This window comes from Paenibacillus sp. GM1FR (assembly GCF_002803315.1).
Taxonomy (GTDB): Bacteria; Bacillota; Bacilli; order Paenibacillales; family Paenibacillaceae; genus Paenibacillus; species Paenibacillus amylolyticus.
This window is the reverse complement of sequence record NZ_MKZL01000011.1, coordinates 115344-346029: the sequence shown is the minus strand read 5'-3', so window position 1 is coordinate 346029 and position 230686 is coordinate 115344. Positions and strand designations below refer to the sequence as shown.

At 46.0% G+C, this 230686-nt stretch carries 208 protein-coding genes, 4 tRNA genes, 1 other RNA gene and 1 other annotated feature (2 of these 214 only partly in view); of the genes, 32 read left to right on the top strand and 181 right to left on the bottom strand.

Going from position 1 to position 230686, the window contains the following annotated elements; genetic code table 11:
• From rsmB to PAEAM_RS07450, 12 genes are all read right to left on the bottom strand, one after another.
• Nucleotides 1–1117, bottom strand: partial view of a 16S rRNA (cytosine(967)-C(5))-methyltransferase RsmB gene (gene rsmB, locus PAEAM_RS07505; RefSeq protein WP_100527119.1) — the 5' portion only. Its footprint begins 362 nt before the window's first position; only the first 1117 of its 1479 coding nucleotides appear in the window; the start codon lies at nucleotides 1115–1117; its stop codon lies off the left edge, out of view.
• Nucleotides 1114–2067: a methionyl-tRNA formyltransferase gene (gene fmt / locus PAEAM_RS07500; RefSeq protein ID WP_100527118.1), complete on the bottom strand. Its 954-nt coding sequence runs from the start codon at nucleotides 2065–2067 to the stop codon at nucleotides 1114–1116. Before fmt ends, rsmB begins: the two co-directional genes overlap by 4 nt.
• A 12-nt stretch (nucleotides 2068–2079) precedes the next feature.
• Nucleotides 2080–2568: a peptide deformylase gene (gene def / locus PAEAM_RS07495; protein WP_017687449.1), complete on the bottom strand. Its 489-nt coding sequence runs from the start codon at nucleotides 2566–2568 to the stop codon at nucleotides 2080–2082.
• 116 nt (nucleotides 2569–2684) lie between these two features.
• Complete coding sequence (priA, locus tag PAEAM_RS07490) at nucleotides 2685–5234, bottom strand: primosomal protein N' (protein ID WP_100527117.1); 2550 nt, start codon at nucleotides 5232–5234, stop codon at nucleotides 2685–2687.
• A 3-nt stretch (nucleotides 5235–5237) separates the two neighbouring features.
• Nucleotides 5238–6473 (bottom strand): bifunctional phosphopantothenoylcysteine decarboxylase/phosphopantothenate--cysteine ligase CoaBC, encoded by a 1236-nt coding sequence (gene coaBC / locus PAEAM_RS07485; RefSeq protein ID WP_100527116.1) that lies wholly within the window; start codon nucleotides 6471–6473, stop codon nucleotides 5238–5240.
• Between the two features lie 138 nt (nucleotides 6474–6611).
• Nucleotides 6612–6824, bottom strand: a complete 213-nt coding sequence (gene rpoZ, locus PAEAM_RS07480) for a DNA-directed RNA polymerase subunit omega (RefSeq protein WP_036614619.1) — start codon at nucleotides 6822–6824, stop codon at nucleotides 6612–6614.
• Between the two features lie 157 nt (nucleotides 6825–6981).
• The gene (gene gmk, locus PAEAM_RS07475) at nucleotides 6982–7554 is read right to left on the bottom strand and encodes a guanylate kinase (protein ID WP_017687445.1); all 573 of its coding nucleotides are present in this window, start codon (nucleotides 7552–7554) and stop codon (nucleotides 6982–6984) included.
• A 13-nt stretch (nucleotides 7555–7567) separates the two neighbouring features.
• Nucleotides 7568–7828, bottom strand: coding sequence for an extracellular matrix/biofilm regulator RemA (gene remA / locus PAEAM_RS07470; protein WP_006209218.1), 261 nt, complete (start codon nucleotides 7826–7828; stop codon nucleotides 7568–7570).
• A 51-nt stretch (nucleotides 7829–7879) separates the two neighbouring features.
• Nucleotides 7880–8779 carry a YicC/YloC family endoribonuclease gene (locus PAEAM_RS07465; protein ID WP_076211386.1) on the bottom strand — a complete coding sequence of 300 codons (900 nt, stop codon included), beginning with the start codon at nucleotides 8777–8779 and terminating at the stop codon, nucleotides 7880–7882.
• Between the two features lie 19 nt (nucleotides 8780–8798).
• On the bottom strand, nucleotides 8799–10688 hold the full coding sequence (locus tag PAEAM_RS07460; RefSeq protein WP_036674892.1) for a bifunctional homocysteine S-methyltransferase/methylenetetrahydrofolate reductase: 1890 nt from the start codon (nucleotides 10686–10688) through the stop codon (nucleotides 8799–8801).
• A gap of 215 nt (nucleotides 10689–10903) precedes the next feature.
• A complete protein-coding gene (dapF, locus tag PAEAM_RS07455) occupies nucleotides 10904–11737 on the bottom strand; it encodes a diaminopimelate epimerase (RefSeq protein ID WP_036614947.1) in 834 nt (277 codons plus the stop codon).
• A 182-nt stretch (nucleotides 11738–11919) separates the two neighbouring features.
• Nucleotides 11920–14778 (bottom strand): calcium-translocating P-type ATPase, SERCA-type, encoded by a 2859-nt coding sequence (locus PAEAM_RS07450; protein ID WP_100527115.1) that lies wholly within the window; start codon nucleotides 14776–14778, stop codon nucleotides 11920–11922.
• Nucleotides 14779–15134: 356 nt separating this feature from the next.
• Here PAEAM_RS07450 and PAEAM_RS07445 point away from each other — a divergent pair, with 356 nt between their 5' ends.
• On the top strand, nucleotides 15135–16907 hold the full coding sequence (locus PAEAM_RS07445) for an Rqc2 family fibronectin-binding protein (protein ID WP_100527114.1): 1773 nt from the start codon (nucleotides 15135–15137) through the stop codon (nucleotides 16905–16907).
• Between the two features lie 205 nt (nucleotides 16908–17112).
• The gene (locus PAEAM_RS07440; RefSeq protein WP_047843690.1) at nucleotides 17113–17559 is read left to right on the top strand and encodes a GNAT family N-acetyltransferase; all 447 of its coding nucleotides are present in this window, start codon (nucleotides 17113–17115) and stop codon (nucleotides 17557–17559) included.
• Nucleotides 17560–17702: 143 nt separating this feature from the next.
• Here PAEAM_RS07440 and PAEAM_RS07435 read toward each other — a convergent pair whose 3' ends face one another.
• The 8 genes from PAEAM_RS07435 to PAEAM_RS07400 form a co-directional block, all read right to left on the bottom strand.
• Nucleotides 17703–18572 carry a PHP domain-containing protein gene (locus PAEAM_RS07435; protein ID WP_100527113.1) on the bottom strand — a complete coding sequence of 290 codons (870 nt, stop codon included), beginning with the start codon at nucleotides 18570–18572 and terminating at the stop codon, nucleotides 17703–17705.
• Between the two features lie 67 nt (nucleotides 18573–18639).
• On the bottom strand, nucleotides 18640–19563 hold the full coding sequence (locus PAEAM_RS07430; RefSeq protein WP_100527112.1) for a selenium metabolism-associated LysR family transcriptional regulator: 924 nt from the start codon (nucleotides 19561–19563) through the stop codon (nucleotides 18640–18642).
• Nucleotides 19564–19695: 132 nt separating this feature from the next.
• Complete coding sequence (locus PAEAM_RS07425; RefSeq protein WP_017687436.1) at nucleotides 19696–20133, bottom strand: hypothetical protein; 438 nt, start codon at nucleotides 20131–20133, stop codon at nucleotides 19696–19698.
• Nucleotides 20134–20298: 165 nt separating this feature from the next.
• On the bottom strand, nucleotides 20299–20562 hold the full coding sequence (locus PAEAM_RS07420) for a YlbG family protein (RefSeq protein ID WP_026080981.1): 264 nt from the start codon (nucleotides 20560–20562) through the stop codon (nucleotides 20299–20301).
• A gap of 30 nt (nucleotides 20563–20592) precedes the next feature.
• A complete protein-coding gene (locus PAEAM_RS07415; protein ID WP_036614642.1) occupies nucleotides 20593–21030 on the bottom strand; it encodes a YlbF/YmcA family competence regulator in 438 nt (145 codons plus the stop codon).
• Nucleotides 21031–21182: 152 nt separating this feature from the next.
• Nucleotides 21183–22901 (bottom strand): helicase-associated domain-containing protein, encoded by a 1719-nt coding sequence (locus PAEAM_RS07410; RefSeq protein ID WP_100527111.1) that lies wholly within the window; start codon nucleotides 22899–22901, stop codon nucleotides 21183–21185.
• Nucleotides 22902–22937: 36 nt separating this feature from the next.
• A complete protein-coding gene (locus PAEAM_RS07405) occupies nucleotides 22938–24632 on the bottom strand; it encodes a DNA repair helicase XPB (RefSeq protein WP_100527110.1) in 1695 nt (564 codons plus the stop codon).
• A 215-nt stretch (nucleotides 24633–24847) separates the two neighbouring features.
• The gene (locus PAEAM_RS07400) at nucleotides 24848–26017 is read right to left on the bottom strand and encodes a M20 family metallopeptidase (RefSeq protein WP_100527109.1); all 1170 of its coding nucleotides are present in this window, start codon (nucleotides 26015–26017) and stop codon (nucleotides 24848–24850) included.
• Between the two features lie 210 nt (nucleotides 26018–26227).
• Here PAEAM_RS07400 and PAEAM_RS07395 point away from each other — a divergent pair, with 210 nt between their 5' ends.
• The gene (locus PAEAM_RS07395) at nucleotides 26228–26575 is read left to right on the top strand and encodes a YugN family protein (RefSeq protein ID WP_074095774.1); all 348 of its coding nucleotides are present in this window, start codon (nucleotides 26228–26230) and stop codon (nucleotides 26573–26575) included.
• Nucleotides 26576–26588: 13 nt separating this feature from the next.
• Nucleotides 26589–27878 (top strand): putative lipid II flippase FtsW, encoded by a 1290-nt coding sequence (gene ftsW, locus PAEAM_RS07390; RefSeq protein WP_100527108.1) that lies wholly within the window; start codon nucleotides 26589–26591, stop codon nucleotides 27876–27878.
• Nucleotides 27879–28006: 128 nt separating this feature from the next.
• On the opposite strand, the gene PAEAM_RS07385 is transcribed toward ftsW, so the two are convergent.
• Nucleotides 28007–28369: an Asp23/Gls24 family envelope stress response protein gene (locus PAEAM_RS07385; protein ID WP_017687428.1), complete on the bottom strand. Its 363-nt coding sequence runs from the start codon at nucleotides 28367–28369 to the stop codon at nucleotides 28007–28009.
• A gap of 183 nt (nucleotides 28370–28552) precedes the next feature.
• Between PAEAM_RS07385 and cax the strand changes: the two genes are divergently transcribed.
• Nucleotides 28553–29623: a calcium/proton exchanger gene (gene cax, locus PAEAM_RS07380; RefSeq protein WP_036674882.1), complete on the top strand. Its 1071-nt coding sequence runs from the start codon at nucleotides 28553–28555 to the stop codon at nucleotides 29621–29623.
• Nucleotides 29624–29809: 186 nt separating this feature from the next.
• Here the strand turns inward: cax and PAEAM_RS07375 are convergent, their stop codons facing one another.
• From PAEAM_RS07375 to PAEAM_RS07355, 5 genes are all read right to left on the bottom strand, one after another.
• Entirely contained in the window at nucleotides 29810–30103 is a 294-nt protein-coding gene (locus PAEAM_RS07375) for an Fpa/YlaN family protein (RefSeq protein WP_036614657.1), read from the bottom strand.
• A gap of 225 nt (nucleotides 30104–30328) precedes the next feature.
• Complete coding sequence (locus PAEAM_RS07370) at nucleotides 30329–30574, bottom strand: HPr family phosphocarrier protein (RefSeq protein ID WP_036614658.1); 246 nt, start codon at nucleotides 30572–30574, stop codon at nucleotides 30329–30331.
• A 96-nt stretch (nucleotides 30575–30670) separates the two neighbouring features.
• Nucleotides 30671–31786: an aminopeptidase gene (locus tag PAEAM_RS07365; RefSeq protein ID WP_076328038.1), complete on the bottom strand. Its 1116-nt coding sequence runs from the start codon at nucleotides 31784–31786 to the stop codon at nucleotides 30671–30673.
• A gap of 111 nt (nucleotides 31787–31897) precedes the next feature.
• Entirely contained in the window at nucleotides 31898–32788 is an 891-nt protein-coding gene (locus tag PAEAM_RS07360) for a hypothetical protein (protein ID WP_133120418.1), read from the bottom strand.
• A 100-nt stretch (nucleotides 32789–32888) separates the two neighbouring features.
• Complete coding sequence (locus tag PAEAM_RS07355; RefSeq protein WP_100527106.1) at nucleotides 32889–34880, bottom strand: sensor domain-containing diguanylate cyclase; 1992 nt, start codon at nucleotides 34878–34880, stop codon at nucleotides 32889–32891.
• A 465-nt stretch (nucleotides 34881–35345) separates the two neighbouring features.
• Here PAEAM_RS07355 and rpsD point away from each other — a divergent pair, with 465 nt between their 5' ends.
• The 3 genes from rpsD (at nucleotide 35346) to PAEAM_RS07340 (ending at nucleotide 41564) form a co-directional block, all read left to right on the top strand.
• Entirely contained in the window at nucleotides 35346–35945 is a 600-nt protein-coding gene (rpsD, locus tag PAEAM_RS07350; protein ID WP_017687421.1) for a 30S ribosomal protein S4, read from the top strand.
• A gap of 188 nt (nucleotides 35946–36133) precedes the next feature.
• Nucleotides 36134–38239: a methyl-accepting chemotaxis protein gene (locus tag PAEAM_RS07345; RefSeq protein WP_100527105.1), complete on the top strand. Its 2106-nt coding sequence runs from the start codon at nucleotides 36134–36136 to the stop codon at nucleotides 38237–38239.
• 229 nt (nucleotides 38240–38468) lie between these two features.
• A complete protein-coding gene (locus PAEAM_RS07340; protein ID WP_100527104.1) occupies nucleotides 38469–41564 on the top strand; it encodes a transglycosylase domain-containing protein in 3096 nt (1031 codons plus the stop codon).
• A gap of 250 nt (nucleotides 41565–41814) precedes the next feature.
• Here PAEAM_RS07340 and acsA read toward each other — a convergent pair whose 3' ends face one another.
• The gene (gene acsA, locus PAEAM_RS07335; RefSeq protein ID WP_100527103.1) at nucleotides 41815–43539 is read right to left on the bottom strand and encodes an acetate--CoA ligase; all 1725 of its coding nucleotides are present in this window, start codon (nucleotides 43537–43539) and stop codon (nucleotides 41815–41817) included.
• 296 nt (nucleotides 43540–43835) lie between these two features.
• On the opposite strand from acsA, the gene PAEAM_RS07330 reads away from it, so the two are divergent.
• On the top strand, nucleotides 43836–44468 hold the full coding sequence (locus tag PAEAM_RS07330; RefSeq protein WP_100527102.1) for a GNAT family N-acetyltransferase: 633 nt from the start codon (nucleotides 43836–43838) through the stop codon (nucleotides 44466–44468).
• Nucleotides 44469–44605: 137 nt separating this feature from the next.
• Here PAEAM_RS07330 and PAEAM_RS07325 read toward each other — a convergent pair whose 3' ends face one another.
• From PAEAM_RS07325 to PAEAM_RS07310, 4 genes are all read right to left on the bottom strand, one after another.
• Nucleotides 44606–45301 (bottom strand): 5'-methylthioadenosine/adenosylhomocysteine nucleosidase, encoded by a 696-nt coding sequence (locus tag PAEAM_RS07325; RefSeq protein WP_100527101.1) that lies wholly within the window; start codon nucleotides 45299–45301, stop codon nucleotides 44606–44608.
• A 122-nt stretch (nucleotides 45302–45423) separates the two neighbouring features.
• Nucleotides 45424–46437 (bottom strand): catabolite control protein A, encoded by a 1014-nt coding sequence (gene ccpA / locus PAEAM_RS07320; RefSeq protein ID WP_036674877.1) that lies wholly within the window; start codon nucleotides 46435–46437, stop codon nucleotides 45424–45426.
• A gap of 92 nt (nucleotides 46438–46529) precedes the next feature.
• Nucleotides 46530–46877 (bottom strand): bacillithiol system redox-active protein YtxJ, encoded by a 348-nt coding sequence (gene ytxJ, locus PAEAM_RS07315; RefSeq protein WP_036674876.1) that lies wholly within the window; start codon nucleotides 46875–46877, stop codon nucleotides 46530–46532.
• Nucleotides 46878–46999: 122 nt separating this feature from the next.
• Nucleotides 47000–47407 carry a hypothetical protein gene (locus tag PAEAM_RS07310; protein WP_165789854.1) on the bottom strand — a complete coding sequence of 136 codons (408 nt, stop codon included), beginning with the start codon at nucleotides 47405–47407 and terminating at the stop codon, nucleotides 47000–47002.
• Between the two features lie 282 nt (nucleotides 47408–47689).
• Between PAEAM_RS07310 and PAEAM_RS07305 the strand changes: the two genes are divergently transcribed.
• Nucleotides 47690–48214, top strand: a complete 525-nt coding sequence (locus tag PAEAM_RS07305; protein ID WP_036674874.1) for a type 1 glutamine amidotransferase domain-containing protein — start codon at nucleotides 47690–47692, stop codon at nucleotides 48212–48214.
• 120 nt (nucleotides 48215–48334) lie between these two features.
• Here PAEAM_RS07305 and ptsP read toward each other — a convergent pair whose 3' ends face one another.
• From ptsP to aroA, 5 genes are all read right to left on the bottom strand, one after another.
• Nucleotides 48335–50095, bottom strand: coding sequence for a phosphoenolpyruvate--protein phosphotransferase (gene ptsP, locus PAEAM_RS07300; protein WP_036674873.1), 1761 nt, complete (start codon nucleotides 50093–50095; stop codon nucleotides 48335–48337).
• Entirely contained in the window at nucleotides 50092–51972 is a 1881-nt protein-coding gene (locus PAEAM_RS07295; RefSeq protein ID WP_036674872.1) for a glucose PTS transporter subunit IIA, read from the bottom strand. Before PAEAM_RS07295 ends, ptsP begins: the two co-directional genes overlap by 4 nt.
• Nucleotides 51973–52190: 218 nt before the next feature.
• Entirely contained in the window at nucleotides 52191–53471 is a 1281-nt protein-coding gene (locus PAEAM_RS07290; protein WP_165789853.1) for a hypothetical protein, read from the bottom strand.
• Between the two features lie 157 nt (nucleotides 53472–53628).
• Nucleotides 53629–54063: a CoA-binding protein gene (locus PAEAM_RS07285; protein WP_100527098.1), complete on the bottom strand. Its 435-nt coding sequence runs from the start codon at nucleotides 54061–54063 to the stop codon at nucleotides 53629–53631.
• Nucleotides 54064–54122: 59 nt separating this feature from the next.
• A complete protein-coding gene (aroA, locus tag PAEAM_RS07280) occupies nucleotides 54123–55418 on the bottom strand; it encodes a 3-phosphoshikimate 1-carboxyvinyltransferase (protein ID WP_017687408.1) in 1296 nt (431 codons plus the stop codon).
• 106 nt (nucleotides 55419–55524) lie between these two features.
• On the opposite strand from aroA, the gene PAEAM_RS07275 reads away from it, so the two are divergent.
• Nucleotides 55525–55830 (top strand): rhodanese-like domain-containing protein, encoded by a 306-nt coding sequence (locus PAEAM_RS07275; protein WP_017687407.1) that lies wholly within the window; start codon nucleotides 55525–55527, stop codon nucleotides 55828–55830.
• Between the two features lie 136 nt (nucleotides 55831–55966).
• Here PAEAM_RS07275 and PAEAM_RS07270 read toward each other — a convergent pair whose 3' ends face one another.
• The 4 genes from PAEAM_RS07270 to PAEAM_RS07255 all read right to left on the bottom strand — a co-directional run bounded on the left by PAEAM_RS07270 (nucleotide 55967) and on the right by PAEAM_RS07255 (nucleotide 60798).
• Nucleotides 55967–56476 carry a shikimate kinase gene (locus PAEAM_RS07270; protein WP_036614703.1) on the bottom strand — a complete coding sequence of 170 codons (510 nt, stop codon included), beginning with the start codon at nucleotides 56474–56476 and terminating at the stop codon, nucleotides 55967–55969.
• A 594-nt stretch (nucleotides 56477–57070) separates the two neighbouring features.
• Nucleotides 57071–58480 (bottom strand): NADP-dependent phosphogluconate dehydrogenase, encoded by a 1410-nt coding sequence (gndA, locus tag PAEAM_RS07265; RefSeq protein ID WP_036614715.1) that lies wholly within the window; start codon nucleotides 58478–58480, stop codon nucleotides 57071–57073.
• A 172-nt stretch (nucleotides 58481–58652) separates the two neighbouring features.
• Nucleotides 58653–59252, bottom strand: a complete 600-nt coding sequence (locus tag PAEAM_RS07260) for a hypothetical protein (protein ID WP_036614719.1) — start codon at nucleotides 59250–59252, stop codon at nucleotides 58653–58655.
• Nucleotides 59253–59505: 253 nt separating this feature from the next.
• Nucleotides 59506–60798, bottom strand: coding sequence for an MFS transporter (locus tag PAEAM_RS07255; RefSeq protein WP_100527097.1), 1293 nt, complete (start codon nucleotides 60796–60798; stop codon nucleotides 59506–59508).
• A 176-nt stretch (nucleotides 60799–60974) separates the two neighbouring features.
• Between PAEAM_RS07255 and PAEAM_RS07250 the strand changes: the two genes are divergently transcribed.
• The gene (locus tag PAEAM_RS07250; RefSeq protein ID WP_026080977.1) at nucleotides 60975–62450 is read left to right on the top strand and encodes an aminotransferase class I/II-fold pyridoxal phosphate-dependent enzyme; all 1476 of its coding nucleotides are present in this window, start codon (nucleotides 60975–60977) and stop codon (nucleotides 62448–62450) included.
• Nucleotides 62451–62657: 207 nt separating this feature from the next.
• Here the strand turns inward: PAEAM_RS07250 and PAEAM_RS07245 are convergent, their stop codons facing one another.
• Both PAEAM_RS07245 and PAEAM_RS07240 read right to left on the bottom strand, forming a co-directional pair.
• On the bottom strand, nucleotides 62658–62975 hold the full coding sequence (locus PAEAM_RS07245) for a DUF1292 domain-containing protein (RefSeq protein ID WP_036614722.1): 318 nt from the start codon (nucleotides 62973–62975) through the stop codon (nucleotides 62658–62660).
• A gap of 97 nt (nucleotides 62976–63072) precedes the next feature.
• Nucleotides 63073–63627: a copper amine oxidase gene (locus tag PAEAM_RS07240; protein WP_036614723.1), complete on the bottom strand. Its 555-nt coding sequence runs from the start codon at nucleotides 63625–63627 to the stop codon at nucleotides 63073–63075.
• 339 nt (nucleotides 63628–63966) lie between these two features.
• On the opposite strand from PAEAM_RS07240, the gene PAEAM_RS31725 reads away from it, so the two are divergent.
• On the top strand, nucleotides 63967–64119 hold the full coding sequence (locus tag PAEAM_RS31725) for a hypothetical protein (RefSeq protein ID WP_165789852.1): 153 nt from the start codon (nucleotides 63967–63969) through the stop codon (nucleotides 64117–64119).
• Here PAEAM_RS31725 and PAEAM_RS07230 read toward each other — a convergent pair.
• The 8 genes from PAEAM_RS07230 to PAEAM_RS07195 form a co-directional block, all read right to left on the bottom strand.
• Nucleotides 64103–64282: a hypothetical protein gene (locus PAEAM_RS07230; protein ID WP_100527096.1), complete on the bottom strand. Its 180-nt coding sequence runs from the start codon at nucleotides 64280–64282 to the stop codon at nucleotides 64103–64105. The two genes, PAEAM_RS31725 and PAEAM_RS07230, sit on opposite strands and share 17 nt — an antisense overlap.
• A gap of 142 nt (nucleotides 64283–64424) precedes the next feature.
• A complete protein-coding gene (locus PAEAM_RS07225; protein ID WP_017687397.1) occupies nucleotides 64425–64844 on the bottom strand; it encodes an organic hydroperoxide resistance protein in 420 nt (139 codons plus the stop codon).
• Between the two features lie 165 nt (nucleotides 64845–65009).
• On the bottom strand, nucleotides 65010–65696 hold the full coding sequence (locus PAEAM_RS07220; protein ID WP_047843708.1) for a hypothetical protein: 687 nt from the start codon (nucleotides 65694–65696) through the stop codon (nucleotides 65010–65012).
• A 2-nt stretch (nucleotides 65697–65698) separates the two neighbouring features.
• On the bottom strand, nucleotides 65699–66697 hold the full coding sequence (locus PAEAM_RS07215; protein WP_100527095.1) for a glycoside hydrolase family protein: 999 nt from the start codon (nucleotides 66695–66697) through the stop codon (nucleotides 65699–65701).
• Nucleotides 66684–66956 carry a hypothetical protein gene (locus PAEAM_RS07210; protein WP_100527094.1) on the bottom strand — a complete coding sequence of 91 codons (273 nt, stop codon included), beginning with the start codon at nucleotides 66954–66956 and terminating at the stop codon, nucleotides 66684–66686. The genes PAEAM_RS07215 and PAEAM_RS07210 overlap by 14 nt, the downstream gene beginning before the upstream one ends.
• 182 nt (nucleotides 66957–67138) lie before the next feature.
• Nucleotides 67139–69349, bottom strand: a complete 2211-nt coding sequence (locus tag PAEAM_RS07205; protein ID WP_100527093.1) for a M1 family metallopeptidase — start codon at nucleotides 69347–69349, stop codon at nucleotides 67139–67141.
• A gap of 224 nt (nucleotides 69350–69573) precedes the next feature.
• Nucleotides 69574–71208, bottom strand: a complete 1635-nt coding sequence (locus PAEAM_RS07200; protein ID WP_165789851.1) for a recombinase family protein — start codon at nucleotides 71206–71208, stop codon at nucleotides 69574–69576.
• Nucleotides 71209–71420: 212 nt separating this feature from the next.
• Nucleotides 71421–71492 (bottom strand) — tRNA-Val (locus PAEAM_RS07195).
• A 204-nt stretch (nucleotides 71493–71696) separates the two neighbouring features.
• On the opposite strand from PAEAM_RS07195, the gene PAEAM_RS07190 reads away from it, so the two are divergent.
• From PAEAM_RS07190 to PAEAM_RS07180, 3 genes are all read left to right on the top strand, one after another.
• On the top strand, nucleotides 71697–71954 hold the full coding sequence (locus tag PAEAM_RS07190; protein WP_100527091.1) for a hypothetical protein: 258 nt from the start codon (nucleotides 71697–71699) through the stop codon (nucleotides 71952–71954).
• A 238-nt stretch (nucleotides 71955–72192) separates the two neighbouring features.
• Nucleotides 72193–72636 carry a GNAT family N-acetyltransferase gene (locus PAEAM_RS07185; protein ID WP_036614958.1) on the top strand — a complete coding sequence of 148 codons (444 nt, stop codon included), beginning with the start codon at nucleotides 72193–72195 and terminating at the stop codon, nucleotides 72634–72636.
• 112 nt (nucleotides 72637–72748) lie between these two features.
• The gene (locus tag PAEAM_RS07180) at nucleotides 72749–72985 is read left to right on the top strand and encodes a DUF3892 domain-containing protein (protein ID WP_017687389.1); all 237 of its coding nucleotides are present in this window, start codon (nucleotides 72749–72751) and stop codon (nucleotides 72983–72985) included.
• A 75-nt stretch (nucleotides 72986–73060) separates the two neighbouring features.
• On the opposite strand, the gene PAEAM_RS07175 is transcribed toward PAEAM_RS07180, so the two are convergent.
• The 4 genes from PAEAM_RS07175 to PAEAM_RS07160 form a co-directional block, all read right to left on the bottom strand.
• Nucleotides 73061–73342: a hypothetical protein gene (locus PAEAM_RS07175; protein ID WP_036614741.1), complete on the bottom strand. Its 282-nt coding sequence runs from the start codon at nucleotides 73340–73342 to the stop codon at nucleotides 73061–73063.
• Nucleotides 73326–73547 carry a hypothetical protein gene (locus PAEAM_RS07170; protein ID WP_017687387.1) on the bottom strand — a complete coding sequence of 74 codons (222 nt, stop codon included), beginning with the start codon at nucleotides 73545–73547 and terminating at the stop codon, nucleotides 73326–73328. Before PAEAM_RS07170 ends, PAEAM_RS07175 begins: the two co-directional genes overlap by 17 nt.
• 194 nt (nucleotides 73548–73741) lie before the next feature.
• Nucleotides 73742–74062: a DUF3889 domain-containing protein gene (locus PAEAM_RS07165; protein WP_100527090.1), complete on the bottom strand. Its 321-nt coding sequence runs from the start codon at nucleotides 74060–74062 to the stop codon at nucleotides 73742–73744.
• A gap of 56 nt (nucleotides 74063–74118) precedes the next feature.
• Nucleotides 74119–74427, bottom strand: a complete 309-nt coding sequence (locus PAEAM_RS07160) for a hypothetical protein (RefSeq protein ID WP_047843714.1) — start codon at nucleotides 74425–74427, stop codon at nucleotides 74119–74121.
• Nucleotides 74428–74672: 245 nt separating this feature from the next.
• Here PAEAM_RS07160 and PAEAM_RS07155 point away from each other — a divergent pair, with 245 nt between their 5' ends.
• Nucleotides 74673–75575: a manganese catalase family protein gene (locus PAEAM_RS07155; protein ID WP_100527089.1), complete on the top strand. Its 903-nt coding sequence runs from the start codon at nucleotides 74673–74675 to the stop codon at nucleotides 75573–75575.
• Between the two features lie 223 nt (nucleotides 75576–75798).
• Here the strand turns inward: PAEAM_RS07155 and PAEAM_RS07150 are convergent, their stop codons facing one another.
• The 10 genes from PAEAM_RS07150 to PAEAM_RS07105 form a co-directional block, all read right to left on the bottom strand.
• Nucleotides 75799–76092, bottom strand: a complete 294-nt coding sequence (locus PAEAM_RS07150) for a DUF6809 family protein (RefSeq protein WP_100527088.1) — start codon at nucleotides 76090–76092, stop codon at nucleotides 75799–75801.
• Nucleotides 76093–76233: 141 nt separating this feature from the next.
• A complete protein-coding gene (locus PAEAM_RS07145) occupies nucleotides 76234–76413 on the bottom strand; it encodes a ribbon-helix-helix domain-containing protein (RefSeq protein WP_017687382.1) in 180 nt (59 codons plus the stop codon).
• 298 nt (nucleotides 76414–76711) lie between these two features.
• The gene (locus tag PAEAM_RS07140) at nucleotides 76712–76981 is read right to left on the bottom strand and encodes a hypothetical protein (protein WP_100527087.1); all 270 of its coding nucleotides are present in this window, start codon (nucleotides 76979–76981) and stop codon (nucleotides 76712–76714) included.
• A 17-nt stretch (nucleotides 76982–76998) separates the two neighbouring features.
• Nucleotides 76999–83124 (bottom strand): RHS repeat-associated core domain-containing protein, encoded by a 6126-nt coding sequence (locus PAEAM_RS07135; RefSeq protein WP_165789850.1) that lies wholly within the window; start codon nucleotides 83122–83124, stop codon nucleotides 76999–77001.
• 58 nt (nucleotides 83125–83182) lie between these two features.
• Nucleotides 83183–84721: an RCC1 domain-containing protein gene (locus tag PAEAM_RS07130; protein WP_100527085.1), complete on the bottom strand. Its 1539-nt coding sequence runs from the start codon at nucleotides 84719–84721 to the stop codon at nucleotides 83183–83185.
• A 547-nt stretch (nucleotides 84722–85268) separates the two neighbouring features.
• Complete coding sequence (locus PAEAM_RS07125; protein ID WP_100527084.1) at nucleotides 85269–85607, bottom strand: hypothetical protein; 339 nt, start codon at nucleotides 85605–85607, stop codon at nucleotides 85269–85271.
• 232 nt (nucleotides 85608–85839) lie between these two features.
• Nucleotides 85840–87555 (bottom strand): ABC transporter ATP-binding protein, encoded by a 1716-nt coding sequence (locus PAEAM_RS07120; protein WP_076250814.1) that lies wholly within the window; start codon nucleotides 87553–87555, stop codon nucleotides 85840–85842.
• Between the two features lie 44 nt (nucleotides 87556–87599).
• Complete coding sequence (locus PAEAM_RS07115) at nucleotides 87600–88631, bottom strand: FecCD family ABC transporter permease (RefSeq protein WP_076250813.1); 1032 nt, start codon at nucleotides 88629–88631, stop codon at nucleotides 87600–87602.
• A 2-nt stretch (nucleotides 88632–88633) separates the two neighbouring features.
• A complete protein-coding gene (locus PAEAM_RS07110) occupies nucleotides 88634–89689 on the bottom strand; it encodes a FecCD family ABC transporter permease (RefSeq protein ID WP_036614761.1) in 1056 nt (351 codons plus the stop codon).
• A 272-nt stretch (nucleotides 89690–89961) separates the two neighbouring features.
• Nucleotides 89962–90699, bottom strand: a complete 738-nt coding sequence (locus PAEAM_RS07105) for a glycerophosphodiester phosphodiesterase (RefSeq protein WP_100527083.1) — start codon at nucleotides 90697–90699, stop codon at nucleotides 89962–89964.
• A 231-nt stretch (nucleotides 90700–90930) separates the two neighbouring features.
• Here PAEAM_RS07105 and PAEAM_RS07100 point away from each other — a divergent pair, with 231 nt between their 5' ends.
• A complete protein-coding gene (locus PAEAM_RS07100) occupies nucleotides 90931–91197 on the top strand; it encodes a hypothetical protein (protein ID WP_036614763.1) in 267 nt (88 codons plus the stop codon).
• Between the two features lie 217 nt (nucleotides 91198–91414).
• Here PAEAM_RS07100 and PAEAM_RS32460 read toward each other — a convergent pair whose 3' ends face one another.
• The 5 genes from PAEAM_RS32460 to PAEAM_RS07080 form a co-directional block, all read right to left on the bottom strand.
• Nucleotides 91415–91543 carry a hypothetical protein gene (locus tag PAEAM_RS32460; RefSeq protein WP_255319930.1) on the bottom strand — a complete coding sequence of 43 codons (129 nt, stop codon included), beginning with the start codon at nucleotides 91541–91543 and terminating at the stop codon, nucleotides 91415–91417.
• A 120-nt stretch (nucleotides 91544–91663) separates the two neighbouring features.
• The gene (locus tag PAEAM_RS07095) at nucleotides 91664–92248 is read right to left on the bottom strand and encodes an LOG family protein (protein WP_017687370.1); all 585 of its coding nucleotides are present in this window, start codon (nucleotides 92246–92248) and stop codon (nucleotides 91664–91666) included.
• A gap of 460 nt (nucleotides 92249–92708) precedes the next feature.
• Nucleotides 92709–93128 (bottom strand): hypothetical protein, encoded by a 420-nt coding sequence (locus PAEAM_RS07090; RefSeq protein WP_017687369.1) that lies wholly within the window; start codon nucleotides 93126–93128, stop codon nucleotides 92709–92711.
• 19 nt (nucleotides 93129–93147) lie between these two features.
• Complete coding sequence (gene ung, locus PAEAM_RS07085) at nucleotides 93148–93816, bottom strand: uracil-DNA glycosylase (protein ID WP_047843722.1); 669 nt, start codon at nucleotides 93814–93816, stop codon at nucleotides 93148–93150.
• 241 nt (nucleotides 93817–94057) lie between these two features.
• A complete protein-coding gene (locus tag PAEAM_RS07080) occupies nucleotides 94058–95278 on the bottom strand; it encodes a MalY/PatB family protein (RefSeq protein ID WP_100527082.1) in 1221 nt (406 codons plus the stop codon).
• Between the two features lie 251 nt (nucleotides 95279–95529).
• On the opposite strand from PAEAM_RS07080, the gene PAEAM_RS07075 reads away from it, so the two are divergent.
• The gene (locus PAEAM_RS07075; RefSeq protein ID WP_017687366.1) at nucleotides 95530–96237 is read left to right on the top strand and encodes a helix-turn-helix domain-containing protein; all 708 of its coding nucleotides are present in this window, start codon (nucleotides 95530–95532) and stop codon (nucleotides 96235–96237) included.
• Between the two features lie 147 nt (nucleotides 96238–96384).
• On the opposite strand, the gene PAEAM_RS07070 is transcribed toward PAEAM_RS07075, so the two are convergent.
• From PAEAM_RS07070 to PAEAM_RS07060, 3 genes are all read right to left on the bottom strand, one after another.
• Complete coding sequence (locus PAEAM_RS07070) at nucleotides 96385–99306, bottom strand: insulinase family protein (protein ID WP_100527081.1); 2922 nt, start codon at nucleotides 99304–99306, stop codon at nucleotides 96385–96387.
• Between the two features lie 371 nt (nucleotides 99307–99677).
• Nucleotides 99678–99763: transfer RNA gene (locus PAEAM_RS07065), tRNA-Leu, on the bottom strand.
• Between the two features lie 232 nt (nucleotides 99764–99995).
• Entirely contained in the window at nucleotides 99996–100445 is a 450-nt protein-coding gene (locus PAEAM_RS07060; protein ID WP_100527080.1) for a general stress protein, read from the bottom strand.
• Nucleotides 100446–100652: 207 nt separating this feature from the next.
• Here PAEAM_RS07060 and PAEAM_RS07055 point away from each other — a divergent pair, with 207 nt between their 5' ends.
• A complete protein-coding gene (locus PAEAM_RS07055; protein WP_017687353.1) occupies nucleotides 100653–100877 on the top strand; it encodes a hypothetical protein in 225 nt (74 codons plus the stop codon).
• Between the two features lie 194 nt (nucleotides 100878–101071).
• On the opposite strand, the gene PAEAM_RS07050 is transcribed toward PAEAM_RS07055, so the two are convergent.
• Both PAEAM_RS07050 and PAEAM_RS07045 read right to left on the bottom strand, forming a co-directional pair.
• Complete coding sequence (locus PAEAM_RS07050) at nucleotides 101072–101554, bottom strand: NucA/NucB deoxyribonuclease domain-containing protein (RefSeq protein WP_076250799.1); 483 nt, start codon at nucleotides 101552–101554, stop codon at nucleotides 101072–101074.
• Nucleotides 101555–101663: 109 nt separating this feature from the next.
• On the bottom strand, nucleotides 101664–102812 hold the full coding sequence (locus PAEAM_RS07045) for a sensor histidine kinase (RefSeq protein WP_165789849.1): 1149 nt from the start codon (nucleotides 102810–102812) through the stop codon (nucleotides 101664–101666).
• Between the two features lie 294 nt (nucleotides 102813–103106).
• On the opposite strand from PAEAM_RS07045, the gene PAEAM_RS07040 reads away from it, so the two are divergent.
• Complete coding sequence (locus PAEAM_RS07040; protein ID WP_165789848.1) at nucleotides 103107–103328, top strand: hypothetical protein; 222 nt, start codon at nucleotides 103107–103109, stop codon at nucleotides 103326–103328.
• 126 nt (nucleotides 103329–103454) lie between these two features.
• Nucleotides 103455–104678 carry an MFS transporter gene (locus PAEAM_RS07035; protein ID WP_100527077.1) on the top strand — a complete coding sequence of 408 codons (1224 nt, stop codon included), beginning with the start codon at nucleotides 103455–103457 and terminating at the stop codon, nucleotides 104676–104678.
• Between the two features lie 41 nt (nucleotides 104679–104719).
• Here PAEAM_RS07035 and PAEAM_RS07030 read toward each other — a convergent pair whose 3' ends face one another.
• From PAEAM_RS07030 to pyrR, 20 genes are all read right to left on the bottom strand, one after another.
• The gene (locus PAEAM_RS07030; protein ID WP_036614785.1) at nucleotides 104720–105049 is read right to left on the bottom strand and encodes a DUF1904 family protein; all 330 of its coding nucleotides are present in this window, start codon (nucleotides 105047–105049) and stop codon (nucleotides 104720–104722) included.
• Between the two features lie 160 nt (nucleotides 105050–105209).
• Nucleotides 105210–105323 carry a YjcZ family sporulation protein gene (locus tag PAEAM_RS07025; protein WP_082219140.1) on the bottom strand — a complete coding sequence of 38 codons (114 nt, stop codon included), beginning with the start codon at nucleotides 105321–105323 and terminating at the stop codon, nucleotides 105210–105212.
• A gap of 116 nt (nucleotides 105324–105439) precedes the next feature.
• Nucleotides 105440–106114: a hypothetical protein gene (locus tag PAEAM_RS07020; protein ID WP_100527076.1), complete on the bottom strand. Its 675-nt coding sequence runs from the start codon at nucleotides 106112–106114 to the stop codon at nucleotides 105440–105442.
• Nucleotides 106115–106603: 489 nt separating this feature from the next.
• Nucleotides 106604–108160, bottom strand: coding sequence for a tetratricopeptide repeat protein (locus tag PAEAM_RS07015; protein WP_100527075.1), 1557 nt, complete (start codon nucleotides 108158–108160; stop codon nucleotides 106604–106606).
• A 236-nt stretch (nucleotides 108161–108396) separates the two neighbouring features.
• Nucleotides 108397–108819, bottom strand: coding sequence for a hypothetical protein (locus tag PAEAM_RS07010; protein ID WP_036614795.1), 423 nt, complete (start codon nucleotides 108817–108819; stop codon nucleotides 108397–108399).
• A gap of 182 nt (nucleotides 108820–109001) precedes the next feature.
• Nucleotides 109002–109075 (bottom strand) — tRNA-Ile (locus tag PAEAM_RS07005).
• Nucleotides 109076–109131: 56 nt separating this feature from the next.
• Nucleotides 109132–109205: transfer RNA gene (locus PAEAM_RS07000), tRNA-Met, on the bottom strand.
• Between the two features lie 71 nt (nucleotides 109206–109276).
• A complete protein-coding gene (locus PAEAM_RS31585; RefSeq protein ID WP_047843730.1) occupies nucleotides 109277–109468 on the bottom strand; it encodes a hypothetical protein in 192 nt (63 codons plus the stop codon).
• Between the two features lie 106 nt (nucleotides 109469–109574).
• A complete protein-coding gene (locus tag PAEAM_RS06995; RefSeq protein ID WP_047843731.1) occupies nucleotides 109575–111026 on the bottom strand; it encodes an ABC transporter substrate-binding protein in 1452 nt (483 codons plus the stop codon).
• A 20-nt stretch (nucleotides 111027–111046) separates the two neighbouring features.
• Nucleotides 111047–111910, bottom strand: a complete 864-nt coding sequence (locus tag PAEAM_RS06990) for an ABC transporter ATP-binding protein (RefSeq protein ID WP_036614799.1) — start codon at nucleotides 111908–111910, stop codon at nucleotides 111047–111049.
• A 2-nt stretch (nucleotides 111911–111912) separates the two neighbouring features.
• Nucleotides 111913–114834, bottom strand: coding sequence for an ABC transporter permease (locus PAEAM_RS06985; RefSeq protein ID WP_100527074.1), 2922 nt, complete (start codon nucleotides 114832–114834; stop codon nucleotides 111913–111915).
• Nucleotides 114834–115943: an efflux RND transporter periplasmic adaptor subunit gene (locus PAEAM_RS06980; RefSeq protein ID WP_036614803.1), complete on the bottom strand. Its 1110-nt coding sequence runs from the start codon at nucleotides 115941–115943 to the stop codon at nucleotides 114834–114836. Before PAEAM_RS06980 ends, PAEAM_RS06985 begins: the two co-directional genes overlap by 1 nt.
• Nucleotides 115906–116853, bottom strand: a complete 948-nt coding sequence (locus PAEAM_RS06975) for an ABC transporter ATP-binding protein (RefSeq protein ID WP_100527073.1) — start codon at nucleotides 116851–116853, stop codon at nucleotides 115906–115908. Before PAEAM_RS06975 ends, PAEAM_RS06980 begins: the two co-directional genes overlap by 38 nt.
• Nucleotides 116854–117125: 272 nt before the next feature.
• On the bottom strand, nucleotides 117126–117767 hold the full coding sequence (gene pyrE / locus PAEAM_RS06970) for an orotate phosphoribosyltransferase (RefSeq protein WP_036614805.1): 642 nt from the start codon (nucleotides 117765–117767) through the stop codon (nucleotides 117126–117128).
• The gene (gene pyrF / locus PAEAM_RS06965; RefSeq protein ID WP_100527072.1) at nucleotides 117764–118504 is read right to left on the bottom strand and encodes an orotidine-5'-phosphate decarboxylase; all 741 of its coding nucleotides are present in this window, start codon (nucleotides 118502–118504) and stop codon (nucleotides 117764–117766) included. The genes pyrE and pyrF overlap by 4 nt, the downstream gene beginning before the upstream one ends.
• 103 nt (nucleotides 118505–118607) lie before the next feature.
• Nucleotides 118608–121826, bottom strand: a complete 3219-nt coding sequence (carB, locus tag PAEAM_RS06960) for a carbamoyl-phosphate synthase large subunit (protein WP_100527071.1) — start codon at nucleotides 121824–121826, stop codon at nucleotides 118608–118610.
• A 1-nt stretch (nucleotide 121827) separates the two neighbouring features.
• Nucleotides 121828–122970: a glutamine-hydrolyzing carbamoyl-phosphate synthase small subunit gene (carA, locus tag PAEAM_RS06955; protein WP_047843735.1), complete on the bottom strand. Its 1143-nt coding sequence runs from the start codon at nucleotides 122968–122970 to the stop codon at nucleotides 121828–121830.
• 424 nt (nucleotides 122971–123394) lie between these two features.
• Nucleotides 123395–124699 carry a dihydroorotase gene (locus PAEAM_RS06950; protein WP_036614813.1) on the bottom strand — a complete coding sequence of 435 codons (1305 nt, stop codon included), beginning with the start codon at nucleotides 124697–124699 and terminating at the stop codon, nucleotides 123395–123397.
• Nucleotides 124700–124825: 126 nt separating this feature from the next.
• Nucleotides 124826–125737, bottom strand: coding sequence for an aspartate carbamoyltransferase catalytic subunit (locus PAEAM_RS06945; RefSeq protein ID WP_036674848.1), 912 nt, complete (start codon nucleotides 125735–125737; stop codon nucleotides 124826–124828).
• Nucleotides 125737–126300, bottom strand: a complete 564-nt coding sequence (pyrR, locus tag PAEAM_RS06940) for a bifunctional pyr operon transcriptional regulator/uracil phosphoribosyltransferase PyrR (RefSeq protein WP_017687330.1) — start codon at nucleotides 126298–126300, stop codon at nucleotides 125737–125739. The genes PAEAM_RS06945 and pyrR overlap by 1 nt, the downstream gene beginning before the upstream one ends.
• A 709-nt stretch (nucleotides 126301–127009) precedes the next feature.
• On the opposite strand from pyrR, the gene PAEAM_RS06935 reads away from it, so the two are divergent.
• Nucleotides 127010–129685: a YhgE/Pip domain-containing protein gene (locus PAEAM_RS06935; RefSeq protein ID WP_100527070.1), complete on the top strand. Its 2676-nt coding sequence runs from the start codon at nucleotides 127010–127012 to the stop codon at nucleotides 129683–129685.
• 97 nt (nucleotides 129686–129782) lie between these two features.
• On the opposite strand, the gene PAEAM_RS06930 is transcribed toward PAEAM_RS06935, so the two are convergent.
• From PAEAM_RS06930 to lspA, 8 genes are all read right to left on the bottom strand, one after another.
• Nucleotides 129783–131087: a DUF6080 domain-containing protein gene (locus PAEAM_RS06930; RefSeq protein ID WP_100527069.1), complete on the bottom strand. Its 1305-nt coding sequence runs from the start codon at nucleotides 131085–131087 to the stop codon at nucleotides 129783–129785.
• Between the two features lie 31 nt (nucleotides 131088–131118).
• Nucleotides 131119–131439 carry an EamA family transporter gene (locus PAEAM_RS06925; RefSeq protein ID WP_235431595.1) on the bottom strand — a complete coding sequence of 107 codons (321 nt, stop codon included), beginning with the start codon at nucleotides 131437–131439 and terminating at the stop codon, nucleotides 131119–131121.
• Nucleotides 131426–131716: an EamA family transporter gene (locus PAEAM_RS06920; protein WP_197997836.1), complete on the bottom strand. Its 291-nt coding sequence runs from the start codon at nucleotides 131714–131716 to the stop codon at nucleotides 131426–131428. The genes PAEAM_RS06925 and PAEAM_RS06920 overlap by 14 nt, the downstream gene beginning before the upstream one ends.
• A gap of 26 nt (nucleotides 131717–131742) precedes the next feature.
• A complete protein-coding gene (locus tag PAEAM_RS06915) occupies nucleotides 131743–132375 on the bottom strand; it encodes an HAD-IB family hydrolase (protein ID WP_036614827.1) in 633 nt (210 codons plus the stop codon).
• 18 nt (nucleotides 132376–132393) lie between these two features.
• Nucleotides 132394–133284: a decaprenyl-phosphate phosphoribosyltransferase gene (locus PAEAM_RS06910; RefSeq protein WP_100527638.1), complete on the bottom strand. Its 891-nt coding sequence runs from the start codon at nucleotides 133282–133284 to the stop codon at nucleotides 132394–132396.
• A 203-nt stretch (nucleotides 133285–133487) separates the two neighbouring features.
• Nucleotides 133488–134741 (bottom strand): LL-diaminopimelate aminotransferase, encoded by a 1254-nt coding sequence (locus tag PAEAM_RS06905; RefSeq protein ID WP_036674844.1) that lies wholly within the window; start codon nucleotides 134739–134741, stop codon nucleotides 133488–133490.
• 110 nt (nucleotides 134742–134851) lie between these two features.
• Complete coding sequence (locus tag PAEAM_RS06900; protein ID WP_406881114.1) at nucleotides 134852–135814, bottom strand: RluA family pseudouridine synthase; 963 nt, start codon at nucleotides 135812–135814, stop codon at nucleotides 134852–134854.
• Nucleotides 135807–136301 (bottom strand): signal peptidase II, encoded by a 495-nt coding sequence (lspA, locus tag PAEAM_RS06895; RefSeq protein ID WP_017687321.1) that lies wholly within the window; start codon nucleotides 136299–136301, stop codon nucleotides 135807–135809. Before lspA ends, PAEAM_RS06900 begins: the two co-directional genes overlap by 8 nt.
• Nucleotides 136302–136522: 221 nt before the next feature.
• Between lspA and PAEAM_RS06890 the strand changes: the two genes are divergently transcribed.
• Nucleotides 136523–137260 (top strand): TraR/DksA C4-type zinc finger protein, encoded by a 738-nt coding sequence (locus tag PAEAM_RS06890; protein WP_100527067.1) that lies wholly within the window; start codon nucleotides 136523–136525, stop codon nucleotides 137258–137260.
• A gap of 41 nt (nucleotides 137261–137301) precedes the next feature.
• Here the strand turns inward: PAEAM_RS06890 and PAEAM_RS06885 are convergent, their stop codons facing one another.
• The 37 genes from PAEAM_RS06885 to PAEAM_RS06700 form a co-directional block, all read right to left on the bottom strand.
• Nucleotides 137302–137661: a DUF5665 domain-containing protein gene (locus PAEAM_RS06885; protein WP_036674841.1), complete on the bottom strand. Its 360-nt coding sequence runs from the start codon at nucleotides 137659–137661 to the stop codon at nucleotides 137302–137304.
• A gap of 165 nt (nucleotides 137662–137826) precedes the next feature.
• Entirely contained in the window at nucleotides 137827–140925 is a 3099-nt protein-coding gene (ileS, locus tag PAEAM_RS06880) for an isoleucine--tRNA ligase (RefSeq protein ID WP_100527066.1), read from the bottom strand.
• A 427-nt stretch (nucleotides 140926–141352) separates the two neighbouring features.
• Nucleotides 141353–141645: a binding site (T-box leader), on the bottom strand.
• Nucleotides 141646–141702: 57 nt separating this feature from the next.
• A complete protein-coding gene (locus tag PAEAM_RS06870) occupies nucleotides 141703–142212 on the bottom strand; it encodes a DivIVA domain-containing protein (protein WP_017687316.1) in 510 nt (169 codons plus the stop codon).
• Nucleotides 142213–142452: 240 nt separating this feature from the next.
• Nucleotides 142453–143235, bottom strand: coding sequence for a YlmH family RNA-binding protein (locus tag PAEAM_RS06865; RefSeq protein WP_036614847.1), 783 nt, complete (start codon nucleotides 143233–143235; stop codon nucleotides 142453–142455).
• Between the two features lie 199 nt (nucleotides 143236–143434).
• Nucleotides 143435–143704 carry a YggT family protein gene (locus PAEAM_RS06860; RefSeq protein ID WP_036674839.1) on the bottom strand — a complete coding sequence of 90 codons (270 nt, stop codon included), beginning with the start codon at nucleotides 143702–143704 and terminating at the stop codon, nucleotides 143435–143437.
• A gap of 7 nt (nucleotides 143705–143711) precedes the next feature.
• Nucleotides 143712–144179 carry a cell division protein SepF gene (locus PAEAM_RS06855; RefSeq protein WP_017687313.1) on the bottom strand — a complete coding sequence of 156 codons (468 nt, stop codon included), beginning with the start codon at nucleotides 144177–144179 and terminating at the stop codon, nucleotides 143712–143714.
• Complete coding sequence (locus tag PAEAM_RS06850) at nucleotides 144170–144871, bottom strand: YggS family pyridoxal phosphate-dependent enzyme (protein ID WP_100527064.1); 702 nt, start codon at nucleotides 144869–144871, stop codon at nucleotides 144170–144172. The genes PAEAM_RS06855 and PAEAM_RS06850 overlap by 10 nt, the downstream gene beginning before the upstream one ends.
• A 6-nt stretch (nucleotides 144872–144877) precedes the next feature.
• A complete protein-coding gene (pgeF, locus tag PAEAM_RS06845) occupies nucleotides 144878–145777 on the bottom strand; it encodes a peptidoglycan editing factor PgeF (protein WP_100527063.1) in 900 nt (299 codons plus the stop codon).
• A gap of 51 nt (nucleotides 145778–145828) precedes the next feature.
• Nucleotides 145829–146221, bottom strand: a complete 393-nt coding sequence (locus PAEAM_RS06840) for a YlmC/YmxH family sporulation protein (protein ID WP_017687310.1) — start codon at nucleotides 146219–146221, stop codon at nucleotides 145829–145831.
• A gap of 174 nt (nucleotides 146222–146395) precedes the next feature.
• The gene (gene sigG / locus PAEAM_RS06835; RefSeq protein WP_017687309.1) at nucleotides 146396–147178 is read right to left on the bottom strand and encodes an RNA polymerase sporulation sigma factor SigG; all 783 of its coding nucleotides are present in this window, start codon (nucleotides 147176–147178) and stop codon (nucleotides 146396–146398) included.
• Between the two features lie 111 nt (nucleotides 147179–147289).
• A complete protein-coding gene (gene sigE, locus PAEAM_RS06830) occupies nucleotides 147290–148012 on the bottom strand; it encodes an RNA polymerase sporulation sigma factor SigE (RefSeq protein ID WP_017687308.1) in 723 nt (240 codons plus the stop codon).
• 11 nt (nucleotides 148013–148023) lie between these two features.
• Nucleotides 148024–149004: a sigma-E processing peptidase SpoIIGA gene (spoIIGA, locus tag PAEAM_RS06825; protein ID WP_091014080.1), complete on the bottom strand. Its 981-nt coding sequence runs from the start codon at nucleotides 149002–149004 to the stop codon at nucleotides 148024–148026.
• 260 nt (nucleotides 149005–149264) lie between these two features.
• The gene (gene ftsZ, locus PAEAM_RS06820; RefSeq protein ID WP_017687306.1) at nucleotides 149265–150380 is read right to left on the bottom strand and encodes a cell division protein FtsZ; all 1116 of its coding nucleotides are present in this window, start codon (nucleotides 150378–150380) and stop codon (nucleotides 149265–149267) included.
• A 150-nt stretch (nucleotides 150381–150530) separates the two neighbouring features.
• Entirely contained in the window at nucleotides 150531–151814 is a 1284-nt protein-coding gene (gene ftsA, locus PAEAM_RS06815) for a cell division protein FtsA (RefSeq protein WP_036614863.1), read from the bottom strand.
• A 293-nt stretch (nucleotides 151815–152107) separates the two neighbouring features.
• The gene (locus tag PAEAM_RS06810) at nucleotides 152108–152875 is read right to left on the bottom strand and encodes a cell division protein FtsQ/DivIB (RefSeq protein WP_036614865.1); all 768 of its coding nucleotides are present in this window, start codon (nucleotides 152873–152875) and stop codon (nucleotides 152108–152110) included.
• 58 nt (nucleotides 152876–152933) lie between these two features.
• Complete coding sequence (gene murA, locus PAEAM_RS06805; RefSeq protein WP_100527062.1) at nucleotides 152934–154217, bottom strand: UDP-N-acetylglucosamine 1-carboxyvinyltransferase; 1284 nt, start codon at nucleotides 154215–154217, stop codon at nucleotides 152934–152936.
• A 17-nt stretch (nucleotides 154218–154234) separates the two neighbouring features.
• Entirely contained in the window at nucleotides 154235–155140 is a 906-nt protein-coding gene (gene murB / locus PAEAM_RS06800) for a UDP-N-acetylmuramate dehydrogenase (RefSeq protein WP_076250757.1), read from the bottom strand.
• A gap of 149 nt (nucleotides 155141–155289) precedes the next feature.
• On the bottom strand, nucleotides 155290–156399 hold the full coding sequence (gene murG, locus PAEAM_RS06795) for an undecaprenyldiphospho-muramoylpentapeptide beta-N-acetylglucosaminyltransferase (protein ID WP_074095850.1): 1110 nt from the start codon (nucleotides 156397–156399) through the stop codon (nucleotides 155290–155292).
• Nucleotides 156400–156406: 7 nt separating this feature from the next.
• Nucleotides 156407–157504, bottom strand: coding sequence for a stage V sporulation protein E (gene spoVE / locus PAEAM_RS06790; protein ID WP_100527061.1), 1098 nt, complete (start codon nucleotides 157502–157504; stop codon nucleotides 156407–156409).
• 48 nt (nucleotides 157505–157552) lie between these two features.
• On the bottom strand, nucleotides 157553–158974 hold the full coding sequence (gene murD, locus PAEAM_RS06785) for a UDP-N-acetylmuramoyl-L-alanine--D-glutamate ligase (protein ID WP_100527060.1): 1422 nt from the start codon (nucleotides 158972–158974) through the stop codon (nucleotides 157553–157555).
• A gap of 3 nt (nucleotides 158975–158977) precedes the next feature.
• Entirely contained in the window at nucleotides 158978–159946 is a 969-nt protein-coding gene (mraY, locus tag PAEAM_RS06780; protein ID WP_047843751.1) for a phospho-N-acetylmuramoyl-pentapeptide-transferase, read from the bottom strand.
• A gap of 12 nt (nucleotides 159947–159958) precedes the next feature.
• Nucleotides 159959–161371, bottom strand: coding sequence for a UDP-N-acetylmuramoyl-tripeptide--D-alanyl-D-alanine ligase (locus PAEAM_RS06775; protein WP_100527637.1), 1413 nt, complete (start codon nucleotides 161369–161371; stop codon nucleotides 159959–159961).
• Nucleotides 161371–162858, bottom strand: coding sequence for a UDP-N-acetylmuramoyl-L-alanyl-D-glutamate--2,6-diaminopimelate ligase (locus PAEAM_RS06770; RefSeq protein ID WP_076250748.1), 1488 nt, complete (start codon nucleotides 162856–162858; stop codon nucleotides 161371–161373). Before PAEAM_RS06770 ends, PAEAM_RS06775 begins: the two co-directional genes overlap by 1 nt.
• 140 nt (nucleotides 162859–162998) lie before the next feature.
• Nucleotides 162999–164951: a stage V sporulation protein D gene (locus PAEAM_RS06765; protein ID WP_100527059.1), complete on the bottom strand. Its 1953-nt coding sequence runs from the start codon at nucleotides 164949–164951 to the stop codon at nucleotides 162999–163001.
• A gap of 94 nt (nucleotides 164952–165045) precedes the next feature.
• Nucleotides 165046–167379, bottom strand: a complete 2334-nt coding sequence (locus PAEAM_RS06760) for a penicillin-binding transpeptidase domain-containing protein (protein ID WP_100527058.1) — start codon at nucleotides 167377–167379, stop codon at nucleotides 165046–165048.
• A 12-nt stretch (nucleotides 167380–167391) separates the two neighbouring features.
• Nucleotides 167392–167820, bottom strand: coding sequence for a hypothetical protein (locus PAEAM_RS06755; RefSeq protein WP_100527057.1), 429 nt, complete (start codon nucleotides 167818–167820; stop codon nucleotides 167392–167394).
• A 27-nt stretch (nucleotides 167821–167847) separates the two neighbouring features.
• Nucleotides 167848–168798 (bottom strand): 16S rRNA (cytosine(1402)-N(4))-methyltransferase RsmH, encoded by a 951-nt coding sequence (gene rsmH, locus PAEAM_RS06750; RefSeq protein ID WP_100527056.1) that lies wholly within the window; start codon nucleotides 168796–168798, stop codon nucleotides 167848–167850.
• Between the two features lie 18 nt (nucleotides 168799–168816).
• Entirely contained in the window at nucleotides 168817–169254 is a 438-nt protein-coding gene (gene mraZ / locus PAEAM_RS06745; protein WP_017687291.1) for a division/cell wall cluster transcriptional repressor MraZ, read from the bottom strand.
• 273 nt (nucleotides 169255–169527) lie between these two features.
• Entirely contained in the window at nucleotides 169528–170793 is a 1266-nt protein-coding gene (locus tag PAEAM_RS06740) for an adenosylhomocysteinase (RefSeq protein ID WP_100527055.1), read from the bottom strand.
• 44 nt (nucleotides 170794–170837) lie between these two features.
• Complete coding sequence (bshC, locus tag PAEAM_RS06735; protein WP_036674828.1) at nucleotides 170838–172469, bottom strand: bacillithiol biosynthesis cysteine-adding enzyme BshC; 1632 nt, start codon at nucleotides 172467–172469, stop codon at nucleotides 170838–170840.
• Between the two features lie 157 nt (nucleotides 172470–172626).
• The gene (locus PAEAM_RS06730; protein WP_100527054.1) at nucleotides 172627–174396 is read right to left on the bottom strand and encodes an ABC transporter ATP-binding protein; all 1770 of its coding nucleotides are present in this window, start codon (nucleotides 174394–174396) and stop codon (nucleotides 172627–172629) included.
• Nucleotides 174397–174413: 17 nt separating this feature from the next.
• A complete protein-coding gene (locus PAEAM_RS06725) occupies nucleotides 174414–175295 on the bottom strand; it encodes an ABC transporter permease (RefSeq protein WP_405173030.1) in 882 nt (293 codons plus the stop codon).
• 47 nt (nucleotides 175296–175342) lie between these two features.
• Nucleotides 175343–176275, bottom strand: a complete 933-nt coding sequence (locus PAEAM_RS06720) for an ABC transporter permease (protein ID WP_100527052.1) — start codon at nucleotides 176273–176275, stop codon at nucleotides 175343–175345.
• Between the two features lie 190 nt (nucleotides 176276–176465).
• Nucleotides 176466–178163 (bottom strand): peptide ABC transporter substrate-binding protein, encoded by a 1698-nt coding sequence (locus PAEAM_RS06715; RefSeq protein WP_100527051.1) that lies wholly within the window; start codon nucleotides 178161–178163, stop codon nucleotides 176466–176468.
• Between the two features lie 153 nt (nucleotides 178164–178316).
• Nucleotides 178317–178691: a DUF3397 domain-containing protein gene (locus PAEAM_RS06710; RefSeq protein ID WP_036614898.1), complete on the bottom strand. Its 375-nt coding sequence runs from the start codon at nucleotides 178689–178691 to the stop codon at nucleotides 178317–178319.
• Entirely contained in the window at nucleotides 178691–179650 is a 960-nt protein-coding gene (locus tag PAEAM_RS06705; RefSeq protein WP_100527050.1) for a ketopantoate reductase family protein, read from the bottom strand. The genes PAEAM_RS06710 and PAEAM_RS06705 overlap by 1 nt, the downstream gene beginning before the upstream one ends.
• Before the next feature lie 150 nt (nucleotides 179651–179800).
• Nucleotides 179801–180451, bottom strand: coding sequence for an RsfA family transcriptional regulator (locus PAEAM_RS06700; RefSeq protein ID WP_036674824.1), 651 nt, complete (start codon nucleotides 180449–180451; stop codon nucleotides 179801–179803).
• 314 nt (nucleotides 180452–180765) lie between these two features.
• Between PAEAM_RS06700 and PAEAM_RS06695 the strand changes: the two genes are divergently transcribed.
• On the top strand, nucleotides 180766–181002 hold the full coding sequence (locus PAEAM_RS06695; RefSeq protein ID WP_017687281.1) for a DUF2626 domain-containing protein: 237 nt from the start codon (nucleotides 180766–180768) through the stop codon (nucleotides 181000–181002).
• Nucleotides 181003–181186: 184 nt separating this feature from the next.
• Nucleotides 181187–182266, top strand: a complete 1080-nt coding sequence (locus PAEAM_RS06690; protein WP_100527049.1) for a coiled-coil domain-containing protein — start codon at nucleotides 181187–181189, stop codon at nucleotides 182264–182266.
• Between the two features lie 99 nt (nucleotides 182267–182365).
• Here PAEAM_RS06690 and PAEAM_RS06685 read toward each other — a convergent pair whose 3' ends face one another.
• Both PAEAM_RS06685 and PAEAM_RS06680 read right to left on the bottom strand, forming a co-directional pair.
• Complete coding sequence (locus PAEAM_RS06685; protein WP_100527048.1) at nucleotides 182366–183637, bottom strand: ABC transporter substrate-binding protein; 1272 nt, start codon at nucleotides 183635–183637, stop codon at nucleotides 182366–182368.
• Nucleotides 183638–183858: 221 nt separating this feature from the next.
• Nucleotides 183859–185193, bottom strand: a complete 1335-nt coding sequence (locus tag PAEAM_RS06680; RefSeq protein WP_100527047.1) for a PhoH family protein — start codon at nucleotides 185191–185193, stop codon at nucleotides 183859–183861.
• Nucleotides 185194–185345: 152 nt separating this feature from the next.
• On the opposite strand from PAEAM_RS06680, the gene PAEAM_RS06675 reads away from it, so the two are divergent.
• Nucleotides 185346–186041: a YhcN/YlaJ family sporulation lipoprotein gene (locus PAEAM_RS06675; RefSeq protein ID WP_076250729.1), complete on the top strand. Its 696-nt coding sequence runs from the start codon at nucleotides 185346–185348 to the stop codon at nucleotides 186039–186041.
• Nucleotides 186042–186048: 7 nt separating this feature from the next.
• On the opposite strand, the gene PAEAM_RS06670 is transcribed toward PAEAM_RS06675, so the two are convergent.
• The 6 genes from PAEAM_RS06670 to PAEAM_RS06645 all read right to left on the bottom strand — a co-directional run bounded on the left by PAEAM_RS06670 (nucleotide 186049) and on the right by PAEAM_RS06645 (nucleotide 191819).
• The gene (locus PAEAM_RS06670; RefSeq protein WP_100527046.1) at nucleotides 186049–186501 is read right to left on the bottom strand and encodes a pyridoxamine 5'-phosphate oxidase family protein; all 453 of its coding nucleotides are present in this window, start codon (nucleotides 186499–186501) and stop codon (nucleotides 186049–186051) included.
• Between the two features lie 98 nt (nucleotides 186502–186599).
• Nucleotides 186600–187661 (bottom strand): LCP family protein, encoded by a 1062-nt coding sequence (locus tag PAEAM_RS06665; RefSeq protein ID WP_100527045.1) that lies wholly within the window; start codon nucleotides 187659–187661, stop codon nucleotides 186600–186602.
• A 90-nt stretch (nucleotides 187662–187751) separates the two neighbouring features.
• Nucleotides 187752–188048: a YlaH-like family protein gene (locus tag PAEAM_RS06660; protein WP_036614990.1), complete on the bottom strand. Its 297-nt coding sequence runs from the start codon at nucleotides 188046–188048 to the stop codon at nucleotides 187752–187754.
• A 303-nt stretch (nucleotides 188049–188351) separates the two neighbouring features.
• Nucleotides 188352–190196, bottom strand: coding sequence for a translational GTPase TypA (typA, locus tag PAEAM_RS06655; protein ID WP_036674819.1), 1845 nt, complete (start codon nucleotides 190194–190196; stop codon nucleotides 188352–188354).
• 177 nt (nucleotides 190197–190373) lie between these two features.
• Complete coding sequence (locus tag PAEAM_RS06650) at nucleotides 190374–190868, bottom strand: hypothetical protein (RefSeq protein WP_100527044.1); 495 nt, start codon at nucleotides 190866–190868, stop codon at nucleotides 190374–190376.
• 291 nt (nucleotides 190869–191159) lie between these two features.
• The gene (locus tag PAEAM_RS06645; protein WP_047843767.1) at nucleotides 191160–191819 is read right to left on the bottom strand and encodes a TerC family protein; all 660 of its coding nucleotides are present in this window, start codon (nucleotides 191817–191819) and stop codon (nucleotides 191160–191162) included.
• 87 nt (nucleotides 191820–191906) lie between these two features.
• Between PAEAM_RS06645 and PAEAM_RS06640 the strand changes: the two genes are divergently transcribed.
• Nucleotides 191907–192617 (top strand): TerC family protein, encoded by a 711-nt coding sequence (locus PAEAM_RS06640; protein ID WP_036674816.1) that lies wholly within the window; start codon nucleotides 191907–191909, stop codon nucleotides 192615–192617.
• Between the two features lie 121 nt (nucleotides 192618–192738).
• Here the strand turns inward: PAEAM_RS06640 and thiI are convergent, their stop codons facing one another.
• The 6 genes from thiI to PAEAM_RS06610 form a co-directional block, all read right to left on the bottom strand.
• A complete protein-coding gene (thiI, locus tag PAEAM_RS06635; protein WP_100527636.1) occupies nucleotides 192739–193980 on the bottom strand; it encodes a tRNA uracil 4-sulfurtransferase ThiI in 1242 nt (413 codons plus the stop codon).
• A gap of 10 nt (nucleotides 193981–193990) precedes the next feature.
• On the bottom strand, nucleotides 193991–195139 hold the full coding sequence (locus PAEAM_RS06630; RefSeq protein ID WP_100527043.1) for a cysteine desulfurase family protein: 1149 nt from the start codon (nucleotides 195137–195139) through the stop codon (nucleotides 193991–193993).
• 173 nt (nucleotides 195140–195312) lie between these two features.
• Nucleotides 195313–196065, bottom strand: a complete 753-nt coding sequence (locus PAEAM_RS06625) for a lytic transglycosylase domain-containing protein (RefSeq protein ID WP_100527042.1) — start codon at nucleotides 196063–196065, stop codon at nucleotides 195313–195315.
• 190 nt (nucleotides 196066–196255) lie between these two features.
• The gene (locus PAEAM_RS06620) at nucleotides 196256–196669 is read right to left on the bottom strand and encodes a hypothetical protein (RefSeq protein WP_036615008.1); all 414 of its coding nucleotides are present in this window, start codon (nucleotides 196667–196669) and stop codon (nucleotides 196256–196258) included.
• A 35-nt stretch (nucleotides 196670–196704) separates the two neighbouring features.
• The gene (locus PAEAM_RS06615; RefSeq protein ID WP_074095869.1) at nucleotides 196705–196923 is read right to left on the bottom strand and encodes a DUF1540 domain-containing protein; all 219 of its coding nucleotides are present in this window, start codon (nucleotides 196921–196923) and stop codon (nucleotides 196705–196707) included.
• 165 nt (nucleotides 196924–197088) lie between these two features.
• The gene (locus tag PAEAM_RS06610; RefSeq protein ID WP_017687263.1) at nucleotides 197089–197595 is read right to left on the bottom strand and encodes a YpuI family protein; all 507 of its coding nucleotides are present in this window, start codon (nucleotides 197593–197595) and stop codon (nucleotides 197089–197091) included.
• A gap of 283 nt (nucleotides 197596–197878) precedes the next feature.
• On the opposite strand from PAEAM_RS06610, the gene PAEAM_RS06605 reads away from it, so the two are divergent.
• On the top strand, nucleotides 197879–199753 hold the full coding sequence (locus PAEAM_RS06605; protein WP_100527041.1) for a S8 family peptidase: 1875 nt from the start codon (nucleotides 197879–197881) through the stop codon (nucleotides 199751–199753).
• Between the two features lie 102 nt (nucleotides 199754–199855).
• On the opposite strand, the gene PAEAM_RS06600 is transcribed toward PAEAM_RS06605, so the two are convergent.
• Both PAEAM_RS06600 and pdxR read right to left on the bottom strand, forming a co-directional pair.
• Nucleotides 199856–200113: a hypothetical protein gene (locus tag PAEAM_RS06600; protein ID WP_036615016.1), complete on the bottom strand. Its 258-nt coding sequence runs from the start codon at nucleotides 200111–200113 to the stop codon at nucleotides 199856–199858.
• 86 nt (nucleotides 200114–200199) lie between these two features.
• On the bottom strand, nucleotides 200200–201720 hold the full coding sequence (gene pdxR, locus PAEAM_RS06595; protein WP_100527040.1) for a MocR-like pyridoxine biosynthesis transcription factor PdxR: 1521 nt from the start codon (nucleotides 201718–201720) through the stop codon (nucleotides 200200–200202).
• Nucleotides 201721–201828: 108 nt separating this feature from the next.
• Between pdxR and PAEAM_RS06590 the strand changes: the two genes are divergently transcribed.
• Nucleotides 201829–203058 carry an aminotransferase-like domain-containing protein gene (locus tag PAEAM_RS06590; protein WP_100527039.1) on the top strand — a complete coding sequence of 410 codons (1230 nt, stop codon included), beginning with the start codon at nucleotides 201829–201831 and terminating at the stop codon, nucleotides 203056–203058.
• 255 nt (nucleotides 203059–203313) lie between these two features.
• Here PAEAM_RS06590 and rnpB read toward each other — a convergent pair.
• From rnpB to PAEAM_RS06470, 24 genes are all read right to left on the bottom strand, one after another.
• Nucleotides 203314–203723, bottom strand: an RNA gene (rnpB, locus tag PAEAM_RS06585) — RNase P RNA component class A.
• An 82-nt stretch (nucleotides 203724–203805) separates the two neighbouring features.
• Entirely contained in the window at nucleotides 203806–204921 is a 1116-nt protein-coding gene (locus PAEAM_RS06580; RefSeq protein ID WP_100527038.1) for a Nif3-like dinuclear metal center hexameric protein, read from the bottom strand.
• Entirely contained in the window at nucleotides 204897–205655 is a 759-nt protein-coding gene (locus PAEAM_RS06575) for a tRNA (adenine(22)-N(1))-methyltransferase (protein ID WP_100527037.1), read from the bottom strand. The genes PAEAM_RS06580 and PAEAM_RS06575 overlap by 25 nt, the downstream gene beginning before the upstream one ends.
• Nucleotides 205656–205839: 184 nt before the next feature.
• Entirely contained in the window at nucleotides 205840–206979 is a 1140-nt protein-coding gene (gene rpoD / locus PAEAM_RS06570; RefSeq protein WP_017687256.1) for an RNA polymerase sigma factor RpoD, read from the bottom strand.
• Between the two features lie 43 nt (nucleotides 206980–207022).
• Entirely contained in the window at nucleotides 207023–208843 is a 1821-nt protein-coding gene (gene dnaG / locus PAEAM_RS06565) for a DNA primase (RefSeq protein WP_036615029.1), read from the bottom strand.
• A gap of 47 nt (nucleotides 208844–208890) precedes the next feature.
• A complete protein-coding gene (locus PAEAM_RS06560; RefSeq protein WP_047843776.1) occupies nucleotides 208891–209379 on the bottom strand; it encodes a YaiI/YqxD family protein in 489 nt (162 codons plus the stop codon).
• Nucleotides 209380–209587: 208 nt separating this feature from the next.
• Nucleotides 209588–211663 carry a glycine--tRNA ligase subunit beta gene (glyS, locus tag PAEAM_RS06555; RefSeq protein WP_100527036.1) on the bottom strand — a complete coding sequence of 692 codons (2076 nt, stop codon included), beginning with the start codon at nucleotides 211661–211663 and terminating at the stop codon, nucleotides 209588–209590.
• Nucleotides 211656–212543 carry a glycine--tRNA ligase subunit alpha gene (glyQ, locus tag PAEAM_RS06550; RefSeq protein ID WP_017687252.1) on the bottom strand — a complete coding sequence of 296 codons (888 nt, stop codon included), beginning with the start codon at nucleotides 212541–212543 and terminating at the stop codon, nucleotides 211656–211658. Before glyQ ends, glyS begins: the two co-directional genes overlap by 8 nt.
• Before the next feature lie 410 nt (nucleotides 212544–212953).
• On the bottom strand, nucleotides 212954–213706 hold the full coding sequence (gene recO, locus PAEAM_RS06545; RefSeq protein WP_047843778.1) for a DNA repair protein RecO: 753 nt from the start codon (nucleotides 213704–213706) through the stop codon (nucleotides 212954–212956).
• A 33-nt stretch (nucleotides 213707–213739) separates the two neighbouring features.
• Nucleotides 213740–213880, bottom strand: a complete 141-nt coding sequence (locus tag PAEAM_RS06540; RefSeq protein ID WP_074095877.1) for a YqzL family protein — start codon at nucleotides 213878–213880, stop codon at nucleotides 213740–213742.
• A gap of 104 nt (nucleotides 213881–213984) precedes the next feature.
• Nucleotides 213985–214884, bottom strand: a complete 900-nt coding sequence (era, locus tag PAEAM_RS06535; RefSeq protein WP_017687248.1) for a GTPase Era — start codon at nucleotides 214882–214884, stop codon at nucleotides 213985–213987.
• A 39-nt stretch (nucleotides 214885–214923) separates the two neighbouring features.
• Nucleotides 214924–215337: a cytidine deaminase gene (locus PAEAM_RS06530; RefSeq protein WP_036615035.1), complete on the bottom strand. Its 414-nt coding sequence runs from the start codon at nucleotides 215335–215337 to the stop codon at nucleotides 214924–214926.
• A 262-nt stretch (nucleotides 215338–215599) separates the two neighbouring features.
• Nucleotides 215600–215971, bottom strand: coding sequence for a diacylglycerol kinase family protein (locus PAEAM_RS06525; RefSeq protein WP_100527035.1), 372 nt, complete (start codon nucleotides 215969–215971; stop codon nucleotides 215600–215602).
• Nucleotides 215971–216468 carry an rRNA maturation RNase YbeY gene (gene ybeY, locus PAEAM_RS06520; RefSeq protein WP_036674804.1) on the bottom strand — a complete coding sequence of 166 codons (498 nt, stop codon included), beginning with the start codon at nucleotides 216466–216468 and terminating at the stop codon, nucleotides 215971–215973. The genes PAEAM_RS06525 and ybeY overlap by 1 nt, the downstream gene beginning before the upstream one ends.
• A gap of 113 nt (nucleotides 216469–216581) precedes the next feature.
• The gene (locus PAEAM_RS06515; protein ID WP_036674803.1) at nucleotides 216582–218831 is read right to left on the bottom strand and encodes an HD family phosphohydrolase; all 2250 of its coding nucleotides are present in this window, start codon (nucleotides 218829–218831) and stop codon (nucleotides 216582–216584) included.
• Nucleotides 218832–218847: 16 nt separating this feature from the next.
• Nucleotides 218848–219819: a PhoH family protein gene (locus PAEAM_RS06510; RefSeq protein WP_036615039.1), complete on the bottom strand. Its 972-nt coding sequence runs from the start codon at nucleotides 219817–219819 to the stop codon at nucleotides 218848–218850.
• 6 nt (nucleotides 219820–219825) lie between these two features.
• Nucleotides 219826–221019, bottom strand: coding sequence for a sporulation protein YqfD (yqfD, locus tag PAEAM_RS06505; RefSeq protein WP_100527034.1), 1194 nt, complete (start codon nucleotides 221017–221019; stop codon nucleotides 219826–219828).
• Nucleotides 221016–221309, bottom strand: a complete 294-nt coding sequence (gene yqfC, locus PAEAM_RS06500; RefSeq protein ID WP_017687241.1) for a sporulation protein YqfC — start codon at nucleotides 221307–221309, stop codon at nucleotides 221016–221018. Before yqfC ends, yqfD begins: the two co-directional genes overlap by 4 nt.
• A gap of 179 nt (nucleotides 221310–221488) precedes the next feature.
• Complete coding sequence (locus PAEAM_RS06495; RefSeq protein WP_100527033.1) at nucleotides 221489–222088, bottom strand: hypothetical protein; 600 nt, start codon at nucleotides 222086–222088, stop codon at nucleotides 221489–221491.
• A 13-nt stretch (nucleotides 222089–222101) separates the two neighbouring features.
• Nucleotides 222102–223112 (bottom strand): flotillin-like protein FloA, encoded by a 1011-nt coding sequence (floA, locus tag PAEAM_RS06490; RefSeq protein ID WP_100527032.1) that lies wholly within the window; start codon nucleotides 223110–223112, stop codon nucleotides 222102–222104.
• 161 nt (nucleotides 223113–223273) lie between these two features.
• Nucleotides 223274–224596: an NfeD family protein gene (locus PAEAM_RS06485; RefSeq protein ID WP_100527635.1), complete on the bottom strand. Its 1323-nt coding sequence runs from the start codon at nucleotides 224594–224596 to the stop codon at nucleotides 223274–223276.
• Between the two features lie 282 nt (nucleotides 224597–224878).
• The gene (locus PAEAM_RS06480; protein WP_017687237.1) at nucleotides 224879–225322 is read right to left on the bottom strand and encodes a GatB/YqeY domain-containing protein; all 444 of its coding nucleotides are present in this window, start codon (nucleotides 225320–225322) and stop codon (nucleotides 224879–224881) included.
• A 15-nt stretch (nucleotides 225323–225337) separates the two neighbouring features.
• Nucleotides 225338–225511: a 30S ribosomal protein S21 gene (rpsU, locus tag PAEAM_RS06475; protein ID WP_005547957.1), complete on the bottom strand. Its 174-nt coding sequence runs from the start codon at nucleotides 225509–225511 to the stop codon at nucleotides 225338–225340.
• Between the two features lie 232 nt (nucleotides 225512–225743).
• Complete coding sequence (locus PAEAM_RS06470; protein ID WP_076288086.1) at nucleotides 225744–226103, bottom strand: histidine triad nucleotide-binding protein; 360 nt, start codon at nucleotides 226101–226103, stop codon at nucleotides 225744–225746.
• Between the two features lie 247 nt (nucleotides 226104–226350).
• Between PAEAM_RS06470 and PAEAM_RS06465 the strand changes: the two genes are divergently transcribed.
• Nucleotides 226351–227274 (top strand): PLP-dependent cysteine synthase family protein, encoded by a 924-nt coding sequence (locus PAEAM_RS06465; protein ID WP_100527031.1) that lies wholly within the window; start codon nucleotides 226351–226353, stop codon nucleotides 227272–227274.
• Nucleotide 227275: 1 nt separating this feature from the next.
• Nucleotides 227276–228409 carry a bifunctional cystathionine gamma-lyase/homocysteine desulfhydrase gene (locus tag PAEAM_RS06460; protein ID WP_100527030.1) on the top strand — a complete coding sequence of 378 codons (1134 nt, stop codon included), beginning with the start codon at nucleotides 227276–227278 and terminating at the stop codon, nucleotides 228407–228409.
• A 773-nt stretch (nucleotides 228410–229182) separates the two neighbouring features.
• On the opposite strand, the gene PAEAM_RS06455 is transcribed toward PAEAM_RS06460, so the two are convergent.
• Both PAEAM_RS06455 and PAEAM_RS06450 read right to left on the bottom strand, forming a co-directional pair.
• Nucleotides 229183–229527 (bottom strand): hypothetical protein, encoded by a 345-nt coding sequence (locus PAEAM_RS06455; protein WP_036674796.1) that lies wholly within the window; start codon nucleotides 229525–229527, stop codon nucleotides 229183–229185.
• Between the two features lie 427 nt (nucleotides 229528–229954).
• Nucleotides 229955–230686, bottom strand: the end of a protein-coding gene (locus PAEAM_RS06450; RefSeq protein WP_100527029.1) for an AAA family ATPase. Its footprint extends 2688 nt past the window's final position; 732 of the gene's 3420 nt are visible here — the last part of the coding sequence; its start codon lies off the right edge, out of view — the gene reads right to left on this strand; the stop codon is at nucleotides 229955–229957.

Here is a 230686-nt window from a genome sequence, read left to right as displayed (position 1 = left end):
CCAGCAAAATGCGGTCAAACGACGCTTCCGGATACCGTTCATTCAGGTCTAGCGCATCTCCAGTTACAGCATCGATACAAGTCAGACCGAGACGCTCCGCCTGATCCAGGATCAGCTGGCGCTTGTGAGCATGTACATCATTCGCGACAATACGACCGCGATCCTGCATTTTCTCAGCCATGTGAGCTGTTTTTCCACCTGGAGCTGCGCAACAATCTAATACAAGTTGGTCTACTTCTGGCGCAACTGCTTCAGCGACAAGCATGGAACTTTCGTCCTGTACAGAGAACAACCCGTCCCGATACCAGGACGTTAGAGCCATGTTTCCGCCACTACGTACAAGAATTCCATCGGAACTCAGCTGAGAAGCTTCAACGACTGCACCTGTACTGGTCATCTCATGCATCAGTTTCTCCCGTGTGGTCATTGTTGTGTTGACACGGACACTCACCGCTGGCGGCTCATTATTCGCACGACAGATCGCTTCCGCTGTCTCTTCGCCGTACTGGGCAATCCAGCGTTCAACCATCCATAACGGGTGGGAATGCTCCAGTGAAATACGTTCGGCAACGGGCAGATGTTCTGGAATACGAAGTTCATCCCGATTGCGGATCATATTGCGGAGCACTCCATTCACCATACCCGAGATTCCCTGATGGCCCAGTTTCTTCGCCAGATTAACCGCTTCGCTCACCACGGCATGTTCAGGAATACGATCCAGGTATATCATCTGATATACGCTAATTCGCAGCAGGCTGCGAACCCATGGTTGCAGTTTGGATACTCCTTTGGCGACGTAACGTTCCAGAAAATAATCAAGTGTATTCAATCTGGCGATTGTTCCATACACCAATTCGGTAGCTAGTCCAGCATCTGCGGGGCTTAGATCCGCCTCTTTCAGACGGCGGTTCAACTCCAGATTACTGTATGCTCCATCTTGCTCAACAGCACTCAGAACCTTGACTGCCAATGTACGAGCAGATGTTTTGGGTTGCTGGGAGCGCGATGCAGCACCCGATTTACCCGAATTCGGACGACGGTTTCCTTCACGTCCGGATGAATTCCCATTAGCTTGCTGGCCTTTTCCTGACGAACGACCTGGTATATTACCGCTCATCGCAGCACCGTTCCAGGTTTCAGTGTACCACCGCGAGCAAAGTCAGCGGCCTGCATCACCTTTTTACCTGCTGGCTGCACTTCAGTCAACCAGAGAGATCCATTGCCTGTGCGGACTTCAATCCCTGCTTTATTCAATTGCAGCACCGTTCCCGGCTCTGCTTGTCCAGCATCTGAAGAAGTTTCTAGGTCCACCTGATCGGGATTAGCCGCAGCCCAAACTTTGAAGACCTGATCATCCCACATCGTAAATGCACCGGAGAACGGCACAAGACCACGAATCTGATTGAACAGTTCACGTGAAGTACGACTCCAGTCCATTTTCTCGTCATCCCGAGTCAGATTGCGAGCATACGAAGCCTCAGCATCATCCTGAGGGACCGCCGTTGTCTCGCCTGCAATCAATCGTGGCATTTCTGCCTGAAGCAGTTTGGAACCAGCCTCACTTAATTTATCAAACATCGATCCTGATGTATCTTCATCCGTAATTGGCAGTTCCACACGCGAGATCATATCTCCGGTGTCCAAGCCTTCAGCCATATACATCAATGTGACTCCTGTCACGGATTCCCCGTTAATAATGGAACGTTGAATCGGTGCTCCTCCCCGATATTTCGGTAAAAGAGAGCCATGCACGTTCACACAACCACGAACAGGCATATCCAGCACAGCTTTGGGCAGAATCTGTCCAAAGGCCGCGGTTACGATCAGATCCGGCTTCCATTCAGCCAAGCGGGCTACCGCTTCCGGATCACGCAATTTAACAGGTTGAAACACCGACAGACCGTGGCGTTCTGCCGCGGCCTTAACCGGTGTTGGCGTAAGTACTTTTTTGCGTCCCTGTGGTTTATCAGGTTGAGTCACCACACCCACCACATTGTACCCCTCTGCCATCAGCATATCGAGAGAAGGAACTGCAAATTCAGGTGTTCCCATAAAAACAATATTCAAATCGATCACTCCTTAATTACGACGCGGTCCCGTTTGATCGGCTGCAATTTCGTACACTTTCTCGGCGACATCCGTAAAGAGTACGCCATCCAGATGATCAATCTCATGCTGGAATGCACGGGACAGCAAGCCACTACCCGTAATAATCAGCTCTTTACCTTCACGATCCAGACCTTTAACTGTAACGGTCTCGAAACGGCGAACATCACCATTAATTCCAGGGATACTCAGACAACCTTCAGGTCCAAATTGTTCTCCCTCACTTGCAATGATCTCCGGGTTAATCATCTTGATCAGCCCTTGCTCATCACCTGCGTCGATAACAATCAGACGTTTCAAAATACCGACCTGTGGCGCAGCAAGACCAACACCTTCCGCATCGTACATGGTATCAGCCATATCATCCAGCAATTTTTGTACATTTGGTGTAATTTTGGTTACTTCTTTGGCTCTCTTGTGGAGCACCTCATCTGGTTCTTGCACGATAATGCGAATCGACATGTTGTAAGCACCTTCCTAATCCTCATCATAATTTCAGGACGATATCTGTATTTTTGGGGTATTCATTTTAATCTATGTTTATACCGCTTGTTTACATCCGCATTGCTGCAAAATGCTTACATTAACATTTGCGGGTCTACATCCAGACTAATAAGCAATTTTTGCGCCTGAACATCTTCGTCCATGCGCCGGGCCGTAGCCAGAGCGAGTCCTATGGCGTCTACATCCCCCCGCCATTTTATCATACATTGGAATCTGTATCTATTCTTGATCCGAGGAATCGGAGACGCTACCGGCCCCAGTACATCAAAGGCATCATTGCTGAATCGATCCAGACTGCCGAGCCATCCAGCCGCATTAGCCTTCTCTTTCAGTATTCGCGTATAGTTCTCGGCAAGACGAATCAATACCGGAAGTTGCTCATGCGAAAAGGTCACCAGAATCAGGCGACAGTATGGCGGATATTGCAAATTGCGACGGTGCAGCAATTCCTCACGTACAAACGACACATAGTCATGCTGACTCGCATGGCCAATGGAGTAGTGTTCCGGCGTATAGGACTGAACAAACACCTCACCAGGCAATTGGTGCCGACCCGCTCGGCCAGCTACCTGTGTTAGCAACTGAAACGTTTTTTCCGCAGCACGGAAATCAGGTAAATTCAACGCTGAGTCCGCTGTTATCACGCCAACCAGGGTTACATCCGGGAAATCAAGACCCTTCGCAACCATCTGGGTGCCCAGCAATACATCCGCCTTTTTCTCACGAAACTGTTTCAGTAGCTTCTCGTGAGCCCCTTTTTCCGTTGTTGTATCCACATCCATCCGAATGACCCGAATACCCGGGAAGAGCTTGGCAAGCTCTTCCTCGACTCGCTGTGTACCTGTACCAAAGTATCGAATATGCTCACTTCCACAGTCCGGACACACTTCCGGAGCCGCTTCCGCGTACCCGCAGTAATGACAACGGAGATTATTCGAGCGCTGATGATACGTCAATGAAATATCACATTCAGGACAACCTGCCACATATCCACAACTTCGGCACATAACAAAGGTCGAATATCCACGGCGATTCAGCAGAAGCACCGTCTGTTCACCACGTTCCAAGCGTTCCTCCAGCCCTTTATGCAAAGCCCTGCTGAACATGGAGCGGTTGCCATCCTTCAACTCTTCACGCATATCAACGATCCGCACTTCAGGCAGCTTGTTACCTAGTGCTCGCGTTGGCATCTCCAGTAAGAGTGGTGCAAAATCATCATTACTCTGCGAGCGTGCAGCGTAATAACTTTCCAGCGAAGGTGTCGCTGAACCCAGAACAACCACCGCCTGATGCTGCTGTGCTCTTTTTACCGCTACATCACGAGCATGATATTTCGGAGTTTCCTCCTGTTTGTAGGAAGTCTCGTGTTCTTCATCCATAATAATCAACCCAAGCCGACTGAATGGAGCAAATACAGCTGAACGCGCCCCAATTGCAACCTTCACCTGACCCTCACGAATCTTGCGCCATTCATCATAACGTTCACCGCCAGACAGACGACTGTGCATAACAGCAACTTGGTCTCCAAATCGCCCTTTAAAACGTTCTACCATCTGTGGTGTGAGCGCAATCTCGGGCACCAGTACGATAGCCTGCCGATCCTGTTCGATGCATTGTTGAATGGTTTGAAGATAGACTTCCGTCTTGCCACTTCCCGTAACACCATGTAACAAAAACACCCCATGGCGTTGTTCCTGCAATCGGCCATTGATATTGTCGTAGACAAGTTTTTGCTCATCGGTCAGAACCAGCGGTTCAGTCGCTTTGAACGTCCTGCCCTGATAAGGGTCACGGAAGACCTCAACGTCCTCGGTGACAATCAATCCCTTTTCCTCAAGCCCTTTAATCGTTGCGGCCGATACCTGTAGTGTAGATAACACTTCTTTCATCGGCATGGGCAGCAGTTCTTTCATTTCCAGCAAAAAAGCCAGAATCTCCTTCTGCCGCTGTGCTTTCGCCGGGAATGAAGCAAGTGCTTCCTGAGCAGCAGCAATATCTACAGCCAGATCAACGGACTTCATCGTTTTTTTATTTAACTTGTCCTTGATGGCCTGACTTTCCAGCAGCACGCCACCAAGCAATAATTTCTTAATTAGTGCAGCATGATTGGGATATTTTCGACTCAGTTGTTGTAGCGGTACCTGACCCCGACTTTTGACAAAACGGATGATATCCTGCTGTACTTTCTCAGTCGTAGACTCTTCTCCCCAAACAAATAACACCTCATCATCCGGTTGTGCACCCGCCATCTGTCCATCAAGTGCATCTCCCAGCGAGATGTATCGCTCAGCTTTCCCTTTCAATGCCGTCGGCACCATGACCTGCAATGACAAAATCCGGTTACTGGCATAACGTCCACTCATCCATTCGGCCAACTCAACCAAATCCTTTGACAACGGGGGAACAATGTCCAGCAACTCCTGAATCTGCTTCAGCTTGAATGTTTCCTCTCCGGTACGCGGCACAAGATCAATCACGAATCCCTGTACCGTCCGATGACCAAAAGGTACACCCACCCGGCTGCCAATCTCGATCCATTCTCTCATCGATTCAGGTACCAGGTAATCAAACGGCCGATCTGTTTCCTTCACGGGAACATCGACTATGACCTTGGCAATCTCCATATCCTAATTCCTCCCGGCAATGCGCTCCGCCGCAATCTGGAGCAACCGATGAGCCACATCGTCCTTGGCCATCACTGGAAGCTCCTCCACCAAACCTTCCCGGTCATAGATATGTACCGCGTTGGTGTCTGTTCCAAATCCTGCACCCGTGCGGGTTACATCATTGGCTACGATCAGATCACAGTTTTTCCGTTCCAATTTCTCACGTGCATACATCTCAACTGACTGAGTCTCCGCAGCAAAACCAATCAAAAACTGATGGGTTTTCTGTTTGCCCAGTGTTTCAAGAATATCTATATTTTTAATAAGTTCGAGCGACAGCGTGTCGCCTTTCTTCTTGATCTTCTCGGTATAAACTTCCTTTGGACGATAATCGGCAACTGCCGCCGCCTTAACCACGATATCAGCATCGTCCCACTCGCGTGTTACCGCTTCATACATATCCTGTGCAGACTGTACAGGGATCAACTCCACGTTCTCCGGTGGCTTGGATTGGGTACTGCCCATAACCAATTTCACATCTGCCCCCAGATCACGCGCAGCTGCGGCTATGGCAAATCCCATTTTGCCAGATGAATCGTTCGTAATATATCGTACTGGGTCAATGCGCTCAATCGTACCTCCAGCCGTAACAACAACCTTCTTGCCTTGTAACAGTGAAGCTTGTCCTTGCTGGGCACGGTCTGCAGACTCGCGCTGTTCGAAGAAACGTTCCACCACATCCACAATGCTCTCCGGTTCTTCCAGACGTCCCTTGCCCACATATCCACACGCAAGCAGACCTTCACCCGGTTCAATCATCATGGCGCCCCGTTCAACAAGCAGATTCATATTATGCTTTACAGCTGGATGATCATACATATGTACATTCATCGCTGGAGCAATCATGACAGGGGCTGTCGTGGCAAGAAGAGTTGTTGAGAGCATATCATCTGCCATGCCATGCGCCATCTTGGCAATTACATTGGCTGTTGCCGGAGCAACCAGAACAAGATCAGCCAGATCAGCCAGATGAATATGAGATACGACTGCTGGTTCACGCTCATCAAATGTATCGGTATATACGGTGTTTCGGGTCAACGTCTGCAGCGTCAATTCGGTAATAAACTGTGTAGCGGAAGCTGTCATGATCACATGAACATCCGCTCCCTTTTGCACCAGTCTGCTGCATAATGTTGCCGCTTTGTAAGCGGCTATGCCGCCAGTCACACCAAGCACGATTTTTTTACCGTTCAACATGTTTATTTCCCCCGATATTTATACGACGTCTAAGTAAGATTCCGTTAAAATATGCTTATTCGTAAAAAAATAACAACCTCGCGGTTGTCAATTAATCCGGCTTGCGCCGTATGCAGTTGAAGAGCAGCCGCAGGCGGCTTACTCTTCTTCTTCGTCCTGTCCTTTGATGACAACGAGCAGGTCTCCATAGATTTCTTCCAGTGCAACGCCAACTTGTTTATGGGATCTCGCACCTCTTAAATCCGTTTTTTCACCTTCACGTAGCTGTCTAGCCCGGCGGGAAGCAGCAACAACAAGGGAATACTTGCTGTCGACTTTGTTCATCATTTCATCAATAGAAGGATACAGCATATTAACAAACACCTCTTCGCATTAGTATAATCACAAGTTGCCGCCTGACAGAACTGATGTGGCATGTCTTCACACCCGGGCATTCCGAGATGGAGTGCTTCAGTATATGATATGACAACTGCCCCACTTATATCGCATTCTGCAGCGGCAAAAGAGATTATTTATTGATCTTACAATGTTCGGCGATTATGATGCTTTCTATTCTCTTGCACGCCAAATCAATTTCATCATTAACAACAGCGTAATCATACTGCTCCAGCAGACTGATCTCATCAACCGCCACGGACATCCGGTGATCAATGGTCGCTTGGCTTTCGGTACCACGGCCCTGAATGCGATCTTTCAGCTCGTCCAATGAAGGAGGAAGCAGGAAAACAAAGATGCCTTCCGGGAATTTCTCTTTCACTTTTAACGCGCCTTGAACCTCAATCTCCAGAATGATGTCGCGGCCTTCGTTAATCGTTTTCTCCACAAAATCACGCGGTGTTCCGTAATAATTACCAACATACTCCGCATGTTCCAACAATTGATCTTCAGCAATCATGTTCTGGAACTCTTCATGACTTCTGAAGAAATAGTTCACACCATGTTCTTCACCAAGACGAGGCTGACGGGTTGTTGCCGATACGGAATAGATCAATTCCGGCACCCGTTTGCGCAAAGCGCTACATACAGTACCCTTCCCGACCCCAGATGGGCCGGACAACACTACCAGTAATCCCTTAGACATATTACACTCCATTTTATTCGTCGTTATCATCATCTTTCGAAGAAAGACGATGGGCGACCGTCTCAGGCTGAACTGCAGACAAAATGACATGATCGCTATCCGTAATAATTACGGCACGAGTACGTCTTCCGTACGTTGCATCAATCAGCATGTGACGATCTCTTGCCTCTTGTATAATTCTCTTGATCGGCGCCGATTCCGGACTCACGATGGATATAATCCGGTTCGCCGATACGATGTTACCGAATCCAATGTTAATGAGTTTGATTGCCATAATCAGGTTCTTCCCCCTATACATGCGACTCTTTTGCCGAAATGTGGCCGTTCATTCGATATTCGCCGCTTGCTCACGAATCTTCTCCAGCTCCGCCTTCATCTCGACAACACGATTCACCAGAGCCAAATGGTTGGCTTTTGATCCAATCGTATTGACTTCCCGATTCATCTCTTGAATTAGAAAGTCCAACTTACGACCTACGGGCTCATCACTCTTCAGCAGTTCCCTGCTCTGTCCAAAGTGACTCTGTAGACGCGTAAGCTCCTCTTCTATGTTAGAACGATCGGCAAACATTGCAATTTCCATACCCAATTTATGCTCATCAAAAGGGAAAGAGCCTTCTTCCTGCATTTCCGTAAGCCTTTGTCTTAGCTTGTTGCGATAATCACTTACCACAGTCGGTGCAAGATCAAGCATTTCGGTATGCAGTGACTCCAGACGGGTAATCCGCCGTTCCAGATCACTGGCCAGATGAAGACCCTCGCGAGCGCGCATCTGTTCAAGGCTGGACAGAGCCTCTTTCAATCCTTCCTGCAGAACTCGCTCCCATTCGTCCTTCTGCTCTTCGGGAATGGAACTTGTCCCATCCGAATGAACCATGACGTCCGGCAGACCAAGCATATCCACAATACTTGGTTTGCCCTGCATTCCATATTGGGTCTCCAGTTGCTCTGCAGCCTGCAGATAGGCCCTGACCGTCTGTTCATTCAGAACAGCGGGAAGAGCCTGGTCTTCCTCTTTTTCTTTCATTACATAAACATCAATCCGCCCACGTTTCAAACGACTCTGTACGATCTTCCTCAAACCGTCTTCATAATACGTCCACTCTCTTGGCAGACGCATCATCACTTCGCAATAACGATGATTAACAGATTTGATCTCTAATTGTACCTTATAGCCGCCAAAATGAAAGGCGGATTGACCGTATCCGGTCATACTGAATGACATCGGCATCACATCCGTTTTACTATTGTAATTGATTATTAGGGTTGAAACAAGTAGGACATTGATGCTCCGACTTCTCCCATACGTATTGAGTCAGTTCGGCCGTCATGCCGTAGAACATAAACGGTGTCATGAGATAGATGCCTTTGAAATGCGCTGTTGCTACGTCCAGCAGTTCTTTGGCAATTTTTACTCCCATCGCACGGCCTTCTTCGCCTTCCAGACCGGCCATACGGGAACGCACTTCATCCGAAAGCTGAATTCCGGGAACCTCGTTGTGCAGATACTCTGCATTCCGTCCACTCGCTAGCGGCATTACACCTACAAAAATGGGCACATCCAGATGTTTGGTCGCTTCGTGCATTGCTACAATCAACTCAGGATCATAGATCGGTTGTGTCATGATGTAATCAGCGCCAGAGGCAATTTTCTTCTCCAGACGTTGTACAGCTTTTTCCAAATATTTCACATTGGGATTAAATGCCGCTCCGATGACAAAACCAGCTTTTTGCTTCAGCGGTTTACCTGAGAAAGCCACTCCATCGTTCAACTGTTTGATCATGCGTATGATTTCAAAAGAAGTCAGATCGTATACCGAGCTTGAACCAGGCAGATCACCAAACCTTGCAGGATCTCCTGTTACAGCCAGTACATGATTAATACTCAAAGCATCAAACCCCATCATGTGGGACTGCGTTCCAATCAGATTCCGGTCACGGCAGGCAATATGCACCAGTGGACGAAGGCCCGTGCGATCCTGAACGAGGTGACCCAGCGCCATGTTGCTCATCCGTGTAACCGCTAGTGAATTATCGGCCAGTGTCAGGGCATCGGCTCCGGCTGCTTTTAATGTCTCGGCACCTTTCATGAACTTGGCAATGTCCAAGTCCCGCGGCGGGTCAAGTTCAACAATAACGGTGTGACGATGCTTGACCAGGTCAACGATCGTAGGCTGTCCGCCACGTCCGGAACGCTCATCCACATTTTCATGCAACACAATACGCGGTTTGGATTCTGACGGATCAGGCTCCAGAATAGGCGAAGGCACATAGTCAGCAAGCGCTTCTTTCATAGCGGTGATATGATCAGGTGTCGTACCACAGCAACCACCGATAATACGAGCGCCCAGTTCAGCAAATTGCACTGCCGTCTGACCAAAGTACTCCGGAGTCGCACCATAACGGAACTCACCATCTACATAATCTGCTGCACCAGCATTCGGGTAGACGGACATTGGAATACCAATTCGTCCCGAGACGGTTTCCATGGCACGCATAATCCCGTTTGGACCTGAGCGACAGTTAAAACCAATGACATCCGCGCCCTGCTCCCGCATAATCCGGAAGGCTTCAGGCATTGTATATCCGTCCAGTGTGTGTCCAACATCCTCTACCGCGAACTGTCCAATTACGGGCAGATCACTTAGCTTGCGCGCTTGCAAAAGAGCAATATCCATTTCCTCGATATCATAGAAGGTCTCAAGCAAAATGCCATCCACGCCTTCATCTAGCAGTGCAGAGATCTGTTGTTGATAAAAGCGTTTCAGTTCACTCGTTGACACGTTTGTCCGCTTGCCACCTCGAATGGAACCAACTGCACCAAGCACATAACCGGTATCTCCAGCTACCTCTTTGGCAATGCGTACACCGGCACGGTTCACGTCCTCCACCTTGGACTCCAGACCGAACTTGGACAACTTGTCGTAATTGGCAGAATACGTATTTGTTTCAAATATTTCTGTACCTGCATCCCGATAACTGCGATGTACATCCGCCACTACTTCAGGTGAAATCAAGTTTAATTCTTCATATGAAATCCCCACCGGGAACCCCATTTGGTACAGAAATGTTCCCATGGCCCCATCTCCAACGAGAACCCGTTCCTGCATAACTTTCCGCAAATCCGCCTTCATCCCATTTCCCCCCGCCTAGCTGTGATCATTTACATACTAATGTAACACAAAAAACGCTATAAAACGAAGAAAAACACAGGTTTTTGATGAGTATCCAGCTCATATGGACGTTCTTGCCATACAGCCCCCAATATGTCTCTGTACAGGAGACACGACCTGTCCTTTTTGACAAAAAAAGAGGCCCGCAGGCCTCTTTGGTTAAACCTTCCACTTCTTTATGAAGTGATTCCTTTAAAAACAACTTCAGCAGGTCCAGTCATGTACACATGATTGTCAGCTTCGTTCCACTCAATGTGGAGATCCCCACCCTTGAGGCTGATGACTGCTGTACGATCTGTATGTCCATTCAGGACAGAGGATACCAGTGTCGCACAAGCTCCGGTTCCACAAGCAAGTGTTGGACCCGCTCCGCGTTCCCATACACGCATGTCCACATATCCACGGTCACGAACTGTGGCAAATTCCACATTGATTTTTTTTGGAAACATCGGATGAACTTCAAGAAGGGGCCCCCAAGTTGTGAGGTCAAAATTTACAGCGTCATCTACATAGATAACCGCATGCGGGTTACCCATGGATACGGCAGTGAATTTGAACGCATGTCCATTTGCTTCAATGTAGTGATCAACCACTGGGTTGGCATCCACCGTTGTAGGCACTTGAAGACCGTTCAGGATCGGCTCGCCCATATCGACACGAACAGTTTCCACTTTACCATCACGAATGTTGAGACTCACAGGTTGTACCCCTGCACCAATCGTTTCAATGGTGATCTGCTCCTGGTTCACGTGACCATGATCGTATACATATTTGGATACACAGCGAATGGCATTACCGCACTGCTCTGCTTCCGAACCGTCCGAATTCATGATACGCATCTGAAAGTCTGCCTTCTCCGAAGGCAGTATATAAACCAGGCCGTCCGCACCGATGCCAAAGAAACGGTTGCACCATTTCACAGCCAATTCTGCCGCATCTGCCGGAAGCTCCTTTTCACCAAATACAACGATAAAATCGTTACCAAGTCCATGCATTTTCGTAAATTCCATAATCTTGCCCACTCCTTTTGGCAGTCTGCTGCCAAAGCTATATTCTTGCTCTTCTACAGGATTACCATAGAAATTCATATTCAACATTTACACAAAAAAGCTATCCTGCAAAATGCCAAAGCTGCCGCTTTGAATCATTTTGAGGATAGCATAACGAAATAGGTAAGGAAAAGGTATTGATTTTATGCCGAAAACTTTGTACTTTTCGGTACGAAGCGGCCAGTACCACCCATACGGCGGCGGTTACGACGACCACCCCAGACGCTGCCTGCGCCCATAAGGAACGTTGGAATGCCTGCAGCAACGATACAGAGCGCCCATTCACGCAATCCCAGAGGTACGGTTTTGAAGATCGGCTGCAATGGTTCAACGTACATGACAACCAGCATCAGTACAACCGATGAAATCACCGCAAGAACCAGATATTTGTTCTGTAAAGGATTCCGGTGGAAGATGGACCGCGAACTACGGCAATCAAAGACATGAATAAGCTGCGCCAAAACGAGTGTAGCAAAAGCAACAGACTGTGCCTTGATCAGTTGACCCGGATTATCCGGCGCAGCCTGAAGGGTAAGCCAGAACGCTCCGAGTGTGCATAACCCAATCAACACACCCCGGCTGACGATTTTCCACCCCAGTCTGCGAGCAAAAATGTTTTCCTTGGCGCCACGGGGTTTGTGTTCCATCAGATCTTTCTCAGGCTGATCTACCCCCAGCGCCATTGCAGGCAAGCCATCTGTTACGAGGTTAACCCACAGAATCTGAATAGGTACGAGTGGCAGCGGCAAGCCCATCATCATCGCAAAGAACATCGTCAATATTTCGCCCACGTTTGATGCCAGCAAATAACGGATAAACTTGCGAATGTTCTCATAAATATTACGGCCTTCTTCAATCGCAGCCACAATGGTTGAGAAGTTGTCATCACTCAGGATGAGCGCAGAAGCTTCCTTCGTCACATCCGTTCCTGTAATGCCCATCGCTATGCCGATATCTGCAGCTTTGATCGCCGGAGCATCATTGACTCCATCACCCGTCATCGCGACGACATGCCCTTTGCGCTGTAACGATTTTACGATGCGAAGCTTATGTTCAGGAGACACTCTTGAGAACACATATATGCCCTCTACCTGTTTATCCAGTTGATCGTCTGTCATGCCTGCCAGCTGCTGACCACTTAAGGAGGCACCTCCACGAGGAAGAATCCCCAACTGATGCGCAATGGCTTCTGCCGTTGTTCCATGATCACCTGTGATCATGACGGTACGAATGCCCGCTTTGCGGCATGTGGCAATTGCATCTCGCACTTCCCGACGCGGTGGATCAATCATACCTGCAAGTCCTACGAAGACAAGCTGACTTTCGGCGGCGTGTTCGTCAGCCACTTTTTCTTCCGGCCGCACTTCACGGTAGGCCATTCCAAGGACACGCAGTGCCGCTCCGGCCATGCTCTCGTTGGCTGCCATCACTTTTTGCCGCAGCGTTCCAGTGAAAGGTACGACCTTTCCTTCCCACAAAATATAACTGCAGTGTCCGATCAACACATCCGGTGCACCTTTGGTATAAATCATCCGGCCTCCCTGGTGATGAACCAGGACCGACATGCGTTTTCGCTCCGAATCAAACGGGAACTCCTGCTGGCGGGCATACAACTCTTTGAGTCCGGTCGGAGTAAGCCCCATTTTGGAGGCCAGTGTGACAAGTGCCCCTTCCGTTGGATCACCTTTCAGCTCCCAGAATACATTGTCTCGTTGAACTGTTTCTTCTTTGAAACCATCCTTTTTCGTGTTTTTCTTGCTTTCCTTTTTGGTATCCTTGCCCTTTTTCTTGCTCCCCACCTCGCTTGCAACACTCTCCACAATACTGGCATTGTTGCAAAGCGCGCTAATCTGGAGCATTCTGCGTAGCGACTGGTCACTCTTCAATTCCACCATTCGACCGTTCTCCAACATCTGCCCTTCAGGTGCATAACCATCCCCGGTAACCTTGATGTTGCGTCCTTCCAGCCACACATCCGTTACCGTCATCTTGTTCTGGGTGAGCGTGCCTGTCTTATCCGAACAGATTACGGATGCACAGCCCAGAGTTTCGACAGAAGGCAGTTTGCGCACAATGGCTTTACGTTTGATCATACGCTGCACGCCTAGTGCAAGTGCAATGGTTACAATAGCGGGCAGACCCTCCGGTATGGCAGCCACCGCGAGGCTGACCCCTGCCAGAAACATGCCAACCGCTGGTTGTCCGTGCAGTATCCCTGCGACGACAACCATAACAGTTAATCCCAATGCGACAAAAATCAGAATTTTGCCCAGTTGTTCCAGCCTGTGCTGTAACGGTGTTTCTTGCTCCTCCGTATTTTGGATCAGATCGGCGATTTTGCCCATCTCCGTCTCCATCCCCGTACGGATAACCACACCTTTGGCTGTACCACGAGTGACCATGGTACCCATAAAACCAATATTCTTCTGATCACCCAGCGGAACGTCCTCGTCCGCAATCGGAAGGCAGTGTTTGCTTACAGGAACCGATTCCCCGGTAAGTGCCGACTCCTCGACATCCAGACTGTTCGTTTGCAGCCAACGCACATCAGCGGGTATGCGGTCCCCACTCTCCACCATAATAATATCCCCGGGGACAAGTTGTTTGGCGGCAAGGTGTACTTCCTGGCCTGAACGAAGCACTTTGGCAAGAGGTGCAGACAACTGTTTCAATGCACGAAGAGATCGTTCAGCCCGGAATTCCTGTACAAACCCCAGAATCGCATTCAGTACGATAATAGCCACAATCGTTACCGCATCCAGATACTCACCCAGCAATCCGGATACCAACGTTGCTCCCATCAACACCAGCACCATAAAATCCTTGAACTGATTCAAGAGCAATGTAATTGGAGAAATACGTTTTCCCTCGCTCAGCTCATTTGAACCGACCACTTTCCTCTTCTCTGCTACAGCTTCATCCGTCAATCCTTCCTGCGGGCTGACGCCAAGAGTGTTACGAAGCTCTTCATCACTAAGTTGATGCCACTTGGTATGTTCCATGCTTCAAGTTTCCCTCCCAGTCTGTATTTCATCTGCAAAATAAGCTCACATGACTCACCGGCGCGCTGGTCGACAGGCTGTACACTATGCCGGACAAACTACCTGCTCTATATGTATTCGGACAGGTCTGTGATTAGCACCCGGAAGGTGAATCCTTTCCCTGATGGACAGAATAGGCTAAAATAAAAGTCTGCGATGTTCTGCGCAGTACCAATTCCAGCGTTCAACAGGCAAGCAACGAAGAATCTGTAGCCAGTCCTTGTTTTTTTACATACCTGGTTGCACGTTTCAGTTATATAGATGAAGCATTTGGCATGATAAATGCAGATGCTCGATAGAGAGAGGAAGTGGAAAAAATGGCATTGGACGGCATTGTGACACGGGCCATTGTTCATGAACTGCAAGGCTGCATTGGTGGACGTATCAGCAAGATCCATCAGCCGAATGGCCATGACGTAGTTCTCACCCTGCGTGCTCAGCGCGGAAATAGTAAATTGCTTGTTTCGGCAAGCCCAACCTATCCCCGTGTGCATTATACGGAAAAGACATTCCTTAACCCTACGGAAGCACCCATGTTCTGCATGTTGCTCCGTAAGCACTGTGAAGGTGCAATCATTGAGGAGATCCGTCAGATTGGTATGGAGCGTATTATCCACATCAATGTGCGCCAGCGCGACGAACTGGGGGATGTTTCGGTTAAACGGATCATCATTGAATTGATGGGGCGTCACAGTAATATTATTTTGCTTGATCCTGTAACTGGAACGATTCTGGATGGCATTCATCATGTGACTCCTTCAATCAGTAGCTACCGGGTAATCATGCCTGGATTCGCGTATACTGCCCCACCCGAGCAACATAAAAGTAATCCGCTCGAAGTGAGTCGTACAGCTTTCGAGGACAGCTATCATGCCGCTGAAGAAGATGCATCACGCTGGCTTGTGAACTCCTTTAGCGGTCTTAGCCCGTTAATTGCGGGAGAGATTGCTGCTCGTGGAATTGCTGCTGAAGGCACCGTGAGCACTCCAGCTGTGGTTGAGGGTGAAAGCCGAGTTGAGGCTGGTGCACTCTGGAACGCTTTTGAAGCCGTGATGGGACCTGTCAGAGATCATATCTACACACCTGTAACCGGAATGAACGCCAAAGGCAAAATGATTTTCTCAGCCGTTCATCTTCAGAGCATTCAGGATTTGGAGAAAACCTATGACACGATGAGCAAGTGCATGGAAGATTATTACGGAGATAAGGCTGAACGAGACACGGTTAAACAGAGAGTAAGTGATCTGCTCCGTTTTCTGCAGAATGAGCGAAGCAAAAACATCAAAAAGCTGGACAACCTGAACAAGGATCTACTGGAAGCAGACGATGCGGACAAGTTCAGACTATGGGGTGAGTTGCTGTTTGCCTCCCTGCATCAGGTCCACAAAGGGGACAAGAGCGTGGAGCTTGTGAACTTCTACGATGAAGACCAAGCCAACATTACCATTCAGCTTGATCCGTTGCTCACACCGTCTGACAACGCACAACGTTATTTCAAGCGTTATAACAAATATAAGAACAGTCTGGCTGTTATTCATGAGCAGCTTGGAAAAACCAAAGACGAGATTGACTACCTCGATAACCTGTTACAGCAGCTCTCCATTGCATCGATGAACGATATTGAGGAAATACGGGACGAGCTTGTACAGCAAGGATACCTTCGTGACCGTAATAAAAAGGGTAAAAAGAAGAAGAAAAGTGACCGTCCAACCGTACACCAGTTCACCTCCTCGGAGGGAATTGATATTCTTGTGGGCAAAAACAACCTGCAGAATGAGTACGTGACCAACCGTCTCGCTTCTTCCAACGACACCTGGTTGCATACCAAAGACATTCCAGGTTCACATGTCGTTATTCGCAGTACGGACTTTGGTGAAGCTACATTGGAAGAAGCAGCACAGCTTGCTGCCTATTTCAGCCAGGCCAAGGAGTCCAGCAGTGTGCCTGTGGATTACACGTTTATCCGTCATGTGCGCAAACCAAGTGGTGCGAAGCCTGGTTTTGTGATCTATGATCATCAGAAGACGTTGTTTGTCACGCCAAATGATGAATTGATCAAGAGTCTGCCATCCACCATTAAAAATGGATAGTATGCTTAGCTCATAAGGTGCGATGTAACAGTAACAATAGAAAAATCCCCTGACCATTAACGGTTCAGGGGATTTTTGTTATTGCATTAGTTGTTTGAGTGATAGGTGAAGCTCAGCTTATTTATCATTTTATTGAATATTAATTCATTTATATGTATAATAATTCAATTCTAAGAAATATAAATTACTGTTAAGGAAGTGTACCATGACCATACATATCAGAGAAACTCAACCTAATGATCTGAAACCCCTGATGGCCTTAATGCATGACTATGTGGTGGGATTCTACAACAACCCCTGGCCTGGTGATCAATCCATCCAGCTTTTGATCAACAACCTGCTTAATCAGCAGATCGGTGCTCAATTCGTGGCAGAAGAGGACGGGAAGCTTATCGGATTTTCTACCCTGTTCTTTACATACAGCACGATGAAAGCAGAGCGTGTCGCCATCATGAATGACCTATTTGTTACGGAAACATTCAGAGAAGGCGAAGCAGAAGCCAAATTATTTGCACACTGTCAGCAATATACGCGTGACCATGGATGTGCATATATGTCTTGGATCACAGCAGTGACCAATGAGCGGGCACAGCAATTATTCGAACGTCTCGGGGCTACACGTGGCGCTTGGGTAAACTATTCCATTACATAGACTATTTTCAGAACAAAAAAAGGGACATGCAAACATGAAGGTTCAGCCCTATCATGCTTGCATGTCTCTTACTCCTTCGATCTTAAAATGTATCCAGTAATACAGAATTTATTATAGTCAGATAGAGCGTTGCAACGTCTCGCTTACTCTCCCCTTTGCTGTGAAGCAGCTGCCTTCAGCCTTTCCAACACATCAACCGTTACGGTCTTGCTACCAAGATCCCCGTGGAAAACAATACCTTGCCGTTTACCATGATAATCAGATCCACCTGTTTCAATGAGGTCGTATTCCTTGGCCAGCTTACCATACCTGCGTTCCTCTTCCGGGCCATGGTCCGAATGAAACACCTCAATGCCATCTGGACGAGAGTCTTCGATGATACGTCGCACCAGTTCATCATCGTTATAGAGACCCGGATGGGCAATCACAGCGGCTCCACCTGCGGCTCTGATCCACTCGCATGCATCCTCTGGTGCAACGCGGGGTACAGATACAAAGCCTGGCTTGCCTTCAGCAAGATACCGATCAAATGCATCCCGCATGTCAACAGCGTAGCCTTTTTTCACCAGCACATCGGCCATATGAGGTCTTCCAATACTCTCATCCGGCTCTAACGGCCGTCCCAGCTCATCGAGTACCTCCTGCCAGCTTATATCAAGCCCGAGTTCTTGCAGCTTGCCAATAATCAGATGATTCCGCTCATCTCGCGCTTCTCGTAATCCGCGCAACCGTTGCAGGAACTGCTCATCCTCTGTATTCACATAATACCCAAGCACATGAATATCTTTCCCACCAGCCCGAGTGCTGATCTCCACTCCAGCAACGACATCAATATCGTACTCTTTTCCCGCTTGTTGTGCTTCGGCTACACCAGCTACTGTATCATGGTCCGTTAGGGCAACCGCAGATAGCCCTTTTTGTTTGGCAAGCTTCACATTATCAGCAGGTGGCTGCATTCCATCGGAAGCCTGACTATGCGTGTGAAGATCACAGCGTCCTTGGCGCTGATCCATGAACAACAGCTCCTTTGTGTAAAATTGATTATGATTCAATCTTATCTATCATTGATGTTGCCAACGATTATGCCTTCCCCGTCTTATGTACCGACTTAGGCTGCTCCTGCTGACGCAGATAATTCAGGAAAGCGACTGCTGACAGGGGCAACAAGGACGACTTTAGATGGATGGCATAGAACTGCCTTTTGAATTCGAGTCCGCGGATATCCACAATATGAACAAGTCCCAAAGCCAGTTCATGCTGCACCGAAGAAGGAGATAACATCGTAATACCTACCCCTGCCTCCACAGCCGATTTTACCGCTCCTGTACTGCCAAGTTCCATTACAACATTCATATCCTGCGGATCAATCTTTTTCTTTTGCAATTGGTCTTCCATCACCTGACGAGTACCCGAACCCTTCTCACGCAGCACAAAAGGATAATTCATTACATCTTCAAGATTCACTTTGCCACGCTTCGCCAGATCATGCCCGGCAGGTACAATCAGTTTCAGCTCGTCCTGCATGACAGGCTCCACAATCATGTCCGGGTGGTTCACAGGCGCTTCAATAAGACCGAAGTTTAGCTGATGCTTCAATATGTCATCCATAATTTGCGTTGTATTCATCACTTTCATGACGATTGAAATATCCGGATATTGAAGTGCAAATGGTCCGAGCATGCGTGGAAGCACATATTCCCCGATCGTTAAGCTGGCTCCCAGCTGGAGTCTGCCCTGTAACATCTGGGTAAACGCCGACATCGCTTCATCCGTCTGTCTGACCAGCTCTACACTCCGTTTCGCATGAGGTAATAAAGTCCGTCCAGCCTCGGATAATTCTATTTTTTTGGTGGAACGATGCAGTAACTTGGTGCCAAAATAGTCCTCCAATGATTGAATCTGCATCGTTACTGCCGGTTGAGTCATATGTAATGCTTGTGCAGCAGCCGAGAAACTCCCCTTCTCTGCTACCGTATAAAAAATATGCAATTGGTGAAAATTCATATCTTCGCCCCTCTTCGATTACACTCTCTACATTGTAGCCGATTTCCCGCTTGGCGACAAAAAAAGCATGCAGCTTGTCTGCATGCGATAATCCTTGAATCTATGATTTCAACATATTGAATCTACTCGGGCTTACTTATGCTTGCGGCTATTTTTGACCAACGTCATTCTTCTTGAATGTCTTAACCATGAATAATATGACTTCAGGTCCCTTAATTCAATGGTCTCCGACATACGTCCCAGAAACGTAACTACAATCATTTTGTGCAGCGGGTTGCCCGCAATATCATATTCTCCTTCAAGTTCGGAAAATTCGGCGACCACCACCAGATCCTCATCAATCAGGTAGACGTCCTGTTCATTACGGTAGTATGGTGTTATACGGTCCTGCTTCAGACACTCCCATAACCACGCCGCAATATGGTCATCATCACTACGTGCAGGCTCAATACGGTCTGCATACCGCATCTTGGCATGATGGGTAATGACGATGTCAGCCACTTTCTTGTCTCCAAGAGCCACGAAAAACGGCTCGTAGGTGCTCCAACGTTGCATCACCTTATCACGCATGGGAATCACTCTCCACCAGATAGGACTTTCTATCTATTTATTACCAAATATATTACAACATTAGTCCCGCAACCTCAAGGCGTAAGTTTAACTTTTTTTCACAATATCCAATTTGTGTATAATTCAAGAAAAGAGCGACCCCAAAGGGTCCCTCCAGTTTCTCGTCTATATTCCGTAAAAGCTCGTTTTGTCCATCGTTTTGCTGGCATACTCGGTTTTGATCTCATTACGATACGAGCGCTCGATCTTGCGCACATAGGAAAGTCGCTTCACATTTTTCATCGTATCATCTGCCCGTTCTGCATTAACATACATGACTACATAATGCATACGGCGGGAGATATAATGCACGGTGCCATATTTTTCGAGATTACGGGCAGCTTTCAAATCACTGACCCAAATAATGAATCCTGTCCTTTCCGCAAACATCATCGTTCCCCGCCCTTCTATAATGATTACTTAACTGCAACCACACTTGCCGCCACTACCGCAGCCGCCCTTCGGATTCGGATCATTGCTCGGTACCTTAATGGTCGTTGACACTGCAAATGCAATGGTCTCTGACATCTGGAATAACATATCATCCAGGGACTTCTCTGCCTGTTTGAAGCGGATTACCGCCTCGAAATTTTCCAACTCCTGTTCCAGAGCCTTCACCTGGTCTTTTGCTGCATGATAATCCGGGTGAAAATGACCGAAACGCTGTGTTTCTTCAAACAATTCCTTCTTGGCATTCAGCTTCCGAATCCCCATCTGAATCTCAGGAGTAGTCTCGACTTGCTGCTTCCAATATAAATAATCCGATACTTCGGCAGATTGGTTAATCATGTCGCCCAGTTCATATGCGCCCGTTAACACTTGGGCCATATCGACCGTGTTCATTTCCGCTACGCTCATGAAATATTCATCCTATCTATATATAAAGTTCTACTTAACGTAGACTACCTCATCATAGCATATCCATGAATAGTTAAGAAGAGTTTTTCCTGCAATTAGAAATAGGGGGAACTCGAAAATTCGCCTTTCAACCTGATATTCACGTGAAATAGTCAGGTTATGACATCATCTGGCAGGATAAGACGCATTGTATCCCACTCTGACGGGGAGAATGTACGCCATTCCGTCTCCGATCTATTTTCACTTGAATCCAACATGCACCAACCGCTTAAAGTCCATTGTTCATGACCCTCTACCTGATGTGGAATGAGGTATTGCGTACGATTTTCCTGTTGTATCCCCAGCTTGGTCTGCCACTCAATGGCTTTGGCAGCAATCTGTCGGGCGGTTGAACTATGATATCGACGCCACTCCTTGTACCAGGTCTCCGGTATCTCCTCAAATCCCAACAGAGAGAACTTCTTCTCAATGACAGAATGATCACGCTCCAACCCATGCAGAGATGCAGGGACATCAACCAGACCTTGATTATCGGATGTGTAGAAAGAAGAATATACACCGCTCAACATATCTTTTTCTAATAACTTCGAATCATCTGCGGAGCCTGTACTTGCCTCCATTACCTTCATACTCCGATTTACAGTCAACGGTGCGGCATCCGTCTCCTTTCCCCAATCTGCTAACGCAATCCGTACATTTTCCGGTATGCCTGTCAGCGCATATTGGTCCAGAAAATCCATCACTTCATGTAATCCATACCCTCTGGTTAAGGCTGAAATGAATCGTTCTCTTGTCATACGGTAGATGGACATTCGATCACGCGTCACCCGTTCTGCGTATTGCTCCAGCATCCAGATCAAATCAGGCCCTGCTTCCAGAGGCACCAACATTTCAAAATCAGGCTGCATGTAAAATCCACATGGCTCCGTCTCACTTACCATCTCTTGTTCTCGATATAACAGGCTCTGCGGTTCAATCAGCCAACGGAATGCCAGCGCTCCCGACTGATCTTCTCCGATGTCGCCATAACCCCAGCCAGCTAGTGCGCAGAGCCAGCCCCTGATACGTGGGTTCAATTCCGAATTCTCTATATGGCACCATATGTTTTTTTCTGGAGCAAACACTGCCAATTGATAACGGAAATGCTGCAACGCGGGTTCAGCTTCTCCGTATCTGTCCATACACGCTTGATATACCTCCCGATGCATCTGTCTCCACGAGAGCTTCAACCATGTTTGTAATCGATGATCTACAATCTGAATTTGGCTATCTGACTTCTGAATGAGATTCAGACTGAGCAGTAGATCCAGAAGGATCGCTACGTGGGTCGGATACAAATCCGAATGTTCATATCGGATGCCCAAACCATCAAAGTCTGTAGCGGCTAGTACTGTTATTGCACTTAATTTTTGAACCGTTCTCTTATGTATCGTACCTTTACCTGTCAAAGGAAGTCCTTCTCTTTCGATCCACGCGATCAGATGAAGCAGCTCTGCAGCAATATCCGGCTTTCCCTCCTGTAATACATGAGCATGCTGTGCCATCTGTTTAACGGTTATGCCCACTTTTTGTGCGTAAGCAATCGTCAATGTCTCCATCAGCGAAGCAGGAATATAGAATAATCGCTCTCCCCAACTCTTATATACAGATTCAATCCATCTTTGCTGCCTAAGGCTGGCGAATGAAGAATTGGCTTCTGCGACACTGAGTCCTTCGATGGCCCACTGTTCTCGTGGCAGGAGGGAGGAAAAAGGCTGACCGGCATGTTTGTGAAAAATTGCACCAAGCACTTTTTGTTCCACCAAAGCAAGCTTTGACCATGAATCAAGGTTCAGTACCACAGGCTCATCTATCGCTTCAAATGAAGACATATCCCAATCCCTCCTCTTTTCGCGAGTATAAATGGACTATTCGTTCTCATGAACGATAGCATATTCATATCCCTGCTCGACCAAGAACATCTGACGGTTTAATGCAAACTCCTGTTCCTTACTATCCTCTGATACCAACGCATAGAAATATGCTTTGTTTTCTCCAGCTTTTGGTCTCAGAATTCTTCCCAAACGCTGTGCCTCTTCCTGCCTTGACCCGAAACTTCCGGATATCTCAAGCGCAACAGCAGCATCAGGCAAATCCACAGCAAAATTGGCAACCTTGGATACCACAATTGTTTTAATCTCTCCACGTCGAAAAGCGGCAAACCACTTGATTCGCTCTTGCTGTGACATGGTACCCGAGATCAAAGGTGCTTCAATTTCCCGGGCAATCAACTCAAGTTGATCCAGATATTGTCCAATCACTAGCGCAGGCAAATCCCGATGACGTTCCAGCAAACGCTTAACTACATGTACCTTCGCCGGATTCTCGGCAGCCAATCGAAATTGATGTTTAACCTCGGCTTGCAGATAATTTGATCTTAGTTCCGGGGAAAACGGGATACGTATCTCCTGACATTGTACATCAGCAATCCACCCTTGCTGCTCCAGTTGTTTCCACGGCATATCATAGAGCTTTGGACCAATCAACGAAAACACATCCTGTTCACAGCCATCCTCTCGAACCAAGGTGGCTGTTAATCCCAGCCTTCGAGTAGCTTGAATATCCGCAGTTGCACGAAACACTGGTGCTGGCAGCAAATGTACTTCATCATATATGATCAGACCCCATTGCCGCTCACTGAGCAGTTTGATGTGGGTAAAATCAGCATCCTTTGATTTCCGGTGTGTAAGAATCTGATATGTAGCTACAGTCACAGGTTTCACCTGTTTTTTCTGACCGGAATACTCACCGATCTGTTCGCTGGTAATCGTGGTTTTGTCTTGAATTTCCTGAATCCACTGTCGCACAGACGTTGTATTAGACGTCAAAATAAGGCATTCACATTGAAGCCGCTCCAGCACGGCCATGCCAATGACCGTTTTGCCTGCCCCGCAAGGAAGTACGAGTAAACCGCTTCCTCCCATGCCCTCACTGCCTTCGAATGCATCCACAGCCTCTCTCTGGTAAGAACGCAACGCAAACCGCTCAGAGTGGTCCCCCGGATCATTAGACCGCCAATCAAATGAAAGCTTGGTTCCCTCCCGATATCCTACGTAATCAAGTACGGGGTAACCCAATCGTGTTAATTCCCTTTTTAATAACCCTCGCTGTTCTCCTGGGAGCAGAAGTTCATGAGCGTCCTTACGTTCCATGCGAAAGGCAGCTATCGATTTCAATCCACTTAATTCATCCAACAACCGCTCATCCTCACTGTAAAGACGCATTCTAGTGTGATCTGCTTCGGAATGCAGTTTTAATTTGCCATACTGATCCATGATTCTCCGAACATCCTGTATAAGTGCAGCAGGCACGTTCCAGCGGGATACCAGCTCCAAACTTGCGATGACCTGATCTGCATTCCATCCCAGCGCAGCCGCATTCCAGAGCGATAACGGAGTGATTCGGTAAGTATGGAACGCTGCCGGTGTCTTAACTAGTTCTGAATACATCCCAAGCTGCTCTCTTGCTCTTTCGAATCCGGGGTGGCCAACTTCCAGCAAAACTGTAAAATCTCGCTGAACGATACAAGCATCTGTGCTTACCATATGTTCTGTTCCTTCCATTTGGAGCCTTCCTCCTATCACAAAAAAGTCCAGTTCCGGCAGCTTCCGAAAATGAACCACTTTAAGTGCACGTTCAAAAAGTCTAGTTTTCAGTACCGAAAAGTGGACTTTTGGACAACATCTATAAAATCCACAAAAAAACATCCTGCCCATACCTCGGTATGAACAGGATGCCCATACCTCGGTATGAACAGGATGCCCAACTGCATCTAAAGTCATTCGGCTGTGTAACCCTTAGCCATAGCTATGAACAATCTAACGGCCGTCTGCATTGCGTCTTCATCAAAATCAAACATCGGATGATGATGCGGATAGATCGCATTTTTATCTGGGTTGCCTGCTCCAACAAACATAAAGCACCCTGGAACCTTCTGCAGATAATACGCAAAATCTTCCGCTGGCATCAGCATCGGGGAAGCTTGCACTCGTTCTGCCCCAAATAATTCTGTAGCTTCTCTGAAGAAACGTTCTGTCTCCTGTTCATCGTTCACCACAGGCGGATATCCCATAATATATTTCACTTGCGTCTCTGCGCCATAAGCTGCCCCTGTCTGGGCTACCATGGTAAGCACACGCTCTTTCATCCCGTTTCGGGTCTCTTCATCAAACGTTCTTACCGTACCGCTCATTTTGCATTGCTCTGCAATTACATTCTGAGCCGAGCCCGCCTGCATTGTACCAATGGTCAGCACCGCGGGTTGCAATGGATCCACCGAACGACTGACAACGGTCTGAAGCTGCATCACAAGCGCAGAACCCGCGATAAGACTATCTATCGTGGATTGTGGCATCCCGCCATGTCCACCTTTGCCTTTGATCTCAATGTAAAAATCGTCCGCCGCCGCCATCATCGGTCCTGCTTTACTGGCAACAACACCTATAGGCAGCGGGGTCCACAGATGAATGCCATATATGACATCCACGCCTTCAAGCGCACCATCCGCAATGACCTGAACTGCACCACCCGGAAGCAGTTCTTCTGCTGGCTGGAACAAAAAGCGAATCTCGCCTTGGATCTCCTGCTTGTGACGGCTGAAATACAATGCCGTACCGAGCAAGATGGAGATATGACCATCGTGGCCGCATGCATGCATCGCTCCTGCTTGTTGTGATGCATACTCGATATTCTTTTCATCCTGAATTGGAAGTGCGTCCATATCAGCTCGCAGCATGACGACAGGACCCGGCTTGTCCCCACGAATGGTACCGATGACCCCGTGACCACCAACATGACGCCTCACTTCAACGCCAAAGCTCTCCAACATATCCGCTACAAAAGAGGATGTCTTCTCCTCATGAAAGGAAACCTCGGGATTGCGATGAAGATGACGCCGCCATTCCACCATGTGGATCTGCAGATCTTCCCACCATATATTATTAGTCATGTCTCTCCACCCTTTCAATCTTGAACGGGACTTGGATCAAGCCCGAACCTTCCTCTTCAAACCTATTGCTGTATATTGTAGCAGAATTGGAAGAAAACCGATACGAAACGCCTTTGGAAAGCTTGCACGGGAAGGGGAAACATACTATCATGAACTAGAGAAATACTCGAGAAATTATACTCGGAAGCTTATGAGGAGGATCAAACGCTTATGATTTTTGAGAATACAGGCTTGGATGGCTTGAAGAGCGACTTGGCATACCTGGATGAGAGCGCCGAGAAAGTCGGATTTGTCCGGTGGCAATGGGAATATTACCGTGCTACATATGACTACAAAATTGAAGATGAACAAACCAACTCAGAATACTTTGTACGCATTAATACCCGCGCTGTGGAAGGCAAATTGGAAAAACCGGATACCGTTCTTGCTGTGGAAGCAGTATACCTCGGCAAAGCCACTTTCCCTCACGGCCTGGATTATGACTCTTCCGTTCCGCAACCAGTCGTGAAGCTGGCAGCCGAAAAATTACAGCAGCTTAAAGAACTGCTGGAAGCATAGGCTGGGCCAAACGATGAAACAACAAACGGCCCAAACGAAAACGAAGAGAGGCACGCCGGATTTTCAACTGCTAATCCTCACTTTATTGTTGGTGGGCTTTGGACTGGTGATGGTATTCAGCTCCAGTTCCAGCATTGCAATCGCAAGCGATAAATTTAACAATGATGCCCTTTACTTCACGAAAAAACAACTTATGTGGGCGATTATCGGTCTATTTGGCATGTTTTTTGCCATGAATATCCGCTTCAACAAGTACAAAAAGCTCTATGCACCCTTTTTCCTGCTCACTACGGTCATGCTGGTGATTGTTTTGATCTCAGGTGCAGTATTGAACGGTGCACGAAGCTGGATTCACATTTTTGGTTTCAGTCTTCAGCCTGCAGAGTTCGCGAAAATTGCTATCATTCTCTATCTCTCTGCTCTTATTACCAAAAAAGGTGAGAAATTCAGGGTTTTCAAGACAGGGTACGTTCCCGTCTTGTTCATCGTTGGATTCATCGCAGGGCTGATTATGCTGCAACCAGACTTCGGTACCACCTTCATTCTGGTGTCCACCTGTGGTCTCTTGATCTATGCCGGTGGAGCCAGTATGAAACATATCCTGGGTTCGATTCTCCTGGTTGTACTCGGTGGGGCACTGGCGTTTGGAGCGAATTCCCTGTTTTCTTCCATGTCTCCTTCCGACACAACGACTGCTACAACAGCAGTCACTGCGGAGCAGAACTACAAGATCGGACGTATTCAAGCTTTCTTGAATCCATTATCCGATATTAATGGGGGAAGTCTTAACCTCTACCGTTCCCTTGTTGCCATTGGTGATGGCGGCATGACAGGTTCGGGAATTGGACAAGGTACGATGAAGCTGCACTATTTGCCAAATGCGTATAATGACTTTATTTTCTCCGTAATCGGGGAAGAACTCGGATTCATCGGAAGTGCCTTATTCCTGCTTGTTTACCTGTACTTCATCTGGCGCGGAATTATTGTCTCTCTCCGCTGTCCCGATCCATTCGGAACATTGGTCGGCATAGGTATCATGGGACTAATCGCGATTCAGGCATTTATCAACATCGGTGGTGTAACTCAAACCATTCCGGTGACGGGGGTCACGCTTCCATTTATCAGTTATGGGGGTACCTCACTCTTTGTAATGATGGTTGCCATGGGCATTCTGCTCAGTATCTCACGTACTAACAATCTGGACGTGATCAAGGAAGAGAAAACGAAGTCCGTGACTGTACAGACACAGACTCGTACCTCTCCTGCTCTTCGTTCACGGGAGTCCATTCGTCGGATTCGATAAAAAAGCAACACAAAAAAGGCTGTGCACCCAATGGATGCGCAGCCTTTTTCTGTGTACTGAATAAACTCTGTCTATCAAGATGAAGAACAGGTCAATATCGCTCTGTCCTCCATTGCGGATTGCGATTTCTACAGATCGTCGCCTTTGAAAGATACGCCTTCTACCTTTACATTGACTTCAACCACGCGTAATCCGGTCATGGTCTCTACCGCTTCTCTTACATTCTGCTGAAGCATACGGGAAACTTCATGAATCGGGGTTTCGTACAGGACGATGATGCGCAGGTCAATGGCTGCTTCCAGCTGGCCGACCTCAACGCTCACGCCTTTCTGTACGTTTTTACCGCTGAGTCGCTTCGCCCAGCCCTCTGACAATCCTCCAGACATTGCGGCAATTCCGGGTGTTTCCATTGCAGCCATTCCGGCAATTTTTGCAACCACGTCATCGGCAATCCGGATGTTTCCGCTCTCCAGTTGAAGTTGTTCTGCCATGCCACATCCTCCTTCACTTCGTTACTCGTATTTTAAATCCTTTCCACCCCAAAAAGCAAATTAAACTCAAAAAGATGCGTTTACAACCTACCACCATTTGGTTATATTGAAATATGAAAATAATCTCATAAGCGATTAACAATGCAATTCAAAACAAAATAATTTATAACCGAGGTGTTTGTTGTGAGAAACCGGATTTCATCCATTTTGCTGATTGCGTTCTTTGCACTCAGTGCCATCGCCCACTACTTGAAATGGGATTCGATTCTACAGTTCGTGATATCAGCCATTTCGGTTATTTTTGTGGCCGGTTTTTTAGGCAAAGCCACCGAAAATGTAGCCCACTACGCCGGACAGCGGCTGGGTGGATTCTTGAATGCCACCTTCGGCAATGCTGCCGAATTGATCATCGCCATTTTCCTCGTCAAAGAGGGGCTGTTCGACATGGTCAAAGCAAGTCTGACAGGTTCCATCATCGGAAATCTGCTGTTAGTGCTCGGGTTAAGTATTTTTGCCGGAGGACTCAAGTTCAAAATTCAGAATTATAATGTTTCACTCGCAGGTCTGAATGGTTCCCTGATGATTGTTGCCATCATTGCCCTGTTTATTCCGGCAGTCTTTCTCAATACACATTCCATTACACAGAAAGACACCAATACACTTAGTCTCATCGTGGCCGGATTGCTCATTCTCGCGTATATCGCCTGGTTACTATTCTCCATGGTAACGCATAAGAACTACCTTGCGGACGTCACTGAGGATCGTGATGAAGAGCTACCTCATGAGCATGCTCCGGCGTGGTCCAAGAAAAAATCTATTCTCTACCTGGTGCTCGCAACAGTCATGGTTGCCTTCGTCAGTGAATGGCTGGTCGGCACGCTTGAAGTCTTCACTTCGGAATTTGGACTTAGCGAACTGTTTGTCGGTGCATTCCTTGTGGCCATCATCGGTAATGCGGCCGAACACAGTGCAGCCATCATGCTTGCCATGAAAAATAAAATTGGAGCCGCCGTTGAAATTGCGGTCGGCAGCAGCTTGCAGATCGCACTATTCGTTGCTCCTGTGCTGATTTTTGTCAGCTACTTCACAGGCAGAACCATGGATATCGTATTCACAACGATTGAACTGGTCGCCATCGGCGTATCCGTATTTATTGCGAAGTCCATTACCCAAGATGGTTCAACGAATTGGTACGAAGGTTTACTCCTGCTCGTCGTATATATCATACTCGGTGTATCCTTCTTCCTGGTGTAACCAGGCCCTCACGTAGCCATGATTAAAATAAACAAGCCACAAGAGGCAGCCCCAATATACATTTGGAGCTGTCTCTTTGTTTGTATACGCCTTCCGGCTGGCTTTCATCCCAGTCCCGTTCAGGCGCACAAAAAAAGCATGCATAAACGCCTGCATGCCTTCTATTCTGACCCGCGCATTTGCAGGCTATTGCTCATTCTTCTTGTTCAAGGCTTCATATAAAATTGCCAAATTCCGCTCAAGCGCGCTAACCAGCTGCTTACCTGCACCTTCTGGAAGGAGCCCTGCACGAACAGCAAAATCAACTTCTTTGGAGAACCCATACATCTGTGTATCCAATACTTCCTCATAGAGAGGGCAGTAGCGGGTAGCCAGATTCTCCATCTGTACTTCAATAAGCTTCTGTATTTTATCTGCATCTTCTTGAAGAAGACTGATCGCTTTCAAACTCAGCTGGTCCTGCAGATCAGATGAAGTCATGCATTTTTCCCCCCTATGTCCCAAAAATCGCGTAAAGACGTTCTACCTCTAATATTAGACGAAATGAAGAGCTAATACAAGAACCTGACCAAAATAAGCCCGCAAAGTTAAGCCTTTTGTTGAAGCTTAATCCACCTGTTCCAGTCACGTCCAGACGAGTATTCAGATCATTCCATGCCAAAAAACACCCCTGCCAAAAAAGGCAAAGGTGCTTCTTGAGAGCTATTACTCAGATGCGATGCTTACATTCAGTCCATGCTTGGCAAATACTTCTGACATGGCTGCTTTCGCTTCAACTGCATCTGGACCATGAACATGCAGTTCATAGCTGTGCGTGCTGATCAGCGTTGTAAACAATCCGAGAATACTTTTTACATCGATATACTTGTTCTCCGAATGAAGCACGATTGAAGAAGTAAACTTGCCTGCTGTTTGAGCAATTTCTACTACAGCCGCGTTATTACTCGACATAGGAATCCCTCCGTCTTTTTACTATTGGTATCATCTATTAATTACCACTACATGATACCGTGAATCCGCTTTCCTAGCAACAGCAAAATCCTGTTCCTACTTCAAACGGTCCGGATTCAAGCATTCCAGCTCAGGAATGACAAAAATACCGTCTTTACGAATCAGCACATCGTCAAAATAAATCTCCCCGCCGCCATAATCCGGACGCTGGATTAATACGAGATCCCAGTGGATAGACGAGCGGTTGCCATTGTCGGTTTCTTCATACGCCTGACCTGGCGTAAAGTGTAAGCTGCCTGCGATTTTCTCATCAAACAGGATGTCTTTCATCGGATGAAGAATATGCGGGTTAAATCCAATTGCAAATTCACCGATATGACGAGCACCCTCATCCGAATTCAGGATTTCATTCAAACGCTCTGTATCGTTACTTGTCGCTTCAACAATTTTGCCATCCTTGAACGTGAACTTGATATTTTCAAAAGTCACTCCATTGTACAGGGTTGGCGAGTTATAACTAATCGTTCCGTTCACGGAATTGCGCACAGGGGCACTGTACACTTCGCCATCCGGGATATTTTTTTGGCCAGAACATTTCTCTGCACCGATATCTTTAATGGAGAAGCTCAGCTCTGTTCCTGGTCCGGTGATACGAACTTTATCCGTCCGCTTCATCAGGTTAGCAAGCGAGTCCTGCGCTTTGTCCATTTTGGCGTAATCCAGGTTACATACGTCGAAGTAGAAATCTTCGAACGCTTCTGTACTTGTATTGGCGAGTTGCGCCATACTTGCGTTAGGGTAACGCAGTACAACCCATTTCGTATGTTTGACACGTTGTTCACTATGTACCGGGTGGGAGTACAATGAATTGTACATTTTCATTTTTTCTTCCGGCACATCGGACAGATCATTCACATTTTCTCCCGCACGAATACCGATATAACAATCCATCTGTTTCATACGGTTCAGATCAATCTCTGCCCATGTTTTCATCATTTCTTCTGTGGCATTTTTCAGCATCGCACGCTGTACGGTTTTATCAGTCAACTGTACAAAGACGTTACCACCTTTTTTGCCTACCTCTTCAATAATGGCGTTAATCAGATCACGTTCCGATCCAATCATCTCAACCAATACATTTTCACCAGGCTGTACATCTACTGAATAGCCCACCAGGTTTGCTGCAAGCTTTTGAATTCTTGGGTCTTTCATCTTGGTAAAATCCTCCTGTCATCTGCCATACTTGAATTGAACAACGGTAAATTACGATACTATTGTAGCACGCGAACAGTCATCCCGTCAGTAGGCAGTCCCTCACTTCGTTTATTGATATGACTTGAAGTTCACATCGGTGACAAGGGCTTCTTTGTTACTTTTACGGTTGTTGTCCGTGTAACTCATCTGACTTTCAGAGGATAAGCGAAGAGGCAGACTGCTCTTCCGATCTACCGTGAGATGATATACCGTCTGCACGCTCGCTTGTTTCATCATCTGTTGCATCGTTGTTTCGCCCTGTTTCCAAACTTTCTCCAGATCCTTCTCAAGCTTCTCCTTACGCGCCCCTTTCACCGTAGCTGCCTTATGCATATATTCTGCCCGAATGGCGTTCATCTCGTCGTTTAGCTGGGTTACAGCCCATGATTTGGCGTCTTCCGGTGCAAGTTCAATCCGTAATGTTCTGGTTCGACGACCGGCCCCATACTCAGATTGAATGGTTTTGTGCATCCCATCGATCTTCTCCAATTGGGCAATTGGGTTAAAACGAGAAAGAGAACCACGCAGCGGCTCATGCTGCGCTGACAATGCCATCCATTGCCCTTGTTTCCGCTCAAAAGAGGCGCTAAATCCACTGGGCTGTCCATTATTTTTTACGGCAGTTGTTTGAATGCCTGTGCCCACAGCAGTTACTTCTCCAGGTAAGCGGGTCTGAAGGGTCAGACGATCATGATTCTCCAGCTTGCCTTCAAACTTGAACTGATTCTCGAACAGCCCACTGTTCTCCCGTCGAAGTCCTGCCTCTCCTTCAAAACTCAACGTTTCTTTTCCCGCTATCCCCGATAAAGCCAAGGAAAAAACCTCCTCAGGCGTTTGATCTCGCTGCATTAATCCACAACCCGGAACACCAATAATCACGATGCTCACAAATAACCATAATGTACGTACCGAATGGCGATTAAACATGTCTATCTTCACCCTTCCGTGAACTTTCTCCATAGATTGCCCCGCCCGTATACGCTTATACTTCTTCTATACACATCTTGATCTGCGATGCACAAAAAAAAGAGAACGACTCCGCAATTGGAATTGTTCTCTCTTAACGTGTTACTTCCTGTTCCTCTACAACGATTCTGTTCCGACCACCATTCTTGGCGCTGTACAAAGCCATATCAGCCCGATAAAACAAGGACTCTACACTGACCTTTTCATCCATCCAACTCCACTCTGCGATGCCACTGGATACCGTAACAGGCGGTCTGGTCTCTTCTGCGACTCTCTTTCGAATCACTTCCGCATAATCTAACGCCTGCCTTACACTCACCTGTGGCATATAGATCGCCAGTTCTTCTCCACCCCATCTGGCGCAGACATCCTCCAAGCGAACAGAGCTGGTGACGATCTCACTCACTTGCTTCAATACTTGATCCCCCGTCTGGTGTCCGAATGTGTCATTCACCTGTTTGAACTGATCAATATCCACCACAATGAGGGAGCCACAGAATTCATGAGCCTGTCGCTCGTGAATCACACTGTCCAGATAATGCCTCACGTACAGGCCTGTCAACATATCCAGATTAGCCAAGCGCCGAACCTCGGCATGCAGTGTGGCATTTGACAGGGCAAGCCCGATATGAATAGATAACATCTGCAAGAGCCTATAGTTATCATATGAAAAGTAGTGCTCTCTACTGTGTCCCAGCAAAATGGCACCCTTCACTTCACCATTGACTCTGATCGGTGATGCAATCAGTGACATGGATCCAGTATCTTCCATGAAAAAGGAGGACACTTTATCAAATTGCGCATAATTGGCTATAATAAGCGGTTCCTCTGTTCGATAGACCAAACCTGCGATACCGTAGTCTACAGAAAAGGATTGGTGAAAAACATCTTTCACGTTAGATGACATGACTTCGAAGTCATTTGTACTGTCATTGAGTTGAAGAATGCAACACGTTTCAGCCTGGAATATTTCCTTTAACTCTTGTTCGGATAGTTGATAAATCTCCGAAAGATGCAGACTCTTGTTCAGCCGCTGTGTAAGATCATTAATTAAACGAAGTTCCTGAATTAACATATTGGATTGTTCATGCAACTTGGCGTTCTCAAAGGCCGTTCCTGCAGTGTCTACCATCATCGTAATCAATTGCAAGTCCGATTCTTCCATAATCTCTTCATTCATTTCGATATGGAACACACCGTATATGCCTTGTTTGCCTTTCAGCGGAATCCCTACATCTACAATGCGGTTCTCTGCATCATGTGAGCGAGCAACGATCAGCTTACCTTCCATAAATGAACGCACACAAATATCTTCTCCTCGCTCGTGGACAAGCAACGGTTTAATCCGTGGATCAGAGTTGCTCTGATCCTGAGACATATACAATTTGATATAAGTGGCCGGGTACAAGTAATCCATACTGTCAAATACCTCATCCAATATGGCCTCGACATCCATTTTGTCATGCATTCGCTGAACAATCTGAAAGAGGATGGACCTCCGGTGTTCCTCACGAGCTGTTTGTTCATGAGCATGTAACAGGTCCGTCATAAATATGTATTCGAATCTTCGGTAAAAGCAGGTGTGATAATGCAATGCCTCAGATTGAACCACAGCTTCAGACGTTTCATATCCATTGGATTCATAGATCACAGCGGTGAATACGGCAAACATATCCTTGTTAGTTCTGGAGAATAAGGGATGTGTTATTATAAGATATTCTCCGTGTTCGCTTGTCCCTTTAAGGGACAGGGCCTGTCTCTTATCCAAACATTCCAATACCAGCCTGCGTGCATTTACGCCCGGATCAGCTTCATGATCGCTATCGAATCCTATGCAATCACCTTCCGTGTTCCACACGCTGTAAAAGGTTGATGGTCTGCCCAGCCTTGAACCCACTCTGGAGTTCCAGTCATTATATGCCTGCTCTAGCAAGCTGCCCAAATATGAAAAATCAAAAGGTGTGATATCCATTTTTTGCATCCACAACACATGCTCTTCATGAGAACGAGGAGCGGCAAAAGATGCGGAATCGCCCGAACTTCGTGAATTCAAGCTGGCAGGTAAACTTCTTAGATGTTCTAACATGTCAGGCGCTCCTTTGCACCGTTTTTGCATCCACCAGGATGCATTAATCTGCAGACGTTATCGCAAACCTGCAAATTCGTTGCGATAACCTTGTTACATAAAGATGATTTAAAGTTAAGATACAATCTATTTTACTCTGTTTAAACCATTTTTGCATCCATATTTCAGAAAATTGTCCCATTATTTTAGGCCCAATGACCTATCGACAAATTTAGACGTTTTTTTGCTTTTATTCTGCGCTTGACTTTGTTTCTCTTAAACTGTAATATAAATTGTTGATGAAGACTACTAATGGGTCTTTAAATTTGGGCATTACCGGTTGTGTCACCCTCATTCTTTTTGTTGCTTTCAGGACAGCGGCTGAACTTTCCTGATCGTTCTATGCGTGGCCAAGCCCGCATCAACAAATTGGAGCGCAAACAGAGCCCTAATATGAACTTTAACTAAAAAGGAGCTACTTTAAACATGGCACGTTACACTGGTCCTAAATTTAAATTGAGCCGTCGCCTCGGCATTTCCCTTAGCGGAACAGGCAAAGAATTGAAACGTCCTTTCCCTCCAGGTCAGCACGGAGCTAACCAACGCAGAAAAATCAGCAACTACGGTATGCAATTGCAAGAAAAACAAAAATTGCGCCACATGTACGGTTTGGGCGAGAAGCAATTCCGCACACTGTTCTCTAAAGCTCAAAAAATGCAAGGTATTGCCGGTGAGAACTTCATGTTCTTGCTTGAGTGCCGCCTTGACAACCTCGTTTACCGCCTTGGGTTTGCTAACTCCCGCGCTGGAGCGCGTCAGTTGGTAGCACACGGTCACGTAACTGTAAACGGTAAAAAAGTCGATATCGCTTCTTACCAAGTAAGCACTGGCGATGTAATCGGCTTGCGTGAGAAGAGCCGCGCTCTTTCTTCCATTAAAGAAGCTTTGGAAGGCCGTTCGCATCTTCCAGCATACGTTGAATACAACGAAGCAGCTGTAGAAGGTAAATTCATCCGCTTGCCTGAGCGTGCTGAATTGTCCCAAGACATCGATGAAAAACAAATCGTCGAGTTCTACAACCGTTAATCGTTGCAATCACATTAAAGTTTCAACCCAAACAGCTGTCGAGATTTTCTCGACAGCTGTTTTTCTATGCTTTTTTTTAATTATCTTCATTATAGGAACGTAAATAACGATATAAAATATAGACTCCCTTCAGGAGAAGCACACATCCATATATACATCACAAGAATGACATCGAGGGGGATTAAAACATGCATTTTTTTCGCAATCGCAAGCTCGCTGTTAAGCTTGGACTTTTACTCGGGATCGTATTACTCTGTTGTATTGGAGCCCTGATTGCATTTAATACCAAATCCATTTACGACAAAAGCCTCCAGTACGGCGAAACCGTTGCTGGACAGGCAGCAAACCGGGCTACGAATGAGTTTATGACTGACATTAATCAGGTGAAAAACACGTTGGACACCATGAGTACCACGTTATTGGATGCAGCTCAGAACGGATCACTCAACCGTGAAGAAGTCGTCAGACTCCTTGAACAATATCTGAAGAAGGACGAGAAAGTTTTTGGCTTTTATACGGGCTGGGAACCAAATGCCTTTGATGGAAACGATGCGGAGCACATCAACAAAAAAGAATATGATGATGCTACGGGTCGATTCGTTCCATACGTTATACGTGATGGCAACTCCCTGCATTTTGAGCCTATGCCTACTTATGAGGGAAGCGGTGAAACTAGTACTTACTATCAGCAGCCAAAGAAAACCAAATCCATCTATTGGTCCGAACCTGTTACCTACACGGTTGGCGGAAAAGAAACACTGCTCGTTTCGATTGTCCTCCCTCTATTAGATGAAAACAAAAATTTTCTAGGCATTGTTGGGGCCGACTTTACCATTGATCGTTTTCAGCAAAACATAGCATCACTTAATCCGGATCAGGGTTATGCCATGCTTATTACTAGTGAAGGACAGATTGCTGCACACGGCTCCAAACCGGAACTGGCTAATGAAGGAGCCGTAATTCCATCTGAAATGAAGACAGTCATTCAGCGTATACAGTCTGGCGAGTCTCAGTTTTACGCTACAGACCCTGAAGTAGGGGAAGAACTATTTATTGCCGAGCCTGCCAGGTTACAAGGAACAGATTCAAACTGGTACCTTGTATCGGCGCTGCCAAAGAGCCATATCCTTCAACCCTTTTATGACAGCTTGAACTGGTCCATACTGATTGCCGTACTGGCAGTACTTCTGCTTGCAGGTGTGGTTACCTACACCATCGTCTCCATTGTTAGACAGTTGAATCAAGTTAATATCGTCGCTGGACAGCTGGCTGGCGGAGATTTGACACAAAAGTTACCTGTACGATCCAAAGATGAATTTGGCATCATGGCGGGTCATATGAATCAGATGATGGATACCCTGCGTCATACCATATCGGTTATATCCGAACATGCTTTATCTGTCGGCTCCACCTCTCAACAGTTGACCGCAGGTGCCGAAGAAACAGGTAAAGCAGCCGAACTGATTGCATTAACAGGAGTCGAACTTGCAGATAAAGCAGGTAAACAGGTGCAGGAGCTGCAAGAGTCCTCCCGTTCCATGAATGAAATATCTGCAGGGATCGGAAGAATTGCAAAGGCCGCCTCCGATGTATCCGATTCATCGCGAACTGTGGCCGAACGAACAACCATCGGAACTGATAAGATTCAGTCCGCTATGCGTATGGTCGATAGTGCCACTTCTTCTGTGCAGACGTCGATGACCGCACTGGAGAATTTCCGCCAACGTTCGGAAGAGATTGGCCATATTACAAGCATGATCACGGAAGTTAGCCGTCAAACCAACCTACTTGCACTTAATGCTTCCATTGAAGCATCGCGAGCAGGTGAACACGGGCGCGGGTTCGGTGTTGTTGCTTCCGAGATTCGTAATCTGGCTGAACAATCCAGAGTATCAGCAGCGCAGATTGCAGCGTTAATTCATAGCGTTCAGCAAGAGGTCCTTTCTCTCGTTGAAAATATGGAACATGGAAATGCCGAGGTGAGCCATATAGCGGAAGTGATTAATGAGAGTGGTGAACTATTCCTCTCGATTTCATCACAGATTTCAGATGTTAATGAGCAGATTGAGCATGTCTCAGCCATTGCGCAGCAGATGTCAGCTGGATCACAACAGGTTGATGCCACGTTAGTGCAACTCAAAACCATTGGTCATGAGACAGCAGATCACGCAACTCGTGTCGCCTCTGCCTCTGAAGAACAACTCGCATCCATGGAAGAGATTACGGCGGCATCTGCCTCACTGGCTAATCTTACCCAGGAACTATTAGAGCTGATTCAACGATTCAAAACCTAATGTAGAAGACCTCCATTACGACACATCATTCAGGCCACCCTATGCACCTCAGCATGGAGGTGGCCTGCTTATTATGGCTTACAACTCATGAAATGTGCTTCAATATCGCATGATATATAGCATAATGCATGGCAGAATGGCAAATTTCGACCATTACTTGTATTTCTCAGGCATGCAAACCCGCCTTTTTATGCTATAATAAGTGCTGTTAAAAGGAGGAAGACACTGAATGGTTGATGTTAATAAGAAAAAGCCCGATGAACAGCCTGTACGCAAACGCAGCTTTGCCCGCAGACTGGGAAGTTTCGTCAAATGGATGGTTGTCCTTGGATTTATGGGGGCACTATTTGTAGGCGGTGCTTTGATGGGATACGTCAGTTCCATTGTGAAAGACGAGCCTGTCCGTTCAAGGGCCCTGATTGAACAAAAAGTCAGCGAAAACTCCATCACAGGCTTTGCTTACTTTGCCGACGGCAGTCCGATCGGTCAATTACGTACGGAAGAAGACAGGCGTCCGGTCACTACGGACCAGATCCCACAGAAGGTTATTGATGCTGTCATTTCGATTGAAGACAATCATTTTTACGAACATAAAGGTGTAGACATGAGCGGAACACTGCGTGCCGTGAAACAGAAAGTGCTGAAAGAATCAGTACAAACCGGCGGTAGTACACTGACTCAGCAATTGGCGCGTCGTGTGTTTTTGAATCTGGATCGCACGGAAGATCGGAAAGTGAAAGAAATTTTGCTCTCACTCCGACTCGAACGTTTCCTGACCAAAGATGAGATCATGACTGCCTATCTGAACAAAGTTCCTTTTGGTAATGGTTCCAGCGGATACAACGTTTACGGAATCAAAGCAGCCGCCAAAGGATTGTTCAATATTAACGATCTAGAAAAAATCAACATCGCTCAAGCTGCTTATCTTGCTGGATTGCCACAACTCCCCTCCTCTTACTCCGCTTTTAACGGTAAAGGTGATTTTGTAGAGGAGAATTTTGACCGCGCAATCAACCGTCAACATCTGGTACTGCGCCGTATGCTTGAACTGGGCAAAATCAATCAGTCCGAGTATGACAAAGCTCTTGCTTTTGATATCAAAAGCGCACTCGCTCCGAAGACCATCAAGGCTTACAACACTTATCCATATCTTATGATGGAAACGGAACGACAAGCTGCACAGATTTTGATGAAACAGTTGAATTCCGACACAGCTGAATCTGCAGACAAAGCTACGGATGCAGCCACACCTCAGAAGGAAAGCAGTGCATTATTAGAGGAAGCTCAGACGCAACTGCGGACAGGTGGATATCGTATATACACGACCATCAACAAAAGCATCTACAAAACGATGCGTACCATTGCGGAAGATGACAGCAATTTCTCAGCAGATGATCCTGTCAAAGGAAAAGAACAAACTGCTGCTATGCTGATTAATCACAAAACCGGTGCAATTCTGGGGATGATTGAGGGTCGGGATTTCCAGGATGAACAGATGAACTACGCAACGCAGATGATACGCCAGCCAGGTTCAACGATGAAACCTATAGCCGCTTATCTTCCTGCGCTAGATGAAGGTCTTGTTCAGCCAGCTTCAATTATTGATGACTCACCGATCATTCTCAAAAATGGTCCGAGCGGATACCACATTGCCAAGAATGCCAACAACCGGTATCAGGGACTAGTCACTGCCCGCAGAGCACTGAATTATTCTCTTAATATACCAGCTCTGAAGTTGTTTAATGAAGAAGTGGGGATCGAGAAGGCTTGGACCTTCGCCAAGAAACTGGGGATTACCACCATTCAGAAGGAAGACTATCAGGCTCAGACTGGTGTTCTCGGAGGTCTCCAATACGGTGTAACGGTTGAAGAATTAACCAGTGCCTATGGTGCTATCGCCAATAAGGGTGTATATAACGATTCTTACATGATTAGCAAAATTGTAGATTCCAAAGGAAACATCGTCTATAAACACGATACTGAACCTGTCCAAGCCTTCTCGGAGCAGACAGCATACCTGATGACCGATATGCTGCGGACCGTTATTACAGAAGGAACGGCAGATAAAGTACGTGAAAATTACAAATATTCCAAGAGTGTGCCAATCGTAGGTAAAACAGGTTCCACTCAAAACTACGCAGATGTGTGGTTTGAAGGTTATACACCAGATGTCACACTTGGCGTGTGGGTTGGATACAAACAGCCGGTGAATACGCTGGAAAGTAAATCACAGAGAAAACGTGCGCAGCAACTGTGGTCGAAAATCCTGAACGAAGTGATCGATACGCAAAAAGATCTGTTCGTAACGGATTCATTCAAAAAACCATCTGGCATCGAAACGCGCACGGTGTCGGCATACAGTGGCAAGTTGCCAACATCCATGACTGACAAATTTGTTACGGATATTTTCAACAGCAAGTTTGTTCCGAAGGATAGCGATGACGGTGTAGCCAAAGCCAAGTACATTACTTATAATGGTGTAAACTATATTCCGCGTGACGGAACACCTTCGGACATGTTGAAGGAAAAAACAGTAATCAAGCGTAAAAAACCAATCTCGGATCTCATCAAAGAATTGCAAAATGCATTCTCACGTATGAGTCGACATGAGTCACTTGCTTATTATCTTCCTGAAGATGCTGGTGCAGACATGCCAACACAGATTGATCCAAGGACAGATAACGGCAAAGCTCCTGATGCACCAGGAAACGTACGCATCTCAACCTCAGGTGACAGAGCTGTCATTACATTTAATGCCACACCTGAAAATGATGTCGTGGGTTATCGTTTGTACCGTTCTGTAAACGGTGGAGGATTCCAGAACCAGGGCCAGGTTGTCCTGACTGGTGAATCCAGATCATTCTCTGCATATGCAGCGCAAGGCGGTAACTTCGCCTTCTATGTAACGGCAGTGGATGTTGCCGGCAGAGAATCTGCTCCTAGCGCTACAGTAAATAGTGCTGGTGTAGCTCCCCCTGTGGAAGAAGAGATTGATGAACCGATTGAAGTTCCTGGTACAGTCGTTACGCCGGGAGAAACGCAGACCGATAATACAACAACGACAGCCCCAGGCACACCTGGTCAAGTCAGCGTATCTGCCCTCACTCAAGGACTGCGTATTCAATGGGCGGCCAGTCCAAACGCAGATAGTTATACTGTATATTACAGTGAAACAGGCTCAGCTCCTTACACCAAAATTGGAACAACAGCGGGAAATACCATGGATTATGGAGTACCCGCATCGACCAGTGGATGGTTCAAGGTATCTGCCAGCAACAGTGCGGGTGAATCCGAGCCTTCTGCAGCCCTACATTTTCAACCCTGATTCAGGCATAGCGATCCAAAACAAGCCGCATTCTCAGACCATATCTGAGAGTGTGGCTTTTTATTTGCATGTGCAGCAGGCAGCAGCTAAAAAAGCCTGCTTCATGCCATTGGCATAAAGCAGGCTTTTACAATCCATTTTTTTAAATGGCTAGAGTCACTGTATTTGGCTTCGTAGAGTATTAACTTCTCCCCACTACTCAATGTATCGGTATCGATAGCACCACATTGATGATCCTAGCATTGTCGCGTTAGTCTTCAATGGTGGATAGATCTCCTGTTGGCAGATCAAGCTCCCAGGCTTTCAGGACACGGCGCATGATCTTGCCGGAACGTGTCTTGGGCAGTTTATCCTTAAACTCAATCTCACGCGGAGCAGCGTGGGCAGACAGGCCCTCTTTGACAAAACGATAGATCTCTTCTTTCAGCTCCGGTGTCGCCTCATATCCTTCACGAAGCGCCACAAAGGCCTTGATGATCTCCCCACGTGTCACATCCGGCTTACCGATTACACCCGCCTCTGCTACCGCAGGATGCTCCACGAGCTTGCTCTCGACCTCAAAGGGGCCAATACGCTCGCCTGACGAATTAATCACATCATCAATACGTCCCTGGAACCAGAAATATCCTTCTTCATCCATATAAGCGGAGTCACCGGATACATACCAACCCGTAAGCCTGAAATACTCCTCGTATTTCACAGGGTTATTCCAGATCTTCGCCATCATGGATGGCCAAGGTGTCCGTATGGCCAGATTACCCATACTGTACGGCGGTAATTCCTGCCCGCGATCATCAATAATCGCTGCATCGATTCCAGGCAACGGACGTCCCATGGAGCCAGGTTTAATCGGCATTCCGGGATAGTTACAGATCAGCTGTGCACCTGTTTCCGTCATCCACCATGTATCATGAATCCGCTGACCATAGGCTTTCCATCCCCAACGAACAACCTCCGGATTGAGCGGTTCACCAACAGACATGACATGACGCAGACTGCTCAGATCATGCTGGGCAATGGTCTCTTCTCCCGCTCCCATCAGCATACGAAAGGCCGTTGGTGCACTGTACCAGATCGTGACTTTGTTCTTCTGGATAGTGCTGTACCAATCTTGAGGACTGAAACGACCACCCCGTATCACATTGGTCACTCCGTTGAGCCATGGAGCAAAGATACCGTAAGAGGTGCCTGTCACCCAACCAGGGTCAGCAGTGCACCAGTATACATCATCCTCGCGTAAATCCAAGACAACCTTACCTGTATAATAGTGCTGAATCATGGCATTTTGAACATGGTACACCCCTTTGGGTTTACCCGTAGAACCTGAGGTATAATGAATAAGCAAACCATCCTCACGATTCAGCCACTCTACTTCCATCTCATCCGAAGCGGCAGACATCTCTGCATCAAAATCGATGAGTCCTTCCTCAGTCTGCGCGCCCCCACCCACAATAAATATATGTTTGAGCTCGGGCAATTCGGAACGTTTGATGCGTTTTAGCAATTCCGGAGTGGTGACGAGCGCTACTGCTCCGCTATCCTCCAGCCGATCCTTCACAGCCGTTTCCATAAAAGCTTCGAACAACGGGCCCGCGATGGCTCCAGCTTTCAATATACCCAGGAGACTAAAATACAGCTCAGGACTTCGAGGCATAAAAATAAACACTCGTTCCCCTTTGGCTATGCCATATTTGCGGAGAACGTTCCCGAACCGATTCGACTGTTCACTCAGATCAGCAAAAGTATAGGACTCTTCACGTGAAGCATCGCTATACAATAAAGCGGTTTTCCCGCCCCTTCCTTCCAGTACATGACGATCAATCGCTTCATGCGCCATGTTTACTTTTCCGCTGGCGTGCCACGTAAAGTGCCTTTCCACCGATTCCCAATCGAACCGGCTTCTCGCCTCCGTGTAATCGCCCAGATTAGATTCAGACACAACCGTTTGCAGCATCTCACCATGTGCTTGACTCATGCTTGCCAGCCTCCTTCAACTCGACATTTCGATTCCCGTTAGGGGTCACTTCTCATTGCCTTTGTGTTGACTGAACTTCCAGTTAGCGCTTACATTAGTAGAGAGAACTTCTCATCATGTACTTGCTCGGCCAAACAGATGTTAACTATACTGTATTGAATTGTGAACATTTTTTGTCTACGCAATTATAGCAAATCTTTTCAATTGTCGTCTATGGCTTTTCAATTTTTTGGATTTTTGCTATAGCGTTCTTTTTGGAACAACCTCTATAAGTAGGAGAGAGAGGAGTACGAACCATGGAACATATCAAAGAACATCATATGCGTTCCATCTTCAAGTCCGGCCACCGAATTACAATTGAAGGTCCCGTGCAAGCCGAGGAGATAACCCGTCTTGCCTTCCATCCAGATCTGGATGCCTTTCGGCGCCCAACGGAGCAACAGGAAGCTCTGGCCGAGATCGCAGCATTGCCTGAAGGGCGAATTATCATTGCACACGAAAATGAAACCATTATTGGCTATGTAACCTTTCACTATGCGGATGATTGTGAACGCTGGTCCGAGGGCAATATGACTGATCTGATTGAGCTTGGGGCAATCGAGGTTGCGGACAACTATCGCTCGCTTGGCATTGGACGTGAGATGTTACTTACCGCTCTGGAAGATAAATACATGGAGAACTACATTATTTTCACCACAGAATATTATTGGCATTGGGATCTGAAGGGCAGCGGACTAAACGTATGGGATTATCGCAAAATGATGGAGAGGCTGATGGAAACGATCGACATGACCTGGTATGCAACAGACGACCCCGAAATCTGTTCACATCCTGCGAACTGTTTGATGGTACGTATCGGAAGTCAGGTGCCCATCACATCGGAAGAACAGTTTGATCGTGTACGCTTCCGCCATCGGTTCATGTACTAATTCAATGATCTGTTCGAAAAACGATATACATAACAAAAACCGCCTCTCACAGCGTTGCTCCATACTTCATGGAACAGCTAATCGAAGGGCGGTTTTTCATGGATTTCGGATGGGTATTGCAATATAAGCTTATGTCATTACATATTTTCTAACATATGCTCCACAATACGATGTGAACGCTGCGAAGATTCCACGGTAAATTCAGCAAAGTTAACATGCGCCGAACCATCCGCTTTATCTGACATCCCACGCAGGACAACAAATGGTACACGATTCATGTAACAGACCTGAGCAACTGCTGCCCCTTCCATCTCGGCACAAGCACCGTCCATTTCATTATATAACATGTTAACCGTATCTTTGTTCGCAATAAATTGGTCTCCAGATAACACTTTACCGATCAGGTAATTGGCTCCCTGTGCTTTACACGCTTCTTCAGCCAGTGTAATAAGCGAAGCCTCGGCAGGGAATGCAGATGTCTCCTGGTAAGGAATAACCCCGCGTGCGAACCCCAGTGGCGTTACATCCATGTCGTGCTGAACACATACAGACGATATAACCATATCTCCGATGTTCAGATCGGGGTTAACTGCACCCGCAACACCTGTAAAGATAATGCGATTAACTTGAAAACGATCAATCAAGATCTGCGTTGTAACCGCTGCATTTACTTTGCCTACGCCGGATTTGCACACGACAATTTGCTTGCCCAGCCACTCGCCCGCAACGTATGTAATGCCGGTTTGTTTGACCGTCTCAAGCTGCTTCATACCTGCCAGCAAAAGCTCGACTTCCTCATCCATCGCTCCGATAATACCAATCGTTTCACTCATCTTCTGATACCCCCTGTTTTCATTTTTAAACTAATTCAGCACAAAAGCTCCGTCTCCGGAGCTTTCGCATATCCACTATGTAGAGAGAATAATGACTTCTCCCTTACTGTATATATTCCCGATTAAACTACATCTGCATGACTTACAGACAGACGAAGAATCGTTTCATGCGGCAAAATAACCCGTGGGTTCTCCACATTTTCTTTCTTCATCAACTTGGTCAGCAAACGCATCGCTACTGCGCCAAGGTCGTACATTGGCTGAGCCACTGTTGTCAACTGAGGACGCACCATGGAAGCCATACGGATGTTATCCACACTAATAATGGAGAAGTCATCCGGTACTTTCAGACCGTCATCCTGAATGCTGTGAATGGCACCAATGGCCATTTCATCTGTAGCAGCAAAGATAGCTGATGGTTTTTTCTTGAGTCCAAGGAAATATTTCATTGCTTCCACACCGGATTCATATCGATAGTTACCGATTCGAACAAGATCCTCCTGGTATTCAATCCCCGCTGCTTCCAGTGCTTTTTTGTATCCTTGGAAACGGGCATATCCATTCGCCGGATCTTGCAGTGTACCACTGATCATCGCAATTTCCTTGTGTCCATGACGAATCAGAGTGTTTACCGCATCAAACGCAGCCGACTCATGGTCAATATCCACCGAAGGGAATGTGCCCTTCTCATCACTTGTTGCACAAAGTACAATCGGCACAGCCGCAGACTGGAACGCCTGAATGTGTTCGTCCGTTACTGTTCCGCCCATGAAGAGCAGTCCGTCTACTTGTTTTTCGAGCAACGTGTTGATAACACGAATTTCTTTTTCTTTCTTCTTATCTGCATTACACAAAATAATATTGTAGTGATACATATTCGCAATATCTTCAATTCCGCGGGCAATCTCCGCGAAGGTTGAGTTCGAAATATCCGGAATAACAACCCCGACCGTGGTTGTCTTCTTGCTTGCCAGACCTCTGGCTACCGCATTCGGACGATATCCCAACCGCTCGATGGCTTCATATACTTTTTTCCGCGTTTGCGGTTTGACATTAGGGTTATTATTAACTACCCGTGATACCGTTGCCATAGACACTCCAGCTTCACGTGCCACATCATAAATGGTTACCGTCACAGTACTTCTCTCCATTACCAGTAAATTTTCATACCATTTTCATTAAGATTTATATTACGACAAATTTTTGCATTAATCAATTAAAATAGGCTTTAGGACTCACTCAAAACATTCGTAAGTGTGGTTCTAGTAATATCTGAATGGGAAGTATGCCATACAGGAATTCCCTTTTTAATCAGGATCGCCTGTGGAGATTCGTGCTTAACACCCAGCTTGTCTGCTGCTTCATTGGATACCGGGCGATCTTCCACAACATAGATAATGCCATATTTCACTTGTTCATTGGCATTGTTAAGCAAATAATCGTTCATCTCCTGATAAGCGTTCGAGCTGATCGGACAGCGCGTGCTATGCTTAAACAGAAGCAAGGGTTGATCCTTGGTAGCCTCCACTGCGGAGTTTAGCTGTTCAATACTTGTCATTTTAGTCATGTCAGCCATTAGATATACATCCCCCTTTACCAGGAATACCGCTATGTTGAGCGTTTTCACTCTTCGATATCTTAACAAAAAGTGCGCGAAAAAGCCAATTTTCATGAAAACAAGCATTTTACACGTCAAAATTAGACAGCATTTGAGAAGTACTCCTGCCACACAAATCCGGATAATTGACTTAATCTACGCTCCGTGGTCTCAATCCACGCTGCATCACCAGACTTCGTTGCGTAACCCATAATGTCCAGCAGCAGATTGATACGCTCCTCCACTGCTTGCTGCATACGATGTTCCATCTCCCGATCGGTCGCATCCGGCCAGGCCAGCAGTAACTCATGAAACAGGTCTGCCAGTTCATTACGTTCACCAAAAGATACGTCTTGCTTCACGGGCTGTTCACCCAATGTGTTAATGCATTCTGTTAAGTCCGGCTTGACCGGCGGAAGCACTTCATATGATACACAGTCTGTACACGCAAATACGGGTACGTTTCGAATCTCCACTTTTTTGGCGTACACCACTGTTCTTAATTCCAACTCCATTACATGTCCACATCTGCACGACTTGCGCACCACCATCACCTCATTCGTTCTATACTCTATATAAGTACCATTCGACCTATTTCGGCTCAAATCCTGCTATAAACGAAAGGTTGCACAAATTACCACTCCCTCCAGATGAAGGTTGTCGAATGCAGGCAGTTACTGACTTGTAATCGCTTCCTCCAAACTGAATATGCACTTCCATGAAGTCCCTTGGAGAATCTGTTACAATTAAAGACGCAACAGACCTAATCAACGCAAAAAGGAGAGATGGACATGAGATTAACCGGTAAAAAAGTCATCGCTCTGGTCGATGAAGAATTCGAGGATTTGGAATTGTGGTACCCTGTGCATCGGGTTCGTGAAGAAGGTGCAGAAGTGCATCTTGCTGGAGAGAAAAAAGGAAAAACCTATATTGGCAAATATGGTGTGCCTGCTGAAGCCGAATACAGTTTCGATGAACTCGATAGTTCAGATTACGATGGCATTCTCGTGCCAGGCGGCTGGGCGCCAGACAAGCTGCGTCGTTATCCCAAAGTACTGGAGCTTGTAAAGGAAATGAATGCAGACCGAAAACCGATTGGACAGATCTGTCATGCGGGCTGGGTGCTGATTTCTGCCAAAATTCTGGACGGAGTTACAGTAACCTCTACACCAGGCATTCGGGATGACATGGAAAATGCAGGTGCCATCTGGAAAGATGAAGCCGTAGTTGTTGATGGACATATCATCTCAGCACGTCGTCCGCCTGACCTTCCCCCTTATGGCAAGGCATTCTGTGATGCACTCGCTGACAAGTAAAAATAACCCCATTGTGCTCTCATGCACAGTGGGGTTATTTTATATAACAAGTACTCCAACAAATAATTATCACAAATGTAAATATATTAACTTAAAGGTATTTATATCCAGTTTCCCTAATTACGATGCGTTCGAACCACTTTGTTCATCTGGACTTCCCGTGGAGTCATTAAAGACTTGTAGTCGCTCCTCAATATCTCCGCTGGTCCGTAAGGCGAAGCACTTTCGCGCTTCTTCTTTGGCGGTCGATGCTGTTGTGTTCAGCACTCTGTGCTTCACACGTAACAAGGATTGTGGAGACATACTCAAGTGGCGAATGCCAAGCTCCAACCAAAGCGGAATAGCACGTTCGTCCCCTGCCATCTCTCCGCACACACTGACATCAATTCCAGCCGTATGAGCCGCATCTGCTGTCGCACGAAGCATCCGCAGAACAGCTGGATGATAGGGGTGATACATGTGAGCAATCTGCTCATTCATTCGATCTACTGCCAGTACATATTGAACCAGGTCGTTCGTACCAATGCTGAAGAAATCAGCTTCCTCTGCGAGCAGATCAGCAATCATCACCGCTGCAGGAACTTCAATCATAATTCCCACCTGAATGTGAGGGTCGTATGATAATCCCCGCTCGTCCAGATCGGACATCGCCTCACGAAGAATCTCATTGGCCTGCTGAAGTTCTTCCACCGAAGAGATCATAGGGTACATAATTTTGACATTTCCGGCCGCACTGGCACGCAGAATGGCTGTAAGCTGTGTTTTGAACAGATCCTTGCGGTCGAGACTAATCCGAATGGCACGGTAACCCAGAAACGGATTGTCTTCCTCCGGCAATTCAAAGTAATCGAGTTGTTTGTCACCACCGATATCCAGTGTACGAATAACAACAGATTGTCCTGCTGTTTTCTCTGCCACAAGACGGTACACCTCATACTGTTCTTGCTCACCCGGGAACGTAGCACGGTCCATATACAAAAACTCTGTTCGGAACAAGCCCACACCCTTGGCTCCTTGTTTCAAAGCAAGGTCCAATTCCTTCACCGAACTGATATTGGAAGCCAAGTGCAAAACGGCCCCATCTTTGGTTACGGCATCCACGGTAGCAAGGACTTGAAGTTGTTCCTTTTTCTTCAGTTGCTTGCTGCGAAGCATGGTATACCGTTCAATGGTCTTGCGATCCGGGTCCGTAAATACCAAGCCATTGTCACCATCCACCACAAGCATATCCCCTGTCTCTACCGGCATGCCAAGACTCGCTTCCAGACCGGAAACGAGAGGAATGCCAAGGGCACGAGCCATAATCGCAGAATGTGATGTTTTCCCACCAATCAAGGTCACGATCCCTAGCACATGGGTCGGATTCAGATGCGCTAGTTGAGATGGCGACAGTTCTTTGGCAACGAGTACATACGGCTGGGTATCCGAAGGAAGTGTAATCTCCGGTGCACCGAGCAAATGCTTGAGCAGACGGTTACCCACATCCTTGATGTCAATGGCCCGCTCCTTCATATACTCGTCTTCCAGCAAATCAAACATCGTGACAAAATGGTCTATGGCTTCTTTGACCGCCACTTCTGCTGCCTTATATTGACGCTCAATAATGCCGCGAATTTCGTTCATGAATACCGGATCTTCCAGGATTGCCAGATGTGCATCAAAGATACTGGACTCCTCTGGACCAACAACTTCCTTGAACTCATTTTTGATATATTCGATCTCATCCTTTGATGTCCGTATGCCCTCATACAGCCGTTCGAACTCTTGGGCGAGATCCACCGAATCCATCTTCTGATCCGGCAGATCCCATTCCCAACTGGGCAGGACAAATGCTTTGCCGATGGCTATGCCTGCAGCTCCGTTGATGCCTTGTATCTTCATTCTACCCCTCCAACGTTCCTGTCATAGAGCACCACGGACATAACGGATGCCTGACCTTTCTTAACTTGCTTAAATGGAGCAAAACTCCACGATTTTACACGATCTGGATTCGTAATTACCATTGGTGTTGTTAGTGACGCCGCTTGCTCGCGGAGTACTGCCAGATCAAACTTGATCAACAACTGCCCCGGCTCCACCGTATCGCCCTCCTGAACAAAAGCTTCAAAATGGCCTTTCAACTGAGAGGTATCGATGCCGATATGCAGCAACACTTCAAGCCCCTCACGGGTAGATATACCCAAGGCATGCATGGTCGGGTACAAGTGCATAATCGTTCCGTACACGGGTGAGACCAGCTCTCCCTTTTCCGGGACAAAGGCTACACCATCACCGACAAGCTTGGCTGCAAAGATCTGATCCGGCACCTCTTCAATCGGGAGCATTTTGCCCTGAACGGGGGCACAGAACAGAACCTGTTGCAGATCTCTTTCCAGCAGCTTCGCGATTTCTTCCCGAATCAATTCCGAGTAGGTCCCGAATACCACCTGTACGTTACCGCCACCCAGCTTGATCAGTCCAGCGGACCCCATACTCTTCATGGCACCCGTGTCGATCAGGCGGTCATCATGCACAGTCAGACGAAGACGTGTAATACATGCTTCAACCTGTACAATGTTACTCTTCCCACCCAATGCTTCGAGGATTAAAGGTGCCTGATAAGGAATGTTACCTACCCAATCTTCCAGCATGGAGCCCTCTTCACGTCCTGGTGTTGGAATCTTGAACGTACGAATCGCCCATCGGAACAGAAAGTAGTAAACCAGCCCATATAGTATGCCAATCGGAATGAGCTTCCAAGCATTCTCCGATAGATGGAAATTGAGTATGTAATCAATAATACCTGCGGAGTAAGAAAATCCATGCCGGATATCAAGCCAGTAACTAATCCACATGGCAACGCCGGACATCACTGCATGCACGATGAACAGATATGGTGCCGCGAACAAAAAAGCAAACTCAATCTGTTCCGATACCCCGGTTAGAAAACAAACGAGTGCCGATGTCAGAAAAGTTTTCTTGATCTTTGGTTTCAGATCTTCCCTGGCTTCCTGAATAATAGCAAAGGCTATTGCCGGAATGGCAAACATCATGATGGGAAACAAACCTGCCATAAAGAATCCTGCTGTTGGATCACCTGCAAAAAATCGGGGCAAATCCCCTTGCACAATGTTACCATCAGGCGTTTCAAACGTCCCTAACTGGAACCAAAACACATTGTTAAGCAGGTGATGAAGCCCAAAAGCAACCAGCACCCTGTATAACACCCCGTAGATGAATAGTCCAAAACCCCCGAGACTGTATTCCCAGGTAGCAATGCCGTTCAATCCATGCTGTAGGATCGGAGCGAGCCATAACATAAAACAGGAGAACAATGCCGAACAGAGTCCGACAATGAGCAAAACAAACCTTGAACCTCCAAAAAATTGTAAAATTTCAGGCAGTTTAATGCTTTTAAACCGATTATGCATCCCACCGGCAAGCGCGCCGAGTATGATTCCGATTAAGGAAGCGGGCTGAACGGTGCCATCCCCGAAGTTCCGAGTCACCTGATCATATATCACGATACCAGCCAGAGCAGCAAGTCCCGCTTGTCCGGCCTGGTTGGAGAGTCCCAGTGCTACACCGACAGCGAACAGATACGGTAAGAAATAAAAAATACCGTGTCCGGCCACGGTAGACACTTCACCGACAATATCCAATCCCCAGGCGTCCCAAGGCAGACTGCCAACACTGAGCAAAATTGCGGCGGCGGGCAGGACCATTGTAGGCAGCATTACCGCTCGTCCGAGCTGCTGCAAGGATCCGAGCCAATTCATGGCGACCTCTCCTTTCTATCCTAGATGGTAAGCTTTACGCAACGTTTTGTCAAAGCAAAACAGTAACCAATTCGTTAAGCATTCATGCTGTACAGTAAACAATAAAAAGACCGCATCTTCATGCGGCCTTGGTTCTGAATTATACTATACACAGAACGATTAGTTAACATTTTTTTGAAATATTTCACTCATTGACCATAAAACTATAAATGGCTTTTCTAATTTTTTTTACCAATAGCAACCAGTTTGGTTCCTGCAACATAAATGGTTCCATCATTAGAAATAACCCATTGGTCGTTAATGTCATGATTAACTGACATTTTCCAATTAATCTTGGCTGTATCCAGTTTCATGGATACGAGATAGTTTTTATTTTCTGCATAGTTTTTATAATGATAAATAAGATTCCCATTACGATCAATGATGGGTTCACTGGTGAAATAAGTTCTGTCCTCATTGTTAAATGTTGTTACTTTCTTGTTCTGTGCATGATAAATGTTTCTCCCAAACACCACGTCACCTTGTTTGCTTATTGAAGGACCGTGTGAGTTACTTGTACTTTGAAATCCCCCCCTAATAGTCTTCTTCAGCTTACCCTTGGTATCAAATATGTGAAGATTATCGCCACCGATAACATAAATTTGATGGTTATCGTAGATCGGACTCAGAAGATTCTCCCCGGTGTACCTCGTACTCGATATCTTCTTCCCCTCTTGGTTATACTGAATCAATTCACCCGATTTCACCCTGCCGCTCTGTCTGATATCATCTTGGGATGATATGGTTAAAAAGATTCGGTCCTTAACAAAGATAGGATCGGAGACAATAAAAAAGGGTTTAGAATTAATCTCTGTGCCCATGAGAATGTTAAACTTTTCGCTGCCATCCTTACGAATTCCAAGTAGTCTTTTCTCCTCTTTTATATCTTCTCCCTCACTAACAGGTTTATTATTATGTATAACTTGTACATACGAAGCAGTAACAATAATTACTCCATCCTTATTGACATCAACGTTATTACCAGTCGTGTAATCCCTGTACCTTTTTTCCCAAATCTGTTTGCCGTCTAGTGTATAACTCGATATACTCGCTGTTCCAAAGTCCTCTGATCCTCTTCCTCCTTCAGGGATATCATCCCCAACAATAACCAGGGAACTATCCTTGTAGAGATACATATCGGATATAGCATTAATATGTTCTAGTTTACTCGACCACAACATTTTCCCTTTAGGCGTGACAGCCGTCAGTTGTGGGTGACCAAAATTATCATGAGAAATAAGATATATTATCCCTTTGGAATCCACAACAACATGTCTTACATAATTTTTCAAATCTAATGCCCATTTAATTTCTGGTCTTTTAGCAGGTGCAACGTAAGGGGACTGTCTGGTCCACACATCACTCTGATGAATGGCTGCATTGGCAGCATAAGCGGTAGTTTCTCTTGGCAGGGCTACTACGGCCAAAGCAACGAGCAGCATGACTGCTATTTTTTTCAAAGAACATCTCATTCTCACTTCATCCTCCTTTTATTTCATTCCATAATACTATGATAAACAGAAAAAATCCCGTCAACTTCAAGTTAACGGGATTCATCCTATAATCACTCAATTGGTTCAGATCAGGAGATCATTCGATCACAGGTGAACGAGCCTCTCAGCCGCGTCCAGCGCCGCGCAGAACGATGGAATCCTCTACCTTGATACAACGATTCGTTACCGCTGTCATGCCGTTCTCTGCAGCAATCTGGACCGCTTCATCACTATGGATGCCAAGCTGCAACCACAGCACATTTGCTTTGATGTCAGCGGCGTCACGAGCGACATCCTCGCAAAACTCTTCGCGACGAAACACATTGACAATGTCTACCGGCTCTGGAATATCCGCGAGTGTGGCATATACCGTCTCGCCAAGGATTTCACCTTGCACCTGTGGATTAACCGGGATGATGCGATAACCTCTGCTCTGCATGGCTTCAGCCACCATATAGGAAGTGCGATCTGATTTGTCTGATAAGCCGACGACTGCGATGTTGCCTGCCTTGCGCAAAAGTTTTCCAATTTCTTCACGAGTAGGGTTGTTAAATTCCATGTTCAAGCACCATCCTTTTCTGATTAAAGTGCGTGTTCAAAAAACAGGTTTTCAGTTATTTACTCTTTTACCCATTGAACCGAGGCGCCAAGCGCCTGCAAATGATCGAAATATTGCGGATAAGACTTGGCTACATGGTGTGCATCCCGAATACGAAGCGGCTCCTTGGAACGCAGACCGACAACAGTGAGCGCCATAATTACGCGATGATCGTAGTGAGCGTTAATCTCAACGCCGCCTTCAACGCCTTCTGGACGTCCATGTACGATAATCTCAGCTTGACGCTCTTCAACGTTTGCTCCTGCCTTCCGCAGTTCGTTCAAATAATCGGTGATTCGGTCACATTCCTTGTAACGCAGGTTCTCTACATTATAGAACCGTGACGTGCCTTCCGCAAACACAGCTGCGGCTACCATAGCCAAAACGGCGTCCGTCGCGGCATCCCCGTCGAATTCGATTGCTTTCAGTCTGCCATTACCTTGAACATGTACAACATCGTTCTCATGTGTCAATGGCACTTCCATCATGCGCAGCACGTCAACGATGGCACGTTCACCCTGTTTGCTCTGCTCCATCAGGCGCAGAATTTTCACATCAGACTGTGTAACCGCTGCTGCGGCAAGAACGGCTGCCGAGCCCGGGTAGTCGCCTTGAACCGTGTAGGTCGTTGGCTGGTAAGCCTGTCCACCTGGTACACGGAAGGACATGTAATCATCACTTGCATGGATAACGATGCCTGCCTGCTCCAGCACTTCCAGCGTCTGTCCGATAACAACCTTGGACTTCAGGTCATTCAGTACTTCTATGGTGCTGTCTTCTGCGAGCAGCGGAGTTACAAACAGCAATGCACTCAGATATTGGGAGCTGACGGAGCCGGATACACGAATGTGTCCACCCTTGGCATTGCCACCCTTGATTGTAATCGGCAGGCGTCCTTGTTCATGCTGTACATCTACACCCAATTGACCAAGCGCATCGATCAGGTCATCATGTGGACGTTTGCCCAGTGAATCCGGGTACGTATTCACAAAAGTTACTTCAGGGCAGAGCGCTGTAACGCCCATCAGGAAACGAAGTACAGCACCCGCATTCCCAACATTCAATTCACGCACATCACGGGGATGACTGCCAAAACCCTGGATCACAATCTTGCTGTCGTCTTCTTCAAGTACTGCCCCCAGATCACGAATACATCTGCGCATGGCGTCACTGTCTTCACTGTGTGCCGGGAAATGGATGGTACTTGTGCCTTCTGCCAGTGCAGCAGCCAGCAAATAGCGAGTCGTGTAGTTTTTGGAGGACAGAGCCCCGATTTCCCCGTTCAGCGTGGGGGTTGGTTTAACAATAACGTCCATGGATGAAATTCTCCTTCATTGATTATATTGTGGCCAAATTGACATTCCGTGCATCGCTTGGGTATCATTATAGGCGTTAAGTCCATACAGAAAAGAGGACCTGAATATGACACAAATAGCTGAAATTGAAACGTCTGAGCTGCGCCGCCGTTTACAGGCGGGAGAGAAGCTGCAGATGATAGACGTCCGCGAGGACGATGAAGTCGCGCAAGGCATGATCGAAGGAGCCAAGCATATTCCGCTTGGACAGATTCCGGACCGACTGTCTGAGATTGAGAAATCAGGCGAGATCGTGATCATCTGTCGTAGCGGTTACCGCAGTGAGCGTGCTTGTGAATATCTGCAGCAACTGGGATATGAAGGCTGTACAAACATGGTCGGCGGTATGCTTCAGTGGCAACAGGAAGACTAGAGAAACCCGGAGAGAAGCAAAGTCATTTGTAACCTTGTGACTTCTGCTCTGCTCCACTTCTAGAAACGGGCCTATATGGCCCGTTTTGTTATATCTGCCACCACCTATCAACCATCAAACTTCGATGATAACAAGCTTAGACGCGGTAATGCGCTAAAATTAAACGAGTCACTTCAGCAGCGGATAACTCGGTTGTATCCACCGTATAATGTGCGAACCGATATGCGTCTTTCCGTTCTTCCATAATTGCCTGAATGCGTTCCTCTGCATTGCCTGCGAGGAGTGGACGATTGTCACAGCCACTAACACGTTCTACAATCACTGCCGGATCAGCAGTCAAGGCAACAACCCAACCATTTTTCAACATCACGTCACAATTATCCGAACGCAGCACCACGCCACCTCCAGTCGCTATGACCTGTGACTTCTTCTCCAGCACCGAGCATAACATGCGGCTCTCGGCATCACGGAAATACGTCTCTCCCTTGCCAGTGAACAATTCCGGAATCGTACAGCCTTCCTCTTTTTCCACCGCGGCGTCTACATCAATCAATCGATAACCAAGCTCGCGTGCAAGCATGTCAGCGACGGTTGATTTGCCGGTTCCCATCATACCGATGAGAATAATATTGTTAGACTTGCTCAAGGTGTACACTCCTTTAATTCAAGCAATTCGTGAGCACTTTTGTCCTATCATAACACAGCCCTGCGGACTGGGAAAGACCATCTCCTCACCGACTTCCTTTCGACCATCCGCAAGTACTTCCAAGACAGATTAAGTAACTCCCGGCATCTAAGCCTACGTCAGATCACCCTCAAGCAGTTTTGAGCACCCATACGTCTCAATCAGTAATCATCCATCAACCTAACGAACTCCAATGAGCTTATTTACGTAAAATAGGCGCAGTTAAACTTCTAACAAATCTCAGTAAGCTTATTTAAAAAAACAACGTCAAAACCTCGACATCTCGCTGCGAATTATTGAAATAGAGCCATCTGAGTTCGTTAAAAAATAGAACCGGCTCATTTTGCCAAAATAGAGTGTCTCCTGTTCATTAGGTCTAGAACCAGCTACATATCTTCTCCATCAACACTATTACTGTATAACACAGTAAAAAAAGAGGCCTAGCGTTAACCGGCAATCACCGGAACGCCAAACCTCTTTTGAGCCCCTTAGCAGGCCAAACCTGCCACTTAAAGGGGCACTAGCCAAATCATAATAGAATTGTATATGTGGTACTTACTCCATCCAGTTGTGGTGGAAGCTGCCTTCTTTGTCCACACGTTTGAACGTGTGAGCACCGAAGTAGTCACGTTGAGCTTGCAGCAAGTTTGCTGGTAAACGCTCTGTACGGTAGCTGTCGTAGTAAGAAAGAGCGCTGGAGAAGCCAGGTACCGGAACACCTTGTTTTACAGCAGCCGCTACAACTTCACGCCATGCGCCTTGATAAGACTCAACGATGTTTTGGAAGTAAGGATCCAAGAGCAGGTTTTTCAGTGCTGCGTCTTTATCATAAGCTTCTTTGATGTTTTGCAGGAACTGCGAACGGATGATGCAGCCACCGCGGAAGATCATGGCAATGTTGCCGTATTTCAGATCCCAGCCATACTCATCGGAAGCTGCACGCATTTGTGCAAATCCTTGTGCGTAGGATACGATTTTACTTGCGAAGAGGGCTTTACGCACGCTCTCGATGAACGCTTTTTTGTCACCGGAGAACGCTTCAGTTGCTGGTCCATTCAGGATTTTGCTAGCTGCTACACGCTCGTCCTTCATGGCAGACAGGAAACGGGAGAATACGGATTCTGTAATCATGGACAATGGAACGCCGAGATCCAGCGCACTTTGGCTTGTCCATTTACCTGTTCCTTTTTGTCCAGCAGCGTCCAGAATAACGTCAACCATTGGTTTGCCGGTTTCCGGATCGTATTTAGAGAAGATATCTGCCGTGATTTCGATCAGGTAGCTATCCAGCTCTCCTTGATTCCATTCCGTAAAGATCGCATGCAGCTCTTCAACGGAAACGTTCAATACGGATTTGAGCAAATGGTACGCTTCACCAATCAACTGCATATCTCCGTACTCGATACCGTTATGCACCATTTTCACATAGTGTCCGGCACCGTCTGGTCCAATATATGTACAACATGGATCGTCACCGACTTTGGCCGAGATCGCCGTCAGGATCGGTTCAACCAGTTTATAAGCACTTTCCTGTCCACCTGGCATGATGGAAGGGCCTTTCAGTGCGCCTTCTTCACCACCGGATACACCTGTACCGATGAAACGAATGCCTTTGTCTTCCAACTCTTTGCTGCGACGTTGCGTGTCAGGGAAGTATGCGTTCCCTCCGTCAATGATGATGTCGCCCTCATCCAGGTGAGGAAGCAGTTGTTCAATGGTAGCGTCGGTCGCTTTGCCGGCTTGTACCATGATCAAAATTTTGCGCGGGGATTCCAGGGATGCTACGAACTCTTCAATGGAGAATGAGCCTGTCAGGTTTTTACCTTCAGCTTCTTTCAGAAGATCATTGGTTTTCTCCGGGGAACGGTTAAATACCGATACCGAGAAACCTTTGCTTTCAATGTTAAGGGCCAAATTTTTGCCCATGACAGCCAGGCCAATTACGCCAATTTGTTGTTTTGTCATCTGGTCCTCCATCCTTTGCTCCAATTAATTTTATTGAAATAAATTCTCAACAATACTCCCATTTTAACGGTTTTATGTATAGAAGTGAACCCCGTGGCACAGCTACGCAACGAGAAAACACCCCAATCTGCTGAGGTGTTCATCGTATTTTCATAAATACGGCCTTATCTTGTCATCCTTCCAACATTAACAGATGTCCAGACAACTGTTTTAAGACTTGACGGCAAGCATTTGCTTTTTCGATATTATCCATCTGCATGGCCGTGTAGAGGCGCTCCAGTTCATCGTCCACTTCCATGCGCAACAACATGAGCCTTTCCTCGCCTTCACGCGAGAGGAACATTTCTTCCATCTCTTCCGCCGTCGGCGCAGGTTCCTTTTGAAAAATGACACGCTGTTTGAATCCGGAAACTTCCACGAGCCGAATCACTTCACCGAATAAAATGTTCTCCACGGTCATCTGCTGATCCTTGAACCGCTTCACAACCGCATGCCCGCGTGTATCTCCAATCAGCTTCTCCAGCCACTCTGCAAGCTTTGCATCCTTAATGATATAATCCCCAGTCATCTTGTAGTTCCCTGTGCGTGTCTGTTGAAAGCGGAGCTTTACCAGCTTGCGGCCGGTCCGGACTGACAGGATAAAAAAGGATTCGTCCTCGCTCCAATATAGTGAATATCCCTCACGAATAAGGTCTCTGATCAAATTTTGGATATGCCGACGGTTGAACCGCAGCTCCAGATTGCAATATTCAACTTCATAACTCTTATTCACGGCACTCCCTCCATCTGTACCGGATCAACTCCGGCCCTCGTCTTCAATCGCTTCTACTCAATCGGCTTACCCTATTTTATACTTCATTTTATGTAAGGGTACTTGGTTATTTGACTATTTTTCACCGAAAGGACCGCCGGATTGCAGCTTTCCGCACACGCACAGGGGCAAGCCCCCGATTATCGTGATATATTGGACGCGAAAAAGGGAGCCCCACAACCAAGACGGTTGGTGGAACTCCCTTTTCTTTTGCTTATTTGGCCGGAGCGGTGCGAAACGGATTGCGGGATAACACAAAGTGCACAACGGCAAGTCCTGCCATGACGATGGCACTGCCGATGAATGGAGCCGGATGGCTCACGTGGTCCCACAGCAGTCCAGAAACAATAGGTCCTACAACCATGCCTGATCCCTGCAATGTAAGGAAGAATCCCCAGATCGCACCCCGCTCTCCTTTGGGAATCAGTGTGGCTACAAAAGCATTCCAGGCGGGTAAAATCATGGCATAACTGATGCCCACCAGCATGACAACACCAAACACCACCGGAATGGATGTTATGGAGGAAAATGCGAACAGACTCGCCGCCGCCATCAAAAAACCAATGTTCAGGAACGGCTTGGTGCCAAACCTGTCTACCATTTTACCTACAGGCAGTAAGGCAATAACAGTTATTCCACCACCCGCAATCAGCAACAAACTGTAAAGGTTCGGCGAGATGTGCAGATCTGTGCGTGTATATAGCGTGATTACTGGACTGAGCAGCCCGATGACAAACGACTGCATAAACAGTGCAGGATACACCAGTGGATTAACATTAAGCGTGCTGCGTACCCGTTGCAGTGTGTCCTTCACACTCTTTTGCAGCCGGATGAACGGCGTGAGCAGATTCGGTTTGGCTGGATATTTCACATCACTATTCTTCGCTACTTGCTCGGCATGCTCTCCTTCAACAATGACACGTCCAGGAAGAATCATGGCCACCAGAATAACGAGAATGGCACAACCCATCAGCACGAGGAATATGGTTCGATAATCATGATGCGTGCGCTCCAGTAGCCAGTTCATGCCTATAGGTCCAAGCCCTGTTCCGCCGAGAGCAGCCATCTCCAGCGCCCCCATTGCTGTACCATTCTTGTTCTGTGGGCCTGACATCGCCGTCACGCCTGTCATGGCGCAAGGCCAGAGTGGTGACGTACCAATGCCAAGAACCAGACAGGCCATGGCCAGTCCAACGGCACTTTTGAGAAAAAGGATCATAATAACAGCGATTAAGGTACAGATTAATGCTGTAACCATCGTTGCACGGAACCCGATCCGTTCTGCTGCCCAGCCGGAAGGCGCCCGGAACAGATTATCTCCCAAATATTGAAGAGCAAATGCCACACCAATGACGCCTGCAGACAGACCCAGTATATTGTCCATATACACCGGCAGAACTGCTACCAACAGGGCCCCTTTGATAATTTCAACTAGAAAAAGTGTCAGCCACATCGCGATAAAAAATGGTGATCGCAAAATTTTGGCTGGTTTTGTATCGGTTTGCATTCTTTTTCCCCTTTCGGCGTTCATTTGCCTATTCCCTATCCTTAGTGTAACCGTGGGGAATGTGTCCAAATCTCGGCAATTCAAAAAATTGTCGATTATACTGTTGCATTCGGTTCTTAATTTGCTATACTCATCTTTGTTTACCAATTTTATTAGGAAGGGTTGTGACAGCACTGATGAATCACCACCGTACGCCGCTGTTTACCGCTTTAAAAAATCATGCGGCACTCAATCCGGTACAGTTTCATATTCCGGGCCATAAAAAAGGATTGGGAGCGGATACCGAATTCCGTGAATTTATTGGCGATAATGCCTTCTCCATAGATTTGATTAACATCGCACCGTTGGATGACCTGCATCAGCCAACCGGTGTCATTCAGGAAGCACAGATTTTGGCAGCAGATGCCTTCGGAGCCGATTATACCTATTTTAGTGTACAAGGCACAAGCAGTGCCATTATGACCATGATTCTGTCTGTATGCTCACCGGGTGACAAAATTATTGTGCCCCGTAATGTGCATAAATCGGTTCTGTCCGCGATTATTTTCTCAGGCGCCAAACCCGTATTTGTTTCTCCTTCACAAGATGCCAATCTGGGCATTGACCACGGAGTGACTACACAGTCCATCCGTCGCGCACTTGAGCGTCATCCAGATGCCAAGGCATTGCTTGTAATTAACCCGACCTATTACGGCGTGGTTACCGATCTGAAAGAGATTGTTGAGCTGGCACACAGCTACCAAGTCCCTGTACTTGTTGATGAAGCACACGGTGTACTCATTCATTTCCATGAGGATCTGCCGTTGTCTGCGATGGCAGCAGGTGCCGATATGGCTGCAACCAGTGTTCACAAGCTTGGTGGCTCCATGACACAGAGTTCCGTACTCAACCTGAACACGAAGAATGGGTTCGTGAATCCACAGCGTGTACAGACGATCCTGAGTCTGCTCACCTCAACATCAACTTCATACATTTTGCTTGCTTCACTCGATACATCAAGACGTAATCTGGCACTCCACGGTCGTGAGATTGCACAGAAGGCGATTGAACTAGCTGAGTTTGCCAGACGTTCGATTAACGATATGGATGGCCTGTATTGCTTCGGTAGAGAGCTGCTGGGTACAGAAGCGACTTTCAACTATGATCCAACCAAAGTAACGATCCATGTTCGCCATCTGGGTATTACAGGGTATGAGACAGAGAACTGGCTACGTGAACATTACAACATCGAGGTTGAACTTAGTGATATGTACAATATTCTGTGTCTCATTACGCCAGGAGATACGGATAATAGTGTGGATATCTTGCTGAACGCTTTGCAGGATCTCTCCCGTACCTATTATCAAGTGAACCCGGCCCATGAACTGGTCGTAAAAGTTCCGGATATTCCACAGTTGATGCTGACTCCACGTGATGCATTCTACGGTGATACCGAAGTGATTCCGTTTAAGGAATCCGCAGGACGTATTATCTCGGAATTCATCTATGTCTATCCGCCAGGAATTCCGATCCTGTTACCGGGTGAGGTTATCACCCAGGAAAACATCGACTACATCATCGATCATGTCGAAGTTGGATTACCCGTCAAAGGACCCGAAGATCGCAGCGTAACCAACGTTAAAGTGATCGTGGAAGCCGATGCCATTTTCTAGAACAACCTCCTTGCGCTGTGCAGGGGATAAACTTAAAGGACCAAGCCCTAGCTTGGTCCGTTTTTATTTTATGGGACAAGCGAGTTTGCATTTTCCCGTCTATTTCGTAGTTCAAACCGGTGGTGTAAATGCTCGTATACCTCTTGAAAAACAAACAAAAGGCCCCCTGAGATCAAGGAGCCTTCATGTTATGTTCCAAAAGAATGACTATTCTTGTGATGCAACGAGTTCGTTGTAAGCCGCTTCAACGCGGTTCCACTCTTCTTCGTCTTCAATATTGTAGAGCACCATTTCCTCGTCTTCTTCTTCCATACGCAGGATGATGCCGTCAGCTTCAGGATTGTTACGTTCCAGCAGGAGCGCATAAACATGCTTCTCCACGTCAAACGTCTCCACCAAAACCATCTCCACGTCTTGGCCGTTCTCGTCTGTTAATGTGAGAAGGACTTCTTCATGCTCGTGGTCGTGGTCGTGGTCTTGCCCGCATCCGCAGCCATCGCCGTGTTCATGTGTGTGATCGCTCATTGAAATACCTCGCTTTATAAATAGAAATTGTGTAACCTTGCATATCGTAACATGTTCAATGACACAGGTCAATTTAACTCACAGGGTTATTTCCGCTTCAATCGTTCAGCGCTGTAATGATTTTCTCCGCTACCAGGACATAGCTGCTGTTTGCATTTTCTTTAATATGAAAGCCGACCTGATACTTGCCGGCACGACTGAAATCGTACGTAAAATCATATGTGCGGAACCAGAAGTTATCCTTCTGGGTCGTAAGCTCCTGGGACTGGATATCCTTCACCTGACCGCTTGGATTGGTAATCGTTACTTTCACCGCAGCTACATCTGCTGTCAGACTGTCCACTTGTGAAAATACATTGAATTTCAGCTTACCTACGTTAACGTTGCCAAATACAGTGTCTCCCTTGAAGAGAAAAATATGTACATTCGGTTTGATCACCGTTACTCTCTTGTTACTGCTGTCCCATTTGACGACGCCTCCGGCTTCTCTTACAGGTACATAGGTCGTTCCATCAATGAGATAACCTCCATCAGCTGCTTCCTTGCCGTTAATGAGAACACGAATCTTCTCGTTCACCGAATCTGCAAACAATAAAGACCCGCCGAGCAAGGAGAATACCGTGACACAAAGCAATATTCGTTTCCATTTCATCCCGTCAATATTCCCTCCCCTGCTGCTAGCTGTTGTACATTTATACTGCAGATTCATCCACAAAGTTGCGCTGTTTTTCATCATTTTTCATTTTTTATCCAGAATTTTTTCCACCCCTTGGAATGCACAAAAAGAGGCGATCCTCATTAAAGGATGCCCCTGATCTATAATTGTTATATATACGGGATTATACGAAGAGTTTATGAAGAAGTATGGCGGGTCAATATACAGGGAACGCCCTTGCCTAAAGCCCCTTCAATTCTCATACGTGCAGCGTAATCCATACCTCGTGTACATGGTGTCTTACATCTCTCGCATACATCCGATGTGACCAACTTCATGGATACACGTATTTTATCACTCTTTAATGCGGGAGCTTTCTTACCTTTTGCCTTTGCCATCCCGGATTCCCCATTTCCCCAAGTGCTTACTGATGTAATGCATCATATGGGGATTCGCCCGGTTGTGTGTCTATTTAAAAAACGTATTTAAATAATAAAAATATGACAAGGAGGATACCTCCGAGAATGAGCCAGTTGCTGATTTCATACCAAATACCCTTGCCTCCGGACAGGTATTTCTGTTCATTCTCCTGATGACGCTGACGGTGGGCATCGGTCTCAGAGCCATGGGGTGGTTTGCTAAAATCCATCATAAGTACATTCCCCTTTCAGCAGTTTTGTGTAAACTTACTACCATTATAACCCACAATTGAGTGCAAAATTGATTTTTATGCATAAAACACCAAAAAACCTCCGATTTCTCGGAGGCTTCTTATCAACAAATAGTATCAGTGATTACGCGAGTTCCACGTTAACATTCACGTTCCCTTTGATTCCTTTGGAATATGGGCAGTAGTCATGGGCAAGTTTCACAAACTTCTGTGCTGTTTCCTCATCTAGACCAAGGATTTTAACTTCCAAATCTACTTGAAGCTTCACGCCGTTATCCTCAGAGTCCGTCACCAACATTACCGTTGCAGCTACGGTACTTCTTTCAATCTCAACTTTGTGTTTCTTCAATTGAAACTCCAGTGCGGAGTTAAAACAAGCACTATACCCTGCTGCAAACAACTGCTCCGGATTGGTAGCTGTCGTCACTTGTCCTCCGAGTTCAGGTGGTGCAGCAACATCCAACATAAACACGTTATCTGGGGATTGTACGATGCCTTGACGTCCGCCTGTATTGATTACTGTTGTTTCATATAATGTTTTCATTTGTGAAAACTCCTCTTCATCATTTAATTTTTTTATGTGTTATACAGAATTTCTTGTTTTTGTTTTGCTAACAATTTGATTGTACACAATTTAATTTCTTTTGTAAACATTATTATTAAAATAAAAAAAGAAGCCGCTTATCAGACGACTCCTCCGTCATTCCAATCAGTTACTCCAGATATCCACTTTCATCTGTGCACATTTGAAATACTTGGCCTCGGCTTTGCTTGTAGTCAGTTTCAAAAGACATTGCAGTTCTCCATGTTGGAACAATCCACCGCTAAGGTCAGCAGCAACACCGCCATATTGATCATCCGCACCAAGCCATACGGACGGTCTCTCGAACCCAGCTGAGAACTGTAATCCGGTACAGAGCAACACAGTGAGATTCTTACGGTTCTGTGCTTCATCTCCTGCTACGCCATGTGTGGTGAAGAACACCATGTTTTGATTAAAATCCGTGTACGTTCCATCTGCTTTATAGGCACGGACCATACCATACTTCTGATTTACGTTTTGAAAAAAAGTGATTCCGGCCTTGCTATCCTTCGATTTAATGCCAACCTGAACTGAAATTCCAATGTTCCCGTTTAATTGTAACGCTTCCAAAGTGATTGCAATTGCTGTTACTTTCGAGCTGTCAATCAGATGTTTCATTTTTAACTCTGCCGTGGCTCCTGCCGTTGTCGGAGTTGTAACAGTAATGGTCCCTCTGTCGGGCAAAGGCTCAAACGTAGGAGTGCCCACCACCTCCACCCAATCCGGTAACGTTCCGTAAAGAAAATCAGCCACAAGCTGTTTGTGAACCTTTCCAAAGGGCACGATCTGACCCGCTGCATCACGTATAACCATCTCTACACCCCCACCGAATAGGCTACACCGATATTATGATCGGTATTGTAATACGCGTACACTACGCCGTCCATAACGGACACCATCAAGGATTGCATGTTGGTCGTCTCCCAATTCAATGCCGGAAAATATATATCTGTAGGTTTGTCCAGCAGTTGACGAAAGTCTGCGCTGATCTTGGCAATGGCAGGCCGAGCTACCGTCGTAACCCCACCGGAAGCATAAGCTGATAACATACCCAGCCACCACATGCTCCCTTTGTACATAAATACACCAGCATTTGGTCTCGAAATGTTTTCTCCTGCACTTAAAGTGGCATCATTCCCACCCATTAATGGTCTTGGATCAGCTAACCAGCTACGTCCGTCATGTGAATACCAGATACATTTACGACCAAAGTCACCACCTCCCATCACCGAGAAACCGATCCATTTGCCTCCATTTCTGAAACACGAGAAATATCCGGTATGACCATCACCTGGGAACCCGGGAGGTTTGTCCAAAATCAAACCCACTCTTGTCCAGTTGATCATGTCTGCAGAGGTCGCAAGTGCCGTTGATTGATTGATCCCCAGTCCGTTTTGTTGATAATACATAAAGAACAATTGTTCTTCATCGTTCCAGATCACAAATGGAGTTTCCGTCGAATTCCCAACCACAGTATCGAGATACACCTGTCCGTGTTTGGTCCATGGCCCTGTAGGGCTGTTCGAGTAGGCTAGTCCAATTCCTCCGATGTGATTATGGTTGGTAGAATACGTAGCATAATAATCCGCTTTTGCATCAGGGATAAGCCCCTTTACCTTGATCGCCCGAAACCAATAGATTGATTGAAGCCCGGCCATTGCAGCGGTATACATAGGATTGTCCATTTTTTTATCAAATTGAGGCGTGTACATCCGTCTGGTTTCTGCATCGCAATAATCATAAGGCGCAACGGCCCTGTTTGCCTTCATCGCTGCATCGAGTGCTGCCTGAGCAATATTTTCAGTCATAGACATGGGAACTCAACTCCTTCGTGAGCAGGGTATTACCATTTACCGGTCGCGAATATAAAACTTCCGAAGTGTCCTTTAATAGGATTGAAAAATCAACAACATTACCCTCATTCGCAGTCGGCTCCTGAGTAATACAAATGATAGGACAAATTCTAGCATTATATGAATACGCTTTCATTTTGTTCATTCCTTTATTTCTTTTACAGTTGTAATCAGCAACTGTCCCTTTCATTGGTACGCCCGGATAATGTTGATTCTTCATATTAATCCCTCCTATTGTTTTCTCCCGATAAGTATATTCATGAAGTTGCCTTTGTGTTAAAGCATTATACCCATCTTACAGCCTATTATTCTAAGACTGGTTCTCATATAAAACACAAACAGGCTAACCAATACAAATTGGCTAACCTGTTTGAACGAAGAAACTGCAAAACCAATTCCTTATTACTCCGCAAAAAGTGAAGATATGGGATTCGCAACTTTTTTATTGGATTTCTCCTTGCCTTGGTTATCCAATACATAGTACTGGTAAAAGTCGTTAGTGAATCCGATAGACTCCTGTATTTTCAGCTTAAAAGCTTCAAATGCCTCATCACTCAGATGATCCTCATTCCAGAAATAATGAAGCATCAATCGATTCTGGTTATAGGGATGTTTGATAACATATGCACCCGCGGCGAGAGGTTGATTCATGGTATTTTTCCAAGTAAAACCCGTCTGTTTCGTTCGATCAATAATGTTAAGTTTTAAAGCCTGCACCAATCCGTTTGACTTGGCATTGCCAATGACAATAAGGTTGCTGTTTCCGATCTCTTTTTTCATCTTTTGCTTCAGTTCCTTGCGATCCCGTATAATGTCGTATCTCATACCAGTCATATCAAGGAATCCGGTCAACTGATTAACCATATCTTCCTGCTGTTTAGTTGCAAGCTTACTCACCTGATCGCTGAGCACAATGGTTAATTCCTCGCCTTGAAGGGCTTTGTACATCAATCGATTCATCACTTCATAAGGCAGATTAGGAACCATACCCATGACAGCCTGATATTGCACTTGTAAGACATCATGCACATAGGCGGCGGTCTCTTCTTGTGATAGTTGGTATTCCGGCTTTAAGACAAAATCAGGCTGATATAGGGCCATCTGCATTTCTGAACGTATTTCTTTACCAAGCACATCTTCAATGGTTTGAAGCAGCCCCTCTACCGTTGCATTTTGGTACACGTAGCGTTTGAAATATGTCCTCATCAACTCGTCAAATTTCTCTTCACCGACGGAACGGTAAAGCTGATAGATCGCTTGTCGCCCCTTCTGATAATATACCAAACTTGCCAAATCCCCAGCTTCATCGTTTGTTGACGCAATCGCCATATCTACGGGCGCAGTATCAAACTGTATGGATCTGAATCCATTTAGCTTGTCTCCCTGTTTCTCGGCAAAATACACCATGGAGAAATCAGCAAAGCCTTCATCCAGGAAGGATTCTGTCTCCGAATTATTACCGATCAATGCATGGAACCACTGATGCGCTATTTCATGAACAAATGTTGTGTCTTCTTCTGGAACAGCACCATTTTGAATCTGTCCCATCTGGATGAGCCTCGCATACTCCACGGCAACGCCTTGTACATACGTCTCGACAATTCGGAACTCTGGATAGGGATACTTGCCATATTTCTCACTATAGAAATCGATGACCTTGAATGCCTGATTAATGTAGCGGTCAACTATCTTTTTCTTGGATGGATCATCGTTGTAATAATAGTATTCCACCGTCAGACCGTTACGAGTAACACTCTCCACTTGAAGGTTTGGGCTAGCAAAGAATACAAACTCCCTTGTGTTCTCGGCCACAGCAGAAACAACTTTACGACCATGTTCTGTACTGTCTTTAGTGGTGATCGTGCCCGGCATGGCTACCTGATACTCATCAGGAACATTGAATTGAACTTCAAAGTCCGATGAGGTGTAATAATCGCTCTCAAATGTTTGACTATACGGTGCCTTGTTCCACTGATGTTTAACCTCATCGTATACAGACATCACAGGAAACCAGTGTGCACCGTTGATCATGTCCTTATAGTAGGAAACTCGCTGTGAGCCATAGGGGATATTCAACTGAAACTCCAGTTGGAATGATACCGATTCCCCTGGTTGAACGGGCTTCTTCAACTGCACGGTCAACGCCTGGTTTTCCTTATGGAAATCCAGCGATTGGCTATTTGCTGTTACAGCCTGAATATCGATGCCACCCAGAAAGTCCGCCGCTGTCTTCTCCGGATGATCTTCACTAATCTTTTCATTATGCTGTTGGTACATGCTCGCCTGTGTAGACTTGGAGAGGTTTGCATCAGCATATGTATGAAGAACCAGCTGCTGGAGTGCATCCTTGCTTGTGTTGCGGTACGTTACCTTCTCGCTCCCCTGGATCGTCATGTCCTTCTCATTTAATCGAGCCTGGATCTGGTATTGAATCGGCGTCTGCTCTAAAGAGTCTTTAGGTGTGTTATATATCTTCGTAGATACAGGTGCTGGGCCTGCTTCCGCGGCAACAACCCCCATGTTGGCAAGTGGGCTTATTGCCAGTATTAAAGCCAGTGTACCCGCGATCCCTACTCTGGCTAGCTTTGATGTAAATGGACTTGAATAATTCATAAGTTCTCTCCCTCTTCTGTTCTATATTGACATCAGAACCAAGTATAGAAGACGAACCTTACGCTGAATTTATGTTTTATTTAAGTTTTGTTTAAAAAGAGGAAAGGAAAGGAAGCTATCTCAAATCGTATTTATGTTTGTATGTAAAAAAGAAAAGAAGCCTTACATTGTAAGGCTTCTCGTGTATGATCTGTAGTGGGCTCGAACCACTGACCCCTACCCTGTCAAATAAGTAAGCTCTTGGTATCCTTACTCTCTCTGTATAGATGATCGAGTAATTCTTTTATTCCACCCTTAATTTCAACCAATATTTTTTCTTTGCTAATGTAGACCACCTCTAACAATGTGCTTAACATCATTTTCTTCTTTTCTGTAGAAGCATTTGTAAATACATCCCGCCAAACTGGGAGATAATCTTTTAGAGTCTCCATCTCAGATATCTCCATTTTTTTGGAGGATAACAATTGCTCAATTCCCTTAATATCTTCAATAGTTTTCTCAATTTCGTTTTCTTTTTTCTCGATAAGACCATTGAGCATTTCTGGCTTGAATGCGCTCTTACCCATTATAGCTTTTGGAACCTCAGCGTTTAATGCCACAAGCTCCTCATAGTGCCCTTCCAGTAAATTTTGCATTGTTTTAATTTTTTCCTCTTCTTCATTAGAAACTTTCTTTTTTATTGATTCAATTTCTGAATGGAAATCTATTGTTCTGAGTTGACTTAAGTATACATCCACTCTTTCTAAGACTTGTCTCTCTACCTTCTTTGAAGAAAATGTTGCCTGTCCGTTACAATCCGTCTTTCCTTGCAATTTTCCACTACAACGATAACTTTTATTCTGATTGTATTTAACTATTTCTCCATTAGCTGCTTTGTATTTATTTACAAATGTAGTCGTAGTCAATCTAGAATTACAACAACCACATCTGGCTATTCCAGTTAAAAGTAAACTTCCCTTAGTGCTCATGGGAATGGAATTTTCATTTCTTTTTGGATTCTTAGGGTTCTTTTTGTCCCTTATATCCTGTACACTATTCCAATCCTCTTCTGAAACTATCATTAATTCAGGAATTGGTTTTGAAAATATATCGTCCCCTTTTTCTTTTCTGTATCTCATCACTCCTTTGTAAATTGGATTCTTAAGTATAACGTTTACAGTAGGAGCACCCCATTGTTTTGCTTTTCTTGTCGGAACATTTTTTTCGTTTAGAAGTTTAGCTATTCTTAGTTGTCCGTAACCTTCTTCAAGCACTAGTCGGAATATTTCTTGTACGATCTTTGACTCTTCTTCTTGCTTGCACAGTTTTTGCAGTGCTTTTCCTTTTTTATTTACATTACCGGAATCAACACTTTTATACCCATAGGGAATACCTCCTCCCCTAAAAATACCATCTTCGACCATCTGTATATGTTTTTCGTTGACACGGTCAGAGGTCTTCCTACTTTCATCGCTTGACTGCCAGAATCTTAAGTAGTTGACCATCCGATCGGTGTATGCTTCAATTTTTTGCTGACCTTCTATTACAGACCACATTTCAACACCTTTGTTTACAAACCACTCAAGTACAAAGGGAGTCTCATCCTCTTTTCTTCCAAGCCTATCAAACATAAATACCAACAAGACATCGAATAAACCATTCTCTGCATCCTCTTTAGCCTTTTGGATAACATCACGCTTCGAGGCAGGTACTTTAAAACCTGATATCCCTTTTTCGGTATATTCCTTAACTAGCTTCCATCCCTCTTGTTTCTCTACCATCTTCCTGCATGCTCGTTGTTGCATTGGAATATCGTTCCCGTCCATCTGTCCTTTTGTGGACACTCGATATAGTGCTGCAACACGCTTTATTTGTCCCATTCGATCAACCACCATATCTTTTTTCTGTATTATTTTTATCGATAGTAGTAACTACTTTCACTGCTAATTTTAGCCAAATTGTACCATTAAGTATATTTATTATCAACAAAAACCACCTACACATATTATTGGAGGTAGCCATATTATTATATAAAAAAAACAACTCCTCTTGAGATATAACTCTCAAAAGAAGTTGCCTTTAATTTTTCATATAGGACGAGTGGGGATCGAACCCACGACCCTTACCCTGTCAAGATAATGCTCTCCCGCTGAGCTATCGCCCTGTAATAATTAAGATGTATCCATCGTGTCCGTACTACTAAACTTAGCTGAGCTAACAGATCATGATATATAATTGTTTCCCAATCAAGTAACAGTATCATATCAAGTAACCGTGTTCATTGTCAATGATTTATTTGGTTATAATTCACCCGAAATGGTGCACAATAAAGGAAAGATTACCATTTCTACAACGAGGTGAATTCCCTATGAGAAACATAACAAAACGGTCAAAATCCAATAAACATACATTTACCAAATGCTTCTTTCTCTTTGCTGGGCTTATGATTCTCATTACAATCGTTACTGGTTGCAGCTTGGAGAAGGATGAACATACGGTACAATTCCAACAATTACAACAGCCCAATGAAAATGGTGAATCTCTGCCCGTTTGGCTGGACGTATACTCCAAATCTGTAATTCAAGATGTATATTCTCCGCGAGGAAGCAGTGAAGTCTTGCCGTGAAGGTTAACAGATGAATTACTCGTCTTCATCCCACTTGCGTGAGTATGCTTTCTTCGTAACGAAATACAACAGAGTAATCATTCCCGCCGACATTAGCAATGTAATTACCATGATGCCTGTCATGCCCATCACTACCCCCTCCTCTCCCATTATGTTCCAGACTTCACTATACAGGAAAAACATTTTTTTGTATAATTCAGTCTGATATGTCGCGCAAGAGCAGAAAGAAGGAATGGAATTGGCAGCTGAGATTAGTTATGTATCGACAGAAGAACAACTGGAGCAAGCCTTGGGAATTCGCCATCACGTTTTTGTTATCGAGCAACAGGTGCCTGCCGAGATTGAGATTGATCAATATGATGTCATCAGTCCAGATGTGCATCATGTATTGTTAAGTACGGATGGCCAAGCTGTAGCCACAGGACGTCTGATCTATTACAGCAAGGATACGGCCAAAATGCAGCGGATCGCGGTGCTTGAGTCTCATCGTTCATTCGGTTATGGACGTGTGCTTCTGCTCGCGATGGAGGAGCTGGCCCGTGAACTCGGCTTATCCTATTCTGTACTGGATGCGCAGTGTCAGGCACAGAAATTCTATGAAAAACTGGGTTATGAAGTGATTTCGGAAGAACCTTTTTATGATGCAGATATTCTGCATGTTCGTATGAGAAAGAGCTTGTAAAACCTCGTCGTTGGAAGGTCTCATCAGCATATGGTGCATACTTCCGATGATTTCGGATAGGCTAATCAGGTAAGCAGATTCCTATCTCGTCATATAAGGAGAGTGTGACATCATGGATCAAACGACACGCGAGAGTTTCACAGCAGTACAGAAAAATGGTGACGGTGACCTGACAGCTTTTCAGACTTCAGCAGGACGCGTACTGGATTATCAGCAGGCACTTGCAGAAGTAAAAGCTGGCGCTATTGCCGGTGTGAATGTATTTAAAGGCAAGGATGGCGAAATGTACATTCGCGGCGATGCCGACGGTGACCCAACCAACAACCTGGACCAACTCCCCCATTTCTAAAATAGATGCACATGTCGTACATGTGACACAATAAGCGCCGATCCGGTTACCCGGGTTGGCGTTTTCTTATTATGATTAGTAGTCCGTAAAATATTTTACGGAATCACCGGAAGGTTGGCTTTTGCGAATCGGCTGTTGTACCTGTTCCCATGCCTGCAAAATCTGTATCCCTTCGAGAGTAGACCGATTCTCCCACGCGATGTGCCCGGTTCGTTCCAGCTCCTGCAGTGACTCATGAATGTATGCTCTGCTTCGTCCCGTCTTGTTCTCCAGTTCATCCATACGCGGCAGCCTGCGCCGTTGTCCTGCATAGTTCACCATAATACGCAAAATCTTGCGTTCAAAGTCGTTCAGCATACTTTACCTCCCCATTCAGATCGGTAACAGGACGCCATGCCAGAATACCTTGCTCCAGAAATGTTCGGGGTGAACCTTCTTTTCCCGCTGATGCTCTAATCATCCCACCACGTACACTGTTAATTCGAATCTGTCGCTGCGTAATCTGCCCTGCACGATCCATGTAGACAAGCTCCACCATCTGGCCAATATATTTCCCTAGCATAATCATCCCTCCGATAAGAACGTTTGTTTGTATTTCATATTATATGCGAACATAAGTTCTTTATTCAATAGTAAAAAAAGGATTTTGTAAAATAAAAAAAAACCAGACTTTCACCTTAATGATTAAGGCAGTCTGGTTCAACCCATAGTATAGCTAATATGAAAACATGACTTTTAATGACCAAGTTCAGCGGATCAGTGCCGATCCGATTCCGAAAATTGTACTTTCTTTAACTGCTGTGTAGCTGGATTAAAATCAACATTTACATAGACTGCGAATTGCTTGCCGTCTTTCGCACGAACCCATAGCTTGAACTGTTCCCGTGATTGATCTGCTGTTAGAGAGGTGCGACCGATATGCTTATAGTCCAAAATATCCACATTATACTTGGTCTGTGTTTCTTTGACCGCAATAATTCCCCACTTCGCATAATCAGGGATGGCGGCACCTGTGCCTGATGTAATTCCGGCTAAACTCAGAACTACCGACATGATGGTAACGATGAGCATTCTCATTTCACTCACTCCTTGGGACAATATGTTTCTGTTATATTGCCCGTCCGGGTTTCATTTTACACGAATAAACGAAAGATCCAGGCCAGTGGGCGTAGGGAAAAAGGAACCACATGAACAAGTCGGTCAAACGAATCAGGAGGCTCTGTCCGGAAACTGATTCCCCAGTCACCCGAGAAAAAGTGTTGTTGTGTCTTCGGCTCCTCAGGACGTTCCAACCCGTATTTCTTTTCAAGCCTTTGCCTCGTTTGTTCATCCACCTGAACCTCGTTCGTAACGTCATATGCTGTGGCAGGCTCGCTGCTTATGTACATTTGAATCATTAGAAACATCACAATCCCAACTATTTGTATCCAACGCTTGTTCATCTCTTACTCCTTTATGGATTCATGACTCTCTTCTCTTGTACGTGAAGACTCGTTTGAATGTTTGATTATACATAAATTTGACCGTATTGGAAATAACAAATGGGAGAAGAGTTGGGGCATGCGTTATGCGATGCTTAAGTCCCATTTGGTTGATTTTTTGTTTAAAAAACCCAATAGACGTGTAATAGGCCATGAACAGAGTGACTCCACGATCTGCAATACTAATTTGAGGAGGTTACACCCGAATGTTCAAACGCTTGGATGAAATCCTGATTGAGATTCCCAATGTCGAGAAGCCAGATCCGAATGCTGCGGCAGCTATACAAGAATTACTCGGCGGCAAATTCGGAGAAATGTCAACGTTGAACAACTACCTCTATCAATCGTTTAATTTTCGATCCAAAGAAAAGTTAAAGCCCTTCTATGACCTCGTCATGAGCATTACGGCCGAAGAATTGGGTCATGTTGAACTCGTGTCTCATGGCATTAACAAGTGCCTCAGAGGTTCAACCGAGTACAAAGAACCCGACGATACACCGCTAGGTTCTGTGAAAGATGCTCGTCTGTCGTATCACTACCTGGCAGGTGCACAAGGCGCAATGCCTTTCGACTCTATGGGTAATCCATGGACGGGAGCAAACGTCTTCAACAGTGGCAACCTGGTCGAGGATCTGCTGCATAACTTCTTCCTAGAATGTGGCGCTCGTACCCATAAAATGAAAGTATATGAGATGACGGATCACCCGGCAGCCCGGGAAGTGGTTGGTTTCCTGCTGGTACGTGGCGGCGTGCATGTTGTCGCATATGCGAAAGCTCTTGAGATTGCAACTGGCGTAAATGTGACCAAGCTGGTTCCTATCCCTTCACTGAACAACAAAGCCTTCAACGAGGCTCGCAAATATGAAGAAAAAGGGGTACACACCAAGCTGTACACCTATAGTGATAAAGATTTCAATACGATCGGCCAGATCTGGAAAGGAACTCACCCCGAAGATGGACAACCTCTTGAAGTTATCCAAGGGATACCTCAAGGATTCCCGATTCCAGAAGCTCCTGCGGTCGAGGAAGAATTTGCACCGGGCATCTCACAAGAAGACTTTAAGGAAATTGCACGTCGTCTGAAAATGGCGGGGAATATTGCGGATTAAGGAACAATTTGTTTAACAGGTTCTTTCCCTATATATAGATTTTTTAACTCTATATTTAAGTGAAGCCCTCGAACCCTGCTGCTGAATGCAGAGAGGATTGGAGGGCTTTGTTATACTAAATTTATGATACCATTTTATGGTGCAAAATAAGTATTTTGTATGCCGTCATTTTCTGAGAATTTAGCTGTAAAAGTAAACCGGATCTCTGCTCACATCGTTAAACTTAGCTAAACTCCAACACCGATTCCTCCCGCTGACTCATGACTTCAATTAGCATGTTGGCACCCAGACGAAAACCTTGTGCAAACGCTGCTTCTGTATGCATGCCCTCAGATCTGCCACACAGGTCAATTAACTGTTCAAGCTCACGGAATTCTTCCTCGCTCAATCGATTCTTCCATTGCTCTGTCAGAGCTGCAATTTGCCGTCCTAACGCTTGGTATTCAGGATGTGTCGGCATCATCATCTCATCCGGTCGAAGTCGTCCATTATATAATGCTTCTAATATCGAATTCATGTGCATCCTCCTGTATATCAATTCGCACCTCACTTGAATGAACGTTCTGCACATGGTAGGATATTTATGCAGTCGCTCATTTAAGTGATTGCGGCATAGGAAGCAGCGGTGTTCTTCGTGGGACTAGCGCTGCTTCCTTTTTTATTTTTGGAGTTCGTCGTAAATCTTCTCAATCCCTTTGCGAACGATGTCTGATCGATTCGTATTCAGCTTCTCAGCCGAAATATCGAGCTTGTTCATAATTTCCTCGTCAACACGTATCTCAATCGTTCTGCTTTTGGGTTTGTCAGATTTAGGCCGCCCCATCTTTTTGGCGGACATTGCTTCACCTCTTTTTTTGTCCTGACAACAATATATTATTGTCAGGACGAAAAGTCAATTTATTGGCAAGACATGATTTCTTTTTTATGGTTTGCAGAATTTTAGAGAGAGTTATATTATCATCCGTTCAACTCCAGAAACGGACATTAGCTAAGTTTTATGTGTACTTGGAGGCTAGATGAAACTCTTACCCTATGGAGGATTTGATCAATCTGTTGACAAAAAACAACCTTGAAAGGCATAAGCCCTACAAGGTTGTTAGAGAAAACTACCGAGAGACAATTTATACTTTGAAGCTTCATTCTATTTTTCGAGGGGTAAGTTCATCCTGACTTAGATTCCACCAGTTCGATTGCTCATAATATATTGCTTTTGCCCAGTAATCAGGAGACTCAATGAAAACCATATCATCTTCTGATGTGAAGTCATCTCCCTCCCAAAAAGAGTTGATCCTTAAAAATGCCTCTTTTTCTGTGATACCGAATAAATGAATTAATTGTTGCACTATGACCAGACAGTAAACCTCCGTATTTAAACAAGTAGGAAAAAGAAGTTGGTGTTTTAACATTTTATATCACTCCAAAACTATTTTTTGTAATATCTCGAACCAATAAATCCTTTAACTATTTTATTAGCTAGTCCTTGGTTATGAATACTTACCTGCTGACCAGTAAATCTATATTCAGAAATAGAAGTTTTAGAATAAATTGGTCCATTTTCATTATACCCTGTTATCTTATAAGGGTTAAGTAAAAACTGACCAACTACATAATCATAACTATGTTTTCCTGTTCCATTCCTATTCTTATATACAAAATCAGCTAAGCCGGTTACACCAGGTGAGAAAGCATCACTAAAGGTTTTACCCTTATAACTATTGAAAACATCCTTATCAACAGCAAATGCCATCACAACTCCATTTCCTTTAAATCGCTTTTGAACCCAATTCTCTGCTTGAATAGAATTGGTAGTCATGTAGAAACCCTGACCGAAATCTAGTCTAGTTTTACGTGATTTAACAGTTACATCATTTAATATTGAATCGATATATTCTGTACTGGTTGCATGATAGAGTATGATTTGGTCATTATTTCTTTTCTTATTTTTGACCCCATCCGCTGTTTCAACATAAGCTGCAGTAATAGCAAAACCAGCAGTAAGAGCATCAAAAAGTTTCTTAATACCTCCTAGTGCCCCTCCAGCGACAGGTGGAAGCATAAGGCCACCACCACCGCCACCTGGGCCTAATTCCTCTCTATGCCCACTCGGATCAACATATCTTAATGGATTATTGGACACATAGGCATACAAATTCAAGCTCAGCGGGTCATCCAGTTCACCCTCATACGAATCCTCGTTAATAAACCTTCCGGTGTTTGGATCGTACCATCTTGCTCGTAAATATTGCAACTGCGTGGTATCATCCCATAGCTCACCGGAATACAAGAAAGGATTATGAACCTTCTCCTCTTTCGACTCCAAATTGCCCCAAACGTCATACTGATACTTGTTTAGTAACGCACCATGGCTATCACGTAGCTCGGTAATATCCCCGTGTCCGTTGGTTTGGACATATGCCCTGCTATCATCTGCATATGCAATGGCTTCTAACTTGGCTCCTCGGATATAGCTTGCTTTTAGTTCCGGTGTACCGTTGTGTACTTCGGCTTCCGCGATGATCTGAGCTCCATCATCGTAATAGTACCGAGTGGTCACACCATTTTCAGTTCGTTCAACAAGCAGATTATCACCATTGTACTGGTATTCGACTTGTTTTGTATCCTGCTTAACTCGGGTCAATCGGTTGCGGGTATCATATTGATACTCGCTGCTGACAGCATTAATTTCCTTATCTGACTGCATTGTCAGGCGGTTGCCTTGCTTGTCATAGGTATACTGCTCGTTATTGTCACTTCCAGTTACAATCCGATCCAGCTTGTCATACGTAAAGTTATCCTGCACGCCCTGCTGCACACGCTGAGTGATATTTTTATTATTATCATAGCTGTAGCTGTATGTGTTTAGTGCGACCTGATCTCGTACTTGAACCTGCCCAACGAGATCCTTCCCGTTGTAGGTTTTACGATCATTAACACCATTTTGAGACTGTGAGGACATAAACAATCCATTCTGATAATACGTATACAGTGCGTCAGGTGCATCCTTGACGCTACCTACAGAATTCATACGGTTTATGGAATCATATGAATAATAAACGGTATTGCCAAATGGCCCCTTCATTGCTGTCCGATTGCCATTCAGATCATACGTAAAATCTGTAGTAAGTCCATCTGGATAGGTTAACCGTGTCAGTTGCTCCGTTGCTGGGTCATACTGGTATCCGGTAGTACCCGTATGATCCGTCATGCTAGTTCGTTTTCCTACCGCATCTACGGTGATGCTGATAATTTCATCCGAACTGTTCTTACTGATTAAGTTACCACGTAGATCATAGTCATACGTGAAAGCATTCCCATTGCGATCTACATCTTTCGTCAGATTGCCACTTGGACTATAATAACTCTTCGCTACATTCCCTGACTTGTCTTTGGTCTGAATACGGCGGTTTAATTGATCATATTTATTTTCCTTAATGTTGCCGTTTGGATCAATCGTCTTCAGCAGGTTGCTTACCAGATCATAGGCATATTGCGTCTGTTCTCCGTTAGCACTAGTCACTTTACGGAGCTGACCCAACACATCGTACGTAAATGCTGTGACGTTACCATTACCATCGGTTTGCTCCAGTATGTCGCCACTAATGTTGTCGTATTTGTTCTTCTCGAGTGTTCGCAATACCTGATCCAGTTGCGTCTTCTCTTCCGTCTGCAACACTTTACCCCACTTGTCATAGGTTACAGTCTGAATGTAACCTTCGGCATCTGTACTTGTTGCCGTACGTGTCACATCATCGTATTTTACTGATGCGGACGAACCATCTGCTCCTGTGGTCATCACCACACGGCTCCAGTTGTCAAACGTATTACGGGTGCGATTGCCCAGTGCATCCTCTGTCCAGGAAGCTCGACCATACGGATCATATCCCATTCGCTGAACAGCAACGTAGTTGCCGCCTGAGAAATAACCTTTTTCAATCTCCTGACCAAGTGAATTCCATTTGGTTATTCGTTGCTGAGCTAGCTCATCGGTAACCTTAATTTTATTGTTGATGTCATCATAGTATGCGCTGAGCGTTGCCCCGTCCGGCTGGATCACCTCAATAGTTCGACCTATTGCATCCAAACGGTATTTGGTTGTACGTTGCTCAGCGTCTGTGGATGAGATTAATTCACCAGTAGACAGGTCATATTCCGACGTTGTGCTTATCGGTGTTGTTTTGCCATCCACATCTGTGACCATCATGCTAAGGCGAGTTGGAAATGCGTTTTGATAACGACTGTCATACTCCAGTGTCGCATTTCTTTCCTGTGCGCCGTCCGAGATACGCTGAGTTAACAGATTTCCATAGGTATCATAGGTATAGACCGCCTGTTGCAGTAGTTCACCTGAGCTACTATCTTTACGATTGATGATTTGCGTAATATTTCCGACATTACTGCGCGTGATTACGGTGTATTTCTTGTTGGCAGAGTCCACCATGTCCGTAACACTTGTTAACCAGTGTCTTGTACCATCATACGTACTTGTCGTTGTTCGTCCAGTTTCGTCTGTAATCGACGTGATATTACCATAGTCGTCCAGTTGCAGGCTTGTTGTTAACACATCCTTCGCCTGGTTATCCGTTACAGAGGTCACTGTTGGTGTCGGTGCCGCATAACCTCGTCCTTTGACCGTTTTACCATAGGTGTAGGATGTCGTTTGTGTCTTCCCTTCAGCACTTACAATCGTACGATCCAGATAAAACTGCGTTGGTGTATCCGTATTAATATAATCCTTGCGATAGTTGTATTGGGTATTCGTTAATCCATTATTGATGGACGTTGCAAAGGTGACATCCTGTCCAAACGTCGCCCCCAGATCTGAGGTGTAACTCAATGTCTGACGATTATAATCTTCTGTCGAGCCATTTTCATAGGTTAACTGGTCTCTACGAGACAATACACGATACGCTTCGTTAAAAGAATCCTCACCAATATATCGTTTAACGGGGCCATTTTCATACTCGTAGAACGTTTTTGCACCTGTATTATGCTGCACGGATGTGAGCAACGCATACGGATTCAATACTGCACGTTCAGGGCTAAACCCAAGCAAGTTAAACTTGGCATCAGCCAGCTTGTATGAGTATGTCGTTTTTCTACCCAACGGGTCGATGACGGAATCGAGCAGCTCCATGCCGTTTTTCGTTTGTTTGTTGTAGGTAACCGTGCGGTTCCCCTGAACAATTGTTACGGCTGAGGCCGTATAACTGATGCGAATCGTATTGCCTATAGCATCCTTTACTTGAGTCAACAACTTGCTGTTATATATTGTGTTGTTCTCATAATAGAATTGAACATCATTTTTCTGTCCATCTGAAATCTGAAGCAGACGTCCATCCGTAGAGAAATATTGCTTTGTTAATCCATCTGCAGATATCATGACCAGTGCAGAAGTTTCACCATTTACAGTAGTAGACGTATCCGGATTCACCGTAATACCTTCCCAGTCATAGCCCTTAAGTGTGTTACCTACGATCTCGTATCGCCCACCATCAGCAAATACTACTTCTTTCTTATTGTTCTTCGTCTCGATGGATGGCAGTTTCCAAGACCATCCTTTACCGAGTGGATAGGTTTTATCCAGAGGATTTGGAATGGTTTTATTATAATAGGTCACATCCGTACCATTGCCCACCTGATATGCGCGAATTTCTGCATTTGGCTTGGAAGCCATATAGTAGTTATAGCCATCATCGATTCCATTTTGGAACGCGGCATTGGGATAGTTATTAATTTCGTTTTTGAGATCGCTCGCTTCGGACCAATAGTCTGTGCCATCCGTCGCCTGAGTTGTTGATTCTGCCGCTCCCTCGGTAATCTCAGTTTCTACCCACGGGAGCTCATTCACGTTATATGCTTTACGTTGCTTGCCTCCGCCTCCAAGAGACACCCAGTTATCATATCGTCTGGACGAGTAAGCGCCTGGCTTGGTGACGGTGCCGGCATAGGTCTGTGAATAACTACGTGTATCCGATGCCGGAATGGTTACAGAACCATCATATTTGGCTTCCCATGTCTTGGTACACACGTAGTTTGCCACCGATTTGTTCGGTGATGGACAAGCCTTCGTATTCGTTACAGACGAACGAGTCAATGTAATGGTCTGACCCTGTACTGTAGCCGTTTTAGTTTGCGGGCAAGGGCTCTCAGATCCCGTTTGTACCCAAACCCCCTTGGCATCGTATTTACCAGGAATGGAATTCACACAGGACTGAGTAGGTGCTGTAATGGTACGGGCTGGTTTATATTCACCGGAAACTACCGTTGGTCCGCCCTGCTTGTTCAATGTACCACTGAAACCTCCACTGTTGTAATCCACACTTGACGGAAGGTTACTCGTGCTCGCAGCATACTTTATGGTTTGCTCTGTGCGTGATTCAGGAGCTGTGTAGTAGACTATACGCTGACTTGCGACTTGCTTGGCCTCTGCTTCTGTCGTATACGTGCCCTTCGGCATGATTTTGGTTTCCTGAATCGAGGTTTCAGTATCTACTGTACCATCCCCGTTATTGTCTAACTGGTACCACATGCTTTCACGATACTTTACGTGGTATTTAGGGATTTTCTTTTTTCTAACCGCACTATACGTGACAAAATATTTGTAAATTGGATAATCATATGTGTTATAGCCCACATCCATATCGTAAAACTGTGCTGATGCCGAGTTATACTGTCTTTCCAAGGAAAACCCCATGCCATTGCGGCCCGGAAGCGTAGCATCCACATGCTCCAGCATCAACCCACCGCTCATGTTAGAAATGGCTTCACCGTTTTCTCCCACCGTATAGGGTGCTTCATTAAACGAATTTTTGTTAAACACCGGTGCTTTCTCGGTAATATGCTTCCCAGGATCGGGCACGCTGGTTGACGCTGCTAAGGGTTGGATGACGTCAGCAGTAGCTGTGCTATCTTGCTTTTCATCATCCGGTACATCACTTTGACCTTGATCTGTGGTTTCAGATTCTGGGATGTTCGTCGATCCCGTTTGCTCGTTATTATCCTGAGCTGGCTCCTCGACAGCGGGCTGCTCTGTCTCAGATGTCCCACTCTCAGGATCTGTTACAGGCTGTTCGATTTCTTCAGAATTTTCTTCTTCCTCTTCTTCATTCTTTGACTCGCCAAGATCAGACTCCCCATAGACCTCCTCAGTCACGGCAAACGTGTCATATCGTTGCATGATGCTGGACTGATCCGCACCAACACTGACAATCGATATATCGTTGTTAAGAGAATATTCTGAATATACGTCACTTGTAACGCTTTGAGATTCATTGATTTCATTTGGATAAAGTACACTTAGTGCTTCGTCAAACCCAATCTGACTCTCTCTCATTTTAAAGAAGGCTGACAGGATCTGATTCAGATTGTATCCTTGATCCAGATAGCCCTGAATAAAGCCTTCCGTCGTACCAAATTCGTCAATCAGAATCTGAATCAATTCATTGGAATTGCCCTGTTCTTCCTCCGCATATGTAGTCGCCGGAATCCAGTTTGCGAAAAGTCCTGATAATACTGAAAATATAAGGATAATAGAAATAAATTTCTTCATAGAATGTTTCAACTAAATTTCTCCGTTCAAATGTTAGTGGCTATTATTTACTGATGAACTATGGATTGACTACCGTTGTTTTTTTCAAATTACCATTCTTATCGTATTCATAACTAATCTTCTTGCCTGATTCAAAAAGGATGTCAGTGAGTTGTCCTGAAAAATTATAGATATAAGAATATTTCTCAGTTTTTCTCTTTCTCACATTGTTACTTGCTTCGGATTCATTACCTGATGTACCCTTTGTTTTGACAAAGAAACTGTATTCTTTTGTAACATCAAGATTATTAATGATAAAGTTATTTTCTTTTGTGTTTCCAATCATTACATTGTTCTGATAGACATTATATCCATCCCACTGCTCGTATTGTTCCTTCAGTTTATCCCAGGAAAGTTGAACTGACGAAGTATTTATCACTTTGAGTTTCAAATTTGCGGGTTTTTCAATACTTGATATTACTTTCGGTTGATCATCAATAGTTATAAGCCTAGGTGAGGTTAATCTACCTAACGACATATCGGACATAGACCTGACGTCCTGCCCCCAAATATATATTTGAGAAGTTTTACTAACAGCACCGCTAATGAATCCATTTCCTGCTGCTATAGAATCAACTTCAGACAAACCAGGTATTTGAATGGGTAATAAACGTTCCTCAGTTGTGTTGTCACCTAACTGACCATTAGCATTGTTCCCCCAAGCCCATACGCTTCCATCTATTTTGAGAGCAAGCACGTGTGATTTACCTAATGCGAGTTGCTCAACCGAGCTCAAGTTTGTACTAACCTCTGGAGACTTTCTGACTGTTTTAGTTCCATCACCTAGTTGTCCATAACTGTTGCTTCCCCACATCCATACATCGTTATTTACGTCAATCGCCGCACTGTATCCATTGAGACTCTGATAAATGTGCTTAATCTTCATTGGAATTTCAACCTGTACTGGAACCAAGCTATTATCAGTGCCACCGTTAGCAAGTTGATAACTCTTGTTATCTCCCCATCCCCATACCGTGCCATCCTCTTTAAGAGCATAGACTGATTGTTTTCCAACAGCTATTTCTGTCACCTTATCCAAATCAGGTACTATAGTGGGCACAGAACGCGACTCATTATCTCCAAGTCCTAACTGCCCAATGTAACCTGTACCCCACGTCCAAACTTTTCCGTCTATGGTTAGAACCGCGTAAAAGTTCGCTCCTTCAGCCACAGTTTTCACTTTTTTTAATGACGAAAAAACAGACTCGGAAGTTGAAGAAGAACGATGCCAGTCTAATACCTGACCTTTCTTATTAATCCCATAGCTACTGAAGCTTCCTGTAGAAATACCACCAATTTCGGTTACCGAAGGTATTAATTTTATGTCGTCAAATACACCATCAAACGTTCTCCCCAATTGACCTTCACTATTATATCCGGCCGACCATACGGTTCCATCTCTGCCCTTTACCAAAAAATGCTGAGTTCCGATCGAGATCTGGTTAACTGCATTTTCAGATTTATCCACTTCTGCTTTAACTGTAATTGTAATTGTAGCACTTAATGCCAGAATCACGCTTACAGTAATTAATAAAAAGATTACTTTTTTAATTTCCATTTTTAAGATTATTCACCCTTACTAATTTATTTTAATTCTCAATACCTAAAGAGAAATTTTACTTTGTAACGATAAGCTTCACTCCATTCTCTTTGAATCTTTTGCTGAATAGCTTTATCATTATCGTCTATTCAGTGCCATAAATATATAGGTTTATTTTGTGTTTTATTGTCTTTTTTTGTCGATTAAAAACCTGATTTAATATAAAAAAGTTTATATATGTATAATACTCCATTTATGAATATTTTTTATTAGTTACAAATAATAACTTTAATCCATACAATATAAATTCATATTATATGGATAATATACGTAAATTTAATAATCTTGAGAAATTAGTTTTTTTACGAATATGTATATTTACTCAAAAGGAAAATCACCTGTAAATAACACATAATTAAATTCAAAAAAATAATTAACATTTCCTTTATTCATACATATTCCCACTTAAATGTTCTTTATATAAATATTATTAACAATGGAACTGTTCATTTAAAAACGCCCATCAGTCCACACCTCAACTAGGCGCTGAGCAGCAACGACCTGTCTACCGAATTCCCTTCCCTTTCTCCCTTTTATACACGTACCTTCCCCATACCACCAACGCCGCACACAACAAGATCACACAATAAGCCCATACAAAAAACATGGCAAGCCCCAACCCGATGTTGGCATCCAGGCGCTTATCAAAGATCTCTGTGTATAGCGAAAAACCGAGTGGCACGGCGCCAACAACGAAAAGTCCAATGGACCATCCACCCCAGCGTCGGAAACCGGACCCCGCACGAGTACTGGAAAGTTTGCGAATTCCTTGAGTCAGAAGCCACCAAATCAGAATAAATAATAGACAGGTTATAAGAATTTTCAGCATATCGTTCAACTGCATATCGTGTACCTCCTATATCTTGCAAGATGATGAACATATCTTACACGTTAAGTGTTCTCTTTACTATATTACCCGTTTCCACATCCATGATCACAGGCAGATATGAGCACAGTACCCCTGACCCACAATTGATCATGAAAAAAAAACGCCAACGCCCTGACTCCTTCCAAGTCAAGAACGATGGCGTTACTTCTCGTATTTACATTGTTACATCCACATAGGATAGGATAGGTTACGCGCCAAACTGCGCATAGTGAAGGCGGCTGTACACCCCACCTGCTGCGAGTAATTCTTCATGGCGTCCCTGCTCCGTAATGCCTTGTTCAGCAACGACAATAATGCGGTCTGCATTTTTGATCGTAGCCAATCGGTGGGCAATAACCAGTGTGGTCCGGCCCTCGGACAGCTCAGCAAGGGATTGCTGAATCGCCGCTTCCGTTTCTGTATCCAGCGCGGATGTGGCTTCGTCCAGGATCAGAATTGGTGGGTTTTTCAGGAACATACGGGCAATAGACAGACGCTGTTTCTGTCCACCGGACAGCTTCACACCGCGTTCACCAATTAACGTATCCAATCCTTCCGGCATGGATTGAATCAAAGGTTCCATCTGGGCACGTCTGGCAGCCATCCAAATTTCTTCTTCAGATGCATCCAGCTTGCCGTAGGCAATGTTCTCCCGAATGCTTCCATCGAAGAGGAACACGTCCTGTTGTACAATTCCGATATGACTACGCAAGGAGTCCAGTGTCATATCCTGTATCTCCTGCCCATCGATCGTGATGCGACCTTCCAGCACATCATAGAATCGTGGCAGCAGACTGCACAACGTTGTTTTTCCTGCACCCGATGGACCGACAAGCGCTACGGTTTCACCTGCACGTACGTTTAGATCAATACCTTTGAGCACAGGCTCCTGATCCGAATAACCAAAGGTCACTTGCTCATAACGGATATCTCCACGCAAATGGGATACTGTAACGGCTCCTGGACGATCTTCCACATCCGGTTCCATATCAAGCAGCTCCGTATAACGTTTGAAGCCTGCAATCCCTTTTGGATACGTCTCAATAACCGAGTTGATCTTCTGAATTGGTGTCAGGAACACATTGGACAACATAATAAATGCAATGAACTGACCGTAGGTCATACTGCCTTGAATCACAAACCATGTTCCGCATACCAGGACAAAGAGAGATACCAGCTTCATCAGCATATAACTGACAGAGGAGTTCCAGGCCATGATTTTGTATGCGATTAGTTTGGTCTGACGGAAACGACCGTTGTTCACAGCGAATTGTGCTTTTTCATGCTCTTCATTAGCAAAAGCCTGAACAACACGGATACCTGTAATATTGTTCTCTACGCGAGCATTGAAGTCCGCAATATCACCGAACATTCGGCTGAATGCCTTGGACATTTTGCTACCAAAGTAGAGTGACAGATAAATAATCAGCGGTACGATGATAAAGGTTAACACCGCCAGATTCCCGTTAATGCTCATCATGATGCTGAATGCACCAATTAGCGTCATGACCGCGATAAATACATCCTCCGGACCATGATGGGCAATCTCACCGATATCCATCAGATCGTTAGTCATACGGGACACGAGGTGTCCTGTTTTTGTATTATCGAAGAAACGGAACGATAACTTCTGCACATGATTGAACAGACTTTTACGCATATCCGTCTCAATGTTAATGCCTAGCTTGTGTCCCCAATAGGTAACCACGAAGTTGAGAAATGAATTCAATAAGTAGATGCCCAGCAATGCCAGACACGCCCATAGAATCCAGTCCCAGCGGCCGCCTGGTAGCAGATCATCGACTACCCGGTTGACCGCCAGTGGAAATGCCAGCTCCAGCAGGGCGACTAAAATCGCACAACTGAAGTCAAGAATAAAGAGCTTTTTGTAAGGCCTATAATAGGCAAAGAAACGGCGAAGCATGGACTGAAGTCCTCCTTATGCAACCACACAATGGTGATTACGTTCTATTTCGTCTTGCTTAAGAGGTACAGGAAGTATGGCGCACCAATAATGGCAACCAGGATCCCCGCAGGAATCTCCGAAGGCTGCAGGATGACACGACCCAGCGTATCTGCAACCAGCACAAGCAATGAACCGATCAGTGCAGATGCGGGTAACAGGAATTGATGTTTTGGACCCACCAGACGACGTGCCAAATGCGGTCCGATCAGACCAACAAAACCGATCCCCCCACTCACAGATACACATGAGCCGGCAAGTCCTACAGCAGCCGCAAGCAAAATCAGTCGCTCACGCTCAACCGGAGTCCCGAGTCCACTTGCCGTCTGGTCACCCAGATTCAACACGTTCAGTACACGTGCCTTATACAGAACAAGCGGGACAAGAATAATAAGAAACGGGAGCAATGCCGTTACAAATTTCCAGTTCGAGCCCCAGATGCTGCCTGCCATCCAGGTAGCTACAAATTGATACTTTTCTGGACTAAGCCGTAACGTAAGCACGATCATGGCAGAACTGATTCCCGCCGCTACCCCGATCCCTGTAAGCAGCATACGAGTAGGCATAATGCCCTCTCCTTTTTTGTAAGAGAGAATGTAGATCAGAAATGCAGCAAAACCGGAACCGATCAGGGCCAGAATTGGCAAAAGAAATACCGGCGCTGCTGTCGTTGTCGGGAAAAAGGAAACAAATAACATGACGACCAGACCAGCACCTGCATTAATCCCGAGGATCCCCGGATCTGCCAACGCATTCCGAGATACTCCCTGCAAAATACAACCAGATAACGCAAGTCCGGCCCCGACCAGCACCGAAATCACAATACGTGGCAGACGGAATTCAAACAGGATCAATTCCTGTTTCGCCGTGCCTCCACCAAACAGGGTTCGCAACACCTCAAGCGGCGAAAGCTTGGTAAAACCTGTGTTCATGCTCACCACAAAAGCCGTAATAATTAATAGGGCAAGCACAATGAGGACAATCGTACTCTTGGTTCTCTTCTTGCGCTCTGCTCCAACTATTGTTGAGGATTCCATCGTTACAGAGTCCTCCTTTCTTTACGCGCCAGATACAGGAAGAATGGTACCCCGATGAGGGCAACCAAAGCGCCAATTGGCGTCTCGTACGGCGGGTTAATCATACGTGCAGCCAGATCCGCAAATACAAGCAACAGACTGCCCATCACAGCGGAACATGGAATAATCCAGCGATAATCTACCCCAACCAGCTTCCGCGTGAGATGGGGAATAATGAGTCCAACAAAACCGACCGCACCCACCACGGACACAGCTGTACCCGCGAGAATCAGTACAACAATCAGGCCTATGAGCTTGATCAGCCCAGTACGTTGCCCCAAGCCCACCGCAATATCTTCTCCGAGACTAAGCAGAGTAATGGAACGGGAGATGAGAAGACCTGCGATCAGTGCCGCGAGTACCCAGGGGAACATGACCTCAAGTTGAGACCACTTCGTTCCGGCTACACCACCAGCTGTCCAGAAAGCCAAATCTTGTCCAATTCTGAAATATAATGCAATCCCTTCACTGAGTGCCGACAACATCGCAGATACAGCCGCACCTGCAAGCACAAGGCGTAGTGGTGTAAGACCTGATTTGGAAGCTGCACCAAAACCATACACCAACAGGACACCAAGCCCTGCTCCAAGGAAGGAATACATGATGATATACATAAATGGCAAGCCAGGGAAGAAGGCAAAACAAACTGCAAGTGCAAATCCAGCTCCTGCATTTAACCCAAGCAGACCTGAATCGGCCAGCGGGTTACGAGTCATGCCCTGCATGATCGCACCAGCTACAGCGAAACATGCACCTACCATTGCTCCTCCAAGGATACGTGGTAATCGAATCTCCCATATGATCTGATGTGGAGTCAACTCAGGATTGAAATCAAAGATAGCCTTCCAGACTACACTAAGCTTAATATCAGCAGCGCCAAAAGAAATGGACAACGCCATACCCAGAGCGAGTAGCAAAACTCCCCCTGTAAGAATAAGTGTGGCCGCCCACGGACGAGTGTGTATCTTCGCTGTGGGTGAATCCGGATTATGTTTTTCTGGTGAAGCTTGTGAACTCATACGCGCCCACCCTCGTTATGAGTGGAGCTGCTCAAACCTATGTACATAACAATCACCTCTCTATAAATACCGAACTTTAATGATATTGATTCTCATTCCCATAGACCATTGTAAGTGAATCCACCGGCTCTGGCAATGGACAAATAGGACATGTTTATTGCATATATGAATATTTGCACACAATTTTACACGCAAAAAGGCTGCGCAAGAGCCAAAAAGCTCGAACACAGCCTTATCATTGCATATGTAGAACATGTAAAATACAGACTCATTTAACGGGCATGTACCGTAACTAAGGATGCCAGGACATCCGGAACATCGGTAATGATCCCTTGCACACCCATATCAATCATGGCCTGCATCTCGGCAGGATCATTCACGGTAAATGGATAGGTAACAACGCCATGTGCCAGTGCAGCAGCAACATCTTCTTGTGTGACTGCCAGCTTGTAGGGATGAAGGCCGGTAGCTTCGAGTTTGGCGGCATAATCATAGGGACGATATAACTTTTCCATATATAGAAGTGCTGTACGAATCTCCGGGGCAAGACGTTTACATCTCACGAGCGAAGCATGATTGAAGCTCGACAGCACAACCTGTTGCTCCAGATTCCAATCCCGGATCGCCTGTATGACCTTCTCTTCCATCCCTTTATAACTCACAATACCATTTTTCAATTCCAGATTAAGCAGTGTTCCTTTCCCCTGTACCAGCTTGAATAACTCCTCCAGAGAAGGAATACGTTCCCCGGTAAAATCAGCATGGAACCAAGACCCGGCATCCCGTGTGCGCAATTGATCGTAAGTCGTATCCTTAACCCAGCCTTCTGCGCCGCCAGTTCGGCTTAACGTCTCATCATGAATCAGTACCAGTCTGCCATCACTCGTCATCTGCACATCGGTCTCAATGCCTGTCGCTCCAAGCTCCAGACTCCGTTCAAAAGCGCTCATCGTATTCTCCGGGCATACGGCAGATGCACCGCGATGGGCAATAATCTCCATGTTCCTCATTCCAGCGCCTCCTGTGTTCAAGCTTCACTCTATGATCATCACTATAAACACGGTTTGTTAGACCTGTATTAACAGAACGTATAATCGGTTGCCTGCTTCGCTAATACTAGCGACCGGGCCCAACATCTAACGGGCTGGGGATTCACTCATTTTTGCGAACTCAATCTGAAAATCGACATAACATAGTATGAACGATGGAAGCACTGAACTCCGTTATAAGGAGGTTGACTATTGAATCCCTCAAAGAAAAAATCGATACCTACGCGTCCTCACACATCCCAGTTACAGTCGGCTTCCAGGCTTTCCAGATCATCTGTCCATATCAAAAACAAATCCGGCAAGACGGCTAATCAGCGTTCTCTTAACTCCAGTTCACCCAACACACTGGATCAGCTGGCTATTGTTGCAGCAATACTCTCCTTAATTGCAGCCGCCATCGGGCTATATATCGCCTGGAAATCGTTAAGTAATCCGGATCAAACTGCTGTTGTGGTGTAAGCTGCTTGTTGCGCAGCTAATGGCTCAGGAGGCTCTCTCCTGCTTCTGACCTTATTCAGGGGCAGGTTTTTGCTTTTTCAATTATTTACGTATGCTGGAAACGTCAAAAAACCGTTCCCCTGAAACGCCGGCATATACCGGCGTCTCTTTGGAAAGGTCATTTTTTATTCGGGCGCTGCCTCTGCAGCTTAATCCCCGTCCCGGGATACTGACCGAATTACAGAATGAATGTGCGAGAGATAATAACCAACAGAATGAACAATACCAGAATTGCACCTGTTGATGTCCATGCTCCACCACCGAAGCCTCCGCAATATCCGTAACCTGTGCCTTTGAGTTCGCTCATGAGTGACACTCCCCTCTTCATCGAAGTACACTATAGACTATGTCCGATAGCGCAACTTGCTTGGGCAGATCGAAAATTCTCCCGAGGAACGAGTAGGTTCAGGCCCGTCTTCTTATGCACTCATTTCCCGTTGAGTTGTGACCACTTCTGAGTCAGCTCTGCAGGAATATAGGATGACATTTGTTTGATCAGCTCAGCCGGATCAGCTTCCAGACTCCATAGACTGAGATGCGAAGTGTTGGAGAATCCTTCCTGTACGCTATGTTCTACCATCTTCATTAACGGTCCATAATATCCGTTGACATTTAATAAGCCAACAGGCTTACGATGAATACCGATCTGTGCCCAGCATAGTACCTCGAATAGTTCTTCAAATGTACCCATACCTCCGGGAAGTGCAATGAATCCATCGGATAATTCAGCCATCGTAGCCTTCCGTTCATGCATGGTTCCCACTTCAATCAGTTGTGTGAGTCCTCCATGAACAACCTCGCCCCGGAACAATCCGGTAGGCATAACCCCGATTACCTCTCCCCCTTGCTCAAGAGCAGCATCGGCTACTGCACCCATCAAGCCCATACAAGAACCACCATAGACCAGTGCATAACCACTATCAGCAATCTGTTTGCCCAGTTGAACAGCCTTCTCTGTATAATCGGGGTGATTTCCCGGATTGGAGCCTGCAAAAACAGCTATACGTTTCATTGGGTTTCACTCCTTCTCATGATCTTTTTAGATTGAACTAAAGAATATTTACACGTGCCACTTCGATGACAGAACAACCTTCCGATCGCTGTTATCCCCAGATTTTTTAATTCAATTTTACAAAGGTGAAAATCTTGGGATAGCGTATGCTTCCGATGTAGCTTTCTTTCAGAAAGCTTTTAGGCGAACGCTCCGCTTCTCCAGCTTTTTTCTGTCCTCTACGTTCTCGTGTAAATGTTTAGTTCAATTTATCTATTTTAATAATATATATCATGAATGTTATGGGTATGTACAACAGGTTAACAGAACCAATGGACAAAAAAAAACCGACCGTTTGCAGCCGGTCGGGCTCCCATTTCAATACACATCAATTTAGAAGGGGTTGTTATTACCTAATATACAGACCAAATATTAAATCCATATGATCTTTGCATGAAATGAATATTAAATCTTCGTATAACTAACGTATCCCACGGCGTGAACGTACGACAAACATATGCTTGTCTTTACGAAGAACACGACCATCTGCAAGTTCAACCTGATCCTCGTCATGACGCAGAATCGTCGTGGATAAAGCTACAATTTTGGCCCGGCGCCAGATCATCACCTGTGACTTGAAATAGATCGCATTTTCAAACTGAATCGCCTTTTTCATCACATATCCAACCTTGTGCACTTCAGAACGTGCTTTCTTTAAGGGAAGACTCTCTTCGGGAAGAGGTCTGATCATTGCGATATTGTCAAACGATACCTTAATCCGTTTCGGTCCGATCCGTACACATTCCGCTTCTTCATCCCACTCGACCAGCGTTCCCTTTAATGGCTCCCGTATGCCTGTTGCACGATATACCGCTACTTTTCGTCCTATCCAATGTCGCAATGTTCTCACCTCCATCTGTCTAGTTTTCAGGTATCTTCCAATCGATCGGTTCAATACCTTTGGAGGTCAAGAAATCATTGGCTTTGGAAAAGGGACGACTGCCGAGGAATCCGCGATGCGCAGCCAGCGGACTGGGATGTGTAGACTCCAGTACCAGGTGCTTGTCCCTGTTAATAAAAGCACCTTTCTTCTGGGCATGGCTGCCCCATAGCATATATACCATCGGCTCTGAACGTTCATTCAGCGCACGAATGACAGCATCCGTAAACGTCTGCCAGCCCAATGCCTGATGGGAGTTCGGCTGACCTTCACGGACCGTCAGAACAGCATTTAATAGCAGGACTCCCTGCTGTGCCCAATGAACCAGAGATCCATGATTCGGAATCGGCAGGTCCAGATCGGCCTGAAGTTCCTTATATATATTTTTCAGAGAAGGCGGTACACGTACCCCCGGTCTAACCGAAAAGCTTAATCCATGAGCCTGTCCCGCACCGTGATAAGGGTCCTGACCAATAATAACAGCCTTAACCTGATGATATGGCGTCAGCTTCAATGCGGAGAACAGGTCTTCTTTGGGCGGAAAGACCGTCTGCGTTTTGTACTCAGCGGCGAGAGTGTAACGAATCTTGTTAAAATATTCGGCTTCCGTCTCTTCCTGAAGCACCTTGTCCCAATCGTTTCCAAACATATGTATAGACTCCTTTCCCCTGGTGAATGCAGTTTCGTTCAGCCCAACTACTGGGCTCTTCCTTCTGAGAGCCGCATGTCATGCAACTCATAGACTATCCACCATTTTAACATAACCGGGGACAGCAGACCAGAATTGCACATCAGGGTATACGTTCACCTCAAAATAAATCGTATTCTCGCTACATTCCGTATACTCATCCAAAAAAGTCACCTCGCTATTGCGTGGTGACTTGATGACTTTATACTTGAACGGGCACCTCTTCGACTTCTTTCACAAGCACACTGCTGATTCTCCGTAACCCTTCCTGAAGGACAGAACGCGGACAAGCCAGATTCAACCGAATGCAACCCTCACCATTGGCTACAAACATATGACCATCTTCAAGCAATACACCCGCTTGCTCAGCGAAGAATAAAGGTAAACTTACATTTTGTGGAGCATATGCCGAAATATCAATCCAGGCCAGATACGTGGCTTCCGGGATGTGAAAAACAGCCAGTGGCAGATGCTGCTTCACATACTGTTCCACGCAGGCGAAATTGGCGTCTAGATAACCTTTCAATTCTATCAGCCATTCATCACCCGTTTCGTAAGCCGCTTGAGTGGCAGCGATGCTCAGTGGGTTTTTGAAACCATAATGGCGTGCCTGCCAGATTTCTCGAAGTGCCTTATTCGGAATGATGACATTGGAGAACATCAGACCAGCCATGTTGAATGTTTTGCTCGGGGACATACATGTAATGATTCGATCCGTATCCGGGAACAGCTTTGCGAGTGGCGTATGTCTTTTGCCTGTCCGCAGCAGATCACAGTGAATTTCATCCGAAATAATCCATACGTTGTTCCGCAGGCAGATCTCACCCACACGTTGTAACTCTTCCGTTGTCCAGACACGTCCAGACGGATTATGCGGGTTGCAGAAAATACATACCCTTACCTTCTCATCCTTGGCCTTGGCTTCAAAATCCTCAAAATCAATCGAGTAACGCCCCTGCTCATTGAGCATATCCGAACATACCAGTTCAAGATCATTATGCTCCGCAGCTGACTTGAAGAAACCATAGGATGGGGTAACAATCAGTACTTTCTCATCCGACTGACAGATATATTCCACCAGTTCATACAAAGCGGGAATGATTCCGTTTGAGGTCTCCAAATGTTCCTTCGGGAAGGACCAATCATAGTATCTTTCCATCCAATTTGAGACAGCTTCGTAATACGTCGGATCAAACACCTGGGAGTAACCCATAATTCTACGGTCCAGACGCTCCTTAACTGCATCCAGAATCTCGGGAGGTGTGGCAAACTCCATATCTGCAATCCACATGCGAATAAATTCTTCATCTTTGAATGGAAATGTCATGTCCTCTGTGGCATTAAAAATATATTGACGGAAACCATCCGTATTCATGGCATTTGTTCCTGTGCGGTCTATAATCTCATCAAAGTTATATTTCATAGCTTCTGCTCCTCTATCTGCTTTACTTTTTCATTGTCGTTTCATGTCGTATTACATCCATTATTTCATGACGCAGGAATTGCATCAAATGCAATACAATCTATTCTGACGAAACAAATGAAGTTTATTGTTTCTCCAAAATAGGTATTTCGATGAAAAAGTGATATATTTCTCATATAACATCATTTTTATGAATGACTTTCATCATTTTCACGTACTCTCAAGAAACATTGGCATAAGGAGAACCGGTTATGAACAATATCAATCAGGAAGTTGGCAAGAAAATACGAAACTTTCGGAAGTGGCGGGGACTGACCATTCAACAGCTTGCGGATCAGATCTTCAAGAGCAAGGGTACGCTGTCCAAATATGAGAGCGGAGATATTACACTTGATCTAGTCACGTTACATCATATTGCTAACGCACTCAACATCCAGGTGGAGCAACTCTTGTACCAAGAACCAAGGCATGCATCTCCCCTGATGAATGCGGTCCCGTCCAGCTTTTTCAAGAACTCCACCCGTTTCTATTCTTACTTCTATGACGGGCGTAACAACAGTCTCATTCGTTGTGTCATTGACATGATGGCTCAATCGGATGCCAACCGTTATCGCACCGTGATGTATATGAATGTGAAGGATTTTGAGAACTACCAGGAGTGCGAGAATATGTATTGGGGCCACACCGAGCATTATGATACACTCACCACGCTGATTTTGAAAAATCAGGCTACGCCGCTGGAGAACCTATATATTAATATTTTGGCGTCTTTTCAGGAATCGGAGAAAAAATGGGGACTGATGGCTGGTGTCTCCTTCAGACCTTTCATGCCTATCGCGCTCAAAATGTTATTCTCCAGAACCCCTCTGCCCGAAAATCAGGAGTTATATAATGAATTGAAAATCTCAAAGGAAGATCTGCGGACCCTGAAAATATACAACATGCTCGCTGTCACCTGAACAATGCAGTGTGTCACACATTCTCATATGGGATGGAGACAGTCCCTCCCCATTAGAAAAGGCACTTCTATAAGCTGTTGAAACCAGCTCATAAAAGTGCCTTTCGCTTTGACGCTTATTGGATCGTGGAATAAACGAGACTAACGCTTAGTTTTTAATTAAATCCAGCGTCTCGTCAAACATTTGTTTCTGTTCCTCAATCTTGTTCTCATTACCGATCACGCAGCGCTGTTGCTGTTCAAGTACGGCCGATAAAAGCTCAGCAAAACCGATAATGTCGCTTTCCTTCGTGCCTAACACTTCGTCACGTTCCTGTTGCAGATCCGCTTCAGTCACATTCGACAGATAACACTCCAGAGAGAATGCTCCTTCGCCATAAGGCGTTCTAGGCGTATCGAGATCCTGAATCGCACCAATGATATAACGCGTCATTTCCCGCTCGTCTGCCCGGAAATCGGTCAAATATTGCGGTATCTCTTCATATACTTTGTACGTTTTATCCAGGTTCGGATCACGATACGATGCAACGTAGCTGTCTCCGTTCCGTCTGAAGCCTGACATACAGCCATAAGCTCCACCTTTGGCTCGGATATTGGTCCACAAGTAATCCAGAGACAGGATTCCCTGCAAGACCCGTAGAGAACCGGTGTATTGGTATCCTTTGTCGATATAATTGCCCGTTTGCACCACGTACTGCACTTCTGACGGGGAACGGAATCCTTCCTTATGAGTAGCCGGTGTGAACGTAAACTCTTCCTTGGCAACCTCATGTGTGAACAGCTTCGCTTTCAGGTCGGATACCTGTTGCTCCAGTCCTTCATATCCCTGCTCATCGGCAGTATAACTAACAAGCAAATTCTCCGGTCTGAAAATATACCCCGTCAACTCTTGCAGACTGGAAGATAACTCTTCTTTTCTCGCCTCAAAATTCGCCTGAAGATCCTCAAGCCACTGGTAAAAGGCAATGCCACTTACAGCTTCCCTGAAATCGGCAACTGCTGAATGTTTGGACGAAGACCGGCCGATTCCCGCAGAGTGTCCGCTATTGATCAGATTACGTTGCAGGTTACCTTTCATCTGGGAGATGATTTCATATAACCGCTTCGAATTATCGAATCGGGATGTGAACACGATTTCTTTGATCATATCAAAGGCAAAACCAAGCTTGTCATACAACACTTTTGCGTTGAACTCATAGGTCGCCTTGAATTCATTGTGCTTATGCGCGTTAGCATAAGATCCTATCCCGCTATGAATACCACCCGAATGGATATGGATTTCATTGGACAATTCATTAAACGAGTAGTTTTGAGTATCCACGTAACCCAGTACATTCTTGAGCAATCCTGCATACGGCAGGAGATGACGTGGCACTTCTTTGATATCAAACAACAGTCTCAGATAACCAATTCCGTTGGTGTAAAGGTTATGATGGAGAATGGTTGTTCCGTCGACCTGGTTCGCCGTTTGATGCAACGTAGAGGCCTTCGGTTCAATATCTTCAATCGATAACGTCGGAATGACCTGCTGTTGCTCTTTGGTTGAAGGTGTATTCTGATACTCAGCGAGTGCCTCCGTTTTCTGAATCAACGTGTGAACTTCTTCCTCGCTAAGACCGGCTTGAATGGTTTTCAGACGTTCTTTCAACGCTTCTTCTTTGCGTGAGTTCAGCCCCTTATCCGGGGTAAGCGCCACAAAGGAAGTATGTGTGTTTTGCAAAATATATTTCTCAATCAGTTGCTCGAAGTAACCTTCGTTCATTTTTGTCCGCAGTTCAGCAAATACGTCATTGGCTTCTAAATGAGTGAAAGGTGCTTCTTCATCGTACAACCAGCTTTGCAGGGAGGAGAATCCGTAGATCAGGCCTTTCGGCATTCTGCCATAGTCCGCTTCTCTGTGATTGAACTCATACGAGTTAATGCCAGCAAGCAGCGCTTTTGGATCAAAGCCTTCTTTTACCACACGCTCAAGTACTTCTTTGACCGTTCCCAGGAAATCCTCTTTGCTAGCCAGATTGCTCTTCTTCAGTCCCACAGTGAATACAGGTTGATACAGGCTGTCATCATACGAACCGTAGACATCCTTCGCAATGCCTTTATCCAGCAAAGCCTGTTTCAACACCGCTCCCGGAGCGTTCAGCAGGGCGTATAACAAAATTTGGAACGAAATGTTCAGTTCCTTGTCCAGACTTGTGCCGATCACCGCGTTATAGGTCAAGAAGCTGTTATCCACTTCCGATTCCGTACTTCCCGCAGAGTAAGTTTTAACTGTGTCTACCCGTTCTGCAAAGGCAGGTTGAAGTTGAATGGCCGAATCAATATCGATGCGATCATATGCACTCAGATAGTTCTCATCCAGCCATTGCAGCTTCTCTTCCATATCCATATCCCCGTAGAGATAGATATAACTGTTGGAAGGATGGTAGTATCTCGTGTGGAAATCCAGCAGCCCCTGATACGTTAAATTCAGAATAGCTTCCGGGAATCCGCCAGACTCGGAGGAGTATGTGGTATCCGGGAAAAGGGAGTTCAGCACTTCTCTGCGCACCATTCGTTCCGGTGAAGAAAAGGCACCCTTCATCTCGTTATATACAACTCCGTTGTAGGTTAATTCATCATCTGCAGAGGTCAGGTTGTAGTTCCAGCCCTCTTGTAGAAATATCTTTTCATTCTCATAAATATTTGTATTCAATACTGCATCCAGGTAAATATCCATCAGGTTATGGAAGTCATGATCATTACGACTGGCGATCGGATAGATCGTCTTATCGGGATACGTCATGGCGTTAAGGAATGTATTTAATGAACCTTTCAGCAACTCAACAAAAGAATCCTTGGCCGGAAATTTCTTGGACCCACAGAGCACGGAGTGTTCTAGGATATGGGCTACCCCTGTATCATCTTCCGGAGGTGTACGGAAACCGATACTGAATACTTTGTTGTCGTCCTGATTGGACAAAAGTACAATTTTGGCTCCAGATTTCTGATGTTCCAATAGATACGCATCCGATTTCAGTTCTTCGATTCTGCGCTCCTGTAACACCTTGTATGGCTTAAGCTGTTTCAACATAAACTTGAGTCCTCCGTCCATAAGATTGTTTTATTGGTTTTGTGACTCTACATAAGTTCAAATATGTTTATTTACACGGGCACTCCGATGACAGAACAACAGGTGTCCTCTCCGTTATCGTGTACATGTGTAGTTGAACCTATATCGTTCAGCAAGGTAAAGGTAATATATGCCTACAGATAGTATACACCATTGTTCCGTCTCTTCATAAAAGTCAGATAAATGTACCTTCTGATATGTATTATGCAGGGTTTATGTTTATGAGCTACATGGTGATGTGGTCTGCAATGAAGTGACATTCATATTAAAGAACACAAAAAAGATCGCATGCAGCTTGGTTAACAAGCGTCATACGATCTTTCTTTTTAAGATGCCGAGGACCGGGATCGAACCGGTACGGTAGTCACCTACCGCAGGATTTTAAGTCCTGTGCGTCTGCCAATTCCGCCACCCCGGCAGGATTATGTATTTCTTGGCGACAAGAAATATCTTACCATGAACTAATTAACTTTGCAACACTTTTATTAAAAATAAAAAAATGAAACAGGCACTGCAAGCGTCAGCTCACAGTGCCTAGAAAGTCCGAGTTGCGGTCCCGGACTTCCGGTAAACCAATCTATATTAAGGGAGGTGTGAGATAAGAATACCTCCCCAACATTAAAGAAACCTAAAATCAGCCTTAAATTAAACTAAAAAAGTAAAATAGGTCGAACACGAGCCGTTTCTTCCTCACTGCACTCCACGATAACCAAGATATGGTCCTTTAACAGCCAATCTTCGTAATACCGCGCATCCTCCTCCGAGATCCCCGCTTCAGTCAGTGTAAGCACCAAATCATCGGTCTCACTCCCAATCTCATTACCAGCGAGTCTACGGACTGCATTTCCAATCGACATCGTCTGATCCATTCGCTTCCCCAGACCAGCCAATATGCCTTTCAGAGCGCCAAAGGCACCATCTGTTCCGGCACCCTTCAAAGGTTTGGGCAGCCCCGTCTTTTCGCTCACCAGCTCCAGATTAAGCTGTTCCTTCGCCACCGCTCCCAAATATTTATCCTTGATGCCTTCCTCTTTGACCTTATTCAGCATAATTATAGCCTCGTTCTCGGTACGGGCCAGCCCAATAATCAATTGTGTCATTCCGTTCCCCTCCTTTTACCCTAATATAACCCCGTAATCCCCATTCAAAAACGGATCATCCACAGCTAAGACAAATCACCTAGAAGAATGTTGATTTCTCTTCTGGAAATCTATACCTAGTTCTGATAGACTAGATAAAGAAGACAAATTAACCATTGAAAACATTGACATATGGATTTAACATCTCATAATCAGGAGCAATGACTTATGAAAAAAGAGGTAGAAATTGCCATCCGGCGCAAGCAACAGATCATGGTTCGTAATACAAGCGGTCAGACGGTAACCGGATTTCCCGAGCGTACCGCTGATACATCCATTCTTTCCTTACGTACGGTCCACGGCAGTCTGTGGATACCGTTTGATGAGGTGGAACATGTTACGCGTCTGTTAAGCATCCGGTCTCATCATTTAAGCGGAATGCAACTCGTTTAGTCGGCTCTGTAATCCTAGAAACTCCAGTTCCCGTATAGATACGTTAACTAGATCTATTTATGCCAGCACTTTACACCAAAAAACCAGACGCATGCACGTCTGGTTTTTCTCTTCTACTTATCCTGTACCACGCTGCCACTGACCTCACAACAATGGCCTTACTATCCTTGTTTCTGCCTAACCATATCCTGTTGTTACTTCACTACAAACTTCACTCGTGTTCCATCCGGATATGTACTTAACTGATTCCCTACCCATGAACCTGCACCACGATTATCTTTCGGGGTAATGTACTGGATATCTGCACCTGTTCCTCCCTCAGCGCACATCGCCATGGGCCACTCGTCACGATCCTTACCTTTTTTGACCGGAACACCCTTAAGTGATAGATCCCGATTGCCTTCCGCTCCATTACGATTAATGGTGCATACATCCGAATGCCCTGCCTTGATAGCAGCTTTAATATGGTTGGCTGTTTCGGGATAACGCTCTGAAGGGAACGTAATGGTATGGTCTACACTCTTATTAGTCCCACCGAATGGATTAGGTATCTCCTCGGGCCATTCTCCCCCAGCCCAGGCGTAGAGGGCTACCAGCAGCATTGCTACCAGCGTCAGAACCTGCTTTTTGAAACCTTGTTTGCCTTTGCGCTTTCTTCTTGTGCGTCTCTTACTCATGCTGTGTCTCCCCCATTCAACACTTGCATTATAACAGAACGCCCGTTCGTAAAACAATCCAATACAATAAAAAAACAGCCGAGACCGCCCGGCTGTTCTGCTTGATTGATTATCCTACATTGGGAATGGCCTGTTGGCGCAGCAAGGGCAGTGTCACCTCAAACTGTGTACCTTTCCCCTCTGTACTCTCCACCGAAATCTGACCATTCATCAGTTCCAGCAGTTCTTTGCAGATGGTCAGACCAAGACCACTTCCGCCAAATCGGCGCGCATGGGAGATGTCGGTCTGGGTAAATGCATCAAACAATTGTTCGATCTGATGCTGAGGAATGCCAATTCCCGTATCACGTACAGAGAATACCAATACAACGGTATCCATCAGTTGTTGCCTCACATCCACCTGTAACTGCACTTCACCTTGTTCCGTGAACTTAATTGCATTACTCAGCAAATTATCCAGTACCTGCCGAAGTCTTAGCGGATCACCGATAAGCACATCAGGAACATTCAGATCAGCATGACAGAGCAAACGAATTTGTTTATTCCGTGCCGCAGGCTCATGTGTCTTCACAATCTGTTGGATCAGCTTCAACGGCTGAAATTCAATGTTTTCAACATCCATTTTGCCTCTGCCCAGTTTCGCCATATCCAGGCTGTTGTTAATGATGTTCAGCAGCGCCTCACCTGATTGACGTGCAAGCTCCAGATATTCTTTCTGCTCATCCGTAGTTTCACCCATACTGGCAAGTTCGATCATGCCCATAATGCCGTTAAGCGGGGTACGAAGCTCGTGATTCAGCTTGCCGATGAATTCCAATTGCCCTCTGCTGTTCATCTCAGCCATGGAAGTTGCAAACTTCAACTGCTGTTCAGCATACTTCCGTTCTGAAATATCGTATTGAATGCCTACAAAATATAAACACTCTCCGGATTCATTAAAGATCGGATCGATATTCAATTCGTTCCAGAACTTCCGACCACTTTTTGTATAATTTAAAATATCAATCTTAATGGATTGTTGTTTCTTTATTGCATCACGAATCTGCGTTACCGTTTCGGGATCTGTATCCTGCCCTTGCAAAAATCGGCAATTGTGTCCGACAGACTCTTCATACGTGTATCCTGTCAGTTGGGTAAAGTGTTCGTTTACATACATGAGCGGAAGCTCAGGCAAGGTAGCATCGACCACCGTCACGGAGGATTTCACTTTCGAGATGATAAATTCCCATTGTAATGAGAGTTGATTATGTTGGCTCATGCCTTCCTCCTTCATCTCACACACATTAATGTTTATATATTCTGCAATCGTACATTATAAGGAGAGAAAACTAACCAGTCGGAATGTGTTGATATTAAATCAATATATTTTAATTGTAACACAGTTATTCAAGTCATGTGGTTTATGGGTAATAGTTGATAACTAACATTCCACAATAACCTAACGACTCACCAGGAGGAACATACATGAAATTTCTGTTAATTATCATCATTATTATTTTGATTGTAGTCTTTTTTACCAGACGCAAACGTTAAAATAAGATCCGTTATGTAAGTGAGAAAGGAAGATGGGTATGAGAACCCTCTTTTTTATATTCATGGTACTCTGTATCATCAATCTCTGTTTCCCAAAATTCGGCTGGTATCTGCGCTATGGCTGGATTTCCCGGGGCGAAGCCGAACCCAGCAGGCCTTATATGAATATGGTCAGAACGACCAGCCTGCTGATGTTGCTTATCGCCTTCACACTTGCTATGGCATGAATTATAAGCATTAGAAGATGACTGCCCTGTTGGGCAGTTTTTTTGTGGTGAAATGACGGGAAAATGATAACTTTGTTTGTGGTGCAATGATGAGAATGCCCGTAATATAGATATATCGTTTCGGAAAGGACATCATTGGCATGAACATCGCATTTTATCCGTACTGGGCCGCCAAAACGCTGCTCTCGCTTATTAATGTCATATATATCATGGTCATTACTACGTATATATACGGTCTCACTGGATCGGTACTCTCTGCTGCAATGTTTCCACTTATTCAGATCATTGCACGCATAATAGCCGGTCTCACTTTGCCATTACTTGTGAACCGTTTCCCATTCTCCAGACTATTGATCAGCATTTCCATAGCCAAAACATTAATCATGACCTGTATAGCCATTTCGTTGAATCACTTGATTTCACAACTGCCGCTTCTATTGCTCGGAGTGATTGTACTATCCTTCTTGGACGGTTGGGAAACTCCGTTACTGAAGACTTTAACGCCACGATTGGTTCAAGGTGAAGACCTTATAAAAGCAAATAGCCTACTATCTTTCTCCAATCAGACTGTAACCATTGTCGGTTACGCCATGACGGGATTCGCCGTGATGAACTGGGGGGCGTCACAGACCTTCTGGGCAGCTACAAGCCTGTCCTGGGCCGTTCTGATCTTCATGATTGCCATGGGCTCGCTCACACGGAATGTAGAACAACCTCAGAAATCTGCTGTATCGCGGAATGTATTGAGGGAAGGTTGGAGTATACTTTGGAAGAATCCATCATTACGGCTGATTACGCTTATGGACATTGCCCAAGCACTTGCGGGTTCCATCTGGATCGGAGCTGTTACGCTGGCCTTTGCAAAAGAAGCTCTGGGACGAGGAGAAGGTTGGTGGGGACTCATGAACTCGAGTTACGCTGCTGGAACCATGCTTGGAGGTATTCTGGCTCTTGCACTAGCCAAACGTATTCAGAAGCATCTAATCGCTAGTATGACCATGGGTTCTCTTCTCTTCAGCCTGCTGACCGTCGTTTATGGTCTAAATAACCTGCCATGGCTCGCTCTGGTGTTATGCATACTGATGGGTCCAGTTCATCAGATTCGTGATGTGGCTCAGCAGACAGCGCTTCAGAACAGTGTACCTGTCGAATCCCTAACCAAGGTATACGCCACCCATGGCGTCCTGATCTCCACGGTTATGAGTGTATCCATAGGTATCTTTGGTCTAGTCGCCGATCAACTGGGCGTTCGGTGGGTATACCTTATCGGTGGAGCCTTGTTTATTGTATCTGCGATATGCTCATTATCGTTGAGCAGAGTTCACAGAAACCATCCCATTGCTAAACATACGAAAAATATGTAAATCAAAAGAGACGAGCAACATTCTGCTCGTCCCTCACAATCTCAATCCAATCGATAATCTGTCAGCGGTTTGCCTTTTTTATAATACAAAGTAGGTGACAATATATTGAAGAAAATGTGCACATCCGGCATATATGCTTCTTCCAAAATAGCTTGCACCGACGATGCAATCCGATTATGAATCTCCTGGTCACGTTGAAACATCAGAATCTCTATAGAAGCCGGAGAAGGTGTTAGCGCTTGTACATCATGACGCTCTGCCTTCATTCTCTCCCTTGGAATATGAGTAATTAGGGCCATCTGCTCTGTAATTTGGGGTACAACTTCCTCTAGTTGAGGACCTGTGAATCCTTTAAAGCGAATAAACGGCATTGCTATCCCTTCAATCTCTGTTAATAGTCTCTTATGTGATTTTAAGCACATTGTTTTCAGTTGTCAAATGTCATGGATGACATATGTTGCTTCTTATAAACAGGAAAAGCCCCGCTGAAGTCTCAGCGGAGCCCACTGTTTGCACGTTTCTATACGTGACTTACAGCCAGAAAGATTTTGTGATGATCACGAGCAGGATAAAAAGCACAAGAATTGCACTTGTAGAAGTCCATCCGCCACCAGCATTACAACAACCGTATCCAACTTGACTCATTTGATTGGCCTCCTTTGAATTTCAAGGTATGCCATAACATATGCGTATTCCGTGCAAGTGACCGGGCGAATCGGCAAGTTCAACAGCCCATTCATCCGGGATTCATACCCGTTGATTTAACCGGATGGGGCTATGGAAATTTTCAGTTGTTTTTCTTGTGACTCCTGAGGTAAAGGGTCTGTATTTCCTCTGTCCAGAAGGATTGTACGAGTACGTGTATCACTTCGGGATGCCAGAACAACCTCTCCATCAGGTGTTATACAATACGCGATTGGAATGGATATCTCGCTATCACGGTACGAACCATCCGCATGGCTTGTCCCCATGACAATACATTGATGCTTCAAGGCGATCTGCCGAGCCTCTTCGACCCACTCACTGTACTGCTCTTCACTGAACATGCCCACACCAATAGAATGCATCACAATGTCCAAATTCCCTATATTCTCATTGCAAAATCCTTGCAGGATCAGCTCATCACACAACAAAGTGCTTATTACCCAACCCTGTTCCTCAACAATTTCAGCAGGTGCATATTTAGCTTTCTCCAATACAATCTCTCCAGCCGTACTGATGATGATCGATCGGTCCTTCGGGCGTTCGTCCAACCTGCGATGACCTGATACAATCATGGTTCCATATTCAGCCGCCAGGCGGCAAGCGTCTTCGACATTCTGGTTCAGATAACCTTCAGGAAAGAATACTACATCTGCATCAGGATGTTGCTTGAGTTCGGCTTCAAGCTGCAGCAAATGCTGTTCCAGCCTCGGTTGTCCAATAATAATCTTCATCTGGTATCCCCCATTCATAAATAAAAGCCGGTTCATACCTGAATGAGGTACGAAACCGGCTTAAAGGTTGTACGGACAGAACTCCTGCTCATCGTACATCACTTCAAGAGTAATTGTTTCTCATGTTATTGCTCGACGACACAATTACCTTTACAGTTGAATGATATGTAGTTAGGCATTTCTACGTTCAATACTATCATATATAGCCTGCCCATCATAGCTTCGATCTGTAGCTATATCTTTCACAAAGAGGGCGCTGCCTGCAGCACTGTTTGCATTAACAGACAGAACGCTAAATGCACCAACAACCCACATTAATGGATATAATGCAACGGATAAGGATTTTTTCTTGTTTTTGTCTCCTTTGCTGTTGAAATAGATGATTGGTTGAATATCCCATTAATACGATTACACCCCAAATAAGTTTCAATTTTATATACAACCATAACCAACATTTTACATACAGGAGACATACTAAAATTGTTCCGTTCAGATCAATTCAAAACTCTGGAGCAACGCTGCTGCCTCTTCATGATCAGGTTCCAGAGCCAATACTTTATGCGTATATGACAGGGTTTCTTCTTCCAGTTCAAGTTCGTAACAGCACACAGCCAAATCGTATAAGACGGCTGGATTATGGTTACTCGGATCTGCAACCAATGATATCTCCAGAAACCGTTTTGCATCCTCATACATATACATCTCATATAATAGCTGCCCTGCCAAAAATGCGAGACCTCCTTGCTGCTCCATCACATAGTAGGACGACCACATCGTATGAATACCAGACTGAATATCAAGCATCTCCTCATCACTTGCATCAGGAAGAAGACTGGAAATGTGGGTAGCGCTGTGAATCAAGAACTCCGCATCATACCCGCCCAGACGCCAAAACGGTAAAATATGCTTTAACTCCATACTCTCTATTCGAGAGTCTACCCATTGTTTCATGCTGAAAAAGTCATCTGGTCCAAAACGTTCAACAAATCGATGGTAGGCCAGACGTGTGTTCACATAACTGATGGGTTCGTCCACCATCAACATGCACCCAACATTCAGATCTTTATAATGATGTGTTGTGAATCGTGTATGAGCGCCCTGCTGTTCAAGAACATATTGAATGGCATGGTAGTTAGCCGTTAGAGAAAAACTCCCGTGAAGAACAAATTCTGGTGGCTCTGCGAACTTCCAGTTATCCAGGCGATGATCCCCTTTATCAGCGGTAATCAACACATAACCTGACTGTGACAGCTTGTTCAACCGTTCGAGACAGGACAACCCGATTGCAGGGAACAGAATATGCGAATCCTCCAGTTCCTCTTTGTACAATGTGATAAGCTCCTGATACGGATAGTTATCCGCACTGTATTCGGGCGCTCGGCGATACTCATAACTCAGCGTCATGTTCTTCAGCATCTCAGCGGGCTCAAGATCAAGACGACGATCCGGAGACTGTACAAGCAGATCACAATCATAGATCTCGCCATCCCCAATGTAGATTAATTCCTGTGGAATGCTGTCAAAAAAGTAATTAGCAATCAACAACAACGGTTGTTTCAGATCACCGGGCTGAATAACCGTGCCTGCAACGACCAGATTCAATTCCGTATCCGCTACAGCGTCAAAACGTGCAAAATCCACTATACCTTGTTGAATAAAGGATTGCATGGATGGATGCTCCTGCCAACCCAGCACATTCTCCGCTACGAGATCCGTCATCACATATCTGAAAGGCGGTAAAGGTATTCCAGCAAATTCCTTTAACTCAAGCAATTTCAGGAGAACTTGATGTGCCAAACGCCCTACACCCGCTCCAAGTTCAAGAATGGTTACGGTCTCGTTAATCTTTCCTTTGTTCGAAAGGTCCTGAAGAAAGCCAAAGATCATCTCTGCATACGCCGTGGCAATCATCGGATTACTCGTAATATATTGAGGGACTTGGTTCTCTGTCCAAGCTTGTAGCCCCTTCTGCTCATAATAAGCTCTCTGCCAATCCCATACCGGAGCTTCACTGTAACGAAAACGTTGACTTTCATTTGACGTCATTAAACGGAAACCTGCTTTCTATCACTAATTTCATACGTTTCTCAGATGTTCACGTATTATTTGATGTCCAATACCATTCAATCTCTGTAATGCATTATATCATAGAACCCTACCTACTCGATGAAGTTCAGTTTTCCCATTCAACAGGAAAAAAACCTGCTTTTGAGGGCAGGTCCTTGAGGCCTTTCAATTAAGAAGACTATTGATCTAGTTTACTTAGGCAAGGACGCTCAACATTAGTCGGAATATACAGCTCCATCAAAGTTCTCAGGGCCTACACGGATCGTACCGAGCAAGTTGGAACTGATAAATGCAGTGTACGTCAATTGAGGTGTGATAGGCGGGTTGAAGTCATCTGCAGAGAACGTAATAATCTGAGGTGCAAGGACACTCAAGCTAAACGTAGACGTTGCGGAATAGATCACAGGGTCCGTAGCCAAAGTCCCCCTAACAATTGTAATGGTTACACCAACGAGTGCCAAAGGAAGTTGCACAGACACCGTTCCTTTGAATTGTACCCGTGGGTTTGCCCCTGCTCCTGCTGTTTGAAGACCAATCTGACCGAATAATTGTGGTGTATTAATAACCAGGATTGGTATTGCAATAGAGTTAGCCAAACTCGCATTCTGAGATGTTCTTGCATCAAGAAATTGACTCATGAAATCTACCTCCTATGGGTTGGGATAAGGTAGTATATGCGAGATTTGAGATATGGCATGGACATACATCGTGATTCGAAAAAAAGGGCATACTAGAAAGACACCATTAACAAGATACTTTTTCCTCCAAAGCTAACATGTAGACAGAAAAAAACCCTTGCTAGGCAAGGGTTTTAAGAGTATGGGCCCTACAGGACTCGAACCTGTGACCAATCGGTTATGAGCCGACCGCTCTAACCAACTGAGCTAAGGGCCCTAGACATAATGTATAACGTGCAGATGATGGCTGTGAATCATCCAAGTGAAACTAAATTGCGGGGGCAGGATTTGAACCTGCGGCCTTCGGGTTATGAGCCCGACGAGCTACCGGGCTGCTCCACCCCGCGTCAGTAAGAAATATTAAAACAGCGACTTAATTAATATACACCATTCTATCCCAATAAGTCAAGGGGTAATGTCAGGGAATAAAACGTACACCATAACGTCCTTTACGTGATCGATAAACTTCCACTTCCGCTGGTTCATTATGACCGTAAATCCACCCATCCTGCTCCATACGTTTGGCCAGACATCCTGCCTGAAATTTGGTTGCATACAACTTGCTGAAATATACCCAGTGCATACCGCTCGTCCTTTCCGGAGTCGTCATTTATTCCTGCTTTTTGTAGAATACCCCATTTTCATAAAAATAGCCGCCAAAGATTAAAATCTTCAGCGGCTATCCTTAAATTATGATATGACTACTTCATCAAATCTCATTGAAACGTAGCTTTAGGATCCTTTTTCAATTTCTCCAGCATCTCGTTTCCTTTAGCTGCCCACTCACCAAGCGCTTCTTTTGGTGTCTTTTTGTTCTCTAGTACTTGGTTGAAATATTCCATACCTTTTTCATTCACTTGCCATAAGCCTGGGGATTTTTGATACATTTTATCCAGATTGGTATTTGTTGGCGGAATCGGCTTCAGCGCATAGAAAGCTTGAATGTTATAATCCAGGCCGTCTTTGGGCTTAATGAAGCTCTTCCGTGATACCATCTCATAGCTGCTACGTGCTTTGATCTTAGCCCAGTCCTCACTGTTCATGTACTTGATCAGTTCCCACGCATCATCCGGGTTCTGAGCCGCACTATTAATCGCCATGAGGTTGCTCAGGTAGATGCTACCTCCAATTTCAGGAGCTTCCGGGTGAACTGGAGGTGTTACCACATCCCAATCCACTTTCGTAAAGTCTTTCATTTTATCCGCATTTTTATTGGCATCAATTAATTGATTAATATAGCTGTAATCACCAATAACCATGGCTGACTTGCCACTCAGGAATAGGTCACCCTGTACTGGATCATAACGTCCATTCGGATTCTGATCCTGCGGTTCGTCGCCTTTAGGAATAACTTTGTCAATCGCAAGTTTGCTGATGGTGCTCCACACTTTCTCCCATTGAGGAGAATCTACTGTCATCTTCTCTGCTTTGTCATCAAACGTCTTCAGCTGCAACGAGCTGTAGTACTGCTGCATGGAGTAGTACGGCGAACCACCCTGATATGTCGTGAAGGAGAAACCAAATACATGATCTTTACCTTCACCTTTCGTTAGACGGGTACCCAGATTGAAAATATCGTCCCATGTCATGTTGTCCGTTGGCGGTTCCACGCCTGCTTTTTCAAACATACCCTTGTTATAGAACAAAGCCGATGAGGAGAACGTTGGTGTCAATGCATAAATGCTCTGATCCCCAAGGTCCTTAATTCCCTCCAGTACACTAGGCACAATATCACTGGTATCAAACTTATCTTCCTGCATCAAAGGGTCCAGCTGTTTCACCAGATTCTCCTGAATTAATGATTTCACTGTGGCGGTATCGGCCACGATAACGTCAACCGGGTTATCCCCAGTCATAATCTTCTTCAGACTTTCCATTGTATCTGGAACTTCTGGCTGTTCTTCCGTGTTGCCATACCCATACATACTGCTCTGATCAACAGCAGCTACAATTTCGATGGTTACATTGGGATGTGTCAATTCAAAAGCATCGGTAAATTGCTGACGGAAGTAACTGTCATCCTGTCCTCCCCACAACGTAGCCACACGTAATACACGCTGCTCCGTATCCTTGGCCTCACTTGCCGTACAGCCGGCAATCAGCGGCAGTGCTAGTGTCGCAGTAGCGATGACAGCCAGCACACGTTTTCCCCACATACTATTCTTCATTTCCCAGTTCCCCCTCTTAATTATCTTGGCGGTGTAATGACAATACGTTCACCGTCAAATTCCAATGTCGCCCGGTTATCAATGGATAAGGCCTCCAGATACTCTTTTGGCACCTGAAGTCGTCCTGCACGGTCTATAATGACAAATGCTTCATGGATGTCTGGCATACCCGCCTCGGACAAGTTGTGCTCATCATCAAGATTCGGGTTGCGCTTCACAAACTCGGTACTGGTCAAGCCGTCCCGAATCGCAACGATCCGGTCCACCTTGCCAGCAAGCGTCAAGTCATGGGTAACGATGACAATCGTAACGCCGAGTTCCTTGTTCATTCTTCGAAAAATGCCCATGATTGTATCACATGTCTCGGAATCGACCGAACCGGTAGGTTCATCTGCAAGCAGAATTTTGGGACGATTGGATAATGAGATCGCAATCGCTACCCGTTGTTGCTCTCCTCCTGACAATTGATGCAATTTGTTATGCATCCGATCCTTAAGGCCTACCCATTCGAGCAACTGTTTTGCGTAAGCACGATCACGCTTGCCTCCCAGAATCATGGGAGTCTCCACATTTTCCAGTGCAGTGAGATAAGGCAGCAAGTTACGACCGTTATTTTGCCAGATAAAACCTACCGTATGACGTTTGTATTCGACCAATTGGGCATCTGTCATCTTGAGCAAATCCCAGTCTCCCACAACAGCCGTACCAGCTGTAGGACGATCAAGCCCGCCCAGAATATTCAGCAGCGTGGATTTACCGCTACCGCTGTTACCGATGATCGCCATCATTTCACCTTGATTGACAGTCAGGTTGAGGCCCTGAAGGGCAACGACTTCCACATCGCTGGATTTAAAAATTTTGACAAGTCCTTCGCATTGGATCACGTTTACCTCTCCTCTCCCATTTTGACTGCCTGGTGAACCCGCAATCTGCGAATCTGCCAGAGTAACATCGTTGCACCAATGACCAGCATCACTACGGTGACCCCATACAGTTGCAACATATCTTGCTGTTCAAACACAATCCGGAACGGAGGTACCTGAGCAGAAACATTATCCGTCGTTTGTAGGAATGGCAGGAATAAACGACTGGATACCTGACCAATCCCAATACCTAGCAGGATCGATAACCCCGCTGTGAACACCTGCTCCAGCAGCAGCATACCGCTCAGTTGTGCGCGTGATAACCCCATGGCTCGTAATACACCAAACTGCACAACACGTCCGGACAGGTTGAAGAACCAGTACAGCACGTATCCGATCAATGAGATAATAACTGATACCAGGAACCCAAGGCTCAGAATTCCGAATACACCACCTCTTGATGGATGTTTCCCCTGAGATACCAATTCGGTACGTACGTCACGCACAGACGATAACTCAATGCCTTCTGCTGCAAGTTTCTCCATTAAAGGAGCCACTTTGGCATCCGGTTCCATTTTCAGCCAAACCTCATAAGGAATCAGAGGCACCTGATCATAGATGTAATCCAGATTAGCCACGAAGAATGGCATCTGATCTGGATACTGGGCTGGCCAGTAAGGAATGATCCCGAACACGACGAATTCAATCGCCTGTCCCTGTACACCCATAGAGACGAGGTCTCCAGTTTTGAGTTTGAACTTGTCAGCAAATTTGGAGGAGATCAATACAGCCCCTTCATATTTACCAAGCAAGTCAAGGTACTTGTAGGGATGTGCCGGGAACAGATCGTTGCGGAACCATGCTACTTGAGCAAAGTCCACATTATCAATTCCGACCAGCATCCCCTGTCCGCCCGATTTACCAGAGACGATAATATTACCTTTAGTCTGCAGTACTCTTGCTGCATGTTCAACCCCGTCTAATCTGCGGAACACTTCGAATGGAGGTTCGGAGTAGATGACTTTGGATGGCTGCGAAGAACCACCACCACCACCTGGAGCACCTCCACCGCCATTGCCTCCGCCGGAACCACCACCAGCAGAACCTCCTCCTCCATTGCCACCACCTTGTTGACCTCCACCAGTACCGCCATTCTGTCCGGAACCACCGGGTTTAACCTCAGGTGTTCCTTCCCACACAGTCTGCATAATCACATCAGAACCATAACGGTACAAGGTACGCTCAGTGGAATTCAGATCAATCGTCCGAGCCGCAGCCGAGTTGTACACCCCAAGTCCCAGTGTCAGTACAAGGAGGATCATCAGCGGATAATAGGAAGAAGATGATCGCGATAGCTGCGTTAATGTCAGATACAACGGGACCGGGAGAAACTTGCGACCGATCAGCTGAATGAGCTTTAAAATCCACGGGAACAAGCGCAGGAAGAAAAGTCCAAGCGCAAAGATCGCGAGTGCGGGTACAAAGAACAGAAACGGCTGTACCTGCAACTGATCGGTTGTCATTCCGGTCTGGAAGGTCAACATCTGACGTTCATAGAACAGGTAGTATCCATATCCAGCCAGACCCAGCAACACAACGTCCAGGAACCAGCGTTGCCATACTGGAGCGCGGTCTGTACGTGCTTGTCGCCGCTTGGCTGATACAATGGTTGCCCGTGCATAGGTTATCGCAGGGATAAGTGATGCGATGATCGCAACAAGGACCGCTGCTACACCCAGGAGAATAGCTTCTTTTGATACACCGATCGGAATAGACTTCCGATCTACGAACGAGAGAAAGCCACTTGCTGAGCCAATACTCTTGGCCATAAACCAACCAAGCAACGGCCCAATAATCAACGCAATAACGCCCAGGAATATACCTTCAAGCAGATAAAGAGAGAAGATCTGTCGAGCTGAAGCTCCACGGCTGCGCAATACCGCAATATCACTCTCTTGCTTCTGTAATGACTGTCTGGCATTCATGGCAATAAAATAAAAGACCATCGCAATCATCGGTGCTGCCAAGGTAAACAACATCGTCTGCAGTTGCAGACTCTGACTGCGGAACTGCTTAAGCAGATCACCAAAGGTGATGTCCACTTTTGTATCTTTCAGCCGCTGGTACAGATCGATATCCAGCCTTTCCAGCATGGAAGTCAGACCTGATAACTGGCTGGTTTGAATTTCTTTCAGATCAAAGGCATAATACCAACGTGAATTTTGAAGTGGAATCCCTTTTTCCTTCAGTAAAACATCATTAAAAACCGATTCATCCACATATAGTCCATTCATCATGCCGTCAAATCCTTGTACCCAGTAAGGGCTGTTTGGATCATCTGCCTTGAAGGACCCCGTAATCTTTACACGTAACGTGATATCAAGACCGCTATACACCGGATATTCCAGAATATCGCCGATATGCAGGTCGTTACGGTACATACCCTCTTCCAACATGACTGCCTCGATCGTGTCATCTTTGACCTGGTTTCCAGGTTTCACCCCGGCAGAGTAATTCACCTGTGCATCCAGTCCACTCATCGTGCCCAGACTCATACTGCGCGCCCTGCTGGCATCCACTTTGGTTGGATCTTCCGGGCTCACTTCTGTGCTGCGAATGGATCTCGAATTCACATACGTATGAAAAGGAAACCCTATGTCGCGAGGGACATCCTCACGAATATAACGATCTACTTCATCCAGACCCCGTGTGTCTGTCTTCACGCCACCAGGTGCCTGATAACTCATCAGCAACGAACCGGCTGGCAACCCTTCACTGTTATCCTGCAGCGTTTGCGCGACGACCCGTTTCAACGCACCATCGGCATACATTGGAATACTGACGGTGAACGCTACCGCCACAATCAATCCGATCAGTGTGCTGAAGGTCATCCAGCGCGTGTTCCACATTTTGCGGAACAGCAGCCGAAGCAATGGCAGCCCCATTAGCGTCCCACTACTTTCTGACCTACGGTCAGACCTTTCAGAATCTCGACATCTGTCGATGTCTGCTGTCCAACTTCAACGTCCACTTCACGCTTGCTGCCATCACTCTCCACCACTTGTACATACGTTCTTGAACCGATGGAGCGTAAAGCGGATACAGGAATCACAATTGCGTTCTCGGTACGCTGCGTTACAATCGAGACCGATAGTGGTGTGCCACGTTCGACGCCTTTTGGCATTTTTGCAAGTGTAACGATGACATACTTATCCAGCGTTTCCTTGGTTGGAGGCGTACCGCCTTCACCCGTCCCTTCGCCACTGCCGCTTCCCGATGCTTCCGCGATAGGCATAACTTTAATTTTGCCAGCGACTTTACCAGCTCCATTAATATCTACTTCTGCCTTCATACCGGCCGAGAACTTCTCCAGATCTTCCTTGGCAAAGGTAGCTGCCACAACCAGATTCGATGTATCCGCAATCGTAGCAATCGGATCATACGCTTTCACGGTTGCACCCTTCTCTACCTGCACTGCAATAACGGTGCCGCCAAACGGAGCTGTCAACGTGGCTTTGCCCAGTTGTTCCTCCAGATCAGCGAGTTCCTGGCGTAGTTCTTCAAACGCAATCGTTGATTCTTCGAACTCTACCGGGTCCATCTCATCCTTCTTGCGGAGTGTTTCCTTCATTTGAACTTCGGATTTGCGAATAGCCAGTTTCTTGCCACGGATCTCCTTTTCTACACTCTCCACATCGAGGACAGCAAGAAGTTGACCCTTTTTCACTTTATCCCCTGGTTTAACATTTAACTCTTTGACATGCATGCCATCAAGCGTGAAGTACACCTTCTCTTCCCGCTGACTCATCATCTTGCCGCTGCCACTTACTTTTTTCTCCAACGTTTCCGTCCGGACTTCATATTCCGGTTTCTTGGAGATCGTCGGTGGTGTAATAGGCGGAAGCACTTCTTCCTCTGTTTCTGACGGCAGCAATGAGCAGCCGGACATCGTTGCAACCATTATCGCACCGAGTACAATAATCGCTGCGCGTTTCCCCCTCTTCGGAGCGGCCCCTTTACTTGATAAATCTGCCGTCCGCCATTTCATAAACATGGTCCGCAACCTCCAAAATTGTAGGATCGTGTGTAGTCATACATATTGTTACTTGTTCTACTTCAATAATATTGCGGAATACGGCCATGACCTGAGCGCCCATCTTGGAATCCAGTTCAGCTGTAGGTTCATCCGCAAGCAACAATCTGGGTCTATGGGCAATAGCCTTGGCTATAGCCACCCGCTGCTGCTCTCCCCCGGACATCTCGAAAGGTCGGTGCTTCACCCGTTTGGATAGTCCAACCAGATCCAGACAGTGACCAACCCTGTCCTTCCACTCCGCTCGCGGAACGTCCGCCATGCGCAGCGACAGTTCTACATTTTCCCAAGCAGATAATAAGGGCATGAGTGCATACGCCTGGAAAATAAAACCGATCTCTTTGCGCCGCAAAGCGGTCCGCCGCCGGTCTCCCCAATCCTGAAGAGGCTGACCAGAGAACAGAATGTCTCCACTTGAAGGCTGATCCAGTCCACCGAGCATATTCAGCAGTGTTGTTTTGCCTGAGCCCGATCGCCCCTTCAGCATGACCAGTTGTTGCGGATTCACTTCCATATCAATGCCTTTGAGCACATGGATAATGCGACTGCCTGTCTGGAAACTGCGATGTACGTTACGCACCTCCAGTACAGGTCCATCATATGGAGGCAGCATATCCTTCTTTGGTTTGATCTTCTTCTGGGGTTCATCAACGGTAGTGACAGTAGCTGCAGCCACTTCATCTGAAGCGATTTCACTTTCAGGTAACGGAGGTTTACTCGTCGGGTAATCATGTTCATTGTTGTATGTATTTTCCCCCGACTCCGTCGATGCCTCCAACGGCGTTTCCCCCTGTTGATGTTCATCGCCTGACTGGCTCTTGGCAGGTCTTTTTCTGAGAAATAAATTCTTCATGCCAGCAATCACGCTCATCCTTTCTTGAAGTCCCGTTCATTTCTTCAAAAAACCTAAAATTAGAAATCTGTTCCATCCTACACTGAATTATAAACGACCGATCCCAACTAAAAGTTACAAGCTTTTTACAACGGTAGAGGGAAAAAGTTAATATTTTGATGAACAAACGAAAAAAGCACCCCAAAGTGCGGGATGCCTCTTGCATATTCGATGGTTTTGCCGCTATGACGGCAATCATTACAATTTTGATACCGTTCATTCCTGAACATTTTTTCGAGGTATCAATGATATTATTTACCAAATGAAGAAGGATCTTCACGCCAGGATTTAAGCAATTCAAAATCACTCTCCTGAATCGTTCCCTGAGCCAAAGCCACATCCATCAGCGCCGTGTAATTGGACAACGTCTGAAGTGGAATTCCAGCATCTTCAAATGCTTTAACACCTTTATCCAGCTGGTAGCTGAAAATGGCAAGTACGGCGAGAGGTGTTGCGCCTGCTACACGTACGGCTTCGGCTGCTTTGATCGAGCTTCCACCTGTAGAGATCAGATCTTCGATGACAACCACTTTCTGTCCTTCGGTAATCAGACCTTCGATCAGGTTCTCCTTGCCGTGTCCTTTCGCTTTATCACGAATGTAGGCCATCGGCAGATCCAGCTTCTGAGCCACCCAGGCAGCATGCGGAATACCTGCGGTTGCTGTACCTGCGATGACTTCTGCATCCGGGTACTGGTTCCGAATGATTGTTGCAAATGCTTCAGCAATATCGTTGCGAATCTCCGGATAGGACATCGTTAAGCGGTTATCACAGTATATTGGTGATTTGATGCCGGATGTCCATGTAAATGGCTGCTGCGGACGTAACGCCACGGCTTTAATTTTCAAAAGTTGGGAAGCAATATGATTCGGAATCTCATTCAGTTCGATCATGCGTTCAACATCTCCTTCAAAATGGTTTCTACCGCTTCTCGCGGATTGGGAGCGCCTGTAATGGGTCTGCCTACAACAATGTAATGACTGCCTTTGGCGATGGCTTCACCTGGCGTCAAGACGCGTGTCTGATCTCCCAGACCGCTACCCGCTGGACGAATTCCTGGTGTAACGGTGTGAAAAGCACTGCCGCACGTTGCCCGAATTGCGGGCACTTCCAGTGGAGAAGCAACAACTCCATCCAGTCCGGCCTCTTGGGCTAGTCCTGCATAACGGACCACAGCAGCTTCCACACTTCCCGGGATGCCAATCTCGTTATTCATCGTTTCCAGACTTGTACTGGTCAGTTGGGTGACTGCAATGATCTCAGGTCTCTGTAGAGAAGGATCAGCAGCTATAGCTGCCTCAGCCCCTTCACGTGCAGCACGCATCATGAGGGCTCCACCCGCTGCATGTACATTGAACATGTCTACACCCAGACGTGTGATACTCTCAGCTCCGCCACGAACGGTATTGGGAATGTCATGCATTTTCACATCCAGAAAAACGGAGTAGCCTTTGGATTTCAGCTCCCGAATAAAGTCAGGTCCTGCTGCGTAGAACAGCTGCATACCCACCTTGAGATAACAGGGAATGCCCTCAAGAGCTTGTACCAATTCTTGAGCTTCTTCCGCTCCAGGATAATCCAGTGCCACCATCAGACGGCCAGCCATTTCATTGAAACTCGCTTGATTCATCACCAGCGCTCCCCTCCACTTGCTCATTTTTTCCGTTTTTGCCCGATATAAAGGACATCCCGCCAGCCCGCGGGCTGACTGATGTCCTTCATCAGAGACTTATTTATTTTACAGAGACAGGCATTGCTTCCGAAGAGAAGTTGATCGTTTGCAGCATGATCAGCAGCGCACGAATCGTATCCAGTGAAGTCATACATACAATGCCGTTCTCTACCGCTTCACGACGAATTCGGAATCCGTCACGTTGCGGTGTTTTGCCTTTGGTGAGTGTGTTGAAGACAAAGTTTGCTTCACCGCTACGGATCATATCCAGAATGTTCGGCGAACCTTCACTTAATTTGTTCACAGTCGTTACCGGAATGTTCGCTGCTTCAAGCGCAGCTGCTGTTCCGCCGGTAGCCATGATTTTGTAACCCAGTCTGTAGAAACCTTCGAGCAAAGGAACCGCTTCGTCTTTGTCTTTGTCTGCTACAGTTACTACGATCGCTCCGGTTGCCGGAATTTTCATTCCTGCACCGATGAGACCTTTGAACAACGCTTTAGCGTAATTCGGGTCACGGCCCATAACCTCACCTGTAGACTTCATCTCAGGTCCGAGGGTTGGTTCTACACGACGCAGCTTCGCGAAGGAGAAGACCGGAACTTTAACAGATACATGATCCGATTCAGGCCACAGCCCGTCAACATAACCAAGATCTTTTAGTTTCACACCCAGAATGGCTTGTGTTGCCAAGTTCGCCATCGGAATGTTGGTTACTTTGCTCAGGAATGGTACGGTACGGGATGAACGCGGGTTCACCTCGATAATGTACACTTGGCCATCATGGATAACAAACTGGATGTTGACCAAACCTACCGTTTTCAGTTCTTTCGCAATTTTGATTGTAATCTCTACAATTTTCTCTTTCAAATCCTGGGACAGATGTTGAGGAGGATATACCGCGATGGAGTCACCAGAGTGAACCCCTGCACGCTCGATATGTTCCATGATTCCCGGAATCAATACCGTTTCACCATCACAGATGGCGTCAACCTCAACTTCTTTACCCATCATGTAACGGTCGATCAGGACCGGATGCTCTGGATTGATTTTAACCGCCTGTTCCATGTATGTCAGCAATTCAGCATCGGAGTATACAATCTCCATCGCACGACCACCGAGTACATAGGAAGGACGAACCAGTACCGGGTAGCCCAGACTTTGAGCTGTTTCTACCGCATCATCAACGGAAATGACCGTTTTACCTTTTGGCTGTGCAATCTCCAGACGGGAGAGCAGACGCTCGAACTTCTTGCGATCCTCCGCCTCATCGATGCTTTCCAGATCCGTTCCGAGAATGGTTACACCTGCATTACGCAGTGGTGCTGCCAGGTTGATGGCCGTTTGACCACCGAACTGTACGATAACCCCTACTGGTTTCTCCTGTTCAATCACGTTCATGACATCTTCGAAGAAGAGCGGTTCAAAGTACAGGCGATCCGATGTATTAAAGTCCGTAGACACCGTCTCCGGGTTATTGTTGATAATGACTGCTTCATAGCCTGCTTTTTGCAATGCCCATACTGCGTGTACAGTAGAGTAGTCAAACTCAATCCCTTGACCGATCCGGATTGGTCCTGAACCCAGCACCACAACTTTTTTCTTATCTGAAGGGATAACTTCATTTTCTGTCTCGTAAGTTGAGTAGTAATATGGCGTTGTTGCTTCGAACTCAGCCGCACATGTATCTACCATTTTGTACACTGGGCGCAGGTTCTCTGCTTCCCGACGAGTTCTAACTTCCGCTTCAGTTGTTAATGTGCCTCCTGGTTGACCTTGCGCACGCAGTTCAGCAATGGCACGGTCTGTGAATCCAAGGCGTTTCGCTTGATACAGAATGTCGGAAGACAATTCGGATTCTTCGCGAATGCGATCTTCGAATGCGATCAGACCTTCGATTTTGTCCAGGAACCACCAGTCAATCTTGGTCAGATCCTGTAGCTGTTGCAACGTATAACCTCTGCGGAACGCTTCGGCAATCAGGAAGATACGCTCATCATCTGCTTTGATCAGACGCTCGTTCAGGGTAGCTTCGTCCAGCGTTTCGGCATCCTTCAGGTAGAGGCGATGTACGCCAATTTCCAGGGAACGAACTGCTTTGTGAATCGACTCTTCGAATGTCCGGCCAATAGCCATTACTTCGCCTGTTGCTTTCATCTGAGTTCCCAGTTTACGGTTCGCCGAGATGAACTTGTCGAACGGCCAGCGTGGGATTTTGCTCACGATGTAATCCAGTGTAGGCTCAAAGCAAGCATACGTTTGGCCTGTTACCGGGTTCACGATTTCATCCAACGTGTAACCCATGGCAATTTTGGCAGCCATTTTTGCAATCGGATAACCCGTTGCTTTGGAAGCCAGAGCCGATGAACGGCTTACCCGTGGATTTACTTCGATAACATAGTATTGGAAGCTGTGTGGGTCCAGTGCAAACTGTACGTTACATCCACCCTCGATGTTCAGGGCACGGATGATTTTCAGGGAAGCTGAACGCAGCATTTGATATTCACGGTCCGACAATGTTTGGCTTGGTGCTACGACGATACTGTCACCTGTATGAATACCTACCGGGTCAAAGTTTTCCATGTTGCAGACAACGATACAGTTATCGTTTTTGTCTCGCATAACCTCATACTCGACTTCTTTCATACCTGCAATGCTCTTCTCGACCAGACATTGCCCAATCGGGCTGTAACGAATTCCCGCTGCCACCGTCTCACGAAGTTCTTCTTCGTTCGCACAGATTCCGCCGCCAGTTCCGCCCAGTGTATAGGCTGGACGCACGATGATTGGATAACCAATCTCATTCGCAAATTCAAGTGATTCTTCAAGTGTCGTTACGATGACACTCTCTGGTACAGGTTGTTCCAATTCACGCATCAGGTCACGGAACAGATCACGATCTTCCGCTTTCTCGATGGATGTCAGCTGTGTTCCGAGCAATTTCACATTTTCACGTTCCAGCACGCCAGCACGAGCCAGCTCTACAGCCATGTTCAGACCTGTTTGACCACCCAGTGTTGGCAACAAGCCATCTGGACGCTCTTGACGAATGATTTGGGTTACAAAATCCAGTGTAATTGGCTCAATGTAGACTTTGTCAGCCATGTTTGTATCCGTCATAATGGTCGCCGGGTTGCTGTTGATAAGTACAACTTCCACGCCTTCTTCTTTCAGAGCCTGGCAAGCTTGTGTACCGGCATAGTCGAACTCGGCCGCTTGACCGATGACGATTGGACCGGAACCAATCACCAGGATTTTTTTGAGATCTTTGTTAATCGGCATGTTATTGTGCTCCTTTCACTGCGGCTGCCAATACGGCTTGACGCGGCTTTTGCGGGTTAGTGATCTTGTGCTCGCGAATCATCTCGATGAAACGGTCGAACAGATAGCTGTTATCGTAAGGACCCGGGGCTGCTTCAGGGTGATATTGAACCGAGAATGCCGGGAATGATTTATGTTTCAGACCTTCAATGGTCTTATCGTTATTGTTGATATGTGTAACTTCCAGGTCTGTACTCTTCACAGACTCTTCGTTTACGGTAAATCCATGGTTCTGGGATGTGATGAAGCAACGTCCGCTCTCCAGTTCTTTCACCGGGTGGTTTCCTCCGCGATGTCCAAACTTGAGCTTTTCCGTGTCTGCTCCTGCTGCAAGTGCGAACAACTGGTGACCCAGGCAGATACCGAAGATCGGGTATTCGCCAAGCAATTCACTGATCATGTTAACTGCGTGAGGTACGTCTTTCGGGTCCCCAGGGCCGTTGGACAGTTGAATACCGTCCGGGTTCAAGCGACGAATCTCGTCTGCTGTTACATCGTGTGGAACAACAACAACGTCACAGTTACGTTTGCTGAGTTCGCGCAAGATTCCTGTTTTAGCACCATAATCCACGAGCACAATACGCTCAGCTGTTCCCGGGCTGTTGTAGACATGCTCTGTAGAAGTCATTGGCACCTGGTTACGCAGCTCGGCGATAGTGGTGTCTCCCATCATCTCCAGCAGTTCTTCCACAGGCTTCGATCCTGTTGTGAGAATTCCCTTCATTGTGCCGTGATGACGAATCCGGCGAGTCAACATGCGTGTATCAATTTCGCTGATTCCTACGATGCCGTATTCCTTGAGCAGATTGTCTACGCTGTATTCCGCACGCCAGTTACTCGGCGTTGGCTCATGACGACGCACAACAAAACCGTGTACGTATGGACGAATCGACTCAAAGTCATCACGCGTAATGCCGTAGTTTCCGATCAGCGGATACGTCATGGTTACGATTTGACCGCAATAGGAAGGATCCGAAAGCACCTCTTGATAGCCTGTAATTCCCGTATTAAAAACGACCTCACCTGTAGTTTCACCTTCAGCACCAAATGCTTTCCCGGTGAACAGTGTGCCGTCTTCCAACAATAATCTTGCCTGTGCCTGCATCCCATTTCACTCCTCTGTGTTTATCAACGTTGAATGCATTGGGTTGAACTTTCTGGAAACTTCGTGCGGCTCCGTGGGCAGAAAACCCTTTGATCGCTGTTATCCCCGGATTACTTTGATCCCATTCTTCAAATGGAGTAATCCGGTGATAAAGGCGAACGCTTTGCTTCTTCGGGTTCTTTCTGCCCACTCCGCAGTTACGTTGGTGTCCAAGTTCAAAATCATGACATTCAACTTTGCTTTGTTTCGTATGTTAGACTCTCGGCATAATTTGCCTCGAGTTAGTTGAAAAGATGTTACTGTGTAGAAGTTGTAAATTTAGAGTTATAATGACTTGTTGATTTAAGAGTTAAGAATTACTGTTACTGTTTTAAAGAGTTAAAGATATAGAGTTACTGTTTTATTAATTTACTGAGATACCGTTTTACTGTTGTACCGTGTTATTCCACACGCTTTTGCCATCCACCCAAGTTTGTACGGCCCAGCCTTTCAGCTTCCAGCCTGTGAATGGTGTGTTTCTTCCTTTGGTTGCAAACGTTGCAGGATCAACCGCTTTTTCCTCGTTCAGGTCAATCATCGTGATATCGGCTGGTGCTCCCTCTTCCAGTTTGCCTGTATCCAGTCGGAATACACGTGCCGGATCAGCTGTCATACGTTTCACCAGGAAGTCCAAGCTCCAGAGTCCTGTTTCCACAAACTTGGTGTACAGCAGCGGGAAGGCTGTTTCGAATCCAACGATTCCGAAAGGTGCCAGCTCCATGCCTTTGGCTTTCTCTTCTTCACTGTGTGGCGCGTGATCAGTTACGATCATATCCAGCGTGCCGTCCAGCAAGCCTTCGATACACGCCTGCACATCGCGTGGTGAGCGCAGCGGCGGGTTCATTTTCCAGTTGGCGTCCATGCCCGGGATATCTTCATCCGACAACACCAGATGGTGCGGACACACCTCAGCAGTTACTTTAATGCCGATGGACTTCGCTAGACGAATCAAGCGAACCGATTGCTCTGTACTTACGTGACAGACATGGTAGTGAACTCCTGTTGCTTCTGCGAGCAGGATATCACGGCCAACGTGGATGGCTTCAGATTCATTTGGGATTCCTTTGATGCCGTGACGTTTTGAAAACTCACCTTCCGTCACATATCCACCAACAACCAGTGAGTCATCTTCACAGTGAGCGATCACTGGCATATCCATGCTTGCTGCGAGGCTCATGGCATCCTTCATCATTTGAGCGTTTTGTACGCCTACACCGTCATCTGTGAATCCAATAGCGCCTGCTTCTTTTAATGCGGCAAAATCGGTAAGTTCACGACCCAGTTCATTTTTTGTAATGGCTGCATAAGGCAACACTTTAACCAGATCAGCTTCTTTGGCTTTATCCAATACCAGTTTCACAACTTCCGCTGTATCTGTAACTGGTCTCGTGTTCGGCATGCAAGCGATTGTTGTAAAACCACCTTGTGCTGCTGAACGGGCACCTGTCTCGATCGTCTCTTTGTGTTCGAATCCAGGTTCACGCAGATGCACGTGCATATCGATCAATCCCGGAATGACCAGTTTGCCTGATGCGTCTGTCACACTTTGCGCTGACTTTTCGGCATCCAGTACGGCTTGGTCTTCCAGACCAGCGATCTTTTTAATTTTACCTTCATCTATAATGATGGTTTTCCGTTCAAGTTCCCCTTGTTGGTTCAAGACGTTTGCGTTTTTTATAATCTGTAGCATAATTGCCCTCCGCTTCGGTTCTGTCCGGCTTACCAGGCAAGCCGGATGATTTTCTTTATCGTGTACTCTCTTATTGCTCTATAAGAACTACCGTACCGCCAGCCTATGACCTACAGCCAGACCCTGTTACAGTTTCATCGCACGTTCCATAACCGCCATGCGGATTGGAACGCCGTTTGCCATCTGCGGGAAGATCCGCGATGCTTCACTTTCCACAACCGCGTCATCTACCTCGACGTTGCGATTCACTGGAGCAGGGTGCATGATAATGGTGCTTGGTTTTAGGCGTGATGCCCGTTCTTCCGTCAATCCGTAGTGTTCGCGATAATCCTCAGCTGAAGTAATTAAGCCATGTTGATGACGTTCCAGTTGAACACGGAGCATCATGACTACATCTGCATCCAGCGCTTCTTCAAGACCGACATAAGGAGCATGCTCTGCGAGTTCCGGTGCCTGCATCGTTTGCGGAGCACAGAAGCGTACATCTGCACCAAACTTTTGCAGTGCCCACAGGTTGGAACGCGCTACACGGCTATGCAGGATGTCACCAATGATGGAAACACGCAAACCTTTCAGTTCGCCAAATGCTTTCCTCATCGTGTAGAGGTCCAGCAGTGCCTGTGTGGGGTGCTCATTGTTGCCATCTCCGGCGTTCACGAGTGGTACATTCACTTTCTGAGCCAGTTGTTGCAGAACGCCTGCCGGTTTCAACCGGATCACGCCTGCATCAATGCCCATCGACTCAAGTGTTCGTACCGTATCGTAGATGGACTCTCCTTTTTCCACACTGGATGCGGCTGCCGTAAAGTTCAGTACTTGTGCGCCCAGGCGTTTCTCTGCCATTTCGAAGGAGAAGCGGGTACGTGTGCTGTTCTCGAAGAACATGTTCGCAACAAAGCGTGATTCCAGTACAGGAACCAACTTCTCTTTCTGCGCTTCCCAGTGAGCCGCACGGTTCAGAATGGACTCGATTTCTCCTCGACTAAGTTCCTTCAGTCCAAGCAAGCTTCGGTCTCTCAATGCTGTCTGTGTAATCATTATGCTTGCTCCCCCCGGTTCTGAGTGATTTTGACTTCATCCTGTCCGTCCGTTTCCATGAGTGCAACTTCGATCTCCTCTGATTTGGAAGTCGGCACATTCTTGCCGATAAAATCAGGTCGAATCGGAAGTTCCCGGTGTCCGCGGTCTGCGAGTACAGCCAGCTGAATGTTCTGCGGTCTTCCACAGTCCATCAGGGCATCCATCGCTGCGCGAATCGTCCGTCCGGTATAGAGCACATCATCGAACAAAATCACTTTTTTGTTATGGATCGAAAGTGATTCAGGTGTCATAATCAACATTTCCTTGCGATTCGCTTTATTTTCGTCCAAGCGGTCATCGCGGTAAGGAGTCACATCCAGTTCTCCCCAGGGGACTTTGGCGCCCTCGATTTCTTCAATCTTGGCGGCAATCCGTTCTGCAAGGTAAACCCCGCGTGTACGGATACCGACCAACACACAATCGTCGATTCCTTTGTTTTTCTCCAATATCTCATGGGCAATCCGTGTTAATGCGCGGCGGATCGCCGTCTCATCCATAATGACATGTGTCTCTGTGCTCATGCGTTCAGCCTCCTCAGGATTTCCCTTCAGCATCATGGCCCCGTGACGAGGAGAAAAAAAAAGACTCCTTGCCGTGTTTATTGGCAAGGAGTCTCCGAACTTCAGACCGCTCTGAAGAAAGTTTACTCTCGGGGATGCATCGCTTCATTTGCCGCAGCAAAAAAACGATGTATCGTTCACGTTACCTTGCCAGTCTCACGGGACTGATTTAAAGGTGCTATTCATGTCGTTCATATTGCAGGACCTCACAGGGTTCTGTAATCAATATGTCCGTTTATCTTCATGAATTATGACAGAAAGACAACCCCCTGTCAACACCTCACCATCGCAGGTGAAAACCCTCTGCTACGTTCTTCTTAGAATCAGCAGTTAGGCTGAAAAACATCCATGCACAATACATCTCATTGGTTATTCATAATTATACAACATTTCTGCATATTTATCCATAGGCAAATGAGAAATTTGATATAACCAAAATAAACCTCGTACTGTGCTCAAAAGAGATAAAACACTTCTTTTTAGAACAGACAGTGAGTTTCATTTTACGCAATATATGAAGGCTCTGAATTAGTACCAAGTGAAATGGGTACAGTTTATAAACATGAACCCATTATTAGATACTGCAATAATGCCGATATACATAAGATTCACAAATTTACGACATAGAAATAAGTTACGCCCTACATTTATGTACATTTAGGAGGAAGTCATGCGTCACATATGGCACGTTTACAAAACAGACTGGTTGCATATCCTGAAGGTTCCCACAGGTATATTTCTAATTGTGGCTATTATTCTACTGCCCGGGGTGTATGACTGGGTCAACGTGAAGTCCGTCTGGGACCCATACAGTAATACCCAGGGGATCAAAATTGCGGTGACAACTGAGGACAAGGGTGCGACTGTTGAAGGAACCCATGTTAATATCGGAGACGAACTGGTATCCAGCCTCAAAAACAACGAAAAGCTGGGCTGGACTTTTGTAGATCGAGCTGAGGCTAGTCGGGGGGTACAAACAGGAGAATATTATGCCAGCCTGCTCATTCCCGGAGACTTTTCGTCCAAAATTACAGGTATCGTTGACGGAAAGCTGGAACGCCCAGAGGTAATCTATACCGTTAATGAAAAGGTAAATGCCATTGCTCCTAAAATCACAGGCTCTGGTGTATCTGCCATAACAACACAAATCAATGAAAATTTCACTGAAGCCGTCAGTGAGGCCGTTCTAACCAAGTTGAATGAAGCCGGGGTTGAGATTAATTCCCAGCTTCCAACATTGCGCAAGATGGAGAATGGCATTTTTACGCTGGAGAAAAATCTTCCGGCTATTCAAGCCGCTGGTCAAAAGGTTCTGGAAGTAGAAAAAGCCATGCCTGAGATTGTAAAAGATGCTCAAAAGATCGTTGAAATCGAGAAAAAACTGCCTGAAATCAATGAAGCAGCACAGTATGTGCTCAAGGTGCAGGAGTATTGGCCACAAATTAATGATGCGGCTTCCGAAGTGCTGGCTATTCAAGGGCGGATACCGGATATACAAAAAGCGGTAGAACGCATTCGAGAAGTGGATGAAAACTTTGGCCAGGTAGCAGATGTCATCCAAACGGCGCTGGATAAAACCAACAAAGCTCTGTCTATCGTAACGGCAGCAGAGCAAGATTTGGACAAAGTATCACAAATCGCTGACAACGGGATTGAGCTTGCAGAGGGATTAAATCAGTTCGTGGATTCCAGTGAAGAAGCGTTTCAGACAATTGGCCCGACGATCCGCCAAAATCTGCTGCTGGTGCAGCAGATTACTAACGCTGCAGGAGACGTATTTGCACAATTGCAAAATTCGGATCTTAATAACCTTCCTACAGTAGAAGATCTCGACCGGATTGCTTCACGTTTAGGGGTTGCGGTAAAACTCGTGGACAGTATGGCAGAACTACTGGGCAACATCAATAACTTGCTTCCAAGCCAACCACTTGCCGATAAAATCACACAACTGAACTCCATCTCAGATAAACTTCAGTTGCAGATCCACTTGGCTGGCATCATCAGTGATGCCATGCGTCGTAATACAACTCCACCAACAGATGTCATCGCTCAGTTAAATACTCTCTCGAAGGACATCAGCAGCGGGATTGGCAATATCTTAAACGCCTATGAAAGTGAAATATCGCCTGCACTTACAGCTGGTGCGGATAAGCTCAGGTCTACCCTCTCCACTTCAGCAGAAACTCTGCAAGGAGCAAAAGATCGTATTCCGGATATTGCGGACATTCTTGCATCAGCCAAAGAAGGAATTACGTTTGGGCAGGCCGAGTTGACAAAAATCCAGAGCGAACTGCCTCAAATACAATCTAAGATCCATGGGATATCAGAGACACTCGCGAACAAAAGTGAAGGTTTTATCCAAGCTCTGAACACAGTGTCTTCATTAATTCGAAACGATCTGCCCAAGCTGGGAAACAAACTGAACGAAGCAGCTGATTTTGTTCGTAATGATCTGCCTACTGCCGAGAAACAGATAGGCAAGGCATCCGATTTTGTACAGAATCAGCTGCCGGAGGTCGAAAAAGGAGTTCACCGTGTTGCCGCGCTGGTACGTGATGATCTGCCAGCATTGGAAAGTGCCATCAGCAAGACTGCGGACAAGCTCAGGGAAGTTGAAGGTAATAACCAGTTTGCCGAACTTGCCAAGCTTCTGCGCGGCGACATTGAGGAAGAGAGTGCTTTCCTTTCGAGTCCCGGGCAAATCAAAGAACAACAGCTTTACCCAATTCCGAATTATGGATCGGCCATGTCACCATTTTATGGCGTGCTGTCCTTGTGGGTTGGCTCAACGCTGCTGATTTCTCTGCTTCGTGCCGAAGCTGAGAATCCAGAGGGCAAGTTCCGGGGATATGAATTGTATCTTGGACGTCTCGCTACTTTTCTGACCATTGGGTTACTTCAGGCGATATGTGTCACCCTGGGAGATATTTTAATCCTGGGTACCTATGTCGCAGATAAACTGTGGTTTGTCCTGTTTGCCATGCTGGTGAGTGCCGTATTTGTCACTATAACGTACACGCTGCTGTCCGTATTTGGAAATATCGGAAAAGGGATCGCCATTATCTTCATGGTGTTCCAGTTCTCCAGCTCCGGCGGTACGTTCCCAATCAGCATGACATCACCCTTTTTCCAAGCATTGAATCCGTTCATGCCCTTCACGTATGCGATCAGTCTGCTGCGTGAGTCGGTCGGCGGCATATTGTGGTCTACTGCCATCAAGGATATTCTGTGGTTGTGTATGTTCATCGCGCTGAGTCTCATTGTTGCTCTCGCTTTGAAACGTCCACTCAGCAGTCTCACCAAACGTTCAGCCGAGAATGCCAAGAAGACCAAAATTATTGCTTAACTCATTTGCTCAACACTAAATAAGAAAAGGCCATTGGACTTTCCATCCAATGGCCTTTTCTCGTTTCATTATATGAATCGATACATTTACTATTTGACTATTTCACTGAGCGTTCCTGTTCCAACTGATTATAGGATTGTTTGATTGTTGTTAATGTTTCTACATGGCGATAGATGTTGTTACTTGCCGTAACGATAACACATAACATGATCAAGCCTATAACCACTTTTTTCCCCAATCCCGGACGAAGGCTGATGACGAAACCTCCACCCAATAGGAAAAACGCAAACAGATAATGCCCCGCATACAGGTACATATCATATTGAAATACAGCCAGGCCAAAGCCCACGACGACATGAAGCAAAAAGGCAAACAGAATATATGGCACAAGGGTCCATACTTCACTTTCACGAATGCCCTTAATGAAGCCCATGAATGCCAGTAGTAAAATAAAGATACCTGTCATCTGCACATAGATTGGATTGGAACGAGATAGATCCGTAACAAAGGCTGCCATGCCCGGGTCCAGTAAATGCATCTTCGGTGTCAGCATCGGATTTAACGTTAGCATGTTCAATGCTTTCCAATGAACAGCGAACTGGAATGGCGTTGCATAGCTGGTTCCACCATTTTGAATGCCCAACAGCCAGTTACTAACCCAGCTGCGACCTCCAAAGGCAACATACTGAATGCCAGTTAATACGACGATGATCAGAACCGCCAATGCCATGATACCGATGTATTTTTTCAAATTCGCCTTATTGCGCCATGCATGCATATTGAAGAATGTGGCAGCAGCAAATGGTACGATATTGGTCGAGGTTAGTCCAAAGTTAATCGATGCAAGCAATGCATTGGGTACATAACGTACGTCCTGACGCTCACGAGTATACTGCATGTAAACCACCGACAACAGAATAACGAACTGTACATAAGGATACGAATCCGGGATCAATGCAGTAAACATTAAGTAGGAACTGAAACCAAACAATAAGGCAAACAGTAGCGGTACGATGGTCGGTTTATCTTCTTTTTGACTCAGGAACAGATACGCCAGCACCACCGAACCCGCATTCACCAGCGATTGCAGGATTAGAAAGAACCAGTTGCCTCCCAGCAGTTTCGCTACAGCCGCAAGGGTGACAGCGAGAAAGGAAATCAGCGGATGGATCACGGAAGAACTGTTGTCCCCATAATACATTGAAGGATCAAAGTTGAATAAATTGATTGGAAACAGCGTTGTATTAAAAGGGCTATACGCCCCAAGCATCTCTGCATTATTTTCAATGTACAGAACATACGAGCCGTTCATTAAACCATAAAACAGAGCAAATCCCGCAAACAGGTAAAAGGCTGTCCAGTTGGCTCTGCGATTATAAAATAAGTAATCTAAAAAGTTCATGCTTTCATTTCACATCCTGATTAATTAAGTTCTAAAATACCAATAAACATAGGCCACCCATAATACATGCCACGCCTATCCAGCGTAAAGGGCCCACGGTCTCTTTAAATATCAACCGCGCTATGATGAGAGTCCAGACATATGTTAATGCGTTCGCAGGCAACACTACGGTTAATGGAAGAAACTTCAGCAATACAATATTCAGCAACGCACCCGTTCCGTAGAATCCAAGTCCCATGAGTACATGCAGACGATTGCGACTGGAAGCATAAGCTTTCAGTCCGGCCCCGCCCAGTGCACCACACAACGTCATGACAATTAATACGGCAACCATCCAGCTATCGATCAACACTGGTTAATGTCACCCCGATTCCAAGCAACACAACTGCTGCCAGCTTCTGCACCGTAATTTCTTCTCCAAGCAAAAAATATCCATAGATTAAGGCAAATACGTAACTAGCACACATCAGAGGATAAGCAACAGAGAGTTTTTCCAGAGCAAAAGCTTTAATCATCAAAATCGCTCCAAGTCCATAACACAGAAAACCAACACCCAGGTAAATCCACTCGGTTAGTCCCCATTTCCAGAACAATTGACCCGTTGCTGTCAGAAAAGCGGAAACGAGCATCAACCATTTACCAGTATGACGCGATTTTATTTCCCCCACGTTAATGCCTCCATGTCCGGAACACGCTTGTTAATAAAGTATCGTTGACTTACAAGTTGCATGACTGGAAGGTCGGATAAGGAGTCCGAGTAGGAACATGACTGGTCATAATCAATGACCATATTCTTCTCACTCAGATAAGCCTGAATTCGGCGTACCTTCTCTTCCCCTTTGCAATTGCTGCCATCAACTCTGCATGTGTAACCATTCTCATGACGGACAAGTTCAGTTCCAATTACATGATCCACCCAGGGAAAATTATTAAAGTATTTCATATAGGCATGCGGAGATGCAGTTACTAGCAAGACATGATACCCTGCTTCTTTGCGATGTTGCATCTCTACACTGGCCTCGGCAAAAATGGACGTACGCAAGCGAGTATCAAAGAAATGTTCGAGATCTTTTTCAGACATACGCTCAATTTCTTGAAAGTAGGATCGTTTGACTTGTTCAACCGTCATGAAGCCTGCCTTGAATAACACGGTATGTAATGCAATGACAGGTAATCTCCATACCTGCCACGGGTAACGGCGAACACCGTAATGCACAAATTGAAACATGGAATCACTGCGTATGATCGTTTTATCAATATCAAAAATTGCGACTTTCGTGCTTTTCACCCTGATCCCCCTCAGCCTTTATTCAAAGATTGCAAAGATTGTAACAACACTTATCACATACAACATAACCGTAATTAATATAGGCTTGTCCTCAAACAGCACACGATCGGGCGAACCTCCCTGGTTCTTCATGTGGATCAGATACAGGTAACGGAACATGCCGTAAATGACCAATGGAATCGTCCACATGAGATGAATGGTTCGATCTGAAGTGAATGTGAACAGGGAATAACTGATAATCGTAGCTGTCGTCACAATTGTATTGAATTGATCCAGTAATGTAATGGAGTAGTTATCCAAAACCTTACGATGTGATCCCGTATTTCCCTCAAGCAACGTGAGTTCATTTCTGCGTTTTCCAATGGCCAAAAACAACGACAACAGCATGGTACAGATCAAAAACCACGGTGTGAATGGCACATGGATCAGCACACCACCTGCAATGGCACGAAGTACAAAGCCGGCTGCAATGGTCATCATATCCAGGATAACGAGATGTTTCAGCACAAATGAATACGATACATTCAACAGGAAATAGACGATACATAACACCCCGAATAGAGGGTTCATCATGAAGGCCGTTCCTACGGAAAGGATTAATAGAATAATGCCAAACAACAAAGCATGACTCGGATTCACCTGCCCAGAAGCCATAGGACGATACTTTTTCACCGGATGCTGTCGATCCCTGTCCCGGTCTACAAAGTCATTTAAAATATACACACAGCCTGCAACAAGGCTAAATAGAATAAAACCAAGCAACGTCGCAAGAATGGTTTCAGTCCGAATCTCCTCAAAAGAGAATAGTAACGCAGCAAATAACAGCAGATTTTTAGTCCACTGTTTGGGTCTTAACAATCTGATTAATCCTGACACTGTACTGCCTGTTCCTGTAGCCCGTGAGGACACAGTACTTGTTCGTGATGATAACAATTGTAATAACTCCCTTCAACAACAACTTCTGTATATAAGAAATAACGTAAAGATCTAATCATATGTTGCTTGTATAATTTTGTAAAGGGAGTAAATGAAAAAATTCTAATATGGGCATAAAAAAAGAGACCGTTTCCGGTCTCTTCTTTAGTACATGATTTAACTATTGGGTACTACGATTAAAATTCAAATTGTACGTCGCTCAGACGACGTTTGATCTCAGCAATAACACGTTTCTCTTCCTCTTCACCCTTCGCTTCAAAGGTTACGGAGAAACGAACAAAGTTACCGGCATCATCCCAAGGTACGGATGAGATCAGTTTCTCACGGATCAGGAATTGGGAGAAATCTTCGCCGGATTCAAAGCGACGTCCGCCAACCACACCTTTTGGTGCTTCTACATACAGGAAGAATGAACCTTTAGGTTTTTCAGCCTGGAAGCCCAGTTCGTTCAATGCGGCAACGAGCATGTCGTGACGACGGGAATATTTCTCTGCAATTTTTTCCGTGATCTCAGGGTGATTCAATCCATAAGCAGCAGCCTTTTGAATCGCGATAAACTGACCGGAGTCATTGTTGTCCTTCACATCACTGAATGCTTTGACTACAAGCGGGTTACCCGCTACAAATCCGATTCTCCAACCTGTCATGTTGTAGGACTTGGACAGAGAGTGCAGCTCTACGCCGACATCCTTCGCACCAGGTACCGAGAGAAAGCTGAACGGTTTTTTGCCATCATACGTCAATGCTGCATATGGAGCATCATGTACAACCACAACATTATATTTCTTAGCCCATTCCACAACTTCAGTGAAGAACTCCACCGTCGCGCTTGCGCCTGTTGGGTTGTTCGGATAGTTCAGGTAGAGCAACTTCGCACGTTTTGCGATGTCTTCCGGGATAGCCGTCAGATCAGGCAAGAAGTTGTTCTCTTTCGTCAATTGGATGTTGAACACTTCTCCACCCAGATACTTCGTATGTGTACCCATAACCGGGTAACCTGGAACGGTCATGATTGTCACATCACCCGGATTGATGAAGCATGAAGGCATCATAGCCAAAGCCGGTTTGGAACCAATGGAGTGTACGATCTCAGTATCTGCATCGATACCTTCTACGTTGAATACGTTTTTCAGGTAAGAAGCAGCAGCAGCCTTGAATTCAGGAATACCATTATCGGCATAACCACGGTTCTCAGGTCTGGAAGCTTCTTCTGCAAGTGCAGCTACAATGCCTGCATCCGCCATTTCGTCCGGTTCACCTACACCAAGGTCGATCAGTTCCACATCGGGAAAATCTTTTTTGGCCGAAGCTTTGGCACGTTTGATTTTCTCGAATTTATAAATGTTCGTGTCTTTACCATAGTTGGAGCCACCGATACGGTCGGCAAAATTAGTCTGAATGTAAGTTTCTTGATATTTATCGATACTCATAACGTTGTTCATCTCCTCATTTGACGCAAATTTCTACACTTTAATATGAAGCATTTGCGTGATCAAAGCCATGGACAAAGTATCCGAACATTTGTACTTTCTTGGAACTGTTAACGACTGCGCAGCGAGGCAAGCACGTCTTCCATATCTTGCGGAATCGGAGCTGAAAATTCAAGGTATTCTCCCGTTGTTGGATGCACAAATCCAAGAATGGCCGCATGAAGAGCCTGTCCTTGCATTTTGATGCCTTTATTCCGTCCATAAGTTGGATCTCCTACAAGCGGGTGACCGATAAATTTCATGTGAACCCGAATCTGGTGAGTACGTCCTGTCTCCAGTTTCAATTCCAGCAAGGTGTAATCATTAATTCGCTCTGTAACGGTAAAATGAGTAACGGCATGTTTACTGTTACGTTCTGTTACCGTATACATTTTGCGGTCATTGGTATCTCGTCCAATTGGTGCATCAATGGTCCCTTGATCATGATTAAGATGACCATGAACAAGCGCAATATACCGTCTATTCACCGTATGTTCCTTCAACTGAGCAGCCAGTGATGCATGAGCACGATCGTTCTTGGCAGCCATGATCAGGCCGGATGTATCCTTATCGATACGGTGCACAATACCCGGGCGCAACTCTCCATTAATACCCGAGAGGTCTTTGCAGTGATGCATAAGTGCATTAACGAGGGTACCCGACGTATGTCCTGGTGCCGGATGCACCACAAGACCACGCTGTTTGTTAATCACGATCAGGTCGCTGTCTTCATATACCACTTCCAGCGGAATATCTTCGGCAACGATCTCAACGGCAGCCGGTTCAGGAATCTGTAGTTCAATCAGATCACCTTCGGATAACTTGGCATTGGCTTTGACAACAGCACCATTTACAGTAACCATCCCGTCTCCGATCCACAATTGAACTTGGGAGCGAGATACGTTATCCACGGCTTCCGTAATATATTTGTCAATTCGTTCTTTTTTATGTTCAGCGGCAACGGTCCATTCCATACGTTCATTGCCATTCATTAGTTCTTCGTCGTTAATCTGTTCCTTATTCGGATTACTCATGATGTTCATTCCCTTCAATCTTCGCGGCTGCTTTTTCGCGCCGTCCTTCAAGCAATGTCTCCACTATGATCAACCCTACACCGATGCAGATTGCCGAATCGGCGATGTTAAAAATGGGAAACGTATAACTTCCAAAATTAAGTTGTACAAAATCTACAACTTCTCCGGTCAATGCCCGGTCAAGGAAGTTGCCAATTGCTCCACCAAGCACCAAACTAAGCGCCACAGGCAGCAATTTGTGCGGGGTATCTTTTACCTTTTGCAAATACCAAATCAAGGCAACGACAACAATCAACGTAACCACGATAAAGAACCAACGCTGGTCTTGCAGAATGCCAAAAGCTGCTCCTGAGTTACGATGTGATGTGATGACAAAGAAATTGCCGATGACCGGAATTTCTTCTCTGAGTTCCATCCGGGTTGCAATCAGATACTTGGTTCCCTGATCCAATAAAAATACGATAAAAGCAAGGATATAATACACCACGTTTGTTTGTCACTCCGTTCTTGTCTTTTCCAAACGATACCAGGCTTACGCCAGACTTGTTTATTGTAGCACAGCTGTTTGGAAATCGTCCACGACGTGCTACATCGCAACGCTTATGGCAAAAACGATAACATTTCCCTTCTGTAATCTTGCCCTCAGTGGCACATCCTACAATAGAGTCAAAATCCGGATTCCAGCATGAAAGCAGAAAGGGGAAAATCATGTCACATTTTACTAACAAACAACTACAATCTCTACGTTCCCAACTGATGTCCGATAAGCGCGATATTGAACATAGACTTTCGGAAAACGAGCATTATGGCCTTGGAGATTCCCTTAAACTACAGACAGGTGAATTATCACCAATTGATAACCATCCTGGCGACATAGCTACGGAGGTGTATGAACGCGAGAAAGATATTTCCCTGCTGGAACATGATGAATTCCAATTGGAACGAATCGATTCTGCACTGCACTCCATCGAAGAAGGACATTACGGTACATGTGCGGTCTGTCAGCAACCCATCCCTTTTGAACGCATGGAAGCTGTTCCCTACACCAAATACTGCAAAAAACATCAACCGGAAACCGTTGTCTCTGAGAACCGTCCTGTAGAGGAAGAATTCCTCGCCCCGGCATTTGGTCGAACCAGTCTGGACGAGCGTGATGATCAAAATGGCTTCGATGGTGAAGACACCTGGCAGATTGTTGAAAGCTGGGGCACATCGAACTCACCTGCCATGGCTGAAGGACGCGATATCGACAGCTATGATGTTATGGCGATTGAAGCTACCGATGAAGTGGAAGGCTGCGTTGAAGCGTACGAAAGCTTTGTTGCCACGGACATCTATGGTCATGACGTCTCCATCGTGCGCAATCGGCAATATCGCCAGTACCTGGAGAACCGTGAAGGCGATGGTCTGTTAGAACCGGATATGGAGACGGATGACATTTACTAAAAGCACTTTGATATCTTTCACCTTTAAACGCTGCTGATCGCTTAGTATGTGTTCATATCAAGTTGGCGCTGGACAATGCGCACAATATCAGCGATGTAATCTCCAACAATGGGAAGATTGAGCGCCCCAAGTAGCTGCAAAACGTAAATAATCGTTGCTGCGAAAAAGGTAAACCCAATCGCAATCCCCACACCTCGTGCGGCTCCAGACAACAGGTTCAATCCAATCAGTTTCCATGGCCTGTTCAGCAATTCTGTGTATTGCGCAATCCTGGAACGTTCCAGTTCATTCGCCAGACGGTTCGTCAGGGTATGTAACTCTTCAATTTTGTCATGGGAATTGAGATTATCTGATGTTGGTTGTTGTGAAGTGGATGCGGTTTGCTTGTCATGTTCGCTCATGTTTTGGTCAGTTCCTTTGATCAATATAGATTGACTGCACTATAGAATCATTGCCTTTTTGTTTAAAAAACAAACGAGCCCAGATACAGGGAATATGTCCCTGCCTCTGCGGCTCGTTTGTTTATACTCTCTATTCTGTCCTAATTGGATGGGACATGCTCCGAATTACGCTTCGATGTAAATACCGATCGATTTGCCTCCGGCTTCAACGCGTTCCATGGACTCATTCGAGCCAAATGTCACTTCGGTTACGAGAACATTTTCACGCAACACATCATCAAACGCCTGAATAGCTTCCTGAAGGGATGCATCCACATCCAGTGTCAAACGTACTCTTTTCTCAATCGGCAGGTCCAGACGTTTCCGGGTATCCTGCACAGCACGAACCACTTCACGGACCCAACCTTCCTGTTCCAAGGCTACCGTGATTTCGGTATTCAGCGCAACCGTCAGACCGTAACCTGATGCCGAAGCAAAACCTGATTTGGCCTGTTTATCAACCAATAATTCTTCGCTCGTTACTTGCAGCTCTTCGCCTTCCGGTGAAACGATGTTCAGTACACCTTCCGAAACCACTTTACGCGTCTCATCGGCTGACATTCCCTTGAAGAAGTTTTGCAGGAACCCTACGTTTTTACCGTATTTCTTACCTGCAACCTTCAGGTTCAGCTTCAATGTAAAGTCAACGAATTCCGCATCATTATGCTCCGTACGGATTCCTTTTACATTGATCTCTTCTTTGATGATCTCTTCATAACTTGCCAGGTCAAACCCTTTATCGAGTGAAACGATCAATTCGGACAGTGGCTGACGTGTCTTGATGCCTGTTTCGTTACGAACGTTACGGGCAAGTTCAACCACGCGGCGAGCCGTCTCCATATCCTGTTCCAGTCCTGCATCAATCAGCGCTTCATTAGCTACCGGATAGTCTTCCATGTGCACACTCTCGCCTGTTGCAAGGTTCAGATAGATGTCTTCTGCCAGCATTGGTGTGAACGGAGCAACCAACTTCGCGGTAGTCACCAGTACTTCGGTCAATGTACGGTAAGCGTCCAGTTTATCTTCTGTCAGGCCACTTCCCCAGAAGCGGTCACGGGAACGACGGATATACCAGTTACTCAACTCATCAACAAATGCTTCAATCGCTTTGGAAGAGTTCAGATAGTCGTTAACCAGCAATGCCTTTTCTACAACCAGGATCAGGCTGTTCAGTCTCGACAGAATCCAGCGATCCAGCTTGTGTGCGGACAGTTGGAACGGGTGCTCCTGTGGATCAAATCCATCAATGGTAGCATAAAGCGTCAGGAATGCATGGGTGTTAACCAGCGTATCCACCATTTTGGATTTGGCTTCCCCTACGATACCTTTGGAGAAACGTTTGCTGTTCCACGGTGCACTGTCAGACAACAAAGCCCAGCGGAATGCATCTGTACCGTATTCTTCAATTACTTCCCAAGGATCGATAACGTTACCTTTGGATTTGGACATCTTCTGTCCGTTCTCGTCAAGAACGTGTCCTGTAGCCATAACCGCTTTGTAAGGCGCTTTGCCTGTCAAAAGGGTGGAAACCGCCAGCAAGCTGTAGAACCAGCCACGTGTCTGGTCAATCCCTTCACAGATCATATCCGCAGGGTACTGCTGTTCGAATACTTCTTTATTTTCAAATGGATAGTGCTGCTGGGCAAACGGCATGGAGCCGCTGTCGAACCAGACATCGATCACTTCCGGTGTACGTTTCATCTCATATTTGCCACAAGAGCTCATGACTTTAACGTCATCCACATATGGTTTATGCAATTCAAGATTCTCTGGCACATCACCTACCGCACGAGCACGCAATTCTGCAATGCTGTGTGGTGCAAATTGTTCGCCAGTCTCCTCACACACCCAGATGTTCAGCGGAGTTCCCCAATAACGATCACGGCTGATATTCCAATCCACCAGATCCTCAAGGAATTTCCCGAAGCGACCTTCACGAACGTGACCGGGGTACCAATCCACTTCACTGTTGTTGGCAATCAATTGGTCCTTGATGGCTGTTGTTTGGATAAACCAACTGTCCATTGCATAGTACAGAAGCGGTGTATCACAACGCCAGCAGAACGGATAGCTGTGCTCATATTTTTCTTTGCTGAACAAACGTCCATGCTCAGACAGATATCTTACGATATCAATATCACAATCCTTCACGAAACGTCCGGCAAAGTCAGTAACCTCAGCGACAAATTTACCTTCCAAGTCCACCATGTTCACAAAGCTGATCCCATTCTCACGGCATACACGGTAGTCATCTTCACCATGGGCAGGAGCCATGTGTACGATACCCGTACCACTTGCATCCGTTACAAAGCTTGCACCCAGAATGATGTTGGCTTTCTCAGCCTGTACGTAGTTGAACGGAGGATCATACGTTTTGCCAACCAAATCGGCACCTTTCAGTGCACCAATGATCTCATACTCACCTTTGGTATCTTTCATCACTTTTTCAACCAGATTGGTTGCCATGATGTACACTTCATCACCTTGACGAACACGGGAGTAGTCCATATCCGGATTCACGGCAAGTGCGACGTGTGAAGGCAGTGTCCAAGGTGTTGTCGTCCAAGCCAGTACAAATTCTCCGCTGTCATTCAGTTTGAATTTCGCTGTAGCACTCAGATCTTTGACGTCTTTGTACCCTTGTGCAACTTCATGGGAACTCAGTGTTGTCTGACAAGATGGACAATACGGGCTCACACGATGACCACGATACAGCAATCCTTTCTCGTGGATCGTCGCCAGGATGTTCCATACACTCTCGATGTAGTTGTTATCAAGGGTGATATACGGGTTATCCATGTCTGTCCAATATCCGATACCTTCTGTCAGATCACGCCATTGTTGCTCGTATTCGAATACGCTCGCTTTACATTCGTTAATGAATTTCTCCACGCCGTAATCTTCGATCTCCCACTTGTGGGAGATGCCAAGCTTCTTCTGTACACCCAGTTCTACAGGCAGACCATGTGTATCCCAACCTGCTTTACGAACGACACGGTAACCCTTCATCGTGTTATACCGTCCAACAAAATCCTTGATTACCCGTCCCAGTACGTGACCGATATGCGGTTTACCGTTTGCTGTAGGCGGCCCTTCATAAAATACGAAGTTTGGCTTGCCCTCACGGTTTTCGATGGATCTTTTGAATGTATTCTCCGTTTTCCATTTATCTAACACGCGTAATTCTCTGGCACGTGCCTTCTCTTTAACGTCAACTCGTTGCATGATCATTATCTTCCCTTTCTTTGGTTGGATTGTGGACCGTCCACAAAAAGCGTTTCAATCCCCCTAAATCCCCCTTGACAAGGGGGACCCCATAGGCGCTCCGCCCTCTGGACACCCGGGATGGGTTGTCGTTGGGGGAACGGTGGCGCTTATGGGCGAGGGGTGGATGTGCGTAGTGGCGGCCATTTTGCGGCTGTTCCCTGCGCGAACGCCGCATGGCCTTACCGCGAGGCGGGTGTTGCCGGGCGCTTTGCTTTCCCGGGCGGGCGGCTCTCTCCCTGAGGTCCCTGCGGGCCTCATGGGCGTTCGCCTTAGCGAAACCCGTGTGCCGGGTGCTTTGCTTTCCCGGCAGGTGGCTCTCTCCTTGAGGTCCTTTCGGGCCTCATGGACGTTCGCCTTTTTTGGACACAAAAAAGCCCCGTCCCTGGAAAGGGACGAGGCTATACTCGCGTTACCACCCTAATTCTGTTCATCACAAACCACATCCAGGCAAACCTAGGTATGCTCTGTCATCAACAGCGCTTATGCCCCGCTAAACTACTGCAGGGTGCCGTTATAACGTACGGCTTACGGTTCGGCTTACACACGGCAATCATAATCACCGCTTCAGCGTCACTTCTCCGGGGAGATATTCGGCTATAACTCATCCATTGGTTTGCACCAACCACCAACTCTCTGAGGGATGAGATCATAACGTACTGAACCCGTCATGGAATCACTATTCATTATGAATATAGTTATAGCCTCTTTGCAGACAAAAGTCAACCAGGCGACAGACTAATAAATTTCTTTCATCTCCCGCTCACGGTCACGCACTTCCTGCTCCCGGCTCTCCAGCACTTCCCAACCATCCTGAGTCAACAGTTCAAGCTGCGCTTCAACAAGCGTGCGGAAACGGGCACGATAAATCGAGGCCTGCTTTTTCAGTTCTTCCACTTCCAAAGCAATTTTGCGAGATTTGCCCAACGATTCGTTCACGATCCGGTCTGCATTTTTCTCTGCTTCCTTCACGATCAACTGCGCTTCTTTCTTCGCATTACCCTTCACATCATCAGCAGCTTCCTGCGCAATGATAATCGTTTTGCTAAGCGTCTCTTCAATTGTAGAAAAATGATCCAGTTTCTCCTGAACGGACAGCAACTGATTGCTCAGCTCTTTGTTCTCGCGAATGACGCCTTCGTAATCTTTGATGACTTGATCCAGGAATTCATTGACTTCATCCTCGTCATACCCGCGCAAACGTCGGGAAAATTCCTTGTTGTGTATGTCCAGCGGCGTTAATGGCATGCTGTCCACCTCCTGTTAAAGTTCCTTCCCGTCCAGAGAAGGTTTGCAGCATATGGGTACCACCCAAGGGGCCGTATCGTTGATGCCTAACCTTGGCAACGTATACGGAATGCAGGATCAGAATTGCATCCTCCAACGTTCATGTAAAGCTTTGACTTAATGTTTATCGGATACACCGCGTATTTTCTACACCTTTATGATAAACATTTCGACAAGAAAGCGGATTTTCCTGCAACAGACTCAGGCAAATTTGCCGATTTTCACTCGGCAACGCCCTTTTTTGGTCATCCCATCCTGTTCCATAACCTTGAAACGGCCAAATCCCTGAATGGATACGACATCACCCGCTTTTAGCGATTTGGAGGGATCTTCCTCAACTTTCCAGTTCACACGGCAGCGACCAGCTTTGATCGGAGCCAGCACTTTACTGCGACTAAGCCGATACACATCTGCGCAGATTCCATCCAAACGAAGCGAAGCGACCGTAATGTCCATCGTCTCCAGTTTACTCTCTGACCATCGCATCTGATCCAAAGGAAGTAACTCTGTGAACACATGTAACCGATGCACCTGATTCAGTTGAAGCGATAAAAAAGCGCCGGTTTCCGCCGCCACCACTGTATGGCAACCGTCCTCCAGCACTTGGATATCCCCGATCTTTCCACGTTTCATCCCAAGCCCGAGCAGGGAACCCATATAGTCCCCATGCTCCAGCTCCGAGATTTTCTGATCATCAGACGTAATACTGAGCACCTGCATACCCATATCCTCATCATCCAGATACATATAATCAGGTGCAACCAGCGCACGCTTGCGTTCAGCAGCCTCGTAACCACCATCCAGACGAATCTGAACGTCGTTACGGCGATTGGCAAGAGTCTGTAATATAAAAACCTGTCTTGGATCAAGAAAGTCAGTTAGCTTCATGTCATGATACTTACCCGCCTGCTCAACCCAATCCGAAGCCTTATCTACAAAATCCCGCTCATCATGGCTAAAATGTTCGTAAATTTCACCGCTCATCTATGTCACCCTACCCTAATAGTCCGTGTTCAAAAAGACCGGTTTTCAGTACCGAGAAGATGGGATAAAGCTAGAAATGGAGTAGCGGAGCGTAGAAAAAACTACGTGAGCAACGGACATTTCGGCTGAATTCCATATTCGATGCTGACGATGCCACTAGGCATCCTTCGTAATCAAAAGCGGACTTTTTGAACAACCTCTAATATGCAAAATACCGGAGTATGGAGATCAGCCCATTAAGCGCAAGTTGCAGAACGATCAGCGCGACAATCGGGGAAATATCCAGCACACCGAACAAAGGCGGTATAAATCGGCGAAACGGTCTTAAATATGGTTCCACTAATTTGCCCAGCCATTCACCGATGAAGCTTTCCCGCGCATTGGGAAGCCAAGACATCAATATGTAGACAATGACCATGTAAAAGTAAATCTGGTATAACGTGTACAACACGCTTTCAATCTGATACAAAAGTGGCTCACCTCATTCTGTTATAATCTTGCTCGCTGTCAGCCAGTATTTCCGTAATTGATCCCTGAATTTCAACCGTATCTGGCGTACAGAGAAAAATGTTTCCGCCGATTTTGGAAATACCGCCACCCAATGCATATACCGTGCCACTCAAAAAATCAATAACGCGCAGCGCTTGGTCCTGGCGAATTCGTTGCAGATTCACCACAACGGTACGATGCGAACGCAGATGGTCGGCAATTTCCTGAGCCTCGTCATAAGAACGCGGTTCATACAGGACAACTTTAACATTTTTCTGGGAATGAATGCTCACCACATTATTCCCCCTTTGGTTTCTACGTTTATCGAGACTGGAGGTTTCAGCTTCCTGATGTTCAGATTCATTTTCCTCCTGCGCAGCCATTCGTTCACGTTCCACAATCTCTTCCTCTTCCTGAAGTCCGAGGAAATTCATAAATTTATTCATTACGCCCATCGTGAACCCTCCTCTTTTCCTACGAGAATCGATCCTAGCCGTACCCAGGTTGCACCTTCTTCAATGGCCACTTCAAAATCATTGGACATCCCCATCGACAGTTCAGTCAATGGTTCTGCTGTAAGGGCTTGTCCATTCAATTGATCTCTCAGCTCACGCAATCCACGAAATACGGGACGCGTCAGCTCCGGATCTTCCTCATGAGGTGCCATAGTCATTAGGCCAACGACCTTGAGATTGTTGAACGAACGAATATCACGCAAAAAAGAACTTGCCTGTTCAGGCTGTAATCCATACTTGCTCTCTTCACCCGAAATATTCACCTGCAAAAACGTTTCCACTTGGATGCCAAGTGAAGCTGCTTTTATATCCAACTCCTTCGCCAATGACAAACGATCCAGTGAATGGATGTAACGAAACTTGCCAATCACGTCTTTCACCTTGTTTGTCTGCAAATGACCGATAAAGTGCCAGGTACCCTGCTGACCAAAAGCTTCCCATTTGGCCTGTGCATCCTGCCACCGATTTTCTCCAATATGCTCAAGACCATGATCCAGCACCGATCCCGTTGTTTCAAGTGAGACATATTTCGTGACCGCAATCACATTCACATCATCACGATGACGGTTACTGCGCCGACATGCATCCTCGATCTTCTGATTTACCTGTTGTATACGCTCCTCCAATGACACAGAGGGTCACCTCTCTTCCAGCCCAATCCAGCTCGCCATCCGCCCTGTAACACCATTTTCCTTCCGATAGGAGAAAAATAGTTCGGGATGACAACTTGTACACCATGTTGTACATTCGATATGATCCGGCATTATTCCTGCTTTCATCATAATGTGTCGATTACATTCTTTCAAGTTTAACATCGTTTTACCGTTATTCACGGCTCGATATGCTTGTTTAGAAGCAGAATCCTTGTATTTATCATTAACCGGGGAATCATCAAACCAAACCCGTACATGCTGCATGACCGCCTCATCCACTTCATAACAGCAATCCCCAATCGACGGACCGATTGCAGCTCGAATGTCCTGCCTACGGCTGCCATACTCCCGTTCCATCGTCTCCACCATGGATACAGCGATACCCGCGACTGTACCTTTCCAGCCGGCATGAGCAAGACCTACCGCCTGCTGCACAGGGTCATAGAAATAAAGCGGAACACAGTCTGCGTAGAAAGAAGTCAACAGCACACCAGGCGCATTCGTGACCAAGCCATCCGTATCCTGCAACGCAGATTGACGATCAAGTAATCCTCTGCTCCGATCTTCAGCGGTAATTACAGCCACATGTTTGCCATGCACCTGCTCTCCACAGGTCCATGCTTCTGCTGCAAAGCCAAGCTTCTCGGTTACAAGCCTGCGGTTGTTAAGTACAACTTCAGGGTCATCCCCCACATGATAAGCACAATTGAGCGTAGCATACGGAACTTTTCCAACTCCACCATGCCTCGTCGTAAACCCGACTGACAGCTGTTCAAATTGCTGTGTCCAAGGCTCAACATATAATAATAACGGATCAGGACCGAAATCTGAATTTGGGTTCTTGGTCCGTTCAAGTAATTCTTTATCCAATACAAAGGGTTCCATTATCTCACCTCACCACTTCCAGTGTACCAAATGAGCCACATTCTGTCTCATTTATATCGTTCGACGCTGATTACGTTCCGACCGTTCAATGCGTTCCACTCGCTCTGTGCGGTTATGCTGCTGTTCATCATACAGGCGCGCTTCGCGATCACGCTCGTCATACGTATTTTCCTTCACCTCATCCATCTTCACCAGTATCACATCTGAACCAATCTTCACAATGTTTCTCCAGGGAATCACCAGATCCGTTCCCCCGCCAAAAAGACCCATAAAACGGCTGTACCCTGGCACAACAATCGCTTCAATTCGTCCCTGCTTCAGATCCAGCTCCAAATCACTGATCTGACCGAGGCGTTTACCATCCGTAATGTTAATGACATCCTTTGTCTGAAAGTCCGAGATTTTCATGCCTCGTGCCGCTACTTCGCTCGTATTTACTTTCATTCATTCCCGCCCCCTGTTATTCCTCTTCTGCCCGTTCTTCACGCTTCTATACAATATATGTTTCAGGGGCGAAAAATGTCCTGTTTTTCATCGAATGTGGAAACGGTCCAAAACAAAAAGACGACCAACGGTATACACTGCCCCGATTGATCGTCCTTCTGCCTTTGCATCGTGTTATGACTTTACATGTTTTTGCATCTGCTGTATCGCTGATTTCTCCAGACGTGATACCTGAGCCTGGGAAATGCCAATTTCATCAGCCACTTCCATCTGGGTTTTCCCTTCGAAAAACCGCATCGACAGAATCATTTTTTCCCGCTGACCAAGACGATGCATCGCTTCACGAAGTGCAATTTCCTCGATCCATGAAACATCTTTGTTTCTGTCATCGCTGATCTGATCCATAACATAGATCGGATCTCCACCATCATGATAAATCGGTTCGAAGAGCGAGACCGGGTCCTGAATGGCGTCCAATGCAAAAACAACATCTTCCTTCGGCACATTCAGTACTTCCGCAATTTCGAATATCGTCGGTTCCCGGGAGTTTTTATTCGTCAGGCTGTCACGGACCTGAAGTGCTTTATAAGCAATGTCCCTCAAGGAGCGAGATACCCGAATTGGGTTATTATCACGCAGGTATCGACGGATTTCACCGATAATCATCGGCACCGCGTAGGTTGAAAATTTGACATTCTGGGATAAATCAAAATTATCAATGGCTTTCATCAGGCCGATGCAACCAACCTGGAACAGATCATCGACAAACTCCCCCCGATTGTTAAAACGCTGAATGACACTGAGTACCAGACGCAGGTTGCCATTCACTAATTTCTCTCTTGCTGAGCGATCATGGTGTTGCTGAAGGGAATGAAACAATTCCCGCATTTCAGTGTTGGTGAGGACAGGCAATTTTGCGGTGTCCACGCCACAAATCTCGACTTTGTTTCGGGTCATCGTGATTTACCTCCCAAGGAGAAACATTAATGTACATTATCTCCGGGGCAGGCTTTTTTATTCGTACTTGGCACCCTTGCCAGTAATACCCATTCTGACCAATGATGTATTTCAGACCATTTTATTGAACTCCTTGCGAAGTCTTTTAATGATTCTTTTTTCGAGTCGAGAGATGTAGGATTGGGAGATTCCGAGGAGATCGGCTACATCTTTTTGTGTCTTTTCTTCCCCATCCGTCAGGCCAAAACGAAGCTCCATAATCATTCGCTCGCGCTCCGTTAATTTTTCCAGTGCCTTGTGCAAAAGTTTCCGGTCTACCTGCTCTTCAATATTCCGATAGATTGTATCGTTTTCTGTACCCAATACATCGGATAATAATAGTTCATTTCCATCCCAATCAATGTTGAGCGGTTCATCAAAAGAAACTTCAGTTCGGATCTTACTATTACGTCTCAGGTACATCAAAATTTCATTTTCGATACAACGTGAAGCATAGGTTGCCAGTTTGATTTTCTTTTCCGGGTCAAATGTATTAACTGCCTTAATCAATCCGATAGCTCCAATGGAGACCAAATCCTCAATATTGATTCCTGTGTTTTCAAACTTTCGTGCAATGTACACTACCAGACGCAGGTTGCGCTCAATGAGCATCGCGCGAATGGCCGAGTCTCCCGAGGATAATTTTTGCAACAAAAATTCTTCCTCTTCCCTTGTCAAAGGCGGCGGAAGTGCCTCACTTCCCCCAATATAATAGATCTCTTCGCTTTTGAGTCCCAATAAAAATAACAGACGGTAATATTGCAGCTGCGCCACCAGTTTCCATTTCACAAGCATGTACGTTCCTCCTATACCACATTCAGCGGCTTTTCTGTTGCTCCCGCAGAGAGAGCCGTAGACTGCGCAGAAGCAGCGTCTTGCACAAGTTCAGGATGAATCACGGCCTGGTATTTCCCATCCGACGACAAAACACCTCCATCCAGCCCAATAAGTACCCTTGTCGTCTCATAACATGTTTCCTCCATCGTCACCTTCACCCGGTCCGGCTTCATTGCCAGCATAAACGCAGTCCCTTTGTTAATGCCCCGATAAGGCACCAGCCGCAGTCGATCCTGCCACTGAAAACTTTCCTGATCAAGCTCCAGAATAAGGTTGTCCGGCGCCTCGTCCTTGAGTCTACCCTTCCATGAAGCGGGTAACATGTCTTGCCATAACGAAACCTCCATCACCATGACCGGCATGCGCGATAAGGGATCTGTAAGTTGATTGCCCGTATCCAGAAGGCCTGTACAAGAAATGACCACCTCATCGATGCAGACCTCAACTTTACCCAAATAGGTCGTCATGCGATCCGTTTTCCGTTTTGAGCTCTGCACAGCTTTGAATAAAAACAGGACAGCAAAAAATACGATAAACGTGAACCAGAAAGCAATTTTCAGATCAAATGACATACCGCCAGAAGCCGTGAACCAAATGCCGTTAAACAACTCACCGGAGCTCTGAAGCATGTAATGCACACCCAGAATACCTCCGGCAGCGACAAAATTAATCACATAGAAGGTACCGAGCGTCCTCGCAAAAGCCTGCAGACCTTTAAAACCAAAAGCAATCGTAAGCATGACCAGCGAGAACCCGAACTTGATCAGAAAGGTGAACATAAAATCAAACTCCGGTACAAACATCATGACCACGTATAATGCACCCACAATGGCTGACAGCAACCATCGCCACCAAACCAGCTTTGTCTTGCGCATCCAGGCGGTCATTCCGATGAGTGCACCGTCAATACACAGGTTTGTCAAAAAAATCAGATCCACATAAACAACCAAAGTCTTCACCTGCCTGCGCGCAACATATCGAAATACCGGTACCCGATATCCTGATATTCATGAGCATATTCACAAGTATACGGAGCCCCCTGTTCAAAGTCTGTCTAATCATGGGGGTGTGGTTCCAACTTTTTTTGTCGGAATTGCTCAGGCCCTTTGTTCAGAATTTGTTCATTGCTGTATGCTATGATATCTAAATAAACAAAAAAACCCGGTCGCTCCATAAGGAGTACCGGGTTTCCAATAAATTGATTTGCGTATTAATCGTTGTTATTATTGCGTGAACGATTGCGTAAAAATGTCGGAATGTCCAGCTGATCATTGCTCGGCTGATTTCCGAAAGGACGCAGGTTCGGCGAACGCGTATCCGTCGTCTCCGCTGTTGCTGGAGCTGGCTTACGTCCTGGTGGTGGTGGAGCAGGTTTATCTTCAAAACCGGTTGCAATAACCGTAACCTTAATCTCCTCTTTCAGGTCTTCGTCAATGATGGCACCAAAGATCATATTCACTTCCGGGTCGGAAGCAGAAGTTACGATCTCTGCCGCTTCGTTCACTTCATACAGGGACAGATTAACGCCACCCGTAATATTCATGATTACGCCGCGAGCACCTTCAATAGAAGTTTCCAGCAAAGGACTCATAATGGCTTTCCGTGCTGCTTCTGCGGCACGATTCTCACCAGTTGATTCACCAATCCCCATAAGGGCTGAACCACGTTCGTGCATAATCGTTTTGACGTCAGCAAAGTCAAGGTTGATTAGACCCGGTACAGCGATCAAATCAGAGATACCTTGTACAGCTTGACGAAGTACGTTATCCGCTTGACGGAATGCTTCAAGCATAGGAGTCTTTTTGTCTACGATTTCGAGCAAACGATCATTAGGAATCACGATCAGTGTGTCGACTTTTTCCTTGAGAGCTTCAATACCTTGCTCTGCATGGCTGGAACGCTTGCGTCCTTCAAATGTAAATGGACGAGTTACGACACCAACGGTAAGTGCACCACACTCTTTAGCGATTTCGGCAATAACCGGAGCCGCACCTGTACCTGTACCACCGCCCATACCGGCTGTAACAAATACCATGTCTGCACCTTTCAACGTGTTCATGATCAGATCGCGGGACTCTTCCGCTGCTTTTTTACCTACATCCGGGTTGGCGCCAGCACCAAGACCACGAGTCAATTTATCACCGATTTGCAATTTATGCTCGGATTTCGCCAGGTGTAACGCCTGAGCATCCGTATTCACCGTAATAAATTCAACACCTTGTACACCATTTTCAATCATACGGTTGACTGCATTGCTTCCGCCGCCGCCTACACCGATGACTTTAATTTGAGCCAAGCTCTCCATCTCGAAATCAAATTCCAACATATTATTCCATCTCCCCCTCAATGTGCATGGATGGCCCGTCCAATTTTTGATTTGAACCGAATCAATTTCATATATCGACGAACGAAAGCGTTTATTTTAGTACCGGCGCATTCAGACGGCTTCAAGAATGTATGAAATGGATCCAACCTGTTATATAAATTCGCTGAACATATTCTTCAGCCGCTCGAACAGACCGGGTTTTTGCTCCGATTCCTGTGCCGTATTTGGCTTCGGACGGTTGGTCGGTTTCTTGTTGTTATTATTGTTATTGTTATTTCCACCGCCGTTATTGATCGAGGGACGAATGCGCAAACTGCGAATTACACTGTGCAATATGCCAACTCCGCTTGTAAACCCGGGGTCACGCACACCAATATAATCCGGAACTGCAACTCGTACCGAAGCAGCAAGCTCATGCTGAGCGACCTGCAGAACCCCCGGCATAGAGACCGTACCTCCCGTTAGTATATAACCTCCAGGAAGCTCGTTGTAACCAAGACGCTTCACTTCTTGGGATATCATCTGGAATATTTCTTGAACCCTAGGTTCAATAATTGCTGCCAGATCCTCCTGTGAAAACTCCTTGTCTACATTACTGCCAATTCGGGTGACTTTGAACATCACATCCGCAGCAGCATCATCCAACCAGGCACAGCCATATTTCAGTTTCACCTTCTCCGCCTGATCCGTTAACGTGCGTAAGCCATAGGCGATATCATTTGTTACGAATTCCCCACCTATAGGCAACGTTGATGTTGCAACAAGACTGTCTTCTTCAAAAATGGCGATGGTTGTTGCACCTGCTCCAATATCAACAAGCACTGAACCCATCGTTTTTTCATCTTTGGACAAAGCCAGTTGACCCGCTCCAAGCGACATGAGAACCAGATCGCTTACTTTCAGACCCGCTTTTTCCACGCAGCGCAAAAGATTATGTATCGCGGTTTTTGCACCCGTTATGATCGTTGCTTCAACTTCCAGACGAACACCAATCATACCACGGGGGTCCTGTATGCCCTCCAAGCCATCCACAACATATTGCTTGGCGACAACATCAATAATTTCCCGTTCCGGCGGAACTGCAATGACTTCGGCTGCTTTCAACACCCGTTCCATGTCTTCTTCTCCGATTTCACGATCCTCGTTAGACACAGCCACGACGCCGTGACTGCTCATCAGTCCGATATGATTTCCCGAGATTCCAACATACACTTCGGATATTTGAATACCTACCATACGTTCTGCATGATCCACTGCGTTGCGAATCGACTGCACCGTCTGATCGATATCTACGATTACACCTTTGCGAATTCCCTCCGAGTCGGCAGATCCAACTCCTATAATATTAAAGGTTCCATTATTCATTTCCCCAATAATAGCGCGAATTTTGGATGTACCGATGTCCAAACTAACAATGATGTCATTGTTGCTCAAGTCTGTGGCACCTCCTGACTCCAATAGTAAATTACGTTCGAATTTAAACACTCTTAAAACATATTCAACACACTTCAGGCTTTCCCTCTTTTTTCTACAATGTTTTTGGGTGTCAAAATCTGGTTGCCAGACATAAAACATTGAAGAAAAAAGAAGGAGGCAACTCATGTGCCATAAGTTCAAGTGTATCATTTTTTCTTCATCTCAGAAAGAACAAGTTTCATTGCTCTGACGGGGTCAAACCCCGACCTGCCTAGGCTTTCATATTCAGTCCAGCCTCATCATGGCAAAGATCAGGGGCTTGCTCCTGGTTCAGCATCATCTTCCGGGTCATCCGGGATGAAAGGGACATAGGTATCTGCCTCAAGCATGGTGATTTTCCCAGGCCGTTCGGTCTCAATCACCTGATTCAGATACTCCACTTTATCCGATAAAAGAGAGACGGTTGTAATCACTTCAAACTGCGATTTGGTATACATCCGAATCTGATCCGGAAATGAAGGCGTTGGATTCGGAATAATTTCCGAAATATCCGTCGTCAATTCATTCGGAATTTTAGCCAGTGTCTGGCTCAGCTTGGCTTTAAGTGGATCATCAGCCTTCCATTGGGTCAATATGGGCTTCTCCACAGCAACACCAATTGTTGCCGGAACCGTCAAGCTTGTCCCACTGGCTAATATCGCTTTTAGCGTACCGTCAGAACCAAGCTCATAAGCAACCGTGGCATATTCCTGAACCTTGATATGGATAATCCCCGGAAACTTTTTGTCCACGGTAACGGTGGAAATCGCCTTGATGGTCTTGAGACGCTCAATAACCTCGGCAGTACTTGTCCCAAAAAATTGTTCGCCTTCTTTCAGTCCGCTTTTCTCCAGCAGTTCTGAAGTTGCTGTATATACATTACCCGTAATTTCAATTGCCGAAATCCGACTCATGGAAGAACGAAAGAATAATACAGCCAGCAATACAATAAATAATAATAAGAGAATAATTACAATTTTGCGGCTTGTGTTTCCTTTTGGCCGATTCTTCTTCAGAACCGGAATTTGACTTTTAGGCATAAGTAGCGCTCCACAAAGCCTCAGGTCCCCTCCCTTCAAGAAGGGGACGCCAAGGACGTTAATTGGCAAAATCCAACTGTTTCGAAACGGGCGACTGTCGCTCAACCGATGCTCCAAGACTTTGGAATAACTTCTCGATCTGATCGTAGCCCCGGTCAATATGGTGCACTTGCTCCACAACCGTTTTGCCTTGAGCAGCCAGACCAGCAATGACCAGAGCTGCACCTGCACGAAGATCGGTTGCTTCTACTGTAGCCCCGTACAGACGGGGAACACCACGGATAAATGCTGCGTTCAGATCGACTGAAATATCAGCCCCCATCACATTCAGTTCATCCACATGTTTGAACCGGCCCTCGAATACCGTTTCCTTCATCACACTGAATCCGTCTGCCAGACTGAGCAGCACCATGATTTGCGATTGCAAATCTGTCGGAAACGAAGGATACGGAGAAGTCACAATACGGTCTACTGATTTGGGACGGCTCATACAGCTCACCGTCATTATATCATTGCAGACTGTGATTTGAACACCAGTGCGCTTCAATACATGTATAAGTGAAGTAAGATGAGCAGGATTGCAGTGTGTAAGCGTAACATTGCCTCGTGTTGCTGCTGCTGCAATCATTACGGTTCCGGCAACGATTCGATCCGGTATAATCTCATAGGAACAAGGTTTCAGTCTCTCAACGCCATTGATCGTGATTGTATCCGTTCCTGCACCAATAATGCTTGCACCCATAGCATTCAAAAAGTGTTGCAGGTCCTGGATTTCAGGTTCTCTTGCGGCGTTGCAGATGGTTGTCGTCCCTTTAGCCATAACGGCTGCCATCATGATATTCTCCGTCGCTCCCACACTCGGGAAATCCAAATGAATATCTGTACCCACCAGATTGTGCCCATGACAGATAATCTGTTGGTCCTGCTCTTCAATCAAAGCTCCGAGCGCTTCCAGGCCCCGGAGGTGAAGATCAATTTTGCGTTCTCCAATGGCACAGCCTCCTGGCTGATACACTGACACTTGCCCAAACTTAGCCAGCAATGGTCCCATCAAAAAAATGGAAGAGCGCATCTGCTTCATTAGATCTTCTGGCACATCATATGACCGGATAGACGAGGTATTAATCGTCACTGTTCCCTGTTCATGCCGACACGTGCATCCAAGCCGTTCCAGGATATACAGCATCACTTCAATGTCCAGCAAGTGTGGAACGTTATGCAGTGTAACTTCTCCATCTGCCAACAAACTTGCGGCCATAATCGGTAAAGCGGCATTTTTTGCTCCATGGATGCGTATGGATCCTGAGAGGGGTTTCCCGCCTTCAATCACCAATTTGTCCAATGTATCACCTCCGGGGTTTACCGCTCACCCACTACGAAGACTTCCGGTACCAGGTTAATACCGTTTTGAGATGATATAGTGCTCTGTATCTGCTGCATTAGGGTGATAACGTCCTCTGCTGTTGCTTGGCCTGTATTAACAATGAAATTGGCATGCATGGTGGATACCTGTGCGCCTCCCTGGGTCATTCCTTTCAGCCCTGCTGCTTCAATCAGGCGGGCTGCATGATCACCCGGTGGATTTCGGAATACACTACCTGCACATGCCATCTGCAGTGGCTGTGTGCGGCGCCGGCGGTCTTTATAAGCCGCCATCGTTTCCGAAATGACGTTGCGCTCTCCATGCTGGAGTTCAAATGTAGCTTCCAGCACGATGCCTCTCCGATCATGCAGAACAGAGTGGCGGTAGGCAAAATCCATGTCCTCCTTGCTGTAACGTACCAATTCCCCTGTCTCCAGTACAATCTCAGCGAATTTGAATATCCGTGACACATCCGATCCATGCGCGCCTGCATTCATGTATACGGCTCCACCGACAGTGCCGGGGATACCGCTGCCGAATTCCAGACCGGTCCATTCCTTTTTGGCAGCAACCACGCTGAGTTTAACAAAAGAATGCGCCGCTCCGGCGGTTACACCACCTTCGTGAAATTCGGCATAATCAAAGCCCTCGCCTGGTTTCACCACAACACCACGTATTCCTTTGTCTGACACCAGCATGTTTGAGCCCCGTCCTAGTTGCATCCACGGAATCTGATACGTGTGAAGCAATTGAACGAGATTCATCATCTGCTCTTTATTCTCGGGAATGACCAGTGCATCCGCAGGACCGCCGATCTTCCATGTGGTGTATTTGGCTAGCGATTCGTTTTCAAGAACTCTGCCAACATTATTCTGGGATAGTAACGATATCCACTGATGCATGTTTGCTTCCTCCTTTGCTTCAAAACCGATGAGCACGGTATGTTCTGTTGTTACAAACCGTGTTCTGGCGCCATGGAACGATGGTCACGATTTATACGGTATCTTATGTCAGCCCCGTCTTGTGTGTGACAATCGCCCACAATCACACTTTATCGGCGTGCAGCAAGACGCTGAATTTCATGAACAAGCACTTCAGCTGCATCGGGTTTCCCCAGTTTCCGGGAGGCTTCAGCCATTCGTTTGCGTCCCGATTCATCATTCATAATCTTTGCGATGGCTTCATACAGGACTTTGCCTGTAAGATCCTTCTCCAGCATCGTGAGTGATGCGCCTCCACCCTCAAGCGTGCGTGCATTGGCTTCCTGATGATTATTAGTCACGTTAGGTGACGGAATCAGGATCGAAGGAATACCCAGTGACGTAATCTCCGCAAGGAATGATGCACCTGCGCGGTTTACAATCAAGGATGTGCAGGCAAGCACCTCAGGCATATTGTGTACGTAAGGCAGGACATGCAGGTGGTTTGGCATCGTACCCAGTGAGCTGCGAATGGCTTCACGCGTTTCATCAAAATAGGTATCCCCTGTCACGTAAACGACATGTACATCGTCCAGTTGTTCCAGCATTGGAGCCATGTCCACCATGGCCTGATTGATTGCTTTTGCCCCGCGACTGCCACCAACCACAAGAACAACACGGCTGTTCATCGGTACACCTAATGTGGCAAAACCACGATCACGGCTAGCTTGGGCTACCGTAGTCGCTCGCGGATTACCGGTGTAGATCACCTTTTTTGCGCCGGAAAACGATTTTTCAGAACCTTCAAAGCTAACGGCAACCGTGTCCACATAACGCATCAAAAATTTGTTCGTCAGACCAGGGATGGCGTTCTGTTCATGAATTATACTCGGAATCCCCAGTTTTGTTGCTGCATATACCACAGGTCCACATACATATCCACCTGTACCAATCACAACATCCGGTTTGAATTCCTTCAGCATTTTTTTGGACTTGCGTACACCTTGAATGAAACGCATGACCGTTTTCAGGTTGTCGATGGACAATTTCCGCCGAAAGCCCGTAATATCAATGGATTTAAAAGGAATATTTTCTTGGGGAACCAGTTTACTTTCCAGCCCTCTGGTTCCTCCGATGTATAGAAATGTCGAGTCCGGGTTCTCCGCCTCGCATTGTCTTGCTATGGCAACGGCCGGATAGATATGTCCACCCGTACCGCCACCGCTTAGAACGACTCGCATCGCATAGTCACCTCGCATAACGGGATAAATTCACTAAAATGCCCAGTGCTGTGAGCATGAGGGTCAATGATGATCCGCCGTAACTGATCAGAGGCAATGTAATACCCGTAACAGGCATCATGCCAATGACAACACCAATGTTAATAATGACTTGTACGGCGACCATACCTACGATACCAACACCAAGCAGACTGCCGAAGGCATCCGGAACGGTCATGGCTACACGCATCCCTCTCCACACCAGCACCAAAAACAACAATAATACAATCATTCCACCTATAAAGCCGAGTTCTTCGGCCAAAATACTAAAAATAAAGTCCGTTTGCGGTTCAGGTACATAACTGTACTTCTGCCGGCTCATACCCAGTCCCAATCCCGCCAGTCCTCCAGGACCAATCGCGTATAAGGATTGAATGATCTGATATCCGGCACCCAGCGGATCGGACCACGGGTCCAAAAACGCTGTGATACGCTGCAGCCGATAGGGTGCTGCTGCAATCAAAGCTGCAAACCCTGCTACGCCGCCAAGAGCAAGCAAGCTCAGATGTTTCATTCGCGCTCCGGCTGTGAAAATAATAAGCATCGATGCACCCATCATCACGGTGCCAGTCCCCAAATCAGGTTGCAGCATAATAATCCCAAAAGCCAAACCAATCAATCCCAGCGGTGGCAGAAGCCCCGTTGTGAAGGTTTTGATTTTGCCCGGTTCCTTGCTCAGCCAGTGAGCGAGAAACAGAATCATACCCAACTTCATGAATTCTGAGGGCTGAATACCGAACGAACCAATGCCCAGCCAACTTCGTGCACCACCGCGAACTACACCAATTCCAGGAATGAGCACCCCAATGAGCATAATAAAACAGGCAATCAATATAGGCTTGGCATATTTCCTCCACACCCGGTAGTCTACATTAGCAGTTACGAACATGGCCACAAGCCCAAGCACCGCAAACAGGGCCTGTCTTTTTACAAAATAAAATGAATCGCCATAGTCATGAAAGGCAAGCACCGAGCCCGCACTATATACCATAATAATGCCGATGGCAAGCAATGCCAAAATACAAATCAGCAACCAAATATCTGGTGCCGGTCGCGTCTGTTTCATCAGGAGGCCACCCCTTGCATGGAAGTAGGGGCTTTTCCACCCCCCTACTTACAAGTTATGCGCCGCCTCTTTAAAAATGCGTCCCCGCTCTTCATAGGAAGCAAACATGTCCCAACTTGCACATGCCGGGGATAACAAAACGACATCACCGGCACTGGCAAGCTTCGATGCTTCCTGCACAGCAACGGTTAACGTCCGGGCAGCGTCCTCCTCATTATCGACGACCTTAATTTGCTTTAATCCGGCAAGTTCCGCGACCTTGGCAATTTTTGTCCGTGTTTCTCCAATTGCAACGACAGCTTTTACCCGTTCCTGGAACAAGGGTAACAACTCCATCATGTCTGACCCGCGATCCAACCCTCCAGCAATTAATACAACCGGTTCCTTGAACGAATTCAGAGCCATAACCGTAGCTTTCGAATTGGTCGCTTTGGAGTTGTTGTAGTATGCAGAGCCGTTATGCTCCAGGACATATTCAAGTCGATGTTCAACTCCCTTGAAGTCTGCAAGCGGAGCAGCCAGCAACGCAGGATCAGCTCCTGCCGCTACGGCAATAGCCACAGCAGCCAGTGCATTTTCCACATTAAATCGCCCAGGAAGGCCAATGTCCTCAACGTCGATAATGATGTGGTGATCTCCGTTTTCATCCGCGTAGATTACCTGACGCTTCACATCATCCTCTTCTCCATCCACATAAGGAGGATCTGCATACACACCTGTATCCAACTTCTCAATCATTGAGAAGGGAAGCAATCTGCCTTTGATGTAAGGAACCAGACCACGACATACCGCATCATCCCAATTCAGAATGGCCACGTCGTCAGGCTGCTGATTCGCGAACAGTTTCGCTTTGGAAGCCACATAATCATCCAGATCCCCATGATAGTCCAGATGCGTCTCTGCAACGTTAAGCAAGCTGGCAATCCGGGGACGGAAATCAACCGTTCCTTTGAGCTGGAAACTGCTAAGTTCAACAACCATCCAGTTATCTGGAGAAGCTTGCTCTGCCGCTTCACAGAGAGGTGTTCCGATATTACCGGCAACGATCGGCTTGAGGCCGGCATGCACCAACATTTTACCCACCCAAGTGGTCGTTGTTGTTTTACCGTTGGAGCCCGTAATCCCGATCATGGGTGCAGCACATAGATGATAAGCAACCTCTACTTCGGTCACCACTTCAATGCCCAATGCCAAAGCTTGCTGCACAGGAGCTGCATGGTAGGGGATACCCGGGTTTTTGACAACCAGCTTCACACCACTGTGAATCAGATCATCCGGATGCCCTCCGCATACAACAGAAATTCCCAAAGCCTCCAATTCGGAAGCTTCGGGACATTGATCTCTCTCTTTTTTATCATTTACTGTAACCTTCGCTCCGGCGCGATCCAGCACTTTAGCGACCTGTACGCCGCTTTTGGCCAATCCGAGCACAACGACTTGTTGTCCGCGATATGATTCAGGATGGTTCATGATCTACAACCCCTTGTTGAGATAAAGTCCAAGAGCGGCCAAAATTGCACCTACCGCCCAAAAGGTAATAACAACCCGCCATTCTGACCAACCACTTAATTCAAAGTGATGGTGAATGGGGCTCATTTTGAATACACGCTTGCCACGAGTCTTGAATGATACCACTTGAATGATGACAGACAGGATCTCGATAACAAAAATACCGCCAATGATGACAAATAGGAGCTCTGTTTTGGTTACAATGGCTACCGCACCAATCGCACCGCCAATCCCCAGAGAACCGGTGTCTCCCATAAACACTTTGGCCGGATGTGCGTTATATACCAGAAAACCGAGTACGGCCCCGATCATCGCTGCTGCACACACTGCTGCCGGCATCGACGTGGCTTGCATCGCCACAATGGCAAACGCGCCAAAGGCAATCGCACTTACCCCTGACAGCAAACCATCCAAACCGTCGGTAAAGTTAACCGCATTGGTAATGGCAAGCATCATGAATACAACAAACGGATAATAGAACCATCCAGTCCAGTCAAACGAGAATGACGTACCCGGAATAGAGATGGCTGTGCTGTGTCCATTCTGGATCAGCAAGAAACACATCACTGCACTGAAGAACAATTGGCCCAGCATTTTTTGTCTGGCCGTCAGTCCCAGCGAACGTTTGAACACAATTTTGATGTAATCATCCAGGAAGCCAATCAGCCCGAATCCCAGCGTAGCCACAAGCAAGACATAAAAGTCTGTATTCTTGACTGCCGAAAATTTCAAAAAGGCCAATGTGAACGCAACTAAAATGACGACTCCACCCATTGTAGGTGTTCCGCTTTTTTTCAAATGGCTCTGAGGCCCATCTTCCCTAACTTGCTGTCCGAATTTCATCCGGCGTAACAGCGGAATCAGGAGCGGTGCGGCAATCACCGCCAGAATAAATGAAACGCCGATTGTTAACAGTAATACCTGAAAATCCATGGGTTCACCCCTCTAGTCTACTCGATTCTGTAATGGTGCTATTTGTAGTGCTTCGACCACGTCCTCCAGCTTCATGCCTCTTGAGGCTTTGAACAAAACAACGTCTCTGGGATGTAGTTTCTCCAGTAGATAACGGGTCATTTCTTCTTTATCTATAAAAGCATGCACAGCCTCTGTAGGCATATGCTTGCTTGCTCCTTCAGCAATCTTGGCTGATAGCGGACCATATACCAGCACCATGTCCATTTTGGCCGATGTGATATACTCTCCGATTCCGTAATGCAGATCCTGCTCTTGGGGACCGAGTTCAAGCATATCACCAAGCACAGCCACTTTCATGCAGTATCCTTTCAGACCTTCTAGTACATCGATTGCAGCCTTCATGGAGGTTGGACTTGCATTGTATGCATCATTCAGCAGGGTTAGACCACTAACGCCTTGCGTAACCTCAATACGCATGCCTGTCAGTTTCAAGCGAGACAATCCCGCGGCAATCTGCTCCGTCGTCAGTTTGAAATGACGGGCTACTGCCAAAGCAGCCAGACAGTTAACGACATTATGCGTTCCTAGCAGAGGTAGCGTAAATGCATGTTCTCCAGACTGTTTGGTGGTGAAAACTACCCCGTTCTGCGCATTCATAAGTCCGGTAGGATAGTCATCATTATCGGTTTGCAGACCAAATGTAAACCGCTGCAATCCATCGGGTTGTTTCGTTGCGGGTTCTTCAAGGACTTGTGCAATTAAAGGCTCGTCTCCGTTGTAGATCAGTAACCCGCCAGGCTTCAATCCCGCGGCAATCTCGGCTTTGGCTCTGGCAATCTCCAGTCTGGACCCCAGCTGAAGCAGATGTGATTCACCAATATTGGTAATGACCGCTACATCAGGCTGCGCAATAACCGACAGATCGTTAATTTCCCCGCGACCACTCATACCCATCTCCAAAATGATAATCTCGGTATCCGGGTCCATGCTTAGTACAGTCAGTGGTAAACCAATGTGATTATTGAAGTTGCCTTGCGTCTTATGCACTTTGAACGTCGTCGAGAGAATGGTATCTACGATGTCCTTTGTTGTTGTCTTGCCGTTGCTGCCTGTAATGCCGACTACAGCCGCTTTATTCTCCGTTAGATAAGCAGATGCGAGTGCTTGCAGCGCGACAAGTGTGTCGTCAACAACAATGACAGCTCCTTGTGGCGGAATACCATGATCCTTTTGCCAGATCGCGCCTGCAGCCCCCTTCTCTAGACAGGCTTGCACAAATTCGTGTCCGTCAAACCTTTCACCCACTAGCGGGATAAATAAACTGCCTTCCAGAGGTTTACGCGAATCGGTAAACACCCCTTCGACCATTACATTGCCATGAGCAGCAACGTCACTTAATGTTCCTCCACACATCTCGGCCAATTGTGCCAATGTTCTTTTTATCAATTGGATTTGCCCCTTATCGCTTCTTTAGCTATGATTCGGTCATCAAAATCGGTTTTGGTTGTGCCGATAATCTGATAGGTCTCGTGACCCTTGCCCGCAATCAATACTACATCGGCTGGGCTTGCCATTTCAATAGCTTCATGAATCGCCTGGCGTCGATCCACAATCATCGTATAACGTTCAGCAGGAACGGATTCTTCAATCAGGCCCTGTTCAATGTCTTTAAGAATCAGATCCGGATCTTCTGTCCGTGGATTATCGGAAGTAACCAGTACAAAATCACTATAATTCGCAGCAATTTTCCCCATGAGAGGGCGTTTGGTACGGTCCCTGTCACCACCACAGCCAAACACGCAGATCACACGTCCTTCGGCAAATTCCTTCACCGTACGCAACACATTCTCAAGTCCATCCGGTGTATGGGCATAATCGACAATAACAGCAAATGGCTGTCCTTCGTCCACTCCTTCAACACGTCCATCCACGCCCGGAACCGTCTCCAGACTGCGCTTGATCTCTTCCAGCGGAATTCCTTCAACCAGCGCTGCAGAGATTGCTGCCATTGCATTGTATACATTGAATTTGCCTACCATGCGCAAGCGAATATCTGTGCTGCCTGCAAATGTATCCACGTGGAAAGAAGTTCCCTGAGACGTGATTGAGATTTGGGATGCGCGTACATCCGCCTTTTCACCCATGCCATATGTAATCACTTCAGCCGCAGTCACAGAGATGAAATAATCCGCTGCCGGGTCATCTGCATTGATAACAGCGAATTTACGCTGTGAGACATCTTCCGTATAACCGTTACCCAGACGTGCAAAGAATAATCCTTTGGCCCCGCGATATTCCTCCATGGAATGGTGGTAGTCCAAATGATCCTGCGTCAGGTTAGTAAATACCGCAGTACGGAAATTTGTTCCCTTTACTCGCCCTTGTTCCAATGCGTGAGAAGAAACTTCCATAACACAGCAGTCCGTACCCTTCTGAACCATATCATGCAGACTACGCTGCAGATCAAGCGCCTCTGGTGTCGTTCCTGACATCGGGTAGGTGCGACCGTCATACCGCATTTGAATAGTACCGATCAATCCCGTCTTGCGCCCGTAATCACTCATGATTTTTTCAATCAAATAGGTGGTCGTTGTTTTTCCGTTCGTTCCCGTTACACCAATCATATTCATCTTCTGGCTTGGCGAGTCAAAAAAGAAATCCGCCAGAACAGCCATCGCAAATCGGCTGTCCTTCACCAGCAATTGTGGTACAGGCAGATCCAGCTGCCGTTCAACCACCAATGCAACTGCACCGGCATTTACAGCTTTTTCTGCATAATCATGACCATCTACCGTATGTCCCGGAAGACAGATAAACAGATCACCCGGTTTTACCTGCCGGGAATCTGTCTGAAGGTTTTGGCATTCTGTATTTGATTCGCCCACGAGGCGGGCGGTGGTCAGCATCGATGCAAATTGTTTTAAAAGCACATGAATAACCTCACTTTTCCAATTATACTTCTGTTTTAACATATGTCTGTATTTATTAATATCGTCAATACAACCCAATAATGAAACGCACTTGGATGAATTTTGTTGCGCTAGAAGCCTCAAACTACCCCTAAGTCCTGTTATTCATCCTTTGTGTGATCATGTGCATCGTTCAGTACGTTCCCCATATAAATGCGGATGGTTGATCCCTGATCTACCCTCGCCCCAGGTTTGGGTGCCTGATTAATCACGTATTTACCACTGCCAGACTTCGCCAGCATAAAATTCATGTTCAGGTCTTCGTACAGATCTTCAACAGTAGCTCCTGTCAGGTCTGGGACTGTCACGATTTTGGTTTCACCATACTTGTATTCTTTGGCGACCTGATCCTTCCGAACAGGTACATTCATATAATGCAAAGCATCTTCAAGGATGTTCTGCACAATCGGGGCGGCAACCACACCTCCGAACTGAATTCCTTTGGGGTTATCAACTGCGGTATAGACCACAATCTGTGGATCATCTGCCGGTGCAAATCCGATAAAGGATACGATATGCTCAGTCGAGGAATAACGTCCGTTGATAACCTTCTGGGCTGTACCTGTTTTGCCACCGACCCGGTATCCATCAATGAATGCCGGACGCCCGGTACCTTTTGCGACAACACTCTCGAGTGCTTCACGTACTTGTTTGGATGTATTCTCCGAGATCACCTGACGAACCAGTTCCGGCTTGGCTTCTTCCATGACTTCCCCTGTGACCGGATGGACCCACGCTTTCGTAACATAAGGCTTGTAAAGTTTACCCCCATTGATGGCCGCTGACACAGCTGCTACTTGCTGAATGGGCGTTACGGATACACCTTGACCAAAAGCCGTCGTTGCAAGCTCGACAGGTCCCACTCTGGACAGTTTGAACAGAATTCCACTGGCTTCTCCGCTGAGGTCAATCCCTGTCTTGGTACCGAAACCAAAGTCTTTAATATAGGAGAAGAGCGATTCTTTGCCCAGCCTCTGCCCCAAAGCCACAAAGCCCGGGTTACATGAGTTCTCCACAACTTGTAAGAAGGTCTGACTTCCGTGGCCGCCCTTTTTCCAGCAACGCAGACGGGCCCCACCCACCTCAACATATCCGGGATCAAAAAATTGATCCTGTTGCAGATTGACCTTTTTCTCTTCAAGCGCTGCTGCCAAAGTAATGATCTTAAACGTGGAGCCCGGCTCGTAGGTCATCCAGATCGGTAAATTGCGATTGTATATCTCCGCGGGATATTGCTGATAATCGGCAGGTTCGTATCCCGGTCTGCTGGACATCCCCAAAATTTCACCCGTTTTGGGATTCATCGCTATGGCCAATGCTGAGTTCGCCTGGAACTTCACCATGGCCTGATCCAGTTCTCTCTCCATGATGGACTGAATGGATTTATCAATGGTCAGCTTGAGGTTAAGGCCGTCCTTCGGTTCCACATACTTCTCGGATGAGCCCGGCATTAGCCTTCCGGCCGCATCGGACAAGTAGGACACACTGCCATTCAAACCATTCAGCTTATCATCATATTTCTTCTCGACACCCGTTAAGCCCTGATTATCAATGCCCGTAAAACCAAGAATATGGGCAGCCAAATCATCATAAGGATAAAAACGTTTATTGTCTTCAGCAACAACGATACCCGGAAGCTTCAAATCACGGATGCGCTGAGCTTTCTCCATCGTAATTTTGCGGCCGCCGGGTTGTAGTCGTACAATGAGTTCTCGTTTCTTGATGGTTGCGAGCACTTTTTCTTCCGTCATCCCAAGCAATGGGGCCAGCGCTTTAGCCGTCGTTTCAGCTTCTTTAACCTGAGCCGGAATGGCCATAATTGTTGGTGTTGTCACATTATAGGCCAGAGAGGTTCCATTTCGATCCAAGATCTCCCCTCGCTTGGCTGAGTAAGGAATATTACGCCGCCAGGATTCTTCTGCTTTTGCTGACAATTCAGGGCCTTCCCCGAGCTGTACATAAGCAAGCCTGATCATCAGGGCCGAAAATAACAAAACTAAAACCATTAAACTCCATAGCAACCTGCGCCGCAGATTTACGCTTGATCCCTTCACGAAAAGATCCCCCCACTCGTCCCAAAATCATGACATTCGTTCCATTCATGAATATTCAGGACAACCGGGGGTTAGAACAAGCTGTCAGAGCTCCCTAAGGAAGCGTAGCTCCGTTTGTTGCTGGATCTTCAGAGGATTCGGTTTCATTGGCAGGAGCCTTGTTGTTGTCTGTTTCGTCGGTTTCGTCTGTTTTAGCTTCTCCGGCCGAAGCCTCTTGTTCCTTCACTTCAGCTTCTGACGACGGATCAGAAGAGATTGGAGCCTCATCGGCTATACCTGTCACTGCAGCTTTGGCAGTTTGCAAGTTCAACTGCACAGTTCTCTGCTCACCTGCGACCTGCTCGGTTTGTTTCACGACATAACCCTCACCCTTGACTGTAACCCCCACCTTCATGAGAGAAAGTACTTCAAGGGCATCCCGGAGAGATTCACCTGTTAGATCGGGAATCTTCATCTTGCTGCTTTCTTCCGTTAGCAGATAGATTCGTTGGCCTGGATTCATAGAGGCGCCAGCAACCGGATACTGCCGAATTACATTATCACCTTGACCAAGAGTCACATAAGCAATACCTGCGCTTAGAAGCTGGCTTCTGGCCTGTTTGGCTGTCTTGCCACTTAAGTCAGGAGCCTTGGCTTGTACGACAGAGACTTCTTTTGACTTTTTGTCAGGAGTTTTGGCTGTATCTTTGGGTATTCCCATGTATTGAAGAGTCTGGCTGACAATCTTTTTGAACACCGGCGCAGCTGCGGTTCCTCCCCCAATGTTGGTTCCATCCGGTTGGTCAATGACAACAAGTATAGCAATCTTCGGATTATTCACGGGAGCGAATCCAATAAACGATACAACGTCTTTCGACTTGCTGTATGCTCCGTTAACAACCTTTCTTGCTGTACCTGTCTTACCAGCTACACGGTAACCTTCAATATAGGCGTTACGACCGGTACCAATCGTTTGGTCTGCAACCACCTGTTCCAGATAACCGCTCACCAGTTTGGAAGATTCCTTGGAAATCACCTGACGAACAACTTTAGGTTTGATGACTTCCGTTGTTCCATCATTCGGGTTCTTGATCTCCTTCACCAGATGTGGCTCCAGCAATTTGCCGCCGTTGGCAATCGCAGAGATGGCTGCGACCTGTTGAATTGGTGTTACCTGTACAAGACCGTGACCGTAAGCAGCAGTAGCAATCTCGGATTTGTAAACCAGTGGCTTGATCGGGGACGCTGCCTCATTTGGCAGATCAATACCCGTCTTTTTGCCGAAGCCGAATTCGTCTATGTAATGACGCAGACGTTCGCCGCCAAGCATGTTGTAACCCAAGTTAACAAAAGCAATGTTACTTGACCGTTTGACACCTTCGAGATACGAGATCCAACCATAGGAATGACCATTATCACTAATCGGGAAACCACCGATATACATGCGTTTGGATTCAAAACTTGCATTGGGATCGAAGAGTTTTTCTTCAACAGCCCCTGCTAGCGTAACTATTTTGAATGTACTACCTGGCTCATAGATGGATTGAGTAGCATGGTTGATAAAATTCTTTTGATCAGGTGTACTCCCATACGTATTCGGGTTAAAGGTTGGCCAGTTCGCCATCCCTAGAATCTCCATCGTGTTTGGGTCCGCGGCAATGACCGTCATGCTCAGTGGGTTATACTTGGCAACGGCTTCTTTCATTGCATCCTCAATGTAGAACTGGATCGTATCATCGATGGTCAGCGTAAGGTTCTTACCGTTCTGAGGTGGCAGATAGTTATCCTGTGAATCCGGAAGTTTAATGCCTTTGGCATCCTTCTGATAATTCAAATATCCATCTGTACCTGTCAGTGCTTCATCATATGAGACTTCAAGTCCATTGACAGCTTTCCCATCACGGTTCATATATCCCAAGAGGTGAGAAGCAAGTGTTTCTTCAGGGTAAAAACGCTTCGACTCCTGAGCCATCACAATTGCATTACGAGCCTTGTACTCTTCTTGCAGTTCTTCACGCAACTCGTTGACTTTTGCCGCAAGTTCAGGACTGATCTTATAACCTTCACTGCGTACTTCACGTTGCTGAAAAAACTTGCCCTTTGCATTTTTGGCTGTGACCAAAGCACGCATCTCACTCTCATTTTTCCCAAGAAGGGTAGAGAGTTTCTCCGTAACAACATCCTGAATTCCGAGTTCATTAATTAATAACGGATTAACAGAAACCGTATACGCAGGCGCATCGGTAGCCAGAATGTTACCATTTCGATCCGTAATCGTTCCACGTGCAGCCTTAATCGTCTGTTCCCGCTCTACCAAACCGGCTGCCCGTTTCTGCCATTCACCGCCATTCACAACCTGAATGAAAAAGATTCGGGTTACGAGTACAAGAAAAAAGAGGGTAATACATCCCCCTATTAGCAACGTGCGCATCTTTATTCTTTTTATCATCGGAACACCTCTTTACTTACTGCTTGCTGTATTCGAGGACGATTCAGTACCTGTTGATTTCGTACTTGTTGAGCGAGGTACAAAAATGACATCCTTACCGGAAGCTTCAACGTACCCAAGTTGTTTTGCATTTTCGATGACCTGGTTGTTCAATGTTTCTTTTTCCACTTCCAGGTCTGCAATCGTCTTCTCAAACCCCTTGACTTCCGAAATAGTGGACTGTGCCTGCTTGTTCAGATCATAGATATGAGCATAACGAGACATCAAGGCTCCTCCAACAAGGATCACTGCAACCAGGGTAATCAGATACAAAATCTTCTCGCGTGCCGGAAGACCCGTACGACGGGTCACCACTTTGGTGGTTTCTTTGTATCGTTGCTGGGTCACACGTTCCTGGGACGCTTTTTCTTTTACAGCGAGATTACCACGTGTATATGCCATACTCCGATTCTCTCCTCCACTCTTGATCTACAATTTCTCGGCTACGCGCAGCTTGGCTGAACGTGCACGTGAATTTTCAGCCAATTCCGTTTCCGTTGGAATCAGCGGTTTTCTGTTAATTAAACGCAGGGACCCCTTGCCGCCGCAAACACACAACGGAAAGTCGGGTGGACATGTACATTTTTCCAGATAACTGCTTAAAATCTGTTTACATATCCGATCCTCAAGGGAGTGGAAGGTAATAACAGATACACGTCCTCCTGGTGCCAGACAACGAACAGCCTGATGCAAGCCTTCTTCAAAGGCACCCAACTCATCGTTGACGGCAATTCGTAATGCCTGGAAGCTGCGTTTGGCAGGATGTCCACCAGTACGGCGAGCTGCCGCCGGGATGCCTTCCTTAATCAGTTCCACGAGTTCACCTGTCGTCTCAATGGTAGACTGCGCTCGTTTTCCGACGATAACACGGGCAATTCTTCTCGAAAACTTCTCTTCACCATAGCGATACAAAATTCGAGCAATCTCTTCTTCTGGCCATTCATTCACAATCTCTTTGGCCGTCAGCATTGCATCCTGGTCCATTCGCATATCGAGCGGAGCATCGTGATTGTAGCTGAATCCACGTTCTCCTTCATCAAATTGCGGAGATGACACACCCAAGTCGTACAAAATACCATCGACCTGTGGTGCACCATCCTTCATTGGTACATCCAGATCCTTGAGTACCTGTTCCAGATCTCGAAAATTGGTTTTCACCAATGTTACACGTTCTCCATAAGCTGCGAGCTTCTCGCGAGCATTATCCAAAGCCCAATCATCCTGATCAAGTGCGATCAGACGTCCCCCTGGACCGAGCTTGGAAGCAATCACGGAGCTATGTCCGCCACCGCCTAAAGTGCAGTCCACGTATATACCGTCCTGCTTGATGTTTAATCCCTCTGTTGCCTCTTCTTTGAGTACGGTTATGTGGTGAAACAACCTGCACCCCTCCTGACTTTATAAATCAAAATTAAAATCGACCAGCTTTTCGGCAATGTCGTTGAATGCTTCTTCGGATTGATTGAAATAACTCTCCCATATGCCTTTGCTCCAAATCTCCACCCGGTTCGACACGCCAAGAACAACACAATCCTTGTCCAGCTTGGCATACTCTCTTAAATTGCCCGGCAGATTTACCCTGCCCTGTTTGTCCAGTTCACATTCGGTTGCACCCGAGAAAAAAAACCGGGTAAACGCACGTGCATCAGATTTCATCAATGGCAGTGCTTTGAGCTTTTGTTCCATGACCCCCCACTCCTCCATGGGGTACACGAAAAGACACTGGTCCAAACCTCGTGTGACAACGAAAGACGGTCCCAGAGATTCGCGGAATTTAGCCGGAATGATCACCCGACCCTTATCATCAATGCTATGTTGGAACTCCCCCATAAACATTGGCCCACTCACTCCTCACCCGTTTCTCCCACTTTGCCCCACTTTCCACCACCTAAGCATAATAGATTCGCACAAAAAAATCAAAACCCTTCTTGCATGACTTGATTTTTTAATTTTTCAGCATAAAAAAACGCCCTTGATCCTGTCACTCAGGATCAAAGACGCTTCCCTTAAACGGGCAATCGTATGTCTACCCGCACATGAGCCATATCATCAATAAACCATTCTATACCTATTGAACCATTTCATCAGCTTGTAATTATTGGATAGTGCTTAAAATTTCCAGCTATCCAGGTATTTCTCTTGCTCAGCTGACAAGGAGTCGATGCCAATATTCAGGCTTTCAAGTTTATAGCTGGCAACCTGCTGGTCAATATCATAAGGTACATTAACAACGTTTTTACCCAAGTCTTTATAATTCTCACTTACATAACGCAGACCAAGCGCCTGCAGAGCAAACGTCGTATCCATAATTTCGGCAGGGTGACCATCTGCTGCACCCAGGTTCACAAGACGACCTTCTGCAAGAAGGTACATTTTACGACCATCTTTAAAACGATATTCCTCAATGTTGCGACGAACTGTGCGAATCGATTCTGAACGTTTAGCCAATTCAGGTTTATTCACTTCAACATCAAAGTGACCTGCATTACTCAGGATCGCTCCGTCCTTCATCACATCGTAATGCTCACCTGTGATAACATCCTTATTGCCTGTAACTGCGATAAAGAAATCGCCCAATTTGGCGGCTTCCACCATCGTCATGACCCGGAACCCATCCATGTGTGCTTCTACCGCTTTGATTGGATCGATCTCGGTTACGATCACATTCGCACCAAGACCTTTGGCGCGCATCGCTACACCTTTACCACACCAGCCATAACCCGCTACCACTACGTTTTTACCAGCGATAACCAAGTTAGTTGTACGAATAATCCCGTCGAATGCAGATTGTCCAGTACCGTAGCGATTGTCAAACAGATACTTGCAGTATGCGTCATTAACCGCAACCATCGGAAACTTCAATTGGCCTTCTTTCGCCAATGCTTTCAAACGGATAATACCCGTTGTCGTTTCTTCTGCTCCTCCGCGAATGGTTGTTGCGAGGTCAGGGCGCTCGGATGCAATAATGGTTGCAAAGTCTCCACCATCATCAATAATGAGATCAGGCTTCACCTCAAGCGCACGCAGTTGCAGTGATTTGAATTCCGCAGGCTCCGGATTGTACTTCGCATACACCGTAACGCCGTCTTCCACCAATGCTGCGCAAACATCATCTTGTGTAGACAATGGATTGCTATGCGTAATCGTCACTTCTGCTCCACCGGCTTGGATCACTTTTGCCAAGTAAGCTGTTTTCGCTTCCAGATGAAGACAAATAGCAACCTTCAAACCTTTGAAGGGCAGATCCTGTTCGAACTGGCGACGAATGCGGTTCAGTACCGGCATATGCGCTTCTACCCAATCAATTTTCAGGTGACCCTCTGAAGCGAGTCCCATATCTTTAACAATACTGTTTTGCAATGCAGGTGTAGTCATTTCACGTCCTCCTCGTTTATGTGTTTCTTCTATTATAAAGGGCTCTACAGTGCAATAACCTTATGCTCTCCAAGGAATTCACTTGAGGCCTTAATCAGTTCATCGATCCACTCGGTGCCATAACGATTCAGGTAAAAGAGTGCATTATGTACTCGTTCCTGTGGTTTGCCCGTTGGGAATAAGGAGTTCTGAATGCCGTTCCAGTGCCTTAGACTCACATTGTGTTTATCTTCGATAGCTTTGTGAGTCTGTTGTTTCAGATACTGCATTTGCTCGTTGATTTTACTCAAATTGGTGTCGCCAATTCGTTCCAGCCCCGGATGAATCTCCGCGATCTCATCTAGCAACGGTCCATACAGATCAAGAAACGCTTCCTGAACCTTGTCAAACTGTTCATCTACCTGGAACGTCTCCTGCTGTGCGAGCCATTGCTCCTTCTTTTCTTCCATATGATATTGAACATCCTGAAAAGAAAGTCCATATTGTTTCATATGTTTGTGATGAATATCTTCCATAATGGTGAAAGACAACCGCGGCAACAAAATGGGCATTTGCAGGCCGAACTGACGGAATGCTTCCCGAGTCAAACCCCAATATGCAATTTCACCTTGCCCCAAAATAACAGCGGCTACAGGCAACACGGAATCTTGCATTAATGGTCGTGTCAATACGTTGTTACTGAAGCGCTCCGGATGTTCTCCCAGTTCCTGAAGCAAACGTTCCTCTGAGAAAGAAACCAAACCTTTGCGATCACTATATAAACCGTCCTTCAACAACAAGAGCAGACGCGTACCTTCATGAATGTAGAACAGATTAGCTCCATCCTCCGCCACTTCGGCAGGCATAGCATAACCAGCTTGTTGTACCAGCGAAGCACCTTGAGTGTATGCGCTGCGCAGCACTTCATTTTTTCGTATCAACCGCTCAAACACGGGCTGTTCCAACCTGCGTAAATCTGGATCCGATGCATCCATTAGAACAAGTCCACTGCTGGCAAACAAGGCAGATATCATGCGGGCAAATGCATCACTCAGATTTGAACTGGATTGATGGATCTCTGTGATGCATTTCATCAGTCCTGGTTTATGTATCGTATCAGGTAAAAGATGTTCCACCTGTTCGAGTACATTCATCCACTGCTGCGTATCCACATGAACATTACTCACAGAATCCCTTCCTGCGAATCGTCCTTGTAACTTAACCTTGTTCATGTCTCCCTGACGATCAGGTAGATATGTGTGGTTAACCTCATCCCAGTCATGGTCTTCACCGGCAATCCAAAATACTGGGACTACCGGGCGTTGAAGTCTTTCTTCCGCTTCACGCGCAGCTGCCACTACGCTGGCGGCTTTGTATATGACGAACAGTGGTCCGGTGAGCAGACCGCTCTGCTGTCCTCCTGTAACCACTAGTGCATCTTGTTCTGCAAGACGTGTGATGGACGCATGAACCTCTCCATGGTCGTTCACCCGCTTATTATATATACGTAAATACTCTGCCAGATCACGACGATCAATACGTGTGTTTTCCGATTGGTCCAGCCACTCGGCACGCGCCTGAAGTCCTGATTCCCAGCGAATGTCGTACTCGTAAAGGCCACGCGCAGCATCTCTTGAACAGATATAATCTTCTGCAAGTCTTGATCCGCTGCGGAGTGCCTCGGTAATACCGTTCATGAGGTCTGCCTCCTATTCTGCTTCAAAGAGCCTTTCTTGATTGTACCGAATTCAGGGCCGCTTCGTCAAAAGAAAGTAATTAAAATACGAAAAAAACCGCCGAACGAGTCGGCGGCATTTAATACATCAATAATAGCATATCGCTTTAATATTCCTATTATACGTAAGGTTCTGCAACCCAGTGACCTTTGGAAACCTCAATCAATTGAGAATTTTCCAGGTTGTACGGATCATTTGCAGGACCGCCAGATCCGTTCTGAATCGGGCTCATATGCTCTTCTGGCAGCAAGATGCGACGTTTGTTCGCTTCCACTTCCGGATCAGGTACAGGGATCGCGGAAAGCAATGTTTTGGTGTAAGGGTGGACAGGGTTCGCATATAGTTCTTCACTTTCTGCGAGCTCAACCACTTTACCCATGTACATTACAGCTACACGGTCACTGATATGTTTAACCATTGACAAGTCATGCGCAATAAACAGGTATGTCAAGCCGAGACGTTGCTGAAGTTCTTCAAGCAATTTAACGACCTGCGCCTGAATGGATACATCCAGTGCAGACAATGGCTCATCACAGATGATGAATTTAGGGTCTACAGCAAGCGCACGCGCAATCCCGATCCGTTGTCTTTGACCACCGGAGAATTCATGTGGATAACGAAGTGCATGACTTGGATTCAAACCTACCAGATCAAGCAGTTCCTCCACTCGTCTCTTGCGCTCTTTAGAGCTGGAAGCCAGACCATGAATATCGAGTGACTCCCCGATAATATCCATAACATTGAAACGCGGGTTAAGAGATGCATATGGATCTTGGAAGATCATCTGCATATCTTTACGCATTTCTTTCATTTTGCGCGGGGACAACTTGTAGATATCCGTTCCATTGAAGTTAACATTTCCGCCAGTTGGCTCATAAAGACGCAGAATGGTACGACCTGTTGTGGATTTACCACAGCCAGACTCGCCTACAACGCCAAGTGTTTCACCTTCAAAGATATCAAAGCTTACGTCATTGACCGCTTTGAGAATGTTACCTTTACCCAAATTAAAGTACTGTTTCAAGTTTTTCACTTGTACCAGAGGCTTATTGCTGCCTTTGATAATACCAGCCGGAGCTGGTTTTTCCTTTTTGGGCTCGTCCAGACGTGGCAAAGCATTCAGCAATTTAATCGTGTATGGATGTTGAGGGTTACTAAAGATTTCAGCAGTTGTTCCTGTTTCAACAACTTCGCCTTCCTTCATAACAACAACACGGTCACACATACCCGCTACGACACCAAGGTCATGCGTAATCAGCATGATCGATGTTCCCAGCTTTTGCTGCATGTCTTTCATGACATCCAGAATTTGAGCCTGAATTGTAACGTCAAGTGCAGTAGTCGGTTCATCCGCAATCAGAAGGGATGGACGACATGCAAGTGCGATCGCAATCATGGCACGCTGACGCATACCACCAGAGAATTGGTGAGGATAATGATTCATGCGAATAGCCGCATTTTTAATACCTACAAGTTCCAACATTTCCAACGCAGCTTTATCCGCCGCTTGTTTGGACATGTTCTGATGCTTGCGCAATACTTCGGTAATTTGTTTACCAATTTTAATGGTAGGATTCAAAGAAGTCATTGGATCTTGGAAGATCATACCGATATCTTTACCACGAATCGCTTCCATTTGTTTGTCTGTCTTATTCAGCAGGTCTTGCCCGTGAAAAGTTATTTCTCCGCTTTTGACCTTCGAAGGCGGGGAGGGAATCAATTTCATGATGGTTTGGGCGGTAACACTCTTACCACTACCGGATTCACCTACGATCCCCAGCGTCTCTCCTTTGCCAATTTCAAAACTCACATTTTTAACGGCATCAAATTCACCAGAGCGCGTTGAAAATGACACGCTCAGGTCCTTGACTGTTAAAATCGGCTCCATAATCCCACCTCCTATTTCTATTTACGTAATTTCGGATCGAGTGCGTCACGCAGACCGTCTCCGAGCAAGTTAAATGCAAGCATAGTCAGAACCATAAGGCCTGCCGGGAACCACATCCGCCAAGGATACAGTGTCCAGCCTGTGAGTGCGTCATTGATCATGGATCCCAAGGATGATCTCGGTGCAGATACACCAAGTCCGAGGAAACTCAGAAACGCCTCAGCAAAGATCGCATTAGGAATTGACAATGTCAAAGTTACGATAATCGGGCCAATCGCATTTGGCAACAAGTGGCGGAACAATTGACGTCCTGTACTTGCACCCATGGAGCGGGCCGCGAGAATGAAGTCTCTGTTTTTGAGTTGCATAATCTCACCACGTACAATCCACGACATACTGATCCAGCCTGTAATGGTGAGGGCAATGATGATGGTTGTCAGACTTGGTTCCAATACAACCAGCAACAAGATAACAACGAGCATGTAAGGCAGGGAGTACAGAATCTCAGAGAACTTGTTCATGATACCATCAACACGTCCGCCGTAGTAACCCATAATTGCACCATAGATTACACCAATAACAAGGTCAATCAGAGCTGCTGCTAAACCTACAGTAAGAGATACACGAGCACCAACCCATGTTCTTACCCACACGTCACGACCTAGGTCGTCTGTACCAAACCAGTGCTCAGCACTTGGTGCCGCGTTGGCATTCATCAAATCATTGGAATAATAATTATAACTTGTAAACAAAGAAGTTGGACCAATCAAAGCGAAAATCACGACAAGAACCAATACACTCAGACTGATCATTGCAGCCTTATTGGTTGCAAGTCTGTACATGGCATCTTTAAAAAGGGATACACTTTCTTGCGGTTTAACCGCTGCCTGACTAGTCAGGTTCGTGTTCGCCGTTTCATTCTTTTTATTATTCGTGCCAGACAACGTTATGCCCCCTTCCGGCTTTCCAGCTTAATTCTAGGATCAATTAGTACATAAGCGATATCCGTCAGGAAGCGTGCCAACATGAGGAGAATACCATAGAAAATCGTGATTCCCATTATCATTGTATAATCCCGGTTAGTGATGCTTTCTACGAATACTTTACCAATTCCCCCGATGTTAAAGATCTGTTCAATAACAACGGAACCTGTAATGATGTTTGCTGTCATTGGACCAACATAAGTTACTACCGGTAAAATACCATTTCGTACAACGTGTTTGAACATAATCGCTGGCCATTTCAAACCTTTTGCCTTAGCTGTTTTGATATAATCGGCATGCAAAACTTCCAGCATGCTGGAACGCGTCAAACGTGCAATAAAGGCAATTGGTGATGCAGATAGTGCTGCAACAGGGAGCACATAGTCAAGTGGTCCGTCGAAGCCCATAACGTTGAACCATCCCAATTTAAAAGCAAAGACATATTGCAATAACGATGCAAGCAAGAAGCTCGGAACAGCAATACCTATGACAGCGACGACCATGGTGACATCATCAATCAATTTGCGGTGATATACTGCTGCGAGAAGACCCAACAATACACCTACAATAATGGAGATAAGGATTGCAAAGATCCCAAGCTTCAGTGAAGCTGTGAATGTTTGAGTAATCATATCCGTTACATCCTGATTCAGATACCTCATAGAAACGCCGAAATCCCCTTTAAGGATTCCACCCATATACTTCAGGTATTGTTCATACATCGGTTTATCCAAACCGTACTTAACTTCTAAAAGTGCACGAATTTCTGGCGATAGTTTCTTTTCTGCTGTAAACGGGTCACCAGGAATGGCCTTCATTAGGAAGAAAGTCAGCGATGCGAGTATGAAAAGCGATAGCAGCATAAATAGTAGTTTTTTCAACACATACTTAACCAACCCTTGCACACCTCCACAAACAATATTTTGTATACAAATCGATTGTAGAATTAGACTGAAATAAAGTCCAATCCATTTATCGGAAATTTCAAGAATTATAAGGAAAATCGGTGCACATACAAAAAAATCGGGATATATATGGAATTCCACATATATATCCCGAAGTAATCATATTAGACTTCAGAACAACTTATTTCTCTTCCAGATATGCACGCGTGAAGTCAATAGCTCCACTGAAATCAAGTTGTACACCTTTCAGGTAAGGCTTAGTCAAAGATACGTTAGTGTAATAATAGATTGGCATAACGCCCATTTCATCTTGAATCAGGATTTTCTCAGCATCAGCAAATGCAGCCATACGTGCAGCTGGATCAGCAGATTTTACAGTTTCTTTAACATCTTTGTCATACTGTTCGTTGCTGAATTTGGAATCATTGTTTGTGTTTCCAGTCGTCCACATTTCCAAGAAGTTGTATGGATCGTTGTAGTCAGCAGACCAACCTGCACGAGCTACTTGGAAGTTTTGGTTTTGACGGTTCTCAAGGAATACGCCCCACTCTTGGTTTTCTGTTTTCACATCAACACCAAGATTTTGTTTCCACATGTCAGCAACCGCCAAAGCGATTTTTGCGTGACCATCACTAGTGTTGTAGATCAACGTAACAGCTGGCAATGTTGTGTAACCTTCTTCTTTCATACCTTCAGCAAGCAATGCTTTAGCTTCTTCAACATTTTCAGTGAAGTAATCGTCTTTGTGCTCATCACGGAATTCGCCGTTTTCACCACGGATACCTGGAGGTACAAAGCCGAATGCTGGAATTTGTCCACCTTGTGTTACTTTGTCAACAATCAGCTGACGCTGAATGGACATTGCAAATGCTTTACGGATTTTAACGTTGTTAAATGGTGCTTCGTTTACGTTGAACTGATAGTAGTACGTACTTGCAATACCAGTAGCTTTGAACTCGTCCGGCAATTCCGCTTTTACAGAAGGAATTTGGTCGGATGGAATTTCACCGTTAGGTGCACCAGTGTAGTCCAATTGTCCTGATTTGTAAGCTTGCAGTTCGGAAGCACTGCTGTTTGTCAGAGACATATCGATTTGAGCCAATTTAATATCGGCAGCTGCATGGTAACCATCGTTTTTCTTCACAACAATTTTTTGACCTTTAGCGTATTGATCCATTACAAATGGTCCGTTAACGATCATGTTTTTGTAGTCTGTGAAGAATTTGTCATTGGTGTCAGCAGATGCATGTACTGGGTAGTAGGTGTAGAATGCAGTCAGACCCAAGAAGTAAGGTGTTGGGTTTTCCAACGTTACTTCCAATGTGTGCTCATCAGTAGCTTTAACGCCTACTTGTGAGAAATCTGTGACTTTAGTACCTTTGTATGTTTCATCTTTGCTGAGGTTGTAACCTTCAGCGCCTTTAATATAGTACAATTGGTATGCATATGGAGAAGCTGTTTCCGGTTTCAAAGCACGTTCCCAAGAACGAACAAAGTCTTCGGCAGTGATTGCATCACCGTTGCTCCATTTAGCTTCCGGGTTCAGGTTGAAAACATATTTCAAACCATCTTCGGAAATTTTCCAGTCTTTAGCTACGCCTGCTTGTTCTTTACCATCAGCATCGATGCGTACAAGACCTTCGTACAAGAATTTCAGAACTGTGTTGGTTTGGCTGTCTTTTGCTTGAGCCGGGTCCAACGTAGGAGGTTCAGCTGACAGGTTGATTTTCAGAATTTGATCTTTAGCAAGACCATTTCCTTCGTTTGCAGAACCAGTATCGGTGTTACCTGTGCCTTCGTTTTTCGATCCGCACGCTGCAAGTACGGTACCGAACGCCAAAATCAGCGTCAAAAGGACTAATAGACTTTTCCTTTTCATCTAACACGTTCCCCCTAAATTGATATGGTTTATATGTTTATAGATTATACAACCACCGGTCAAAAAAATCTACATTACTTTTTCAGAAAGTAATGTTTTTTTCAGTTTTCGACAAAATCGACACATTTTTTGCCTCTTATGCGTTATGTAACCTTACATCTGTTGCATGAAGTATCTAAATAATCCAAATAAAGTAAACAAAACATACCCGAAACTCATGATGACGAAAGACATGCGCCATACGGCCCGGAACATTCTACCCCTATCGACCTTCCCTTTTAGTCGATTTTGCGCACCCCCGATGAATCCAAGTGCTACTAGTATGAGTATTAATGTCAGATAAAAACCAAAATTCGAATCAAATGTTAAGTTGAATAACGCTGAAACTGAAAATACAAGAAAAAAAGTGGTTACATCCATTGCCATTCGCAATGCTTTACGTTTGTCTTTTTTCCATACGTACATGCCCCAATAGACAAGAAAGAACGGAAAAAAGGGCAATATGCTCAACACAATAAAAAGTCCCATTAATTCACTCCTTCCGTTTGCATTCCTTCAATCAGATGAAGCAGTATTTCATGTGTAGGTGCAAAAAGGTCCAACTTCTGTGCCATCTTTACAATATGACCGTTAATTGACCTCACTTCTGTACCACGTCCAGCGAGAACATCTGCAAGCATGGAGGAAGTATTCGTGGCAGTAGAACGACAAACCGATATCAGTTGATCCCACATATCCTGATCCAAACATATTCCACTTGCAGAGTAGATTAACAATACTTCATCATATAACTGGCGCATTAGCCTCTTTCGTTCTTCCTTGACGATCAATTCTCCATTAGGGATTCGCCATAGTGCCGTGAGCGGGTTAATGACTGAATTAATCAATAGTTTCCTGTATATCAGCTTATCGATTTCATTCGACACTGTACAGTCAAATCCTGCCTGCTGCAACGATCCCGACAGAGTAAATGTTCTCTTCTCCTCTATAGAGGTAGAAGCTCCTATATGTATGTTGTACCTCCCCAGCCTAGTTTCACCTGTACCTGCACGACTCACCTGACTTTGTGTTCGCTTCGCACCTTCTGTTGTAACCGCACTACACAGAAGCGACTTTGGCAAAGCTGCTTGAAGTTTTGTAAGATGGCCCATCCCATTCTGAAAACAAGCGACATTCAGCACATGATCTTGTAATGGACTAATCTCATCAATGAAATCATCAATGCTTGTCTGCTTAACCATGAGCAGTAACCATTCTCCTGGTGTGTTCTTCCATGTGTCAGTCAGCTTACTTATTGGTTTCGCCTGTATTTGATCCGGTAGAATATGTATCTCCTCGTCTTGTTCCACAATGGTTACTCCATTATGGCTGAGGAGGTCTGCCTGAGCTGTTGTTCTGGTCCAAAATCTGACCTGGTTACCTGACGCCAGCAGTTTCCCGCCATACAAAAGACCAAGTGCCCCCGCTCCTACGATGTCAATAATCATATGATGCACTCCTCTCCGCTTCAGTAGTTTCTCTTCTATTATCTATAATAGAACAAAAACACCAAACTAAAAACCCGTCATACCTGCCGTTGTGTAACGGAGGTGTGGCGGGTTCATACCTGACTTTCACAAATCAAACGTCTGAATTTGTTATTCAATTCGTTCCAGATTCCCGTTGGCATCCATCTTGAAACGTGTCTTAAGTTCCTCTTCTTCTTCGGACAAAAATGCGAGTCTGCGAGCCCGATCCATAATCTGAATCAAAGCTTTGTAGTCGTCATTCACCACACGGTAATCCGTCTGCACTTCATTCACTTCCTTGGAGAGACGGTCATTCTCAAGACGTAGTTCAAGCAATTCATCTTCTTTCTCCCGAAGCTCCTTCTCCAGCATCTTGAGTTGACGACTACTCTCCTGCACCGTTCCCTTCCATTGTCGCAGGAAGCGGATTACTGCATCCATCGATAATGAATCGTCTGAGATCCCATCTGATTTGTACAGATGTTCTTCAGTGTCCAGTGTAGACAGTGCTGCAACCTGCGGTCCGAGCATAGCTGGTTGCTTTCTGAGATAACTTCGTTTTTGTCGTTGTGCCTTGGCGTTACTGATGGCAGAATCATACTTTTTACGTACACAACTGTTCCAGCGAAAACCGCATGCGGCAGATGTTCTGCCTATTTTTTCGCCCACCTCTTCAAAAGCGGCCAATTGTGTACTGCCTTCCCGAATATGACGCAAAGTAACCTCAGCCAATATCAAATCGTCCTCTGTACTCCAAGCATCCTGTCTCACTGCAGTCATGCTATAATACCCTCCTAACAACATCCTAAAATAACCGTCCGCATTACCGGAAGCCCGGTATGTGAATTAGGTATAAAAGCTGCTTCATTCATTCTTATGCCTCTCATAGAGTTCATAGAATTGATTTCATACTAAAATGTATTTCCACATTCAGGCTTGCTCATACGTGACATACGTAAAACATATCCCTCTATACTTACTTTGAGCAAAAAAAGAATTCGCTTTCATATCCAAATTTGTTTACACGTTTTTCCTTTCCCGGTATAATGTTGTGTAGACAATCTATGAACGTACTTAGGAGAGGAGGATTTACCGTGGCACGCATGTTTCGGGTACTCGGGTTCTTCACGCTTGCAATTGGCCTGATGGCTTTTGCGGGAGATCTGGTCGAAATGGCTTTGCTTTTTTTCCTGCAGACTGCGTTTTTTGTCATTTTGGGATACTTGAAATTTACCGAGCGAACGTACATATTGCTCTTCTGGGGTTATATGATCGTAACATTCACGGGGTTCAGCTACTGGACCGTATTCGAAATGGGTTTGCCGCTCTAATCCACCTGCAGCATCAAAGTGATCCGATATCTGTCGGGTTGCTTTTTTGTTGTGTTCAGATTAAATGAATGTTCATGGTGTTATGTAACCACTAAGGATATTTCACGTATTTGTTTCATATATTGTCTGGAAGACAACAAGCCTGTACGTTTGTCATTTAAGAAGTGGAAAGGAGAATGGATCGGTGAAACGTCAACACGGCATTTCCGCCTTTATATTATGCATCATTTTATTCCTCCAGCTACCTTTAGCCTATGCCTATGGAGAGTCTTCACCTGAGGATACACGTGAGATATTACAAAAAAGTCTATCCATCGTTGAAATCGATCATGAAATCGAACGCATCACCGAAAGGCAGAAGCAGCTGGGTCAACAACACGAGACATTATCCGTCCAGCTGCAGGAACAGGAAGAGCAGATACATATTCAGCAAGATCGGGCCGGAGCTGTAGTGAGGTCCTACTACACAGGAGAACGCGACAGCCTCCTCATGACGGTCCTGGGAGCCAGGTCATTCAAAGACCTGTTTGTACTGTATGATTATTACCAGATTATTATCGGACGGGATCAGGCTGTGCTGGACAAGTATCAGGACCGTTATCGCAATCTGCAACAGACTTCCACTCAGATTCGTCAGACTACAACAGAATTAACCGAAATGAAGACTAATCTTCAAAACCAGCGGGAACGTGTAGTCGCCTTGCAAAAAGAAGTGGATGCCCAAATAGCCACCAGCGGAGATGCGGCAGCGATTCAGAAACTGATGGATGAATTAACCCTCTATTGGGAGAATATCGGCATCTATGAGGTGAAACGATATTTCAAAGCATTGGCATCTGCCATGCAGAACCTGCCCGATTTTATCCAAAAACAAAACGGAGGTATATCCACGACTGGAACAACGTATACGATTCGAATTGGGCAGGATGAGCTTAATTCATTTCTACGTTCCCAAAATTCAATCTTTGAAGACTTTGCCTTTCGGTTTAACCAGGATAAGATTATAGCTTCCGGTCAGCGGGATCAGTTGCAATTAAGCATTGAAGGACATTATACGGTAGAAAATGAACCTCAAAACTCCATTCGTTTTCATGTGGACAAACTTGTATTCAACCAGCTTGAATTACCAGACACCACTCGCAGAATGCTGGAAAAAGAATTTGACCTTGGGTTCTATCCACAGAAAATCCTCTCGTTTGTGAAAGCAACCGATGTTTCGACAAGTGAAGGCATACTGGAAGTAAAACTAGCTATATCCTTTTAAAGAGGTTGTTCAAAAAGTCCGCTTTTGATTACGAAGGATGCCTTGTGGCATCATCAGCATCGAAGTTGAAATCCAGACTTTTTGAACACGAACTTAAAGTTAATTCGTCGTTTTAATACTGTCTACGTATTGATTCGCTGTAATTTCACCCTTTAAAAATTGTTGTACTTTTTTATGAAAACGAGTTATTAGAGCATGACTTTCGGTCGTGGCAGCAGGGACATCTTGGGTGGTTGGGAACCAGGATTGTCCCTTTGTCATGTCATAACGTCCAACGAGTTTCTCAGACTCCAAATCCAGCTCCTGTTGCTTTGCGGGCAACCGGTTAACCTGTTGGTACCATTTCAGCTGTGTCGTAGCGGACGTCATTCCTTCAATCCATCTACTGGCCTCCTCAGCCTCAACCGAACCCGCAGTAATAACAAGGCTTCTGGAGTTTACGGTTTCCAAGGTTTCGAAAGAAATCCGCTCCAAAGAATCTTTATCAACTGCACTCGCTTGATCCGCACTTAATAATTGAGATAACAACGATACAACCATCGGTGTGCCGTTCTGGTCAGCAGTTGGAGAGAACTCTGAATTGGTAGACTCCAGCTTAATAAGGGGCTGAATCTGATTCATCAACTGAATCCCCTGCTGAAGATTCCCCGTTTGCGAATCTATTTGTGTTCGTTTAACTTGGTCTGGTGCCATTTTCGGTTCCAAATGATTCAGCCACGCATTTGTCCCGTACATATCATTGATGTTCATTGTAATTAAAGGGGTGCCTTCCGCAATGGCTTGTTGAGTAAGTTTGACCCACTGATCTTTATTGCGAGGTAATGACTCCAGACCAGCTCTCTTCAGAAATGAAGATTGGGCAGCCAGAATGTACGGATCAAAATCAAAAGGCATTCCCCACTGATAACCATTCCACTCTGTCATTCCCCGTAACCCAACTACCGTATCTCCTAGCGACTTCGATAATGTGGTTCCGTTTAACGGATACAGGTACCCTTTTTGGGCATAGTATTGCACTTCCTCACTATCAAGCAGAACAACATCACCGTTCTCTCCTAGTGAAAATTCAAGATCCAAAACATGCTTATATGTATCCGGCTTCTCATTCCGAAGATTAATCTCTACCAGCTGGGAAGCAGCAACTTCTTTGGCTATTTTTTGAAAGGCTTGGAACTCTTCATCCGACATGGCCACTACAATCTCCAGCGGAGCTTGAGCATCTTCATTACGGGACGAAGACCCAGGAAAAGCATCCTTCTCCTGATCGCGTTCCTGATTGAGCTGCGAACCTCTAAAGTCAAAACTCGGTGACAAGATCGTTAACGAAAGCAGCAATACCGCGAATAAAACAACCTGATGTCTACGCTTCATTAACTTCCCTCCCTGTTCACCTAGTTTTTTCCTGCAGCAATTATTGTAACAAATAAGTAGTACTCTTGTCCTACCCTGCCGAAAAACACTTTTTCGGATTTTTGCATAATACGAGCATATCGAGTTCTGTGTAATAACGCTTACTTATTTTTTCGGCAAAAAGCCGGCTCCAGGAGCCGGCTTCAATAACAACATTTTCCGGGAAATAAATCCCCTAAATTTTACAATAAATCAGCTGCAAGCTGTGCCAGCTTGGACCGTTCTCCTTTTTCGAGCATGATGTGTCCGCTGATTCCCTCTTGTTTGAACCGTTCCACGATATACGTCAGACCATTACTGGCAGAATCAAGATACGGATGGTCTATCTGTTCGGGGTCTCCCATCAAAATAATCTTACTGCCTTCACCGACCCTTGATACAATGGTCTTCACTTCGTGGCGCGACAGGTTCTGGGCTTCATCAATAATGATAAACTGTCCAGGTATCGATCTTCCACGAATATACGTTAAGGCCTCCACCTGAATACTGCCAAGTCCCATTAGGATTTTATCGATATCTCCAGCTTTTTTGGTGTCAAACAAAAACTCCAGATTATCATATATCGGCTGCATCCATGGACGAAGTTTTTCTTCCTTCTCACCAGGCAAATAACCGATATCTTTCCCCATTGGAACGACAGGGCGAGCGATCAACAGTTTTTTGTACTTATGATCATCCTCTACCTTAAGCAGACCTGCTGCAAGTGCCAGCAAGGTTTTCCCTGTTCCGGCTTTACCGGTGATGGTAACAAGCGGGATGTCATCATTCAAAAGCAATTCCAGTGCCATGCGTTGTTGTGCGTTACGTGCGCTAATGCCCCAGACATTGTCATTACTGAGGAAAAGCGGCTCCAGCTTTGATCCCTCTGTGTTCACTTTAAGCAAAGCCGATTTATTGGTTCCCATCTCATCCTTGAGAATGACAAATTCATTCGGATACAACGAATAAGACAACTGCAACGGTTTGATTGGTAAAAAACGATATGTGTAAAACTCATCAATCACTGACGGATGAACTTTTAGGGCCGTATAACCCGGATATAACTCACTGAGTCCTGCCGTCCGATCTGATAAGTAATCCTGTGTGAACAGACCAAGTACATCCGCTTTGATACGCACAAGTACATCTTTACTGACAAGCACGACCTGACGTTCGACTACTTCCTTTTCATTCTCCTCAATCTGATAATTCAGTGCGACAGCCAAAATGCGATTATCGTTGGACACTTCACCAAACATTTCCTGAACTTTCACGAAACTCCGATGATTCAGCTCTACTTTCAGGTTACCTCCATTTGCCAAAGGTACCCCACTGTGCAAGTGACCCAGCTCTCGTAATCCATCTAACAGTCTGGATACATTACGGGCATTACGCCCAATTTCATCGGCATTTCTTTTTTTGGAGTCGATCTCCTCCAGTACAACCGCGGGAATGATTACCTCATGTTCCTCAAAGGCAAATATGGCATTGGGGTCATGCAGAAGCACGTTGGTATCCAATACAAAAATCTTTTTCATTCAATCCCCTCCAAAGCGGCGTCGTTAAAGGCATGAATAGTGTGATCTTTCAGCAGCGGCATGGACAATCATGATCCCATACATAAATGTATTCGACTAGGGCAAAATAATTGTCAACCATTCTGAAAAACTCCAAGAAAGGATGAACATTTATGAAAATATGGGTTTGCACGCTGCTTCTGATCTTTATACTTACAGGTTGCAACAGTTCCACACGCAGCGCTTCGCCGAATCAAGGTACACATGCGAAAGGTTACGGAGGAAATGTAACAACTCAGCAAGATCAAGGGAAAGGATCTCACATGCTCAATGCACAGGAAGATCGGATGAATCCTTCACGTTTGGACCGTCTCAATGAGAATACAGGTGAAGTCCATGATACCAACATTGCAGATGATGCACAGAGTGGCCGGATGCCAAATGAAAAACGAATCAATCACCTTAAAGCCCTTGCCAAACAAGTAGAAGGTGTTGAAGATGCGAACTGCGTCATACTCGGTAATACAGCTGTAGTTGGCATCGATGTTGATGGTGAACTGGAACGTGCTCGGGTGGGTACCATTAAGTACGCTGTTGCCGAAGCACTTCGCAAAGACCCCGAAGGTATAGATTCCATCGTTACTGCTGATGCAGATGTCACTGAACGAATTAAAGAGATTGGTGAACATATTCGTCAAGGGCACCCAATTTCGGGTTTTGCTTCAGAACTCGCTGACATGGTGGGACGAATTATCCCTCAACTCCCGAAAGACGTCCAAGTCCGTCAAAATCCGGATGAACACATGAATCAAAAACAACAAATGCAGCAGCTGCATTCATCGGACAAAAGACAACAAAAAGCCCAGTGATCTCTCACTAGGCTTTTTTCATGGCAGTAAAAACCTGCTCATCTAATTTCTCAGCAGCACGCTGATCATATATTTTGACATATTGAGGCACAGAGGACAATTGAGCGCCGTAAAACAGAGCATTCCTCACCGCTTCAATTGTAATGTCGAAACAGCACATATTAAATGGAACGTCCAGCAGCGGATCTTGTCGTACCGCAGCACGTCCGTTCACTGCGTACACCGTCTCTTCTCCAAAGACAGTTACCGTAATGAGCGGATTAGTAATCATGTTATTCACTAAACGTGAACGATGATCGATCGCTACACGAAAAGTAGAAGCATTCTCCGCATAAATCCAGGAGATGGCTGTTGAAGTCGGACCTCCGGATTCTACATCCACTGTGCTCAGAAGCACAAAGGTCTCATTCTTGAATTGCTGTAAAAGAGATTCAGTTAATTGTGTGACGGCTTCGGACATTCAACCAGCCCCCTAACCTTCTTTATGCAATTCTTGTACTTGGTTTATGTTATTATAGCATACCGATTAACGTGCTTCCAATCCCAAAAGAATGAAGGTTATTCACTTGAAGGTGAAGCCGTTACTTTACCTGAAAGTGTATCTTGTAAAGCCTGCTTGGCATTGGCGAGTTCCGTTTCATTAATATACACATATGGACTTCTCCACTCTCCAGTAACTGGAGTATAATGCACATCCGAAGTGGAAATGTTCCAATACGTCGAGATAAAGTTTTTCATTTGTTCCGATTCCACATCTGTCGTCATATTCTTGTCAACTGCACCAATCACTTTGCTGATCTTTGTAATGCCCCCAAGAGATTTCATCTGATCCAGCATGGAGTTCAGCACTTGGTTTTGACGTTTATTACGATCAAAGTCGTTGGATTCATCAGTCTTTGGATTACAATTGGATTTGCGGTAACGAACAAAATCTAGTGCTGCTTTACCATCGAGATGTTGTGCGCCTGCGACCAGATTGATATCTGTACCATCGGCTGTATCTCTATAACACATATTTTTATCCACAGTCACATCCACGCCACCCACGGCATTGACAGCATCACGGAATGCCTGAAAATTCAGGACGGTTGTATAATTAATATCTACATCCAAATACTTGCCCATCATTTCTTTCATCTGATCCTCTGCATTTTTGCCAGTGGTTTTTTCCTGTGCTTTGAATCTTGGATAATAGGAATTCAGCTTGTTCGACTTGTACCCATCCAATTGAATACGTGTGTCTCGTGGTAAAGATACAATGGTTGCCGTCTTGGTCTCCGGATTCAACGAAGCCACCATAACAACATCCGAGAGATATGTGCCAGTTTCAGGACGGTTATCTGTGCCTAATAACAGCATCGTGATCGGTTTGGTTGTGGCTGACATCCCGGGAGGTACCGGTTTATCGATGCCTGTATCCACGACTTGATTGTATACCCAGTACGCATATCCACCGCCTACCACAATGGCAATAACCAATAGACTTAAAAGGATTCTGCCAAAAGCATTCATTCTCTTTTTCTTCTTAGGCTGCTTGCCCTTGCCATTCTTCGATCCAGAAGCACCGGATTGCGTCGGTGCCTGTCTCCGTGGAGGCAGTCCGTTCGAATTTGAGTTCATATCTTCAACACCTTTATCACATCTGTTTTTGTCTAAATAAAAGACAACCGCTTTCCCAAAGGAAAACGGATGGTCTGTACAAGACAGGATTTATGAGTTTCGAGCGGCAGCTTCCGCTTTTTTCTTTTGACGACCTTCAATAAAATAACGCACTCTCACTAATAACATCAAACCAACCGCGACCAACAAACATTGAATGATGGGTAGCTTGTCGATCTGAAAAATAAGAAGCATGAATGTGCCCATCGCCATCAAAATATAGAGAACGATTTCCTTACCCAGTGGCAATTTCTGACGTACCCGAAACACCTTGTTATATACGTAAGTAATCAATACAAAGATGACGATGTAGGCTACGATCGGGTGTGATGCGAACCATGCTTGCATGCACAGCCAGCTCCTTTCGTGTTCATGCTAGGATAAGTTAACTGGTTGATGGAACAACACCAACAACATTAATTACAAAGCTCTGCAATATGACCGTTTCGGATTCGGATCGTTCTTTTGGTCGCTGTTATCCCCAGATTTTTTTGATCCATTTTTCAATGGTAAAATCCGGGGATAAAGGCGAACGCTTCGCTCCTACAGAATCGATTCCGTATCCTCCACTACTTTAGTGGGTTGTAATCAACGCCGATGGTGCATATGTGTTCCATCAAATGCTAACTTATATAGCTTATTTTGTTGTTATTAGGCTTTTGAAGCCATTTTGCGTTGTTTTTCTGCACGCTCACGCTCGGATTTGTTCAGGATCTTTTTACGAAGACGAATAGATTTTGGTGTAATCTCACAATATTCATCTTCATTCAGATATTCAAGCGCCTGTTCCAACGAGAAGATAATTGGAGTTTTAATTTTAACCGTATCATCTTTACCGGAAGAACGAACGTTAGTCAGTTGTTTTTCTTTGCAGATGTTAACAACGATATCATTGTCACGTGTATGTTCACCAACAATCATACCTTCGTAGATTTCAGTACCCGGCTCCAAGAAGAGTGTACCTCGATCCTCAACGCCCATCATGCCATAGAACGTAGATGTACCCGTTTCAGTTGAGATCAACACGCCTTGGTGACGTCCACCCACTTGACCGGATACTACTGGAGCGTAGCTGTCAAATGCATGGTTCATTACACCGTAACCACGAGTCAATGTCAGGAAGTTTGTGCTGTATCCGATCAAACCACGTGCTGGAATTAGGAACTCCAGACGAACTTGACCACTACCTGTGTTAACCATGTTAACCATCTCTGCTTTACGTGCGCCCAGGCTCTCCATTACGGAACCCATGCTCTCTTCAGGGATATCAATCAACAAGCGCTCAACAGGTTCCATTTTCTTACCGTCAACTTCTCTTACGATAACTTCTGGTTTGGATACTTGAAGCTCATATCCTTCACGACGCATATTTTCAATCAGGATACCCAAGTGAAGCTCACCACGTCCGGAAACGATAAATGCATCAGGGCTATCCGTTTCGTCAACACGAAGGGAAACGTCTGTTTCCAACTCTTTGAACAAACGCTCACGAAGTTTACGGGAAGTTACCCATTTACCTTCACGACCTGCGAATGGACTGTTGTTCACGAGGAACGTCATTTGCAGTGTTGGCTCATCAATTTTCAGAACTGGCAAAGCTTCCGGGTTGTTAGGGTCGGCAATGGTTTCACCAATGTTGATGTCCTTGATCCCTGCAATGGCAACGATGTCGCCTGCTCCTGCTTCTTCCGTCTCAATACGTTTGAGACCTTGGAAACCAAACAGTTTCTCGATACGTGCAGTTTTGCTCTTACCATCACGCATAATAACCGTTACCGATTGTCCTTGACGGATCACACCGCGGTTAACACGACCAATGGCAATACGGCCAAGGTATTCATTGTAGTCCATCAAAGTAACGAGGAATTGAAGTGGTTCTTCAACATTTTCGGTAGGGTGTGGGATATGACTAACGATGGTATTGTAGATCGCCATCATGTTGTCATCTTGTTTGGCAGGATCATTATCCATGCTGGATGTTCCGTTCAATGCGGAAGCATATACAACAGGGAATTCGAGTTGTTGATCGTTGGCACCCAGTTCAATGAACAGGTCCAATACTTCATCAATAACCTCAGTCGGACGAGCCGCTGGACGGTCAATTTTGTTTACAACAACGATTGGTGTCAGGTTATGCTCGAGTGCTTTACGAAGTACAAACTTCGTTTGTGGCATACAGCCTTCATAAGCATCAACAACGAGCAATACACCGTCAACCATTTTCATGATACGTTCAACTTCACCACCGAAGTCGGCGTGTCCTGGTGTATCCACAATATTAATCAAGTAATCTTTATAAGTTATAGCCGTGTTTTTGGCCAAAATCGTAATACCGCGTTCACGCTCCAAATCGTTGGAGTCCATTACGCGCTCCTGTACCGTTTCGTGATCTCGGTAAGTACCGGATTGCTGGAGCAACTTGTCAACGAGTGTTGTTTTTCCGTGGTCGACGTGGGCAATAATCGCAATATTGCGAATGTGTTCTCTTGAATGCATGTTTTGTATCCATATCCTTTCCAATTTCAAATCATATCTACTTAAACTTCCCGCAATTTCGCAGGTTACTCACAAAATAAGCGTCGGTGATATCCCGACGCATGTCTATATCCCTTATATTATAGTTTATTATAGGTAAAAATCAAGATATTTCGCACGAAAAGACCACTGGGAATGTTACCAGCCTCTCCCTTGACGTCCTCGTCCAAGTAATAACCAGACTCCGCCCAAGATCAAAAGGACAGCAAGTACATAGATAATTCCCGTTTGCAGCAAGGTAAATCCGAATAATATGATCGACACCGCACCAAGGATCAAAGCCACAGGTAACACATATTCCGGTCTTCGTCGTTCAGCCATTCCATATTCGAGTAACCCTATGGCGATCCCTAGCAAGAATGCTGGCCACAGTCTGCTCATAAGTCCAGCGCCCCATGTATTCGTTATACTGAATAAAACACCATACACCGTTAGTATGCCGGCAGGAACGAGTGACCACGATGGTGAAATACGCGCATAATATAACGCATGAAGGGCGATGCCTGGCAGCAGGATCAGCAAAGGCCAGAAATTACGACCAATAAATCCAAACACGCCAAACTTGCCAAGCAGAATAATAATTCCCGCAGCTACAATAAATAGTCCAATCGCTTTTTCATTTCTCATCCTCAATCACCTCTTATACTATGGCTATGTACTTTATTTCTTCATAAACGATACGCATTCCATGCTGACTGTTGATATTCAAACCTGTAATCATGCTTCTAGTGTATCCGATGTTTCGGCAAAAAACTATACTTTATGTCGCACTTTGCATGCGTCCTTTACCTGTATTACCCTAAAATGTGCAACTTATGACTAGTCCAATGATTGTTGTATTGACAAGCGTATTATCTCACCACAAAACCGCCTAAACCGGACGGTTCAGACGGTCATATGTTCAAGCTTTTATCCAAAATTAAACTATGCGTTCTTCCGCACAAATTTATGTGCGCCTCCAATCGCAACCACAAGACAAGCCATGGCTACGGGTAGCAGCGTATGCACCTCTGATGCCATACCCCCCAGCCATTCTCCTAACTTGGGGTCTTTCATCACCATCTCACCTGCTGTGAAGGCCAGGATGCCTGATCCGACGAATACAAGAATCGGAAATCGCTTCAACAAACCAACAATTAAGCCGCTCCCCCATACGACGATGGGGATACTGATTGCAATACCAATGACGATCAGAGCCAAATCTCCATCTGCCAAAGCCGCTATGGCCAAAACATTATCCAAGCTCATTACAAAATCGGCAATCAGAATGGTTTGAATGGCTTTCCAGGTCGTAGAAGCTTCTCGAATATGTACTTCATCCTCATTTTGAAGCAGCAGCTTTACTGCAATCCAGAGTAGCAACAGCCCACCTGCCGCTTGGATAAAGGGAATCCCCAGCAATAATACCGCTACAAAGGTTAACACACAACGCAGCAGCACCGCGCCAAAAGCTCCCCACCATACCGCTTTTTTGCGTTGTATTGGTGGCAGATCCTTGCTGGCAAGCGCAATAACAACCGCATTATCTCCACTTAATACCAGATTGATCATTAAAATTTCAGTTAACAGCCATAGTGTATCCATGTCCTCATCCCCCCACATTAACTTGTATGTCGGAGTTGTCCATGCTATTCTTAATGATTGAACCGTATATAAGGAGTGACATATATCATGGAGCTATTTAGTCCCACATTCTGGCTGGCTTTGCTGAACGTTGTCTTTATTGATCTAATTCTGGCTGGGGATAATGCCATCGTCATTGGTCTCGCAGCTCGAAATTTGCACCCTTCCGTGCAGAAAAAGGCGATTCTATATGGAACTGGCGGCGCACTTTTGATTCGAATTCTAGCAACAGTTGTTGTTTTATGGTTGCTTAAAGTTCCGTGGCTCTTGCTTGTGGGAGGCATACTTCTGATCTGGATTGCCTATAAATTATTGGCGGATCAGGGAGATGAACACAATAATGTCCAGGCGGGAACTTCCTTGTGGACCGCTATTCGTACCATCGTGATTGCGGATGCAGCCATGGGATTAGATAACGTGATTGCAGTTGCTGGAGCAGCGCAGCAGCATCTCGTGCTTGTCATCCTTGGACTCCTGATTAGTGTACCTATTATCGTCTGGGGCAGTACCCTGTTTATCAAGCTAATTAATCACTTTCCTTGGATTATCTATGTCGGAGCCATTGTTCTCGGGTATACGGCTTCCAATATGATCACTGAGGAACAGCGACTCTTGCCTTACTTTACGGAACATCCGGCATTGCGCATTCTCTTTATCGTTGTGGTTATTGCAGGTGTAGTCTTTGCAGGTTATCGCAAACGCTCCAGCAGTTCCAGCCACAAGGGATCTGGTGGGGAACAGCAGCGCTCCTATTCGTAGGCTAATTAAACTAACAATTTCATCTGAATACAGCAAAGGACTGAACGATATTTCATCGGACAGTCCTTTTTTGCAGTTAACATAGCCCTTATTATGTCAGCCATGCTAATTTTTATTGAGTTTAGAACCAGTCATCCTTCATGCCATTGTCTCCTGTTGGATTCGTTACCACAGAAGTTTCACCGGCGTGCAGTGTGATCGTTTCAGTTTGTTCCACCGCCTGATCCACCCATTCTGACAGATGGCTCATTGTTGATTCTATTTTATCCACAATTCGAAGATTTGGATTGGTTGAAGGTGACTTTGGCACAAAGAGAGTACAGCAATCCTCATATGGCAAAATAGATATGTCATACGTTCCGATCTGTTTGGACAGAGTAATGATCTCCTGTTTATCCATCATAACCAGTGGTCGCAAAAGTGGCAGATCCGTCGCACGACCAATGACATTCATACTCGGAAGAGTCTGACTCGCTACTTGGCCTAGGCTATCCCCGGTGATCAGTGCGAGTGCCCGCTCACGCTCGGCAAGTTTGGATGCAATTCGCAGCATTGAACGTCGCATCAGCGTAATAATCAGATTATCCTGACCCAGCTGGGTAAATGCCGTTTGGATCTCCGTAAATGGAACCAGATGCAGCTTGATTGTTCCCGCATGATCAGCAAGGGCACGTGCCAAATCAATGACTTTCTCTTTGGCGCGCTCGCTTGTGAACGGGTAACTGTAAAAATGTACACATTCCACTTCCAGTCCACGGCGCATGGAAGACCAGGCTGCCACCGGGCTGTCTATTCCACCTGATAGCAGTACCATCGCTTTTCCATTCGTACCCAGTGGAAAGCCACCTACTGCCGGAATGGTTTCGTTGAAAATATAGGTACCCTGATCCCGAATTTCCACTCGCAGTTCAATATCAGGTTGACGAACATCAACACTTAATTGCTGAAACTTCCGAAGGATCGGGGAACCGACCAAATGGTTCATTTCATGGGAGGAGTTCGGGAACTCTTTCCAAACCCGCCTTACATTTACCTTAAATGTGGTGCCTTCTTTGAATTCGTCTTCCCTTTCGTCCATAAACGCAACTGCTGTTTTCACAATCTCATCAAGCTCGGATGGAGTAACTTTAACCGGACTAATCGACATCACACCGAAGACCCGCTTCAGCACCTTAATTAGTTCAATATGTGATTCACCGCCAAGATCCACATAGACACGGCCATATTCTTTGCGAAGGCTCGCTCCTGGATAAGGTTTAAGCAAAGCTTTCACCTGTGTAATGATCGTTTTCTCAAATCGGGCACGATTTTTCCCTTTTAACATAAACTCTCCGAAACGGAGAAGCAGCATATCATATTTCATTTCCATTACATTACATCCGCCTTTCGAGGGGCCGCAACTGCGCCACCATCTGATGTAAAGCCTGTTTAAGCAAGGCTACATCTTCTTCTGTATGTTCATCTCCAAGACTAATACGCAATCCGCCAATAGCACAAGCTGCATCTCTGCCCATCGCAAGTAGAGCCCGACTCGGTTCAGCCGAACGCGAAGAACAGGCAGATTGGGTCGATATGGTTACGCCAAGTTGCTCCAAGGTGTGCAGCGCCACTTCTGCCTTCATCCCGGGATAGGAGAAGTGTACAATATGAGGTGCACCCTCTGGGCGACTGTTCAATTCAAATTCAGGAATGGCACGTATCGTTTCCATTAATCGATCACGGAGCACCGTTGTACGCCGGGCAAAATCAACCTGATCTTCTGCTGCCATTCGCATAGCCTTTGCCATGCCTACCTGCAAGGCCACGTTTTCTGTGCCTGCTCTTAGGCCCTGCTCCTGTGATCCTCCTGACAATAGTGGCGTAAGCTCCACTCCACTTCGCACATACAGGAGACCTGCTCCCTTCGGTCCACGAATCTTGTGAGCAGATAGACTGTACAGATCTGCACCCCAAGCGGCAGGTGTCGCCTCCATTTTCCCAAAACCCTGAACACCATCTACATGGAAAAGCACCCGTGGTGCTTTCTTTTTGAGCTGTTTGCCGATTTCTGCAATCGGATGGATGGCTCCTGTTTCATTGTTTACATGCATCAGACTAACAAGCACAGTGTCGGGCCTGATCGCGTCTACAACTTGCTGAGCGTTGACCACTCCATCGGAATTCACGGGAACTAATGTCACTTCCCATCCCCACTGCTGCAATTGCATAACACTTTCGTACACCGAGGCATGCTCGGTAGCCGTAGTGATGATGTGTCTGCCTCGTGACTGATAACGTAATGCCGCACCTTTTATCGCAAGATTATTACTCTCGGTGGCACCGGAAGTAAATACAATCTCTTCAGGCTTAACGCCGATTGCCGTAGCACATCCGGATCGAGCACGACGCAGCAACTGATCGGCACGCTCTCCATACCCATGGATGGAGGACGGATTACCGAATTGTGTCTCCATAATTTCGGCCATCGTACGAATCACATCAGGATGGGGAGGTGTGGTTGCAGCATAATCAAAATATTTCAAATGAGGTTAGACCTCCCTTATCTCTTCGTTCTTGAACCTACAGTGAGCATTGTAACACGATACCCATACAACACAAAAAGACCAACCGGGAACAGGCGTTTCAAGCGCTACTGCTCCCACATTTGATCTCATCCTGCCTACCATGTGTTTTCACAACTGTCTATCTGTGAGTTTTAGATCACATATTTCGACTGTGCCTTCTCCACCTTGGAGATATAATTCTGTGTTTCTGAAGGCAGACGGTTAAGTACACTCATCAGTTCGCTATCACTCGACACGCCCAGACGTGAAACACGACCTGGTCCTGCATTATATGCAGCAAGTGCCATCTTCACTTCTCCACCGAAACGCTGGAGCTGAAGGGAAAGATACTTCGTACCCGCATCAATGTTCTGGGCAGGATCAAATGAATTACTCACACCCAGCCCTGCAGCCGTGCCATCCATTAATTGCATGAGCCCTTTGGCACCGGCAGAGGACACGACATTTGGGTTAAAATTGGACTCTGTGTCAATGACCGCCTTGATCAATGATTCAGGAACACCGTACTTCGCACTTGCCTCGGCAATCAAAGATTCATAATCCGCAGGTACAGATGCACCTGAATCCACGATTCCTGTATTGGATGAAGATAATAAAGACTCAACGATGTTATTGGAGACAGAGGATGATCTTGCCGTATTTATATCCGGATTGTACGTGCTTCCGAGTTGCAGCCACAACAGACCATCACTGGATCTTTTGGAGACCGTAGCGGTGGAATCTGTATTGCTCGTCGAATTGGCACCCGTACCTAACAGCCCGTCCATCACATTGGCGAAATCCACTGTTGAACCAGCATCCGATTGTGATCCACTGGTTTGGTTATTCACATTGGACAATTGCAGTTCCAACAACTGCCGCGATCCACTTGGATCAATCTGCATGAGTTATACCTACTCCCGTATAATTAAGCGTATTATGACCTTATTCTACATCGTTTTACAGCAAGGTTCCATTGTTTTCAAAAAAATATATGAATCTACCCACCTAGCCTGCGCATATACGAAAAAAACCTTCTGTAATTCACCACATTTGGGTGAGAACAGAAGGCTTTTGAATGAATCATTTTACACGTTAACGAGCGAATGGAATCATGAAAAAATAACTCAGCGTAGCTACAACACCCAGTCCAATGGACCAAGCTCCCGCTGTCTTACGACCATTCACATAGGCATAGTAACCCAGTACGGCTGCGGCCGGTCCAAGTACGATTGACCACATGAACAAAGACGCGATCCCAAAGGCAAGTCCCATATAACCCGCAACCTTGCCTGTTGATTCCATGACCCGGTCTGCCTCATGCTTCTCAGGTACAGGCTCTGCACGTTCGGTACCTCCAGTTCTTACGACAGTCGGAGGAGCGACCTCTGCCCCGTATTCTTCCCGATGTGCTTTTCTGGGATAATCGACGCGCATACGCTGTTTTTCACCGTCAACATTGATTTTAGGGCGATCCTGAAAATTAAACTTATTATCGTCATTTTTCATTGGGAAGCACCTCCGTTATGAATAGGGATGACTGCTCACTTGGGTTTGAACGTGTGACAGCATGTTGCAGAGGATGTGCGTGCATGATCATGGTGATCGGAGTCAAATGTCTCACCGGCAAATTCCTCATGCAGACGACGGGTGGCATGTTGGTCGATGTCAATCATGATGGCATCAGCGTGGCAGAAGTTGTTCTCTCCCCAAAAGTTGCAGTTGGAGACGCTGCATTTGACAATTGGTTTGTCTTGGCTCATTTTTTATCACCTCGACTACTATTGTCTCCCCGCCACAAACCTGATATTCCCCGTCAAAATGCCAGATGATGACATGATTACACCTCGTCCGATTCACACTAAAAACACAAAAAAACCGCCACAAGGGCGGTTTCGTCCAATTTCATATTCAGGTTTAAACGTTAATTAGGCGTGATTCCGTTGATTTTGCATACGGCGCTGAGTCAGGTAATCACTTTCATAATATGCCAGATCATCGCGCAATTCTTCGTACGTTTTGGAAACCTCAAGAATGACATCCCGTACTGCACGGATTGGCTTGTCACGGAAACGAATGGCATCTTGTCCTGTGTAAGCGTATCTTCCGTCTTCGGAATAACATTCATTTTTGGGATAGAAAAAGCTGTTTACGCATTGATGATACGTATTATAAAGAGCCTTTTCGGCAAAATCGACATCAAAGTTGGCACGACGCAGCACAACGCCAAGTTTTTCGTAAGAAACTTCAGAAAAAACGAGCAAATGACGGAGATCTGAAAGAAATCCTTTGTAGAAGGCTGTTGATTCTTCCGTCTGATTCTGATCCAGTTCAGGCAAAGCATTCTCATTCAAAAAATTTTCAATCCGATCGATAGCCGGTTTTAACTTTTCCCTAGTTGACTCACATGTTTTCTGTACATTGGCTGCTGACATAAAGGTAGCTCCCCCTTAAATAAGTCCTTACATATAGGTCGGCCAACGGTGGTTTTCCCCTGACCTTTGAATTCTCAGCTATAATCCTACCATAAAAAGATGACGAGCGGTATCCCTTAATCATGCTTTCCGCTTCTGCCGTTAAACATGCCTATTATACGCAGTTAGACTCGAACCCGCCTGCATAAAAATATCCGCTTTTTCTAACGATAGATATAACCAGTGACAACGACGAAGCACTGTTAATGATTGTCCAAAATGAACGAAGGAGGTTCCATCCACCATGTCCAGACCGAAATGGATTAACTGGGCCCTTGCAGCTGGTGCAGGAGCACTCGCTCTGACACTCCTGCTTCCAACATCCAATCGTCCCGAACCTAAGCCAGGTGCCCTGTCTGACTCTGCTCATGAGGAGCACACGAGTAAACAGCGTCTGAAAGTGCAGGATGTCAAAGCAACCGATCTTCTGACCCGTATGGATGCCAAGCAACATCTCAGTATCATGCTGGAGAAAACCGCCACAATGAATGCTGCGCAGGTTAACCGATATGTGAATGATCTCCAAAGTTCACATGAACATATCAGATCCATTCATCTCATGAATACCAATGGCTCTTTTAACAAGCCCTTTGATCACGCCTCCACACAAGGAAGCAAGTTGGAACAACAGAAGCTTCAACATTCGCTCAACCTTGCCAAAAAAGCGGTAAACAAACGTCAAAGTTTTGAATCCTCTTCTTTTCCTTTGGGAAAAGAAAAATACTTTGTTATGGGGCAACCCTCCAAAGATGGAAAAAGAGCTGTAATTGCCTTGTTCAGTCAGAACGTATTAAATGCTGTTGAACAACATCAGCGCAAAAATCTCCGCATGATCCCTTATCCGCGTGAGGGTAAATTCAAAATTGAGTCTGTTCACCCGGATACGCTTAACGAAATCACAGTGAAAACTGGACATGATAATGCAAATGCCAGTCATTTTTATGAAAATGAGATCGTCATCCGTTTTCGCCAAGATCCCGGTGAACGGGATATGCGTATCATTAAATCCGATCTGAGAGCGCAATCTGCGCGCAAGCTGGGATACACGTATGTTTTTCGGTCAGAACACATGAGTTACAAACAATTGCATAGTTATTTCGAAAGCAAATGGAATCCACTCTATATGGAGCCCCACTATATGTATTTAACCAATGATACTGTAACTGAACAAACAGATGTAACGATACCCAATGACATTTTGTTCTCCGATTATCAGTGGAACCTGCCTGCGATTGAGACAAACAGAGGTTGGAATATTACCAAGGGAAACAAAGATGTCATCGTAGCAGTAGTTGATACAGGGGTTGATATGAATCATCCTGACCTGAAGGGCAAGCTCCTTGAGGGTTATAATGTGGTCGAGCCGGGAAGCAAACCGATGGATGATGTGGGACATGGAACACACGTCGCAGGCATTATCGGCGCTATTGTCAACAATAATGAAGGCGTGGCAGGCATGAGCTGGTATAACAAGGTACTACCGGTTAAAGTACTCGACAACTCAGGTTCTGGTACCACGTATGCCGTTGCCGAAGGCATCATCTGGGCAGCCGATCATGGAGCCAAGGTTATCAACATGAGTCTCGGCAATTATGCTGATGCACAATTTCTTCATGATGCCATTAAATACGCTTTTGACCGGGATATCGTCCTGATTGCAGCCACGGGGAACGATAATACCGAGCGTCCAGGATACCCTGCTGCTTATCCGGAAGTATTTGCCGTATCTGCTACGGACCCGGATATGAGCAAAGCTTCCTATTCCAACTACGGGGACTATGTTGATGTGATGGCTCCGGGGTCCAGTATCGCCAGTACCTATCCAAACAATCAGTATGCAGCCTTGTCTGGAACGTCCATGGCTAGCCCTCATGTAGCCGCACTTGCAGGTTTGATTCGTTCGTTGAACCCGGACTTGACCAACACGGAGGTGATGGATTTGATGCGCCAAAGTGTTATTGACCTCGGTGATCCGGGTCACGACAAGTATTTCGGCTATGGTCAAATCGATGTCTATAAGGCACTGCAAGCCGCATCAGGCAACAGCGCTCCTTTGCAGTTCTGGCCGCAACATGTAAGACAACAAATGGATAATACGATGAAAAAGTATACGCAGTAAGCGTACTGAGGATAATCTGTAAAAAATACAAAAGCAGCTGCGCCCCGGGGCGTACGCTGCTCTTTTTGGTTTATATCCAATTCCCCGGGGCACCCGCTGCGATTAGCGTTTGCGAGAAGTTGTGCGGGCTTTGCTTGATTTTTTCACGGATTTTTTCTTCGGATTATGGCTGGATACATAACAAGGGTCTTCTTCTTTGACAACAACAGGATACATGTGGTGATGAATCGGAACACAGTGATGTTTTTTGATCACTTCAATCGGGTGGATTACAGGCACGATTTGTGGGATGTAATAATCCTCAACAACCTGGATCGGGTCACAGACAATCGGGCAAAGCGGTGGACAGTAATGGTTCATTTCAAAACCAACTCCCTTTCTGGTGATACTATAACCTATTGCAACAGATCGAAAGTGGATTGGATGTATGTCCATAGTCCGAAAAATTATATGAGCGGTAGCCTGTCCGCCACTGTCCCACCCTGCCAAGGTGTTACTCTGTCAATGACTTGGCACAGTACACGAAGTCCCTCACACAAAAGCTCAACGTTTGTTACAGTGAAGCAGATACGCAGACTTGGTGTATCCATCTCCCCTACATAACAGGCTGAACCGGGGAGGAAAGAGACCCCTGCAGCAAGTGACTGATGATGCAACTCACGCATATCCAAGTTACTTGGAAGTTGGAGCCACAGATTGAGCCCTCCCTCTGGCAAGCGCCATTGCATGCCCATAGTAGCATGCTCTTCCAGCACTTCAGATGCTGCGCACAAGCGAGAATACAATTCATCCCTCAATCGGGATACATAGGCACCGTACTGATTCTGAATGAAAGATTGCAGTGCCTTTTGTGTAAGCAGCGGACTCCCCAAATCCGCCGTAGATTTCGCGGCCACAAGCCGGGTCAATACACTTCCGTCTGCGATGGCGCAGGCTATACGGCAACCGGGAGACAACACCTTGCTGAAGCTTTTGATATATACGACATGACCTGTCCCATCCATCGATTTAATGGAAGCCGGGGGAGGTTCCCTAAAATAAAGATCTGCAAACGGATCGTCCTCCAGAATGAGGCAGTGGTAGCTTTGCGCGAGATTAAGAAGTTGTGCTCGTCTTCTTGCACTCATCGTGATACCTGTTGGATTGTGATAGGTCGGGATCGTATAGATCAGCTTGGGCGGATAGGTATCACATAATCGGGTCAACAGATCAATACGCATGCCTTCGTCATCCATCGGGACCGTAATGATCTTCGCGCCTCTACTCGTAAATACATCAATGGCTCCGGTATAGCTTGGTGCCTCCATGTATACAACATCCCCAGGTCCGACAAAAGTTCGTGCCACAAGATCGATCCCCTGCTGAGCACCACTTGTAATTAACATGCGTTCAGGTGCAGCCTGTAGTCCACGCTCGGCAAAGTGTTCGGCCAAGATCTGTCTAAGCTCCCGATCCCCCTGAAAAGATCCGTAAGCTGCCATACGCTCTGTATGATCAGAGGAGAGTCGGTAGGCGCTGTCGATAATCTCTCGTGTAGGCAACAGTTCAGGCTGAATCGCTGACATATGAAGTTCATACCGCACTTGAGGTGACGTATCAAAATGTCTCCAGAGCTGGGCTCGCGGTAAATAATCCACCAGTGCCATCTGCCAATTCCATGACGTACTGGATTCACTGTTGGCATTGTTTCGCTGCGTTCGGTCCACATCCTCCATCTGATCCACGTTCAATGTACCTCTCACATAACAACCTTTCCCCTGGGAGCAGGTGATCAATTGAATCGCTTCAAGTTCAGCATACGCTTTGGATACAGTGACCAGGCTGACACCCAAATCCGCGGTCATTTTGCGAACAGAAGGAAGTCGGGTTCCGGGTTCAATGAGTCCTGATCTGATGCGATCGGCAATCGTTAGCGCAATCTGCACGTACAATTTGGTACTGCTTCCCCGCTTTAATTCAATATGCATATGTGCTCCCCCCAACTGTTATGATCTTCATTTTACTGTTATAGTGTAGTCCGTCTATTATAGTTTATAATATCAGTATAACAGTGAATAACAGGAGATGAGAATAACATGAGTATCCCTTGGTCCAAAATGGCACAAAACACCCCGTCCTCTGTCGTTCGCGACATGCTCCAGGCCGCTCAGGCACCTGGAATGATCTCTCTAGCCGGTGGATTACCAGCCCAGACTTCATTCCCGCTGGAAGCCATACGCGCTGCATATGAAAAAGTATTTATGAGCGGAGCAGCCGCTCTTCAATATGCGGAGACTGAGGGTTACCGTCCTCTTCGCGCCAAAATCGCCGAACGTCTTGAATCCAAGGGCATTCCCGCTTCACCCGATCACATGCTTCTCACTACGGGTTCACAGCAATCCATCGACTTGGTTTGCCGCATCCTTCTCGACCCGGGTGACCGCGTATTGGTTGAATCCCCAACCTACCTCGCTGCTCTGCAAGTCATTCATTCCTATCAGGCTGAATCTCACGGCGTAGCCTGTGATGATCACGGCATGTTGCCTGAATCTCTGGAGGAACAGCTCCAGTTGCATCGTCCAAAACTTGTCTACATTAATCCCACGTTCTCCAATCCTACGGGAAAAGTATGGTCGCGAGAAAGAAGACAGCAGGCTGTGGATCTGTGCCGCAAGTATGGTGTACTCATTCTGGAAGATGATCCCTATGGTGAAATTCGGTTTAATCCGGAGCAATTGGATGTCCCTGCTCTCGCAGAACTGGATGCAGTATCCTATGACGGCCCTTCCAACGTTATCTACACCAGTACATTCTCCAAAACGGTAGCACCTGGCCTTCGTACGGGCTGGATACTGGCTGCCCCCGATATTGTCAAAATGGCAGCACGAGCCAAACAAGGTGCTGACTTGCACTCCAGCAGCATTGACCAAAGAGCGCTTCATGCACTACTTGAATCTTTCGATCTGGATGCGCATATCCGCCATATTTCAGAGGATTACGAACAACGCATGAAAACACTGACTACTCTTATGGCAGCCAAAGCTTGGGAAGGTATCTCGTGGAATTCACCTCAAGGTGGCATGTTCTTGTGGCTGCAATTGCCTGAAGGCATGCTTGCAAGCAATCTGTTCACTTATGGTATCCAGGAGAAAGTGTGCATTGTCCCTGGTGATTCCTTCTATGCAGGCACACCAGAGTTAAACCGCATGCGGATCAACTTTACTCATACGGACCCTGAGCTCCTTCCGGAAGCCGTGGAAAGAATGGATCGCGCCATCCAACGTTGGCATGCTTCCTTAACATCGGACAGTGTTGTTACACTGTAATGAACTGTCATAAACGTTTGACTATTCCATTAGCGTATGAAGATTAATACCTTGATATGAGAAACAAAAATAAGGCGGCAGGCCCGAGAATTTCGGAACTGCCGCCTTATTTATAGAACCTGTTATCAACAGGAGTTAAGTTTTTTTAGATGTTCATGGGTCCTTCTGATCAGTCAGGCCATCGGATGATTCATACGAGTTGTCCTCGACTGATAGGTGGACTACATTGTGTTGCAATAGTGTTGTTGTTGCAGTTAGGAAAGCTTACCGTAAGCCGGGTTCTGTGCTCTTCGTGGTTCATACGGGAACTACCCTCCCACCAGAAGCGACAATCATCTATCTAGGCCATACATTGCTGCACAGCTCAAGCGACCAACCTAGACACACCTCGGGCTAAGGTTGCCTCCTCCGAAGAGGCGGCTGTGTCCCATTAGGTCTTGCTCCAGATGGGGTTTACCAGGAACGAAGTCACCAGCGTTCCTCGGGGTCTCTTACACCTCGGTTCCATCCTTGCCTGTGCCGGAAAATCCGGCCATCGGCGGTCCATTTCTGTGGCACTATCCTTCAACTCGCGCTGACTGGACGTTATCCAGCATCCTGCCCTGTGGAGCCCGGACTTTCCTCTCGTGGCAACAAAGGCCACCAGCGATTGTCTGTCAAGCTTTCCGAACAACATTACATAGTATACAGGCATTTAGGTTCCCAGACAAGCTTAATATTACTGGGAGCTGCACATCAACGATCTTTTTAGATAAACTGGAATACTTCCGTATTTACCTCTGAAGCTGTAACTTGCGTATCATATCGTTTTTCTTCCAAACGGGAACGAAGCCAATCCGCTGTTTTTGGTTTCATAATCTTCTCGGAATTATGTCCCGGGTCGATGATACACATACCTGCCATTAACGCATCATGAGCCGTGTGATAATCAATATCTCCGGTCACAATAACATCCGCACCTTTGAAGCGGGCAGTGAGCGCGTAACGGCTGCCAGAGCCGCCAAGAACCGCTGCTTTTTTGATCTGCTTGTTCAGATCTCCTACTACCCGCACATGAGGCACATTGAATTGGGTCTTCACGACCTCCACTAGCTCACCTAATGTCTTAGGCTCCCTAAGGGGTCCCAAGCGTCCCAGACCGAGCGTACGGCCCTTTAAATCCATTGCATACAGGTCATAGGCAACTTCCTCATACGGATGAGCCTTAAGCATCGCCTGAACGACCTTACTTCTCAGACTTTGGGGTACGATGGTCTCAATCCGCATTTCTTCCACACGTTCCATCTGCCCTTGGGTACCGATAAACGGTTGAGTCCCTTCACCAGGTACAAATGTTCCTGTACCTTCCGTGTTAAAGCTGCACTTGTTGTATTGACCGATACTCCCCGCTCCGGCTTCCAGAATGGCCTGAAGAACCTGTTCATGATGGGTACGAGGCACAAAGACAGCCAGCTTGTACAGATGATCTGTGTGTACATCTTCCAGCGATTCTTTACTCTCGATGCCAAGTGCATCGGCCATCCAGTCATTCATCCCACCCTCGGCCACATCCAGGTTTGTATGACTGATATAGACAGCAATATCATGCTTAATCAGCTTTTCATACAATTTACCCATAGGTGTATCTGTACTCAGTGACTTAACCGGACGGAAAATGATCGCGTGATGAGCGATAATCAGGTTGGAACCGATACGAATCGCTTCATCCACCACCTCATCCGTCACGTCCAAAGCTACTAACACGTGACGGATTTCTTTTTGCAAACTGCCGAGCTGGAGACCAATGCGGTCATCCGGTACAGCCAGATGTTTGGGAGCGAGTTGCTCCATCAGTTGAATTACAGTTTGACCTTTGGCAAACATGCCAAAACCTCCTTCAAGTTTGCGATAAGACGCTCTACCTCAGCCGCCTTGTCCCGGGAAGAATCCTGATCGGATTTGGAGATGGAGTTAACAACCCCTTGCAGTTTGACGATCTCACTTTCCCATTTGGAAAAAAATACATCCGTCGGTCGATCAACCAAATAAGGCCCCATCCGTAGTAGCAAATCTTCCGTCAATTCTGTCCCGCCTTGAAGCGGACGTGCACGATACACCTCTACATTGGCAATCGGGCTTACAGATTGTGGCATCGCCGTTATAATCTCATAAATCTTGCCATCTTCTTCGAGCAACTGTTCTGCTACAACCACCCAGTGATGCTCCAGTAACCAGCGTCTGAGGATATCCTCACCCACATTTGGTTGCAAAATAAGTAACTGGACTCCTTCCAGTTTGGATAAACCTCTGTCCAAAATAGAAGCAATCAAGGCACCGCCCATACCTGCAATGGTGATGACATCCACTTCACCCGCAGAGATCACATCAAGACCGTCTCCACGACGCACCGTGATTTTTTCTTTCAGGCCGGCATCACTGACTTGTTTGCATGCAGCATCATAAGGGCCAGGATTGACTTCCCCGGCTACTGCACTTGCAGCTTTCCCACTGCGGATTGCGGCTACTGGCAGCAAAGCGTGGTCTGAACCGATATCAGCCATCCGGCTGCCATCGGGAATTTGATCATGTATTCGCTGTAATCGATTCGAAAGTTTCATGAAGCACCTACACCATTCATTTAATTTATTGATTTGCATTGAACAAGGAAAAGCGATAAAATAAAATCCAATAAAACATTTCAAGGATGAATTTCCAAAACCAAGAAATCAAGACGTTTAAATTAAAAATAAAGGAGACCCCGCCGCCGCTAAAGCGTCTTGCGGAAAGTCTCCCATAGTTCGATTATTCGAGGAAATCCTTGAGTCGTTTACTACGACTCGGGTGACGCAACTTACGAAGAGCCTTAGCTTCGATCTGACGAATACGCTCACGCGTAACACCAAATACCTTGCCGACTTCCTCCAGCGTTCTCGTCCGTCCATCGTCCAGACCAAAACGTAGACGAAGCACGTTCTCTTCACGTTCAGTCAATGTATCCAATACATCTTCGAGCTGTTCTTTCAGCAACTCATACGCAGCAGCATCCGCCGGAGCAAGTGCTTCCTGATCCTCAATGAAGTCACCCAGATGGGAATCATCTTCCTCACCAATCGGTGTTTCCAGAGAAACCGGTTCCTGTGCAATCTTCGTAATTTCACGAACTTTCTCTACACTCAGATCCATCTCAGCAGCGATTTCTTCTGGTGTCGGTTCACGCCCAAGTTCCTGCAACAGCTGACGGGATACCCGGATCAGCTTATTAATCGTCTCCACCATGTGCACAGGGATACGAATGGTACGCGCCTGGTCAGCAATAGCACGAGTGATCGCTTGGCGAATCCACCATGTTGCATACGTACTGAACTTGTATCCTTTTTTGTGGTCGAACTTCTCAACCGCTTTGATCAGACCCATATTACCTTCCTGAATCAAATCAAGGAACAACATTCCACGTCCAACGTAACGCTTGGCGATACTGACAACGAGTCGTAAGTTAGCTTCAGCCAGACGACGCTTGGCTTCTTCATCCCCGTTCTCAATCCGTTTAGCCAGTTGTACTTCATCATCTGCCGACAACAGTGGCACACGACCAATTTCCTTGAGGTACATACGGACAGGGTCATTGATTTTGATACCTGGCGGCAAGCTCAGATCATCATCAAAGTGGAATTCGTCCTCACCCTCTCTGGTGTTGTTCTCGGAATCTTCACTAGGACGAAGTGTAACCTCTTCATTATTTTCATTCACTACATCGATACCCAGATCGCTCAGTTGCTCATAGAACTCATCCATTTGCTCTGCATCCTGCTCAAAAGGAGAGAGTTTCTCTATAATTTCCTTGTAATTCAGCGAAGCTCTTTTCTTACCTGATTCAATCAATTGATCTTTAACCTGATCCAGTGTCAATTCTGTTTCTAGTTCAGTATGCTGATCATTCGCCATAATTCGACTCCCTCCTCCCTAGAAACATCTAATCATCAGACGTTCACTGTCTCTCTAGGGCAATCATTTCAATTGCAATCTGTGCCGCGCGTACAGAATCACCTGCCCGCTCTGCAGCAATCATTTCTTCTTTTTTCAAATCGTACTCTTTCTTACGCGGATGCTTCAGCACTTCCCTGATGCAATCATCGAGCATTTGAATACTCCATTCACCTGGACCATCCATCATCGAGATTGAACTAACCGTCTTTTCCAGGCGATCGTCATGCAGTGAAGACATAAAACGGCTTGTATCCGACGGTTTGCCTTGCGCATAGTAGGCATATAGATAAGCAGCAATAGCTGCATGATCATCCAAGTTAAAAGCTTCACCAAGATGCTCATTCACGTACTGGGCAGCCTCATCATCCTGCAACATCCAGGCGATCAGTTTGCGTTCAGCAGCGTGGTAAGCCGGCAACAGATTGGGTGTAGGCACCTGCCTATTTTGTTGCCTACCATTATTCCACCTTTTCGGGTTATTATCCCCAAACTGGAGGTTATTTTTCATCGCCTCCCGTTCTTCATTACACTCCTGCTTCAATGTTTCGAACGATACGTCCACTTCTGCAGCCAGTTCACGAAGATACACTTCCCTTTCTGTTGGAGAAGGTAAGGGTGCAATCAACTTTACTGCTTCTTTCGAATAGGCGATTTGTCCGCCACCCTCTAGCAGTATATGGCTTTTTTTTAAGTTTATAAGTTTAAATTTTGTAGTTGTCACGGCACCGTCCACAATCTGGTTTCGGAACCGTTCACCACCATGCTTCCGGATAAAATCATCCGGGTCAAGTCCCTCGGGAATGAGAGCCACTTTGACCTGCAATCCAGCTTCCTCAAGAATAGGGAAGTTTTTGAGTGCAGCAGCCTGTCCTGCTCTGTCGCCGTCATAACATATGATGACTTCGTCGCACATCCCTTTGAGCATCAGTGCCTGATTCTCGGTTAACGCAGTACCCATTGCCGCTACACCATTCTGGATATCCTGATCCCATGCGGAGATGACATCACCATATCCCTCGAACAAAATGGCCTGTCTTTGTTTGCGAATTGCATTTTTGGCATGATGCAGATTATAGAGAACACGGCTTTTGTTAAATAACCGGGTTTCCGGTGAATTTAGATACTTCGGTTGCCCATCTCCCAATATGCGTCCTGCAAATGCAATCGGCTTACCGCTCCTGCCATTAATCGGGAACATAATCCGGTCTCGGAATCGATCCACATATCCCTGACCTTCATTTCGCGGTGACAGAAGTCCACCCTTTTCCATCTCTTCGAGCGGATAGTTACGTTTCTCAAGAAATTGTACCAGTGTGTCCCAACGATTTGGTGCAAAACCAATCTGGAACTGGTCAATCAACTTGTCGCCAAAACCTCTTGAGCGTAAATACTCCATGGCTGACTTGCCGTGCTCCGTATTTTTCAACAAAAAATGATACAGCTTCGCGGTAAGCTCATAAGCCTCCAACAGACGTTCAGTCTCGGGATTCACATGAGCAGATTCACGCCCTTGCCAGTCCCCCATAGAGATGTGACTTTCTTCCGCCATCGTTTTGACAGCCTCGGGAAAGGATAACCCTTCGATTTCCATCCTGAATTTGATGGCATTTCCACCCGTGCCGCAACCGTAGCAGTAGAAAATTTGTTTCTCAGGTGTAACGGTGAACGAAGGCGTCTTCTCGGAATGAAAAGGACAGAGGCCTTTCATATACTTCCCCTGTTTGGTCAGATGCACAAATCGGCTCACCGTATCGACAATATCATTCTGCTGTAACACCGATTCAATAATACTTTCGGGTATACCGCCTTGTCCGGTACTCATCTCTGGCCACCTTCATCTCTTCAACACGTAAATATAATTCGATAAACTTACACATTCTCCTGCAAATCTTTTAAAAGTTTTGTCAGTTTATGTTGAAACATTTCTCGATCCTGCTCTGTGAAAGGCTTTGGGCCTTTCCCGTAATGGCCTCTTTTTCGCGCTTTGGCCGCAGTATGACGAGAATCCAACATGAAATCAATGTCACGATCGTTGAACTCACGACCACGAAAGGACAAAACATAACAACGTTTGCCAAGCGCAAGTGCCGCAAGTCCATAGTCCTGAGTGATAACCACATCATATGGCTTAATATGATTAGCAATATACAGGTCTGCGCTCTGATCACTGCGATCCACTTGCACGGTTCGTACCCCTTCTCCTCCTTGAAGCAAATGATCAAATGAAGAGACTAACAATACGGGGATGTTGAAAAGGCGAGCGGTTTGCGCAATCTCGGTTTTGACCGGGCAAGCATCACCATCCACAACAATGTGGCGTATATTTAACTCACTCAAACCCAGACCACCCGGTTTCATAAAATAGCTGCATATTGTTATATACGACCCCGGCCAGGCAAAATCCTTCTGCCGGAACGAGGGAAATCAAAGGCTAAAATACGGAGCGGTTGTCAAAAATACATTTCACAACCCGTTCCGTATATTTATACCCTCATATATCCTTCTTTAATACTGAATTTTAGCTTTGCGCCAAGTCTGTGGAAAAGGACTCATCAAATACGCCCAATTACCAAACTAACTTGGAAAAATCAGCAAATCCTTTCAAGTCACGATCAATAGCCGCAAGCAAGGCAAGTCGATTCGCCCGAACAGCTTCATCCTCTGCCATAACCATGACCGAATCGAAGAATGAGGTAATACCATCCTTCCAGGCAGATGCAATAGCCAGTGCTTCAGCAGCATGATGCTGAGTCAACGCCTGACGATATTCTCCATTCGTTTTGCTCCATGCCTCATGTAACTGACGTTCTCCATCTTCTGTGAACAGTTCTGGATGTACGGAAGCATTGGATGCTTTGGCCGCCAGATTACCCACACGGTTGAACGATTCAACCGTTGTTTTGAATGCGTCTCCTGTCATAACAGCCGCCATCAACGCTTCACCTTTTGGAACCACAGCGCTGATATCATCGAATCCGGAAGAAATTACGGCATCCACTACGTCGTAGCGAACTGTTTCGGACAACAATTTTTTCACACGAAGACCAAAGAAGTCTTGCAGATCTTTACGAACCTCTTCATCTGCACGTTTCAACAGGTTCATCTGGGCATGTACTTGAAGTGCAACTCCGAACACGTCAGACAATGTCAGCGGAAGCTTGTGATCCAGCAAAATCTGTACAATACCTGCAGCCTGACGGCGCAGCGCGTACGGATCCTGTGAACCCGTTGGAATAATATTGATGGAGAAACAACCCACGATTGTATCCATTTTGTCCGCAGCACTCACAATGGCACCAACAAGAGAAGCAGGGGATTGATCTCCAGCGAAACGTGGCTGATAGTGTTCGAATACCGCTTTAGCTACCTCTTCTTTTTCGCCAGCTTTACGAGCGTAATCCTCACCCATCACACCTTGCAGTTCCGGGAATTCTCCCACCATCAGTGTCACCAGATCGAATTTGCAGATATCTGCTGAGCGGCTAACGGATTCAGCAACATCACCGGATACTTGCAGTTTGGCAGCAATTCCATCGGCAATCTTGCGAATACGGCGCACTTTATCTCCAACCGTTCCCAGTTCTTCCTGGAAGACGATACTTTCCAGCTTCGACAATGCATCCTTAATCTGTAGCTTCTGATCTTCCTCATAGAAGAACTTGGCATCAGACAGACGTGCACGCAGAACTTTTTCATTCCCTCTGGCAATAACGTCCAATGAATCACTTCCACCGTTACGAACCGTCACGAAGAATGGCAACAATTGTCCTTCATTGTCCAGTACAGGGAAATAACGCTGATGCTCACGCATGGAAGTAATCAATACTTCTTGTGGAATGTTCAAGAATGAAGAGTCAAATGTCCCGAACAATACGGTAGGTGTTTCCACCAGGAACAGAACTTCCTCCAGCAAGTCTTCCTTAATCGCAATATCCCATTTTTTCTCCGCAGCCAGTGCCTGAATCTGGGATACAATCATCTGTTCACGTTCCTGGATATCAGCAATGACATGTTCGGAACGCAACACTTCCACGTATGAAGACGGAGTGGAGATCACAGCCTCCTTACCGAGGAAACGATGTCCGCGAGTTACATTACCCGACTTAACACCTGTCACTTCCAGATCGATAACCTCACTGCCGAGCATAGCCACAATCCAGCGAATTGGACGTACAAATTTGAAATCATAGGAAGCCCAACGCATGAATTTTGGGAACGTCATGGCATGTAATACAGAAAGTAATCCTTCGCCAACTACAGAAGCCGTCTCCACACCTTTGCTGCTCTTTGTTGCATAGATATATTCGACACCGTTCAGTTCCTTGAACGTGAACTGGTCCGGTTCAACACCTTGACTGCGGGCGAATCCGAGTGCAGCCTTGCTCCAATTGCCACTGTCGTCCTGGGCAATTTTGCGTGAAGGACCTTTCACTTCTTCCTCGATATCTTCCTGCTTTTCAGCCACATTGTGAATCAAAACAGCCAGACGGCGCGGTGTAGCATATGCATTCACTTCACCATAAGCAATGCGGGATGCGTCAAGCCATTTCACGACACGCTCTTGCAGCTGTGCGATTGCTGCGCGCATAAAGCGTGCAGGTACTTCTTCCAACCCGATTTCGAACAATAGATCCTTAGACATGCTCGGCTCCCCCTTTCTTGATCAGCGGGAAGCCTAGCTTCTCACGCTCTTCCATATATGTTGCAGCGACTTGGCGAGCCAGATTACGAACACGTGTGATGTAACCCGTACGTTCCGTTACACTGATGGCTCCACGTGCATCCAACAGGTTGAACGTGTGGGAACATTTCAGCACATAGTCATATGCCGGGAATACCAGATGCTGCGCCATGGCCTTGTTTGCTTCTTCTTCATGCATGTTGAAGAGTGTAAACAGCATTTTGACATCAGATACTTCAAACGTATATTTAGAGTGTTCGAATTCTGGCTGACGGAATACATCACCATAAGTGATGCCTTCCACCCATTCCAGATCAAAAACATTCTCTTTATCCTGAATGTAAGAAGCCAAACGCTCCATACCATACGTAATTTCAACAGCTACCGGATTTGTCTCGATTCCACCGACCTGTTGGAAATACGTAAATTGTGTGATTTCCATTCCGTCCAACCATACTTCCCAACCAAGACCTGCACAACCAAGGGAAGGATTCTCCCAGTTATCTTCAACAAACCGAATATCATGTTTGAGCGGATCAATGCCCAGACGTTTCAGACTTTCCAGGTAAATTTCCTGAATATTGTCCGGTGAAGGCTTGATAATTACCTGGAACTGATGATGCTGGTACAGCCGGTTAGGGTTCTCACCATAACGTCCGTCCGAAGGACGACGGGAAGGCTCCACATAGGCTACTTTCCAAGGTTCGGGTCCAAGCGAGCGTAAAAAGGTCATCGGGTTCATCGTACCTGCCCCTTTTTCCGTATCGTATGGCTGGACAATAATACAGTTATGCTCGGCCCAGAATTGTTGCAGCGTTAGAATCATCTGCTGAAAATTCATAATCATGCTCCTTTTCAATGGTTTGTTAGCAAGCTTAGAACGGTGAAGACAACAATAAATAGCCCCCGTCCTACGCCTGTTGTACAGACGTAGGGACGAGAGCTATTCCCGCGGTTCCACCCTACTTGGCTTAGATCAAACAAGATGATCCTGTTCGTTCCAGCCCACTTTTCCGTGTCCATTCATGCTCCCGAGTGCCGTTTCAAAAACCGATTCAGCCAGGCTCCCACCATCCCCGGCTCGCTCATTCATGATTCCCAAGTGTTATACAACGACTTGTCTCCATAAATGCAATAAATCCAGTTTTTTACTTTCTCGTTCAATGCATGTCTCATAAAGAGAAATTATATTTCATAATATATAAAATCTAGTATGAAGTCAAGATATAGTTTTACTTCCACCAAAACGCCTCAAATCCCGTACTTCTCCATCTGATCGAGGAAAGAACGGGATTTAAGATTCAGACCAAGCTGATGATCCATAAAAGCACGCATCAACTTTTTGATCTCATCACGGGTAGATTCACTCACTGATATATTCCCCAAGCGCTGCAGATCCAACTGTGCGAACAAACGCAACAACTTCAAAGCCTTTGGACTAACTGACATCGCTGGAGGATCAAAATGTTTGCATGCTCGACACAAGACGCCACCAAGTCTGGGACTTATAAACAACTGCTCATCTGGTCGCTCCTGGTTGCAGGAGATGCACTCATCGAACTGTGGACCATATCCGGATGCCTGTAATATTTTCATTTCGTACAGACTTGTAATAACAACCGGATCTTTCTCTTCCTTCAACGCCTGCAAACACGCCTTTAACTGTTTGAACCAAAATGTACCTGTCTCTTCATCCTGAAGCACCCGATCCAATAGTTCACACGCATAAGAGGCATAAGAGGCCTTGACCAGATCTTCACGCAACTCATGATAGGATTCAACAATTTCTCCAGCGTTCAGTGTGCCTAGACCTGTATTGCGAAAATATACATATTGACCATACGTAAACGGCTGCACCAGTGCAGCATGTCGGCTCTTGGGCTTTTTGGCACCGCGGACGAGTACCCCTACTTTCCCGCCGCTTTCGGTGCAAAGTGTAATGATTTTGTTCCCTTCGCCGTAGTCCATGCTGCGGATGACAATCCCTTCCACCCTGTATAGCATGCCTCGTCACCTAACCATTCCCGAATCAGCCAGTTATCCTTCGGCTTCTTCATCTTCAATCACTTCCCTTGCATTATCCGACTCCTGTCCTAACGAGTTACACGCCTCGGTATATAACAAATAGGACTCCACATCCCCCGTCATCGCAAAAACCTTCCACGAAAAATCTCGCATCGGAATTTCATCCTCTCTTCGGAAATGACGTCTGCATCTACCAAATAGGATGGAGTCTTGCAAGGTAAACTATGTGTTGCAATTACTGGATACAATTCCGACGATCAGTCACGACCAAAGCCAAGGTCACGCAGAACCCGATCCTGATTTCTCCAGTCTTTTTTCACTTTAACCCACAGGTCCATGAAAATTTTGGAGCCAAGCAAATTCTGAATGTCGTGTCGAGCTCGTTTACCAACTTCTTTCAGAAGTGCACCTTGCTTGCCGATAATGATCCCTTTTTGGGAATCCCGTTCCACAAAAATGACGGCTGAGATATAAACGACACCATTATCCTGTACTTTCATATCTTCGATCGTTACAGCAATGGAGTGAGGCACTTCTTCACGAGTCATTTGCAGAATTTTCTCACGAATCAACTCGGCACATACAAACTGCTCCGGATGGTCAGTAACTTGGTCATCAGGATAGTACTGTGGACCTTCTGGCAAATACTTGCCGAGCTGTTCCAGTAATGTGCTGACATTATTGCCATGCTTGGCAGACACAGGCACAATTTCAGCGAAATCGTGTAATTTGCGATACTCTTCAATAAGTGGTAACAGCGCTTCCGGCTCAATTTTGTCAATTTTGTTCATAACGAGAATGACAGGCGTACGGATATTTTTCAGCTGTTCCGCAATATAGCGGTCACCACCGCCCATTCCTTCGGAAGCATCAATCAAGAATAAGGCTGCTTCTACTTCACTCAGTGTGTTCAAAGCGGTCTGGTTCATATAATCGCCTAATTTGGACTGACGTTTATGAATCCCTGGTGTATCCAGAAAAACGATCTGTTGATTGTCCGATGTATATACACCGTGAATTTTATTACGGGTTGTTTGCGGCTTGTCCGACATAATTGCAATTTTCTGTCCGATGACTTGGTTCATCAAAGTGGATTTACCAACGTTAGGACGTCCGATAATAGCTACAAAACCGGATTTGAATTTTTGTTTTTTCATATGTTCCTCCTCAGGCGCCTAGGCCTGGAATGTATTGGTTTATTTTTTGGCGGAATTCAGATCAGAAGGCCCAAAAGCCCAAGGTAACAGTTCAGCAACGGTGGTCTCTTGCAGATCACCTTTCAAATTCCCCAAGATGACTTTCATATCAGGTTCACACAGTTCATACATGACCTGACGACATACGCCACATGGAGCAATCGGACCATCCGTGTCTCCCACAATGGCAATCGCTGTGAAGCTGCGAGGCTTCTGCCCACCTGCAATGGCACTAAACATCGCTGTACGCTCAGCACAGTTACCTGGTGTATACGCAGCATTCTCAATATTACAACCATGATGCACATGACCTTCACTGTCAAGCAAAGCCGCGCCTACACCAAAATGGGAGTAAGGCGTATACGCCTTCGTACGTGCCTTAATTGCTTCTTGCATTAACAAACCGTTATCCATTAATATTCTCTCCCTTAGGGTGCAATATAAAATCAAACTAGTGCATTTACACTGGACACTCCGCTGTCAGAACAACCTTCCGAGCGCTGTTATCCCCAGATTTTTTTAATCCCTTTTAATAAGGGAAAATCCGGGGATAAAGGCGCACACTCCGTTTCTTCAGGTTTTTTCTGACCTCTCCGTTATCGTGTTTGCATCAAGTAAATTTATATTAATGTGTAGTATTAAAATCAAAACGAACCAAAACAAGGTTAACACAAAATCAGTACAAACCCAGCCAGCTCATCACCGGCTTAATGAAAACGATACAACCGATGATGACGGCGAATACCGCAGCCAGCAGAACTGCCCCGGCCGCGGTATCCTTTGCCGCTTTTGCCAGCGGGTGGATATGGGGGTGTGCCAAGTCAACCGCTGCCTCTACAGCCGTGTTCATCAATTCAGTCACCAGGACCAAAAAGACAGCGGTCAGCACAAACATCCAATCCGTTCTTGAGATTCTGAAAAAAAAGCCGGCTAAACACATCAAAATAGCCACTCCCGTGTGAACTCTCACATTACGCTGAGTCTGCAACCCATATGCGATTCCTTCCGCAGCATTGCGGAATACCAGACCCCAGGAGCGTCTTTTCATTATCGTGTCAACCCGGCCTGGGCCAATACCGCTTCTTGTTTGCCCATCATTTCAGCCTCACTCGCTTCATCCTGATGGTCGTATCCGAGCAGGTGCAAGAAACCATGGACAAACAGAAAACCAAGTTCACGTTCAAATGAGTGTCCATACTCTTCACTTTGCAGGATGGTCCGTGGTACGGAAATGATGATGTCTCCAAGAACATCCGGCATTTCTTCCATTTCTTCATCTTCGTCCAGCTCATAGATAATATCTAGTTCTTCATCCACCGTTTCGTTCATCGCAAAAGACAGTACATCCGTAGGACGGTCAATACCGCGATAATCACGGTTCAACTCATGAATCTGCTCATCATTCACAAAAGTCAGAGCCACTTCCCCGTCTGCAACACCTTCCGCTTCTCCGGCGAGATTCAGCAATTGTTCCAGCATTGCAATCATCGGTTCTGTAATTTCTTTATCCTGTTGTTCATTATTCCATGCCAGATTAAGACTCATTCTTTCATAACTCCTGTCTGCTCATATTAGAGGTTGTTCAAAAAGCCTTACTAGCTTCATCCCATCTTCTCGGTAATGAAAACCAACCTTTTTGAACACGAACTATTATTAAATTAGCCTGCTTCGGGTGAAGTTGGCTTTGGTTTCTTGATCTCCTCCGGATATTCTATCCTGGAGTGGAAGATACCCATCACCGTTTCCTTCAATGTTCTGGCGACGATATCCAGTTCACGCATCGTAAGGTCACAATCATTAAATTGATGATCGTCCAATCGTCCTTTAATAATCTTCTCAATCATGGACTCCACTTGCTCCACTGTCGGTTTGCGCAAAGATCTCACAGCAGCCTCTACACTATCAGCAATGCCAACAATAGCCGATTCCTTGGACTGAGCCTTCGGCCCAGGGTAACGGAAATCTTCTTCCGTGAAATCAGGTTCAACGCCTGCTTCTTCCGCTTGGCGCAGTGCTTTGTGATAGAAATAGTGGAGAAATGTCGTGCCGTGATGCTGTTCTGCAATATCCCGAATAGGTCTGGGCAACTTATAATCCTTCTGCATTTCCACCCCATCGCGCGCATGGGCAACGATAATGGATTTGCTCAGTTTCGGATCAATTGAATCATGTGGATTCTCCATATTGTTCTGATTCTCAATAAAATAAATGGGGCGCTTCGTCTTGCCAATATCATGATAATACGAACCGACTCGGCATAGCAATCCGTTAGCTCCTATGGCTTCTGCTGCTGCTTCGGACAGATTCCCTACCATAACGCTGTGATGATAGGTACCCGGTGTCTCCGTCAGCAACTTGCGAAGAAGCGGATGGTTCGGATTAGATAGTTCTACCAGTTTGAGCGCTGATAAAATGCCAAATGAAGTTTCGAAAAATGGCATCAGCCCAATGACCAGTATGGCAGTCAGCACGCCACCAGCAAATGCAAACCCAACGCCATACAGTGTCGTGGTTCGATTCCAATCGCCCGAGTCAATCAAAGCCAAGGTGAAGACGGCTATGGACCCGAACAGACAGACCATAATGGCCCCTTTCAGGATCGTTGATCGCTGGCTAGCCTTATGAGTTGCGAAGATCGCAACAAATGAAACCAATACAGCGAAGAAACCTAATTCGAAGTCAAAAAGCTGACCCTGATGGGTATTCAAAATGATGCTGGACAACATACCGATCAATATCGAACATACAAAGGCAAGCGAGGTATCCAGTAACAAGGCAATTAACATCGCTCCTACCGCAACAGGTGCAAGGAAGCCAACATAAGACCTCTCATTGGTCTGGATAATCGCCGTCACATGCATAACCACAATCGTAATAATAAAAATGAGAACAAGCATCAACAGCTGGGCATTATTATATTTAAAATGTGTTCCGCTGCCTTGCTGAATATACATCAGAATGGCTGCTGACAACAGGCAGGAAAACATAAGAAGACCAAGCTGTGGCCAGTAGTTCACTTCATTTTTCAGCAAATCATTCTCATCCAGCAAAGTATACATCTCCGGGGTGATCATCTCACCCTTGGCAACTAATGTGTCCCCTTGCTTGATAAAGACAGTTTGCGTGTTCTCTCGAGCCTGAACTTTCGCTTCCTTGGTTCCCTCTTCGTCGTAGAAGCGATTAGCGGTCACCACGAGGCGAGCAAGCTCTTGCACGACCTCACGTTGTGTACGCTTACCTAGAGAGCTGACACTCACCATCTCAGCTACTTTGGCACGAGCAGTGGTTGCATCGCTGATCTGATCCGTCATTAACCGGGCAACAATATCCCTCGCAACCGGTTTCATCTCCTGAATATCATCCGATGTCAGACGTGAGATTTTGATGTAAGTTTCTTCGGGAATACGGTAGCTTTGCTCCTGTACCACATTTCTGATCTCTTCCAAAAGAGTCTCGGAGTATGTACCGGCTTTCCGATTATTATTGATATAGTTGGTCACAAAATCCTTCTGGCGCTGCGGAATTTCATCCCGATAAATATCAATCTTGTCCTGACTTGAAATCTGATCATCCTGATTTAATCGATCTACACGATCAAGCAGGGTAGTCATCAAATTTTCGTTTCGCAACTGGACAATCTGAAATATCGGCTGTACCCGTTCAGCAGCTTCTTCCTGTGCTTTGAGTGTGGCCTTGTTATTCGGAATCTGCATGGGCGCAGCAATATCCACTTCACTCCGTGTACCTTCCTGAATATCATAGCGCTCAGGGAGCAGCTTGGAAGCCAGACTCACGTAGAAAAGAATCACCAGAAACAAAAACAGAAGATAGCGTGCCCACACGCTATACTTCCATCCTGTAGCCTTATTCTGAAAAGATTTGCCTTTTGACGGTTCCTTCGAGGTCACTTTAGACAATCCCTTTCTATGCTTGATTTTCTGCGGCGTGGTTGTAAGCCACGATAATTTTCTGGACAAGGGAATGCCGTACAACATCTTGCTCGGCAAAATAGACAAATCCAATCTCGTTAACTTCGTTCAAGATCGCATTCGCTTCCACAAGCCCGGATTTCTTACCACGCGGTAAATCAATCTGTGTCACGTCTCCGGTGATGACCATTTTGGAGCCAAAACCAAGACGGGTCAGAAACATCTTCATCTGTTCCGGCGTTGTGTTCTGTGCTTCATCCAGAATGATGAAGGAGTCATCCAGCGTACGCCCCCGCATGTAAGCAAGTGGCGCGATTTCGATTAACCCTCGCTCCAATGCCTTAGCGGTCTGTTCCTGTCCCATAACGTCATACAGGGCATCGTACAGTGGTCTCAGATACGGGTCTACCTTCTCCTGAAGATCACCTGGCAAAAATCCAAGACTCTCTCCCGCTTCAACAGCAGGCCGTGTGAGTACAATGCGTTTGACGCTGCCTTCTTTAATTGCGGCAACAGCAAGTACAACAGCAAGGTAGGTTTTACCCGTACCAGCAGGACCAATGCCAAATACAATATCACGTTTTTTAATTGTAGTTACATAGTGCTTCTGTCCAATGGTTTTAACACGGATTGGTTTACCTCGATATGTCGTTGTAATCTCGCCCTTGAACAGATCCAATAGCTGGTCTGCCCGCATATCCTTGGCAAGTTCAATCGCATACTTCACATCTCTCTCGGTTAACACATATCCATTACGTATCAATTGCAGTAACACATCAAATAATTGTTCAAGCGATTCCACCTGCTGTGCGTTGCCAAAAATCACAATCTCCGCTTCACGGGATGCAATCTGGGCGGGAATCTCGGATTCAATCAGTTTAAGAAAAGTATCTTGGGGTCCAAAAAGAGATTGGCCCTCTCCCGCACTCTGGAGGGAGATTTGTATGCTGCGTGTTTGCTCTGACAAATATCCTCATTCTCCTTGACTATGGACTAGCGGAAGTTCTTCCGCAATGCTTTCTTCTACTTCAAATAAGACTTTCATATAAACTTTACCATTCTCTTTCTTCTCATGCAAAATTTTTTCACTTATAATTTTTGTTCCTTTGCCGTTTTTGGCGATAATATCGTTCCTTGCTCCTTCCAATCCTTTCGTTCTGGCCCATTCTATCGTCTGTTGTTGCTCATGCTCTCGGGTCTCCAGATCTTTCTCTGTCAGCCAACCCATGGGAAGTGTAAAGGATCGCCACGTTAATGGTTTATGATTACTCTCGGTATCAAATGAACTGAAAGGTGTACTTCCGTACCCCCACAGTTGGATCGCCCAATTCCCCAGCACCATGTAAAAACGTTCTTTGCTCTCACCTGTCATTGTATTATGTTTTTGCACCAGCGGAACCTCTACCTGATACTCACGCCATACCAGACCACGAACTTCGCCTTTGGCAACGATGGTTTTGGTGTTCTCCTCATCCCCGAGAATCCCCGAGATCAATACCTGACCCTTTTTGACACGCATGTCCTTCTGAACAACAGGGCGTCCCTGCTCCGCATAGATTTGAGTGACCACAGCATCTGACTTACTGATCAGATGTCTGGGGTTCAGTAATGGTTCGCGCTTTGGTTGGGCAGATTCTACGACCTGAATGGTAATGGTTGTCCCCTCTTTGCTGACGCCAATCCAGGTTACATCCGGCAGAGCGAGTGCAAGCTGTCTGGAGAGCTTGTCTTGGCTTTGCAGACGGAACCCCCATTGGAAAGGATATATGCCCTCTTTCTTCGCTGCTGCGAGCACCTCGTCGGTGGGAATGGTGACGTTACCCTTGACCTCCACATCCCATACCATGGACGACAACGCAAACAAAGCTGCCACAAAAAACAGCATACCCCCAAGAAAGAACTTCCTCCGCAATAAACGGGCCGCAAAAAAGGGGAAACCGCTGCGATGGGTTACTTTCACCCTGCAGCCTGTCCGTTTCAACACAGGACGCAACCTGAAAAAATGCGGCAGCAGAATGTTCATCTCTGCCACGCGTCCATCGTGAGCACGCAGGTTCCAAACTTCCAGTCCCTGCTCTGCCACCGTGTTGATTAATGTTTCAATGTCTCCCCCAGTGACCGTGATTCGGACTGCTCCCCGCAGTTTATACAGACTGGGCTGCTTCATCCGTTCCCCTCCACTCCATTCATATGAATATCCAGAATCGTTCCTTCAACAGCTACTTCATCCGGCAAAATATTACGTATCACCAAGGCAGTTCCTTTGATCTCTAACTGGCCTTGGGAAAGAGCCAACACGATACGATCCGGCGTGAAATGGATGACACCGCGATGATTCTCTATATACAGTTGCTTACTGCCGATCAGGGTTAACCGTGGCATATCATAAAGCACATCCTGCGGCAGATCCAACACTTCACTGGTCCATCTGCGCAGCTTGCGGCTGATCCGGGTCATTCGAAGGTCTTCCCCCTTCCTCTACAGTTCAACTTATGCGCAGATTCAAGAATTTATGAAAATTCCGGGGCGTGTTAGGTAGGAATGTTGAGAAAAAAGTGAAGAACACAGAAAAAGCCGTCTCTGGCGGCTTTTGGCTCACCAGAGACGGCTCTATTCCCGTCCAATAGCATAACTTATTACAGTTTCCCTCTTGTACCAAACGGCTGCTTGGAACGGGGGGGACCCAGTACTTCTGCCCATATTACACCTGTGCGGACATCTTCAGAACGAAGTGGAGACACTCCCGATTCACCCGTGCTGGGTATATCCCAACTGGAATCAGACACAACAGGTTTATTCGCAGAAGAGAAGCGATTTAATCTCTCTTGAATCAAGCGCTGCTGTTCTTCCATACCTCTCATCTGTGCCTCAAGTGAATTTTCCATGGCACTCATCGTGCCCTCACTTCTGTAGTCAGTTGCGGGGCGAGAAGATGCAGCAGGCTCTGAATACGGCTCATCATACTGATTCTCATATTGCACGTCATCATACCGATCGTCATACTGTTCATCATAGCGGGGGTCTGCAGGTCCGGAAGACTGCTGCGGAGATGAATTGTCTCTTGAACGTTCATCCCGGCCTGAATCACCACTGCCTCCAAATGTAGGCATCCCGTTGGCAGGACGCTTTTTGTTCGGATCAGCCGATTTGGCAGCTTTCCCCAAGAAGGAGAAGAGTGCAAAACCGATGACGGCCACAATATACAGATTATCAAAAATCCATTCAAATAGGCCCATATGCACTCACCGCCTATCTTCCGTTTTTGGAATCACCCTGATCGTTGGAATTCGAACCTTCACCAGGTTTTCCTAATGTGTTACGCATTTGAGTATCCGCTTCAATATTTTTGAGATTCATGTAATCCATAACACCAATTTTCCCACTACGTAAAGCCTCTGCCATTGCAAGTGGTACTGCGGATTCAGACTCAACAACACGCGCTCTCATTTCCACAACGCGCGCTTTCATCTCTTGTTCTTGGGCTACAGCCATTGCACGACGCTCTTCTGCTTTCGCCTGAGCAATTCGCTTGTCAGCTTCTGCCTGCTCGGTTTGCAGGAATGCACCAATATTTTTACCAATATCCACGTCCGCAATATCAATGGACAGGATCTCAAAGGCAGTTCCAGAATCCAGTCCTTTGGACAGGACTGTACGAGAGATCAGATCCGGATTTTCCAACACGACTTTATGCGTTTCTGCTGAACCGTTGGTACTTACGATCCCTTCACCGACACGGGCAATGATCGTCTCTTCACCGGCACCACCGACGAGTCGGTCAATATTCGCACGAACTGTAATTCTTGCTCGAACTTTAACTTCAATACCATCTTTTGCCACCGCAGATACAACAGGCGTTTCGATAACACGCGGGTTAACACTCATTTGGACCGCCTGTAATACGTCACGACCAGCAAGGTCAATCGCAGCAGCACGTTCGAATTCAAGTGGAATGTTTGCACGCTGAGCAGCAATCAGAGCGTTTACAACACGGTCAACATTACCACCCGCCAGAAAGTGACTCTCCAGTTGGTTCATGGTTAAATCAAGGCCCGCTTTTCTTGCTTTAATCAGTGGATTTACGATCCTGCTAGGTGTTACACGTCTAAGTCTCATCGCTACCAGTGTAATAATACTTACGCGTACGCCGGATGCAATCGCTGAAACCCAGAGCATAACCGGGAAAAAGCTGAAGAATACGCTCAATACGATAATACCTACTACCGCAATGAGCAAAATCGTAATCATAGATGTGTCCATTGTTTAATTTCCTCCATTTGCAATTTGAATTTGATAAAAATATTTGAGAAGACACTCTTGAGTCCGCTGCTAAATGAAAGAATGCACCACCTCGCTGGCAGCTTCAGCTACGTGGTTATGTACATTGCCGAAGCGTTAATGCGCTTCGACAACAGAGCAAGTTACACCGGTAAAGCTTGCTGAACCACAATCCGGGTACCTTCCGCTTTAATCACAATAATCGGGGTATCAATGGGAATAAAGTCTCCATCCGATACAACATCAATTCGCTCACCCTCAAACATCGCTGTTCCAGAAGGCCGAAGCGGTGTGAGACTGATGCCTTGCAGTCCAATCAACTCTTTACGCTCGGTAGCGGATGAGTATCCACGCTCAGCTGACAGACTGTCACTCAGTATGAATCGATTCCATATCCCTCGATCTTTAAACAGTACTGCAATAATCGCAATCACTACCAATGCTGCTCCGAAAGCGATACCCAGGGAAACGAATGCATCACTCGTATCATAAGCAGCCCTCACAACACCTGCAACAAGCGCAATTGATCCCAGAATACCCAAAATACCCATACTTGGTATGAACATCTCCAAAATCATCAAGATGAGTCCAACAGTGAACAATACCCACGTCTCTGCTCCTGCAAAACCGGCAACGTAATTTCCTGAGAAATACAGGACAAAACATACAATACCGACAATACCAGGTACTCCGAACCCAGGAACGATCAATTCAATGGCCACACCTGCGATTCCGAGGAACAACAATATGGTCATGACAACCGGATTGGTAAGAAAGGATGAGATGTTCTCTGCTGTCGTCCGTTCTACCTTAAATACATCATCCTGGCTGTAACCGAGCCACGTTGCCGCTTCTTCCGGTGTGTTGCTGATGTGGTCGGCATAACCAACTTTCAGCGCTTCTTCAGCCGAGAGAGCAATAATTTCACCTTTTTGCTTGGTTTTATTGATCTCTGGCATTTCCACAACCATGTTAACATCCGTCATTCCAGCTGCAATCTTGCCATCACGACCACTGATTTCAGCCGCTCCCTGCATTTTGCTTTTCCAAAATGCAACAAGCTTTGGATCATCAACATGTTTACCCGTACTGTCGACCATTGCTGCCGCACCAATCATACTGCCTGGTGACATTACGATCTTATCTGCATTCAGAGCCAGAAAACTCCCGGCTGAAGCAGCATCTCCACGAACAAATGCAACAGTCTCAATCGGACTGTCCTTGATTAGGGTACCCAATGCTTCTGCAGTGTCGACACGGCCTCCCGGCGTATTGATATCAAGAACGATCAGGCCAGCATTCATCTCTTCTGCTTGCTTGAACCCGCGTTCCATGAACTTGCCAAGTCCCTGCTCGATTGGTTTATCAACCGGAATAATATATACGGCGCCACTCTTCTCAGCTGCATGCGCTGACGGTGATCCAATCCAGACAGGAAGCAACAGCGTCAGCAGCATTAAGAGCATCAATGGCCCCGTAAGCTTCTTCCGGCGCTTTCCCTTCACAATAGTCCCCCCTTTTCCATTAATGTTATACTGTCCAGCTTATGGTATTTATTACGTGCAATGCAACATTTCGTTTCAAAATCTTAAAATTATATTTGAAAACTCGATCAATTGCAAGAATAAAAATCCATAATAATATATATTAACCATTAAAAAGAAATCTCATCATCCCAAGGACATCATGCCTTCTGATAAATGGAAAAAACACCTCCTGACAAGTCAGAAGGTGTTTATTGATTTGCTTTATTGCAGAAATTGTTGAACTGCTTGATTTACCAGTTTGCCGTCCGCTTTGCCTTTAACTTTCGGCATAAGGGCCGCCATGACTTTCCCCATCTCGGCTTTCGAAGAAGCACCGGTTTCCTGGATGGTCTGCTGTACAATAACTTTAATTTCTTCTTCGGTAAGCTGTGTGGGAAGGTACTGGATGAGTACTTCAATTTCCGCTTTTGCATTTGCCGCGAGATCTTCACGGCCCGCTTTGTCAAATTCTTGGAGGGCATCTTTGCGCTGTTTGATTTCACGACTCAGGATATCAAGCACTTCGTTGTCATCCAAATCTCTTTTCAAATCTATTTCAAGATTCTTGATCGTCGAACGAATCAACCGAATGTTGGAGAGTCTGAACTTGTCCTTACTCTTCATCGCTTGCTTCATATCTTCGTTCAATCGTTCGCTAAGATTCATGTAATTAAAATCCTCCTAAAACTTTCTCTTACGAGCAGCCTCGGACTTTTTCTTGCGCTTTACGCTTGGCTTCTCATAATGCTTACGTTTCTTCACCTCAGCCAATACGCCATCTTTAGCGATGGAGCGTTTAAAACGACGAAGTGCAGCATCAATAGTCTCGTTTTTGCGAACTTTAGTTTCAGACACCAGTTTTCCCTCCCTCCGACCAGACCGTCCAAGAGCAATAACACGGTTCATCATCTTACATTATAGGCGAAAGATAATAAAGGTGTCAACCTCAATGTAATGATCACTTATTTGAATCCATTTTATAACTCAAAGGTATTATGAAATGAATTCATTATATAAGCATTTGGTCACACATTCGTGGATTTAATGCATATGACTAAATCCTCAATATCAGTACCCATTAGCTCGTTTATTTGTGAGAATCGGACAGACTTGTCAACACGCCAAGTCTGGTACCACCCAACAAATGGTAATGCAGATGATGAACGGTTTGTTCTCCATCCTTACCACAATTGTTGATTAATCGATATCCTGTTTCCTCCACGCCAAGACGCTTCGCAGCTTCTTGAGCAGCCAGATGAATCTCGCCGATCAACGGCAGATCTTCTGCGGTAACTTCATTCATGGAAGAAATATGTTTCTTCGGAATGACAAGAACATGTGTCGGTGCAGCGGGCTGGATGTCATGAAAAACGATAACATGGTCATTCTCCAGTACTTTATTGGAGGGAATGCTGCCCTCTACAATTTTGCAAAATAAGCAATCCATAGTTCATACCCTCCTTTGTATTCCAGTGTATGTATTCCCCTCTATCATACTAAAAGTAAAAACCCACGTCCAATCTTTAGACACACAACCAGGTATTCTAGGTCAACTCTCCATCTATCATCAAGCCGAACACTATACAACATTGGATGTATACCAAGCTCTTTTATCGAAATATGGTTTTATCACGCACTTTTCCCAATTAAACAAATATGTATGGTTAATGACACACAAAAGGAGATTGGTTAATTTGACCGTTTATCAACATGTACAGGAACTTATAGGTAATACACCTCTGCTTGAATTAACTCGTTATCCATTACCGGAAGGAATCCGCCTGTTCGCCAAACTGGAATTCATGAATCCCGGAGGAAGTTTGAAAGACCGGATCGGCAAGTTTTTATTGGAGAAGGCCTTGGCACGAGGAGATGTTAAACCAGGTGGAACAGTGATCGAAGCTACTGCAGGCAACACAGGAATTGGTCTTGCAATGGCGGCTGTAGGCCTGAATTTAAAGGTCATTTTCACGGTACCTCAGAAGTTCAGTGTTGAGAAGCAGCAGTTGATGAAAGCCCTTGGTGCTACGGTCGTCAACACACCCACATCCGAAGGAATCACTGGTGCCATACGCAAGGCGGAATCGCTGGCGAAAGAAATACCGGGTTCGTATATTCCAGGTCAGTTCTCCAATGCAGATAACCCACTCGCACATTATGAACATCTGGGTCCTGAGATTTGGCGTGATCTGAACGGACAGGTGGATGTATATGTCGCCGGAGCCGGGTCTGGCGGAACTTTCATGGGAGTATCTCGCTATTTGAAGGAGCAAAAACCGTTAATTAAAACATGTATCGTAGAACCCGAAGGTTCGATACTCGCAGGAGGTCCATCGGGACCACATCGCACAGAAGGAATAGGGGTCGAATCGTTATCTTCTTTTATGGATGTGAGTTACTTTGATGCCATTCATACGATCTCAGATGAAGATGCCTTTGAGCGGGTCAAGGATCTGGCCTTGTTGGAAGGTTTACTGGTAGGAAGTTCCTCAGGTGCAGCTATGCAAGCCGCATTAAACGAAGCTGTTCACGCAGCTCCCGGAAGTAACATCGTCGTTATTTTCCCGGATAGCAGCGAACGGTATTTAAGCCAAAATATCTATAATGGAGGACAATGAAATGAGACCAAAAACCAAGCTGATTCATGCAGGTATTGTTGGTGATCCACACACTGGAGCAGTGAGTGTACCGATCTATCAAGTAAGCACGTATGAGCAGGAATCGGTTGGCGTACACAAAGGATACGAGTATTCACGAACAGGCAACCCTACCCGTCATGCGTTGGAAGAAGTCATTAAAGAGCTGGAGGATGGCGTTCGAGGTTTTGCTTTTAGTTCGGGCATGGCTGCAATTCACGCTGTACTGTCTCTGTTGAAAACTGGAGATCACGTCATTCTAACGGATGACGTATACGGCGGGACCTATCGCATTTTCACCAAGGTGCTGAATCGTCTGGGGATCGAGTCTACCTTTGTAGATACCACCTCACTACAAGCACTGGAAAAGGCTTTGCAATCCAATACAAAGGCCATTTATGTAGAAACACCTACCAATCCGTTACTCAAGGTCACCGATATTGCTGCTGTAGCGAAATGGTCAAAACAACATGAATTGCTGTTCATTGTGGACAACACGTTTAGTACGCCTTATTGGCAAACCCCGCTGGCTCTGGGAGCGGATATTGTACTACATTCTGCAACGAAATATATCGGTGGGCATAGTGATGTCGTGGCAGGACTTGCGGTTGTCAACAGCGAGCAACTTGGTGAAGATCTGCATTTTATTCAAAATGCAATTGGCGCAGTTCTGGGACCTATGGATTCCTGGCTGTTAATGCGAGGTCTTAAAACATTAGGATTGCGGATGGAAGCGCAAGAGCGCAATACAGAGCAGCTTGTGACATTTCTGAATCAGCATCCAACAGTGAGCAAAGTTTATTATCCCGGACTGCCCGACCATCCGCAGCACAAGCTTGCTTCCATGCAAGCGAGAGGATATGGCGGTATGGTTTCCTTTGATGTAGGCAGTGCTGAAAAAGTAGATGACGTGTTTAGCAAAGTCCGTTATTTCACATTGGCTGAAAGTCTGGGCGCGGTGGAAAGTTTAATCTCTGTACCTGCCCGAATGACGCATGCCTCCATTCCTTATGAACGTCGGCAAGAATTGGGGATCACGGATGGTTTGATTCGTATCTCCGTTGGGATCGAGGATGTTGAAGATTTACTTGAGGATTTGAAATCTGCATTAAGTTAAGGGCATTTTGAAGTCCGTGCTGGCTGATGCTCGCGAACGGGTAGTTGACGATTTTCCAAGGAACACAGGAAGTCTTATTTGATGTTCAGGCCCTCATTGGAAATTATAAGGAACATCAGGCACGTTATTTCCCAAAATAACCTCAAAAAATGCTGAAAACGGCTCTTTATACGGTTATAACGTGTCTCAGATTCCTTAAAATTTTGGCGGGCGCTTCAAAGCCTTGAATAAGATGCCTCAGATTCGTCAGCATTCACACATCATGCTTTGCTCCTCCAATCGTGGGCAAGAGGACAGCATCGATTCACACGAAGCGAAGCTTTTTATGGAATAGAGAATTAAAGCTATGCGGTGTCTTGATCGTTAGCTTGCACATAGGCACGTTCTCGCAAATTCAGAGGATGCGGTACGCCTCTGCTGCGGACACGTTCAGGTCAGGTTCTGCTTTCAGCAAGTTTGAATATACGTTATGTGCTACCCGTTTTTATTCGCTCTTACACTAATTAGGTTCAAAAAAAGGTCATACCTTACAGAAGTTCGCTTCTGCACAGGCATGACCTTTTTAGATATTCGGTATGTTGCCCGTTGTATTGCAATGACTGTTGCGATACATCAGGCTGAGACTCTGTATGTGATAAGACCTCTCTATTTCATGCTGTACGGTACCATGAATGAAACATCCATCCTCAGATTGTTATTTTCAAGATTTTCATAGGATGCCCATAGGGTACATAAGAATGTGTCACTTGCAGTTATGACTGTTTTTTCTAATTTCAATAGTACGGTAAAAGAGTTAACGCTGTAAGCGCAAATAACGGGAGCACCAGCCGGTTAAAACGTCTACGGCCATAACCATAATACGGATAAGGTGTAGGGTAGCCGTAACCTGGATAAAATCCGCGAGTATGACCTATCGGATAGTTTGCTCCAGGCATTGCATTTGGAGCCCAGTTCGCATGATTCACCATGGCTTCCGGTCCAACGGGAACAGCCAGGTAGATCATTTCGTCATCCACATTTTCCATAATACCATCATAGTGCATACCGTCATTCATCTGTACACATACATAACGGTGCATGTGTTCCTTACATATTTTCTTTGCTTCCACTTTTTCCACTTGCCAACGCCTCCCTGATTCAGCTCTTGATCACCTTTTCATGGTATTCAGAACTGGGCGAATTGACACTACTGACGAAAAAACACAAAAAAAGAAGCACCCCGTGAGCGGCTTCCTTGGAAGTCTGCTGCGCGGACATCTATTCAGGAAACGTCCTGATCAGATGTCCGCCGGGGTACTTAAATAAAGTTTGTCGGCTTAACTGTAGTATAACAGCGGGATGAACCTGTATCTGTGATGTAACTCACTCCGCTAAGTTATCAAATCAAGAAAAGAAATATTTTTACAAAAATAATATTCCGTAATAGTGCGTGTTTAATAGGCACCATTCGTAATCAAAAGCGGACTTTATGAACAACCTCTAATATTCATTTTGCTTGGACTATTAGAGGCGCTTCTATGATCTATATTGCTTACACATTGCCCTCTACAGAGTCTCCAAGACCACACGTGAGCCGTTTCCGGCCTCACCTGCCGGAATCACCACAAGTTTGCGCGGCAAGCGTGCACGCAGTTCAGGCACGTGACTGATTACACCAACAGCCAATCGGTCGTCATGCAATTTTTCCAGAGACGTAATGACGGTATCCAACAGCTCAGGGTCAAGTGTACCAAACCCTTCATCCAGGAAGAAGAATTGAAGTGGGTACTGACCTCGCAGCTGAATCTGGGCCGACAGTGCCAAGGCCAGTGACAATGAGGTCAAAAACGTCTCGCCACCTGACAACGTTGAAACCGGTCGTTTGACTCCCCCGTTGGCATCATCACAGATTACAAAACCACCACCGGAATCCACCTCCAGTGAATAACGCTGTTTGGTCAGGAAGCGCAGACGCTGAGATGCCGCATGACTAACCTGCATCAGTTGCTCTTCGGCAATATACTCAACAAAAGCATTACCTCTGAACGCGGATTGCAATTTGCTGAGCAGTTCGCCTTGACGGCTTACCTCCACCCGCTTGTTCTCCAGTTCGGTCCAGCGAACATGTCGCTGCTCCACATCCTCCAGATCACGTTCTGCACGTGCTTTAGAACGAAGGGCAGCCTCGTCCTCAATTCGGACCTGCTGCAAACGTTCGGTGCAGGCTAACCACTGTTCCTCCGATACGACAGCACCACCCAGCTTTTGTTCCAATTCACGCAACTGGGATGCCAGTTC

Coding starts and splice junctions, on each gene's coding strand:
- def (WP_017687449.1), bottom strand. CDS start 2,568: ATGTCGATTCGCATTATCGTGCAAGAACCAGATGAGGTGCTCCACAAG.
- priA (WP_100527117.1), bottom strand. CDS start 5,234: ATGGAGATTGCCAAGGTCATAGTCGATGTTCCCGTGAAGGAAACAGAT.
- coaBC (WP_100527116.1), bottom strand. CDS start 6,473: ATGTTGAACGGTAAAAAAATCGTGCTTGGTGTGACTGGCGGCATAGCC.
- rpoZ (WP_036614619.1), bottom strand. CDS start 6,824: ATGCTGTATCCTTCTATTGATGAAATGATGAACAAAGTCGACAGCAAG.
- gmk (WP_017687445.1), bottom strand. CDS start 7,554: ATGTCTAAGGGATTACTGGTAGTGTTGTCCGGCCCATCTGGGGTCGGG.
- remA (WP_006209218.1), bottom strand. CDS start 7,828: ATGGCAATCAAACTCATTAACATTGGATTCGGTAACATCGTATCGGCG.
- PAEAM_RS07465 (WP_076211386.1), bottom strand. CDS start 8,779: ATGTCATTCAGTATGACCGGATACGGTCAATCCGCCTTTCATTTTGGC.
- PAEAM_RS07460 (WP_036674892.1), bottom strand. CDS start 10,688: ATGAAGGCGGATTTGCGGAAAGTTATGCAGGAACGGGTTCTCGTTGGA.
- dapF (WP_036614947.1), bottom strand. CDS start 11,737: ATGGAATTTACGAAAATGCATGGACTTGGTAACGATTTTATCGTTGTA.
- PAEAM_RS07450 (WP_100527115.1), bottom strand. CDS start 14,778: ATGGAACATACCAAGTGGCATCAACTTAGTGATGAAGAGCTTCGTAAC.
- PAEAM_RS07445 (WP_100527114.1), top strand. CDS start 15,135: ATGGCATTGGACGGCATTGTGACACGGGCCATTGTTCATGAACTGCAA.
- PAEAM_RS07440 (WP_047843690.1), top strand. CDS start 17,113: ATGACCATACATATCAGAGAAACTCAACCTAATGATCTGAAACCCCTG.
- PAEAM_RS07435 (WP_100527113.1), bottom strand. CDS start 18,572: ATGGATCAGCGCCAAGGACGCTGTGATCTTCACACGCATAGTCAGGCT.
- PAEAM_RS07430 (WP_100527112.1), bottom strand. CDS start 19,563: ATGAATTTTCACCAATTGCATATTTTTTATACGGTAGCAGAGAAGGGG.
- PAEAM_RS07425 (WP_017687436.1), bottom strand. CDS start 20,133: ATGCGTGATAAGGTGATGCAACGTTGGAGCACCTACGAGCCGTTTTTC.
- PAEAM_RS07420 (WP_026080981.1), bottom strand. CDS start 20,562: ATGTTTGCGGAAAGGACAGGATTCATTATTTGGGTCAGTGATTTGAAA.
- PAEAM_RS07415 (WP_036614642.1), bottom strand. CDS start 21,030: ATGAGCGTAGCGGAAATGAACACGGTCGATATGGCCCAAGTGTTAACG.
- PAEAM_RS07410 (WP_100527111.1), bottom strand. CDS start 22,901: ATGTCTTCATTTGAAGCGATAGATGAGCCTGTGGTACTGAACCTTGAT.
- PAEAM_RS07405 (WP_100527110.1), bottom strand. CDS start 24,632: ATGGAAGGAACAGAACATATGGTAAGCACAGATGCTTGTATCGTTCAG.
- PAEAM_RS07400 (WP_100527109.1), bottom strand. CDS start 26,017: ATGACTAATAATATATGGTGGGAAGATCTGCAGATCCACATGGTGGAA.
- PAEAM_RS07395 (WP_074095774.1), top strand. CDS start 26,228: ATGATTTTTGAGAATACAGGCTTGGATGGCTTGAAGAGCGACTTGGCA.
- ftsW (WP_100527108.1), top strand. CDS start 26,589: ATGAAACAACAAACGGCCCAAACGAAAACGAAGAGAGGCACGCCGGAT.
- PAEAM_RS07385 (WP_017687428.1), bottom strand. CDS start 28,369: ATGGCAGAACAACTTCAACTGGAGAGCGGAAACATCCGGATTGCCGAT.
- PAEAM_RS07375 (WP_036614657.1), bottom strand. CDS start 30,103: ATGACTTCATCTGATCTGCAGGACCAGCTGAGTTTGAAAGCGATCAGT.
- PAEAM_RS07370 (WP_036614658.1), bottom strand. CDS start 30,574: ATGTCGAGTAATAACGCGGCTGTAGTAGAAATTGCTCAAACAGCAGGC.
- PAEAM_RS07365 (WP_076328038.1), bottom strand. CDS start 31,786: ATGAAAGACCCAAGAATTCAAAAGCTTGCAGCAAACCTGGTGGGCTAT.
- PAEAM_RS07360 (WP_133120418.1), bottom strand. CDS start 32,788: ATGGAGAAAGTTCACGGAAGGGTGAAGATAGACATGTTTAATCGCCAT.
- PAEAM_RS07355 (WP_100527106.1), bottom strand. CDS start 34,880: ATGTTAGAACATCTAAGAAGTTTACCTGCCAGCTTGAATTCACGAAGT.
- rpsD (WP_017687421.1), top strand. CDS start 35,346: ATGGCACGTTACACTGGTCCTAAATTTAAATTGAGCCGTCGCCTCGGC.
- PAEAM_RS07345 (WP_100527105.1), top strand. CDS start 36,134: ATGCATTTTTTTCGCAATCGCAAGCTCGCTGTTAAGCTTGGACTTTTA.
- PAEAM_RS07340 (WP_100527104.1), top strand. CDS start 38,469: ATGGTTGATGTTAATAAGAAAAAGCCCGATGAACAGCCTGTACGCAAA.
- acsA (WP_100527103.1), bottom strand. CDS start 43,539: ATGAGTCAAGCACATGGTGAGATGCTGCAAACGGTTGTGTCTGAATCT.
- PAEAM_RS07330 (WP_100527102.1), top strand. CDS start 43,836: ATGGAACATATCAAAGAACATCATATGCGTTCCATCTTCAAGTCCGGC.
- PAEAM_RS07325 (WP_100527101.1), bottom strand. CDS start 45,301: ATGAGTGAAACGATTGGTATTATCGGAGCGATGGATGAGGAAGTCGAG.
- ytxJ (WP_036674876.1), bottom strand. CDS start 46,877: ATGGCTGACATGACTAAAATGACAAGTATTGAACAGCTAAACTCCGCA.
- PAEAM_RS07305 (WP_036674874.1), top strand. CDS start 47,690: ATGAGATTAACCGGTAAAAAAGTCATCGCTCTGGTCGATGAAGAATTC.
- ptsP (WP_036674873.1), bottom strand. CDS start 50,095: ATGAAGATACAAGGCATCAACGGAGCTGCAGGCATAGCCATCGGCAAA.
- PAEAM_RS07295 (WP_036674872.1), bottom strand. CDS start 51,972: ATGAATTGGCTCGGATCCTTGCAGCAGCTCGGACGAGCGGTAATGCTG.
- PAEAM_RS07285 (WP_100527098.1), bottom strand. CDS start 54,063: ATGGAATTTAACAACCCTACTCGTGAAGAAATTGGAAAACTTTTGCGC.
- aroA (WP_017687408.1), bottom strand. CDS start 55,418: ATGGACGTTATTGTTAAACCAACCCCCACGCTGAACGGGGAAATCGGG.
- PAEAM_RS07275 (WP_017687407.1), top strand. CDS start 55,525: ATGACACAAATAGCTGAAATTGAAACGTCTGAGCTGCGCCGCCGTTTA.
- gndA (WP_036614715.1), bottom strand. CDS start 58,480: ATGACAAAACAACAAATTGGCGTAATTGGCCTGGCTGTCATGGGCAAA.
- PAEAM_RS07255 (WP_100527097.1), bottom strand. CDS start 60,798: ATGCAAACCGATACAAAACCAGCCAAAATTTTGCGATCACCATTTTTT.
- PAEAM_RS07250 (WP_026080977.1), top strand. CDS start 60,975: ATGAATCACCACCGTACGCCGCTGTTTACCGCTTTAAAAAATCATGCG.
- PAEAM_RS07245 (WP_036614722.1), bottom strand. CDS start 62,975: ATGAGCGATCACACACATGAACACGGCGATGGCTGCGGATGCGGGCAA.
- PAEAM_RS07240 (WP_036614723.1), bottom strand. CDS start 63,627: ATGAAATGGAAACGAATATTGCTTTGTGTCACGGTATTCTCCTTGCTC.
- PAEAM_RS31725 (WP_165789852.1), top strand. CDS start 63,967: ATGGATACACGTATTTTATCACTCTTTAATGCGGGAGCTTTCTTACCT.
- PAEAM_RS07230 (WP_100527096.1), bottom strand. CDS start 64,282: ATGATGGATTTTAGCAAACCACCCCATGGCTCTGAGACCGATGCCCAC.
- PAEAM_RS07225 (WP_017687397.1), bottom strand. CDS start 64,844: ATGAAAACATTATATGAAACAACAGTAATCAATACAGGCGGACGTCAA.
- PAEAM_RS07220 (WP_047843708.1), bottom strand. CDS start 65,696: ATGGTTATACGTGATGCAGCGGGTCAGATCGTGCCCTTTGGAAAGGTT.
- PAEAM_RS07215 (WP_100527095.1), bottom strand. CDS start 66,697: ATGTCTATGACTGAAAATATTGCTCAGGCAGCACTCGATGCAGCGATG.
- PAEAM_RS07210 (WP_100527094.1), bottom strand. CDS start 66,956: ATGAAGAATCAACATTATCCGGGCGTACCAATGAAAGGGACAGTTGCT.
- PAEAM_RS07205 (WP_100527093.1), bottom strand. CDS start 69,349: ATGAATTATTCAAGTCCATTTACATCAAAGCTAGCCAGAGTAGGGATC.
- PAEAM_RS07200 (WP_165789851.1), bottom strand. CDS start 71,208: ATGGGACAAATAAAGCGTGTTGCAGCACTATATCGAGTGTCCACAAAA.
- PAEAM_RS07190 (WP_100527091.1), top strand. CDS start 71,697: ATGAGAAACATAACAAAACGGTCAAAATCCAATAAACATACATTTACC.
- PAEAM_RS07180 (WP_017687389.1), top strand. CDS start 72,749: ATGGATCAAACGACACGCGAGAGTTTCACAGCAGTACAGAAAAATGGT.
- PAEAM_RS07175 (WP_036614741.1), bottom strand. CDS start 73,342: ATGCTGAACGACTTTGAACGCAAGATTTTGCGTATTATGGTGAACTAT.
- PAEAM_RS07170 (WP_017687387.1), bottom strand. CDS start 73,547: ATGCTAGGGAAATATATTGGCCAGATGGTGGAGCTTGTCTACATGGAT.
- PAEAM_RS07165 (WP_100527090.1), bottom strand. CDS start 74,062: ATGAGAATGCTCATCGTTACCATCATGTCGGTAGTTCTGAGTTTAGCC.
- PAEAM_RS07160 (WP_047843714.1), bottom strand. CDS start 74,427: ATGAACAAGCGTTGGATACAAATAGTTGGGATTGTGATGTTTCTAATG.
- PAEAM_RS07155 (WP_100527089.1), top strand. CDS start 74,673: ATGTTCAAACGCTTGGATGAAATCCTGATTGAGATTCCCAATGTCGAG.
- PAEAM_RS07150 (WP_100527088.1), bottom strand. CDS start 76,092: ATGAATTCGATATTAGAAGCATTATATAATGGACGACTTCGACCGGAT.
- PAEAM_RS07145 (WP_017687382.1), bottom strand. CDS start 76,413: ATGTCCGCCAAAAAGATGGGGCGGCCTAAATCTGACAAACCCAAAAGC.
- PAEAM_RS07140 (WP_100527087.1), bottom strand. CDS start 76,981: ATGTTAAAACACCAACTTCTTTTTCCTACTTGTTTAAATACGGAGGTT.
- PAEAM_RS07135 (WP_165789850.1), bottom strand. CDS start 83,124: ATGAAGAAATTTATTTCTATTATCCTTATATTTTCAGTATTATCAGGA.
- PAEAM_RS07130 (WP_100527085.1), bottom strand. CDS start 84,721: ATGGAAATTAAAAAAGTAATCTTTTTATTAATTACTGTAAGCGTGATT.
- PAEAM_RS07125 (WP_100527084.1), bottom strand. CDS start 85,607: ATGCAGTTGAACGATATGCTGAAAATTCTTATAACCTGTCTATTATTT.
- PAEAM_RS07120 (WP_076250814.1), bottom strand. CDS start 87,555: ATGCTTCGCCGTTTCTTTGCCTATTATAGGCCTTACAAAAAGCTCTTT.
- PAEAM_RS07115 (WP_076250813.1), bottom strand. CDS start 88,631: ATGGAATCCTCAACAATAGTTGGAGCAGAGCGCAAGAAGAGAACCAAG.
- PAEAM_RS07110 (WP_036614761.1), bottom strand. CDS start 89,689: ATGAGTTCACAAGCTTCACCAGAAAAACATAATCCGGATTCACCCACA.
- PAEAM_RS07105 (WP_100527083.1), bottom strand. CDS start 90,699: ATGAGGAACATGGAGATTATTGCCCATCGCGGTGCATCTGCCGTATGC.
- PAEAM_RS32460 (WP_255319930.1), bottom strand. CDS start 91,543: ATGAGCGAACTCAAAGGCACAGGTTACGGATATTGCGGAGGCTTCGGT.
- PAEAM_RS07095 (WP_017687370.1), bottom strand. CDS start 92,248: ATGAAACGTATAGCTGTTTTTGCAGGCTCCAATCCGGGAAATCACCCC.
- ung (WP_047843722.1), bottom strand. CDS start 93,816: ATGTTTGGAAACGATTGGGACAAGGTGCTTCAGGAAGAGACGGAAGCC.
- PAEAM_RS07080 (WP_100527082.1), bottom strand. CDS start 95,278: ATGAAATATAACTTTGATGAGATTATAGACCGCACAGGAACAAATGCC.
- PAEAM_RS07075 (WP_017687366.1), top strand. CDS start 95,530: ATGAACAATATCAATCAGGAAGTTGGCAAGAAAATACGAAACTTTCGG.
- PAEAM_RS07070 (WP_100527081.1), bottom strand. CDS start 99,306: ATGTTGAAACAGCTTAAGCCATACAAGGTGTTACAGGAGCGCAGAATC.
- PAEAM_RS07060 (WP_100527080.1), bottom strand. CDS start 100,445: ATGACACAATTGATTATTGGGCTGGCCCGTACCGAGAACGAGGCTATA.
- PAEAM_RS07055 (WP_017687353.1), top strand. CDS start 100,653: ATGAAAAAAGAGGTAGAAATTGCCATCCGGCGCAAGCAACAGATCATG.
- PAEAM_RS07050 (WP_076250799.1), bottom strand. CDS start 101,554: ATGAGTAAGAGACGCACAAGAAGAAAGCGCAAAGGCAAACAAGGTTTC.
- PAEAM_RS07045 (WP_165789849.1), bottom strand. CDS start 102,812: ATGAGCCAACATAATCAACTCTCATTACAATGGGAATTTATCATCTCG.
- PAEAM_RS07035 (WP_100527077.1), top strand. CDS start 103,455: ATGAACATCGCATTTTATCCGTACTGGGCCGCCAAAACGCTGCTCTCG.
- PAEAM_RS07030 (WP_036614785.1), bottom strand. CDS start 105,049: ATGCCGTTTATTCGCTTTAAAGGATTCACAGGTCCTCAACTAGAGGAA.
- PAEAM_RS07025 (WP_082219140.1), bottom strand. CDS start 105,323: ATGAGTCAAGTTGGATACGGTTGTTGTAATGCTGGTGGCGGATGGACT.
- PAEAM_RS07020 (WP_100527076.1), bottom strand. CDS start 106,114: ATGAAGATTATTATTGGACAACCGAGGCTGGAACAGCATTTGCTGCAG.
- PAEAM_RS07015 (WP_100527075.1), bottom strand. CDS start 108,160: ATGACGTCAAATGAAAGTCAACGTTTTCGTTACAGTGAAGCTCCGGTA.
- PAEAM_RS07010 (WP_036614795.1), bottom strand. CDS start 108,819: ATGAGTCAATTTCTTGATGCAAGAACATCTCAGAATGCGAGTTTGGCT.
- PAEAM_RS31585 (WP_047843730.1), bottom strand. CDS start 109,468: ATGACGACTCCGGAAAGGACGAGCGGTATGCACTGGGTATATTTCAGC.
- PAEAM_RS06995 (WP_047843731.1), bottom strand. CDS start 111,026: ATGAAGAATAGTATGTGGGGAAAACGTGTGCTGGCTGTCATCGCTACT.
- PAEAM_RS06985 (WP_100527074.1), bottom strand. CDS start 114,834: ATGGGGCTGCCATTGCTTCGGCTGCTGTTCCGCAAAATGTGGAACACG.
- PAEAM_RS06980 (WP_036614803.1), bottom strand. CDS start 115,943: ATGTTTATGAAATGGCGGACGGCAGATTTATCAAGTAAAGGGGCCGCT.
- PAEAM_RS06975 (WP_100527073.1), bottom strand. CDS start 116,853: ATGAGCGTGATTGCTGGCATGAAGAATTTATTTCTCAGAAAAAGACCT.
- pyrE (WP_036614805.1), bottom strand. CDS start 117,767: ATGATCGAACTGAATGAGATTCCGAATCATATTGCTTCCCAACTTTTG.
- pyrF (WP_100527072.1), bottom strand. CDS start 118,504: ATGAATCAAGCGAGTTTCAATGAAATGGCTGGCCGTCTGATGGTGGCA.
- carB (WP_100527071.1), bottom strand. CDS start 121,826: ATGCCGATTAACAAAGATCTCAAAAAAATCCTGGTGATTGGTTCCGGT.
- carA (WP_047843735.1), bottom strand. CDS start 122,970: ATGCAGGCACAGGCAAGATTATTGTTGGAAGACGGCACACTGTTCACC.
- PAEAM_RS06950 (WP_036614813.1), bottom strand. CDS start 124,699: ATGCTACAGATTATAAAAAACGCAAACGTCTTGAACCAACAAGGGGAA.
- PAEAM_RS06945 (WP_036674848.1), bottom strand. CDS start 125,737: ATGATTACACAGACAGCATTGAGAGACCGAAGCTTGCTTGGACTGAAG.
- pyrR (WP_017687330.1), bottom strand. CDS start 126,300: ATGAGCACAGAGACACATGTCATTATGGATGAGACGGCGATCCGCCGC.
- PAEAM_RS06935 (WP_100527070.1), top strand. CDS start 127,010: ATGCGTCACATATGGCACGTTTACAAAACAGACTGGTTGCATATCCTG.
- PAEAM_RS06930 (WP_100527069.1), bottom strand. CDS start 131,087: ATGAACTTTTTAGATTACTTATTTTATAATCGCAGAGCCAACTGGACA.
- PAEAM_RS06920 (WP_197997836.1), bottom strand. CDS start 131,716: ATGCTCGTTTCCGCTTTTCTGACAGCAACGGGTCAATTGTTCTGGAAA.
- PAEAM_RS06905 (WP_036674844.1), bottom strand. CDS start 134,741: ATGAGTATCGATAAATATCAAGAAACTTACATTCAGACTAATTTTGCC.
- PAEAM_RS06900 (WP_406881114.1), bottom strand. CDS start 135,814: ATGAGTAATCCGAATAAGGAACAGATTAACGACGAAGAACTAATGAAT.
- PAEAM_RS06890 (WP_100527067.1), top strand. CDS start 136,523: ATGTCACATTTTACTAACAAACAACTACAATCTCTACGTTCCCAACTG.
- PAEAM_RS06885 (WP_036674841.1), bottom strand. CDS start 137,661: ATGAGCGAACATGACAAGCAAACCGCATCCACTTCACAACAACCAACA.
- ileS (WP_100527066.1), bottom strand. CDS start 140,925: ATGCAACGAGTTGACGTTAAAGAGAAGGCACGTGCCAGAGAATTACGC.
- PAEAM_RS06870 (WP_017687316.1), bottom strand. CDS start 142,212: ATGCCATTAACGCCGCTGGACATACACAACAAGGAATTTTCCCGACGT.
- PAEAM_RS06865 (WP_036614847.1), bottom strand. CDS start 143,235: ATGAGCGGTGAAATTTACGAACATTTTAGCCATGATGAGCGGGATTTT.
- PAEAM_RS06855 (WP_017687313.1), bottom strand. CDS start 144,179: ATGGGCGTAATGAATAAATTTATGAATTTCCTCGGACTTCAGGAAGAG.
- pgeF (WP_100527063.1), bottom strand. CDS start 145,777: ATGGAACCCTTTGTATTGGATAAAGAATTACTTGAACGGACCAAGAAC.
- PAEAM_RS06840 (WP_017687310.1), bottom strand. CDS start 146,221: ATGAAAGTAAATACGAGCGAAGTAGCGGCACGAGGCATGAAAATCTCG.
- sigG (WP_017687309.1), bottom strand. CDS start 147,178: ATGACCCGAAACAAAGTCGAGATTTGTGGCGTGGACACCGCAAAATTG.
- sigE (WP_017687308.1), bottom strand. CDS start 148,012: ATGCTTGTGAAATGGAAACTGGTGGCGCAGCTGCAATATTACCGTCTG.
- ftsZ (WP_017687306.1), bottom strand. CDS start 150,380: ATGTTGGAATTTGATTTCGAGATGGAGAGCTTGGCTCAAATTAAAGTC.
- PAEAM_RS06810 (WP_036614865.1), bottom strand. CDS start 152,875: ATGCCTAAAAGTCAAATTCCGGTTCTGAAGAAGAATCGGCCAAAAGGA.
- murB (WP_076250757.1), bottom strand. CDS start 155,140: ATGCATCAGTGGATATCGTTACTATCCCAGAATAATGTTGGCAGAGTT.
- murG (WP_074095850.1), bottom strand. CDS start 156,399: ATGCGAGTCGTTCTAAGCGGTGGCGGTACGGGTGGACATATCTATCCG.
- spoVE (WP_100527061.1), bottom strand. CDS start 157,504: ATGAAACAGACGCGACCGGCACCAGATATTTGGTTGCTGATTTGTATT.
- murD (WP_100527060.1), bottom strand. CDS start 158,974: ATGAACCATCCTGAATCATATCGCGGACAACAAGTCGTTGTGCTCGGA.
- mraY (WP_047843751.1), bottom strand. CDS start 159,946: ATGGATTTTCAGGTATTACTGTTAACAATCGGCGTTTCATTTATTCTG.
- PAEAM_RS06760 (WP_100527058.1), bottom strand. CDS start 167,379: ATGATAAAAAGAATAAAGATGCGCACGTTGCTAATAGGGGGATGTATT.
- PAEAM_RS06755 (WP_100527057.1), bottom strand. CDS start 167,820: ATGGCATATACACGTGGTAATCTCGCTGTAAAAGAAAAAGCGTCCCAG.
- mraZ (WP_017687291.1), bottom strand. CDS start 169,254: ATGTTTATGGGGGAGTTCCAACATAGCATTGATGATAAGGGTCGGGTG.
- PAEAM_RS06740 (WP_100527055.1), bottom strand. CDS start 170,793: ATGACTACACCTGCATTGCAAAACAGTATTGTTAAAGATATGGGACTC.
- bshC (WP_036674828.1), bottom strand. CDS start 172,469: ATGAACGGTATTACCGAGGCACTCCGCAGCGGATCAAGACTTGCAGAA.
- PAEAM_RS06730 (WP_100527054.1), bottom strand. CDS start 174,396: ATGGAGCCGATTTTAACAGTCAAGGACCTGAGCGTGTCATTTTCAACG.
- PAEAM_RS06715 (WP_100527051.1), bottom strand. CDS start 178,163: ATGAAAAGGAAAAGTCTATTAGTCCTTTTGACGCTGATTTTGGCGTTC.
- PAEAM_RS06710 (WP_036614898.1), bottom strand. CDS start 178,691: ATGGGACTTTTTATTGTGTTGAGCATATTGCCCTTTTTTCCGTTCTTT.
- PAEAM_RS06705 (WP_100527050.1), bottom strand. CDS start 179,650: ATGATTATTGACATCGTAGGAGCGGGGGCACTTGGTCTTTTGTATGGC.
- PAEAM_RS06700 (WP_036674824.1), bottom strand. CDS start 180,451: ATGACTGCAGTGAGACAGGATGCTTGGAGTACAGAGGACGATTTGATA.
- PAEAM_RS06685 (WP_100527048.1), bottom strand. CDS start 183,637: ATGAAGCGTAGACATCAGGTTGTTTTATTCGCGGTATTGCTGCTTTCG.
- PAEAM_RS06680 (WP_100527047.1), bottom strand. CDS start 185,193: ATGAAAAAGATTTTTGTATTGGATACCAACGTGCTTCTGCATGACCCC.
- PAEAM_RS06675 (WP_076250729.1), top strand. CDS start 185,346: ATGAAAATATGGGTTTGCACGCTGCTTCTGATCTTTATACTTACAGGT.
- PAEAM_RS06670 (WP_100527046.1), bottom strand. CDS start 186,501: ATGTCCGAAGCCGTCACACAATTAACTGAATCTCTTTTACAGCAATTC.
- PAEAM_RS06665 (WP_100527045.1), bottom strand. CDS start 187,661: ATGAACTCAAATTCGAACGGACTGCCTCCACGGAGACAGGCACCGACG.
- PAEAM_RS06660 (WP_036614990.1), bottom strand. CDS start 188,048: ATGCAAGCATGGTTCGCATCACACCCGATCGTAGCCTACATCGTCATC.
- typA (WP_036674819.1), bottom strand. CDS start 190,196: ATGCATTCAAGAGAACACATTCGCAATATTGCGATTATTGCCCACGTC.
- PAEAM_RS06645 (WP_047843767.1), bottom strand. CDS start 191,819: ATGGATACACTATGGCTGTTAACTGAAATTTTAATGATCAATCTGGTA.
- PAEAM_RS06640 (WP_036674816.1), top strand. CDS start 191,907: ATGGAGCTATTTAGTCCCACATTCTGGCTGGCTTTGCTGAACGTTGTC.
- thiI (WP_100527636.1), bottom strand. CDS start 193,980: ATGAAATATGATATGCTGCTTCTCCGTTTCGGAGAGTTTATGTTAAAA.
- PAEAM_RS06625 (WP_100527042.1), bottom strand. CDS start 196,065: ATGCAGATTGATCCAAGTGGATCGCGGCAGTTGTTGGAACTGCAATTG.
- PAEAM_RS06620 (WP_036615008.1), bottom strand. CDS start 196,669: ATGAAAAATGACGATAATAAGTTTAATTTTCAGGATCGCCCTAAAATC.
- PAEAM_RS06615 (WP_074095869.1), bottom strand. CDS start 196,923: ATGAGCCAAGACAAACCAATTGTCAAATGCAGCGTCTCCAACTGCAAC.
- PAEAM_RS06610 (WP_017687263.1), bottom strand. CDS start 197,595: ATGTCAGCAGCCAATGTACAGAAAACATGTGAGTCAACTAGGGAAAAG.
- PAEAM_RS06605 (WP_100527041.1), top strand. CDS start 197,879: ATGTCCAGACCGAAATGGATTAACTGGGCCCTTGCAGCTGGTGCAGGA.
- PAEAM_RS06600 (WP_036615016.1), bottom strand. CDS start 200,113: ATGAACCATTACTGTCCACCGCTTTGCCCGATTGTCTGTGACCCGATC.
- pdxR (WP_100527040.1), bottom strand. CDS start 201,720: ATGCATATTGAATTAAAGCGGGGAAGCAGTACCAAATTGTACGTGCAG.
- PAEAM_RS06590 (WP_100527039.1), top strand. CDS start 201,829: ATGAGTATCCCTTGGTCCAAAATGGCACAAAACACCCCGTCCTCTGTC.
- PAEAM_RS06580 (WP_100527038.1), bottom strand. CDS start 204,921: ATGTTTGCCAAAGGTCAAACTGTAATTCAACTGATGGAGCAACTCGCT.
- PAEAM_RS06575 (WP_100527037.1), bottom strand. CDS start 205,655: ATGAAACTTTCGAATCGATTACAGCGAATACATGATCAAATTCCCGAT.
- rpoD (WP_017687256.1), bottom strand. CDS start 206,979: ATGGCGAATGATCAGCATACTGAACTAGAAACAGAATTGACACTGGAT.
- dnaG (WP_036615029.1), bottom strand. CDS start 208,843: ATGAGTACCGGACAAGGCGGTATACCCGAAAGTATTATTGAATCGGTG.
- PAEAM_RS06560 (WP_047843776.1), bottom strand. CDS start 209,379: ATGAAACCGGGTGGTCTGGGTTTGAGTGAGTTAAATATACGCCACATT.
- glyS (WP_100527036.1), bottom strand. CDS start 211,663: ATGTCTAAGGATCTATTGTTCGAAATCGGGTTGGAAGAAGTACCTGCA.
- glyQ (WP_017687252.1), bottom strand. CDS start 212,543: ATGAATTTTCAGCAGATGATTCTAACGCTGCAACAATTCTGGGCCGAG.
- recO (WP_047843778.1), bottom strand. CDS start 213,706: ATGCTATACAGGGTGGAAGGGATTGTCATCCGCAGCATGGACTACGGC.
- PAEAM_RS06540 (WP_074095877.1), bottom strand. CDS start 213,880: ATGCGAGATTTTTCGTGGAAGGTTTTTGCGATGACGGGGGATGTGGAG.
- era (WP_017687248.1), bottom strand. CDS start 214,884: ATGAAAAAACAAAAATTCAAATCCGGTTTTGTAGCTATTATCGGACGT.
- PAEAM_RS06530 (WP_036615035.1), bottom strand. CDS start 215,337: ATGGATAACGGTTTGTTAATGCAAGAAGCAATTAAGGCACGTACGAAG.
- PAEAM_RS06525 (WP_100527035.1), bottom strand. CDS start 215,971: ATGAAAAGACGCTCCTGGGGTCTGGTATTCCGCAATGCTGCGGAAGGA.
- ybeY (WP_036674804.1), bottom strand. CDS start 216,468: ATGAGTCTTAATCTGGCATGGAATAATGAACAACAGGATAAAGAAATT.
- yqfD (WP_100527034.1), bottom strand. CDS start 221,019: ATGAAGCAGCCCAGTCTGTATAAACTGCGGGGAGCAGTCCGAATCACG.
- yqfC (WP_017687241.1), bottom strand. CDS start 221,309: ATGACCCGGATCAGCCGCAAGCTGCGCAGATGGACCAGTGAAGTGTTG.
- PAEAM_RS06495 (WP_100527033.1), bottom strand. CDS start 222,088: ATGGGCCTATTTGAATGGATTTTTGATAATCTGTATATTGTGGCCGTC.
- floA (WP_100527032.1), bottom strand. CDS start 223,112: ATGGACACATCTATGATTACGATTTTGCTCATTGCGGTAGTAGGTATT.
- PAEAM_RS06485 (WP_100527635.1), bottom strand. CDS start 224,596: ATGCTCTTAATGCTGCTGACGCTGTTGCTTCCTGTCTGGATTGGATCA.
- PAEAM_RS06480 (WP_017687237.1), bottom strand. CDS start 225,322: ATGAATCTTAGCGAACGATTGAACGAAGATATGAAGCAAGCGATGAAG.
- PAEAM_RS06470 (WP_076288086.1), bottom strand. CDS start 226,103: ATGGATTGCTTATTTTGCAAAATTGTAGAGGGCAGCATTCCCTCCAAT.
- PAEAM_RS06460 (WP_100527030.1), top strand. CDS start 227,276: ATGAGACCAAAAACCAAGCTGATTCATGCAGGTATTGTTGGTGATCCA.